Consider the following 230,686-nt stretch of genomic DNA (forward strand, 5'->3'; position numbering starts at 1 on the left):
ATGACTGAAAACGAAACTATTTTTTGGAATAGGGTCTTAGAACTGGCACAAAGTCAATTAAAACAGACAACTTATGAATTTTTTGTATTTGATGCTAGGTTGATAAAAGTTGCAGATAATGTGGCAACCATTTATTTAGACCCTATGAAAGAGCTATTTTGGGAAAAAAACTTAAAAGATGTCATTCTGACAGCCGGCTTCGAAATTTTTAATGCTCAAATTGCTGTTGATTATCAATTTGAAGATGACTTAGAAATAATATCTGGGGCACAAGACGCTTCACAAACCTTTTCTCCCCAAAATATCAATCCTTTACCACTTGTGAAATCTGATTTAAACCCAAAGTATTCCTTCGAAAATTTTATTCAAGGAGATGAGAATCGCTGGGCTGTAGCAGCCTCTATAGCAGTGGCCAATACACCAGGGACTACCTACAATCCTTTATTTATTTGGGGTGGGCCTGGCCTTGGAAAAACACACTTATTAAATGCCATTGGAAATTCAGTTTTATTGGATAATCCTAATGCGCGCGTTAAGTATATTACTGCTGAAAACTTTATTAATGAATTTGTCATCCATATCCGTCTTGATACTATGGACGAACTGAAAGAAAAATTCCGAAATCTCGATTTGCTCTTAATTGACGATATTCAATCACTCGCTAAGAAAACATTGTTAGGTACTCAGGAAGAATTTTTTAACACTTTCAATGCTCTTCATAATAATAATAAACAGATTGTTTTAACGAGTGATCGAACACCTGACCATTTGAATGATTTAGAACAAAGACTTGTTACACGATTTAAATGGGGATTGACTGTAAATATCACACCTCCTGATTTTGAAACGCGAGTTGCTATTTTAACTAATAAAATACAAGAATATAGTTTTACTTTCCCTCAAGATACTATTGAGTACTTAGCAGGACAATTTGATTCAAATGTGAGAGATTTAGAGGGTGCTTTAAAAGATATCAGCCTTGTTGCTAACTTCAAACAGATTGATAAAATCACTGTGGATATTGCTGCAGAAGCCATTCGTGCTCGAAAGCAAGACACCCCAAAAATGACAATTATACCGATTGAAGAAATTCAAATGCAAGTTGGAAAATTCTATGGCGTGACAGTAAAAGAAATAAAGGCAACAAAACGAACACAAGATATTGTTTTAGCTCGTCAAGTAGCCATGTTTCTAGCTCGTGAGATGACTGATAACTCCTTGCCAAAAATTGGTAAAGAATTTGGCGGTCGTGACCACTCAACTGTTCTTCATGCTTACAATAAAATTAAAAATATGATTGTCGAAGATGAAAGTCTTCGTATTGAAATCGAAACTATCAAAAATAAGATTAAATAAGCTGTGGATAAAGTACTATTTTAAATCAATCTTATCCACAAGTTGTGAACAAAGCTTAAAGCTTATCCCTACTGCATTAATACTAATTTTCCACTATATACACAAGACCTACTACTACTACTAAATATTATACTTATAAAATAAAGGAGTCCTCATGATTCAATTCTCTATAAATCGTTCCCTTTTTATCCAAGCTTTAAATGCGACCAAAAGAGCTATTAGCAGTAAAAATGCTATTCCAGTTCTTTCAACTATAAAAATTGAAGTTAGTCAATCCGATATTACTTTAACAGGTTCTAATGGGCAAATCTCAATTGAAAATATTATTCCTGTTTCAAATGAAAATGCAGGTCTCTTAATTTCTTCGCCAGGTGCAATCTTATTGGAAGCAAGCTTTTTTATCAATATTATTTCAAGTCTTCCTGATCTTACTTTAGATTTTAAAGAAATTGAACATCATCAAGTTGTTCTGACGAGTGGAAAATCAGAAATCACCTTGAAAGGTAAAGATGTTGAGCAATATCCTCGTTTACAAGAAGTTTCAACTGATAATCCACTTATTTTAGAAACAAAATTATTAAAATCCATTATTTCTGAAACGGCATTTGCTGCTAGTACGCAAGAAAGTCGTCCAATTCTAACAGGTGTGCATTTAATGTTGAAGAATCATAAAGAATTTAAAGCGGTAGCTACAGATTCACACCGTATGAGCCAGCGGCTTTTAACTTTAGAAAAATCAGCAACTGACTTTGATGTTGTTATTCCAAGTAAATCTTTAAGAGAGTTTACTTCTGTTTTTACAGATGATATTGAAACAGTGGAAATCTTTTTCTCTCCAAGTCAAATCTTATTTAGAAGTGATTACATTTCTTTTTATACTAGACTTTTAGAAGGAAATTATCCTGATACTGATCGTTTACTGATGAATCAATTTGAAACTGAAGCCGTTTTCAATACCCAAGCCTTAAGACATGCTATGGAACGTGCTTACCTGATTTCTAATGCGACTCAAAATGGAACTGTTAAACTTGAAATCACTGAGTCTTCAGTTACTGCTCATGTTAATTCTCCTGAAGTAGGAAAAGTAAATGAAGAATTGGAAACAGTAGAAAAAACTGGAAGTGACTTGACAATTTCTTTTAACCCTACATACTTAATTGAAGCATTGAAAGCTTTTAAAAATGAAACTGTAAGAATCCGTTTTGTATCACCAGTTAGACCTTTCACTTTAACTTCTGATGATGAAGAAGGGTTTATTCAATTAATTACACCAGTAAGAACTAACTAATTCAAAAAGATAAGCTCTCAGGGCTTATCTTTTGATATGATAAACAAACTTGGTAAGGAGTAGGTCCTCATGTATCAGCTTGGAACTGTAGTAGAGATGAAAAAGCCTCATGCATGTATTGTCAAAGAAAATGGAAAAAAAGCTAATTCTTGGAAAATCGTAAGAATTGGGGCAGATATCAAAATTCAATGTCAAAATTGTGATCATATTGTAATGATGAGTCGTCATAATTTTGAAAGAAAATTAAAGAAAATTATTTCGCAACCTTAGAAAACTTGTTTTTAAAGGTTAGCAACTAATAGTTGCTCTTAAAAAGTGCTGGTATTTTTGGTATGGAATAGTGTAAAGTAGATGTAAACAAAGAAAGGTAGTATTATATTTTGAATAAATTTGCAGAACAATTAAAAAACTATCGACTTAAAAAAAACTATTCTCAAGATGCTTTAGCTGACCGACTTTTCATTTCACGACAAGCGATTTCTAAATGGGAAAATGGGGACAGCACTCCTGATTTGGAAAATCTTGTTAAACTGGCAGAAATTTTTGATGTTACACTTGATCAATTGGTGAGAGGAAAAGAATTAGCTTCATCACATAATAATGAAAATGATTCAGAAGAAGATGATAATCTTAACCTTCTTGAAGGTAGAGAGTATGTTATAAATCCAGAGACAGGAAAATATGAAAAACGTGATGGGATCACAATTTTTATTGACCTTGTATCAGAATATTGGTGGCTAATCTTTTTTGTGCCAATTATTATTAGTTTTATCAAATCACTTATAAATTTATTTTAGTCTATCACTGATAGGCTTTTTTCTTTTGGTTTATGCTATAATATTATTGATTGAAATTTTGAACGGAGAAAAAGAACTTATGGCTTTAACAGCTGGTATTGTTGGCTTGCCTAACGTAGGTAAATCAACCCTTTTTAATGCAATTACTAAAGCAGGTGCAGAAGCTGCTAATTATCCTTTTGCGACAATTGATCCAAATGTTGGTATGGTTGAAGTACCTGATGAACGTCTTAATAAATTAACGGAATTAATTACGCCTAAAAAAACTGTTCCAACTACTTTTGAATTTACCGATATTGCAGGGATTGTTAAAGGAGCTTCAAAAGGTGAAGGTTTAGGAAATAAATTTCTTGCTAATATTCGTGAGGTTGATGCTATTGTTCACGTAGTTCGTGCTTTTGACGATGAAAATGTAATGCGCGAACAAGGTCGTGACGATGCCTTTGTAGATCCAATGGCTGATATTGACACTATTAATTTGGAATTAATCCTTGCCGACTTAGATTCAATCAATAAACGTTATGCACGTGTTGAAAAAATGGCTCGGACACAAAAAGATAAAGATTCTGTGGCTGAATTTAATGTTCTTCAAAAAATTAAACCAGTCCTAGAAGATGGTAAATCAGCTCGAACTATTGATTTTACAGATGAAGAAGAAAAAGTAGTAAAGGGACTATTCTTACTAACAACAAAGCCAGTTTTATATGTTGCTAACGTTGATGAAGATCGTGTTGCTGATCCAGATGACATTGGTTATGTTAAACAAATTCGTGCTTTTGCAGAAACAGAAAATGCTGAAGTTGTTGTTATCTCCGCGCGTGCAGAAGAAGGAATTTCAGAATTAGACGATGACGATAAAGCAGAATTTTTAGAAGCTATTGGTCTAACGGAGTCAGGTGTTGATAAATTGACACGCGCAGCTTACCATTTACTTGGTTTAGGAACATATTTCACTGCTGGTGAAAAAGAGGTACGGTCTTGGACATTTAAACGAGGAATTAAAGCACCACAAGCTGCTGGAATTATTCATTCTGATTTTGAAAGAGGATTTATCCGAGCAGTAACAATGAGTTATGATGATTTAATTAAGTATGGCAGTGAAAAGGCTGTTAAAGAAGCTGGTCGTCTTCGTGAAGAAGGTAAAGAGTATATTGTGCAAGATGGCGATATTATGGAGTTTCGATTTAACGTTTAAAAAGAGAAAAAATAGCTAAGAAGGTTGGAAGTTAATTCCAACCCTTTTGGTATTTAATAGAAAAGAGGAAGAATGGTAAAAATGATTGTAGGGCTGGGAAATCCTGGTTCTAAATACGACAATACGAAACATAATGTTGGTTTTATGGCTATAGATCAACTTGCTAAAAATTTTGATGTTACTTTTTCAGAAAATAAGAATTTTAAAGCACTTGTTGGTTGTACATTTGTTAATCAAGAGAAAGTTTATTTTATTAAACCAACAACATTTATGAACAATAGTGGTATTGCTGTTAGAGCATTATTGACTTATTATAATATCTCTATTTCAGACTTAATTGTCATTTATGATGATTTAGATATGGAAGTAGGTAAACTTCGTTTTCGCCAAAAAGGTTCTGCTGGTGGACACAATGGCATAAAGTCTATTATTGCAAATATAGGCAGTCAAGAATTTGATCGTGTCAAAATTGGTATCGGTCGACCACGCCCTGGAATGACGGTCATCAATCACGTATTAGGAAAATTTGAAAAAGAAGATGGAATAAGAATTGCATTAACACTAGAAAAAGTTGTCACGGCTGTAAATTTCTATTTACAAGAAGATAACTTTGAATTAACTATGCAAAAATTCAATGGGTAATTATGAATATTATAGAATTATTTAGTCAAAATAAACTCTTACAAGAGTGGATGTCAAATTCGGTAAATCTGGATAGACAATTAATAATGGGTTTATCTGGATCAAGTAAAGCATTAGCGGTTGCAGCCAATTACCGTTATCAGAATGGTAAGTTAATTATTATTACTTCTAGTCAAAATGAACTAGAAAAATTAGCATCAGACTTGTCTGCTTTGATAGGAGAAGATGAAGTTTATCAGTTTTTTGCAGATGATGTTGCTCCTGCTGAGTTTATTTTTTCTTCTTTAGATAAGTCATTGTCAAGGATAGAAGCTCTGCAATTTCTAATAAATCATAACGCTAAAGGAATTTTATTAACTACCATTGTAGGTTTAAAAATCCTTTTACCTAACCCTCGGATCTTTCAAAAATACAGTTTCCGATTTTGTGTTGGAAATGATTATAATTTTGATGATTTGGTCAAAAATTTGACTCAAATTGGTTACCAAAAAGTTAGTCAAGTGATTAATCCTGGGGAATTTAGTAGACGCGGAGATATTTTAGATATTTATGAGGTTAGGCAAGCTAACCCATATCGAATTGAATTTTTTGGGGATGAAATAGACGGAATTCGTTATTTTGATAGTGATAGTCAAAAATCTATTGAAAATTTAAGAGAAATTATGATTAGCCCTGCTAGTGAAATGATTTTAGAAAAAGCAGATTTTTCACGTGGAATTAGTAATCTGGAATCAGCTCTTCATTTGGTAAACGCTGAATCAAAATCCTATTTAGAAGACATCCTAGCAGTCTCAAAAGATGGTTATCGACATAAAGATATCGGCAAATTTCTTTCTCTCTTTTATGAAAAAGAGTGGACATTGCTCGATTATACCCCTAAAGGGGTACCAGTATTTTTTGATGATTTCCAAAAAATACTAGATAAAAATGCTAGCTTTGATTTAGAAGTTGCTAATTTGTTAACAGAAGATTTACATCAGGGTAAAGCTCTCCCTTCTTTGCATTACTTTGCAGATACTTATAGGAATATTAGAACTTACAAGCCAGCAACTTTTTTCTCTAATTTTCATAAAGGTTTAGGAAATATTAAATTTGACAAGTTGTATCAGTTTACTCAGTATGCTATGCAAGAGTTTTTTAATCAATTTCCATTACTAATTGATGAAATTAACCGCTATAAAAAGTCAAATGCGACAGTCCTCATTCAAGTTGAGTCAGAACATGCTTATGAACGATTATTAAAAAATTTAGAAGACTATCATTTCAATATTCCTTTGATAGACCATAATAATATTCAAGCTCATCAAGTTCAGATAATAATTGGTCAATTAGCAAATGGATTTTATTTTGCAGATGAAAAAGTTGCCTATATTACTGAGCATGAAATTTATCATAAAAAAATTAAGCGTCGTGTTCGGAAGTCAAATATTAGTAATGCTGAACGATTAAAAAATTACAATGAATTAGTAAAGGGTGATTATGTTGTTCACAATGTTCATGGAATAGGTCGTTTTTTAGGCATTGAAACGATTAAACTTCAAGGTATTCATCGTGATTATGTAACTATCCAATATCAAAATTCAGATAGGATTTCTCTTCCTGTTGAACAGATTGAAAGTTTATCAAAATATGTTTCTGCTGACGGTAAAGAGCCTAAGATAAATAAATTAAATGACGGTCGTTTCCAAAAGACAAAACAAAAAGTCAGCAAACAAGTGGAAGATATCGCCGATGATTTATTAAGGTTATATGCTGAAAGAAGTCAGTTAAAAGGATTTCAATTTTCACCTGATGACGAATTGCAAGAATCATTTGATAATGATTTTCCTTTTGTTGAAACTGAAGATCAATTGCGCTCAATTCAAGAAATTAAAAAAGATATGGAAAGTCAACTCCCAATGGATCGTCTTTTAGTAGGTGATGTTGGATTTGGTAAAACAGAAGTGGCTATGAGAGCAGCATTTAAAGCTGTAAAAGATCATAAACAAGTTGCTATTTTAGTTCCAACAACTGTCTTAGCTCAGCAACATTATGATAATTTTAGAGAGCGATTTGAAAATTATCCAGTTGAAGTTGATGTTCTAAGCCGTTTTCAAAGTAAAAAAGAACAAAATACAAGTCTAGAAAAACTTGCTAAAGGTCAAGTTGATATTATTATAGGTACTCATCGTCTCCTGTCAAAAGATGTTCAATTTTCTGACTTAGGCCTAATTGTTATTGATGAGGAACAGCGTTTTGGTGTTAAACACAAAGAAAAGTTAAAAGAATTAAAGAGTAAAGTTGATGTTTTAACCCTAACAGCAACGCCGATTCCCAGAACACTCCACATGTCAATACTTGGTATCAGAGACTTATCAGTTATTGAAACTCCTCCGACGAATCGTTATCCTGTTCAAACTTATGTCTTAGAGACAAATCCTAGCTTAGTTAGAGAGGCTATCCTGCGAGAAATGGATCGTGGAGGTCAAGTTTTTTATGTATACAATAAAGTTGACACCATTGATAAAAAAGTGTCACAGCTACAAGAGTTAGTGCCAGAAGCGGCAATCGGTTTTGTTCATGGACAAATGAGTGAAATTCAACTTGAAAATACTCTGATTGACTTTATAAATGGTGACTATGATGTTCTAGTAGCGACTACAATTATAGAGACAGGAGTTGATATTTCAAATGTTAATACCTTATTTGTCGAAAATGCTGATCATATGGGATTGTCTACCCTTTATCAACTACGGGGGCGTGTAGGACGTTCCAATCGAATCGCTTATGCGTATTTGATGTATCGTCCAGATAAAATTTTGTCTGAAATATCAGAAAAACGTTTAGAAGCCATTAAAGGGTTCACAGAATTAGGATCAGGTTTCAAAATTGCTATGCGTGATTTAGCAATTCGTGGAGCAGGTAACATTTTAGGAGCTTCACAGAGTGGCTTTATTGATTCTGTTGGTTTTGAAATGTACTCTCAATTATTAGAAGAAGCTATTGCTAATAAACAAGGAAGAGTTAAGTTAAGACGTAAAGGTAATGCTGAAATTAATTTACAAATAGATGCATATCTTCCTCAGGAATACATCACGGATGAGCGACAAAAAATTGAGCTTTATAAGCGTATTCGAGAAATTGAAAGTAAAGATGATTATCTGCTCTTACAAGAGGAGATTATTGATCGTTTTGGAGAATATCCTGATCAGGTAGCCTATCTCTTAGAAATCGGTTTACTCAAATATTATATGGATAAAGCTTTTGCAGAGTTAGTAGAGCGAAAAGGAAATCAAGTAATTGTACGATTTGAAAAAGTATCTCTAACTCATTATCTTACTCAAGATTATTTTGAAGCTTTAGCAAAGACAACTCTAAAAGCAAGAATTAGTGAAACGAATGGGAAAATTGATATTATTTTTGATATTAAGTATAAAAAAGATTATGACATTTTAGAAGAATTGATGTTATTTGGAGAATGCTTGGGTGAAATTAAAGACAGAAAAACTCGAAAATCAAGTTAGTAAATCAAGTTTAGTAATAACATTAAGCGGCCTTATTTCGAAAATATTGGCAGCTATTTATCGTATTCCTTATCAAAACATAGTAGGAGATAGGGGCTTTTATGCCTATCAACAAGTTTATCCGTTACTTGCAATTATCAGCGCTTTAAGTTTAACAGCACTTCCCAATGTTGTTGCAAGTATCTTCCAAAAAAACAAACATGACGATTTGCAATTTCTATTTAGATTTCAAATGTTGATAAGTCTTATTTTTGCTTTATTATTAATTCTCTTTTGCAGACCGTTAGCTATTATTATTGGAAGTGAAAAGTTAATTTTTAGTATTCTCATAACTGCTTTAGTTTTACTGACTGTCCCTTTTAATTCTTTTTACCGTGGTTTAGCCCAAGCAAGAGTGAATATGATTCCAACAGCTGTCAGTCAGGTAATGGAACAGGTCATCAGGGTAAGTATTATTCTTCTAGCAGCTTTATTTTATAAGCTATTTTCTTGGTCAATTTATAGAACGGCAAATATGGCAGCAACCGGAAATTTAGTTGCTAGCCTCTCTATCCTTATTTATTTTATTTATCAAGATCCTAAAGCTTTACATTTTTTAGCCATTAAGCAAAAAAAGAGTAATACTGAAAAATCTTCTATAGGTATTTCTAGCTTAATTTTCATCTTCTATACTGTCTATTTACTGCTATTTCAATTTATTGATGCTTTATTTGTTAAAAATAGTTTGATAGGAGCTGGTTATCCTCATGTAATGGCTGAAGTTAATAAAGGCATCTATGATCGTGGTCAACCACTTATTCAATTTGGCCTTATTTTCTCAACTGCTTTCTTTACAACTTTTCTACCAAAACTGACTAAGGACTACTATCAAAATCAGCAAATTTATCAAAGTGAAAGTCAGTATTTTTTTGACTTTATCTGTTACTTAAATATGACTATTTATCTCGGTTTTTCTATGATTTTAGCTGCTATGAATAGAACTTTATTTGAGGATAATAAGGGTTGGTTAAGTCTAGAAATTTTTATCAGTATTATTTTTATATCAAGTCTTATCCAATTTTTTCATCAAAAATTCTTTATTGAAAATCGTCAAAAATTGTCATTCTTATTCCTATGCTTAGGACTATTATTGAAAGTAATCATGACACCCCTACTAACAAGATTATATGGTATTGTTGGAAGCTCTTTATCAACTATCTTACCTTTAATTATTGTTCTTATCTTATATAGCAGATATGCTAATATGGAAATAAAATGTTTTAAAAATTGGAGATTTATCATTAGCATACTCTCTATGCTCATTGTGGTTTTTATTGTACAGAATATATTGCCAAATAAAACACGAACTGAAAATTTTACAGAGATTATTCTTACTAGTTTAATCGGCTTAATGATTTTTATTTTCGTAGCAAAGCATCTGAATGCTTTTGATAAGAAATTATGGACTTACCTACCATTTGCAAAAGAAAAATGATAGAATAAAATGGATTGTGAGGTAAAAGATGAGATTAGATAAATTTTTAAAGGTTTCTCGGATTATAAAAAGGAGACCAGTAGCAAAAGAGGTTGCAGATAAGGGTAGAATAAAAGTTAATGGTATTTTAGCTAAAAGCTCTACTGATTTAAAATTAAATGATGAGATTGAAATTCGTTTCGGCAATAAATTGCTAACAGTTAAAGTAGTAGAGATGAAGGATAGTACCAAAAAAGAAGATGCTCTAAAAATGTATGAAATTATTAAAGAAACAAGGATTGAAAGCAATGAAGAAGCCTAGCATCGTCCAATTAAATAATAAATTCATCAAGGATGAAAATCAGAAAAAACGCTTTGAAGAAGAAGAGTTAAAAAAACGTAACCGTTTTATGGGCTGGATTCTAGTTATTATGATGTTTCTTTTTATCTTACCAACTTATAATTTGGTTAAAAGCTATGTATCTTTACAAAAACAAAATCAGCAAGTTATTAAGTTAAAAAAAGAATACAAAGAACTAGATGCTAGTACTCAAGCTAAAAAGCAGTTAGCAAACCAACTTAAAGATACAAATTTTGTTAAGAAATACGCTCGTGCTAAATATTATTTAACTCAAGAAGGTGAAATTGTTTACCCAATCCCAGGATTGCTACCAAAATAATAAATTATGGAAGATATTGTCAAAAAAATAGAAACTTTTCTATCTTTTTCAGAAGAAAAGTTAGAAGAACTCAAAAAAGAAAATCAAACTTTAAAAGAAGAACTATTCGATGAAAGATAATTAAGAAAGGAGACAGCATGAAAAAACTATTAGCATTAATGATAATGGTCTTTTTTGTGTCTCCTGTACCTGTTATTAGTACCGAAAAAGAAATTAATTTTTCTAATACACATCTTCATCCTCTGACACAAAGCATTGCCTCTAGGGCAACTTATTTTAGCAATATTCCTCAAAATCCTAATCTTTATTATGAAACAAATACCTATTCAGATGCTAATTTAAATATTTTCGCAAAAGTTTTGAAACCTAATGATGATTTTCAAATTACAGATTTGCTCCTAAATGGAAGTGGTACACCTGTGTTTGCATTATCAGATGGCACCTATATTGAAGCAAATCGTCGATATATTTATGATGATATGGCTATTAATCAGGTAGAGGTAAATCTTACTTTTTGGTTACAAGGAAACTTTACTGTCTATAAACAACCTTTTGTGAAGGGTATTTCCACTATCAAGACTGATTTAACAGCTTTTACTAATGTTCATGCCAGTCAGATGGCACAAACGCAAGAAGGAAACTATTATTATATTGACAATAAAGGATGGATTTCCGAGAAAGATCTCTCAAGAGCCGATAACCGTATGGTTAAAGTACAAGAAGTTTTAAGTCAAAAATATAATAAAGATAAGTATTCTATCTATGTTAAGCAGTTGGATAGCCAGGCCAGTGCTGGTATTAATGCTGATAAAATGATGTATTCGGCAAGTATTGCTAAACTAGCAACGTTATATTATGTGCAGAATCAATTAAATACAGGTCAAATAAAATTAGACAAGCCTTTAAAGTATGTCAATCAAGTTAATCATTTTGATGGTGCCTATGGCCCATCCGGTAGCGGGCATATTGATAAAGAAGCTGATAATAAAGAATATACTGTTGATACTTTATTGAAAGCTATTGCTCAACATTCTGATAATGTAGCTACAAATATTTTAGGCTATTATGTTGCTAATAAATATGATCACAAATTTTATTCACAGATTAATGCTATTTCAGGTATTGACTGGAATATGGAAAGTAGAATGATATCATCACACGCTGCTGCAAATATTATGGAGTCTATCTATTACCAAAAAGGAGAAATTATTTCCTATCTTTCTCAAACTGATTTTGATAATAAACGGATTTCAAAAAATATTCAGGTACCAGTTGCTCATAAGATTGGTGACGCCTATGACTATAAACACGATGTTGCAATTGTCTACGGGAATTCACCCTTTATTTTATCTATTTTTACAGATAAATCCTCTTATGACGATATTACAGATATAGCAGATGATGTCTATGCCATTTTAAAATGATATATTCAAAAATTTATACTTATTGTCTTCAAAAAGCTTTTTTTAAAAATCATAAAAAGGTTTTAATAGCTGTTTCAGGTGGAGTAGATTCAATGAATTTACTGCACTTTTTACATACCTTTAAACGTCAATTAGATATAAGTATTGCTATTGCTCATGTCAATCACAAACAAAGAAAAGAGTCTGAATTAGAGGAAGACTATTTAAAAAAATGGGCTGAACAACATGATATCCCAATTTTTATTGACTATTTCAAAGGTAATTTTTCAGAGCAGAGGGCGCGTGATTTTCGCTACCAATTTTTCAAAAGGATAATGGTTCAAGGAGATTACACAGCCCTTGTGACAGCACATCATGCAGATGATCAAGTGGAAACTGTTTTTATGCGTCTGATTAGAGGGAGCTTACTCCGATATCTTGCTGGAATCAAAGAAGTTCAGCCATTTGCCGGTGGCCAATTGATTAGACCATTTTTACACTTTCATAAAAATGATTTACCTAATCCTTATCATTTTGAAGACAGTAGTAATTTAGGTCTTGATTATTTTCGAAATCGCGTCCGCAACTTTTATTTGAAAGAATTAGAAAGAGAGAATCCTAAGTTAAGTGAGTCAATATTAGCTCTCGCTGAGGAATCTGAGACTCTTTTTATAGCACTAGCGGACTTAACAAATCACATTGATGTTACAGATCGAAAAATATTTCTAGAACAAACAGACTCTGTTCAATTCTACTTATTACAAAATTATTTAGCAAAATTTGATGACCTATTTTTATCTCGCAAGCAGGTTAAAGAAGTATTACATATTTTAAGAGCAAAAGGACAGGGAGAATTTTTCTTAAAAAATAACTACGAGCTTGTTATTACATCTAATCAATTTCACATTCGAAAAATCAGGCTTGAGACGGAGCACAAGGAGATGGAGCTTCTGTTAAAATATGACTCAGACCTTTCTTACCAATCTTATAAGTTTACTTTCGGGTCCAAAGAAACTAATATAGCGAGTGAATTCACTATTCCAATCTATCACTTAACGCCCATAATGCTTCGTAGGCGCCAGCCTGGCGATAAAATTAATTTTGGAACATTTTCTAAAAAGCTTAGACGACTCTTTATTGATGAGAAATTTTCCCAACAAGAGAGGAAAGAAGCTATTGTTGGGGTTCAAGAAAATGAAATTATCTTTGTTATGATAGCTGGTAAAACATATTTGAGAAAAGCATCAGAACGTGATATAATGAAGGCTAGACTCTATATTGAAAAATTAAGAAAAAGGTGACACCATGCTTGAGCAAGATATTCAAAAAATTCTTTATTCAGAAGAAGATATCATTTTAAAGACTAAAGAACTTGGCCAACAGTTAACAAAGGATTACCATGGGAAAAATCCTTTATTGGTTGGAGTTTTAAAAGGTTCTGTTCCATTTATGTCTGAATTGATGAAACATATTGATACCCATGTCGAGATTGATTTTATGATCGTTTCAAGTTATCATGGTGGTACAACTAGTAGTGGTGAAGTCAAAATATTAAAAGACGTTGACACTAATATCGAAGGTCGTGATATTCTTTTTGTTGAAGATATTATTGATACTGGTCGGACCTTAAAATATTTAAGGGATATGTTCAAATATCGAAAAGCTAATTCTGTCAAAATTGCAACCTTATTTGATAAGCCAGAAGGCCGAGTGGTTGAGATTGAAGCTGACTATGTTTGTTATGATGTACCAAACGAATTTATTGTTGGTTTTGGTTTAGATTACGAAGAAAACTACCGTAATCTTCCCTATGTAGGAGTTTTAAAAGAAGAAATCTATTCAAAATAGGAAAAGGTTAATTGTTACTTTATGAAAAATAATAAAAATAATGGCTTTGTTAAAAATTCATTTGTCTATATTATAGTTATTGTGCTTGTTATTACAGGTTTCCAATACTATTTGAGAGGAACAAGTACACAAAGCCAACAGATTAGTTATACTAAGCTAATCAAACAAATCAAAGCTGGTGATGTGAAGTCGATTACTTATCAGCCAAGTGGAAGTATCATAGAGGTTAAAGGAAAATATGAGAAACCACAAAAAAATGCTATTGATCAAGGTTTGTCGTTTTTTGGAACAGGTTCATCAACAAAAGTTTCAGAGTTTACTTCTTTAGTTTTGCCTAGTGATTCTGTCGTCAAAGAAATGATGGCAGCTGCTGATAAAAGTGGTACTACAGTTTCAGTAAAACAAGAAAGTTCAAGTGGTGCTTGGATATCATTTTTAGTAAGCTTCTTACCTATCATTATTTTCGCAGGTTTCATGATGATGATGATGAATCAAGGCGGTGGTGGTGCGAGAGGCGCCATGAGCTTTGGTAAGAATAAAGCAAAATCTCAAAGTAAAGATGATGTAAAGGTACGTTTTACAGACGTTGCTGGAGCTGAGGAAGAAAAACAAGAACTCGTAGAGGTAGTTGATTTTCTTAAGAATCCTAAAAAATATAAAGCTTTAGGTGCTAGAATTCCTTCTGGAGTTTTACTTGAAGGCCCTCCTGGAACGGGTAAAACTTTATTAGCAAAAGCAGTAGCAGGTGAAGCGGGAGTACCTTTCTTCAGTATCTCAGGTTCTGACTTTGTTGAAATGTTCGTTGGTGTTGGTGCTAGCCGTGTTCGCTCTTTGTTTGAAGATGCTAAAAAGGCTGAACGTGCTATTATTTTTATTGACGAGATTGATGCTGTTGGTAGACGCCGTGGTGCCGGAATGGGTGGCGGTAATGATGAACGTGAACAAACCTTAAACCAACTTTTAATTGAAATGGATGGTTTTGAAGGAAATGAAAGTATTATCGTTATTGCAGCAACAAACCGCAGTGACGTATTAGATCCAGCTTTGTTAAGGCCAGGCCGTTTTGATCGTAAAGTTCTAGTTGGTCGTCCTGATGTTAAAGGTCGTGAAGCTATATTGAGAGTTCATGCTAAGAATAAGCCATTAGCAGAAGATGTTAATCTGAAAGTAGTTGCTCAACAAACGCCTGGTTTTGTTGGAGCTGATTTAGAAAATGTTTTGAATGAAGCAGCATTAGTCGCAGCCCGTCGTAATAAAGAAAAAATCGATGCCAGTGATATTGATGAAGCAGAAGATCGTGTTATTGCTGGACCTTCTAAGAAAGATAGAACAATATCTCAAAGAGAACGGGAAATGGTTGCTTACCACGAAGCGGGACATACAATCGTTGGTCTAATTTTATCAAATGCTCGTGTAGTTCATAAAGTCACTATTGTTCCACGTGGTCGTGCAGGTGGTTATATGATTGCTCTTCCTAAAGAAGATCAGATGTTACTATCAAAAGATGACTTAAAAGAGCAACTTGCTGGTCTTATGGGTGGACGTGTTGCTGAGGAAATTATTTTTAATGCTCAAACAACAGGAGCTTCAAATGATTTCGAGCAAGCTACTCAAATGGCTAGAGCTATGATTACAGAATATGGTATGAGTGAAAAACTTGGTCCAGTGCAGTATGAGGGGAATCATGCCATGATGCCAGGTCAGATTTCACCAGAAAAATCTTATTCTGCACAAACTGCTCAAATGATTGATGATGAAGTCAGAGCTCTCTTAAATCAAGCACGTAATAAGGCAGCTGATATTATCAATGAAAATAGAGAAACTCATAAATTAATTGCTGAAGCTCTATTGAAATATGAAACGTTGGATGCTGCTCAAATTAAATCTATTTTTGAGACAGGTAAAATGCCAGAAATTCCAGATTCTGAGAATGAAGATGTTCATGCATTGTCATATGAAGAAATTAAGGATAAGATGGTAGAAGAAGACGAACAATAATTAAAAAATCCAGAGATCATATGTACTGCACCCCAAAAGTTGGACAAAAAATCTAACATTTGGGGTGTTTTTGTATGAAATTAAGTTATGAAGATAAATTAGAAATTTATCGTTTAAAGAAGTCAGGTGTTTCCTGGACTCAATTAGAGATTCAATTTGGAGTAACCCGCTGCAACTTAAAATATACCATTCGACTGATGGATCGTTATGGAGTCGAGATCGTTAAGAAGCAAAAGTACCAAGCTTATTCACCTGAAATGAAGCAAGAAATGATTAATAAAGTCTTGAAAGATGGGCAATCCTTAATGTCAGTTTCTCTAGATTACGCCTTCCCAAATCCAGGAACTCTTGCCAATTGGATAGCGCAATACAAGAAAAATGGTTATACTATTGTTGAGACAACAAAAGGGAGACCAGCAAAAATGGGACGTAAACCAAAGAAAACTTGGGAAGAAATGACTGAATTAGAGCGCCTTCAGGAAGAGAACGAATATCTCAGAACGGAGAACGCCTTCCTAAAAAAGTTAAAAGAGTTAGAAGAACGGGACGAAGCTATCGAGAAAGAACGACAGAAATCATTAAAGAAATGGTTGATGGAGGATTTAGATTAGGTTTACTTCTAAGAGCAGCTCAATTAGCTCGTTCAACCTATTACTATCATCTTAAGCAACTAGAACAAGATGATTTAGACAAGTCCATTAAAAACCAAATTCAAAAGGTAACTATGGCTATCGTCGAATCACTTTGGAACTGCGTAACAGAGGTTTTATCATCAACCACAAAAGAGTTCAGCGCTTGATGAAAGAACTAGGTTTAACAGCGAGAATACGTCGCAAAAGACGCTATTCATCTTATAAGGGTGAGGTTGGAAAGAAAGCAGATAACCTTATTCAACGCCATTTTGAAGCCTCTAAACCTTTTGAGAAGTGTTACACCGATGTGACTGAATTTGCTTTACCTGAGGGAAAACTCTATTTATCACCAGTTCTTGATGGTTATAATAGCGAGATAATAAACTATACCATTTCACGTTCTCCTAACTTAAACCAAATTAAAACGATGCTAGAAAAGACATTTCCAGATAAATACTATAACGGAACTATTTTACATAGTGATCAAGGCTGGCAGTATCAGCACAACTATTATCATCACTTTTTAAACTCTAAAGGTATCCGTCCATCTATGTCACGTAAAGGAAACAGCCCTGACAATGGGATAATGGAATCCTTCTTTGGCATATTAAAGTCAGAAATGTTCTATGGCTATGAGAGCTACTATAAATCTCTGGGAGATTTAGAAAAAGCTATTAAAAAATATATTGATTATTACAACAATAAACGGATCAAAGTAAAACTAAAAGGACTTAGTCCCGTACAATACAGAACTAAATCCTTTGCTTAAAATATAATGTCTAACTTTTGGGGGTCAGTACAATAGATCTTTGGATTTTTTATAATATTTACAGGTTTTTATAACTGTGTTACACTAAAGAATATTCACTAGAGAAGAAAGGTCAATATGAATCTATTTCGCAAAAAAAATAACAGTGTCAAAAAAACAGAAATGAGGCGACATTTAAAAGTTCAAGATCTCATATTTCTTGGTCTTGGCTCTATGGTAGGTACAGGAGTATTTACAATAACAGGGATTGGTGCTGCTAAATATGCAGGGCCAGCGCTCACTATATCTATTATTCTATCAGCAGCAGCAGTTGCTATCTTAGCATTATTTTACGCAGAGTTTTCTTCTCGGATTCCAGCTAATGGTGGAGCTTATAGCTATGTCTATGCTACCTTAGGTGAATTTCCAGCATGGATTGTTGGTTGGTACATTATTATGGAATTTTTGACAGCTATCTCTAGTGTTGCAGTAGGTTGGGGAAGCTATCTTAAAGGGTTACTTAGTAATTTTGGTGTGCATATTCCAACAGCATTGAATGGAACATTTAACCCTAAAGAAGGGACTTATATTGATATTTTACCAGTTTTGGTTATGTTAATAGTTACAGCTATTGTTTTAATGAACTCAAAAACAGCTTTAAAATTTAATTCTATACTTGTTATTTTAAAATTTTCTGCCTTAGCATTATTTATAGTTGTTGGATTATTTTTTATTAAGGCAAATAACTGGATACCATTTGCTCCTTATGGATTGGGTCAGTTTTACGGAGGAAAATCTGGTATTTTTGCTGGTGCCTCTGTTATGTTTTTTGCTTTTTTAGGATTTGAGTCAATTTCTATGACAGTAGATGAAGTACAAGAGCCTCAAAAGAATATTCCTAGAGGAATAACTTTATCACTATTAATTGTAACAATTTTATATATAGTTGTGACTACTATCCTTACAGGAATTGTTTATTATAAGAAATTAAATGTTCCTGATGCTGTATCCTATGCCTTAAGACTTGTTAAGATGGATTGGGCAGCTAATTATATCTCTATCGTTGCAGTAATGACTTTAATAACGGTCTGTATATCGATGACATTTGCACTAGCAAGAATTGTTTATACAATAAGTAGGGATGGGCTTTTACCAAAATCATTACAGAAAGTGTCAAAAAATAGTTTCGTTCCCCAAAATGCAACGATTACTGTTGGTCTTATATCAATGATTTGTGCAGGATTAGTCCCTCTCGCTAGTTTAGCAGAATTTGTTAATATTTGTACTCTTGCTTATCTCATCATTATGTCTTTTTCTATCATTATTTTACGAAAAAATAATGGTAAACCCAAAGCAGGTGAATTTACAACGCCACTAGTTCCATTATTACCTATCATTGCCATTACTATTTGTGCTTCATTTATGTCACAATATATGGTTATAACATGGATAGCATTTGGAATATCTACATTAATTGGAACAGTAATCTATTTTGTTTATGGGTATCATCGCTCAGAGGAAAATAAAAATTAAACTAAGTGTAGATTGAAGAAAATGTCTAATAGGCAATTTTCTCCAATCTTTTTTCTTTATTTAAAAATAAGAAGTCATTTTAAAAATTCTTTTTTAAGACATGGTAACTTATATTTAGTATACATTCAAAGATATTAGTGTACATCACACACATAATCATTAGCTAAATCTATTTTGTAGTATTCGTAACAATACAGAAAAAAACTTTTCAAATTAGAAATAATTATCTTGACAAAGTGTAAAAAGGTGGGTATACTAATAGAGTTGCTAAAAGAGCAACCCAGTCATCATCAAAGCCAAATAAATTGAAAAAAGATATTGACAAAGAAGATGATAGCTGATAGAATAAAATAGTTGTCTCGTAAGAGATTCAAGACCTTTGAGAACTGAATAAGACAAGAAAAAACCAAACGTGAGGGTGATATGCAAGACATATTACCCGTCAATCAAAAAAGTAATAAATCTGTCAGCGACAGAAAAAGAACGAGTAAGTTCAAACTAAAATGAGAGTTTGATCCTGGCTCAGGACGAACGCTGGCGGCGTGCCTAATACATGCAAGTAGAACGCAGAGGACAGGTGCTTGCACCAGTCTAATGAGTTGCGAACGGGTGAGTAACGCGTAGGTAACCTACCTTATAGCGGGGGATAACTATTGGAAACGATAGCTAATACCGCATGAAAGTAGAAGACACATGTCATCTACTTAAAAGGGGCAAATGCTCCACTATGAGATGGACCTGCGTTGTATTAGCTAGTTGGTGAGGTAAAGGCTCACCAAGGCGACGATACATAGCCGACCTGAGAGGGTGATCGGCCACACTGGGACTGAGACACGGCCCAGACTCCTACGGGAGGCAGCAGTAGGGAATCTTCGGCAATGGGGGGAACCCTGACCGAGCAACGCCGCGTGAGTGAAGAAGGTTTTCGGATCGTAAAGCTCTGTTGTTAGAGAAGAACGGTAATGGGAGTGGAAAATCCATTACGTGACGGTAACTAACCAGAAAGGGACGGCTAACTACGTGCCAGCAGCCGCGGTAATACGTAGGTCCCGAGCGTTGTCCGGATTTATTGGGCGTAAAGCGAGCGCAGGCGGTTTGATAAGTCTGAAGTTAAAGGCTGTGGCTTAACCATAGTTCGCTTTGGAAACTGTCAAACTTGAGTGCAGAAGGGGAGAGTGGAATTCCATGTGTAGCGGTGAAATGCGTAGATATATGGAGGAACACCGGTGGCGAAAGCGGCTCTCTGGTCTGTAACTGACGCTGAGGCTCGAAAGCGTGGGGAGCAAACAGGATTAGATACCCTGGTAGTCCACGCCGTAAACGATGAGTGCTAGGTGTTAGGCCCTTTCCGGGGCTTAGTGCCGGAGCTAACGCATTAAGCACTCCGCCTGGGGAGTACGACCGCAAGGTTGAAACTCAAAGGAATTGACGGGGGCCCGCACAAGCGGTGGAGCATGTGGTTTAATTCGAAGCAACGCGAAGAACCTTACCAGGTCTTGACATCTTTCTGACCGTCCTAGAGATAGGATTTCCCTTCGGGGCAGGAGAGACAGGTGGTGCATGGTTGTCGTCAGCTCGTGTCGTGAGATGTTGGGTTAAGTCCCGCAACGAGCGCAACCCCTATTGTTAGTTGCCATCATTAAGTTGGGCACTCTAGCGAGACTGCCGGTAATAAACCGGAGGAAGGTGGGGATGACGTCAAATCATCATGCCCCTTATGACCTGGGCTACACACGTGCTACAATGGTTGGTACAACGAGTCGCAAGCCGGTGACGGCAAGCTAATCTCTTAAAGCCAATCTCAGTTCGGATTGTAGGCTGCAACTCGCCTACATGAAGTCGGAATCGCTAGTAATCGCGGATCAGCACGCCGCGGTGAATACGTTCCCGGGCCTTGTACACACCGCCCGTCACACCACGAGAGTTTGTAACACCCGAAGTCGGTGAGGTAACCATTTAGGAGCCAGCCGCCTAAGGTGGGATAGATGATTGGGGTGAAGTCGTAACAAGGTAGCCGTATCGGAAGGTGCGGCTGGATCACCTCCTTTCTAAGGAAATGGAAGACGTTTGGTCATGTCTTATTTAGTTTTGAGAGGTCTTATTTAAGTCATGAGAACGTTAAGAAATCTGTATGAAAATAGGAAATTGACGCTGTGTGCTTGCACAGAAGGAAATTTATCTTTTTCACTAAGATTTTAGTTCGAATACAATTAAGCTTCACGTAATAGAATAGTACCACCACTAATAATGTAACAACCAGTTTATTAGTCGGGGCCTTAGCTCAGCTGGGAGAGCGCCTGCTTTGCACGCAGGAGGTCAGCGGTTCGATCCCGCTAGGCTCCATTATCTAGGATACAAAGAGATGTTCGGCTTGCCGAAATTTCTGTAGAAAATTAGGAATCTGACACAGTGTGCTTGCACACAAGGAAGGTTATCTATTTTCCTAAGAAATTAATCTCGTGTTCAACTAGATAAATGATATTTGAATACGAACCTAAACTTACTAGAAATAAGTCAAAACCATCTCGTGTCTGAAGACACATCACTGGTTTGTTCCTTATTTTACGCAAGTTTTACGACAAGTCGTAACGGTTCTTAATATCATAATAGTCCATTGAAAATTGAATAACTATATCAAATTCCACGATCATACAAATGATTGTAGAAAAGTAACAAGAAATAAACCGAAAAAAAGATAAACGCGAACATATTAAAAAATAAGAAGGTCGAAAGACTGGAATAAGGTTAAGTTAATAAGGGCGCACGGTGGATGCCTTGGCACTAGAAGCCGAAGAAGGACGTGACTAACGACGAAATGCTTTGGGGAGCTGTAAGTAAGCGCTGATCCAGAGATGTCCGAATGGGGGAACCCACTAACTAATGGTTAGTATCCATGACTATAAAGGTCATGAGAAGGAAGACGCAGTGAACTGAAACATCTAAGTAGCTGCAGGAAGAGAAAGCAAACGCGATTGCCTTAGTAGCGGCGAGCGAAACGGCAGGAGGGCAAACCGAGGAGTTTACTCCTCGGGGTTGTAGGACTGCGACGTGGGACTTTAATTTAATAGAAGAATTACCTGGGAAGGTAAGCCAAAGAGAGTAACAGCCTCGTATTTAAAATTGAATTGAGCCCTAGCAGAATCCTGAGTACGGCGAGACACGCGAAATCTCGTCGGAATCTGGGAGGACCATCTCCCAACCCTAAATACTCTCTAGTGACCGATAGTGAACCAGTACCGTGAGGGAAAGGTGAAAAGCACCCCGTGAGGGGAGTGAAATAGAACCTGAAACCGTGTGCCTACAACAAGTTCGAGCCCGTTAATGGGTGAGAGCGTGCCTTTTGTAGAATGAACCGGCGAGTTACGTTATGATGCGAGGTTAAGTTGAAGAGACGGAGCCGTAGGGAAACCGAGTCTTAAAAGGGCGACTTAGTATCATGATGTAGACCCGAAACCATGTGACCTACCCATGAGCAGGTTGAAGGTGCGGTAAAACGCACTGGAGGACCGAACCAGGGCACGTTGAAAAGTGCTTGGATGACTTGTGGGTAGCGGAGAAATTCCAAACGAACTTGGAGATAGCTGGTTCTCTCCGAAATAGCTTTAGGGCTAGCGTCGATGTTAAGTCTCTTGGAGGTAGAGCACTGTTTGGGTGAGGGGTCCATCCCGGATTACCAATCTCAGATAAACTCCGAATGCCAAGTAGATATAATCGGCAGTCAGACTGCGAGTGCTAAGATCCGTAGTCGAAAGGGAAACAGCCCAGACCACCAGCTAAGGTCCCAAAATAATTGTTAAGTGGAAAAGGATGTGGGGTTGCACAGACAACTAGGATGTTAGCTTAGAAGCAGCTATTCATTCAAAGAGTGCGTAATAGCTCACTAGTCGAGTGACCCTGCGCCGAAAATGTACCGGGGCTAAAACAATTTACCGAAGCTGTGGATTACTAGTAATAGTAATGGTAGGAGAGCGTTCTATGTGTGAAGAAGGTATACCGTGAGGAGTGCTGGAACGCATAGAAGTGAGAATGCCGGTATGAGTAGCGCAAGACAGGTGAGAATCCTGTCCACCGTAAGACTAAGGTTTCCAGGGGAAGGCTCGTCCGCCCTGGGTTAGTCGGGACCTAAGGAGAGACCGAAAGGTGTATTCGATGGGCAACAGGTTGATATTCCTGTACTAGTATGTATAGTGATGGAGGGACGCAGAAGGCTAACTAAAGCGTGCGAATGGAAGAGCACGTCTAAGCAGTGAGGTGTGGTATGAGTCAAATGCTTATACCTGATACATTGAGCTGTGATGGGGAGCGAAGTTTAGTAGCGAAGTTAGTGATGTCACACTGCCAAGAAAAGCTTCTAGCGTTTAACTACATACTACCCGTACCGCAAACCGACACAGGTAGTCGAGGCGAGTAGCCTCAGGTGATCGAGAGAACTCTCGTTAAGGAACTCGGCAAAATGACCCCGTAACTTCGGGAGAAGGGGTGCTGTCAGCGATGACAGCCGCAGTGAATAGGCCCAAGCAACTGTTTATCAAAAACACAGCTCTCTGCTAAATCGTAAGATGATGTATAGGGGGTGACGCCTGCCCGGTGCTGGAAGGTTAAGAGGAGGGTTTAGCGCAAGCGAAGATCTGAATTGAAGCCCCAGTAAACGGCGGCCGTAACTATAACGGTCCTAAGGTAGCGAAATTCCTTGTCGGGTAAGTTCCGACCCGCACGAAAGGCGTAATGATTTGGGCACTGTCTCAACGAGAGACTCGGTGAAATTTTAGTACCTGTGAAGATGCAGGTTACCCGCGACAGGACGGAAAGACCCCATGGAGCTTTACTGCAGTTTGATATTGAGTATCTGTACCGCATGTACAGGATAGGTAGGAGCCATTGAGAACGGGACGCCAGTTTCGTTAGAGGCGATGTTGGGATACTACCCTTGTGTTATGGCTACTCTAACCCAGATAGGCAATCCCTATCGGAGACAGTGTCTGACGGGCAGTTTGACTGGGGCGGTCGCCTCCTAAAAGGTAACGGAGGCGCCCAAAGGTTCCCTCAGATTGGTTGGAAATCAATCGCAGAGTGTAAAGGTATAAGGGAGCTTGACTGCGAGAGCAACAACTCGAGCAGGGACGAAAGTCGGGCTTAGTGATCCGGTGGTTCCGCATGGAAGGGCCATCGCTCAACGGATAAAAGCTACCCTGGGGATAACAGGCTTATCTCCCCCAAGAGTTCACATCGACGGGGAGGTTTGGCACCTCGATGTCGGCTCGTCGCATCCTGGGGCTGTAGTCGGTCCCAAGGGTTGGGCTGTTCGCCCATTAAAGCGGCACGCGAGCTGGGTTCAGAACGTCGTGAGACAGTTCGGTCCCTATCCGTCGCGGGCGTAGGAAATTTGAGAGGATCTGCTCCTAGTACGAGAGGACCAGAGTGGACTTACCGCTGGTGTACCAGTTGTCTTGCCAAAGGCATCGCTGGGTAGCTATGTAGGGAAGGGATAAGCGCTGAAAGCATCTAAGTGCGAAGCCCCCCTCAAGATGAGATTTCCCATGATTTAATATCAGTAAGAGCCCTGAGAGATGATCAGGTAGATAGGTTAGAAGTGGAAGTGTAGTGATACATGTAGCGGACTAATACTAATAGCTCGAGGACTTATCCAAAGATAAGAAATAGTTGTCACACGTTTATTGACAAAGAGGTAGAGTTCTTGATAAGATATAGTTATTCAATTTTGAGTGGACTAATCTTAAGTAGTGAGAACGTTAAAAAATCTGTATGAAAATAGGGAATTGAGGCTGTGTGGTTGCACACAAGGAAGTTTAACTTTTTCAGTAAGATTTAAGTTCGAATACAGTTCAATCATAAGTTAAGTGACGATAGCCTAGGAGATACACCTGTACCCATGCCGAACACAGTAGTTAAGCCCTAGAACGCCTGAAGTAGTTGGGGGTTGCCCCCTGTTAGATACGGAAGTCGCTTAGCTTAGACCACTCGATGGGAGTTTAGCTCAGCTGGGAGAGCATCTGCCTTACAAGCAGAGGGTCAGCGGTTCGAACCCGTTAACTCCCATAGTATTAATAAAGATACGAGGTCCCGTAGTGTAGCGGTTATCACGTCGCCCTGTCACGGCGAAGATCGCGGGTTCGATTCCCGTCGGGACCGTTTTAAAAGTCAGGTTGACTTTTAAAAGTTGCGGATAGAATAAGCGAAGCTTATGTCATTCGTTAATTGATTAAAAAGATGAAGATGAGACTCGTTAGCTCAGTTGGTAGAGCAATTGACTTTTAATCAATGGGTCACTGGTTCGAGCCCAGTACGGGTCATCAAGCGGGTTTGGCGGAATTGGCAGACGCACCAGATTTAGGATCTGGCGCTTAACGGCGTGGGGGTTCAAGTCCCTTAACCCGCATAACCTTAGGCCGGCTTAGCTCAGTTGGTAGAGCATCTGATTTGTAATCAGAGGGTCGCGTGTTCAAATCATGTAGCCGGCATTTACAACAATTGCGAACGTAGTTCAGTGGTAGAACACCACCTTGCCAAGGTGGGGGTCGCGGGTTCGAATCCCGTCGTTCGCTTTTGAGTGGCCGGGGTGGCGGAACTGGCAGACGCACAGGACTTAAAATCCTGCGATGGTTTACATCGTACCGGTTCGATTCCGGTCCTCGGCATTAATTTAATAAAAAGCACCCTTAGCTCAACTGGATAGAGTACCTGACTACGAATCAGGCGGTTAGAGGTTCGACTCCTCTAGGGTGCATAAATTCGGGAAGTAGCTCAGCTTGGTAGAGTACTTGGTTTGGGACCAAGGTGTCGCAGGTTCGAATCCTGTCTTCCCGATGTGATGGCGGTGTAGCTCAGATGGCTAGAGCGTCCGGTTCATACCCGGAAGGTCGGGGGTTCGATCCCCTTCGCCGCTATTTTATATTTAAATATGGATGACTTTGGACCTTTAGCTCAACTGGTTAGAGCACTCGGCTCATAACCGAGCGGTCGTAGGTTCGAGTCCTACAAGGTCCATTTATATTTATTTGGAGGATTACCCAAGTCCGGCTGAAGGGAACGGTCTTGAAAACCGTCAGGCGTGTAAAAGCGTGCGTGGGTTCGAATCCCACATCCTCCTTTAGAGATTATCGCGGGATGGAGCAGCTAGGTAGCTCGTCGGGCTCATAACCCGAAGGTCGTAGGTTCAAATCCTGCTCCCGCAATAGACATTATTTGTATTTATCATGGCTCGGTAGCTCAGTTGGTAGAGCAATGGATTGAAGCTCCATGTGTCGGCGGTTCGATTCCGTCTCGCGCCATTTATTTAGACTGCGGGTGTAGTTTAGTGGTAAAACTACAGCCTTCCAAGCTGTTGTCGCGAGTTCGATTCTCGTCACCCGCTTTATAGTTTTTACCAAGCTATACATTTATACTGTAGCTTGGGCGCGTAGCTCAGGTGGTTAGAGCGCACGCCTGATAAGCGTGAGGTCGGTGGTTCGAGTCCACTCGTGCCCATTAATATAATGGAGAATTACTCAAGAGGCTGAAGAGGACGGTTTGCTAAATCGTTAGGTCGGGAAACTGGCGCAAGGGTTCGAATCCCTTATTCTCCGTATTGATAAACGAAAGTATCTAATTTAGATATTTCGTTTTTTTTATTCCAGGGAGAGATACATGTTTAATAAAAAATTTTCTAGATTGATTTTTATAATTACTTCTGTAATTGTTTTAGTATTTTTACTTTCATCCTTCTACAATTTATCGATTTCACCTCAGATTTCGCGGGCTACTACTGGTGTAATGAGTCAAATTGATACTATAATTGGAAAACCTTTCAAGGTCTTGGAAGATGCTATATCTGATGGCAAAGGATTTTTGAAGACTTTTGAAGAAAATAAAAAACTTAAAAATAAAATTTCTAAGTTAGAATTAATTTCTAGCGAAGTTGAGCAGCTGAGAAAGGAAAATAAGGAACTAAGAGATCAATACAACGTTCACTTACCTAAAACTAGTAGGGTACCTGTTCAAATCATTACCAGAACACCTGAAACTTGGTCACAAGCTATTGTTATAAAATTTGACAAAAGTAAAAAGGTTGAAACGGGTATGCTTGTAGTTTCAGGGTCAGCTTTAGTTGGGAGAGTTTCCACTGTTGATAAAGGTGTATCACATGTTGATTTATTAACATGTGGAAAACCATTGAATCTACCAATTAAAATTAAGGGTCAGAAATCGATCGTGTATGCTAATCTAATATCGTATTCTGCGTCAACGAAAACAATGTTAGCAAGTGAACTTAACTCAAACGATACACTTACGCTTGGCTCCTCAGTTTATACTAGCGGTTTAGATGGGGCATCAGTTTCGGATATTCTCATTGGAAAAGTAAAAAAAGTAGAGGATGCAGATGATAAATTACAACGTAAGGTTTATATTTCTTTATCTGGAAACTTTTCTGAGATGAATTATCTTTCAATTGTTGGGAAATTTTAAAATGAATAAAAGGCTATTTTTATGGTGCATATCAGCTATCCCTTTACTGTTATTGGATGCTCATATAACACACTTATTTAGTATGATTTTTGTTGAAAATGTGAAGGTAAATTCAGCTATTTTTCTGATTTTTTTATTTTTTATTTCTATTGCTCTTAATGGTCTGGATTATGTTATGTCTCTACTTGCTACGGCATGTGGCCTTGTTTACGATTACTACTATTTTGATCAATTTGGTATTATGATAATTGCTTTTCCTGTCTATACTTTGTTAACTTTTTCGGAAAAAAAGATATTTAAAAGCTCAGTAACTCTTTTTCAAAGTGTCTTGCTATTTTCAGTTAATTTGTGTATTTTTTATACACTTACCTTTATGCTCTTACAAAGACATCATTTAATGAATAATTATTGGAGTTTTTACATAACTTATCATTTTTTACCTTCATTGATTTTCAATGTGTCATTTTTTGTAATAATCTATAAACAATTGAACCGATTTTTTTATTGATTATTACACATAACTGTAATATGGGCGTAACATTAGTTCTTGTTTTTTTTGATACAATATATGATGTCTTATCGAAAAGGAGTAGTTTTTTTAATGAAAAAGAGAATTTTATCAGCCGTTCTTGTAAGTGGTGTGACCCTTGGAGCTGCTGCGACTGTTAATGCAGATAATTTTGATTCTAGAATTGCTGCACAAGACACAATTATATCAAAATTAACAGCAGAACAATCAGAAGCGCAAGAAAAAGTAACAACACTACAAAATCAAATTAGCTCATTACAAAGTGAGCAAGATAATTTAACACAAGAAAATGATGAACTACAAGCTAAGTCTATTAAGTTGGGAGAAGAAATTCAAGCTCTTTCTAGTAAAATTGTAGCTCGTAATGAGGCTTTGAAAAAACAAGCTCGTAGTGCACAAAAAGGTAATACAACTTCAAGCTATATTAATACGCTTTTGAATTCTAAATCAATTTCAGATGCAGTAAATCGTATTGCCGCAATTCGTGAAGTTGTTAGTGCAAATGCTAAAATGTTAAATCAACAAATAGCAGATAAAAAAGCTCTTGAAGAAAAACAAACTGAAAACCAACAAGCTATTAATACTGTGGCAGCAAATATGGGAACAATTGCTGCTAATAAGGTGTCATTAGAGACACAAAAAGCCAACTTAGAAGTAGCGAAACTTAATCTTTCTGAAAAGATGGCTACTGCTGAGTCTGAAAAAACTAGCCTTCAAAGTCAAAAAGCTGAAGCTGAACGTGTAGCTGCAGAGAAAGCAGCAGCAGAAGCAGCAGCTAAAGAAAAAGCAGCAGCAGAAGCAAGAGCTCAAGCAGAGTCAGTTGCTCAAGCACAAGCTGCAGTAGCTCCACAAGCTTCTACGAGTGCCGCGCCAGCTCCTGCAGGATTAACTTCATCAGTAGCAAGTGCTGCGCCAGTAGCCTCATCTTCACCAGTAGCAAGTGCTGCACCTGCTTCATTCACACCTAGACAGACTTATAGTGCAGCTAACACTTATCCAGTTGGTCAATGTACTTGGGGTGTTAAATCACTTGCACCATGGGTAGGTAACTATTGGGGTAACGGTGGACAATGGGCAGCAAGTGCCGCAGCAGCAGGTTACACTGTAAGTAGTACACCAGTTGTAGGTTCTGTCGCTGTATGGACTGGCGGAGGATACGGTCACGTTGCTTACGTTACTTCTGTTGAAAGTTCAACTAAGATTCAAGTAATGGAAAGTAATTACAATGGAATTCAATCTATTGCTAATCACCGTGGCTGGTTTAATCCAACTGCAACTTCACTTGGATCCGCTGTTTACATTTATCCAAACTAAAAAGAGTGACCAGCTTAGCTGGTCTTTTTAATACCCTCAAGTTTGGAAAAGAATTGAAAAAATAGTTAAAAAGGGTTAAAATGGTAGAGGATTAAAACTTTGGAGGAAAAAATGTCTTATTCTGATTTGAAATTGTTTGCCCTTTCGTCAAACAAGGTACTAGCGGAGAAAGTAGCAAATTCTATGGGGATTGAGCTTGGAAAGTCTACCGTTCGTCAGTTTTCGGATGGTGAAATACAAGTTAATATTGAAGAATCAATTCGTGGTCATCATGTTTTCATTTTACAATCTACGAGTTCACCTGTAAATGATAATTTAATGGAGATTATGATTATGGTTGATGCATTGAAACGAGCAAGTGCAGAGACTGTAAGTGTTGTTATGCCTTATTATGGCTATGCAAGACAAGATCGAAAAGCTCGTTCTCGTGAACCAATTACATCAAAATTAGTAGCAAATATGCTTGAAGTTGCTGGTGTGGATCGTTTATTGACTGTTGACCTCCATGCGGCACAGATTCAAGGATTTTTTGATATCCCTGTTGACCATCTGATGGGTGCACCGTTAATTGCTGATTATTTTAAACGTAAAGGCTTGGTTGGTGATGATGTTGTTGTCGTTAGCCCTGACCATGGTGGTGTGACTCGGGCGCGTAAATTAGCGCAATTCCTCCGCACTCCAATTGCAATTATAGACAAACGTCGTAGTGTTAATAAAATGAACACTAGTGAAGTTATGAACATTATTGGGAACGTTGACGGTAAAAAATGTATTCTTATCGATGATATGATTGATACTGCTGGTACAATTTGTCATGCCGCGGATGCTCTTGCTGAAGCTGGTGCAACAGAAGTGTATGCTTCATGTACTCACCCTGTTTTATCAGGCCCTGCCTTAGAGAATATTGAAAAATCTGCTATTAAAAAATTAGTTGTTTTAGATACCATTTATCTTCCAGAAGAACGTTTAATTGATAAAATTGAACAAATTTCCATTGCTAACCTAATTGGTGAGGCAATTATTAGAATTCATGAAAAACGTCCATTATCTCCACTGTTTGAAGTGGAGTAAATTTCCAAGTAGTCTTTGACTACTTTTTTTATTGACTACTTTTGTCTTTCTCGCTTTTAATGTTTATTTTGAGAATTTCAGGTATAATAGTAGTATTCACTTATTTAGGAGGACTTTTGTGGATTTAAGTCACAGGTTTAATAAACAACTTAACAAAATTGAAATTTCGTTGATTAGGCAATTTGATCAATCAATCTCTGACATTCCAGGTATGATTAGGTTAACACTTGGTGAACCAGATTTTACAACGCCGGATCACATTAAGGAAGTGGCTAAAAAAGCGATTGATGACAATCATTCCTATTACACGGGAATGAGTGGATTAGTAGGATTAAGGAAAGCTGCTTGCCATTTTGTAAAAGAAAAATATCATTTAGATTTTAATCCAGATAATGAAGCTATGGTGACGATTGGTGCAACAGAAGCCCTATCGGCTGCTCTCTTAGCTGTTTTAGAGCCAGGGGATAAAGTACTTCTGCCAGCTCCTGCTTATCCAGGGTATGAACCTATAGTGACCTTAGCAGGGGCGGAAATTGTAGAAATTGATACAACTCCTAACAATTTTGTTTTAACTGCGGATATTTTGGAAAAAGCTTTGCTTGCTGAAGGAGAAAGAGTGAAGGCTGTGCTCTTAAATTATCCGGCTAATCCCACGGGAGTCACTTATTCCCGTGCAGAAATCATTTCTTTTGCCGAGGTTCTCAAAAAATTTCCTGTCTTTGTTATTTCTGATGAGGTGTACTCAGAGTTAAATTATACAGATCAAGCTCACGTATCTATTGCTCAATTTCTACCGGAACAAGCTATATTAATTAATGGCTTATCTAAATCTTACACTATGACAGGATGGCGTATTGGTTTTATTTTTGCGAAAGAACCTTTAGCACGTCAATTGCTCAAGAGTCATCAATATCTCGTTACAGCAGCTACTACTATGGCGCAATTTGCTGGAATTGAAGCATTAACGAATGGAATGAACGATACTCTTCCCATGAAACATGACTATTTGCTTCGCAGAGATTATATTATTGAAGCAATGACAAAGCTTGGTTTTTCTATTATTAGACCTGATGGAGCTTTTTATATCTTTGCTAAGATTCCAAAAGGATTTGGTGAGGAGGATTCCTTTAAATTCTGTCAAGACTTTGCTCGAGAGCAAAAAGTTGCGGTCATTCCAGGAATTGCTTTTGGCCAATTTGGAGAAGGTTATATTCGCCTATCTTATGCTGCAAGTATGACCGTTATCATTGAAGCAATGGCTCGTTTGGCCATTTTTATGGAAAACTATGAAAACTAAAGAAAGTTACGCACTCGTTCTTTACAATAAAAATTATCGAGAAGATGATAAGCTCGTCAAGTTGTTCACAGAGACAGCTGGGAAGCGAATGTTTTTTATCAAGCACGCTAGTAAATCAAAACTAGCATCTGTTATCCAACCCTTAACAATTGCTGATTTCGTCTTAAAGATCAATGAAAAAGGTCTTTCTTATATAGATGATTACAATGATGTACAAACTTATCCTAGGATAAATCAGGATTTATATCGCTTAGCTTACGCTACTTATGTTATGTCTCTAGTGGATGCGGCAATACCAGATAATGAAGCCGATAGTCAGCTTTTTGCTTTTGCTAGAAAAACCTTAGATTTAATGGAAGAAGGTTTGGATTACGAAATTTTGACTAATATTTTTGAAATTCAAATTTTAGAACGTTTTGGTGTTAGGTTGAATTTCCATGAATGTGTTTTTTGCCATCGTGTAGGCTTACCCTTTGATTTTTCTCATAAATATTCAGGACCTTTGTGTCCTAATCATTTACAAGAAGACACTCATCGCAGTCATCTCGATCCCAATGTACTTTATTTATTAGATCAATTTCAAAATGTTCAATTTTCTGAATTAAAGAACATCTCTCTTAAAAAAGATATGAAAAAGAAGCTTCGTCATTTTATTGATGACCTTTATGAAGATTATGTAGGTATCCATCTCAAAAGTAAGAAATTTATTGATGATTTAGATAAATGGGGTCATATTATGGAGTCGGAATAAAAATTTCGTTGAGTTGAAAAATCAGCGGCTGGTAGCTTGGTTTAACCATGAACATGAATAAGATGAATATGTATGGGCGATTATTATTGTCTGCTGTGAAATGATTTAACTTTATGCTATAATAGGGTCATTATTTGACAGTTAAGGAAAGCAAAAGGAATTACATTATATGAAAAAAATTGCTATTGACGCTATGGGTGGGGACAACGCTCCCAAAGCTATTGTAGAAGGTGTTAATAAAGCCATTCAAGCTTTTTCTGATATTGAAATCCAGCTTTATGGGGATCAAGAAAAAATAGAAACCTATCTGACGCCCTCAGAGCGTGTTACTATTATTCATACTGATGAAAAAATTAACTCAGATGATGAGCCAGCTAAGGCTATACGTCGTAAAAAGAATGCCTCTATGGTTTTAGCAGCTAGAGCAGTAAAAGAGGGAAAGGCCAATGCGGTTCTCTCGGCAGGAAATACAGGTGCCCTTCTGGCAGCAGGTCTTTTTGTTGTCGGCCGCATTAAAGGTGTAGATCGTCCTGGTCTACTCTCAACTTTACCAACAAATGATAAAGTTGGGTTTGATATGCTTGATTTAGGAGCTAACGCTGAAAATACAGCAGCACATCTACACCAATATGCTATATTAGGATCTTTTTATGCAAAAAATATTCGTGGTATTGCTAATCCTCGGGTAGGTTTGCTCAACAATGGAACTGAAAATACGAAGGGCGATCCTCTCCGTAAAGAGACCTATGCCTTACTTGATGCCGATTCTAGCCTAAATTTTGTTGGTAATGTCGAAGCGCGTGACCTGATGAACGGCATTGCTGATGTTGTTGTGACTGATGGTTTCACGGGAAACGCTGTTTTGAAGTCTATTGAAGGCACTGCTCTTAGTATTATGAAGCAGTTAAAAACGTCTATTAAGAGTGGTGGCTTCAAAGCTAAAGTAGGAGCCCTTCTAATGAAGGACAGCTTGAAAGATATGAAGCATTCCCTAGATTATTCAGATGCTGGTGGAGCTGTACTTTTTGGGCTTAAAGCTCCAGTGGTTAAATCACATGGTTCAAGCGGTGAGACCTCTATTTTTTATACTATAAAACAAATTCGGTCAATGCTCGAAACAGACATTGTTGGACAGTTAATGGAAGAATTTTCTAAGGAGATTAGCAATAATGGCTAGAAAAATTATTTTAGAAAAATTACAAGAAATTATAATGGAACAGGATGCCCCTAAGAATGTCATTCTAAACGAGCAAACAAGTTTAAAAGATGATTTAGGAGTTGATTCAATTGAATTGACAGAGTTTATTATAAACGTGGAAGATTCTTTTAATCTAAGTATTCCAGATGAAGATGTTGAAAAATTAACACGTATAGGTGATCTTATTGACTATCTCTTGGAACGTTTAGAAAAATAAAGGTGTATTACGTTTAATTAACTGTTGGAAACGTAATTTTCAGTGAAACCTTCAAGGGTTTCTTTTCTTTTTTGGAAAGCTCATGGAGAATAATTTTTATACTGCTTATTGAGAAAAAATTGTAGTGAATAAAGGAAGCTGTTTTTCAGTTTAAATATTAAGAAATTTACTACTTTCTGTAGAAAATTTAAGGTTTTTGAAAGGAATCTTTAAGTTTTCCTTAAGTTGTTTGCTCTATACTTTACCTATCCTAGCAATAGGAACCCCTAATTTTCTTTTTCATAAACCTCCTATAATCCCCAAAAAGCTAGCCCAAAAAATGGCTAGCTTTTTACTATCTATTAATGTCAACCAATGAACGTTGTTAATAATTGCAAACTAAATCATAGATTTTAAGTGATTTATGTAACTTCAATGATTTAAAACACAAGAATAAGTAATAAAAGAGTCTTTAAAATGAAGTTTCCAAATTTTTGAATGAGATACTTAAATTAAAAGTTGGGTATTTAAATTTGTAAGGTGATGTTCTGAAAATAAAGACTGAATTTTACATTTGGGATCTCAGCTTTATTTTAGTCATTTCTTTTTGTGGACTTGGTCCATACTTATCCAAGTCTGTTTTTGTCCAATTTTAATTTTAATTCCTTTGGATTTTTGGTCGACCTGTAGAATCTTAAATTCTCCCGGAATGCTGAAGTAGTCTCCAGGATAGAGGACTTGGTCTCCAGCTTTTTGCCCAATCTTATCAGTTTCGATGAGGGGACCAGGGTCAAGCCAATTGAGTTGAGTAGCAGCTCCACCTGCAAGAACATTACTTGAAATCATCCATCCATGATTGTGACTGACTTGGAAAGGACCCTTGAAGTGAACCATTTGCTCAACTTTAAAATCATTAGATTCTTCTTGCTGTTCCAGTTTTTCTATAGCAACATAACGCCTATTACCAGATCCTCCAATATAGGAAAGCCAACGATAACCATCAGCATCCAAAATCTTATCATAATGAACAGTATTCCCCTTTTCGTAATAGACTAAATCAGAGCTGTTTAGGAAAGGTTGAGCCTTTACAGCTCTTCTTTGATTGAAAGTGTAACTTCCTTTTGGTGCTAGGTATGATTGTCGGTTAAGCTGACTAATAGAGATGTGTGAGCTATTGTTTATCAGATTTTTAAAGTGAATATAACCTGAGGCTTCATGACGCAGAATCTCTCTACGATGGTATTTCTCTGGTCCTTGACCAGCATTGTAATTGTATTCTTCTAAGGTCACCAAATCGCCCTTAACTTCAGCAACCCAAGCGACATGCCCATACTCTCGGTGCGAAAGATTAACACCTTTATCAAACCAAGCAACGGAACCAACTTGAGGATTTATATCAACTTGATAGCCATTTCGACGAGCAACATGACCCCAAGAATCAGCGTTACCATACCCTGGCGGGAGAGAGAAGCCATTGACAATATGAAGCCTATAGGCTACAAAAGAAGTACACTGTCTCAGGTACATTCCCCAAGTATCTGATCCCAGACCTGATTTCCAATTGATAGGGTAGTCATCTTCGATGACAGCAGCCATTGCAGGTTGACAACAAGGTGGAAATAGAGTAGCCAAACCTAAACTGACGAATAGGAGAAATGAGATCCCCTTCTTTGTAAAATTTTTCATGACAAACCTCCTTACCTTAGCTATTCGAAAATAAGAAGAAAACTCTGCTATTTTAGGCAGAGCTTTCTTCTTGAAAATTAAAATAATATTGCTTAATTCTAATTTGAGGAGGACTTGGGTTTAAGGTACATTTACAGTATAAACTAGATCGACGCCTGGAATATAAACAACAGCTAGAGTAGTTTTTTTATGACTTTCAACAGCAGTTTTGACGGCCCAGCCGATAGCTCCTTACTTTGGGACCAAGGTTAAACCGAATACCAACAGGACCTTTCATATAAACATTTGGTAATTCCTGGACTGCTTCGAAGTAAAGCTGAACATCTGTTTCTGAAATACCAAGCAAGGTTGCTAATTCTTTCGGATCCCCTTTTAGCCCAACAGCACCTCTTCTTTTCACATAGAAGTGGCCTTCTAGAATTTTGGCTTTTTCAAGCATTTTATTGTCAGGTTTAGGAAGCGTTAGGTTTCCACTGAGATCTGAAATAGGTATGATTTTTTTCGGTCTCATAGCATCTAACTCAATTTTAGAATCAGGTACCTGATCTGCTAATACACTGTGAAGTGATGTATTGAGCATGACTGAGGCAAGTAATGTAACTGCGGTGGTTTTAAGAATTTTAGACATTTTTTCCCTTTCTTTGTTTTTTTAAGGATTGGATGAAGTTAGCTAAAACTTTTTTCAATATTTTGACTCTCCTTTCTATACAATAACTTCACCATTTTTGATTTCCTTACTTTTCTATCCGTAAAAAGTAAAAACAACTATCTTGAAGACAGTTGTTTTTATAAATAGTATTATTTTCTTTTTTTACTTAATAAGATTGTTAAGGAGGCCAAGAAGGTTAGGGTTGCAAAAACAAGCCATTTCTCTAATTGGTAATAGCTTAGCGTCCAAAACAGAGAAGTGAAGAAGAGACAGAGATAAAATAATGTCTTTGGAGATTGTGAACTCATTAGGTGTTCATTCCTCTTTTCTACAGATACTTTAAAGTCATCATACCAAAAATTTGCACAAGCTGAAATAGCAAAAATGTCTGAATGACTTATCCTTCTTTTAATTATTCGTAATCAATGAGAAATGTAGAAAGTGGATGGTTATTCAAACATTTAGGAAGTTGACTAAGTACTTGAGTATTATTATGATACAGTTATAAAAAAGAAAACGTGGGGAGATATAGCTAGGATACCTTGCTCAGTGTTATGGTACAAGAAATTACAAGAATATGCTTGTTTCATAACTTTCATCATGTTTGGAATCGTTATCTATGGTTTGAATTATCAGGATGTTTATCAATTGAATTGACTTATTCAGTTTCTTTTTACTTTTTTATTCTTTTAATCTGACAAATTTTTTAAAAAAGGAAGTATAATGGTTTTTTAGTCGTGTTTATATGTGATTCTATTACAAACTTTTTTCTTAAGGCATCATTCCTGTTCATTCCTATCAATATGTCAGATGCAATTATTATCGCTTTTATCTTTCTGATAATTTTTTCGGTCTTAACCTTTTACCCCTATACAAAAAACTAGGATGACCAAGGAGAATAAAAATAAGAAAAAGGGTTGGGGCAACCATTGAATTAGTAATCCATAGCAGTTAGGGCATTAAACAATAATTAACATTATAATGAAATAATAAGTAGGAGATAGTTCATTTCTTCATAAAAAAGTTTGAGGTAGAGTCTTAGCTTAGATTTAAAATAAGCCTAGCACTTATCTCTATTTTTATGGTAAACTAGAGGTAAACATATTGACAAAATGGGGCGTGTGGCAACTTTTAGGGCTACTCTAGAAGAAACTAAGAAATTTTTGGAATTGATATACTTCCTTCGATAGTTGCTGGTAAGGAAGTTTTTTAATGGAAGTAAAAATTGAATGAAAGTCAGAAAAGAGCGCATTCACTTAATTGAGTACGGGTTTGTTTTTACTACAATCAGAGAAAATGAAAGGAGTGAGGGGGTTCCGGGTATTTGAACTCGGGTTAAAAGCTTCGGAAAAAAGATAAATCGCCCTGTGTGAAAGCACACTGTGTTAGTTGTCTATTTTCCTTTCGCTTTTGATGCCCTCTGTATCATAAATTATGTTAGAACGTTATTCACGTCCTGAGATGGCGACTATTTGGAGTGAAGAAAATAAATATAGAGCTTGGTTAGAGGTAGAGATTTTAGCAGATGAGGCTTGGGCTGAGCTTGGTGAGATTCCTAAAGAGGATGTTGCTAAGATTCGTGCTAATGCCGACTTTGATGTGAATCGGATTCTTGAGATTGAAAAAGAAACGCGTCATGATGTGGTGGCTTTCACTCGTGCGGTTTCAGAAACGCTTGGTGATGAGCGTAAGTGGGTTCACTATGGTTTGACGTCAACAGACGTTGTTGATACGGCTTATGGTTACCTCTACAAACAAGCTAATGATATTATTCGTCGCGACCTTGAGAACTTTACACAAATTGTGGCTGATAAGGCGCGTGAGCACAAGATGACCATTATGATGGGGCGGACTCACGGCGTTCATGCGGAACCGACGACTTTTGGTCTTAAGCTAGCATCTTGGTACAGCGAAATGAAACGCAATCAAGAACGTTTCGAGCGTGCTGCTGCTGGGGTTGAGGCTGGCAAAATCTCTGGCGCGGTAGGCAATTTCGCCAATATCCCTCCATTTGTGGAAGAATATGTTTGCGGTAAACTTGGCATCCGCCCCCAAGAAATTTCTACACAGGTCCTACCTCGTGATTTACATGCCGAATATTTTGCGGTTCTAGCAAGCATCGCAACATCTATTGAACGTATGGCAACTGAAATCCGTGGTTTGCAAAAATCTGAACAACGTGAAGTGGAAGAGTTCTTTGCTAAAGGGCAAAAGGGGAGTTCTGCTATGCCACATAAACGTAACCCAATTGGTTCTGAAAATATGACTGGTTTAGCCCGTGTTATCCGTGGTCATATGGTAACAGCTTATGAAAATGTTGTTTTATGGCATGAGCGCGATATTTCACACTCATCTGCAGAACGGATTATTACACCTGACACGACAATTTTAATCAACTACATGCTTAATCGCTTCGGCAATATTGTTAAAAATTTAACAGTTTTTCCTGAAAATATGGTCCGTAACATGGATTCCACCTTTGGTCTTATCTTTAGTCAAAGAGTGATGCTGAAATTGATTGAAAAAGGCATGACTCGTGAAGGGGCTTATGATTTAGTACAGCCCAAAACAGCCTATTCGTGGGACAACCAAGTGGACTTTAAATCTCTCTTAGAAGCAGATGAGGAGATAACTTCTCGTTTAACACAAGAAGAAATTGATGAACTTTTCAGCCCTATTTACTATACTAAACGAGTTGATGATATCTTCAATAGACTGGGATTATAAAAATAAGGTTTGAACCTTATTTTTTTATTTCTTTTTAAGATTAACAAAAAATGTCAAAAGTGTTATAATTGATTAAAAGAGCGTTAAGGAGCAAGAAAAAGGATGAAAAAGCTTGGGAAAAAGATTCAAAAATTGAGGTTGGATAAGAGTCTGACTCGTGAAACCATTTGTGGAGATGAGTCAGAATTATCGATTCGACAACTGGCTCGTATCGAAAAAGGTCAATCTATTCCTAGTTTAGCTAAAGTCTTATTTATTGCAAAAAAATTAGATTTACCCGTCGTTGAACTTATTAATCCAGATTGTTTGGTTTTGCCAAAACGTTATAAGGAGCTTAAATATCTGATTCTTAGGCGACCAACCTACACGAATGGTCAAAATTTGGTGGATCGCGAAGCTCAATTTGATGAAATATTTGAAGATTATTACGCGACATTGCCTGAAGAAGAGCAGCTAATTATTGATTTATTACAGTCTCGGTTTGATGTCTATCAAAGTGGTGACACTAATTATGGTAAAGAGTTACTCCGTGAGTATATTAGCCAAATTCGTAAGAAAAAGAGCTATGCTTTAAATGATATTTTTTTAATAGATCTTTACTTGACTTGTGGCATGGTTTCAAACTTCAAAGAAGAATTGTTCGATAAGGGAAATTTTGATTGTTTTACCAATAAATTAGTTCTTTTGGAAGATAAGTTAGAATTAAAAGATCTCTTTTTACTCAATAACGTTCTTCTCACCTCCATCGCTGTAGGAATTAGTATTAAAGAATATCAGAAAACAAGGATACTTCTGAATGTCTGTCGTCGGATTATGACTATTACCCAAGACTTTCAGCGCATGCCTATTTATTACATGTACGAATGGAAATACACTTTATTTTATATGAAAGACTCTCAAAAAGCTTATTATTATTACCGTCAATCCCTAATCTTTGCACGCACGCTAACAGATAATTATCTTGTTAATCGTTTAAAAACAAGTTGGGAATTAGATAATCAATCGTAACATGACATGGATGTCATGTTTTTTTCTGCTTAATCGAAGTATAATAGCAAAAAACTAAGAAGGAGGAATTTTATGTTTAAAAAGTACAAATATACATTATTGTTAGTAGGTCTCTTTTTGGCTAGTGCAGCATTAACTATGACGGATAAAGATTGGTGGCATATCGGATGAATGGTGCAAGTCTTTGTGCTATAATACTAGTATGACTAGAATTTTGGATAATGATACGATGGGTGATGAGGAGCTTGTTGAACGCACTTTGCGCCCACAATTTTTAAGAGAATATATTGGACAAGATAAAGTAAAAAATCAACTTAATATTTTTATTGAAGCTGCGAAGATGCGCGATGAGTCTTTAGATCATGTTTTGCTCTTTGGTCCTCCAGGTTTAGGAAAAACGACTATGGCATTTGTTATTGCTAATGAGCTAGGGGTTAATCTTAAGCAAACGTCGGGACCAGCTATTGAAAAATCTGGTGATTTGGTAGCTATTTTGAATGATTTAGAGCCGGGGGATGTTTTGTTTATTGATGAGATACATCGAATTCCGATGGCTGTTGAAGAAGTACTTTATAGTGCCATGGAAGATTTTTATATTGATATTATGATTGGCGCCGGAGATACCAGTCGAAGTGTCCATCTAGAATTACCGCCGTTTACTTTGATTGGGGCAACGACACGTGCAGGAATGTTGTCAAATCCATTAAGAGCACGTTTTGGTATTACTGGCCATATGGAATATTATCAAGTTGATGATTTGACTGAAATTATAGAACGGACCTCAGATATTTTTGATATGGAAATTGTTCAAGAAGCAGCGCATGAGCTTGCTCGACGTAGTCGAGGGACACCCCGTATTGCTAATAGACTTTTGAAACGTGTTAGAGATTATGCACAAATTATGGGAAATGGGATTATTACCAAAGATATTACTGATAAAGCTTTAGAAATGTTGGATGTTGATCACGAAGGTTTAGATTATGTTGATCAAAAAATTCTACGTACCATGATTGAGATGTATAATGGTGGACCAGTTGGATTGGGGACTTTGTCTGTTAATATTGCTGAAGAACGGGATACAGTAGAGGATATGTACGAGCCCTATCTCATTCAAAAAGGTTTCATTGTGCGGACACGTACGGGGCGAGTAGCAACACAAAAAGCCTATCAACACCTACATTATCCTTACAACGAAAAATAGGAGATTCCTTAACCGTGGGTTAAGGTTTTTTTTGTGCTATAGTGAGCGTCAAATTAAACTTACTTTTAGAATAAGAAAACTTAAAGGTTGGAGTGATAGGTTATAATTTAGCGAGTTTTACAGTATTAAATCATCAGTAATCTTATAAAAGTTTTAAAAAGTATGATAATAATAGAATAGTAAGAAAGGTGTCTTTTTTTTGAAAAAATTGAAAATAATAAAAGGTTTTTTCGGTGCTTTGATGATATTTTGTTATAATAAAATGGAGGTGTTTTCATATGAAAAAAGTATGTTTTGTTTGCTTAGGAAATATTTGCAGAAGCACAATGGCAGAATTTGTAATGAAATCTCTAGTTGAGGAAGATGGGTTGATTATTGAAAGTCGTGGTACTTCTAATTGGGAGCAAGGAAATCCTATTCACTCTGGAACGCAGAACATTCTGAAAAGCTATGCTATTCCATATGATTCTAATAAAAAGTCTCAGCAGGTAACAAAAGAAGATCTGGCAACTTTTGATTACATTATAGGAATGGACCAGAATAACGTTGCTGATTTGCGAAAACTATCTGCAGGGCATTGGGATGAAAAGATTTTTCTTTTTAATCACGAAGGAGTACCAGATCCTTGGTATACGGGTGATTTTGAAGAAACGTATCGTTTAGTGCTAAAGGGCTGTCAAGAATGGCTTGACACAATAAAATATAACAAAGATATGAGTTGAGATTAGTCATGGAAAAAATAAAGACATTCGTTCAAGGGTTGAGTATTACGAGAGCAAAATTAGAGATTATTACGGTCATTATTTTAGTGGTTTGTGGACTATCAGTCTTTGCCTTACACCACCGCACTAAAGTAGTCCTGACTTATGATCATGGAAGAATTAAGTATACAGGATATGTCCTTAATCATCGTATGAATGGTAAGGGAAAATTGACTTATGGTAACGGAGATATTTATAGTGGAGAATTTCGGGATGGTCAATTTAGTGGACTGGGCACTTACAAAGCAAGTAGCGGCTGGTCTTATAGTGGTCGTTTTAAAAATGGTCAAGCTGATGGTAAAGGTATTTTAAAGGCAAAAAATGGTAAGGTTTATGAAGGAACCTTCAAACAGGGGATTTATCAAAAATGAGAATAAAATGGTTTTCTTTTATTAGGGTAACGGGGCTACTTCTTGTTTTACTCTATCACTTCTTTAAGAATAGTTTTCCTGGAGGGTTTATCGGTGTTGATATCTTCTTTACTTTTTCTGGTTTCCTGATTACGGCTCTTTTAATTGATGAATATTCCAAAAATAATAAAATTGATTTAATAGGTTTTTACCGCCGCCGTTTTTATCGAATCGTACCCCCTTTAGTTCTTATGGTTCTTTTGGTAATGCCATTTACTTTTTTAGTTAAATCAGATTTTGTGGCAAGTATTGGTCATCAAATAGCCGCTACTCTTGGATTCACAACTAATTTTTATGAAATTTGGACGGGCAGTAGTTACGAGAGCCAATTTATACCTCATCTTTTTGTTCATACTTGGAGCCTAGCAATTGAAGTTCATTTTTATCTTTTGTGGGGCTTGTTAGTGTGGTACCTAGGAAAGCAAGAAAATCAGGATAAGCAGTTTCGGGAGTTGCTTTTTGTAGTTTCCGGCGCCTTCTTTTTAATTAGTTTTATAACGATGTTTGCCAGAGCATTCTTCGTCAATAACTTTTCATTAATTTATTTTTCAAGTATAGCCCATGTTTTCCCATTCTTTATTGGTTCCATGTTTGCGACGATTTCGGGAATTAAGGATACAACAATTCGTTTCCAAAAAAATGTTCGGCTATGGCCTCGGAAATATGTGGTTGGTGTTATGGCAGGAGCTTTCGCTTTACTCTTACTTTTAACATTATCTTTAAATTTTAACCACATTATCACTTATCTTTTTGGTTTCGTACTGGCTAGTCTTTTTACGGCAGTTATGATTTATACTGCAAGGGTCTTAAATGATCAAACTCCTGATGTTGAGGAACCTAAAGCCGTTACTTATATTGCTGATGTTAGCTATGGTGTCTACCTTTTTCATTGGCCGTTCTATATTATTTTTACGCAGTTGATGTCTAATTGGCTAGCTGTAATCTTGACTACTTTCTTTTCTTTTTTATTTGCCTCTTTATCATATTATGTAATAGAACCATTAATTGCAGGGAAAACGCCAAACCTTTTTGGTTTAAAACTAGATTTGAAGCCGTATGTAAAATGGTTTGCACTAGGAGCGTTAGCATTGTTACTAGTTACTTTAGGACGAAGTATGATGGCACCTACAGTTGGTAAATTTGAAACGGATTTGTTAGTCGGTGGTCTACAGCAGAGTCAAAGTAGTATGAACCGAACGCATACTCTGGCGGCAGGGGATCCAAATGCCTTAAGTGATATCAGTATCATTGGGGACTCTGTTGCTCTAAGGTCACAATCGGCTTTCACTAAAATTATGCCAGCAGCGCAGCTAGATGCTGCTGTTAGTCGTAATTTCTCGCAAGCATATGACATTCTTGATAATCGTATTAAGAGTCGCTCTTTATCCCAAACAACTGTTTTAGCTGTTGGAGTAAATTCTTTAGATAATTACAAATCTGATTTACAAGCTTTTATTAAGGATCTTCCTAAAGGAAGTCGTTTGGTAATTGTCTCTCCATATAATGCCAACAATTTAACGCAAGTGGCTGAAGTTCGTAATTATGAGCTAACTTTAGCTAAGAAGTATTCTTATGTTACCGTTGCTGATTGGTATAAAGAAGCTGTTGCTAATCCAGATATTTGGGTGGGAACGGATGGTGTTCACTATAGTAATACCGACACAAAAGGTGCTGAATTATACGTTACTACAATAAAAAACACAGTAGAAAAAGCAGCTAAATTACATGCAAAATAAGGCCTATTAAGGTCTTATTTTTTGCGAGAAAAAGTTTGAAAAAAACTTCACAAATTTATTGTGAAACTATTTACAAACTTATTTTTTGTGGTATAATAATTTTTGTAAACAAATTGTGAAACTTTTAACAAGTTATATCATTAAGAGGAGAATATGATGGTTGAAACAAAATTATCACCTGAACAAAAGGTTGAAGAGGCACAAAAGCATGTTGATGAGTTGGTTCAAAAAGGGCTTGTTGCTTTAAATGAATTTAGAAAACTTAATCAAGAGCAAGTTGACTATATTGTAGCTAAAGCTTCTGTTGCAGCCCTTGACGCTCACGGAATTCTTGCAATGCACGCTTTCGAAGAAACTGGTCGAGGTGTTTTTGAGGATAAAGCAACTAAAAACTTGTTTGCTTGTGAGCATGTTGTTAATAATATGCGTCATACAAAAACAGTTGGAATTATTGAAGAAGATGATACTACTGGTTTAACCTTAATTGCTGAGCCGGTAGGGGTTATCTGTGGGGTTACTCCAACAACAAATCCAACTTCAACAGCAATCTTTAAATCACTGATTGCTTTGAAAACTCGTAATCCAATTGTCTTTGGATTCCATCCATCTGCCCAAGAGTCTTCAGCTCACGCAGCACAAATCGTCCGTGATGCAGCTATTGCAGCGGGTGCTCCTGAAAACTGTATCCAGTGGATTACAAAACCATCTATGGAAGCTACTGGTGCTTTGATGAATCATGATGGTATTGCAACAATACTTGCAACTGGTGGTAATGCTATGGTCCGTGCAGCCTACTCATGTGGAAAACCTGCACTTGGCGTAGGAGCTGGTAACGTTCCTGCTTATGTGGAAAAATCAGCGAATATTCGTCAGGCCGCACATGATATTGTTATGTCTAAATCATTTGATAATGGTATGGTATGTGCTTCTGAACAAGCTGTTATCATTGATAAAGAAATTTATGATGACTTTGTTGAAGAATTTAAATCATATAAAACTTATTTTGTTAATAAAAAAGAAAAAGCCCTTCTTGAAGAATTCTGTTTTGGTGTTAAAGCAAATAGCAAAGATTGTGCTGGAGCTAAATTGAATGCTGATATCGTAGGTAAACCAGCAGCTTGGATTGCTGAACAAGCAGGTTTTAAAGTTCCAGAAGGAACAAATATTTTAGCAGCTGAATGTTCAGAAGTTGGTGTTAAAGAACCTTTAACTCGTGAAAAACTTTCTCCTGTTATTGCTGTGCTTAGGTCTGATTCAACTGAAGATGGTCTCAAAAAAGCTCGTCAAATGGTTGAATTCAACGGGCTTGGTCACTCAGCTGCAATCCATACTAAACATGAAGAACTTGCTAAGCGTTTTGGAACAGAAATGAAAGCAATGCGTATCATTTGGAATTCACCTTCAACATTTGGTGGTATTGGTGACGTTTATAATGCATTTATCCCATCATTGACCTTAGGATGTGGCTCATATGGACGTAACTCAGTAGGTGATAATGTTAGTGCTATCAACCTCTTAAATATCAAAAAAGTAGGAAGACGTAGAAATAATATGCAATGGTTTAAAGTTCCTTCAAAAACATACTTCGAACGTGATTCTATTCAATATTTACAAAAAGCACGCGATGTTGAACGTGTTATGATTGTAACGGACCATGCAATGGTTGAGCTTGGTTTCTTAAATAAAATTATTGAACAGCTTGATCTTCGTCGGAATAAAGTTGTTTACCAAATTTTTGCAGATGTTGAACCTGATCCAGATATCTCAACTGTTCAAAAAGGTACTGAATTAATGCGCACCTTTAAACCTGATACGATTATTGCACTTGGTGGTGGATCACCAATGGATGCCGCTAAGGTAATGTGGTTGTTCTACGAGCAACCAGAAGTCGATTTCCGTGATCTGGTTCAAAAATTCATGGATATCCGTAAACGCGCCTTTAAATTCCCTGAACTTGGTAAGAAAACAAAATTCATTGCTATTCCAACAACTTCAGGTACTGGTTCAGAAGTAACACCATTTGCCGTTATCTCTGATAAGCAAAATAACCGTAAATACCCTATTGCTGATTACTCATTAACACCAACTATTGCTATTGTTGACCCAGCATTAGTACTAACAGTTCCTGGATTTATTGCTGCAGATACTGGTATGGATGTCTTGACGCATGCAACAGAAGCTTATGTATCACAACTGGCAAATGACTTTACAGATGGTCTTGCACTTCAAGCTATTAAAATTGTCTTTGAAAATCTAGAACGCTCTGTTAAAGAGGCTGACTTTGACTCTCGTGAAAAAATGCATAATGCTTCAACGATGGCGGGTATGGCTTTTGCAAATGCATTCCTAGGCATGAGCCACTCAATGGCGCATAAAATTGGTGGAGTACACCATACTATCCACGGTCGTACCAATGCCATCCTTCTTCCATATGTTGTTCGTTACAATGGTACTCGTCCAGCTAAAACGTCAACTTGGCCAAAATACAACTATTGGAAAGCAGATGAAAAATATCAAGATATTGCTCGTATGTTAGGTTTACCATGTGCAACTCCGGAAGAGGCAGTAGCATCTTATGCTCAGGCTATTTATGACTTAGGTGAACGTGTTGGTATTAAGATGAACTTCAAAGATCAAGGTATTGATGAAAAAGAGTGGATGGACAGTTTAAATGAAATTGCACTTCTTGCTTATGAAGATCAATGTTCACCAGCAAATCCACGCTTACCATTAGTGGCTGATATGAAAGAAATTATGGCTGATGCTTACTATGGCTATGGTGAAAGACCTGGTCGTCTCAAATAAGATTTAATTTGTTTTCTGTAATACAAAATACCCAGTTTCCTTATTTTCTGGGTATTTTCCCATGTTTTATTTGTAGAAATATTATTATTCTATTTACGTTATAGATACTTAGCGTTATAATATAGCTGACATTTCAAGTTAATTGTAGGAGGTAAGGATTATGGCTGAACGGTTTTATAACCTTTTAGCACTTGTCTGGATCGGTATAGCGGGTACAGACTCTCGCTGGGTAAATTAGTCTGAAGAAGGAGGCTCTGTCGATTGAACAGAGCCTCCTTTTTGCTTAAGCCTCCCTCCCAATTCCTTTAATTTATGGTACAATAGCAAAAAGACATGCAAAGATGAGGAAAACTTATGGGATTAATTTATCAATCAACTCGTGACACTAATAATCGTGTAAGCGCTAGCCAGGCTATTCTTAACGGACTTGCCAGTGATGGAGGCTTGTTTACACCATTAGAAATGCCAAAGCTTGACTTGAATTTTGACAAACTAAAGGATGCAACTTATCAAGAAGTAGCAAAGCTAGTTATGTCAGCCTTTTTTGATGATTTTACAGAAGAAGAGCTAGATTACTGCATTGTTGCAGCTTATGATCAAAAGTTTGACACTACTGAAATAGCCCCTCTTGTGACTCTTAAAGATTATCACAATTTGGAATTGTTTCATGGTTCAACCATTGCATTTAAAGACATGGCCTTGTCAATTTTGCCACACTTATTAACAATAGCTGCCAAAAAGGAGGGGGTCTCAAACAAAGTTGTGATTCTAACTGCAACTTCTGGAGATACAGGTAAGGCAGCGATGGCTGGCTTTGCGGATGTCCCTGGAACGGAGATTATTGTTTTCTATCCTAAAAATGGTGTCAGTAAGATTCAAGAATTACAGATGATAACCCAAAAAGGTGGAAATGTCCATGTGGTGGCAATTGATGGTAATTTTGATGATGCCCAGACAGATGTTAAACGTATGTTTAATGACTCTCTTTTGGCTAAGAAATTATTGGCAAAAGGTATGCAACTATCTTCAGCGAACTCCATGAATATTGGGCGTTTAATTCCTCAGGTGGTTTACTATGTGTATGCCTATGCGCAAATGGTGAAAAAGCACAGCATTGCAGATGGTGATTTGATTAATATTGTGGTTCCAACTGGTAACTTTGGCAATATCTTAGCAGCTTATTATGCTAAAGAAATAGGGGTACCGATAGCTAAGTTGATTTGTGCCTCAAATGAAAATAACGTTTTGACAGATTTTTTTGCGACCCGAGTTTATGATAAGAAACGGGAGTTTAAGGTAACAAGTAGTCCATCAATGGATATTTTGGTATCATCTAATTTGGAACGTTTGATTTTTCATCTGCTAGGTAATGATGCTGGGAAAACGAAGGCTTTGATGGACGACTTAGTAACTAATGGTCAATATCGCTTAGAAGCTGTTGAACAGGAAATCTTAACTATTTTTGAAGCAGGATTTGCAACAGAAGCTGAAACCGAAACTGAAATTAAGACTATTTTTGAAGCTAATGGCTACGTTATTGATCCTCACACGGCGGTTGCTTCAGCAGTTTATCGACGCTACCATCAAGAGACTGGAGATATTAATCCGACAGTTCTGGCGTCTACAGCCAGTCCGTACAAGTTTCCAAAAGTAGTAGTCGAATCTATTAATGGTCAAGCTTTAGCGGATGATTTTGAAGCTGTAAAACAATTAGAAGTGATATCTAAAGTTGCTATTCCAGATGCGGTGAAAGCTCTTAATCAAGCACCTATTTTACATAAGAAACTGGTTGAAACTAAGGACATGCAAGGTGCGGTTGAGAATTATTTAGGAGTCTAAGAAGCAGATAGCTTCTTGTTGGTTTATATGAATGTGTTAAATAGAAAGAAGATTCTAAGGATAGCCTTGCCAGCGATGGTGGAAAATCTTTTGCAAATGTTGATGGGATTTGTTGATAATTTTTTGGTAGCACAAATCTCATTAATAGCAGTCTCTGGCGTGGCTATGGCTAATAATATAATTACGGTCTACCAGGCGGTTTTCATTGCTCTTAGCTCAGCTATATCCAGTCTTTTGGCCCGCAGTATTGGCCAAAAAGACGAGACTAAAGAAATAGAATATATGGCCAAAGCTATCATGGCGACACTGTTACTGTCCTTTTTGTTAGGTCTATTTAATCTTTTTCTGGGATCTTTTACTCTTAGATTACTCGGTGCTAATGGTGACCTTGTCAAAATTGGTTACGAATATCTCTGTGTTGTTGGGGGAATGATCCTTAGTTTGGGTTTATTGACTAGTTTAGGCACCATTGTAAGAGTGCGTGGAATGAGTAAATTACCTATGCACGTTAGTTTTTTGACTAATATTTTAAATGCTATATTATCTTCTTTATCAATTTATATTTTTCACTTAGGTATTACGGGCGTGGCTTGGTCTACGGTGTTTTCTAGACTGATTGGTATTATTGTTTTGGGAAGTTTTCTTCCTATTAAAAAGGTAATAAAGTCAATGACCCTAAAAATTGATTGGGAGATGTTCTCGCTGGCGCTACCAGCAGCTGGTGAGCGTTTGATGATGCGTCTTGGAGATTTGCTGATTCTAATGATTGTTGTTCATTTTGGAACGGAAGCTTTAGCTGGAAATGCAATAGGGGAAAACATTAGTCAGTTCAATTATATGCCAGGGATGGCAGTAGCAACGGCTACGGTGATTCTAGTTGCTAATCTTGTGGGAAGTCAAAAAGAGGATCAGATTCACATATTTATTAGAGATGCATTTATGCTATCTACTTTGGTAATGGTGCTCTTTAGTTCTCTTACTTTTCTAGCTACTCCTTTATTAGTCCCCTTATTTACCGTTAATCATCAGGCTTATAAAGCTGCTGAAGTTGTACTTCTTTTTTCACTACTGAGTGCACCGGCTACTTCAGGAACGTTGGTTTACACTGCGTTATGGCAAGGACTGGGAAATGCTAAGTTACCTTTTTATGCGACAAGTATTGGGATGTGGCTTATTAGAATTGTAGCTGGCTACTTACTTGGAATTCAGTTCAAGCTTGGTTTAGAAGGAGTATGGCTGGCAACAGCCTTGGATAATTTGACAAGATGGCTAATTCTTAAAAAAGTATATGATAAACGAAAAAGTTTCAATTTACATTGAAACTTTGAGAACGTAGAGAAACTCCTAAAAATAAAAAGTTTGAATAGACTTGCGTAAAATGACAAAATATTAAACTCTTAGAAATGTTGATATTCCAATATTTATGAGAGTTTTTGTTTTTCATGATAATAAAAAAGATTAAAGAAAATTGTCCAAAGGGGACTTTTTCCTATTCTTTCTATATAAGTACTTGCAAAGCAAAGGGAAATCTGTTATTATACTATGGTGCTGTAAAAATTACAGCTGTAGCTATGATACGAGAGGTTGCGACACGCTCGGTTGCATTGCCACGCAACACGTGTTGGTTTTCTCGGGGAGCTAGCCTATTATCGTAAATAGACGAGAGGAGAAAAGATGGCAAATAAAAAAATCCGTATCCGTTTGAAAGCGTACGAACACCGTACTCTTGATACAGCGGCAGAAAAAATCGTTGAAACTGCAACACGTACAGGTGCAACAGTAGCTGGACCTGTTCCACTTCCAACAGAGCGCAGTCTTTACACAATTATTCGTGCGACTCACAAATATAAGGACTCTCGCGAACAATTTGAAATGCGTACTCACAAACGTCTTATTGATATTGTGAATCCAACTCAAAAAACTGTGGACGCTCTTATGAAGCTGGACTTACCAAGTGGTGTTAACGTAGAAATCAAATTATAAATTGGTTTCTGAGCACAAAAAACGCTCGTAAAAAACTTTTTTGAGCACAAAAAACGCTCATTAAAAACTTTTTGAAATAAAATAAGAAAAGGAAATATTTTCTCATGACAAAAGGAATCTTAGGGAAAAAAGTGGGAATGACTCAAATCTTCACTGAATCAGGTGAATTTATCCCTGTTACTGTCATCGAAGCAACTCCAAACGTTGTACTTCAAGTTAAAACTGTTGAAACAGATGGCTACGAAGCAGTACAAGTTGGTTTTGATGACAAACGCGAAGTATTGAGCAACAAACCTGCCAAAGGCCATGTAGCAAAAGCTAACACAGCTCCTAAGCGCTTCATTCGTGAATTCAAAAACATTGAAGGCTTAGAAGTTGGTGCAGAAATCACTGTTGATACATTTGAAGCTGGAGATGTCGTTGATGTAACGGGTACTTCAAAAGGTAAAGGTTTCCAAGGTGTTATCAAACGTCACGGGCAATCACGTGGACCTATGGCTCATGGTTCTCGTTACCATCGTCGTCCGGGTTCAATGGGACCTGTTGCGCCTAACCGTGTTTTCAAAAATAAACACTTAGCAGGACGTATGGGTGGAAACCGTGTTACAATTCAAAATCTTGAAATTGTACAAGTAATTCCAGAGAAAAACGTTATCCTCATCAAGGGTAATGTACCAGGTGCTAAGAAATCTCTTATCACTATCAAATCAGCAGTTAAAGCTGCTAAATAATCAGAAAGGAGAAAACAGTTAAAATGGCAAACGTAAAACTATTTGACCAAACTGGTAAAGAAGTTAGTTCAGTTGAATTAAACGATGCTATCTTCGGTATCGAACCAAACGAATCAGTTGTCTTTGATGTTGTAATCAGCCAACGCGCTAGCCTTCGCCAAGGTACTCATGCGGTTAAAAACCGTTCAGCAGTATCTGGTGGTGGTCGTAAACCATGGCGTCAAAAAGGAACTGGACGTGCTCGTCAAGGTTCTATCCGTTCACCACAATGGCGTGGTGGTGGAATTGTCTTCGGACCAACTCCACGTTCATACGGATACAAACTTCCCCAAAAAGTTCGTCGCCTTGCTTTGAAATCAGTTTACTCAGCAAAAGTTGCTGAAGATAAATTTGTAGCTGTAGAAGGCCTTTCATTTGCAGCACCAAAAACTGCTGAATTTGCAAAAGTTCTTTCAGCGCTAAGTATCGATACAAAAGTACTTGTTATCGTTGAAGAAGGAAATGAATTTGCAGCATTATCTGCTCGTAACCTTCCAAACGTTAAAGTTGCAACTGCAACAACTGCAAGTGTTCTTGATATTGTAAATAGCGATAAACTTCTTGTTACTAAAGAAGCAATCTCTACAATTGAGGAGGTTCTTGCATAATGAATTTGTATGACGTAATTAAAAAACCAGTTATCACTGAAAAATCAATGTATGCTCTTGAAGAAGGTAAGTACACTTTTGAAGTTGATACTCGTGCACACAAACTCCTTATCAAACAAGCTATTGAAGCTGCATTTGAAGGAGTCAAAGTAGCTAACGTGAATACTGTCAATGTTAAACCAAAAGCAAAACGCGTTGGTCGTTACACAGGCTTCACTTCAAAAACAAAAAAAGCTATCGTCACTCTTACAGCTGATTCTAAAGCAATCGAGTTGTTCGCAGCAGAAGCTGAATAATCTAAGGAGGAAATAACGTGGGTATTAAAGTTTATAAACCAACGACAAATGGCCGTCGTAACATGACTTCTTTGGATTTTGCTGAAATTACAACAAGCACGCCTGAGAAATCATTGCTTGTTTCTCTTAAAAACAAAGCTGGTCGTAACAACAATGGTCGTATCACTGTTCGTCACCAAGGTGGCGGTCACAAACGTCATTATCGTGTGATTGACTTCAAACGTAATAAAGATGGCGTTGAAGCAATTGTTAAAACTATCGAGTATGATCCAAACCGTACTGCAAATATTGCATTGGTTAACTACACTGATGGTGTTAAAGCTTACATCATTGCACCAAAAGGTCTTGAAGTAGGTCAACGTATCGTTTCAGGACCAGATGCTGATATTAAAGTTGGTAATGCTTTGCCACTTGTTAATATCCCGGTTGGTACAGTTATCCATAACATCGAAATGAAACCTGGTAAAGGTGGAGAACTTGTTCGTGCAGCTGGAGCTTCTGCTCAAGTATTGGGTCAAGAAGGTAAATATGTGCTTGTTCGTCTTCAATCAGGCGAAGTACGTATGATTCTTGGAACATGTCGTGCAACAATTGGTTCAGTTGGTAATGAGCAACAATCACTTGTTAACATTGGTAAAGCAGGACGTAACCGTTGGAAAGGTATCCGCCCAACAGTTCGTGGTTCTGTAATGAACCCTAACGATCACCCACACGGTGGTGGTGAAGGTAAAGCGCCAGTTGGACGTAAATCACCAATGACACCATGGGGCAAACCAGCACTTGGTCTTAAAACTCGTAATAAGAAAGCAAAATCTAGCAAGCTTATCGTACGTCGTCGTAACGATAAATAGTAGATTTCTGATTTCTTAAATCACTTCCGCCAACTCGGTAGTCACTAGTGGCAAGCCGTTGTGGTACATTATTTAAAGGAGAATACTACAAAATGGGACGTAGTCTTAAAAAAGGACCTTTCGTCGATGAGCATTTGATGAAAAAAGTTGAAGCTCAGGCAAATGACGAAAAGAAAAAAGTAATTAAAACTTGGTCACGTCGTTCAACGATTTTCCCAAGCTTTATCGGATATACAATCGCAGTTTATGATGGACGTAAACATGTACCTGTTTACATTCAAGAAGACATGGTAGGTCACAAACTTGGTGAATTCGCACCAACTCGTACTTACAAAGGTCACGCAGCTGACGACAAGAAAACACGTCGTTAATAGGAGGAGGACACAATGGCAGAAATTACTTCAGCTAAAGCAATGGCTCGTACAGTCCGTGTTTCACCTCGTAAAACACGTTTAGTACTTGATCTTATCCGTGGTAAGAACGTTGCTGACGCAATCGCAATCTTAAAATTCACTCCAAACAAAGCAGCTCGTGTTATTGAGAAAACTCTTAACTCAGCAATTGCTAATGCAGAAAATAACTTTGGTTTGGAAAAAGCTAACTTGGTAGTATCTGAAACATTCGCAAATGAAGGACCTACAATGAAACGTTTCCGTCCGCGTGCGAAAGGCTCAGCTTCACCAATCAATAAACGTACAACTCACGTAACAGTAGTTGTATCAGAAAAATAAGGAGGTAAAATCGTGGGTCAAAAAGTACATCCAATTGGTATGCGTGTCGGGATCATCCGTGACTGGGATGCAAAATGGTATGCTGAAAAAGAATACGCGGATTACCTTCATGAAGATCTTTCAATCCGTAAATTCATTCAAAAAGAATTAGCAGAAGCATCAGTTTCTACAATTGAAATTGAACGTGCTATCAATAAAGTTATCGTTTCATTACATACTGCAAAACCAGGTATGGTTATCGGTAAAGGTGGAGCAAATGTTGATACGCTTCGTGCTCAACTTAACAAATTAACTGGAAAACAAGTTCATATCAACATTATTGAAATCAAATCACCAGACCTTGATGCTCATCTTGTTGGTGAAAATATTGCTCGTCAACTTGAGCAACGTGTTGCTTTCCGTCGTGCTCAAAAACAAGCGATCCAACGTACAATGCGCGCTGGAGCTAAAGGGATTAAAACTCAGGTTTCAGGTCGTTTGAACGGTGCAGATATCGCCCGTGCTGAAGGATATTCAGAAGGAACTGTTCCTCTTCACACACTTCGTGCGGATATTGATTACGCTTGGGAAGAAGCAGACACTACATATGGTAAACTTGGTGTTAAAGTTTGGATCTATCGTGGTGAAGTTCTTCCGGCTCGTAAAAACACTAAAGGAGGCAAATAACAAATGTTAGTACCTAAACGTGTTAAACACCGTCGTGAGTTCCGTGGGAAAATGCGTGGTGAAGCAAAAGGTGGAAAAGAAGTATCATTTGGTGAATACGGTCTTCAAGCTACAACTAGCTCATGGATTACTAACCGCCAAATCGAAGCTGCTCGTATCGCAATGACTCGTTATATGAAACGTGGTGGTAAAGTTTGGATCAAAATTTTCCCTCATAAATCTTACACTGCTAAAGCTATCGGGGTTCGTATGGGTTCTGGTAAAGGTGCACCTGAAGGTTGGGTATCACCAGTAAAACGTGGTAAAGTGATGTTCGAAATTGCTGGTGTTTCTGAAGAAGTTGCACGTGAAGCATTCCGTCTTGCTGGCCACAAATTACCAGTTAAAGTTAAATTCGTAAAACGCGAAGCAGAATAAGGAGAAGACATGAAACTTGAAGAAATCAAAAAGTTTGTTGCTGAGCTTCGTGGCTTGTCTCAAGAAGAGCTTGCTAAAAAAGAAAACGAACTCAAGAAAGAACTTTTCGACCTTCGTTTTCAAGCTGCAGCAGGTCAACTTGATCAAACTGCTCGCTTAAACGAAGTTAAAAAGCAAATTGCACGTATTAAAACTGTGCAAACTGAAATGAAATAATAGATTGGGAAAGGAGAAATTCTAATAATGGAACGTAATCAACGTAAAACCCTTGTTGGACGTGTCGTATCTGACAAGATGGATAAAACAATCACTGTTATAGTTGAAACAAAACGTAACCACCCAGTCTATGGTAAACGTATCAACTATTCAAAAAAATATAAAGCACATGACGAAAACAACCTTGCTAAAGAAGGCGATATTGTTCGTATCATGGAAACTCGTCCACTATCAGCTACAAAACGTTTCCGTCTTGTAGAGGTATTGGAAAAAGCTGTTATTATCTAATCTAACTAAAAGGAGAAAATTGAAATGATTCAACAAGAAACTCGCTTGAAAGTTGCTGATAATAGCGGTGCCCGTGAAATCTTGACTATCAAAGTACTTGGTGGTTCAGGACGTAAATTCGCTAACATCGGTGACGTGATCGTTGCTTCTGTAAAACAAGCTACTCCTGGAGGAGCAGTTAAAAAAGGTGATGTTGTGAAAGCAGTTATCGTTCGTACAAAAACTGGTGCTCGCCGTCCAGACGGTTCATACATTAAGTTTGACGACAACGCTGCAGTAATTATCCGTGATGATAAAACTCCTCGCGGGACTCGTATCTTTGGTCCAGTTGCACGTGAATTACGTGAAGGTGGCTACATGAAGATCGTTTCACTTGCACCAGAAGTACTTTAATTTTAAATAATTAAACAAACTAAGTCCCCTAGGTTTTCCTAGGGTGCCCATAGGGCGTAAGAAATTAATAGGAGAAAAACTCAAATGTTTGTAAAAAAAGGCGACAAGGTTCGCGTTATTGCTGGTAAAGACAAAGGAACTGAAGCAGTAGTTCTTAAAGCTCTTCCAAAAGTTAACAAAGTTGTTGTTGAAGGTGTTGGAATGATCAAAAAACACCAAAAACCTAACACAGAAAACCCTCAAGGTGCTATTGTTGAAAAAGAAGCACCAATCCACGTGTCAAACGTGCAAGTGCTTGACAAAAATGGTGTAGCTGGACGTGTTGGTTATAAAGTTGTTGACGGCAAAAAAGTTCGTTACAGCAAAAAATCAGGCGAAGTGCTTGATTAATCACGAAGGAAAGGAGAAGCGTAATGGCAAATCGTTTAAAAGAAAAATATACTAACGAAGTAATCCCTGCGTTGTCAGAGAAATTCAATTACTCTACAGTTATGGCTGTACCACGTGTTGAGAAAATTGTTCTTAACATGGGTGTTGGTGATGCTGTTTCTAACGCAAAAAATCTTGAAAAAGCTGCTGCAGAATTAGAGCTTATTTCAGGTCAAAAACCACTTATTACTAAAGCTAAGAAATCAATCGCTGGCTTCCGTCTTCGTGAAGGTGTTGCGATCGGTGCGAAGGTTACTCTTCGTGGCGAACGTATGTACGAATTCCTAGACAAATTAGTTAGCGTTTCACTTCCTCGTGTTCGTGATTTCCACGGAGTACCAACTAAATCATTTGATGGACGTGGTAACTACACACTTGGCGTGAAAGAACAACTTATCTTCCCAGAAATCAACTTCGATGATGTTGATAAAGTACGTGGTCTTGATATCGTAATCGTCACTACTGCAAATACTGACGAAGAATCACGTGAATTGCTTAAAGGCCTTGGAATGCCTTTTGCAAAATAATAGGGGGTAAATAAATTGGCTAAAAAATCTATGATTGCTAAAAACAAACGTCCTGCGAAACACTCTACGCAAGCTTATACTCGCTGTGAAAAATGTGGACGTCCACATTCAGTTTACCGTAAGTTCAAACTTTGCCGTGTTTGCTTCCGTGAATTGGCTTACAAGGGTCAAATTCCAGGTGTTGTAAAAGCTTCTTGGTAATTTGAAAATAACTAGTAAATTGCTTGTGCAATTTATACTAGAATACTGCTGATACAATGTATCACTAGCCTTCGGGCACATTAACTAGCAAGTGATAAAATCAAACTGCTAGTAAGAGGAGAAATATAAAATGGTTATGACTGACCCAATTGCTGACTTTTTAACACGTATTCGTAATGCTAACCAAGTTAAACACGAAGTGTTAGAAGTACCAGCTTCAAACATCAAAAAAGGGATTGCTGAAATCCTTAAACGTGAAGGTTTTGTAAAAAACGTTGAAGTGATTGAAGACGATAAACAAGGAATCATTCGTGTTTTCCTTAAATATGGTCAAAATGGCGAACGCGTTATCACTAACTTGAAACGTATTTCAAAACCGGGTCTTCGTGTTTATACAAAACGTGAAGATGTTCCTAAAGTTCTTAACGGACTTGGAATTGCAATTATCTCAACTTCTGAAGGTCTTTTGACTGACAAAGAAGCTCGCCAAAAAAATGTTGGTGGAGAAGTTATTGCATACGTTTGGTAATTTAAGATACTAAGAGCATCGTGGACAAAGTGAAAACAGGAAATCTGACGTAGAGTGTTTACACTCAAGGAAGATTTATCTTTTTCACACAGGCCACAGCTCGTGTTTGATTTTGAAATAATTAAAGGTATCTAATCTATCAAACCCCCGTGAAAACTAGCCTCAAAGGCTTGATAATTTAACAGGAGAAAAGAAAACATGTCACGTATTGGTAATAAAATTATTGTGATCCCTGCAGGTGTTGAACTTAAAAACGACAATAATGTTGTAACAGTTAAAGGCCCTAAAGGAGAGCTCACTCGTGAGTTCAATAAAAATATTGAAATTAAAGTTGAAGGTGCGGAAATTACAGTTGTTCGCCCTAATGACTCTAAAGAAATGAAAACAATTCACGGAACAACTCGTGCTTTGTTGAATAACATGGTGCAAGGTGTTTCTGAAGGGTTCAAAAAAGAACTTGAAATGAAGGGTGTCGGTTACCGTGCTCAACTTCAAGGCAACAAATTAGTTCTTTCAGTTGGTAAGTCTCACCAAGACGAAGTAGAAGCACCAGAAGGAATTACTTTCTCACTTGCTAATCCAACTTCAATCACTGTTGAAGGTATTAGTAAAGAAAAAGTTGGTCAAACTGCTGCTTATATTCGTAGCTTACGTTCACCAGAACCTTATAAAGGTAAAGGTATTCGTTATGTTGGTGAATATGTACGCCTTAAAGAAGGTAAAACTGGTAAATAATGATTTTATTGAGTTGATCAGAAATTTCTGGTCAATAGATGAAATATGTGCTGATTTGTTATAAAACAAATGTTTAAAAATTAAGAGGTGAAAATTGTGATTTCTAAACCAGATAAAAATAAAATCCGCCAAAAACGCCATCGTCGTGTCCGCGGTAAACTCTCTGGAACTGCAGAACGCCCACGTTTGAACGTATTTCGTTCTAATACAGGCATCTACGCTCAAGTGATTGATGACGTAGCGGGTGTAACGCTCGCAAGCGCATCAACTCTTGATAAAGACGTTTCAAAAGGAACAAAAACTGAACAAGCCGTTGTAGTCGGCAAACTTGTTGCTGAACGTGCAGTGGCTAAAGGTATTTCTGAAGTGGTGTTTGACCGCGGTGGATATCTCTATCACGGACGTGTTAAAGCTTTAGCTGATGCAGCTCGTGAAAACGGATTGAAATTCTAATAGGGAGGACACAAAATAATGGCATTTAAAGATAATGCAGTTGAACTTGAAGAACGCGTTGTTGCTATCAACCGTGTTACAAAAGTTGTAAAAGGTGGACGTCGTCTTCGCTTTGCAGCTCTTGTAGTTGTTGGTGATGGTAATGGTCGTGTAGGTTTTGGAACTGGTAAAGCTCAAGAAGTACCAGAAGCTATTCGTAAAGCTGTTGAAGCAGCTAAAAAGAATATGATTGAGGTACCAATGGTTGGTACAACAATCCCTCACGAAGTTTTCACTAACTTTGGTGGAGCAAAAGTATTGTTGAAACCAGCTGTAGAAGGTTCTGGAGTTGCCGCAGGTGGCGCAGTTCGTGCCGTTGTGGAATTGGCAGGTATTGCTGATATCACTTCAAAATCACTTGGTTCAAATACTCCAATCAACATTGTTCGTGCAACTGTTGAAGGTTTGAAACAGCTTAAACGTGCAGAAGAAGTTGCTGCTTTGCGTGGCGTTTCAGTTTCTGACTTAGCTTAAGAAAGGAGATTACAATGGCTCAAATTAAAATTACTTTGACTAAGTCTCCAATCGGGCGTAAACCAGAACAACGTAAAACTGTTCAAGCTCTTGGACTTGGTAAATTAAACTCTTCAGTTGTTAAAGAAGATAATGCTGCTATCCGTGGTATGGTTACAGCTATCTCTCATTTATTAACAGTCGAAGACGTTAAATAAAAATGGTTTAAGTCGTAGGGAATTGCTCTGCGACTTATAGTTGATTATATGTATAGGCGAGTTTCTATGGGGAGTCCCTTCCCCTCATAGAGGCGCTAGCATTTTACAAAAAAGGAGAAAAAATGAAACTTCATGAATTAAAAGCTGCTGAAGGCTCACGTAAAGTACGCAACCGTGTAGGTCGTGGTTCTTCATCAGGTAACGGTAAAACATCTGGACGCGGACAAAAAGGTCAAAACTCACGTAGTGGTGGTGGCGTTCGTTTAGGTTTTGAAGGTGGACAAACTCCATTGTTCCGTCGCATGCCAAAACGCGGCTTCTCAAATATCAATACTAAAGAGTACGCTCTTGTTAACCTTGATCAATTAAACGTATTTGAAGATGGTACTGAAGTAACACCAGTTGTTCTTAAAGAAGCTGGTATCGTTCGTGCTGAAAAATCAGGCGTTAAAATTCTTGGTAACGGTGAATTGACTAAAAAATTGACTGTCAAAGCAGCTAAATTCTCAAAATCTGCTGAAGCAGCAATTACTGCTAAAGGTGGTTCAATCGAAGTCATTTAATGAGGGGTAACTCATTATGTTCTTAAAAATACTTAAAGATGCACTAAAAATAAAGACGGTAAGACAAAAAATATTGTATACAATCTTTATTATTCTCATATTCCGTATTGGGACACATATCACTGTTCCTGGTGTTAATGCAAAGAGCTTAGAGCAATTGAGTGAACTTCCCTTTCTTAATATGTTGAACTTGGTTAGTGGTAATGCTATGAGAAACTTTTCTGTTTTCTCTATGGGGGTAAGTCCTTATATTACGGCATCTATCGTTGTTCAACTATTACAGATGGATATTTTACCCAAATTTGTTGAATGGGGTAAACAAGGTGAAGTAGGTCGTCGTAAGTTAAATCAAGCGACACGTTATATCTCCTTGGGACTAGCCTTCATTCAATCGATTGGGATCACGGCAGGTTTTAATAGCTTGTCAAATGTTGCTTTAGTTTCAACACCAAATGTTAAAACATATTTATTAATTGGTGCTTTGTTAACAACAGGTAGTGTTATTGTGACCTGGTTAGGAGAACAAATCACAGATAAGGGGTTTGGAAATGGTGTTTCGATGATTATCTTTGCAGGTATTATTTCATCAATTCCAAATGCAATTGCTACAGTATATGAAGATTATTTTGTGAACATTAAGGCAGGAGATATTCAATCATCATACCTTATTGTTGGAATCTTAATTTTTGCTGTACTAGCTATTGTCTTCTTTACAACATTTGTTCAACAAGCGGAATACAAAATTCCAATCCAATATACAAAACTTGTTCAGGGTGCACCAACAAGTTCGTATCTTCCTTTAAAAGTTAATCCAGCAGGCGTTATTCCCGTTATCTTTGCTAGCTCGATTACAACCATTCCAAGTACTCTTATTCCTTTCTTTCAAAATGGAAGAGATATTCCGTGGCTAACAAAACTGCAAGATATTTTAAATTATCAGTCTCCGACTGGTATGATCGTTTATGCGTTTTTGATTATATTATTCTCATTCTTCTATACTTTTGTACAAGTTAATCCTGAGAAAACAGCTGAAAATCTGCAGAAGAATTCGTCCTATATTCCAAGTGTTCGACCTGGACGTGAAACAGAATTATATATGTCATCCTTGCTTAAAAAATTGGCCACTTTAGGTTCTATTTTCTTAGCATTTATCTCTCTTGTTCCAATTGCGGCACAGCAAACATTGAACCTCTCCTCAGGCATTGCCTTAGGGGGAACAAGCTTGCTCATCTTGATTTCGACAGGAATTGAAGGAATGAAACAACTTGAAGGCTACCTTCTAAAAAGAAAGTATGTCGGATTTATGAATACAGCAGAATAGAATATAGGTTGACATTGTCAACCTTCTATTTTGTTTTCAGGTGATAGTAAGACTTGATTAGATTTCTTATTATCATTTGAAAACAAAAACACAAAATGAAGTTATTCATTTTTACTATTTTTAGTCAAAGAGGAGACTGACATGAATCTTTTAATTATGGGTTTACCAGGAGCAGGAAAAGGAACTCAAGCATCAAAAATTGTTGATGAATTTGGTGTTATTCATATCTCAACTGGTGACATGTTCCGTGCAGCGATGGCTAACCAAACTGAAATGGGAAAATTAGCTAAATCTTATATTGATAAAGGTGATTTAGTACCAGATGAAGTTACAAACGGTATCGTTAAAGAGCGCCTTTCACAAGAAGACATCAAAGCAAAAGGTTTCTTGTTGGATGGCTACCCACGGACTATCGAGCAAGCTCATGCTTTAGATGAAACGCTTGAATCTTTAGGTTTAAGACTTGATGGTGTTATTAATATTGATGTTAACCCAGAATCTCTAGTTGAACGTTTGAGTGGTCGAATTATCCATAAGAAAACTGGCGAAACTTTCCATAAAGTCTTTAATCCACCAGCTGGTAACTATGATGAAAATGATTATTACCAACGTGAGGATGATAAGCCTGAGACCGTCAAACGTCGTCTAGATGTGAATATCGCGCAAGGACAACCAATCATTGATCACTACCGTAAAATAGGTATCGTCCATGATATTAAAGGTGATCAAGAAATACCACAAGTTTTTGTTGATATCAAAGAAGTTATCGATAGTCTATGATTTTTCTCTCAAAAAACTTGCGAAAGTTGAAGTGAAGTGCTATAATAGGCTAGTCTGACTTATAATTGTTACCTCTGTGCTCAGAGGACATCAAATCGAAATTTAGGGGGTGCTTTTGCGTGGCAAAAGAAGACGTGATTGAAATTGAAGGCAAAGTTGTAGAGACAATGCCAAATGCAATGTTTACTGTTGAATTAGAAAATGGGCACCAAATTCTAGCAACTGTATCAGGGAAAATCCGTAAAAATTACATTCGTATTTTAGTAGGTGACCGTGTTACTGTAGAAATGAGTCCGTATGATTTAACACGTGGACGCATCACATACCGCTTTAAATAGTCGAAATAATTGGAGGGATTAAAACATGAAGGTAAGACCATCGGTTAAACCAATTTGCGAATACTGTAAAGTTATTCGTCGTAACGGTCGTGTTATGGTGATTTGTCCAACAAATCCAAAACACAAACAACGTCAAGGATAATATAGAAAGGAGAAAAAATGGCTCGTATAGCTGGAGTTGATATTCCAAATGATAAACGCGTAGTAATTTCACTTACTTATGTTTACGGTATTGGTCTTGCAACATCACAAAAAATCTTAGCTGCTGCTGGTATTTCTGAAGATATCCGTGTTAAAGATTTAACAAGTGACCAAGAAGATGCAATCCGTCGCGAAATCGATTCAATCAAAGTTGAAGGTGACCTTCGTCGTGAAGTTAACTTAAACATCAAACGCTTGATGGAAATCGGATCATACCGTGGAATTCGTCACCGTCGTGGACTTCCTGTCCGCGGACAAAACACAAAAAACAACGCTCGCACTCGTAAAGGTAAACCTACTGCGATTGCTGGTAAGAAAAAATAAAATAGGAGGTAAAAAAATTGGCTAAACCAACACGTAAACGTCGTGTGAAAAAGAACATCGAATCTGGTGTTGCCCATATTCACGCTACATTTAATAACACTATTGTTATGATTACAGATGTTCATGGTAATGCTCTTGCATGGTCATCAGCTGGTGCGCTTGGCTTCAAAGGATCTCGTAAATCAACTCCTTTTGCTGCTCAAATGGCTGCTGAAGCTGCTGCAAAATCTGCACAAGAACATGGTCTAAAAACTGTTGAAGTTACTGTAAAAGGCCCTGGTTCAGGTCGTGAATCTGCTATTCGTGCACTTGCTGCTGCAGGTCTTGAAGTGACTGCAATTCGTGACGTGACTCCTGTACCACATAACGGTGCTCGTCCTCCAAAACGTCGTCGTGTATAATCATAATTACTATATAGTACACAAGTTTCGTTTCGAGGGGTGAAAAAATGATTGAGTTTGAAAAACCAACAATAACAAAAATTGATGAAAATAAAGATTACGGCAGATTTGTCATCGAACCGCTAGAACGTGGTTACGGAACAACTCTCGGTAATTCACTTCGTCGTGTACTCTTGTCTTCCTTACCAGGTGCGGCAGTTACATCAATCAAAATTGATGGAGTATTACACGAATTTGATACAATCCCAGGTGTACGTGAAGATGTTATGCAAATTATCCTTAATGTTAAAGGCCTTGCAGTAAAATCTTACGTAGAAGACGAAAAGATGATCGAACTTGATGTTGAAGGACCTGCAGAAGTAACTGCTGGTGATATTTTAACAGATAGCGACATTGAACTTGTTAACCCAGATCATTATCTCTTTACTATCGCTGAAGGCCATTCACTAAAAGCAACCATGACTGTTGCTAAAAAGCGTGGATATGTCCCTGCAGAAGGTAATAAAAAAGATGATGCACCTGTAGGAACATTGGCTGTTGATTCTATCTACACGCCAGTTAAAAAAGTTAATTATCAAGTTGAGCCTGCCCGTGTTGGTAGTAATGATGGCTTTGATAAATTAACAATTGAAATCATGACAAATGGAACAATCATTCCTGAAGATGCATTAGGTCTGTCTGCTCGAGTTTTAATCGAACACTTGAATCTCTTTACAGATTTAACAGAAGTTGCAAAAGCAACGGATGTTATGAAAGAAACTGAAAAAGTGAACGATGAAAAAGTACTTGACCGAACAATTGAGGAGCTTGATTTGTCCGTACGCTCATATAACTGTCTAAAACGTGCAGGTATTAACACTGTATTTGATTTAACAGAAAAATCTGAGCCTGAAATGATGAAAGTTCGCAACCTTGGACGTAAAAGTCTTGAAGAAGTTAAGGTTAAACTTGCTGACTTAGGTTTAGGACTAAAAAACGATAAATAATATAGGAGGACAAAATGGCTTACCGTAAACTAGGACGCACTAGCTCACAACGTAAAGCAATGCTTCGTGATTTAACGACTGATTTATTAATCAACGAAACAATTGTTACAACTGAAGCACGTGCAAAGGAAATCCGTAAAACAGTTGAAAAAATGATTACTTTAGGTAAACGTGGTGATCTTCATGCTCGTCGTCAAGCAGCTGCTTACGTACGTAATGAAATTGCATCAGAAAACTATGATGAAGCAACAGATAAATATTCATCTAAAACAGCTCTTCAAAAACTTTTTGATGATATCGCACCTCGTTACGCTGAACGTAATGGTGGATACACACGTATTCTTAAAACAGAACCACGCCGTGGAGATGCTGCTCCAATGGCAATTATTGAATTAGTATAATTTTTATCAATTTTGTTGAGTGTTATGATGGTGGAACGTTCTTTATTTCGTTCTTAGTCTAGCTCTGGTCTACCGCTAGGAATACTTCCTAGCGGGAACACTCATCATATTGTTAGGGTAACGCTTGTTTACGAAATGCATCTAGTTTTAGAGGGATTTCGCAAGCAGGCGTTTTGTTATGTCTAAAAAGCCCGATAAGAGCTCTTAGGCGCTTACTAATACCTCTATGAACTAAGTTGAACAAAATCGTCTTAAATTGGCTTTTAAATAGCTTAGTAAATTTCAAGTCTAAGTTAGCCATTAAGTAAAAAATCAACCGGAGATTTGTAGCAAAATATTTTTAGGGTAATCATTAATCCAATTTTCATTAGTGACACGTTCCCGTGATGAATAAGGGTGAGCATGGGAAATGTTCTCATGATTAAATATCTCAGAAAGTCGAACGAATTCTGAGCCATTATCGGCAGTGACGAAAAGTATTTTGTGTTGCTTGAGTATACTACATAAGGCATCGCTAACTGACTGTGCGAACTTATCGGGTATGAGATGAATAATTTCATGTCGACTAAGTCTATCCGTTACGGTTAATAAACAATTATTCTTATCTCTTGTTTGGATGACAGTATCAATTTCGTAATCTCCATTTTCAAGCTTTTCATTAATAATCGTAGGTCTTTTTTTCAATCGATGTTTCTGCAGGTTCAAAATTCTTACTGATTTTCTTTTTAGGAATTGAGGTCTTCTTGGATAAAGCATATTAGATTTATTCACCCCTAAGTAACCATGATGAATCCAGTAATAGATAGTTGAAATAGGTACGTTTATTTTTCTTGTTTTTACAACATCTCAGGAGAAAGTTTTAGTTTCATATAATGACAAATTGTCTCGTTAAGATTGGTTCCAGCAATTACCTTTTTTACAGATTGAGTCCTCTTTGACTCGTAATCATTTTGTGATTTAACCGCAGAGTAGATAGTTACAATTTTTCCTTTTCGAATCAATTGTCCTACTAGTCCACATTTTACTCCATTGTGAATGATCTGAGGAGCCTTTGCTAATCTTACTAGCTATTTCACGATTTGAATACTCTTCTTTAAGCCATCGTTCAATATTTCTTCTACTAGCTAGTGTTAAATGTTTTTCTTTTGGCTTATAATAGGCTTGTATCTCAGCAGGCTCCCTTTAATGTGTTTGCGGTAAATGATATTATGTCTCTCTGTGGTGTTTTTTAATAGTCTGAGTGGCTAACTTCATCTTAGAACTTTCACTTTTAAAAAGCTTATAAAATAATTTAAATTTTTTTCAAAAAGACCTTGACAAAGTGTAAAAAGGTGGGTATACTAATAAAGTTGCTAAAAGAGCAACCCAGTCATCATCAAAGCCAAATAAATTGAAAAAAGATATTGACAAAGAAGATGATAGCTGATAGAATAAAATAGTTGTCTCGTAAGAGATTCAAGACCTTTGAGAACTGAATAAGACAAGAAAAAACCAAACGTGAGGGTGATATGCAAGACATATTACCCGTCAATCAAAAAAGCAATAAATCTGTCAGCGACAGAAAAAGAACGAGTAAGTTCAAACTAAAATGAGAGTTTGATCCTGGCTCAGGACGAACGCTGGCGGCGTGCCTAATACATGCAAGTAGAACGCAGAGGACAGGTGCTTGCACCAGTCTAATGAGTTGCGAATGGGTGAGTAACGCGTAGGTAACCTACCTTATAGCGGGGGATAACTATTGGAAACGATAGCTAATACCGCATGAAAGTAGAAGACACATGTCATCTACTTAAAAGGGGCAAATGCTCCACTATGAGATGGACCTGCGTTGTATTAGCTAGTTGGTGAGGTAAAGGCTCACCAAGGCGACGATACATAGCCGACCTGAGAGGGTGATCGGCCACACTGGGACTGAGACACGGCCCAGACTCCTACGGGAGGCAGCAGTAGGGAATCTTCGGCAATGGGGGGAACCCTGACCGAGCAACGCCGCGTGAGTGAAGAAGGTTTTCGGATCGTAAAGCTCTGTTGTTAGAGAAGAACGGTAATGGGAGTGGAAAATCCATTACGTGACGGTAACTAACCAGAAAGGGACGGCTAACTACGTGCCAGCAGCCGCGGTAATACGTAGGTCCCGAGCGTTGTCCGGATTTATTGGGCGTAAAGCGAGCGCAGGCGGTTTGATAAGTCTGAAGTTAAAGGCTGTGGCTTAACCATAGTTCGCTTTGGAAACTGTCAAACTTGAGTGCAGAAGGGGAGAGTGGAATTCCATGTGTAGCGGTGAAATGCGTAGATATATGGAGGAACACCGGTGGCGAAAGCGGCTCTCTGGTCTGTAACTGACGCTGAGGCTCGAAAGCGTGGGGAGCAAACAGGATTAGATACCCTGGTAGTCCACGCCGTAAACGATGAGTGCTAGGTGTTAGGCCCTTTCCGGGGCTTAGTGCCGGAGCTAACGCATTAAGCACTCCGCCTGGGGAGTACGACCGCAAGGTTGAAACTCAAAGGAATTGACGGGGGCCCGCACAAGCGGTGGAGCATGTGGTTTAATTCGAAGCAACGCGAAGAACCTTACCAGGTCTTGACATCTTTCTGACCGTCCTAGAGATAGGATTTCCCTTCGGGGCAGGAGAGACAGGTGGTGCATGGTTGTCGTCAGCTCGTGTCGTGAGATGTTGGGTTAAGTCCCGCAACGAGCGCAACCCCTATTGTTAGTTGCCATCATTAAGTTGGGCACTCTAGCGAGACTGCCGGTAATAAACCGGAGGAAGGTGGGGATGACGTCAAATCATCATGCCCCTTATGACCTGGGCTACACACGTGCTACAATGGTTGGTACAACGAGTCGCAAGCCGGTGACGGCAAGCTAATCTCTTAAAGCCAATCTCAGTTCGGATTGTAGGCTGCAACTCGCCTACATGAAGTCGGAATCGCTAGTAATCGCGGATCAGCACGCCGCGGTGAATACGTTCCCGGGCCTTGTACACACCGCCCGTCACACCACGAGAGTTTGTAACACCCGAAGTCGGTGAGGTAACCATTTAGGAGCCAGCCGCCTAAGGTGGGATAGATGATTGGGGTGAAGTCGTAACAAGGTAGCCGTATCGGAAGGTGCGGCTGGATCACCTCCTTTCTAAGGAAATGGAAGACGTTTGGTCATGTCTTATTTAGTTTTGAGAGGTCTTATTTAAGTCATGAGAACGTTAAGAAATCTGTATGAAAATAGGAAATTGACGCTGTGTGCTTGCACAGAAGGAAATTTATCTTTTTCACTAAGATTTTAGTTCGAATACAATTAAGCTTCACGTAATAGAATAGTACCACCACTAATAATGTAACAACCAGTTTATTAGTCGGGGCCTTAGCTCAGCTGGGAGAGCGCCTGCTTTGCACGCAGGAGGTCAGCGGTTCGATCCCGCTAGGCTCCATTATCTAGGATACAAAGAGATGTTCGGCTTGCCGAAATTTCTGTAGAAAATTAGGAATCTGACACAGTGTGCTTGCACACAAGGAAGGTTATCTATTTTCCTAAGAAATTAATCTCGTGTTCAACTAGATAAATGATATTTGAATACGAACCTAAACTTACTAGAAATAAGTCAAAACCATCTCGTGTCTGAAGACACATCACTGGTTTGTTCCTTATTTTACGCAAGTTTTACGACAAGTCGTAACGGTTCTTAATATCATAATAGTCCATTGAAAATTGAATAACTATATCAAATTCCACGATCATACAAATGATTGTAGAAAAGTAACAAGAAATAAACCGAAAAAAAGATAAACGCGAACATATTAAAAAATAAGAAGGTCGAAAGACTGGAATAAGGTTAAGTTAATAAGGGCGCACGGTGGATGCCTTGGCACTAGAAGCCGAAGAAGGACGTGACTAACGACGAAATGCTTTGGGGAGCTGTAAGTAAGCGCTGATCCAGAGATGTCCGAATGGGGGAACCCACTAACTAATGGTTAGTATCCATGACTATAAAGGTCATGAGAAGGAAGACGCAGTGAACTGAAACATCTAAGTAGCTGCAGGAAGAGAAAGCAAACGCGATTGCCTTAGTAGCGGCGAGCGAAACGGCAGGAGGGCAAACCGAGGAGTTTACTCCTCGGGGTTGTAGGACTGCGACGTGGGACTTTAATTTAATAGAAGAATTACCTGGGAAGGTAAGCCAAAGAGAGTAACAGCCTCGTATTTAAAATTGAATTGAGCCCTAGCAGAATCCTGAGTACGGCGAGACACGCGAAATCTCGTCGGAATCTGGGAGGACCATCTCCCAACCCTAAATACTCTCTAGTGACCGATAGTGAACCAGTACCGTGAGGGAAAGGTGAAAAGCACCCCGTGAGGGGAGTGAAATAGAACCTGAAACCGTGTGCCTACAACAAGTTCGAGCCCGTTAATGGGTGAGAGCGTGCCTTTTGTAGAATGAACCGGCGAGTTACGTTATGATGCGAGGTTAAGTTGAAGAGACGGAGCCGTAGGGAAACCGAGTCTTAAAAGGGCGACTTAGTATCATGATGTAGACCCGAAACCATGTGACCTACCCATGAGCAGGTTGAAGGTGCGGTAAAACGCACTGGAGGACCGAACCAGGGCACGTTGAAAAGTGCTTGGATGACTTGTGGGTAGCGGAGAAATTCCAAACGAACTTGGAGATAGCTGGTTCTCTCCGAAATAGCTTTAGGGCTAGCGTCGATGTTAAGTCTCTTGGAGGTAGAGCACTGTTTGGGTGAGGGGTCCATCCCGGATTACCAATCTCAGATAAACTCCGAATGCCAAGTAGATATAATCGGCAGTCAGACTGCGAGTGCTAAGATCCGTAGTCGAAAGGGAAACAGCCCAGACCACCAGCTAAGGTCCCAAAATAATTGTTAAGTGGAAAAGGATGTGGGGTTGCACAGACAACTAGGATGTTAGCTTAGAAGCAGCTATTCATTCAAAGAGTGCGTAATAGCTCACTAGTCGAGTGACCCTGCGCCGAAAATGTACCGGGGCTAAAACAATTTACCGAAGCTGTGGATTACTAGTAATAGTAATGGTAGGAGAGCGTTCTATGTGTGAAGAAGGTATACCGTGAGGAGTGCTGGAACGCATAGAAGTGAGAATGCCGGTATGAGTAGCGCAAGACAGGTGAGAATCCTGTCCACCGTAAGACTAAGGTTTCCAGGGGAAGGCTCGTCCGCCCTGGGTTAGTCGGGACCTAAGGAGAGACCGAAAGGTGTATTCGATGGGCAACAGGTTGATATTCCTGTACTAGTATGTATAGTGATGGAGGGACGCAGAAGGCTAACTAAAGCGTGCGAATGGAAGAGCACGTCTAAGCAGTGAGGTGTGGTATGAGTCAAATGCTTATACCTGATACATTGAGCTGTGATGGGGAGCGAAGTTTAGTAGCGAAGTTAGTGATGTCACACTGCCAAGAAAAGCTTCTAGCGTTTAACTACATACTACCCGTACCGCAAACCGACACAGGTAGTCGAGGCGAGTAGCCTCAGGTGATCGAGAGAACTCTCGTTAAGGAACTCGGCAAAATGACCCCGTAACTTCGGGAGAAGGGGTGCTGTCAGCGATGACAGCCGCAGTGAATAGGCCCAAGCAACTGTTTATCAAAAACACAGCTCTCTGCTAAATCGTAAGATGATGTATAGGGGGTGACGCCTGCCCGGTGCTGGAAGGTTAAGAGGAGGGTTTAGCGCAAGCGAAGATCTGAATTGAAGCCCCAGTAAACGGCGGCCGTAACTATAACGGTCCTAAGGTAGCGAAATTCCTTGTCGGGTAAGTTCCGACCCGCACGAAAGGCGTAATGATTTGGGCACTGTCTCAACGAGAGACTCGGTGAAATTTTAGTACCTGTGAAGATGCAGGTTACCCGCGACAGGACGGAAAGACCCCATGGAGCTTTACTGCAGTTTGATATTGAGTATCTGTACCGCATGTACAGGATAGGTAGGAGCCATTGAGAACGGGACGCCAGTTTCGTTAGAGGCGATGTTGGGATACTACCCTTGTGTTATGGCTACTCTAACCCAGATAGGCAATCCCTATCGGAGACAGTGTCTGACGGGCAGTTTGACTGGGGCGGTCGCCTCCTAAAAGGTAACGGAGGCGCCCAAAGGTTCCCTCAGATTGGTTGGAAATCAATCGCAGAGTGTAAAGGTATAAGGGAGCTTGACTGCGAGAGCAACAACTCGAGCAGGGACGAAAGTCGGGCTTAGTGATCCGGTGGTTCCGCATGGAAGGGCCATCGCTCAACGGATAAAAGCTACCCTGGGGATAACAGGCTTATCTCCCCCAAGAGTTCACATCGACGGGGAGGTTTGGCACCTCGATGTCGGCTCGTCGCATCCTGGGGCTGTAGTCGGTCCCAAGGGTTGGGCTGTTCGCCCATTAAAGCGGCACGCGAGCTGGGTTCAGAACGTCGTGAGACAGTTCGGTCCCTATCCGTCGCGGGCGTAGGAAATTTGAGAGGATCTGCTCCTAGTACGAGAGGACCAGAGTGGACTTACCGCTGGTGTACCAGTTGTCTTGCCAAAGGCATCGCTGGGTAGCTATGTAGGGAAGGGATAAGCGCTGAAAGCATCTAAGTGCGAAGCCCCCCTCAAGATGAGATTTCCCATGATTTAATATCAGTAAGAGCCCTGAGAGATGATCAGGTAGATAGGTTAGAAGTGGAAGTGTAGTGATACATGTAGCGGACTAATACTAATAGCTCGAGGACTTATCCAAAGATAAGAAATAGTTGTCACACGTTTATTGACAAAGAGGTAGAGTTCTTGATAAGATATAGTTATTCAATTTTGAGTGGACTAATCTTAAGTAGTGAGAACGTTAAAAAATCTGTATGAAAATAGGGAATTGAGGCTGTGTGGTTGCACACAAGGAAGTTTAACTTTTTCAGTAAGATTTAAGTTCGAATACAGTTCAATCATAAGTTAAGTGACGATAGCCTAGGAGATACACCTGTACCCATGCCGAACACAGTAGTTAAGCCCTAGAACGCCTGAAGTAGTTGGGGGTTGCCCCCTGTTAGATACGGAAGTCGCTTAGCTTAGACCACTCGATGGGAGTTTAGCTCAGCTGGGAGAGCATCTGCCTTACAAGCAGAGGGTCAGCGGTTCGAACCCGTTAACTCCCATAGTATTAAGCGGGTGTAGTTTAGTGGTAAAACTACAGCCTTCCAAGCTGTTGTCGCGAGTTCGATTCTCGTCACCCGCTTTATAGTTTTTACCAAGCTATACATTTATACTGTAGCTTGGGCGCGTAGCTCAGGTGGTTAGAGCGCACGCCTGATAAGCGTGAGGTCGGTGGTTCGAGTCCACTCGTGCCCATTAAAACATATGGTCCGTTGGTCAAGGGGTTAAGACACCGCCTTTTCACGGCGGTAACACGGGTTCGAATCCCGTACGGACTATATATGGAGGATTACCCAAGTCCGGCTGAAGGGAACGGTCTTGAAAACCGTCAGGCGTGTAAAAGCGTGCGTGGGTTCGAATCCCACATCCTCCTTTAAAGATTATCGCGGGATGGAGCAGCTAGGTAGCTCGTCGGGCTCATAACCCGAAGGTCGTAGGTTCAAATCCTGCTCCCGCAATAGACATTATTTGTATTTATCATGGCTCGGTAGCTCAGTTGGTAGAGCAATGGATTGAAGCTCCATGTGTCGGCGGTTCGATTCCGTCTCGCGCCATTACAATTTAATATTATGGAAAGATAGCGAAGAGGCTAAACGCGGCGGACTGTAAATCCGCTCCTTCGGGTTCGGGGGTTCGAATCCCTCTCTTTCCATCCTAACGGGCATAGTTTAAAGGTAGAACTAAGGTCTCCAAAACCTTCAGTGTGGGTTCAATTCCTACTGCCCGTGTTAGAAATATGGCGGGTGTGGTGAAGTGGTTAACACATCAGATTGTGGCTCTGACATTCGTGGGTTCGATTCCCATCACTCGCCTATTTTATTGGGGTATAGCCAAGCGGTAAGGCAAGGGACTTTGACTCCCTCATGCGTTGGTTCGAATCCAGCTACCCCAGTTTTTAAATGAAAATTTGAAATGCCGGCGTGGCGGAATTGGCAGACGCGCTGGACTCAAAATCCAGTGTCCTCACGGACGTGCCGGTTCGACCCCGGCCGCCGGTATAGAAAAAAGACAAGGTTTCTAGGCCTTGTCTTTTTTGTATTCATTCACTATCTAAGTAAACTGTAGTTATCAATTCTTATTTATAACTTTCCTAAGATGATTTTTAGAGATATTGTGCTAATTTGGATGTGGTTTTTCTGATTATTTTCAATACTGTTGCTTCTTCATTATTGTTGGATATGTTATGCTGTTATAGGGGATTTATTTTGATAATACATAATGATTAATCTTATAAATTATAAATGAGATCGGAATTTTTGTATCTAGAAGAAGGCTCTCAGGTCTCCTAGTAGTAGTTATCTCTTAAAGATGCTAATAGGTATATGCTTAATTTACCCAACGATTCTATTGAAGAAACTGAGGACTTTTTATTAAATAGTGAATATAATTGGAAATGTTATTCGGAAGAGGAGTTTGAACTTGAATTTGCTATTATTTATAATAGTAAACACGTTGGAGGTTTGAGTCTTACAAAAAGGGCTGATGAGAATGTTGTTGAAATTGGCTGGATTTTGGCCAGGCCGTTTTGGCATCAAGGAATTGCTTTTGAGGCAGCTCATTCTGCTATAAGTTACTTTTCTGAAACATTCCAAGTTAAACATTTTATTGCCCACTGTGATAGTCAAAACCAAGCTTCTTATTTATTAATGGAAAAATTAGGCATGAAACGAATCTCGGTTTCTGATGGTCGGTTGAATAAGAAGGCCAAAGAAACGACTTCAGAGTATCTCTATCGTTTAGACTTATAAGAATAGTAACCTTATAATGCTGACAGTCTTATTTATCGTTAATGCAATGATATAGTGGTTATCAAATGAAGCTCTCGCTATAATTCATACGGAGATAGTATTAATAGCTCACTCTTTCGCAGTATTCTAATTATTTTTTCTTCTTAACAAGTAAGCATGATTTTGCTATACTAAAGAAAAGCGCTTACAGGAGATAGTGTGATGGAAATAAAAGATATGATGGCTCTAGTTGAAGATATGAAAGTCGGTGTTTTTGCTACGGTTGGGCAGGACGGTGAACCTCATGCTAGGCATGCTCATATAACTGCTGCTAATGAAGAAGGTATATTTTTTATGACTAGTCCAAAGACACATTTTTATCAGCAACTAATGGGTGATGAGCGTATTGCTTTGACGGCGATGTTAGAAGATGGTTATTTGACACAGGTTATACGTATTGAGGGAGTTGCAAGACCGGTTGAAAATAAGTACTTGAAGTCGGTCTTTGCTAATAATCCTTACTATGATTACATTTATAAAGATGATGATGGCAGTAGTATGCAAGTGTTTCACCTTTATAAGGGAGAAGGATTTTACCATAGTTTGACTCAAGGACATAAGTATATTTTCTCAGTTGGTAGGCAAGAAGAAGTGTATGTCAAGCCAATCTAGTTTAGATACTTTTACTTCCGCTTTTTAAATATGTTTAGATCTGATATTTGTTTAAGATTTGCTAATAAGACTTAAAAGCCGAAGACTAGAATTTATTAGTAAGAGTGAGTTTGTTAGAAAAGACAAAGTTGACTAACTTTGTCTTTTCTTGTTGACGCTAATATTATGGCTTTAGGAGTTATTATGTCAAAGCAATCACAGTTAGGGACCTCGCCAATTGCGAGCATTCCCAATATTTTGTCGGAAATCTTAGAAGCTTCGCTAGGACTTCTGACAATAATCTTTATGTTGCTACTTGTCGTCCTACAGTTTTTAATTGTAAGAAAAATATTAGTAGAACTAGACGGTTTAAAATAATCATTCAATTAGTGCCAGGGCTTCTATTTGGTTTACTTATCAACTGTTATGATCGTTTGCTCCAGAGGGTTCAGGCTATCAATCATTATGGTAGCCAATTAAATGTCCTATTGTTAAGTGTTTTGGTGCTTGCGTTAGGTGTTTACCTTAAAGTAAGTTCTGATTTTATTCCGATGCCAGGTGATGGCCTGCCTCAATCAATTTCCAGTGCTTATCATTTACCCTTCGCTGGAGGACGCTTATGGCAACTTTATGGGCAAGACCTTATGTATCCATATTAGCAAAAAGAAGTTAAACTATTTTCCTTTCTAGAAAGCATATCATAAACATGCTCTAACAGGCATAAGTAAAGGAAGCTTCAAATCAGAACTCTCTCTCGTATGAATTCAAAATAAAGCCTATTCCTAAGGATGTGCTATAATGTAGTCAGAAAAGAGGATAATCCACCATGGAAAAACAAGAATATATCAAAATTCTACAAGATGTTATTCAAATTGGATCAGAAAATGGCAATGAAGAGCAAGTTGCTATGTATTATCGTGATCTTTTAAAAAGGCATGGTATTCATTCGCAACTAGTGACCTATTCTGAAGGAAGAAGCAGTCTGATTTCAGAGATTTCAAACGGATCTGGGCCTGTGCTTGCCTTATCAGGACATATGGATGTTGTTAGTGTTGGTAATGTTGAGGATTGGACTTATCCCCCATTTTCAGGGTATATTGAAAAAGATGTTATTTGGGGAAGAGGAGCATCAGATATGAAGGCCGGATTGACAGCGCTGATTCTTGCTTTTATTGAAATCTATGAATCTCAACAATTTAAAGGAAAAGTGAAGTTATTAGCAACTGTTGGTGAAGAGGTTGGAGAACTTGGCTCTGCTCAATTGACGGATTTAGGGTATTTGGATGATGTTGAGGCAGTACTAATTGGGGAACCTTGTAACATTGGAGTTGTGTATGGACATAAAGGGTCTCTTAATTATAAGGTTACCTCAAAGGGAACGTCTGCACATTCTTCAACGCCGGAGTTGGGCAATAATGCCATCGAACATCTCTTACTAGCTATGACTAAGATTTCAGAGAGAATTACTCAGAAGTCAGATCAAATTGTAAATGAAGTATTGGGGAAAACTTTCCATAATATTACCTTAGTGACAGGTGGTAGCCAAGTCAATTCTATTCCGGAGTATGCTAATTTTGAAGCTAATGCTAGAACTATTCCTGAATTTGACAATCAGGCATTAATGCAAGAGGTTTTTGCAGTTATTCAGGAGTTAAACAAAAAGGAAGGTTTTGATTTAGAAGCAACTATTACGGCTGATCAGCCTCCAGTTCAAACCAATCCTAACTCAAAATTAATTGAAACGATTACTGATGTTGCTAATGCTATTGATACCTTGAAGCCTCAATCACTAGTTCATCAGATGAATACTGTACTTGGTGAGGACGAACAACTGAATTTAGAGGATTTTTCTGACTTGAAGCAGGTAAAACCAATGGTTGTATCAGGGACAACCGATGCTGCGCAATTTATTAGAGCCAATGATAATTTGGAGTTAGCTGTCTATGGTCCGGGTATGCCAACACTAAACCATAAACGAGATGAAAGGTTGCCATTAGCTCAATACTTAGATTTTATTGATGCCTATAAAGCTATTATTGAGTCCTACTTGATACGTGGCTAGTTGTTACAGGTTATATCCACAACAGGTCGTTTTTAAAGGAAAAAGAAAAGTCCGTAGTAAGGGAATTGCTATATAGCATGTAAAACTCTATTTGTTTAAAGTGATAAAAAGTCAACTGCTGAAAAACAGTTGACTTTTTAATTGTTAAATTGTAATTAAAATTATAACTGTGTAAAGTCTAGTACTTTACGGCCTTGAATAAGCCCTTTTTCCATTTCGTCAAAAACTTGTGGCGCTGTATCTACAGGAACTGTTTCAACTACTGGAACAACTAATCCTTGAGCACCAAAGGCAAAAGCTTCTTCAAGGTCTTTACGAGTTCCGACTAGTGATCCTTTGATGCGGATGCCATCTAGAACAGTTTTTACGATGCTTAAATCCATGTATTCTGAAGGAAGACCAACAGCAACAACAGTACCACCGGCACGAACACTTTCAACAGCTTGGTTGAAGGCAACTTTAGAAACAGCGGTAACAACTGCTCCGTGACAGCCACCGGATACTTTTTGAATATAGGCTGGAACATCTTCTATTTCTTTACCATTAACGATAACGTCAGCTCCACATTCTTTGGCAAGTTCTAATTTATCTTGGTTGATATCAACAGCAATAACTTGAGCGTTAAAGACTTTTTTGGCGTATTGGATGGCAAGGTTGCCTAAACCACCAGCTCCGTAGATAACAATCCATTCGCCAGGAGCAATGTCAGACTCTTTGATTGCTTTATAGGTTGTAACACCAGCACAGGTAATAGATGAGGCCTGTGCTGGGTCAAGGTTTTCTGGTACTTTAACAGCATAATCAGCTGTGACAAGAGCATATTCACTCATACCACCGTCAACGGTGTAACCTGCATTTTTAACAGAACGGCATAGTGTTTCTCTACCGGTAGTACAGTATTCACAGTGACCACAACCTTCAAAGAACCATGCAATTGACACACGGTCACCAACTTGTAAAGTTGAGACGCCTTCACCGATTTCTTGGACAATACCAATACCTTCATGACCAAGGATAGTGCCAGGAACTTCACCGAAATCACCATGTGCAACGTGTAAGTCTGTGTGACAGACACCACAGTATTCTACTTTGACAAGTGCTTGACCATAACCCACTTTGGGTACTTCGTGGTCAATAACATCTACGCCAGTGCTTGTTTGATTAACAACAACTGCTTTCATATAAATCCCTCCGATAATAATTATCATATATTGAAAACGCTTACACTAATATTTTATGATTTTGTGATTATTTTGTCAAACGATTTTTTGTTATTTATCAAAAAATCAGTCATAGAATGAAAAAAGGGCTCTTATATGATAAAGTAAAGTGACAGTAATGGAAAAGTAACACCATGCAGAAAGGATTTTTTGATGGAAGTTATTGATAAATTGATTTCTCAGAACGCTGAATTAATGAACTTATTGAAACTGATAAAGGGTTTAGATTTACCAGATTCGTGGCTTTGTGCGGGTACTTTACGGAACTTTATTTGGAATAAGTTGTCAAACCATAATGAAATTTTGACAACGGACATTGATTTGGTATTTTTTGATCCTAACATGACTTATCAAGAAAGCTTGACTTTGGAGCAAAGTATAATGAGAAAATTCCCCCAATACAACTGGGACGTTAAAAATGAGGTCTATATGCACTATCATACACCAGCTGCCTCAGCTTATAGTAGTGCCTGTGATGCTATTTCGAAATTTCCTGAAAAGTGTACAGCTATTGCAGCTAGATTGGATGACAAAAACCAGCTAGAGCTCTTTTTGCCTTATGGAGAAGCAGATATTTTACAATTTCAGGTAAATCCAACACCCTACTATACAGAAAATAGAGAGCGCCACAAAAAATACAATCAAAGGCAATACCAAAAAAATTGGTCCTCTACCTGGCCGCAATTGAAGGTAAGTTTTTTTCCAGAATAAGACTTTCTCGGGAAGAAAGAGTAAAGATGTTTGTCGAAAGCTTAAAAATCTAGAGAAAAGAGCAACAAAATGAAATTTTTTGAAATCTTTTGTTTTATTATTGAAACAAATTGGAGTATAATATAAGGGTTAAAGAATAACTAAAAGAAAGGCTTTTCATGACAATTCCTGTTTTTCTTGAACTTGTGGAGATGAAGGCCAAGACAGCAAGTGTTTTACCTTTTTTAATTGGTTTATGCTTTAGTTACTATTACTACGGAAGTGTTCATCTTTTTTGGGTTCTATTATTTTTTATCGCCATGTTTTGTTTCAATATGTTTGTTGATGTCTGGGATAATTATAATGACTATAAAAATGCTATTAATTTAGATTACCAAGCCAAGACGAATATTATTGGACGCGAGAACTTATCTCTCAAATTAATAGAGCAAATGATGGCTATCTTTCTCTTTATTTCAGCGACTATTGGTATCCTTTTAACCATGATGGTAGGGTGGCCATTATTAGTCATGGGACTATTTTGCTTTGCGGTTGGAATACTCTATTCGTACGGTCCAAAACCTTTATCAAGCTTACCTTTGGGGGAGTTTTTCTCTGGTTTTACAATGGGTTTTATGATTAGTCTGATTTGTGTTTATTTGAATACCTATGACAATTTTAGATGGGATTTTGCAACTTTAGGAGCAATCTTTCTGATTTCCTTGCCAAATACATTATGGATTGCTAATCTAATGTTGGCCAATAACTTATGTGATAAAGAAGAAGATGAAAGCAACCATCGCTACACTTTAGTTCATTATACGGGACTACAAGGAGGACTGGTTCTCTTTGCTTTGGGTAATATTATGGCTATGCTGGCAATTATCGGACAATATACGCTTGGACTTGCTCCAATGACTGTATTATTGTGCTTATTTTTAGTGCCATTTATTTATAAGCAAACCTATCTACTTTGGCAGAAACAAGTTAAGAAAGAAACTTTTATCTGTGCTGTTCGAATTTTGGCTTTAGGTTCATTAACACAAGTAGTAACCTATTTTATCGGGATACTATTAACATAAAGACATTGACATTAATATTAAGAAGGAGAATATTATGCAAGAGATATTAGTACTGGGAGCTGGTTATGCTGGTTTGAAAACGGTACGTAATTTACAAAAACAAACGGGTGATTTTCATATTACACTGGTAGATCGTAATGACTATCACTATGAAGCGACAGAGCTTCATGAAGTAGCGGCGGGATCACAGCCAAAAGAAAAAATTTCATATCCTATCCAAGATGTTATCAACCCTAAGAAAGTAACCTTCATCCAAGATGATGTTGTCAAAGCTAATCCTGAGGCTTCTACAGTTGAATTAAAAAATAATGGAACTCTTCATTATGATTACGTGGTTGTATCACTGGGCTTTTGTTCAGAAACTTTTGGAATCAGCGGTGCTAAAGAGAATGCCCTTCAAATGGTAGATATTAATACAGCTGAAAATATTCATCATCATATTTTGCACATGATGGAAAAATACCGTGAAACAAAAGATAAGAATTATCTCCGTCTATTGATTTGTGGAGCTGGTTTTACAGGTATTGAGTTAGCGGGAGCTTTAGTTGATGAGCGCAAACGATACGCTAAAATTGCCGGTGTGACAGAAGATCAGATTGAAATTGTCTGCGTTGAAGCAGCTACTCGTATTTTACCGATGTTTGACGATAAATTAGCTCAATATGGTGTTGACTTAATTGAAAAATTGGGTGTCAACTTAATGCTTGGCTCAATGATTAAAGAGATTAAACCAGGTGAGGTTGTTTACGTAACAAGTCCGGATGAAGATGCAGAACGTCACTCAATCGCTGCTGAAACAATCATATGGACAACAGGGGTTAGTGGAAGTCCGATAATGGGTGAATCTGGCTTTGCAGAACGTCGTGGCCGTGTTGTGGTCAACAAAGATTTACGTGATCCAAAAAACGACAAGGTCTATATTCTTGGGGATGTATCAGCCTTTATAGATCCGGAAACAAATCGTCCTTTCCCAACGACGGCTCAAATTGCCACACGTATGGGAGCACATGCTGCTAAGAACTTGGCGCGTCAATTAAAAGGAGAAGAAACGGAAGATTTCAACTACAAATCTTTAGGAACAGTTGCTTCTGTTGGTAATACACACGCCTTTGGTTTAGTTGGTAAATCAAAAGTTAAAGGATATCCAGCCTCAGTTGTTAAGAAAAGCATCATGAACAAATCATTAGTTGATATCGGTGGCTTGAAAGAACTTCTTGCCAAAGGTCGTTTCGATTTGTATCATTAAGATATGATGAATTACTTTTAGTATACTTACCTTACGCTACTTGAAACAAAGTAAGGATTACACAAATCGGAGGAAGATTTATGACTATTGAAACACTAGCACGATTTCAATTTGCAATGACAACAGTATTCCACTTTTTCTTTGTGCCTTTCACAATTGGAACCTGTTTTGTTGTAGCCATTATGGAAACTTGTTATGTGGTCACCAAAAAAGAAGAATACAAAAAAATGACAAAATTCTGGGGTAATATCATGCTCCTCAGTTTTGCGGTAGGAGTTGTTACCGGTATTATCCAAGAATTTCAATTTGGGATGAACTGGTCTGATTACTCACGTTTTGTTGGTGATATTTTTGGGGCCCCACTCGCAATTGAAGCCTTATTAGCCTTCTTTATGGAATCAACATTCCTAGGCCTTTGGATGTTTACTTGGGATAATCCAAAGATTGGTAAGAAACTTCATCTTAGCTTTATTTGGTTGGTCGTTTTTGGCTCATTAATGTCAGCCATGTGGATTTTGATTGCTAATAGCTTCATGCAACATCCTGTTGGTTATGAAGTTGTTAATGGCAGAGCACAGATGACAGATTTCTTAGCTCTTATTAATAACCACCAGTTCCATTATGAATTTGGCCATGTCATTACTGGCGCCATCACTATGGGTGGTACTGTTATTGCTGGTATGGCAGCTTTCAAACTGCTGAAAAAAGAAACCTTAACTGAATCTGTTCAAAAAATATATAAAAAATCACTACGTTTAGGTTTGTTAGTCACTTTGCTAGGCTCTATCTCAGTAATGGGGATGGGGGATTTACAGATGAAAGCTTTGCTTAATGATCAACCTATGAAATTTGCTGCAATGGAGGGTGATTATGAAGATTCTGGGGATCCAGCTGCCTGGACCGTTCTTGCTTGGGCTAATGAAGCTAAAAAAGAACAAGTGTTTGGAGTGAAAATTCCTTATATGCTAAGTATTCTCTCTTATGGTAAACCTTCTGGTTCTGTCAAGGGAATGAATACGGCTAATAAAGAATTAGTTGCTAAGTATGGTCAAGATAATTATTTTCCAATGGTTAACTTGCTCTTTTACGGTTTCCGTACCATGGCTGCTTTTGGCACCTTAATGTTAGGTGTTTCGGCGCTAGGATTATTCTTAACGCGTCCAAAGAAACCAATTCTATATGAGAAGAAATGGATGCTTGTCATTGTTGCTTTGACCACAATTGCTCCCTTCTTGTCAAATACATTTGGTTGGATTATTACAGAGCAAGGGCGCTATCCTTGGACAGTTTATGGCTTGTTTAAAATCAAAGATAGTGTTTCTCCAAATGTCTCAGTTGCCTCTCTACTCTTCTCAAACACTGTTTATTTCTTGTTATTTAGTGCTTTAGGGGCTATGATGGTCTATCTTGTTATTCGTGAGTTGAACAAAGGACCTGAGCATGAGGAAGTTCTATTACAAAATTTAAAACAATCAAGCATTGACCCGTTTGAGAAAGGAGCATTCTAATGAGTGGATTACAATTTTTCTGGTTTTTCCTAATTGGTCTTCTCTTTTCCGGATTCTTTTTCTTAGAAGGTTTTGACTTCGGAGTTGGTATGGCAGTTCAAACCTTAGCTCATAACGAAGATGAAAAAGATCAAATTGTTTCAACAATTGGCCCTGTTTGGGACGGAAATGAAGTATGGCTCTTAACAGCTGGAGGTGCGATGTTTGCATCCTTCCCATACTGGTATGCATCTTTATTTAGTGGTTATTATTTAATCCTTTTGACAATATTGTTTGGTTTAATTATTCGTGGTGTCTCCTTTGAGTTCAGACACAATGTACCAGCCAAGCAAAAAAATATTTGGAATTGGACTCTAACAATTGGTTCAGCTCTAGTTCCTTTCTTTTTTGGATTGATGTTTGTTAGCCTTGTTCAAGGGATGCCTATAGACGCAAAAGCTAATATGACTGCTCGTTTTGGTGATTATTTCAATATCTTCTCTATTGTTGGAGGGGTAGCTATGTTGCTATTGACCTACCTACATGGTTTGAACTACATAGCATTGAAGACAGAGGGTCCTGTGAGAGACCGTGCAAATAACGTAGCGCAATTGCTTTATTGGGTACTATATCTAGGCTTAGTAGCTTTTGCACTCTTACTTTTCTTCCAAACAGATTTCTTTGCTAAACGCTTTGTGGCTACCTTACTATTGTTACTTGTAATCGTTGCGCTTTCTGTCTATGCTCATATGTCAGTCTTTAAAAAAGCAGAGATGTCAGCTTTTATTGCAAGTGGCTTGACGCTGGTGTCAGTTGTTGTGCTTTTGTTCCAAGGATTGTTCCCACGAGTTATGATTTCATCAATCTCTTCTAAATACGACTTGTTGATCGAAAATGCCTCTTCATCTCCTTATACCTTGAAGATTATGTCCATTGTTGCGGTTTCTTTAGTGCCATTTGTTTTGGCTTACACTGCTTGGGCTTACTACATTTTCAGAAAACGTATTACATTGCCAGTCATTGTTACGGGGGAAAAATAATGCTAGATAAAGCGGTTATGCGCTTGTCGGGTATTCATAAAATGTTAGGATTGCTTGCAGGATTAGATTTCCTACAGGCAATCTTTATTATAGGTCAAGCTTACTTTTTGAGTCAGGCCATTTCAGGTTTATGGCAAGGACAGTCTTTATCAAAACAGAGTTTAGCTATCTTATATTTTCTATTATGTTATCTGGCAAGACATCTTATTAATTTTATCAAGGATGAAGAACTAGATCGGTTTGCAGCAAAACATGCACAAGAATTGCGTAGCCAATTGCTGGGGAAACTCTTTTTGCTAGGTCCGCAAATTGTCCAAGAAGAAGGATCTGGGAATGTGATTACAATGGCCTTAGATGGAATAGCGTTAGTGGAGAATTACCTGCATCTAGTCTTGAATAAAATGATGAATTTGTCGGTGATTCCTTTTATAGTTTTAGCATTCATCTTTTATATGGACAGTGAGTCAGGCCTTATCTTACTCTTGGTTTATCCACTTATTATTATTTTTATGATTATCCTTGGCTTAGCAGCTAAAGCTCGTGCAGATAAACAATATGCCTCTTACCAAGTTTTATCTAATCATTTTTTAGATTCTTTAAGAGGGATTGATACCCTTCGATTTTTTGGACTTAGTAAACGTTATGCAAAGAGCATCTATCGAATCAGTGAGTCTTTCCGCAAAGCCACCATGTCCGCTTTACGAATTGGGATTTTATCAACGTTTGCTTTAGACTTTTTTACCACGCTATCTATTGCTATTGTGGCAGTAATGTTGGGATTGCGGTTAATTAATGAACAAATCCTACTATTTCCTGCTCTAACAGTCTTAATCTTAGCGCCAGAATATTTCATCCCTATTCGAGATTTTTCAAGTGATTATCATGCTACGCTAGATGGAAAGAATGCTTTTTCGGCTGTGCAGAGGATTCTCAACCGTCCAGAAAGCAAGCAAGAGCAACTCTTAATCAACGAATGGACTGATAAAAGTTGTTTGAGCCTTGATAATATCAAACTTTCTTATGATGGAAAGGACATTATGTCAATTCCTCATCTAGAACTTAGTGGCATAAAAAAAGTTGCCCTAGTTGGTATGAGTGGATCGGGTAAATCAACCTTAGTTAATCTTTTGAGTGGTTTTCTAGTTCCAGACAGTGGAAACTTCCAACTTGATAGGCAAAAGTTATTAAACTTAGACCAAGAAGCTTGGCGAAAACAATTAATTTACATTCCTCAGGCTCCTTATGTTTTTGAAATGAGCTTACGCGACAATATTACTTTTTACACGCCAGAAGCAAGCTTAGAAGATATTCAGGAAGCTATCAAAGTGGTGGGGCTAGAAGAATTAGTTGCAGAATTGCCAAAGGGACTTGATACTAGAATCGGGAATGGTGCTCGGCCTCTAAGCGGAGGTCAGGCTCAACGCATTGCCTTGGCGCGTGCTTTCCTAGATAAAGAACGCCGTGTTCTTTTATTTGATGAGCCGACAGCTCACTTAGACTTGGAAACTGAAATTGAGTTAAAAGCAAGGATGCTTCCTCTAATGGCTAATCGTTTAGTTATTTTTGCGACCCACCGCTTACACTGGCTTAAAGATATGGATCACATTATTGTGTTGGATCATGGACAGGTTGTAGAAGCTGGGTCTTATTCAGACTTGATAGCTAAAAAAGGCTACTTATATGATTTAAAAAATGCCATGGGAGGTCAGAATGCTTAAAATTCCCTTATTAAAAGCTTTTGAAAAGGACCAATGGGTTAAACCATATTTTAAACATTATTGGAAAGCTTTAGTTTTGGCCTTGATCTTAGGTTTCCTAACCTTCTTTTCGGCCTCTGCTTTAATGTTTAATTCTGGATTTTTGATTAGTAAATCGGCCTCTTTGCCAAGCAATATTCTTTTGGTTTATATTCCAATCGTTCTAACCCGTGCCTTTGGTATCGGACGCCCGGTTTTTCGCTACTTGGAACGCCTTACTAGTCATAACTGGGTTTTGAAGATGACTTCAAAATTACGGCTAAAACTCTATAACAGACTAGAAGAAGATGCTATTTTTCTCAAACGTAATCACCGTCTTGGGGATATTATGGGGCTTTTAGCTGAGGATATTAATCATATTCAAAATCTCTATTTAAGGACTATTTTCCCGACTATTATTGCTTGGGTGCTTTATAGTTTTGTTGTTTTAGCTGTTGGTTATTTTTCGTGGTGGTTTGCTCTTGTCCTCTTCTTCTATTTAGGGCTGTTGGTGGTAGTCTTTCCCTTATGGTCTGTTCTAGTCAATGGTGCTCGGCAAGAGCAAGAAAAGGTTCTTAAAAACCGCTTGTATACGGATTTAACGGATAATGTTTTAGGGATCTCAGATTGGATTTTTAGTCAGCGAGGGCATGCCTATGTCCAGCTACATGAACAATCTGAAGCGGAACTTGCGCAAGTGCAGGCTGATATGCGACGTTTTAACAATCGGCGTAGCCTGCTATTTGAGATGGCTTTTGGACTACTTGCGGTCCTTGTCTTGGTTTGGGCTAGTTATCAGTTTTCGGGAACTCGTGGTGGAGCAGCTAACTGGATTGCGGCCTTTGTTCTTTCTGTATTTCCTTTAGCTGAGGCTTTTGCTGGTCTATCAAGCGCAGCTCAGGAAACGAATGTTTATGCAGACTCTATAAAAGGTTTGAATGACTTGCCTGCTGCCGGAACTTTCGCTGAGAGTCAAATCATACCTAAGGAACCCTTCACTATTCAGGTCAATAAGGTCAGCTTTACCTATGATGGACAATCGAAAAAAGTATTAGATACTATTGATTTGACCATTGAGCAAGGACAAAAATTAGCCATTTTAGGTCAAAGCGGTTCTGGTAAAAGTACATTAGCAACCCTTCTTAGAGGAGATTTACAGCCAAGTCAAGGTCAAATTTTTCTTGGCGGAGTGAATGTTTGTGACTTGAGTGATTCCATTGCTGACTACATCGGGGTTATTCAACAGGCTCCCTATCTCTTTAATACCAGTCTGATTAATAATATTCGTCTGGGGAATGAAGCGGCGACTGAACAAGATGTTTGGCGCGTGCTTGAACAAGTTGGTTTGAAAGATATGGTATCAGCTCTACCTAAGGGCTTGGCGACGATGGTTGATGAGGCAGGACTACGCTTCTCAGGTGGCGAACGCCATCGCTTAGCATTAGCCAGGATTCTTTTGCAAGATACCCCAATTGTTCTTTTGGACGAACCAACAGTAGGATTAGATCCTATTACCGAAAAAACGTTATTAGATACCTTTATGAAACTCCTCAAGGGAAAAACTATTATCTGGATTACGCATCATCTAAAAGGGATTGAAAATGCAGATCAGGTTATTTTTATTGAAAACGGACAAATCGAAATGTCTGGCTCCCCAGCTTATTTGGCTGAAACAAGCCGCCGCTTCCGTCATCTAAAAGCTATTGACGACGGCGAATAGATGTTCGTTAGAAAAAGTTGAGTAATCATTCTAAATTTCATGCAGGTTATTAGGTGCCACTGTTGGCTGACGCTAGCAGAACTAGAAACAAAAAAATCTGAGGATTGTACTGCACCCCAAAAGTTGGACAAAAAATCTAACATTTGGGGTGTTTTTGTATGAAATTAAGTTATGAAGATAAATTAGAAATTTATCGTTTAAAGAAGTCAGGTGTTTCCTGGACTCAATTAGAGATTCAATTTGGAGTAACCCGCTGCAACTTAAAATATACCATTCGACTGATGGATCGTTATGGAGTTGAGATCGTTAAGAAGCAAAAGTACCAAGCTTATTCACCTGAAATGAAGCAAGAAATGATTAATAAAGTCTTGAAAGATGGGCAATCCTTAATGTCAGTTTCTCTAGATTACGCCTTCCCAAATCCAGGAACTCTTGCCAATTGGATAGCGCAATACAAGAAAAATGGTTATACTATTGTTGAGACAACAAAAGGGAGACCAGCAAAAATGGGACGTAAACCAAAGAAAACTTGGGAAGAAATGACTGAATTAGAGCGCCTTCAGGAAGAGAACGAATATCTCAGAACGGAGAACGCCTTCCTAAAAAAGTTAAAAGAGTTAGAAGAACGGGACGAAGCTATCGAGAAAGAACGACAGAAATCATTAAAGAAATGGTTGATGGAGGATTTAGATTAGGTTTACTTCTAAGAGCAGCTCAATTAGCTCGTTCAACCTATTACTATCATCTTAAGCAACTAGAACAAGATGATTTAGACAAGTCCATTAAAAACCAAATTCAAGAAGTCTATCAGAAACATAAAGGTAACTATGGCTATCGTCGAATCACTTTGGAACTGCGTAACAGAGGTTTTATCATCAACCACAAAAGAGTTCAGCGCTTGATGAAAGAACTAGGTTTGGCAGCGAGAATACGTCGCAAAAGACGCTATTCATCTTATAAGGGTGAGGTTGGAAAGAAAGCAGATAACCTTATTCAACGCCATTTTGAAGCCTCTAAACCTTTTGAGAAGTGTTACACCGATGTGACTGAATTTGCTTTACCTGAGGGAAAACTCTATTTATCACCAGTTCTTGATGGTTATAATAGCGAGATAATAAACTATACCATTTCACGTTCTCCTAACTTAAACCAAATTAAAACGATGCTAGAAAAGACATTTCCAGATAAATACTATAACGGAACTATTTTACATAGTGATCAAGGCTGGCAGTATCAGCACAACTATTATCATCACTTTTTAAACTCTAAAGGTATCCGTCCATCTATGTCACGTAAAGGAAACAGCCCTGACAATGGGATAATGGAATCCTTCTTTGGCATATTAAAGTCAGAAATGTTCTATGGCTATGAGAGCTACTATAAATCTCTGGGAGATTTAGAAAAAGCTATTAAAAAATATATTGATTATTACAACAATAAACGGATCAAAGTAAAACTAAAAGGACTTAGTCCCGTACAATACAGAACTAAATCCTTTGCTTAAAATATAATGTCTAACTTTTGGGGGTCAGTACAGATTTCCTCAGATTTTTCGTTTTAAAAGATGATTGGTAAGTTGTAACAATTGCTTTTGTGCCTTGATTTTTGGGAGTGCTTTGATATCATCGATGGCTTTTTGAGTGTATTGACGCGCTAGCTCTTGGGCTTTTTCGACACCATGATTTTCAAGGACTAACTGCGCAATCGTTCTTAATTCTTCAGCAGTGAGCTGGTCTTTTTTATCTAATAGCTCTTTAAAGGCATTAGGATTATTTTTGATGGCAAATAAGAGTGGCAGGCTATAGACGCCATTGGTGATGTCTTCTAAAATAGGTTTATTGAAATCTTTTTCTTTAGCGGTGTAATCTAAAATATCATCTAATATTTGGAAAGTCATCCCAATGTGATAACCAATTCTACCCGCTTTGCTAACCACATCTGGACTGGCTCCGCCGAAATAGGCACCTTCTAAGCTCGCTAGTCTAAAGAGCTCTGCTGTTTTCCCAGAAATGGAACGTAGGTAATCCCGGATTGACTGATTTTGGTTAAAATAAAGATGCATCTGATCAAGTTCGCCAATGAGAATTTTTTTCATGGCTTTAGCGTTGATACTCATATAAGGGCTATCTTGCATCGTTTCAAGGATGAGTTCAAAGAAGATGGTAAATAGAAAGTCTCCGGTGTAGACGGCAATGTCTTTGCCAAACTGAGTTTGGACAGTTATTTGGCCACGGCGTAGGGGAGAATCGTCAATGACATCGTCATGAATCAGGGTGGCCATGTGAAGAATTTCCAAAGAGGCTGCAATTTTAGTCAATTGTTCAGAATTCTGTTTTTCTTTCTGGCCAAAGCTGGTAAATAAAAAGAAAAAGGCTGGACGTAGGTATTTCCCTCCTGCTTGTGCTAGCTGAATAATGGCTTCTTGTATATCAGTGTTACGGACCTGTACGCGCTTTTCGATGAGCTGGCAGACTAGTTTGATGTGTTGATCGATTTCCGGATATTTGCTCCAGTAACTTGGCATTTAGCTTCTCCTTGGATACTATTACGTTACTATTTTACCGTAATTAGGCAGTGATTGCTAGGATTATCTTCTCAGCTAAAGAAGTCCTACAAGTGCTTATTTGCAGAGGACCTCTAAACTTGTCATCGCTTCTTAAGTATGATAAGATTGATTTGAATTTTTCTTAAAATGTATGTCCATTTTAAGGTGGATTGAGGAGAAGAGAGGTGACAGATGGATTCTATTATTGAAAGAGCTCCGGCTAAAATCAATTTAGGATTAGATATTCAAGGAAAACGTGAAGACGGCTACCACGATTTAGAAATGGTCATGGTTTCGGTTGATTTATGTGATTATATTAGTGTGTCTGCCCTTGAAGAAGATTGTATTCAAGTGGCTTCTGACTGTCCTAAGATGCCCGTCAATGCAAAGAACGATGTTTTTAAAGCGGCTCGTCTGATCAAGGAAAACTATCAGATTAAATCGGGGGTTTCGATTTTTCTGACCAAGAAAATTCCTGTTTGTGCTGGAATGGGAGGTGGCTCAAGTGATGCCGCAGCGACCATTCGTGCTTTGAATCAATTATGGGAGTTAAACATGTCTGTGTCGGAGATGATACAGTTAGGAATAGAAATTGGGAGTGATGTTCCTTATTGTATTGAAGCAGGCTGCTCACGGATTTCTGGTAAAGGGGAAATTGTTCAACCAATTGACGGACAACTCTCATCTTGGGTGGTTTTGGTAAAGCCAGATTTTGGTATTTCCACGCGGACAGTTTTTCCAAATGTTGATCCTGAAAATATTTCTCGGGTTAACATTGATACAATTGTTGAAACCATTGAAAGTAATGACTATCAAGCAATGACTGCAGCTATGGGAAACGCTTTGGAGGATGTTTCGATTGCTCGTAAGCCATTTATTCAAAAAATCAAAGATAAGATGGTAAGCAGTGGTGCTGATGTCGCTTTGATGACGGGAAGTGGGCCGTCAGTTTTCGCCCTTTGTCAGTCGGAAAAGCAAGCCAACCGTGTGGTTAATAGCTTAAAAGGTTTTTGCAAAGAGGTTTATAAAGTAAGAACGTTGTAGAGGTTTGATTCTTGACAGGGTTTTTGTTATAATTAACTGGTTAATAAAAAGAGGAATAGTATGGGAACATTAGAAAAAAAGATTGATACCTTAGTAAATCAGATTTTATTAAAAGCTGAAAATCAGCATGAATTGTTATTTGGCGCTTGTCAAAGCGACGTCAAGTTAACTAACACTCAGGAGCATATTTTGATGCTCTTATCACAAGATAAATTAACTAATACTGAGTTAGCTAAAATATTAAATATTAGTCAAGCAGCAGTAACAAAAGCTATTAAGGGCCTTATCAATCAAGGAATGCTAGCGACTACAAAAGATGCCGTTGATGCGCGTGTGACTTATTTTGAATTAACTCCTCTAGCAAAACCAATTGCCGAGGAACATACTCATCATCACGATGAGACTTTAAATGTCTATACCCGTTTATTGGGTCATTTTTCTGAGCAAGAAACTAAAGTTATTGAAAAGTTCCTGACAGTATTCTCAGATGAGTTAGAAAGGTAATGAATTGAGATACTTAACCGTTGAAAACCTATCCTTCCAGTATGAAGCAGAGACTGTTTTAGAAGGTGTTAACTATCATTTGGATAGTGGCGAATTTGTCACCTTGACGGGTGAAAATGGGGCTGCTAAGTCCACCTTAGTTAAGGCGACGCTGGGGATTTTGAAACCTCAAGTGGGGCAAGTTATTTTTGCTAAAAAAAATGAGCAAGGAAAAAAACTAAGAATTGCTTACTTACCGCAACAAGTAGCCAGTTTTAATGCTGGCTTTCCGTCAACGGTTTATGAATTTGTCAAATCAGGTCGCTTTCCTAGACGAGGTTGGTTTCGTCCTTTAACGAAACATGATGAAGAGCACATTCAAGCCAGTTTAGAATCTGTCGGCATGTGGGAAAGTCGTCAGGAGCGAATTGGGAGTCTATCTGGTGGGCAAAAACAAAGAGTAGTTATCGCTCGTATGTTTGCTTCTGACCCAGATATCTTTGTTTTGGATGAGCCAACCACTGGCATGGACAGTGGAACCACAGAGACCTTTTACCAGTTGATGAACCATAGTGCCCATAAACATGGTAAAGCAGTGTTGATGATTACTCACGATCCGGAAGATGTAAAGGATTATGCCGATCGCAATATTCATTTGGTGCGTAATGAAAGTCTACCTTGGCGTTGTTTCAATGTTCATAGTGACCAACCTGAGGAGGTAGACAATGCTTGATATTCTCAATTATGATTTCATGCAACGTGCAATTTTGGCGGTTATCGCTATTAGTATATTTGCACCAATTTTAGGTATCTTTTTAATTCTCCGTCGCCAAAGTCTAATGAGTGATACTCTGAGTCACGTTTCGCTGGCAGGTGTGGCGTTCGGTGTAGTATTAGGGATTAATCCTACTTGGACGACTGTCATCGTTGTCGGGATTGCTGCTATCTTGCTAGAATATCTGAGGGTGGTGTACAAACACTACATGGAAATATCAACTGCTATTTTGATGTCCTTGGGATTAGCAGTCTCCTTGGTTATCATGAGTAAGTCGGCTGGTAATTCTAATGTTAGTCTGGAACAATATCTCTTTGGTTCGATTATAACTATTGGTATGGAACAAGTCATTGCTCTCTTTGTGATTGCAAGTATTATTTTGATTTTGACCTTGTTCTTCATTAGACCTATGTATATTTTGACTTTTGATGAGGATACAGCCTATGTTGATGGTTTGCCTGTTAGACTGATGTCCGTTCTCTTTAATATTGTAACGGGGATTGCTATCGCTTTAACTATTCCTGCTGCTGGTGCTTTGCTGGTATCAACAATTATGGTTTTGCCAGCAAGTATTGCTATGCGCATTGGGAAGAATTTCAAGACTGTCATATTTTGGGGGATTTTAATAGGATTTGTGGGTATGCTTTCTGGTATTTTCTTATCATATTTTTGGGAAACGCCAGCTAGTGCAACCATTACTTTAATATTTATCTCTATCTTTATAGTGGTCAATCTTGTTACAGTAATTGCCCATCGACGTTAAAAAGCTCAGGCCTAGGCCTGAGCTTTTAGTTTGTAAATGTGAGAACGAAATATTTTTTCTTACCACGGCGGATAGCAGTTAATTGCCCATCAATTTTATCAGCGTCACTTAAAACATAATTTAAATCCGAAACCCGTTCGCCATTGATATAGATAGCTCCGTTTTGGATATCTTCACGTGCCTGACGTTTAGATGGTGATATTTTAGAGGATACTAAAATGTCAACAATATTGAGGTTGTCATCAGTTTGAACAGCATAGTTAGGAACATTGCTTAAACCTTGTCTTAATTCTTTAGCAGATAGTTGTTTGATATTACCAGCAAATAACTGTTCGGTAATATTAACGGCTTGCTTGTAGGCTTCTTCTCCATGGACAAGAGTAACAACTTCACGTGCCAATGTTTTTTGAGCTAAACGTTCGTGGCGAGCGGCATTGAATGCTTCTTCAATTTCTGCAATCTCCTGAAGTGATAAGAAGGTAAAGATTTTTAAGAAACGAACGGCATCGTCGTCCATAACATTTAACCAAAATTGGTACATTTCATAAGGTGAAGTCTTGTTAGCGTCTAACCAGACAGCATTGCCTTCTGATTTACCAAATTTCTTACCACTAGCATCAGTGATGAGAGGGACTGTCATCACATGGCCTATTTTGTCTGATTTGCGACGTAATAGTTCAGTGCCAGCAGTCATATTTCCCCACTGGTCAGAACCTCCAATCTGCAAGGTAACATTGTGCTTGTCATTGAGTTCGTAAAAATCATATCCTTGCATGATTTGGTAAGCAAATTCAGTATAGGAAATACCCGTTTCAATTCGTTTTTTGACAGATTCTTTACTCATCATGTAATTTACTGTGAAATATTTACCAACATCTCTTAGAAAATCAATGAAAGAAATTTGTGAGAACCAGTCGTAATTATTAACAAGTTCTGCTTTGTTTTCGCCATTTTCAAAATCAAGGAATTGGGACAATTGGCCTTTAATTTTAGCGCTCCACTCCAAGACAGTTTCCTTGGTTTGCAGGCTCCGCTCGGCATCTTTGAAGGAAGGATCGCCGATTAAGCCGGTTGCACCACCAACTAATGCGTAAGGTTTATGTCCTGCTAATTGCAAGCGACGAGAGGTTAAGATGGCCACTAAGTGTCCTAGATGCAGACTATCTGCTGTCGGATCATAGCCAGTATAATAGGATACTTGCCCTTCTGTTAGTGCTTTGACAAGGGCTTCTTCATCGGTCGTTTGAAAGACCAAGCCACGAGCTTTGAGTTCTTCAAAAATATTCATAGGCTTTCTCCGTTTTCTATTTAGTTTTACGAATCATTATATCAAAAATAGTTGGCGCTGTGCAAGCTTAATCAAAGTTTGGTATAATAGGTATTGAGGTATTTTATATTGAAAGATAAAAAACAGATAAAAGAGAAGGAAGAACACCAATTAGGTTTCCGTGATTTTGGAGCCATTGCTCTTCGAACAGTAAAATTAGTATCTAATTTTTTCTATATTAGCATTTTTTTAATAGCGATGTTGGGCGTTGGGATTGCTTTTGGCTATTTAGCCAGCCAAATTGATGCTGTCAAAGTTCCTAGTAAGGACAGTTTGGTTAAACAGGTAAAAACCATTACTCGAATTTCACAGCTTAATTATTCAGATAATAGTATAATTTCAACAATTGACACGGATCTTTTGCGGACACCAGTAGCCAATAAAGATATTTCTGATAATGTTAAAAATGCTATTATTTCAACAGAGGATGAAAATTTTAAGGAGCACAAAGGGGTCGTACCTAAAGCTGTTTTTCGTGCAACTTTGACGTCTATCTTAGGCCTTGGTGAATCTAGTGGTGGATCAACTTTAACTCAACAGCTAGTCAAACAACAAGTCCTTGGAGACGATCCAACTTTCAAGCGTAAGTCAAGAGAGATTATCTATGCTTTAGCTCTAGAACGCTATGTCTCTAAAGATGACATCTTATCATACTATTTAAATGTGTCACCTTTTGGTCGCAATAATAAAGGACAAAATATTGCTGGTATTGAGGAAGCAGCCAGAGGTATTTTTGGTGTGTCAGCTAGGGATTTAACCATTCCACAAGCGGCCTTTTTAGCGGGTCTTCCTCAAAGTCCCATCGTTTATTCGCCTTACATGTCATCTGGTCAACTAAAATCAGCTGCGGACATGCAACTTGGTATTAAACGTCAGCAAAGTGTTCTGTATAATATGTATCGTACAGGTAAGCTCAGTAAGAAGGATTATGATTCCTATAAATCTTATGATATCAGTAAGGACTTTATAAAACCCGAAAATGTAACAGTAAATAAACATGATTTCCTCTATTATGCGGTCCTTGGGGAAGCTAAAAAAGCAATGTTCTCCTACTTAATTAAGAGAGATAATATTTCAGAACATGACCTTAAAAATGATGAAACAAGGGCGTCTTATGAAGCTCTAGCCTCACAGGAATTACAGCAAGGCGGCTATACAGTTAAAACAACTATTAATAAAAAAGTCTACAACGTGATGCAGGATGCTGCTAACCGTTATGCGGGTCTGTTAGATGATGGTACAGGAGTGGTCCAGATGGGCAATGTTCTGACTGATAATTCCACGGGTGCTATTATTGGCTTTATTGGAGGGCGTGATTATAATCTTAATCAAAATAACCATGCTTTTGATACAGCTAGATCTCCTGGGTCAAGTATCAAGCCTGTTATTGCCTACGGACCTGCCATTGATCAGGGCTTGATGGGCAGTGCCAGTGTCCTATCTAATTATCCAACAACCTATTCAAGTGGGCAAAAAATTATGCATGTGGATAGTGAAGGAACGGCCATGATGTCATTGCAAGAAGCTTTGAACACTTCTTGGAATATCCCAGCTTTTTGGACTCAAAAATTACTTCGTGAAAAGGGCGTGGATGTTGAGGGTTATCTGTCGAAGATGGGCTACCGTATTAATGACTATTCCATTGAAAGTTTACCTTTAGGTGGAGGGATTGATGTCTCTGTGGCGACTCAAACCAATGCTTATCAAATGATTGCTAACAATGGCAATTATCAAAAGCAATACATGGTTGATAAGATAACCGCTAGTGACGGGACTGTAGTATACAAACATGAAAATAAACCTCAACGTATTTTCTCCGCCCCGACAGCGACAATCCTTCAAAATCTCCTACGTGGGCCAATCGATTCAGGAAATACAACAACCTTTAAGTCGCACTTGAATGCTTTAAACCCATCCTTGGCGAAAGCTGATTGGATTGGAAAAACTGGGACGACCGAGAATTATTCAGATGTTTGGTTGATGCTAGCAACCCCGAAAGTAACATTGGGTGGCTGGGCTGGTCACGATAACAATAACTCACTGGCACCCATGTCTGGCTATAATAATAATTCCAATTATATGGCTAATCTTGTTAATGCTATTTATAATGCTGATCCCAATATTTTTGGAATCGGAGATCGCTTTAATTTGGATAAAGGAGTTATTAAATCAACAGTTCTTAAACAGACTGGACTCCAACCAGGGGTGGTAACTGTTAATGGGCGGAAGATTAGCATTAGCGGTGAAACAACTACAAGCTATTGGGCTAAGAATGGTGCCGGACCGATGACTTATAAATATGCTATAGGTGGAACTGATGGCGATTATCAAAAGGCTTGGTCAGCTTTTGATATAAGAAAAAGATAACTTGATTTTTGATGACAAATAGTGTAAAATATTAGATAGCTATTTGTCGTCCAATCTAGTTGAAATATTGTCCAACTAGGAAGTACAGCAGTTAAATCAAACTGATTCAGTCAGATTTAGCTGCTCTTTTTGTGCCTATTTTTGGGGAAATATAGATTTGTTACCTATATTTAAATATTCTAAAAATTCACACTTAGGGCAAATGATGGAATAGACCTATTTGCTTATCCAAGCAAATGTTAAAAAGAAAAAGGAGCTAAAAACTTGGCAGGACATGAAGTTCGATACGGAAAACACCGTACACGTCGTAGCTTTTCAAGAATCAAAGAAGTTCTTGATTTACCAAATTTAATTGAAATTCAAACTGACTCATTCCAAGATTTCTTAGATACTGGCTTGAAGGAAGTTTTTGAAGATGTACTTCCAATTTCAAACTTTACAGATACTATGGAACTTGAATTTGTAGGTTATGAATTCAAAGAACCAAAATACACTTTGGAAGAAGCTCGTATCCATGATGCAAGCTATTCTGCCCCAATCTTTGTTACTTTTAGACTGGTTAATAAAGAGACTGGTGAAATCAAAACACAAGAAGTTTTCTTTGGTGATTTCCCGATTATGACTGAAATGGGTACCTTTATCATCAATGGTGGTGAACGTATTATCGTTTCTCAGTTGGTTCGATCTCCAGGTGTATACTTTAATGATAAAGTGGATAAAAACGGTAAAATTGGTTACGGTTCAACTGTTATTCCAAACCGTGGTGCATGGTTAGAGTTAGAGACAGATGCTAAAGACATCGCTTATACACGTATTGACCGTACTCGTAAAATTCCATTTACAACTTTAGTGCGCGCCTTAGGTTTCTCTGGTGACGATGAAATTATTGATATTTTTGGTGAAAGTGATCTCGTTCGTAACACCATTGAAAAAGATATTCATAAAAACCCAAGTGATTCACGTACTGATGAAGCACTTAAAGAAATATATGAACGTTTAAGACCAGGTGAACCTAAAACAGCTGATAGCTCTCGTAGCTTGTTGATAGCTCGCTTCTTTGATGCTCGTCGCTATGATTTAGCTGCCGTAGGTCGTTACAAAATTAATAAAAAGTTAAATATTAAGACCCGTCTTTTGAATCAAGTTATCGCAGAAAACCTTGTTGACAGTGAAACTGGTGAAATCTTGGTTGAAGCTGGTACTGAAATGACACGTGATGTTATCGAATCAATTGAAGAGCATCTTGATGGTGATTTAAATAAATTTGTATACACACCAAATGACTATGCTGTTGTCACTGAGCCAGTTATTCTTCAAAAATTCAAAGTTGTGTCACCTCTTGATCCAGACAAGGTCGTTACTATTGTTGGTAACGCAAGCCCTGATGATCGTGTACGTGCCTTAACACCGGCAGATATCTTAGCGGAAATGTCATATTTCTTAAATCTTTCTGAAGGTATCGGCAAAGTTGATGACATTGACCATTTAGGGAACCGTCGTATTCGTGCAGTTGGAGAATTGTTGGCAAATCAATTCCGTATCGGGCTAGCACGTATGGAACGTAATGTCCGCGAGAGAATGTCTGTTCAAGATAATGACGTTTTAACGCCGCAACAAATCATTAACATCCGTCCAGTTACTGCGGCAGTAAAAGAGTTCTTTGGTTCATCTCAATTATCACAATTCATGGACCAACATAACCCCCTTTCAGAATTATCACATAAACGTCGTCTTTCAGCCTTAGGACCTGGCGGTTTGACACGTGACCGCGCTGGCTACGAAGTTCGTGACGTGCATTATACTCACTATGGCCGCATGTGTCCGATTGAAACACCTGAAGGACCAAACATTGGTTTGATTAATAACTTGTCTTCATTTGGACATTTAAATAAATATGGTTTTATTCAAACACCTTACCGTAAAGTAGACCGTGCTAAAGGTGTTGTTACTAATGAAATCGTATGGTTAACTGCGGATGAAGAAGATGAATACACAGTTGCACAGGCTAATTCTAAATTAAATGAAGATGGCACTTTTGCTGAAGAAATTGTTATGGGTCGTCATCAAGGTAATAACCAAGAATTTGCTGCAAGTACAGTTGATTTTGTAGATGTATCACCAAAACAAGTAGTTGCCGTTGCGACAGCATGTATTCCTTTCTTAGAAAACGATGACTCCAACCGTGCCTTAATGGGAGCTAACATGCAACGTCAGGCTGTGCCATTGATTGATCCTAAAGCACCATTTGTTGGTACTGGTATGGAATATCAGGCAGCACACGACTCAGGAGCTGCTGTTATTGCTCAGCATGATGGTAAAGTTGTCTTCTCTGATGCTGAAAAAGTTGAAGTTCGTCGTGAAGATGGCTCTCTAGATGTTTACCATATCACTAAATTCCGCCGTTCAAACTCTGGTACAGCTTATAACCAACGCACACTTGTTAAAGTTGGCGACATCATTGAAAAAGGTGACTTCATCGCTGATGGACCATCTATGGAAAATGGTGAGATGGCCCTTGGACAAAACCCAGTCGTAGCTTACATGACATGGGAAGGTTACAACTTCGAGGATGCTGTTATCATGAGTGAACGTCTCGTTAAAGAAGATGTTTATACATCTGTTCACTTAGAAGAATTTGAATCAGAAACACGTGATACAAAGCTTGGACCTGAAGAAATTACTCGTGAAGTACCAAATGTTGGTGAAGAGGCCCTTAAAGATTTAGATGAGATGGGTATCATCCGTATTGGTGCTGAAGTTAAAGAAGGCGATATCCTCGTAGGTAAAGTAACACCTAAAGGTGAAAAAGATCTTTCTGCAGAAGAGCGTCTTCTTCACGCCATTTTTGGAGATAAATCACGTGAAGTTCGTGATACATCACTTCGTGTACCGCACGGTGGTGACGGTATTGTCCGTGATGTTAAAATCTTTACTCGCGCTAATGGTGATGAATTACAATCAGGCGTTAATATGCTTGTGCGTGTCTACATCGCCCAAAAACGTAAAATCAAGGTTGGAGATAAGATGGCCGGCCGTCACGGAAACAAAGGTGTTGTTTCTCGTATCGTTCCTGTTGAGGACATGCCATACTTACCAGATGGAACACCGGTTGATATCATGTTGAATCCACTTGGGGTACCATCACGTATGAATATCGGTCAGGTTATGGAACTTCATTTAGGTATGGCGGCTCGTAACCTTGGTATTCATATTGCGACACCAGTATTTGATGGTGCAAGTGCTGAAGACCTTTGGGAAACAGTTGCAGAAGCTGGAATGGATTCAGATGCCAAAACGGTCCTTTATGATGGTCGTACAGGTGAGCCATTTGATAACCGTGTTTCTGTCGGTGTCATGTACATGATTAAGCTTCACCACATGGTTGATGATAAACTTCATGCACGTTCAGTTGGACCTTATTCACTTGTAACGCAACAACCTCTTGGTGGTAAAGCACAATTTGGTGGACAACGTTTCGGTGAGATGGAGGTTTGGGCCCTTGAAGCTTATGGGGCATCAAATGTACTTCAAGAAATCTTGACCTATAAGTCAGATGACGTTACTGGACGTTTGAAAGCTTATGAAGCAATCACTAAAGGAAAACCAATTCCAAAACCTGGTGTTCCAGAATCTTTCCGCGTGCTTGTGAAAGAATTACAATCACTCGGTCTTGATATGCGTGTGCTTGATGAAGATGACAACGAAGTTGAACTACGTGATCTTGATGAAGGTGAAGATGACGATGTTATGCACGTTGACGATCTTGAGAAAGCGCGTGAAAAACAAGTACAAGAAACATCCGTAGTTTCTGAACAAAGTGATGAAAACTAAATTCAAAAAGTTTATATAATAACAAAAAAACTAGCTAGGGCTTATTGCCCTAAGAGCTAGTCAGTGATAAAACGAAGAAAGGTAATACTAGTGGTTGACGTAAATCGTTTTAAAAGTATGCAAATCACATTAGCCTCACCAAGTAAAGTCCGTTCATGGTCTTATGGTGAAGTTAAAAAACCTGAAACAATCAACTACCGTACATTAAAACCTGAACGTGAAGGTCTCTTTGATGAAGTCATCTTTGGACCAACAAAAGATTGGGAATGTGCGTGTGGAAAATACAAACGTATCCGTTATAAAGGGATTGTTTGTGACCGTTGTGGTGTTGAAGTAACCCGTGCCAAAGTTCGTCGTGAACGTATGGGACACATCGAATTAAAAGCTCCTGTATCACATATTTGGTATTTTAAAGGGATTCCATCACGTATGGGTCTGACGCTAGATATGAGTCCTCGGGCACTTGAAGAAGTCATCTATTTTGCAGCCTATGTTGTCATTGACCCAATGGATACACCTCTTGAACCTAAATCATTATTAACAGAACGTGAATATCGCGAAAAAGTTCAAGAATATGGTTATGGTTCATTTATCGCAAAAATGGGTGCAGAAGCGATTCAAGATCTCTTGAAACGCGTAGATTTACCAGCAGAAATTGCTGAGTTAAAAGAAGAACTCAAATCAGCAACTGGACAAAAACGGATTAAAGCTGTTCGTCGTTTAGATGTACTTGACGCCTTTAATAAATCTGGCAACAAACCTGAATGGATGGTTCTCAACATCTTGCCAGTAATTCCACCAGATTTGCGTCCGATGGTGCAATTGGATGGTGGCCGTTTTGCCGCATCTGACTTGAATGACTTATATCGTCGTGTTATCAATCGTAACAACCGTCTTGCGCGTTTGTTAGAATTGAATGCTCCTGGAATCATTGTTCAAAATGAAAAACGGATGCTTCAAGAAGCAGTTGATGCCTTAATCGATAACGGTCGTCGCGGTCGTCCAATTACAGGACCAGGAAGCCGTCCATTGAAATCTTTAAGCCACATGCTTAAAGGTAAACAAGGTCGTTTCCGTCAAAACTTGCTTGGTAAACGTGTTGACTTCTCTGGTCGTTCCGTTATCGCCGTTGGACCTACCCTTAAAATGTACCAATGTGGTGTGCCACGTGAAATGGCTATCGAGCTCTTCAAACCATTTGTTATGCGCGAAATTGTTGCCAAAGAGTACGCAGGTAACGTTAAAGCAGCTAAACGTATGGTTGAGCGTGGTGACGAACGGATTTGGGATATCCTAGAAGAAGTTATCAAAGAACACCCAGTACTTCTTAACCGCGCACCTACTCTTCACAGACTTGGTATCCAGGCCTTTGAACCAGTATTGATTGATGGTAAAGCACTTCGTCTTCACCCATTGGTCTGCGAAGCCTACAATGCCGATTTCGATGGGGACCAAATGGCTATCCACGTACCACTCTCTGAGGAAGCACAAGCTGAAGCGCGCTTGTTAATGCTGGCAGCGGAGCATATCCTAAATCCGAAAGACGGTAAACCAGTCGTTACCCCTTCTCAGGACATGGTTTTGGGGAACTATTACCTTACTATGGAAGATGCAGGGCGTGAAGGCGAAGGTAGAGTCTTTAAAGATATTGATGAAGCTGTTATGGCTTATCAAAATGGCTACGCTCATTTACATAGTCGAGTAGGTATTGCAGTTGACAGTATGCCGAATAAACCTTGGAAAGATAGTCAAAGACATAAAATCATGGTGACGACAGTTGGTAAGATTTTATTCAATGCTATCATGCCTGAGGATCTACCATATTTACAAGAACCAAACAATGCTAACTTGACTGAAGGTACACCAGATAAATATTTCCTTGAACCAGGACAAGATATCCAAAGCGTTATTGACGGTCTGGAAATCAATGTACCGTTTAAGAAGAAAAACCTTGGGAATATCATTGCTGAAACCTTCAAACGTTTCCGTACAACTGAAACATCAGCCTTTCTTGACCGTCTGAAAGACTTGGGATATTATCATTCAACCTTAGCTGGTTTAACAGTGGGTATTGCTGATATTCCAGTTATTGATAATAAAGCTGAAATCATTGAATCAGCTCACCACCGTGTGGAAGATATTAATAAGGCCTTCCGCCGTGGTTTGATGACTGAAGATGATCGTTACGTCGCTGTTACGACAACATGGCGTGAAGCTAAAGAAGCACTTGAAAAACGTCTGATTGAAACACAAGATCCTAAGAACCCAATCGTTATGATGATGGACTCAGGTGCCCGTGGTAATATCTCAAACTTCTCTCAGCTTGCCGGAATGCGTGGTTTGATGGCGGCTCCTAATGGGCGTATCATGGAATTACCAATTCTTTCAAACTTCCGTGAAGGTTTGACTGTTTTGGAAATGTTCTTCTCAACCCATGGTGCTCGTAAAGGTATGACCGATACCGCCCTTAAGACTGCCGATTCAGGTTATTTAACGCGTCGTTTAGTTGACGTTGCCCAAGATGTTATCATTCGTGAGGATGATTGTGGTACTGATCGTGGACTTGTTATCCGTGCAATTACTGATGGTAAAGAAGTTACTGAAACGCTTGAGGAACGCCTTCAAGGACGTTACACTCGTAAATCAGTTAAACATCCTAAAACTGGCGAGGTACTTATCGGTGCTGATCAGTTAATTTCTGAAGACATGGCTCGTAAGATTGTTGAAGCAGGTGTTGAAGAAGTAACTATCCGTTCTGTCTTCACATGTTCAACCCGTCATGGGGTTTGCCGTCACTGTTATGGTATCAATTTAGCCACAGGTGATGCTGTTGAAGTTGGTGAAGCAGTTGGTACAATCGCCGCTCAATCTATCGGGGAACCAGGAACACAGCTTACCATGCGTACCTTCCATACCGGTGGTGTTGCGTCAAATACCGATATCACTCAGGGTCTTCCTCGTATCCAAGAAATCTTTGAAGCACGTAACCCTAAAGGGGAAGCTGTTATCACTGAAGTAAAAGGTAAAGTTGTAGATATCGAAGAAGATGCCTCAACACGTACTAAGAAAGTATACGTTGAAGGTAAAACTGGTAAAGGTGAATATGTTGTTCCTTTCACTGCTCGTATGAAAGTTGAAATTGGTGATGAGGTTAACCGTGGTGCCTCACTAACCGAAGGCTCAATCCAACCAAAACGCTTACTTGAAGTTCGTGACACCCTATCAGTTGAGACTTATCTATTGGCGGAAGTACAAAAAGTTTACCGTAGCCAAGGGGTTGAAATCGGAGATAAACACGTTGAGGTAATGGTACGTCAAATGCTTCGTAAAGTACGTGTTATGGATCCAGGTGATACTGACCTCTTGCCAGGAACATTGATGGATATCGCTGACTTCACAGAAGCTAATAAAGAAATTGTTATTTCAGGTGGTATTCCAGCAACATCACGTCCTGTGCTTATGGGTATTACAAAAGCCTCGCTTGAAACCAATTCATTCTTGTCAGCGGCGTCCTTCCAGGAAACAACACGTGTCCTAACAGATGCTGCGATTCGTGGTAAGAAAGACCATCTTCTTGGCCTTAAAGAAAATGTTATTATCGGTAAGATTATTCCAGCGGGTACTGGTATGGCGCGCTACCGTAACATTGAACCACAAGCTATCAATGAAGTAGAAATCATCGAAGAAGTTGAAGTTGCAGAAGAAGTGACAGTTACAGAAGAATAAAGATTGGGAGCTGACTAGCTCCTTTTCTTTTTTTAAAATCGTTAACTGGTTAAGTTGTGTGAGCAGATATTTTTTAAAAGCACAGCCTTTTGTATATAATAGGCTTAAGTAAAGGAAATATCGTATGTATCAAGTTATAAAAATGTATGGGGATTGGGAACCTTGGTGGTTCATTGAAGGTTGGCAAGATGATATCGTGGAAGAACGCTGCTTCGATAATTGGCAAGAGGCCTTAAACTACTATGAAAAAGAATGGGCTCAGATGAAAACTGATTATTCGAGTTTTCATAGTCAGAGAAATTTATTAGCTACTTTTTGGACCCGTTCGGAAAAACGGTGGTGTGAAGATTGTTACGATGATTTGCAACAGTACCATTCCATCTTGCTCTTGAAAGATAAAGACATTATTCCAAAAGATAAATACCTTGATAGATATGAACAACGTAATGATGACCCTACTTCGCCATCTACTTGTAAACTTAAATTTTAAGAAATTTAATTATAGAAAGAAAAGACGAGTTAAGATTAGGACTCGGCTTTTTTTTCGAATAAATAATTGAGGAGGTAGCTATGATACAAAAAATAGGTGAAGCATTAGTTAGTCAGGCAGTAAATCTAAAGGCGCAAGATATCTATATAATCCCTTATAAAAAGCAGTATAAAGTTTTCATGAGAATTGGAGACGAGAGGCGATTTATTGATAATTATGAAATGAAACAGATGGCAAGTCTTATCAGCCATTTTAAGTTTGTAGCAGGGATGAATATAGGAGAAAAGAGACGCTGTCAACTTGGAGCCTGTGACTACAAGGTAACTTTATCAGAATCAATTCCGTTACGTCTATCTTCTGTTGGGAATTTCAGAGGTTTTGAAAGCCTAGTTATCAGGCTCTTAACGACTGTTAATAAGCCCCTCAACTACTGGTTTGATACTGATCAAAAAGTAGAAAAAGTTATTTCTGGAAGAGGTCTTTATCTTTTCTCGGGTCCCGTAGGGTCGGGCAAAACGACTCTCATGTATCAACTACTGACGCATATAGCAAAGGATAAACAAGTTATTACAATTGAAGATCCAGTTGAGATTCAAGAGGACAGCTTGTTACAAATTCAAGTAAATGAAAGTATTGGAATGACTTATGATAATCTTATTAAACTTTCCCTCAGACATCGTCCAGATTATTTAATTATTGGAGAGATTCGAGATGTTGAGACCGCAAAGGCAGTCATTAGAGCAAGCTTAACAGGAGCTATAGTCTTTTCTACTGTCCATGCAAAAAGTATTCCAGGAGTGTATAAAAGATTGTTAGAACTAGGTATCAAAAGAGAAGAGATAAATCATACTCTAAAATTTATTGCGTACCAGAGGTTGATAGCAGGAGGAGGACTTATTGACTTTGCCATCGAGACATTCGAAACTCATTCCAATCAAGAGTGGAATCAAAACCTTGACCACTTACTTGCAAAAGGACATATCACTCAACAACAGGCACTCTCGGAAAAAATTAACGACTAAAAAACAAGCCAAGTTAATCCAGCTCTTACATAATTTAAGCCAAAGTGGATTTAATCTAGCAGAGATGATCGCCTTCTTAGAAAAAACACAGATTTTAGACCGATCACATCTTAACTTGATGAAGACTGATTTGTTAAATGGATGTAGTTTATCAGAAATGATGAGGCATTTAGGATTTCCTGATGGTATTGTTACCCAACTAAGCTTAGCAGAAGCTCATGGCAATACCAAAAAATGTTTGGGTAAAGTTGAAGATTACCTAGTACAGACACAAAAAATTAGGCAAAAGACAATTGAAGTTGTGACTTATCCCATCATTCTCCTTACTTTTTTAATTTTAATTGTCCTAGGTTTGAGACATTACTTAATGCCTCAGATAGAGAAGCAAAGCACTTTGACCTATTTTCTCAATAATTTCCCAGTTTACCTACTAAGTTTGTCAATTATTATTCTCCTTACTGTCATTGCTTTGGTGATCAGATGGCGCAAACTTGGAAAGATGAAGCAGATAATACAATACAGCCGGATACCTTTACTGGCTTCCTTCCTAAAGCTTTATATGACGGCTTTTTATGCCCGTGAATGGGGGAATTTAATTAGTCAAGGTATCGAATTGAGTCAAATAGTAACCATTATGAGTATTGAAAAATCTGATTTGATAAAAGAAATAGGTTTAGATATGAGACAATCATTTCTTGAGGGGCAGAGTTTCCACGAAAAAGTGAAGGGATATCCCTTTTTTAGTGATGAGTTGAGTTTGATGATTGAATATGGTGAAATCAAAGGGAAATTAGGTCAAGAACTGGATATTTATGGCCAACTGACATGGGATGCCTATTTTCGAAAACTCTTTCAAGCGACACAGATCATTCAACCTTTTATCTTTATGATTGTCGCCCTGATTATTGTAATGATTTATGCCGCTATGCTATTACCCATGTATAACACAATTGGAGGAACAATTTAATGCAGAAATTAGGAAACAAAATAAAAGATGTCAGCCTAGAAGGATTCACTTTACTAGAGATGTTATTGGTCTTATTAATCATTAGTGTACTCATGCTTCTCTTTATTCCCAACCTAAATAAACAAAAAGATATGGTTACGGATAAAGGTAAGGCTGCAGTTGTAAAAATTGTTGATAACCAGGCAGAACTTTATGAGCTAAATCAAGGAGCTAGCCCCAAATTGAGTGAATTGGAAAATAAAGGTGACATCAGTAAAGAGCAAGCAAAAGCCTATCGAGACTATTATGTTAAACATGACAACAAAAATCGCAAAGTGCAGGATTAGAGCTTTTACCTTATTGGAAAGTGTTACCTGCCTATGGGTGACCTGTTTGATAATTTCACTCATGTCTCATTCAGTCACAGGAATTTATCAAACAATCGAGAAGCATTTATTCTTTATCAGCTTTGAAAATTTTTATCGTCATAGCCAAAAATTAAGTGTTTTGAATCAAGAAGAAAGTTATCTCGTCTTTTCGAAACATACTATCAGTTGTGGTAAAAGAAAATTAGAAATCCCTAGTCAGATAAGCCTTTTATATCAAGATAAAATAAGGTTGAATAAACAAGGGGGAAATCACTCATTAGCTACAATTGCTTTTCAAACAAAGCAAGAAATGGTTACTTATAAATTACATTTGGGAAGTGGAACGTATCAAAAAACGAGAGGTTAAAGCCTATATTTTATATGAGAGTTTACTGGCAACAGTAATCCTTATCTTTATTGTGACACTTTTTGTGAGTGCCATTACTAGACAACAAAGAGAAATTGCTAGAATGCGTCATCGTCAAGAAGCTATGGCGGTAGCATTAATGGCGGTTCAAACAAACCAGGACCAACTGCAAGTAAATGGCTGTCGTGTCCATGTATTTAAGAATCAAAAGGGACTTAGTATTAGTGAAAATCATAAAGAAATATTTAGGATTAAAAGAAAATAATGCTTCAGCCTTTACCCTTATGGAATCTTTAATTGCTTTAATTGTTATTTCGGGAACGCTTTTGGTCTACCAAGGGCTATCGCACTCTGTTTTGTCACATATAACCTATTTAAGAGAAAGTGATCAGGATAAATGGTTATTGTTTGCTCATCAATTTCGTTCTGAATGCAGAGGAGCACGTTTTCGAAGTGTCCGAGACAATCGGCTTTATATCGAAAAAGATGGTAAAGAACTAGCTTTTGGCTATACTGGCAAAAAAGATTTCCGGAAGGCTTCGGCGCAATGGCACGGGTATCATCCCATGTTGCTTAATCTCTCAAATGTCCATATTTCTGAACATGCTCAGAAAATAACACTTGTTCTAAAGTGGCCAAGTGGCTTGGAAAGGACCTTTATTTATGATTTTAAAGAAAAATCTTAAGGCTGGGGTACTTCTCTATGCTATTGTTATCAGTACCGTTTTCATTTGCCTGATACAGGTCTATTTAGCTCAGATACAGGCTTTTAAAAGGGAACATCAAGCACAGGTTTCTAATGTGACAGCACATTTAATAGGTGAATTGACGAAAGAACTAGCTAAGGGTTCAAGTGGTGAGTTGCAGTTTGAACAAGGAGGTGCCCATTATCAGCTTGAGGAGGGTAAATTGAAAGTTTCAGTATCTTTGAAAAGTGGTCAGAGTTATCACTTTGATTACCTGACTTTGCAAGATCAAGCGGTTCGTTCAGAACTTGAGGGGAAAGAAAAGCATATTAACAAGAAAAAACTAAAAAAGCCAAATTAGCTACCATTCCCTGAATACCTTTCTTTTCTTTTATCAGTTATTTTGATATGATAGCTTTATGAACTTTGAAAAAATTGAGAAAGCCTATGAGCTTATTTTGGAGAACAGTCAGCTCATTGAAAATGAGATTAAGACGCATATTTATGATGCTTTAATTGAGCAGAATGCCTATTATTTAGGAGCTGATGGAGCAAGTGAACAGGTCTTAAAAAATAATGGTGACTTATATGCTTTAAATCTGAGTAAGGAAGAGTGGCGTCGCGCCTTTCAGTTTATTTTTATAAAAGCAGGCCAGACGGAAAAATTACAAGCAAATCACCAATTTACCCCAGACAGTATTGCTTTTATCATGCTTTTTTTGATGGAGCAGTTGCATGGTGGAGATAGTTTGGATGTGATTGAGATTGGTAGTGGGACAGGGAATCTTGCTCAGACACTACTAAATAACAGTCTTAAGAAAATTGACTACTTGGGTTTGGAGTTAGATGATTTATTGATTGATTTGTCGGCCAGTATCGCTGAGGTCATGAAATCCTCTGCAACTTTTCTTCAAGAAGATGCTGTTCGCCCGCAAGTACTAAAAGAAAGTGATATTATTATTAGTGATTTACCTGTTGGTTATTATCCTAATGATGAGATTGCAAGTCGCTATCAGGTGGTCAGTGCTGAAGGCCATACTTATGCTCATCATTTATTGATGGAGCAATCATTAAAGTATCTCAAAAAGAATGGTTTTGCGATTTTCTTAGCGCCAAGCAATCTCTTAAACAGTTCTCAAAGTGATTTGTTGAAAAAATGGCTAAAAGATTATGCTCAGCTCAGAGTAGTCCTAACCCTACCAGACTCTCTTTTTGGCAATCAAGCAAATGCAAAATCCATTATTGTCCTACAAAAGAACACTGAAAAAAATGGAGAAACTTTTGTTTACCCACTGACTGATTTACAATCACCACAGACGGTTCAAAGGTTCATGGAAGAATTCAAAAAATGGAAACAAGATAATGTTTTTTCATAAAATTTTTGATATAATATTATAGTATTACAGAAAACGATTTCAAGAGAGGTTAACAATGTCAAAAACAATTGCAATTAATGCTGGTAGTTCAAGTCTGAAATGGCAACTTTATCAAATGCCTGAAGAAACAGTTCTAGCACAAGGGATTATCGAACGTATTGGTTTGAAAGATTCCATTTCAACTGTAAAATTTGATGGTAATAAAGAAGTTCAAGTTACGGATATTCCAGACCACACAGTGGCTGTAAAAATTCTTTTAAATGACCTCATTCATTTCAATATTATTTCTGCCTATGATGAAATTACAGGTGTGGGACATCGTATCGTAGCAGGTGGTGAATATTTTACAGATTCAGTTTTAGTTGATGACAAAGTTGTAGAACAAGTTGAGGAATTATCTGCACTTGCGCCACTACACAACCCTGGAGCTGCTGCTGGTATTCGTGCTTTCCGTGATATTTTACCAGATATTACAAGCGTTTGTGTGTTTGACAATGCCTATCATATGACAATGAAAAAACATACTTATATGTATCCTATTCCACAGAAGTATTATACTGACTACAAAGTCCGTAAATATGGAGCACACGGGACAAGCCATAAGTATGTTGCACAAGAAGCGGCTAAGATGCTTGGTCGTCCACTAGAAGAGTTGAAAATTATTACAGCCCACATTGGGAATGGTGTTTCTATCACAGCAAACTATCATGGTGAATCAGTTGACACTTCTATGGGCTTCACTCCACTTGCTGGACCAATGATGGGAACTCGCTCAGGAGATGTAGACCCTGCTATTATTCCTTATCTTATTGAGCGTGATCCTGAATTAAAAGATGCTGCTGATGCTATCAATATGCTTAACAAGAAATCTGGTTTAGGTGGTGTGTCTGGTATTTCAAGTGATATGCGTGACATTGAAGACGGAGTTCAAGCTAACCATCCAGATGCGGTATTAGCCTATAATATGTTTGTTGATCGTATTAAAAAATACATTGGCCAATACTTTGCTGTTTTAAATGGTGCAGATGCTTTAGTATTCACAGCAGGTATGGGTGAGAACGGACCACTAGTTCGCCAAGATGTTATTGAAGGTATGACGTGGTTTGGTATGGAACTTGATCTAGAGAAAAATGTTTTTGGCTACCGCGGTGATATTTCAACACCAGATTCTAAAGTTAAAGTCTTGGTAATTTCTACTGATGAAGAACTTTGTATCGCACGTGATGTTGAGCGCCTAAGACAAAAATAAGTAGATATTTCAGGATTTAATTACCTTTGATTAAATATCAGAGTGAAGAAAATGTTTCGATGAGCATTTTTCTTCGCTCTTTTTTTGAACTTATGGAAAAACTTAATAGCTAGCATTCCTTATAAATCATTGGGTTACTTTTGTTTCAAAGAGGTTTTAGCGAGTAGTTACTATTTCTTCGACTTTGGTAAGAACTTTTTATTGACAAAAAAGGTAAAGTATACTATACTTTTTATGTAAAGCTTATTTTACATTTGGAGGGAATATGAAAAATAATTTGCAAGAACTCCGAAAGGCAAATAAACTTAGTCAGGCAGAATTGGCAGATGCAATGAGTGTTACTCGCCAAACAATCATCTCTCTTGAAAGAGGGCGTTATAATGCCTCCTTAGAATTAGCCTTTAAACTGGCGCGTTATTTTCATTTGACGATTGAAGACATCTTTTACTTTGAGGAAAGCAGGGAAGAAGAATGATTACTAATCTTATTACGACTATCACTAAGGAAAAAAGTCTGTCAGAGTTTACTAAAGCTTACCGCATAAGAGCTATCGCGGGCATCTTAATAGCGCTGATTTTAGTTATTCTTAATTTGAGTATCCAATTTTCGTCCTACACAAAAGGATTTGTCTTAGGTTTGTCTTTGGCTTTATTTGTTTTGGCGGTTCGAAAGTATTTGGTATTACATGATGCAAGGCGACTTAAGGCGATATATATTAAGAGTAGAGATGAGCGACAACGTGTTATCCTTTTAGTCTCTTCGGCTTTTACTCTTGCATTGCAATTTATTTTGATAATCGTTTTTTTGTGCTTGAATGCTTTTTTTGAGATGACCTTTGACTTTCGACTTTTGTTAGTCTGTGATTTATATTTGCTTATTCTTTCCCTTTTTGGGATGGAAATGCTGTTGCAACGAATAATGTAAGGAGAAAAAGAATGCAAACTTTTTTATCAAAACTAAAATGGATTTTCTTAGCTATCGCTATCCTCGTGGTTGAGCAGGCGCCTCTGCTTTTAATAAAAAAAGGGCAAGCTCTCTGGCAGGTTTTGCTCTTAACCCTTGTGATGTTAGCTATTGCTATTGGGGGCTTTTGGCTTGCTAAAAAACTTGGTTTCTTTGCTACTAAGAAAGTTAGTGATTACGGCCCAGCCTTGTGGGTTGGATTAGGCTTTGTCGCGTTGACAGTCGTTAAGGTTATTGGTGCAATGCTCCTCTTTTTTGAGCATGGCGCAAAAGCAAACACTACCAATCAGGCTATGTTGGAAAATGCTGGGCTCCATCCCCTCCTCCTTTTTATGTTAGCTGCAGTAGTAGCTCCAATGATTGAAGAGCTTATTTTCCGTGGTCTTGTTTATGGTAAAACTTTTGGACGACACTCTTGGTTAGGTCTCCTTTTAAGTAGTTTTCTCTTTGGCCTTATCCACTTGCCATCAGATATTGGTTCATGGGTCATCTATGGTGGAATGGGCATCGCTCTAGGACTAGTCTATATGTTTACAAACAAACTTTCTTATACCATAGCTATACATGCTCTTAACAACGGTATAGCAGTTGTCCTCATGCTGCTTATGCAACAAAATTAAAACGAAAAACAGCTAAGATTTCTTAGCTGTTATTTTTTATATATGCTTAGCTTTTTCAATCGTCTTGGTAATAGCAGAGCTGATTGATGATGGCATCCCAGTCCGTTCAAGTTCTAGTAGCCCAGCGATGGTTGTTCCCCCCGGACTGCAAATCTTGTCAATTAGGTCATTAGGGGAGTCTTGTCCCTCTAATAATTGTTGTGCGCTAGCTATGACTGTTTCACTGATAATATGTAAGGCTTTTTCTTTTGGTAGGCCATGTGCAACCCCAGCTTTAGCCATCGCCTCAATAAACAAGTAAATATAAGCTGGACTTGAGCCAGCTAAAGCTGTAAAGGTGTCAAAGTCTGTTTCGCTAATATCAAAGCAAGAGCCAAAAGAAGTTACAATTGTTTCAGCTAGTTCTTTAGTTTCTTGATTGACTTGGTCATTACACGTGATTGCGGTAGTGCTTTTAAGAATTTGAGCATTCATGTTAGGCATGATGCGGATGAGTGGTAATTCAGAGCCGACTAATTCTGCTAGCTTGGCTAGGGTAATGCCTGCTGCCATAGACATGACGGGTTGTTTAAAGGTTAAGGGGCTTAGAACAGTCTCATAGGCCTGTGGCTTTATTCCTAAAATCAAAAAATCAACTTGGTCAATCAACTCTTGATGAGACTGAGCATAGTCGAGATCAAGCTCCGTAGCGATTTCTTTTGAGCGTTGGAGGGAAGAGCCTGAAATAATAATCTGATCTGGACCTGTTTTAAGGCCTTGAATGATTGCTCGAGCCATTTTTCCTACGCCGATGAAGCCTATTTTCATGGGAATGATTAACCTTTCTAGTATTTTTTGATGAGATCAACCGTCGAACGATCAAGTTTTTTAACGATGGCTTGAAGGTATGCTTGTGCTTCTAGGAAATCATCCATAGCATAGAGACTTTGATGCGAGTGAATATAGCGGGCACAAACGCCGATGGTTGTTGATGGGACACCTTGATTTTTCAGGTGTGCCGCTCCAGCATCTGTTCCACCTTTGGCGCAGTAATATTGGAATTTAACGCCAGCTTCTTCGGCAGTTGTCAGCAAGAAGTCACGCATATCTTTAAGCATGATATGCCCTGGGTCATAAAAACGAAGGAGCGTGCCACCACCTATTGCCCCCTGATTACCATTGATATCACCTGCAGGGGAGCAGTCAACGGCAAAGAAAAGTTCAGGATCAAATTTAGTAGTGGAAACATGTGCTCCACGTAATCCAACTTCTTCTTGGACATTAGCTCCTGCAATAAGGGTATTTTTAAGGACTTGGTCTTTGACAGCCTCTAGCAGCTCAGTGACCATAAGGACACCATAGCGGTTGTCCCAGGCTTTTGAGATGATATTCTTTTGGTTAGCTGTTAAAATGGTTTCTGATTGGGGAACGATGATGTCGCCTGGGGTTAAACCATAGCTTAGAGCCTCGGCTTTATCTGTAAAACCAGCATCAAAGGTAATATCTTCAATCTTTGGTAAACTTGGACCACCACTAGTGTGACGGAGGAAATGTGGGGGAACAGATCCTGAAATAACGGGGATAGCCTTGCCTTCACGAGTATAAAGGGTGAAGCGTTGAGAGCTAACAACTAGAGGGTTCCAGCCACCGATTTCAACAACAGATAGACTCCCATTGTCATTGATGTGACTTACCATAAAGCCGACTTCGTCCATGTGAGCAGCCACCAGAATGCGGGGTGCATTTTCAGCTTGACTTTCTTTAATGCCGAAAATGCCACCAAGACCGTCGGTTTCTACCCGGTCAACAAGTGGTGTCATCTTTTGGCGAAGAAAGTCACGGACATTATGTTCGTAACCAGCGATACCGTCTAATTCTGTTACTTCTTTAATTTTGTTAAATAAATCTGTCATCTAAATCTCCATTCCTCCTTTAGCTTGCATCTAGGACTTTTTGGTTAGACTGTAACCATCACCAAGATGATGCTATCATCCTTATTCTACCACTTTTGAAGGTCCTTGGCTAATTGATGCCTGAATTTGTGCTGAACTGATAATTCTTAGTAAAGGCGTTGGCCTATTTGCTAAAAAGTATGATAAAATGAAGAGTATGAACAAAAAAAGAATGAAAAACCTTTCAGGGCTTGTCGGTATTTCGACGATAGCTGTCCTAGGCTTAGCCTTAAAAAACAAATACGAGGATTATCAAAGAGCCAAGAGGACAGCTGACTTACGTTGCTTTTTCTCTGATATGGGACAGATTGATGTCCTCTATTTCAATGCAGCTGAATCTGAAAAAGATTGTCATAAGGGCGGTGTCGTTTTTTCTGATGGCAGAGCTTATCGCTTTAGTTACTGTAAAGGTGACATTGTTTATGAGGAGGAGAAGCATGCTTAGTCCTAAAACCTATGAAGAATTAGCTGAGATAATGGAACGGCAAGATAAGCTTGTTCTCTTTTTTACGGCGGATTGGTGCCCAGACTGCCAATTCATCTATCCTGTCATGCCTGACATTGAAGCTGAGAATAATCATCTAACGTTTGTTGCTATTAACCGTGACGATTTCATGGAAGTGGCTCAGGAATGGAATGTTTTTGGCATTCCGAGTTTTATCGTGATTTCAAAAGGACAGGAAGTCGGCCGTTTTGTCAGTAAATCACGGAAAACAAAGGCTGAGATTAATCAGTTTTTGGCAGAATACAATCAAGCAGAAAAGGAAGAATAATGATTTTTGCATATAATAAAGAACAAGTCGGCGATGTTTTGATGGTTATTCTTGAGGATACTAAGCCAACCAAACGTCAAGTGGAACGTAAAGGGAAAGTAGCGCGAGTTTTCGCCCAAGAAGATGGTAGAACCTTAGCTTGGAATATTTTCCAAGTTTCCACACTGTTTGCAGTTAAAGGCAATGGCCAGGTCTTCTTATCAGATTCAGACATTAAAAATCTAAATGCAGAACTAGCTAAAGAGGGCTTCGCTGAAGAATTAACAGCCAGTCAAGAACCGGTCTTTGTCGTTGGTCAAATCCAAGAGCTGGTGGCCCACCCAGACAGTGATCACCTCAATATCTGTCAAGTTGCCATTGGATCAGATAAAAGTGTTCAAATTGTTGCTGGTGCCCCTAATGCTGCTGTTGGTTTAAAAACGATTGTGGCTCTTCCTGGAGCAATGATGCCAAGTGGTAGCCTTATATTTCCAGGGAAGCTCCGCGGAGTAGATTCTTACGGGATGATGTGCTCTCCACGTGAATTAGCCCTTCCGAACGCTCCGCAAAAACGTGGTATCATTGAATTAGATCAGTCAGCACTTGTCGGGGAAGCTTTTGACCCAGCTAAGCATTGGCGTGGATAAAAAAGCGCGACTATAAATAAAAACCTTAGTTTTAAAACTAAGGCCAGATTGAAGAAAAAGTCCATTTTGGACAATTTTTTCAATCTTTTTTCTTTATTATGAAAATCAAAAACTCTCAGAAACATTTCTAAGAGTTTAATATTTTGCCATTTTACGCAAGTCTATTCAATTTTTTTTATTTTTAGGAGTTTGCCTACGTTCTAACCTTAGTTTAAAACTAAGGTTTTTTAGACCTTTTAATGAGAAAATAGCTAATGAGAGTAGCAAGAGTAGCAATAAAAAGACTACCGAAAAAATCATAAAGCCAGTTACCTCTTGTTAGTTGAAACCAGATAAAACGGGAAAATAATAAGGTTAGAAAAACTCCAATAGCAAATTTAATCTTCATCTTTTAGTCACCTCTTTTTAAACTAAAATAACATATCCACAAGCAAAAGGCAATGCTGGCTATTAAAAAGGGATATTTGTTAAAGCCAGATTATTTGTCCAAATCTTTTCGGATAACTAGTTAGGAGGACAAAAAATGTATAATAAAGTAATTATGATTGGTCGATTAGTTAACCATCCCGACTTGATAAAGACCCCAAAAGATAAGCATGTGTGCCGAGTTTCAATTGCTGTTAATCGCCGTTTTAAAAATGCTGAAGGTGAGCGTCAAGTTGATTTTGTTAATCTTGTTCTTTGGGGACGATTGGCTGAAAGTCTAGCCTCGTATGGTAGCAAAGGTAGTCTGATTTCGCTTGATGGTGAGCTACGCATCCGCAAGTACGAAAAAGATGGTAAGACGGCTTATATGACCGAAGTCCTATGCCAATCTTATCAACTTTTAGAGAGTCGAGCTCAGCGGGCTGTTAGAGAAAACAACCTGGCTGACGACCTTTGTGATTTGGTTTTAGATGAAGAGGCCTTACCTTTCTAAGATTGCTTTTTTCCTAAAAATTTTTAGTGGGAACAAATCTTATCTTAACGGCGGTTTGAAGAGGTTTAGTTATATCAGGTCGCTTGAAAAAGAATGAAAAGTTTATTTATTGAGTTTCAATGGCTTGACAGCTCTGCAAAAATGCCTTATAATTTTTAAAAAATTAATAGAAAGAAAGAGGAGGTCACTGGTATGATACCTAACATGACAACTCACACGCTTAACAACCGTTATTACTTTAGCTTCTTTAGATAGTGTTTGTAGACATATTACCTATGGATACAAACAATGCAAAACGTCAGTTTGTATCTATGGGGCTAAAGGCTATTTGAGTTGTTTGTCCACATAGATAAGAATATCTAAGTGGGCACCTTATCACAGTGTATCTCCTTATACCTCTTTAGTTGTATAAGACCATTTAGATATTTCTAAATGGTCTTATTTTTATACCCAAGAAAAGAGGAGTCACATGAAAACAATATTTCGATTTGCGATGGTTACATTAGCTTTACTCGGTTTAACAGCTTGCCGCCAAGAAGTAGCGACTGGCAAGAATCATGTTAAAGTTGGTATTATCCAATATGCTGAGCACCCAGCTTTGGATGCTGCCCAAAAAGGCTTTATCAAAGCTTTAAATGAGGCAGGCTATAAAGAAGGCCAAAACCTTAAGCTAACCCGAAAAAATGCTCAAGGAGAACAAGCTAACCTGCAAACAATGGTAGATCAGCTAGCAGGTAAAAATGATCTTAATTTTGCCATAGCAACGCCAGCAGCTCAGGCCATGGTTAATGCTGATCAGGAAACACCGACGATCTTTACGGCAGTTACAGATCCTATATCAGCGGGCTTGGTCAAATCTTTAGCAAAACCTGGTGGAACTGTTACGGGAACCCTTGATGCGGGTGATGTCAGTCAACAAATTGAAGTATTGACCAAAGCTATCCCCAAAGCCAAGAAAGTGGGTATTTTTTACAATTCTAGTGAAGTCAATTCTCAAATCCAAGCTAAGGCAGCTAAAAAAGCCTTAAATCGTAAGGGACTTGATGTTGTTATCAAAACGGTAACAAGTAGTAATGATGTTCAACAAGTCATGGCTAGCTTAGCAGCTCAAGTTGATGCCGTTTATTTGCCCACAGATAATACAGTGGCTTCAACAGCAACGACTATTGGAGAAATCTTGAAAGAAGCCAAAGTGCCAGCTATTGGTAGTGATGCGGCCTATCTAGATGCTGTATTACTCACATCAGGTGTTGATTATCAGGCTATCGGTCATGCTGCGGGAGAGCAGGCACTTAAAATCCTAAAAGGTAAAAAAGTTTCTGAGCTCCCTGTTCAAAAACCTCAAAAACCTCAAAAACCTCAAGTCAAGATTAATGAGGCCATGGCTAAAGTACTTGGCATAGATACCTCAACATTAAAAGCAGCCCTGAACTAGAAGGACGGTGTGATGATGAACAGATTAAGCAAATTAATAGTACTAACCTTAGCCAGTCTCCTTTTGGTTGCTTGTCGATCGACCGGGGGAAATCGCCACACCTCAAAGCAGACTGTAACAGTTGGAATCTTACAATATATGGAACATGACTCTCTTACTGCAGCTCGGAAAGGCTTTGAAGCAGAGCTTAAAAAAGAAGGCTATACCCAAGGTAAAAACTTAAAAATAGTCTATCAAAATGCCCAGGGAGATCAGGCTAATTTACAAACTATTTCAGAACAACTGCTTAAAAAAAGTGATTTGGTGTTAGCTATTGCGACACCAGCAGCTCAGGCTTTAGCCACAGCTTCAACGGATACACCAATTGTCTTTACAGCAGTGACGGATCCCTTGTCGGCAGATTTGGTTAAGAGTCTAAAAAAACCTGGTGGCTTGATAACAGGAACAAGCGACCAGGCCCCTATTGCCAAACAAGTGGCGCTTTTAAAAGAAGCCCTACCAAAAGCCAGAGAAGTAGGAATCCTCTATACTAGCAGTGAGAGAAATTCAGAAGTACAGGTTAAGGAAGCAGAAAAGGAACTGAAAAAAGCAGGTTACAGAGTCAGTAAAAAAGGCATCTCATCAAGCAATGAGGTGCAAGATGCAACTAACAGTTTGATGCGGACGGCTGATGCTCTCTTTGTTCCGACAGATAATACTGTTGCATCAACGATGTCGATGATTGGTCAGTTGTCTGTTGAGCATCAGGTACCAGTCATTGGTGGCTCGACAGATATGGTTGATGCTGGCGGGCTCTTAACCTATGGTACCAATTATAGTCAGTTAGGCAGACAAGTTGGAAGGCAGGCAGTGACTATTTTAAAAGGGCAGAATCCGGCGACGACACCAGTTGAACTGCCAAAAAGGCTAGATTTGCATGTTAATAGACAGCAGGCTCAAAAACTAGGGATTGATCTTTCCCGTCTATCACTGAAGTAACAAAGAAAAAGGAGAAAAAATGGCACTCATTCTATCAAGTTTATCACAGGGGCTCTTATGGTCGGTGCTGGCTATTGGCGTCTACATTACTTTTCGCATTTTAGACAGTGCTGATTTAACTACTGAGGGCTCATATCCACTGGGAGCGGCTATCTGTGCGACAGGTATCGTTTCAGGTTTAGACCCACTTCTAGCAACACTTCTAGCTTTTACAGGAGGATTGTTAGCGGGTTTAGTTTCAGGCCTTATCCATACCAAATTGAAAATACCAGCCCTTTTGACAGGGATTATTACCTTAACAGCCTTGTATTCTATCAACTTAAAAATCCTTGGTAAGGCAAATGTAGCTCTCTTGGGGCAAAAGACTTTGGTTTCAGAGCTTTATGATCTGGGCTTTACGAAGATAGCTTCGGTCATGATTATAGGAGTCATCTCTGTCCTTATTCTTATCCTGCTCTTGACCCTACTCCTGAAGACTCAGGTCGGTCTAGCGCTGCGATCAACGGGGGATAATATCCCTATGAGTGAAGCCAATGGGATAAATACCGACAAGATGAAGATTCTGGGCTATATGATTTCTAATGGTTTGATAGCTCTTTGTGGGGCGCTCCTGTGCCAAAATAATGGCTATGCTGATTTGAATTCTGGGGTTGGGACCATTGTGATTGGTTTAGCTTCCATTATCATAGCTGAGGTGGTCATTAGGCATCTGACTATCGGCTGGCGTTTGACCTCTCTTGTCTTAGGAGCTATTGTATACCGTCTGATTATTCTTGCCATTTTGTCTATTCCGGGTATGGATGCTGATTTGGTTAAACTCTTTTCGGCGATACTGTTAGCGACTGTCCTTTTTATCCCAGAATTGCAACAGAAATGGAAGATTCGCCAACCAAAACTAAATTAGGAGTTATTATGTCAACATTATTATCATTACAAAGGATTCATAAGATTTTTGAAGCTGGTACGGTCAATGAAAACCATGTCTTGCGCGGGCTCAGCCTTGACGTGCAAGAAGGAGACTTCATCTCAATCATCGGAGGCAATGGAGCCGGTAAATCGACTCTAATGAACAGCTTAGCAGGAACTCTGAAACTAGACCATGGGGATATCTTACTTGAAGGCAAGTCCATCAGACACTTATCGACCGCCAAACGGGCACAGTTCATCAGCCGTGTTTTCCAAGACCCTAAGATGGGCACAGCTTCACGCTTAACTATTGAAGAAAACATGGCCATCGCCCATCGTCGTGGTAAAAAACGTGGTCTTAGCTGGGGCGTCAAAGAAAGTGACCGCCAAGATTACCAACAAGCCCTGCAAGAATTAGGACTACATTTAGAAAAGCGTCTCAAAGTAGATACCCAGTTCTTATCAGGTGGACAAAGACAAGCTTTAACGCTTCTAATGGCTTCGCTTGAAAAACCAAAGGTCTTGTTGCTAGATGAACACACTGCCGCTCTAGACCCTAAAACCAGTGATATGGTGATGACCTTAACCGACAAAATTGTCAAAAACCATGGGCTGACTACCCTCATGATTACCCACAATATGGAACATGCTATCCAATATGGTAACCGTTTAGTCATGCTTCATCAAGGCCAAATCATCGTTGATCTTAAGGGCAATGACAAAAGAAAGCTGACTGTTGAAGAGCTGATGACTCTCTTTCAACAAAATGTGGGACAAGGTCTTAAAGATGATGGATTGGTTTTGGGGTAGCATTTATTTGGAGCAGAACAAGAGCAGTTTAAAGTGATTGCTTTATACCTCAGAAAAAACGGCTCACTTTTGTGAGTCGTTTCAGATTGAAGACAAACTGGCCTAAATCTCCAGTTTGTCTTTTCTTTTACTTTCATTATGATTATTGGGCTAACTTTGGCAATTTTCAAGCCAATTAAAAAGGATATTCTCGCCATTATCTTACTATATTTTTTCATATTCAAGCACGCTAAAGTCAGTCCAACGGTTGCCTCCATTTTGGACTTTCCTTTTAATCTCGTGTAGCGCAAATTGTGATATTCTTTAGCTGTTCCAAATAAGCGTTCTATCGTTTCTTTGCGCTGTTGATAACATTCTTTCATCCCTTTTTGGTGTCGGATGTCTTCACAGACTTCTAAATCTTCTTTCCATAGATGACGAGTGATAACTTTTTGATGGGTTTTCGATTGGGTACAGACTGATAATAGCGGACAGGTCTGACAGATAGCTGGATCACTTTTGTACTCACTATAGCCATCTCGAGTAGTGGTTGAATAACATAAGGGGTGGTTCTCTGGACAGAGGTAGACATCATAATACTCATCATAGACAAACTCTTTAGGACTAAGCATTCCTTTTTTGCCACGTGGTCTAGTATATGGAAAAACGGGTGTGATACCTAGAGATAATAAATAGTGGGCAATGCTGGGTGTTTTATAACCAGAGTCTGCGATAAGATAGCTTGGTTGTAATGCTTTAATTTGGTCAAACAGTTCTGGGAAAGCCTGACTATCATGAACATTCCCAGCGTGAATACTATATCCTAGTGCCCAACCATATTTATCACAAGCGACTTGAGCATTATAAGCAAAAACTTGTTTGTGTTCTCCCTTATGAAACCAACCGCTATCAGAGTCGGTTGTAGAAATTTTCTTACTTGTGGGCTCTTTTTCTCTGGCGAGCCCTAACAACTTTTTTCCGTGTTTTTCCCTATCTTTGGCAATTTCTCGCTCTAATTGGGCACTCATGAATTTAGCTTGCGCCTCTACTTCCTGATTGATATATTTGTGATTGTTAGCAACTGCTTTAATATGGGTACCGTCCACAAAGATTTCAGTAGGGTCAATTAACCCGGCATTCAGGCAGAGCCCTAAGATATGAGAAAAGATAGCTTCAATGACTTGTTTATCTTGGAAACGACGACTGTAGTTCTTTCCGTATGTTGTGAAATGAGGCACCTTATCTTCTAAAGTCAACCCAAGAAACCAGCGGTAAGCCACATTAACCTCAATTTCCTTGATGGTTTGACGCATGGAACGAATGCCAAAGAGACATTGAATCATGGGAATTTTCACTAACATGACAGGGTCCAAACTAGGACGACCGTTATCCGCACAATAACTGTCCTTCACTAAGTCATAAATAAATGAAAAATCTATCGCTTCATCAATTTGACGCAAGAGATGGTCTTTAGGAACCAAGTCATCTAAACTATAGAAACCAACTTGATTGCGATTGTAGTTAGGATTTTCTTTGTGGAACATACTGAGACCTCCTAGAACTTCTTATCTTTATTATAACTCTTAGCAAAAAGAAAAGCCCTAGAAAAATCAATTTCTAAGGACTTTGTCTTCAATCTGAAACGGCTCACTTTTGTGAGTCGTTTTTCTTCTATAATAAATCTAATGTTTTAAGTTTTTTATCAATCATTTGGAGGACTGTGGTTAAGTCTTCTGGGTTCTGGACGAAGTCTAGAGCATCTCCGTCAATTCTCATTTTCGGTGAGACGTCGTATTCTTCATACCAGGTCGGGTATTCTTCGTGGACTTGGTAGTAGTATTCTTCTAGTCCAGGGTTGTCATCAACTTGCTCAAAAGAGCGTCCCCGTTTAGCAATGCGTTCTAACATTTTCTCAAAGGAAACGTCAATATAAATCAATAAATCAGGCCGTTTTTTAGGCATGCCTTCTAATTCTTCTAGCATGTTAGCCAGCAGTTCTTGGTAGATGTCAAGTTCTGCTTTGGTGACGTTACCATTTTTATAATTGAGTTTGAGAAAGAGCTCGTCTTCAAAAATGGAACGGTCTAGAACATTATTATCAGCTTTATAGGCTTCTTTAATGGATTTGAAACGTTTGTTTAAAAAGAAAATTTGGAGTAAAAAGGCATATTTTTGAGGGTCTTGATAGTAGAGATCAAGAACGGGGTTGTTGTCAACAGCTTCATAAAAAACATCAGTCCCCAAATAGTCTCCAAGAGCAGCAGCAAGAGAGCTCTTCCCTGCTCCAATAGTTCCAGCTAGTACAATCAACATGATTCTCCTTCAATGGTCTTAGCGAACTTGGGCAAAAATCTCTTGGACTTGAGCCAAAGTATCGGCGCGTGATACAGCTCCACGGACTTTAGCAGCCCCAGCAGTCCCACGTAAATAATGGGGAGCTAAACCGCGAAATTCCCGGACAGCAATGGTTTCCCCCTTGAGATTAATCAAACGGGTCAAGTGGTCCTCAGCAATGTCCAGTTTTTTGGCAAATGGAAGATCAGGTAACTCTTCACCCGTCTCAAAAAAGTGGTTGATTTGAGTAAACAAGTAAGGGTTGTTCATGGCTGCGCGTCCAATCATCACAGCATCGACGCCGATTTCCTCAATCATAAACTTAGCATCTTGGACACTACGCACATCGCCATTGCCGATAAAAGGAATTTTGGTCAGTGCTTTAGAGACACGTGCGAGGGTCTCGTGGTCACAGCTTCCAGTGTACATCTGCTCACGCGTCCGACCGTGCATAGCAAGCGCAGCGACGCCTGCTGACTCGGCAGCTAGAGCATTCTCAACAGCTAATGAGCTGTCTGCCCAGCCGGTGCGCATCTTAACAGTCAGTGGAATATCGAGAACTGAGGTAACTTCGGAGACGATATGATAGATCTTATCAGGGTCACGCAACCATTTGGCACCGGCTTCGTTTTTGACAACCTTATTGACCGGGCAACCCATGTTGATGTCTACAATATCAGCCTTAGTGTTGGTTTGGATGAAATCGGCAGCCCGTTTTAAACCTTCAGCATCGCCCCCAAAGAGTTGGATAGACATAGGGTGCTCTGTCTCATCAATGTGGAGCATGTGCAAGGTTTTTTCGTTGTTGTAAAGGAGCCCTTTTTCCGAAATCATCTCCATAACCACTAGACCAGCACCAAATTCTTTGGCGATAGTCCTAAAGGCAGAGTTTGTGACGCCAGCCATAGGGGCTAAAACAGTACGGTGTGGGATTTCAACAGTCCCAATCATAAAAGATGAATTAAGCTTTGTCATTGATAATCCCTTTCAAATCTTGCTCGTTAAACTGGTAGATTGTTTGACAGAACTGGCAGACGATTTCGGCACCATGATCCTGATCAATCATATCTTGTAGATCACTATCAGGTAAAGTTCTGAGGGCCGACTCAAAACGTTGTCTCGAGCAATCACACTGGAAGCTTAAAGGTTCTTCAGAGAGTCGCTTATAAGGCTCATCGCCATAGAGAGCATCTAAGAGGGCTTGGATATGGTCTTCTGAGGTCAGAAGACTTGAGATGGCAGGCATTTCTTGGAGCCTCTTTTCGTAACGTGTGATTTCCTCTTGGCTAGCCCCAGGTAAAACCTGTAGCATGAAGCCGCCAGCAACTTTAACCTTATCTTCCTCATCAAGGAGAACGTTCAAACCAACAGCAGAAGGTGTTTGCTCCGACTCGGTTAAGAAATAGGCGAAATCTTCACCGATTTCGCCAGAAATCAAGGGTGTAGTTGAGGTGTAGGGATTACCTGTTCCATAATCGACAATCGAGACAAAGTGGCCATTGCCCATAAAAGGGCCAACTAGAACTTCACCAGTGGCTGTTTTTTTAATGTCAACGCCAGTGTTTTGAATGTATCCCTTGACATGACCTTTAGTGTCAGCAACGGAAATGATATGACCAAAAGAAGAGTCACCAATCACTTTGACGGTAACTTTACTGTCTCCTTTTTGGTTAGCAGCTAAGATTTGGTTGGCAATCAAGGTGCGACCAAGCGCCACTGTCGATGATGATAGGGTGCCGTGTTTTTCTTGTGCACTTTTAACGGTTTCTGTACTATCAAGCACAAAGGCTCTAAAAGAGCCAGATTGTGAGAGTGATTTAATCAATTTATCCATGACTACTATTATAGCATAAAGACCTTTTTTTCTAACCCTTGAAGGCATCTTAATTTTTAAGAAAGGATTAACCTTGATACCAATGAAGATGAGATAGGCTCATGATAATATGGAAAATCTAAGCTATTAAAGCTCTTCTGTTTCTGCTAAGCAGGTCATGAAATGTTTTTCGACTTTTTCTTTGAGGTAGTGGTTAAGCTCTTCGAGGGCGATACTGGGTACCAGTTGGCTGAAAAAGTAGATGTCAATGCCTTCACTTTTTTCTAAGCTAATATCAGTTAGGACGAGGTCGTACTTTTTGCGGATAGCTCGCATGTCAATCTCGTAATGGTCGTGAATCGTGATGTCGAAATATTGACCGGTGAAGGCTTTTAAGAACTGACCAGTGTTTCGGGTTCCCTTTTCAATGACAAGGACTTTTTGTTGGCTAATGGCCTGACTGAGGTGTAAAAAGAGGTTATCCCAGTTGACCAGTAAAGAATACAAGAGCTGTTGTTGCTGTTTCTCTGAGCAGGCAATGTCTCGCTTAGTGAAAGGGGCTAGCAGCGCTTTTTTCAAGACTTCTAATAGCAGAGGGTAGGATTTTTGGAAATAGTCAATGTAAGGTTCTTTATAGTCGTAGACGAGATAGTTTTGGTAAGCGTCATGTTCTTTTAAGATGGTTGCATTATGCAAAATCTTGGCTATCTCTTTGGTGTTGGAAATTGGCAATGAGAGGCGTTTTTGGATGCTTTCTAGGGTCTCTAGCCATTCCTTATAAGAGATGATATTTATCTCTTCTGGCACTAGAGCAGGCGTCTGAGGGACATCGTCCTGAGTATTGACGATGATTTCCTGATGGAAATAGATCGAGAAGATTTCTGACAGGGCTAAAGCATCTAGTGGTTGGGCAAAATCTTGCCAAAAGAGCTGGGCCAGCTCCTGCAAGTTGGGATCTTCTTTGAGTTTTTGAAAGAGGCGCGTGCTTCTAGTGTAAGTGTGGTTGATGCGGTAGCCTTTAGCAAAACGGATAATATTAACCCCAGCGACGACTTTCAGGTGATGAAAGAAAAAATGGCTAACAGGGGCATCAAGCTGTTGAGCGATCAAATCAATCAGGCGCATGACGGCTCTTTCATTAACCCGGTTCACAAATGGCCACTGACCACAATCATAGGCTTCAGAAAAATATTTCAGGTAAAGAAGTCTAATGTCCTCTTCTTTTCCTATCATGGTAATGCTTTTAAAGTCAATGTGGCAACCATACACCAGTTGCAGGAAATGGTTGGTCCGCTTAATTAAGCGTTTGAGGGTAGAGAGGCTAATAAAGAGACTTTCAGCCAGTTCGTCGAGCGAGTCGAACTCTTCAAAAAAGATGGCCTCAATCAGACGCAAAGAGGGTGTCTCTAATAAGATCGACTGGTAGAGTTTTTGCGGTCCCGACTCTTTTTGATAATCAAGTGTTAAATAGGGTCCTTTATAAGGAAGAGATTTGATTTCAGAAAAAGTCGACAGATGAGCAATCTCTGTTTGCAGAGTTAGAAAAGAACAGTCTAGATGATGACAGATGTCCTTATAGTCGTAACGGTGTTCCTCTTGGTTGAGCAGTTTGAGTAGATTAAAACTACGTAGTTGTTGATTAGAAAATAATTCTTTAGTGGTTATCATCGTTTCTCCTTGACGTTATGGTTCTAGCTTATCTTCTCTAAAAGCAGGTGATACGGGAATTAAAGCCATTTTTTTGATATCGTTTCTAATTAAAAATGGCCGGAAGATAAACCAGCCTACAATACTATTATAAACCAAGTTACTTAATTTATCATTCATAAATTTAAATTTTCATTAAAAACATGGACTTTAATATTAATCTGACGTGATATATACTAAGAACGTAGTTGACCAAGTGTGCCCAAAAAACTGTTATGACAGCCTTGACAGACTTGTCAAACTAACAAAAAAATGAGAATTTTCATATATAAGGAGAAAGAAAATGAAAAACAATATGAAACGCCGCAAACATGCTTTACGCAAAGCCGTAACAGCAGCGGTATTAGCGGGAACAGCCTTTTCCAGCTTTGGAGGTGCGCTAGGAACCGTAACAAGCTATGCAAAGGAAAAAGAACTTGAACTTAATGATTTGAAGGAATTTATCGTAAAAAAAGTAGTTGAAAAACAAGCAGCTCATTATAATGATCAAGAAGAACAAATAGGTGAAAAAATTTTAGCAGAAACAAAAGAACTATTAGAGAATTTGTCGGCTGAGAGTTTAGGGGAATTATTATCACATATGGATAAAGAAAAAGTTGGTTACCCACATGGAGAACTCCATGCTTATTCAGACATCCTCGGAACCTATAGAAACAATGATAGTGGGGATTGGAGACAACAGTCCTTAAGTTTAATTTCGTTAGTCATAAAAGAAATTGAAAAACGCATTGAGCAAAATCAAAAACGAGGGCAAGATTTAGTTAAAAAAAATGCGGAACTTGAACAGCTAAAGGACCAGGAAAAAGAACTTTCTAAAAAGAATCAAAAGATTGAGGAGCAATTAAGGGATAAATCTCAAGAATTAGAGATAAAAGAACAAGAACTTAAGAAGGTTGCTGACGACCTTGATGCAACAAAAAAAGAACTCGAAGCTCAAGAAGAATCAAATGCAAATTTGAATAACCAAATTTTGGATCAAGATAAAGAAAATACGGCATTAAAAGAAGAGAAAGAGCAGTTAGAAAAAATAAAAGCTGATTCTGAAGCTAAGCTTAAAGAGCTTGAAAAACAATTGGAAGAAGCAACTCAAGAATTTAACAATGCTCGAGAAGAGTATGACAAACTCTTAGAAGAAACAGATGGTAAGTTGTTTGAAGAGGAAAGTCGTAATAAAGAACTTAGCGAGAAGTTAAAAATGGCTGAAGAAATGTTTGACCAAGCTCAATTGAAACTCGCAGAAGAACGTAAAGCACTTAAAGAAACTGAAGCTAAGTTAGCGGAAGCTGAGAAAGCTAATAAAGACCTTACTGACAAAGTAGGTACATTAACTGAAGAACGCGATGCTGCTAAAGCGGAGGCTGAAAAAGTTCCTGAATTTGAGGAAAAAGTAGCTAAGTTAACTAAAGAACTTGAGGAAGCTAAAGCAGAAGCAGAAGAGCTTAAAGCTAAGTCAGAAGAACTTGCTAAAGAGCTTGACAAAGTTAAAGCTGAAAAAGAAGCCCTTCAAGCTGAAATCGACAAGCTTAAAGAAGAGCATCAGAAAGAAGTTGATGCCCTTAATGCCCTTCTTGCTGAAAAAGATGACATTATCAAGCGCTTAGAAGAGCAAGTGGCAAAAGCTAAGGAAGAAGCTGAGAAGAACGCACAATTAAGCGATGAAGAAAAAGCGAAACTTCAAAAAGAATTAGACCAAGCTAAGAAAGAATTGGCAGAAAAACTTAAAGACATGCCAAATAAAGTTGAACCACACACAGGTGGTGGAGCTCAAGCTGGTCAAGCTAACTCATCAGCAAACCACAATGCTGAGCACTTACCATCAACAGGTGAAAAAGCTGTGAACCCACTTCTTGTAGCAACTGGCTTATCCCTTATCATTGGTGCAGGTGCCTACACTTACGCTTCCAAACGCAAAAAAAACTAACCCCTACTCGATAAAAAGACATAAGACAAAAAACTTATTTTCGATTCATTAAGACACCAACTCCCTTATCACTGATAAGGGGGTTTTTAAGTAGTAAAAATCCCTCACCCATTTAATGGGTAAGGGAAAGGGGGTCTAAGTTAAGATTGCTACTTCTGGAAAGAGCTCTTGTAGGATTTTAGGTGTCAAGGCTTGGCCTGGCCCTTGGTAAGGGTAGGTGTGCATATACATGGAAGGGTTGAAGTTGAGTTCGATGCAGTGGACATTGGGCTGGCTGATATCTGCTTTTTCCTTAATATCTGGGATAATCAGGTCTACACCGCAGACCCAGGCGCCTATGGCGTCTGCCATTTGGGCGGCTAAGTCCTTGTAGGATTGGTCCATTTCTTCTGTCAGGTCAACTGAGTCGCCACCGGTTGAGATATTAGAGTTACGGCGCAGCTCGACTCTGATACCTTTTGCTAAAATAGAGTCTTCTTGATAGCCTTGTTGGGCCAGCATCAGTTTTTCAATGGGGCCTAGTTGGATTTTCTCCAAAGGTGAGCGGTGCTCACTACCCCGTAATGGGTCTTGGTTTTTAATGGCTACCAGTTCTTTGATGGTGTGTTGACCGTCTCCCACGACATTAGCTGGAAGGCGTAAAAGCACCGCCTGACACGTGCCATTTAGAGTGAAGAAGCGGTATTCTGTGCCTGTGATGAAGGCCTCAACCAAAACGTCGCTATCTTCTGCGAAGGCAATGTCAAGGGCTTTCGCATAGTCAGTCTGACTAGCTGGTTTTTGAAAGATGGAGATGCCAAGACCAAAATTGGTCGACTTGGGTTTGACCACGATGGCTTGGTCCGCAATCACTGGGTAATAGCGCAAGGCCTGCTCTTTAGTCGCAAATTCTTGCCCTTGTGGGGTAGGAAAGCCCGCTTGGTCTAAGATTTTCTTAGTCATGGTTTTATTAGCCATAGCCAGTGGCACCACATAGTTATCCTTAGAAGTCATATTGCCATTTTTGACCAGTTCGATGTGGTCCCGATGCCAGAGCTTTAAGAACTGGTCAGATTCGTCCAAGATTTCAAGATGGATCCCCTTTTGGATAGCATCAAACATGAGCATTTGCGTCGATAGCTCCATGCTTTCATAGCCCTTAAGTGCGTAGGGCGCCAGTCTTGCTTTGTGATGATAGGTGGTAGCTTGTGTTAAGCCAAAGGCTGCCAGAGAAGCGTCAGCGATGTGACTAGAAAGACGACCGCAGATGGTTTGTCTAGGTTCCTTTAGAGCTAGTGTCATCTGATCAATCAGTCCTTGGTAGTAAGCATCTAAGTTGAAGTGCTGGACCAGTTTTTGCATAGCTTCTAGGAGTGGTTGTGGATTTGCCTGAGGTGGCAGCGGAGCGAGAGGACCAGTTAGAGCAACGGCTTCATTGAGCTCTTTGGCTGTTTGTAGGTCTTTGTCGCAGTCCTCTAGGTCATCAAGCCAAAGGAGACTGAGGATAAAGAGGTGGAAGCTGTCTAGAGTTTCCTGGCTAATACCTAGTGGGTCAAAGGGGTCAATGTCAAAACTACGGAATTCCAGATAGCTGATTCCCTTTTTCAGGTAGTCCTGACTATGGCTGCTGCCCCGTAGGCGGACAGCCGAATAGAACTCTTTTTCCAAGGATAAGTCCCCTCGGGCAATGCTAGCTTGGATATCCTTAATGTAGGATTCAAGAGAGGAGAAGGAGATTTGCAACGAGTCAGCATTGCTGTAGCCATAGGCCTTACTGGCTCTGAGAGCACGGGCTAAACCTTGTGGCATCGTCGCGTAGAAGTCTTTTTCGGCAAGTGGTGACGCACCAAACAAGTAGGTCACAAACCACTGGTAGTTGAGAAATTGACGGGCCAATTTCATGTAGACTTGATTTTTAAAGGCGACCAGATTGTCACTGCCACTATGCTGAAAGAGGCTTTCGAGTAAGTTTTGCCCTAGGCCAAAATTGTAATGGAGGCCTGAGATGGACTGCAGTTTTTTGCCATAGGTCTCTACTAGGTGATTGCGGTAGGCAACTTCTTCTTGGTTTTCTAGCTTGGCGACTTGGATATCCTTATCTTGCAGGTAAGGTGGCATGGATAGGGGCCAAATCAGTTCTTTTGGGGCTAGTGAAGCATGGGTCACGTCCCAGATAGCCCCTAGTCGCCGTCTGGCTTGGCTAGTAGAGTGGGAGATGGGTGTGATTAGTTCTAGTTGTTCTTCACTAAAGTCAGTTTGAATGTAAGGGTGAAAGCTGCGTGACCCTAAACAAGCTGGGTGGTCAGTTGGGGCAATCTGGCCCGACTCAGTGATGCGCAAGCCCTCTCTTTCTAGGCCAAAAGTTGCTTCTAAAATATTAGTATTATGGGGTAATTGTTGTAACAGCTGATTGAGCATCCTATCTCTACTTTCTCTTGGTTTCTTCTTGTTCCAGTTTACAATTTTAGGGCCTGAAATACAATTTTTTGACACCTAAATAGCAAAAAACCAAAGCTTGGTAAAGACTTTGGTTTTGGCTGATATGACGAGGGCTTAGTGGGCTTATTTTTCCACTTGCTCCTGACTGGCACGACCTTGGTTGAGAAGGGCATTAATGATGCCTTCATCTCTTAGTTTAGCAGAGTCATTGATGGTTTCAGCAGACGTGATGATTGTTGCTTCTAGTTGGGCCCGTTTTTGGCGACCTGCATCAATGGCTTCAATGATGCCCTTGTTTTGTTGGACTAAACTTTCGGCTAAGGCTGTCACTGACTGGATAGAGAGTGTAGGGTCCTGAGCAGACCTTTCTAGGGCCGGAATGGCTTCTTTACTGGTTTCGGCCAGCATCTGAAGGGCAGCGTTGTTAGCATTAACGATGGCGTCAGCGGTAATCCCTGACTTGACAGACTGTTGGAGAATCCCTAGCTGGGCTATGGATAGCTTCATGGTTGGAATGGTGTTTCGGCGGAGCATGCCCAATTTTTGGCGCATGTCAGAGGAGACCTTTACAAGGTTTCGCATCTGCGGTGTTGTGGCCCAGGCCACATAGAGACGGCTGACATACTCGGTATGTTGTTGTTCTAGGGTGTTGATGACTTCGGTTGTTCTGGCTAGGAGGTCGCTTGTGTGTTGATAGTCAGGCGTTGCTGCGTCGAGGTTTGCTAATTCTGCCTGCAGAGCCTGAGCGCGCTTTGTGGCTTCTTTTTGGCTAGCTTCGACAAAGGAGATGACTCCGACCAGATTTTCGATGGACTTGGTATTATCCTCGATCAACAACTCGGCTGAGACGATATTGCGAGCTAGGGTGTCTTCTTGTTTGACGACGGCGGCAGCCATGCCATCCATTTTTTGTTCGATATTTTGGGCGTCAAAGTAGAAATCTTGTAGGGTGTTTTTGCTTTGTCTAAAGAGTTTTTGCAGCATGTTTGGTTTCTTTTCCAGATCTGCTGGACCGACTTCTTTATATTTTTTGACAAAGCCGTTGAGTTCTTGGTTGGTGTTTTTGAGTAGGTCATCAACTTGTGGGATTTGTAATTTTTTTTGTTCCCGCAAGATGTGATTGACGGTAGTGTTGACTTCTTCGACGGCCGTTTGGCCAAAGTCAAGTAGGGTATTTTGGTTGTCCATAAAAGAATCCACCAAGGCTGGGGTTTTGGCCAGTATGGCAGTTTGTTGCTCAGGGCTTAGCTTTTCAAAGAAGGAAATAGTTTTGCCGGCTTGGGTAGAGTTGTCGCTTAATATTTCAGTGGTTTTATCATTTTTAGTCATAGCCTTGTCGGCAATGGCATCAATGTCAAAGTTAAATTCAGACATCAGGAGCTCCTTATTCTTTTGTTCTCAATTCGTTTTGTTTTTGCATCATGCGCAAGCTGATATCAAAATCTTTTAGCTCACTTTCGTTCAATTTTCGTAAGGTTTCATCTAGGTCGAGGTCAAACTGGTTTAGGGCTTGGTGGGCTGAGGCTAGTCGTTCTTCGGCTTTAAAATAATCCTTGGGTGAGGCTTTGATTTTCAGGTAGCCATTTAAAATGTCATAAAAATGTTGCATGCTGCTTTCTTGTAGTGCTTCTAATTCAGCTTTGTTATCAGCTTTGGCAATTTTTTCTAAGATGCTTTGGTTATCTTTTTGGACATTTTGATAAATGTCTTTGAGTTCTGGTGCTTTTTCTGAGATGACCTTTTCTGTTAGGATGCTAGAGCTAAGTTTCTGATCAATTTGTACTTGTTCGAGTTGGAGAAGGGTATCTACTTTAACCTCATCGGCTTTTTGGTTAATCCGTTGATAAACTGATTTTGGGATATTATCTTTTAAGTGGTAAGATTCATCTTTGATAAATTGAATCTTGGGTAATAGTTGTTGGGCGACTTGTTGAAAGTTTTGAATATCATTTTCAAGCAAGTAGCGGTTGAGCAATTGGTTTTGTTTGTCGGCTAAGTGAACGGTATCCTTGAGGTTTTGGATTCTTTTGGCTAAGGCTTGGCCGGCCAGCCGTTTTTGTGTTTTGCGGACATAGCGAAAGCCAAGTCCGACTACGAGGGCACTGGGGAGGAGAAAGGCTTCTGGTAGTGTTTCTGCGATGGTAGCAAGAATAATACCGAAGGTGAGAAGCCAGAGCCAGCCTGGCATGCGAGGTATGAGGGCGACTAATCTTTCAAAGAGGGTTTTCATCTTATATCTGTTCCATTTCATATCCTATTAGTAGGGGAGATCTTATGTCTATTCTACCCTAAAAGCTGTCTTTCTTAAAGTTTTTAACGAGTTTTGCGGCGCTAGCCATGGTTAACTTACTTAAAGGCACTAACTGTTGCTAAAAACAATCTATATCGTTCGGTTTTTACCTATTTATTAAAGTTTAAAAAGGGAGGGAGGTGTAATTTTCTTAATTATTTTATCAGAGTTAGCACTTTTTTTCATTTTTTGCTATAATAGGGTGTAAGACAAACTTGCAGGTGAGATTCCTGCCATATTGCTCAAGAAAGGTGAAGGCCTCTGCGTGTTTGGCATGCCGATATCGAAAACATATGACATCAGTAGTAGTTGTTGGTACCCAGTGGGGTGATGAAGGTAAGGGAAAGATTACAGATTTTTTATCTTCTGATGCAGAAGTGATTGCGCGTTATCAAGGTGGAGATAATGCGGGTCATACTATTGTAATTGATGGTAAGAAATTCAAGTTGCATTTGATTCCTTCAGGGATTTTCTTCCCAGAAAAGATTTCTGTTATTGGTAATGGTGTTGTGGTCAATCCAAAATCATTGGTTAAAGAGTTAGCTTACTTGCATGAAGAAGGTGTAACCACTGAGAATCTCCGGATTTCAGATCGTGCGCACGTGATTCTGCCATACCATATCAAGTTGGATCAGTTGCAAGAAGATGCCAAAGGTGATAACAAAATCGGCACTACCATCAAGGGTATTGGTCCAGCATATATGGACAAGGCTGCGCGTGTTGGGATTCGAATTGCGGATCTTTTGGACAAAGATATCTTTGCTGAACGCCTTAGAATTAACTTAGCTGAGAAAAACCGTCTCTTTGAAAAAATGTATGACAGCACGCCACTTGACTTTGATGCTATTTTTGAAGAGTATTATGCTTATGGTCAAGAGATTAAAAAATATGTGACAGACACTTCTGTTATCTTAAATGATGCTCTTGACGCTGGCAAACGTGTTCTTTTTGAAGGTGCTCAAGGGGTTATGCTTGATATTGATCAGGGAACTTACCCATTTGTGACTTCATCTAACCCAGTTGCTGGGGGTGTGACTATTGGTTCTGGTGTTGGACCAAGTAAGATTAACAAGGTTGTTGGTGTATGTAAAGCTTACACGAGTCGTGTTGGTGATGGTCCTTTCCCAACTGAGCTCTTTGATGAAGTTGGGGACCGGATTCGTGAAGTTGGTCATGAATATGGGACAACTACAGGGCGTCCACGTCGTGTTGGTTGGTTTGACTCAGTTGTGATGCGTCATAGCCGTCGCGTGTCAGGAATCACTAATCTATCTTTGAACTCTATTGATGTTCTTTCAGGCCTTGAGACTGTTAAAATCTGTGTGGCCTATGATCTTGATGGTCAGCGGATTGATTATTACCCTGCAAGTTTGGAGCAATTAAAACGTTGCAAACCTATCTATGAAGAACTTCCGGGCTGGGAAGAGGATATCACGGGCGTTCGTAGTCTGGAAGAACTTCCAGAAAATGCCCGTAACTATGTGCGTCGTGTGGGCGAATTAGTTGGTGTCCGTATTTCAACCTTCTCAGTTGGACCGGGCCGTGAACAAACTAATATTTTAGAGAGTGTTTGGGCAACTATTTAATGATAAAAGGATGACACTAAAAAGAATCTTCTGTACTGTAAGAAGATTCTTTTTGTTATGAAAACAGCATATGTTAGAATAAGAAAAAAGAGAGAAGGTGGCAAAGATGTCCCATAGTATTTTTCAGATGTCCTTTCAGTCTGTTTATCAGGCTTTAGTGGCTAAGGTCGAGCGCAAGGGCGGGCATGGTCAAGATGTTGATAGGCTGATTGCTTGGTTGATGGGCTATTCTAATGAAGAAATAGCTGAGCTTAAAAAATCAGATGTGAGTTATGGTGATTTTTTAGATCAAGCACCTTCATATAACCCTCATCGCCAAAATATTACTGGTAAGATCTGTGGTATCCAAATCGAAACTATTGCGGATGATCAGATGCAAAAGCTTCGCCAACTGGACAAGCTTGTTGACTGGTTAGCAAAGGGAAAAACGAGTGAGCAGGTAATAGCTAAGTACGAAGAATAACTTCTTTCTATAACGAGGCATTCAAAGACAAAAAGATGACTCCTATTTGAGATTCTGAGAAACAGAAAAAAACATCAAATAGGGGCCATTTTTTTGCGTTAAGGGGGAGGATTCTGTCAAAAGGATTTTATCTGATTATTCTTTCTCTGGTGGTTACGACTTTAAAAAAGCCCCAAGAGATTGGGACATCTATCTAGTGAGAGGTAGTTTAGAGTGTAAAGCAGAGTACTTTTAATCGGCATCAATCTTTTTAAGGTAGCGGTAGACGCTTGGTTCTGAGATATTTAAGACCTCAGCAACCTTTGAAACAGCACCTTTGAGCTGAAAGACTCCTTTTTCATGGAGCTTGTAGACGATGTCTATCTTAACTTCTTGGCTGAGATTAATCCCTTGTTTTAATAAAGAAGGGTCAATGATTTCACTTATGATATCTTGAATGTTATTTGATAAGACTTCTACCGCTTCATCTGGCTGGTAATTAATTGAGCTTAGTGTTGGTGACTGACACTGGTGTGGAAGCAGGTTGGCCAAGCTTAGGACATTGTCGGCTAAATTTTTGTAGACGGATATATCCATATTGATACAGAGCATGCCTTCTAGTTGACCACTGGCGTTTTTGATAAACAGAGTTGACCCTCGGACTTCTTTGTTTTGGGGGCTCACGATAGCTTTGTAATTGGTGACAAAATCTTGTTTTTGATAGACCTTATTATTAATCAGGACCAGTGCAAATGCTGTTAGGGGTGAATTGGTTGTCCGTCCGCTAATGTGACTGTTTACAATTTCGCCAATGTAGATATCATTTTCATCAATCACATGAAGAACGATTTCATAATTTTCCCCAAGAACTCCATGTAAAAACTTGATGACCGTTTTCCAATAGTCCAGTCTCTCCTTGTCCATATAAGGTACCCTTTTCCTGATTTTTATTATTATAGTAATACATTTTAAAGTAAAAAACAATTTAAAAAACTGTACATTCTGCAAAAAACGACCTATGGAGGCAAAAGTAACGGATAACAAATTATTATTAAAATAATAATTTGTTATTGACAATGAATGCGATTTCATTTACAGTTAAATTACTGAAACAAAAGGAGGATTATCGATGAAAAACTATCCCGATTCTATTGGGCCTTACTCTATTTACACGGTAGAAGGCAATACGCTCTACACTTCAGGTCAATTACCAGTGGTTCCTGAGACTGGCGACTTAGCTACTGGTTTTGAAGCACAGTGCCGACAAGCTTTTGCCAATATTAAGGGTATTTTAGAGGAACAAGGCTTGGATCTGAGTCATGTTTTCAAACTCACTATCTATTTGTCAGATTTGAAATATTTTAATACTTTAAATGAGGTTATGGAAGAGTTATTTGAGGAACCTTATCCTATCAGAACTGCTTATCAAGTTGTTGCTTTACCTAAGGGAGCTTTAATAGAGGTCGAAGCGCTGGCTAGACTGACGAAATCGTAAGCTATTTAATGTATAGATTGGTGGATTAATGAGATGGATATAATTATTGGGATTGGTTTACTTATTCTGGTATTAGCAATTTTTACCTTGTTTAATTATAAGGCTCCGTATGGGGCAAAGGCGATGGGGGCATTGGCTTCGGCTGCATGTGCATCATTTTTGGTTGAAGCTTTTCAAGATTCTTTTTTTGGAAAAGTTTTAGGCCTTAAGTTTTTGAGTGAAGTTGGCGGTGCCAATGGTTCCTTATCAGGTGTAGCGGCAGCAATTCTTGTTGCGATAGCTATTGGTGTTTCTCCCGGCTATGCTGTCTTAATTGGCTTGGCAGTTTCTGGTACGGGTATTATTCCTGGCTTTATTGCTGGGTATTTGGTTTCCTTCTTGATTAAATGGATGGAAAAAAATATTCCTGGTGGATTGGATCTTATCTCGATTATTATTATTGGAGCCCCATTAACTCGCATCATTGCTAAGCTCATTACCCCGGTAATTAATGATACGCTTTTATCAATAGGTGATATTTTAACTTCGAGTGCCAATAGTAATCCAATCATTATGGGAATTATCCTTGGAGGTACAATTGTGGTTGTGGCAACGGCTCCGCTATCCTCGATGGCCTTGACAGCTATGCTTGGTTTGACTGGTATCCCGATGGCTATTGGAGCCTTGTCCGTTTTTGGTTCTTCTTTTATGAATGCTGTGCTTTTTTATCGTCTAAAATTGGGTGAAAGAAAAGATAATATTGCCTTTGCCATTGAACCTTTGACACAGGCCGATGTGACCTCAGCAAATCCTATTCCGATTTATGTGACTAATTTTTGTGGTGGTGCTGCTTGTGGTATTTTAATTGCCTTGATGAAACTGGTCAATGATACCCCGGGAACGGCAACGCCGATTGCTGGTTTTGCTGTCATGTTCGCCTATAACCCAATGGTAAAAGTATTAATTACCGCCTTAGGCTGTATTGCTTTAAGTATGCTTGCTGGATATGTTGGTGGAAGCGTATTCAAAAATTATAAATTGATTACTAAACAAGAGCTACAAGCAAGGGATAACTAGAAGACTTCTTGGAAGAAATGACTGATGGCTTGAAAAATAAAGATGAAGGAGGCTTGTGATGAGTCTAGAAACTTGGAAAAAAGAAATACCTGAACTTGAAAAAGTGATGAACTATGAAGAACTTTTTTGGATGAATGATTCTTATCAAGGTGTTGATGCAGCTAATAAAGTGTCACAATTTGGAAAAGCTGATATCAAAGATGCTGAAGACCGTTTGAAACGCTTTGCTCCGTACTTTGCCGATAATTTTGAGTGCATCCGTGCTAATGATGGCATTATTGAATCTGCCATCTCAAAAATCCCAGAATTTCAACACTTTTTAGAAGCTCAATACCAAATCAAAATTCCTGGGCAGATGTATTTAAAACGTGATGACACTTTGCCAATCGCTGGAACTATTAAGGCTCGGGGAGCTATTTACGAAGTGCTAAAACATGCTGAAATGTTAGCATTGGAAGCAGGTATTTTAAGTGGCTATGATGATGACTATCGGAAATTTGCCAGCTCTGAATTTAAAGAGTTCTTTAGTCAGTACAAGATTATGGTTGGCACTACTGGAAATTTAGGAATTAGTGTCGGTATCATGGGTGTTTCGCTTGGTTTTGAAGTGGTTATTCACATGTCCTACGATGCTAAAGAGTGGAAAAAACAATATTTGCGTGATCACGGCGTTGTGGTTATTGAACATAAGACAAATTTCACTGAGGCAGTTAATCAAGGTCGTGCCGAATCCGATGCCGATCCTAAATCTTACTTTGTAGACGATGAACATTCAGTGGATCTCTTCTTAGGCTACACTGTTGGACCTTGCCGATTGAAGAAACAGTTAGAAGAGAAAAATATCCTCGTTGACGAAGACCATCCCCTCTTTGTCTTCTCGCCATGTGGTATTGGTGGTAGTCCAGGCGGTACAGCTTTTGGCTTGAAACAGATATATGGTGATCACGTTCACTGTTTCTTTGCTCAGCCAACACATATGCCGTCCATGTTGGTTGGCCTATTAACAAAAGAATATTCTAAGGTTTCTGTAGCCGATTTTGCTATTGATGCGAAAACAAATATGGATGGTTTAGCTGTTCCTAGAACGTCTGGTTTTGTTGCTGAGTTGATGCATCATTACTTTAATGGGGGAATTACCATTTCTGAAGAGCATCAAAAACTCTTCTTGACAAAAATGATTGATTTAGAAGACATTCACTTAGAACCAGCAGCCCTAGCGGGTACTATTGGACCAGCAATGCTCTTTGGAACGCAAGAAGGTCGTGCTTATCTGAAAGCTTATGACTTGGAAGATAAGATGCAAAATGCAACTTATATTGCATGGGCGACTGGTGGTAGTATGGTGCCAAAAGCAGATATGGAAGAGTTCTACCAAGAAGGTAAATAAAGCCATTCTGATGATGTCTCTAGCAGAATTAGCTTTGAAATAGTTTAGTAATCTAGGGGCAAGTAAAATAGTATGAGGGGGAGGCCTATTTCTGGGTGGTAGATGGTTAGTGACTTTTTGCTTCGCTACTAAACTAGCCATCAGGAAATAAGCCTCTTTTTTCTATTTACAAAAATATAAGGGTAAGGGTGTTTGGTTGGCGTGCGGTGACTGTTGTCAGTGCCTATAGATGAGGAGAAAATCGTGACAAATTCTATAATATCAAAGATGGCCTCTATTGAGCTGGAAGCTAAGGCTATTTACGAAGACTATGAAACTAAAAAATTAGCACATGCTATCCAGTTAAAAGATAAGTTGGAAACCTTAAGGCTGAGTTATGACCTAGAGACACAAAAACAAGTGGAAGATGTAAAAGAGGCTCTGGCTAAGGAATTGGCCCAAGAAGAAGTAGCTGCTTTAGCACGACAACAGGCACAAGAAATAGCTATTGAGCTTTTTTTGGCTGATCAAAAAGAGCACCTGGTTGATCAGATTGTGGACAGGGTGGTAGAAAAATATGGCTATTAGTCAAATGAAAAAACTGTCTATTATCTTAGAGCAAGATATCTTAGATCAGTTTTTACAATTTTTACAACAAAGGCAAGTCGTTGAAGTGCGCAATGTTTGCCAGTTAGATGAATGGCAAGAAGCTTTTCAGGAAAGGACGAATACTTGTCCTAAAATATGGCAATTTGCTGACAAGTCTGAGGAGGACTTAGAAGGGGACCATACTTTAGTCTATTTTAGACGGCAAGAAGAAGAAATCAAAGACGTCATCAAAGCATTAACAGGTGTTATCCCAGCTAAAAGTAAATTGGCCACTCTCAAAAAGCAAAAACCTTCTATTCAGTTTGAGGATTTAGAAGATTTAAAGCGGCAAAAAGAGGTTAAGGAGCTTCTTTGTTATTATCAGGAAAAAATACAGAGACTGAAAATGATTAACCATGCTTTGGAAGGGCTTGATGTGGAATTAGAAGATCTTAGAAAATGGGTGCAGCTAAAAATTTTGCCTCGAGATCTTGCTGATTTAAACGTTTTAGCTGGTCAGATTGGCACCATTCCAAGTACTGCAGACGATAGTTTTTATCGCCAATTACTGGCTAATCCTCATATCGTATTGGAGAAAGTTTTTCAGACAGAGTTAGAGTATGGGGTCCTTTTGTTTTGGGATAAGCAACAAACAGTCGCTCTTGAAGATTACCATTTTAAAGCACTTGATTATCCCTATCAGTTGTTACCGGCTGAGTTACTCTTAGAAAAAGAAAAGGCCATTAAGGCCTATAAGGCTGAAAAAGGGCAGCTAGTGTTAGAATTATCTAATTCAGCGGATCAGCTGGAAGAGCTCTATATTCAGCTAGACTATTGTAGCACTTTAAACTTACGACAAAGCGCCAAGCAGTTGCTAGCTAGGAGTCGTTATTTAGTTGCTATTGAAGCATGGATTGAAGCAGACAATGTAAAAGTTTTAGAAGCGGCGGCTCAAGACCAATTTGGCTGCTCGGTTTATATACAAGCCACAGATGTTGAGCAAGCGGAGTGGGAAGTGGTGCCGATTAAACTTCGTAACCACGCTATTATCGAGCCGTTTGAGCTAGTAACGGAAATGTATGCTTTGCCTAAATATTATGAGAAGGATCCAACTCCTCTCTTAGCTCCTTTTTATTTTACGTTTTTTGGGATGATGGTAGCTGATCTAGGTTATGGTCTTCTCTTAGGTTTAGTAGCCAGTCTTGCTCTAAGTTTGGGTAACCTTGATGTTAAAAAGAGACGATTTCTGAAATTTTTTAGGACACTTGGTGTTGCTGTCGCCTTATGGGGACTGATTTATGGTTCTTTTTTTGGGTTTGCTTTGCCCATCCATCTGTTATCAACAACCAGAGATGTAATGTCCATTCTCATCTTATCAGTTATTTTCGGTTTTGTGACAGTGATTGTTGGTTTGCTTTTGAATGGCTTACAGCAAGTGAAAATGAGGGATTATGCACAAGCTTATAGTTCAGGCTTTGCTTGGTGTTTGATATTAGTAGGGCTATTTTTAATGGCGATAGGCTTACTGATACCTTGGCTAGGCTTTTTAATCACAACAGGGAAATGGTTGGCTATTGTGAATGCTGTAGGAATTGTCCTTGTTGCTGTGCTAAAATCTAAAAATTTTGCGGGTTTAGGAGTGGGTTTATACCAACTCTATAATATTAGTTCCTATATTGGTGATTTGGTAAGTTTTACGCGTCTTATGGCTTTAGGGCTATCGGGAGCAAGTATCGGGTCAGCTTTTAATTTAATTGTGAGCATTTTTCCTCCTTTAGGGCGATTTACGATAGGTATTGTGATTTTTGTTTTTTTACATGCTATTAATATTTTCTTGTCCTTGTTATCAGGTTATGTTCATGGTGCTAGACTAATGTTTGTTGAATTTTTTGGTAAGTTCTATCAAGGTGGAGGCAGAGCTTTTAACCCCTTAAAAGTAGCTAATAAGTATGTGGTCATCAAGAAAGAAAGTCAAATGGAGGAAGAATAATATGGAACAGTTAGCAAGTTATTTTACAAGTCATGGAGGCGCTTTTTTTTCCGCCTTGGGGATTGCTATTGCGGTTGGTTTTAGTGGCATGGGCTCAGCTTATGGTGTTGGGAAAGCGGGTCAGGCTGCCGCTGCTTTATTAAAAGAAGAACCAGATAAATTTGCATCAGCCTTAATTTTGCAACTATTACCAGGAACGCAAGGCTTGTACGGTTTTGTTATTGGTATTTTAATTTGGTTACAATTAACTCCCAACTTAGCTCTTGAGCAGGGAGTGGCTTACTTTTTTGTTTCTCTACCAATAGGACTTGTTGGTTACTTTTCTGCTAAGCATCAAGGGAATGTAGCAGTGGCTGGAATGCAAATTTTAGCCAAGCGTCCTGAGGAATATATGAAGGGAGCTATCTTAGCTGCTATGGTCGAAACCTACGCTATCTTAGCCTTCGTTGTGTCCTTTATATTAACATTGCGGGTTGGTTAGGCTTGTGTTTTGTTTAGGACAAGTCAGACTGAGGCTGCTTAGTGTGTTTGAAGGGAGGATTGTATGAGTGATATTGAACAACTAAAAGCCACTATTCTTGAACAAGCTCACCAAGATAGCCAAAGGAAATTTAGGGTGGCTATTGAGGAATTAGAACGAGAATTCGAGTTAGATAAAGAGGCGATGAGAACAGACAAAGAAGCTTATCGTGCGGACCAATTGAGAGAGATTAAAAGTCATTTTCAAGTCCGCAGTCAAGAGGGTAGAAATCAGGAAAAGCAGGCTAGTTTAGCTTTTAAACATAAAGTTTTAGGTGACTTATTTGCAAGAGCTTTACAAAAGATGGAGGCTTTTACCAGTGAACAAGAGCTTTCGTTTTTGAAGGTTGTCCTTATGCAATTTCCCAATCAAAAGATTAGTGTTCAATTGGGAGAAAAAACAGCTCAAAAATTGAGCCAACAAGACTTAGCTAATTGTAAGGATACATTCCCAGAGGTAAGTTTTCGCTCTGAGCTGATTGGAAATGAATCAGGCTTTGTCTTATCCTTAGGTCAGATTGATTACAATTACCTTTATAAAGAATTGGTAGCTGCTTTATATAGAGATGAAAGTGCGCAGTTTTCAAAGCTTATTTTTAATAGTCATTAGGGGGCCTTATGGATCACGATCAATTTTCACAACTTAATACAAGTATCAGTGTTAAAGAAAAAGACTTCATCTCTGAACAAGAATTCACGATGTTCCTCAATGCAAAAAATAAAGAGGAACTGAGTCTCTTGTTGCAAAAAACACCCTATTCTATAACTATTACTGATTTGGATAATTTAGACATTGTTGAAAAGGTATTAATGAAAGAGTTGGGAAAAACGTTTAAATGGGTTTCGGCTGAGTGTCCAGTTCCTGAGATTGTGGACTTGTTTATCCTACCCTACCTTTACCACAATGTCAAAGTTCTTCTCAAAGCAAAGGCTAGTCAAAAGAATTTAGATCATTTATTGCTTCCTTTTGGCGGGACTTCTTTATCAGCTTTGCAGCATCTTGTGAGGACCTTAAAGTCTGATTATTTTCCTGCTTATTTTGAGGAGGAAATCCAGTCTATTTGGGAAGAGTATGTTGATTATGGGGATAGTCGGGTAATTGAAATTGGGGCTGACTTAGCTTATTTTAAACATCTGCGACGAATTGCAGAGCAGTTAGATGATCCCGTTTTTGATAAGGCAGTGGATATTCTAACGGATTCCTATAATGTGCTGACGCTGATGCGTGCTAAAAACTTGAACAAAGCAGATGGCTTCATTAAACAATTATTAACAGAACAATCAAGCCTAACCAACCAAGAACTTACTGGCAATCCCATTTATCAGACCTTAGGTAGTTGGTACAATCAATTACTCCCTGAGAATTATTCAAGTGTGCTAGCTAGATATGAGCAAAAAATAGCTAAGGGGGAGCTAAGTATTAGGGAACTGGAAGAATTAGTTGATCTCTTAATTTTTTATCTCTTTGATGATAGTAAGTTTACTTGCCAAGGTCCTTACCCTGTAGCTCGTTTTCTTTTAGCAAAATTATTTGAGATCAAGAACTTACGGTTGATCTTATCTGCTAAGGTAAATCAGCTACCGCTTGATTTGGTAAAAGAAAGGTTGAGACCCTTTTATGAATACTAAAACCTATAAAATTGCTGTTGTGGGAAATCGGGATTTAATTCTACCATTTCATATGATTGGTTTTCAGATTTTTCCTGTTATTGAAGCGCAAGAGGCAACTAATACGTTACGTCAGTTAGCAAAGGCTAACTTTGGCATTATTTATGTAACAGAAGACATTGCACAGCTTATCCCAGAGACAATTGCGCGTTATGATAAAGAGCTGACACCAGCCATTATTTTACTTCCAAGCTATAAGCAAAAAGAAAGAATTGCCTTAAATCGGCTTCAGGAGCGTGTTGAAAGAGCTGTTGGACAGAATATTTTATGAGGTTTTGGATAGGATTCCAAGAAAATAGTAAAAAGGAGAAGACGTTGAGCCAAGGAAAAATTATAAAAGTTTCAGGCCCTCTAGTGGTTGCATCGGGCATGGCAGAAGCTAATATTCAAGATATCTGTCGGGTAGGTAAGCTTGGACTTATCGGTGAAATCATCGAAATGCGAAAAGATCATGCTTCTATCCAAGTCTATGAAGAAACGTCAGGAGTTGGTCCAGAAGAACCTGTAGTGACGACCGGCGAACCCTTATCTGTAGAATTGGGTCCTGGTTTGTTAGCTGAGATGTTTGATGGTATTCAAAGGCCTTTGGAAAGGTACCAAAAGACTACCCAGAGTGATTTTTTATTGCGAGGTATCCATATTCCGAGTTTGGATAGGACACGCTTATGGACTTTTGTGGCGACTGTGGAACCTGGCTGTCATCTTGTCGCTGGTGATATTGTGGGCTACGTCCAAGAAACAAAGGTTATTGAGCATCGGATTATGCTTCCTCCTCATGTTTCAGGGGAGCTGATTGCTATTCAAACTGGAGATTTTAGTGTTGACGACATTGTTTATCAGATTAAGCAAGATGATGGTACTGTTTACCAAGGGACTTTAATGCAAAAATGGCCAGTAAGAAAAAATCGGCCGACCAAACAAAAACTCATTCCGACGGAACCTTTGGTTACGGGGCAACGCGTTATTGATACTTTCTTTCCTGTGACTAAAGGCGGCGCAGCGGCAGTTCCTGGACCTTTTGGTGCGGGGAAAACAGTTGTTCAGCACCAGATAGCCAAATTTGCGAATGTTGATATTGTTATTTATGTTGGCTGTGGTGAGCGTGGCAATGAAATGACAGATGTCTTGAATGAATTTCCTGAGTTAATTGATCCTGCGACAGGTCAGTCAATTATGGAACGAACAGTCTTAATTGCCAATACTTCTAATATGCCAGTAGCAGCTCGGGAAGCGTCTATTTACACTGGCATCACGATTGCAGAGTATTTCCGCGATATGGGCTATTCAGTTGCCATCATGGCTGATTCTACTTCTAGATGGGCAGAAGCTTTGCGGGAGATATCAGGTCGGTTAGAGGAGATGCCTGGAGATGAAGGATATCCTGCCTATCTTGGAAGCCGAATTGCGGAATACTATGAACGTGCAGGCCGTTTTAAACTCCTAGGAAGCGATGCGCGTGAAGGATCAATTACAGCTATTGGTGCGGTATCACCTCCTGGTGGTGATATTTCAGAGCCGGTCACTCAAAACACTCTTAGAATTGTGAAAGTTTTTTGGGGCTTAGATGCTCTATTAGCGCAGAGAAGGCATTTCCCAGCCATTAACTGGTTGACGTCGTATTCCCTTTATAAGGACGAGGTTGGACGCTATATCTGTCAACATCAAGAAGCAGACTGGCCCCAAAAAGTCAGAGAAGCGATGGCAATCCTCCAAGAGGAATCACGTTTGGAAGAAATTGTTCGACTGGTGGGGATGGATTCCTTATCTGAGCAGGATCGTTTAACCTTAGCTATTGCGAGACAAATTCGCGAAGATTATTTGCAACAAAATGCTTTTGATGTAGCTGATACCTTTAGTTCTTTTAGTAAGCAAGCTGCTATGCTTAGTAATATTTTGCTCTTTAAAGAGGAAGCCAGCAAAGCTTTGCAATTAGGTGCTTATTTTTCAGAAATTATGGAGGGAACAATTGACCTTCGTGATCGGATGGCAAGGAGCAAGTTTATTCTCGAGGAAAATATTACGCAGATAGAGGAGATAGGCCTTGAGATGAAGGCTACCATCAAAGCGATTTTAGAGAAAGGAGGTGTCTGAGATGGAGCAAATCAAAGAATATCGGACGGTTTGTGAAGTGGTTGGTCCCTTAATGATTGTTGATCAGGTTTCTGGTGTCCACTATAATGAGTTGGTGGAAATCACGATGCAAAATGGGAACAAGCGTCAAGGTCAAGTTTTAGAAGTTCATCATGACAAGGCTGTCGTTCAGCTTTTTGAGGGTTCTAGTGGGATTAATTTGGCCAAATCAAAAGTACGTTTCACCGGACATCCCTTAGAGCTTGCTGTTTCTGAAGATATGGTTGGGAGAGTATTTGACGGTATGGGAAGACCACTTGACGGCGGTCCAGAATTAATAGCCGAAAAGTTCTTGGATATCGATGGTCAAGCTATTAATCCAATTTCGCGTGACTATCCTGATGAATTTATCCAGACTGGAATTTCAGCTATTGATCACCTAAATACTTTAGTCCGTGGGCAAAAATTACCTGTTTTCTCGGGCTCTGGGCTACCCCACAATGAATTAGCCGCGCAAATTGCGCGCCAAGCAACTGTTTTAGGTGATGATGGGAAGTTTGCTGTTGTCTTTGCAGCTATTGGAATCACCTTCGAAGAAGCTGAATTTTTTATGGAAGATCTGCGAAAAACAGGTGCTATCAGCCGCTCTGTCCTCTTTATTAATTTAGCAAATGACCCTGCTATTGAGAGAATTGCAACTCCTCGCATTGCTTTAACAACAGCGGAATACTTGGCCTATGAAAAGAATATGCATGTGTTAGTGATTATGACAGATATGACAAATTATTGTGAAGCCTTGAGAGAAATCTCGGCAGCAAGAAGAGAAGTTCCGGGTCGGCGGGGATATCCAGGCTATCTTTACACTAATTTGTCAACTTTATATGAGCGGGCTGGTCGTTTAGTGGGAAAAGCAGGTTCGGTCACACAAATCCCTATTTTGACTATGCCTGAGGACGACATTACCCATCCAATCCCAGATTTGACGGGCTATATTACCGAAGGTCAGATTATTCTTTCACATGCGCTTTATAACAGTGGTCTGGAGCCACCTATTGATATTTTGCCCTCTTTATCCCGTCTAAAGGATAAAGGTTCCGGAGAAGGAAAGACGAGGGAAGACCATGCTGCGACCATGAATCAACTTTTTGCAGCCTACGCGCAAGGCAAGCAAGCAAAAGAATTGGCTATTGTGCTTGGAGAATCAGCTTTGTCAGAAACTGATAAATTATATGTTACTTTTACCAACCAATTTGAAGAAAGATACATTAATCAAGGGTTCGCTCAAAATCGTTCCATTGAAGAGAGTCTCAACTTGGGCTGGGAACTCCTCTCTATCTTGCCAAGAACAGAATTGAAGCGGATTAAAGCTGAGATGATTGACCACTATTTAGGAAAAGTTGACTAGCTTGAGTCAAATGTGGTTGATTGAGCCTATGCTATCTTAAAGAAAGGTTTATTATGAGATGTCAAGATTAAATGTTAAACCCACACGAATGGAACTCAATTCGTTGAAAAAACGGTTAAGGACTGCTAAAAGGGGCCATAAACTTTTAAAAGATAAGCGCGATGAACTCATGCATCATTTTGTTGATTTAGTACGCGAAAATGATAAGCTCAGACGTCAGGTTGAGGAGTGTTTAACTGAGAATATGCAAACCTTTGTTTTGGCAAAGTCACTTGAAAATAGTGCTGTCGTTGAAGAATTGTTTTCCATTCCTATCCATGATCTCTCACTTTATATCGAAGTGGATAATATTATGAGTGTCCGTGTTCCTAAATATCACATTCAAGAAGAGCAAGATAGTGGAGAGGCTAATTTTTCATATAGTTTTTTGGCATCAAACAGTGAGATGGATCAAACTATTCAGAATATGGAAAAGCTTTTGCAACCGATGCTAAGGTTGGCAGAAGTTGAAAAACAGTGTCAGTTAATGGCTGATGATATTGAAAAAACGCGTCGTCGCGTCAACGGTTTAGAACATGCTATTATTCCTCAACTGATAGAAACTATTCATTATATTGAATTAAAACTTGAAGAAGCTGAAAGATCCCACTTAGTTCGTATTATGAAGGTTAACAAACCTTAAAGATTTGCTAGATAGATAACTTAGAAGTTGTGTGCAATTTCTTATGAACAAAAAAGTATCCACCATAATGAAATTGGATGGATACTTTTTGGCTGTTAAAAATAGCAATGAATCTGATGTTGAAGAAAAACTTGGCGATAATCTTCTAAATCTTCCGGATGATAGGCTGGTACGTCAGTCATTTGGTAGTCTCGTCCGAGGAGTTTGTATTTATTTTCGCCGAATTGATGGAAAGGTAATAATTGGACTTCACTGATTTCTAGTTGATTAAAAAGTTCTGAGAAGGCTTTAGCATCTTCTAAAGAATCATTAAAATTGGGGATAATAGGGATGCGTAGGACAATCTCTTTGCCCATTGCGAAGGCATAATGAATATTTTTGATAATCAGGTCATTGGTGACACCTGTCATTTTGCGGTGCCTTACTTGGTTATAGTGCTTTAAGTCTGTATAGATGAAATCTACATACTGTATCAGATCAATAAATTGTTCATGTTTAGCATAAGCTGTTGTTTCAATGGCAGTATGGAGGCCTTTTTCTTTGGCAGCTTTGAGGATAGCCTTGGCAAAATCATATTGAGCAAAAATTTCACCACCAGATAAAGTTAAGCCACCGCCAGATTCTTCGTAAAAATCGAGATCTTTTAAAACGTCCTCGATGACCATATCAACTGTTTTAACTTCCCCAACGGTCTCATAAGTTTGTCCGTCTGATTTAAGCATCTGCTCGGGTTGTTTTTTTTGTGATTCTGGATTAGCACACCAGGGACAACGCAGGGGGCAACCTTTTAAAAAGACAGTTGTCCGAATACCCGGACCATCGTGGATACTAAAATGCTGAATATTAAAGACAATGCCTGATTCTGTCATAGTTCAAAATCCTTTCCTAGTAATCTAATGATAGCAAATAAACGTAAATAAATCAATTACGTTCGTAAGTTGATTTATTTACGTTTATTTGCTAAGAAACCTGATATAATAGATGTTGAGGTGAATAATGAACAGATTAGAGAAAATCATTCAATTAGTTTCGGATCATAAACGTATTGATGTTAACAGTTTATCAAAACATTTAGGAGTTTCGAAAGTAACCGTTCGAAAGGATTTAGATAAACTAGAGAGTAAAGGCCTTTTACATCGAGAACATGGTTATGCTGTTTTAAATAGTGGTGATAACTTAAATGTACGCTTGTCCTACAATTACAATATTAAACGGAAAATCGCAGAAAAAGCGGCCGAATTGGTCCAAGACAATGATACAATTATGATTGAGTCGGGCTCAACTTGTGCTTTATTAGCAGAGGTCCTTTGTCAGACGAAACGCAACATCAAAATCATTACCAATTCTTGTTTCATTGCTAATTTTCTAAGGCAATATGATTCTTGTCAGATTATTTTATTAGGTGGCAATTATCAGCCTAATTCTGAGGTAACGGTTGGACCTTTACTTAAACAGATGGTTGATCTTTTCCATGTTGATCGGGTTTTTGCAGGAACGGATGGCTTTAGCCCCAAAATTGGTTTTATGTGTAAAGACATGATGCGTTGTGAAAGTGTACAATATATGGCGGATGCGGCGGAAGAAACGATTATTCTGACTGATTCTAGTAAGTTTTTAAAAGCTAGTCTGGTTCAACAGCTTAGCCTTGACCGGGTGGGGCGTGTTATTACTGATCAAAACCTTGATAAAGAGAGTCAACAACTGCTAAACTCCTTTGGGATTGTTTTAGACTATGTCTGATGGTGTAGGTGTCTATGATGAGAGAAGAAAAGCGGCGCATGCTGGCTAAGCTGGCTTACTTATTTTATGTTGAGGGCAAAAGCCAGACACAGATTGCTGAGGAGACGGGGATTTATCGCACAACTGTTAGTCGTATGCTGGCAAAGGCGAAAAAAGAAGGTATTGTTCGTATCGAGATTGCTGACTATGATACGCATCTGTTTGGTTTAGAAGAGTATGTTCGGCAAAAATATGGTTTGGAAAAAATTGATATTGTGCCAAACGACCCAGAGGATAGTCTAGCTAATACTCAAAGTAAGCTTGCAAGAACAGCAGCTGAGGTTTTGCGTAATACGGTTAGAGATGGGGATAAAATTGGGATTGCTTGGGGAGCAACCTTGTCCAGTGTAATTGATGAGCTGGACCCTAAATCCATGACGGGTGTCTGTGTTTGTCCACTTGCAGGTGGCCCTAGCCATATTAATGTTCAATTCCATGTTAATACTTTAGTTTACCGGCTGGCTAGAATTTTTCAAGGCAAGAGTACTTTTATTAATGCTATGGCCGTGCAGGAAAATAAAGACCTTACTAATGGGATCTTACAGTCTAAATATTTTGAAAGTTTATTAGAAAGCTGGAATCAGCTTGATTTAGCTATAGTGGGGATTGGTGGCGAAGCGCATAGTGGGGAAAAAAGTCAGTGGCTTGATTTGTTAACCACTGCTGATTTTGAACAGTTAAAAAAGGAAGAGGCGGTAGGTGAAGTTTGTTGCCGTTTCTTTGATCAGTACGGTAATCCTGTTTACTTAGGTTTGCAAGAACGAACCATCGGTATCTCGCTCAAGCAATTGGAACAGGTACCAAAAACGTTAGCCGTTGCAAGGGGAGCTTATAAAGCAAAAGCTATCTTGGCAGCACTGAAGGCGGGTTTTATTAACTATTTAGTGACAGATAAAGACACCTTGATGCGTGTGCTAGAGTTAGATGATGACCTTGAAAACGTCAAACACTTTTGCTAAAGGAGTAAATCTTAAGTCTTGATGCTGATCAGGGCTTTTTTTGTGCAAAAGACGAGTTGATTTCCATTGTTAGTTGCTTTCTTAATATCTATCCGTTTAGGTATTTAGTGAGGGTGTAAGTAATAAATGGCTAGTTTTTTGCACAAATGTGCACAAATAAAAAGATGGCACGATAGGCATTGACCCTGATAGCAAAAATGCTAGAATAAAATTATAGGCGAAAGGAAAACGGTTACAATTGCAACTGTGGAACTTTCAAAAGAAAGCTATAACAAAGTAAAGTAAGGAGATGAAAGAAATGGAATTAATCGTGCCTGATCAAATTATAATGGGTTTAATTTTAAATGCTGGAGATGCCAAACAGCATATCTATCAAGCGTTGAAGTTTGCAAAATCTCAGGACTATGAAAATAGTGACCGTGAGATGGCACTTGCTGACAATGCTCTATTAGAAGCACATAATTTGCAGACCCAGTTTTTAGCTCAGGAAGCGAGTGGGAATAAATCAGATATATCAGCTTTATTTGTCCACTCACAAGATCACTTGATGACAACTATTACTGAAATTAATTTGATTAAAGAAATTATTGATCTTCGTAAAGAATTAGCAACTAAGTAGATTTAAAAATAACTAAAGGAGATAAAGATGATGAAAATTGGCTTATTTTGTGCAGCAGGTTTCTCTACAGGTATGCTGGTTAATAATATGAAGGTAGCAGCTGAAAAAAGAGGAATAGAATGTCAGATAGAGGCTTATTCTCAAGGGAAATTGGCAGATTATGCCCCTCAGATTGATGTCGCTCTTTTAGGTCCTCAAGTTTCTTATACTTTAGAAAGTTCAGAAGCTATCTGTCAAGAACATGGTATCCCAATTGCAGTTATCCCAATGGCTGATTATGGGATGTTGGACGGTGAAAAAGTGCTTGACCTAGCCTTAGGCCTTGTTAAACGATAGGAGTCCATGATGGCCAAGATAAATACACAAAAAATCATTGCACCAATTATGAGATTTGTTAATATGAAAGGGATTATTGCTCTCAAAGATGGGATGCTTGCTATCTTGCCTTTAACAGTGGTTGGTAGTCTCTTTTTAATTGCTGGTCAGATACCATTTCAAGGTGTTAATGAAGCAATAGCAAAGGTCTTTGGTGAGAACTGGACAGAGCCATTCATGCAAGTGTACTCTGGTACTTTTGCTATTATGGGTTTGATTTCTTGTTTTGCTATCGCTTATTCCTACGCTAAAAATGCTGGTGTCGAACCACTTCCTGCTGGTGTTCTATCATTATCTGCCTTCTTTATTTTATTACGATCTTCCTATGTTCCAGTAAAAGGAGAAGCTATTGCAGATGCCATTAGTAAGGTATGGTTTGGCGGTCAGGGAATCATAGGAGCTATTCTCATTGGTCTAGTGGTTGGCGCAATCTACACGGAATTTATCCGTCGACATATTGTCATAAAAATGCCCCCACAAGTGCCACAAGCTATTGCTAAACAATTTGAAGCGATGATTCCAGCATTTGTCATCTTTACCTTGTCAATGGTTGTCTATCTTATTGCAAAAGCTATTACTGGTGGTGGGACATTCATTGAGATGATTTACTCAGTGATACAAGTTCCTCTGCAAGGCCTAACAGGTTCCCTTTATGGTGCGATCGGTATTGCTTTCTTTATTTCATTCTTATGGTGGTTTGGAGTGCATGGACAATCAGTTGTTAATGGAATCGTAACAGCCTTGCTGTTGTCGAATTTAGATGCTAATAAAGCCTTGCTAGCGGCCAACAAACTAACTTTAGAGAATGGCGCGCACATTGTGACTCAGCAATTTTTGGATTCCTTCTTAATTCTATCAGGTTCAGGGATTACTTGTGGTTTAGTTATTGCTATGATAGTTGCCTCAAAATCAAAGCAGTATAAGGCTTTAGGTAAAGTAGCAGCATTTCCAGCACTTTTTAATGTTAATGAACCAGTGGTTTTTGGCTTTCCAATTGTCATGAATCCAGTTATGTTTTTACCTTTTGTTCTAGTGCCTGTTTTGGCAGCACTACTTGTCTACGGTTCTATCTCAATCGGCTTTATGCAACCTTTTTCTGGTGTCACGCTTCCTTGGTCGACTCCGGCGATTATCTCTGGCTTTATGGTAGGTGGTTGGCAAGGTGCTCTTATCCAAATTCTTATTTTGGTCTTGTCAACTATCATTTATTTCCCATTCTTTAAGGTTCAAGATAAAATTGCTTATCAAAATGAATTATCCGCTGAGAATCAAAACAAGTAAAAAGTTCCTTCATCTTTCTTAAGTCATCTCGTTCTTAGAGATGGCTTTTTTAAAAATAAGGGACGCGTCAGAAGGTTTATTTTGCACGATCGTGCAAAATAAAATGAATCGATTCTCTTATCATTGGAGACTTCCAAAGTCCTCTGAATATGATACTATAGTTACGAAGGAAAGTTTTTTTATTACGAAAGAAAAAAGGAGAGGCATATGACTGACTTAAAACAATCTTATTTTGGCACACTTACTGATAGGATGAATAACTATCGTGAAGCAGTTTTGACAAAAAAACCTTATATTGATGCGGAACGTGCTATTCTTGTAACAGAAAGCTATCAAAAGCACATGGACAAACCTGCAAATCTTAAACGAGCTTACATGTTACAAAATATCTTGGAAAATATGTCCATTTATATTGAAGATGACAGTTTAATTGCAGGGAACCAGGCTTCCTCTAATAAAGATGCTCCAATCTTCCCCGAATATACCTTAGATTTTGTGATTAAAGAATTAGATCTTTTTGAAAAACGAGACGGAGATGTCTTTTATATCACAGAAGAAACTAAGGAACAACTAAGAGCTATTGCTCCTTTCTGGGAAAATAATAATTTACGAGCACGAGCTGGTGTCCTCCTCCCCAAAGAAGTTGATGTTTATATGGAAACAGGCTTCTTTGGTATGGAAGGAAAGATGAATTCTGGAGATGCACACTTGGCAGTTAACTACCAAAAACTGCTTGAAGAAGGCTTAATAGGTTTTGAAAAACGGGCTCGTGATGCTAAAGCGACACTTGATTTGACTGTGCCAGAGAATATTTATAAGTATCATTTTTATGACTCCGTCTTTATCGTCATTGATGCTGTTAAAACTTATGCAAAACGGTATGCTGACTTAGCACGCCAGTTGGCCCAAAAAGCCGATGATGTCAGAAAAGAAGAACTTCTTGAAATCGCTAGGATTTGTGATAAGGTGCCCTATCAGCCAGCAGAGACGTTTGCTGAAGCGGTTCAATCTGTTTGGTTTATCCAATGTATCCTTCAAATTGAATCTAATGGCCACTCCCTATCTTATGGGCGCTTTGACCAGTATATGTATCCCTATGTTAAAGCGGACTTAGAAGCGGGGCGTGAGACAGAAGCTTCTATTGTAGAACGCTTAACTAATCTTTGGATTAAGACGTTAACGATTAACAAAGTTCGTAGTCAGTCTCATACCTTCTCATCTGCAGGTAGTCCTCTTTACCAAAATGTCACTATCGGCGGGCAAACGAGAGATAAGAAGGATGCTGTTAACCCACTTTCTTACATGGTATTACGCAGTGTTGCCCAGACAAAGCTTCCACAACCGAACTTAACCGTTCGTTATCATAAAGGGTTAGACAAAAGCTTTATGAACGACTGTATTGAGGTTATGAAGCTTGGGTTTGGAATGCCAGCCTTCAATAATGATGAAATTATCATTCCATCCTTCATCAAAAAAGGTGTCTTAGAAGATGATGCTTATGATTATTCAGCAATTGGCTGTGTTGAAACAGCAGTACCAGGGAAATGGGGTTACCGTTGTACAGGGATGAGCTATATTAATTTCCCTAAAATTCTGCTTATTACTATGAATGACGGCATTGATCCATCATCTGGTAAACGCTTTGCTAAGGGGCATGGACATTTTAAAGAGATGACTTCTTACAAAGAGTTGAAAGAAGCCTTTGATGAAACCTTAAGGGAAATCACTCGGATGAGTGTCATAGTTGAGAATGCTATCGATCTTGGATTGGAAGCAGAAGTGCCAGATATTCTCTGTTCAGCTCTAACAGATGATTGTATTGGCCGTGGTAAGACTCTAAAAGAAGGTGGGGCCGTTTATGATTTTATCTCAGGCTTACAAGTTGGCATCGCCAATCTGTCTGATTCCCTAGCGGCGCTGAAAAAATTAGTCTTTGAAGAAAACAAGTTAAGCACAGAAGAATTATGGCATGCTTTGGAAACCGACTTTGCTGGTGACCGAGGAGAAGAAATCCGACAAATGCTGATCAATGATGCACCAAAATATGGTAACGATGATGACTATGCTGATCAGCTTGTTGTGGAAGCCTATGATACTTACATTGATGAAATTGCTAAATACCCTAATACACGATATAATCGTGGTCCTATTGGAGGTATTCGTTATTCAGGCACTTCATCTATTTCTGCTAATGTTGGTCAAGGTAAAGGTACCCTTGCAACACCGGATGGTAGACATGCCGGTACACCTTTAGCAGAAGGATGCTCTCCAGAGCACAGCATGGACAAGAAAGGCCCTACCTCCGTACTTAAATCAGTTTCAAAATTACCGACAGAAGAAATTGTAGGCGGGGTTCTCTTAAACCAGAAAGTTAACCCTCAAACATTGGCCAAAGAAGAGGATAAAATGAAATTAGAGGCGCTCTTAAGAACATTCTTCAATCGTCTTCATGGCTACCACATTCAATACAATGTTGTCTCACGTGAGACCTTGATTGATGCTCAAAAAAATCCTGAAAAACACCGTGATTTGATTGTCCGTGTGGCAGGTTATTCAGCCTTCTTTAACGTTTTATCAAAAGCAACCCAAGATGACATTATAGAAAGAACAGAACACACACTATAGGAGTAAACAAAACAATGGAATATATGTTAGACACTTTAAATTTAGATGAGATAAAAAAGTGGAGTCGGATTTTACCACTAGCTGGCGTCACATCAAACCCAACAATTGCTAAAAAAGAAGGGGCTATTGATTTCTTTGAACGTATCCGAGAGGTGAGAGCAATTGTTGGCGACGAGGCCTCTATTCATGTTCAGGTTGTGGCTCAAGATTATGATGGTATTTTGAAGGATGCTGAGGAAATCCGAAAACAGTGTGGTGAGTCAATATATGTTAAGGTTCCAGTAACTAAAGAAGGCTTAGCGGCTATTAAAACTTTGAAAGCAGAAGGTTACCATATTACAGCAACGGCTATTTATACGACTTTTCAAGGTCTTTTGGCGATAGCGGCTGGTGCTGACTACCTAGCTCCTTACTATAATCGTATGGAAAATCTTAATATTGACCCTGCTGTTGTGATTGGTCAGCTTGCTGAAGCTATTGACCGTGACTTCTCAGAGAGCAAAATTTTAGCGGCTAGTTTTAAAAATGTAAGTCAGATTAATCAAGCTTTTGCTCAGGGAGCTCAAGCTATCACAGCTGGCCCAGATGTCTTTGAAGCTGGCTTTGCGATGCCATCAATTCAAAAAGCAGTTGATGATTTCGGCAAAGATTGGTCTGATAACTACGGTAAGGATATGATTTAGCTCAAAGCTGATATGAGAATTAGCTTTGAGAAAAACTTAAACAATGCTATTAATAAATAGAAACGAGGACTTATCATGAAAATTTTTGCAAGCCCATCACGTTATATCCAAGGAAAAAATGCTCTCTTTGAAAATCATAAGGTTATTCTAAAACTTGGAACTAAGCCAATCTTACTTTGCGACGATACTGTTTATCAGATTATTGGTAAGGATTTTGAAGATTATCTCCATAGACAAGGTATACTAGCTGACCGTGTCCATTTTAATGGTGAAGCATCTGACAATGAGATTAAACGCGTTGTTGCAATCGCTGAGGAACAAAATAATGATCTAATCATTGGATTGGGTGGAGGTAAAACTATTGATAGTGCCAAAGCTATTTCAGATGAATTAGGTGTTCCTGTTGTTATTGCACCAACTGTAGCCTCTACAGATGCTCCGACGTCCGCTTTATCAGTTATCTATACGGATGAGGGGGCTTTTGAAAAATACATTTTTTATGCTAAGAATCCTGACTTAGTCATTGTTGATACACAAGTTATCTGCCAAGCTCCAAAAAGACTATTGGCTTCTGGTATTGCAGATGGTCTGGCAACCTGGGTCGAAGCGAGAGCGGTTTTGCAAAAAAATGGTGAGACAATGGCTGGAGGCCATCAGTCCTTAGCAGGGATTGCGATTGCCAAAGCTTGTGAAGAAACCCTCTTTGCCGATGGCTTGCAAGCGATGGCTAGTTGTGAGCAAAAAATAGTGACCAAAGCCTTGGACAATGTTGTAGAAGCAAATACTTTGCTCAGTGGCTTAGGATTTGAAAGTGCAGGTCTAGCTGCTGCTCACGCTATTCATAATGGCTTTACAGCATTAGAAGGAGATATTCATCATCTGACTCACGGTGAAAAAGTTGCTTACGGCACTTTGACTCAGCTCTTCTTAGAAAATCGCCCTAAAGAAGAAATTAATAAGTACATTTATTTCTATCAAGCGATTGGTATGCCGACAAGTCTAAAAGAGTTGCATTTAGACAATGCTAGCTATGAGGATCTCTTGAAAGTTGGTCAACAAGCAACGATAGCTGGTGAAACAATCCATCAAATGCCATTTGATATTACGGCAGAAGATGTTGCTGCCGCCCTACTTGCAGTTGATGCTTATGTCAAAAACCTTACTCGCTAGTTGATAAATTATAATATTAAGGTAGAAAAAATAACCTTGATTTGAACTGTACCCTAAAAGTTAGATACAAAATCTAACAATTGGGGAGCAGTCCATTGTCAGGGTTATTTTTTTAGGAAAAAAGAACAAGCACCAGCCACTATAAAAGTATCTTAGATTAGGCTAAATAATCAACTACTATTTTTAACAATTTGGTTTGAAAGGTCATATTCAGGTCATAATTATGTTTTATACTTTCCTTATTAGAAAAAGGAGTAATATGTATGAAAGTAGCATGGAAAGAACTGACTTATCAGCCTAAGAAATATCTTTTAATTGAATTTTTAATTGTGATTATGATTTTTATGGTAGTCTTTTTGACGGGTTTGACAAATGGTTTGGGTCGCGCTGTTAGTGCCCAGATTGAAAACTATGGCAAGGTTAATTATTTACTATCAGAGGACTCTGAAGATATTATCAGCTTCTCACATTTTTCTGACCAGACTTTAAAAGAGATAAAGGACCAAAACAAGCAAAAAGTAGCCGGTCTAGCTATCCAAAGAGCGAGTCTCAAAAAGAGTCTAAATTCAGATACGATTGATGTTACTTATTTTGTTGTCGAGGATGGTTCTTTGGTTAATCCTGAGGTTATATCAGGACATAAGCTATCAGCAAGCAAAAATCAGGTTATCCTAGATCAGTCCTTTAAATCTCACGACATTAAGCTGGGTGATAAGCTTCTTGATAGTAGCAGTAAGCATTCACTTGAGGTGGTTGGCTTTGCTAAAGACGCCATGTACGGCCACAGTGCAGTTGCCTTTATGAGACCTCAAACGTTTGCAAGTCTTAAAAAAGAAAGTATGCCTGGTTACAAATGGCAACCGCAAGCCTTTATCTCTCAAGAGACATTTAAAACAAAAGATCTTCCTAAACAAGTGACTCAATTAGGGCAAAAGGCACTTATCGAGAAAATTCCTGGTTATCAGGCAGAGCATTTGACTTTAACCATGATTACCTGGGTTTTACTAGTAGCTTCTTCAGCAATCCTTGGTGTTTTCTTTTATATTTTAACTTTACAAAAATTAAAACAGTTTGGAGTTCTCAAAGCGATTGGTATGTCTATGAGTCAAATTTCTTTGATTCAGATGGGACAAATCACCATGCTTTCCCTCTTAGGTGTCGGTATTGGCATTGGCCTAGCAACTTGTCTAGCGCAAGTCTTACCAGCTAGTATGCCTTTTTATCTAAAGTGGGATCATGTCTTACTTGTAGCGATAAGCTTTATCCTTATCTCAATGATTTGTGGTGCTCTGTCCTTGTTGAAAGTTAGAAAAGTCGATCCTTTAGAAGTTATAGGTGGAAATGGAGAGTAAGATGGCATTATTAGAATTAGAACACATCACTAAAAGTTTTCAAGATGGGGATGGTCGTCGCACCATTCTAAATGACCTTAGTCTAAGTATTCAACAGAATGAATTTGTGGCTATTTTAGGGCCTTCAGGTTCTGGGAAATCAACCCTTTTATCAATCGCAGGGCTTCTATTATCAGCTGATTCTGGCACTATTACGATTGCTGGTCAAGATTTATCTCATTTGAAGCAACAGCAATGGACTAAAAAGCGTCAAGAATTACTAGGTTTTATTTTTCAGGATCATCAGCTTTTGCCCTTTATGTCAATTAAAGACCAACTGTTAATGGTAGCTAAAATGAAAGGCGCTCGGGATAAGAAAGAGATGACAGCAGAAGTCACTCGTCTTCTAGAGGAGTTAGATATTCATAACTGTCAAGATAAATACCCTAGCCATATGTCGGGAGGGCAAAAGCAGAGGGCTGCTATTGCGCGAGCTTTTATTGGGAATCCTAAACTCATCTTAGCTGACGAACCAACAGCCAGTTTAGATCCCCAAAGGGGACAAGATATTGCTAGACTTATCCAAGAGGAAGTAAAAAGCAAGCAAAAAGCTGCGCTGATGGTAACCCATGACCACGCTATTTTAGATTTAGTTGACAAGGTATATGAGCTCAAAAATGGCCAGTTGGTCCAAGCTTAAGTTTTTTAGATGTGATATAATTGGGGAGCAAGGAGGGGGTCATGTTTACCATTTTAGTTGCTGAGGACGATCGCTCACTCAATAAAATTATCACGACTAAGCTTAAGCAGAACCATTTCACAGTTTATCCTGTTTTTAATGGTCAGGAAGCTTTAGATGTCATGGAAGAACATAAGGTCGATTTGGTCATTACGGATATTATGATGCCTGTTTTGGATGGTTATGGCTTATTAAAACTATTAAGGGAAACTGGTAACAAGACACCGGTCTTAATGATTACAGCCAAGTCACAATTTGAGTCTCTAGAAGAAGCTTTTCGCCTAGAAGTCGATGACTATTTGGTCAAGCCGATTCGATTGCCAGAGTTACTCTTACGTGTTCAAGCCTTGCTTCGACGAGCGGGTTTAGAAGCAGAACAAAAATTGGTCTTTGCCCATACACAATTGGACTATGCTCAGTTAACCATGACTGATTTAGTCACACAAACGTCTATCCAATTACCTCCCAAGGAGTTTTATTTGCTCTATAAACTGTTGAGTCGGCCAGAGAAAGTGTTTACGCGGCTTGATTTATTAGATGATATTTGGGGAATGGAAGATGACAAAGATGAACGACTGGTAGATGCCTGTGTGAAAAGGCTTCGGCAGAAATGCAAGGGAAATCCTGATTTTGATATTCTAGCAGTTCGTGGACTTGGTTATAAAGGGAGACTTATAAATGGCAAAAGCTAAACAATTACAGTGGTCTTTGCGGTCTTATTTCGTTGTTTTATTTATTGGGATTCTCTTTGTAACTTGTCTGTCGGGTCTTCTTGTTGTCTATGCTCTAAGAACTGGTTTACAACTTGAAGGGCACTTGCTTTTTTGGATTACGATTTATACCGGTGTTATTCTCATACTTGGTAGTTTTATTATGTGGCAGGGGTCGATTCATCTAACACGTCCTATCCAAGATTTGAATCAGGCTGTTAAAGCAGTAGCTCAAGGGAATTTCGATTATCAGATCGTCCGTAAAACCTATCCTAAGGATACCGCTCCCTATCATAACGAAATTGATCAGCTGTCTCAAAATGTTAATCAGATGGCTCAAGACTTGAAGAATTTGGCGCAACTGCGTCAAGATTTTATTTCGAACGTTTCCCATGAGTTGAAAACGCCAGTGGCTTCTTTGGTGGGGTTGAGTGATTTGCTTGCTGACTCTGATTTGAGTAGGGAAGATCAGGCGGAGCTATTAGCATTGATGCAGTCTGAAACATTGAGACTTAGTCGGCTTTGTGATGATATTTTGAATTTATCACGCTTAGACCGTCAAGACCAGCTTCGCATTGAAAAGGTAAGAGTAGATGAACAAATTAGGCACAGTCTTATTCTCCTAAAAGAAAAGTGGAAAGACAAAGAGATTCAAATTGATTTTCAGCCTCTTTCTATAATGTGGGGAACAGACCCTGATTTAAGTATGCAAATTTGGCTTAACTTACTTGATAATGCTATTAAATACTCTGGAAGGCAAGTTAATCTGACAATTATCATGAAAGAAGAACAAAATGGCCTCTCTCTTGCTTTCCGAGATAAGGGGATAGGTATTGCTTCTGATAAATTACGGTATATCTTTGATCAGTTTTATCAAGCCGACCAATCTCATAGCCAAGAAGGAAGTGGACTTGGCTTAGCTATTGTTAAACGTATTGTGACCTTACTTAAGGGTCAATTGGAAGTATTCAGTCAAGAAGGTGAAGGAACACAAGTCATGCTTTTTTTGCCAAAGCTAGTTGACTAAAAAAGCCCTTAACTTAGTAGTTTGTCTAAGTTAAGGGCTTTTACATGTTGCTATTGTTGGTTAGCAATGGCACTTTTGTCGGGATCATTATGAGCGATACGACTAGCTGCTGCTGCGGCGATAGCACATACGATATCATCTAAGAAGGTGTGACAAGATTTGCCATCTTTGACATTTAAACGAGCAATGATTCCTGGTTTTGTCTTGTCTAAATAGCCATAGTTTGTGAAGCCGATTGAGCCATAAAGGTTCACAATAGACAAGGCCAAAATTTCGTCAATGCCATAGAGACCTTCGTCAGTGTTAAGAATGTCAAGGAGAGGCTGGCTTAACTCACGTTGTTCAGCTAGTTTATCCAGTTCAACGCCTGTGATAATAGCATTTTGCACCTCACGTTTCTTTAATATGGCTGAAACATTTTCTAAACATTCATCAATAGTTAGATTTGGGATGTATTTATTTTGCAGGGACATAACCAATTCTGCTATGTCTTCAAGCATGACCCCACGTGTAGTTAAGAGTTGAGAAGCTACTTCTTTTAATTGTGTATCACTTTTCATTGCAAGTCTCCAATCTTTTTTTCTATTATAACATAGCACTAGGATGTTAATATTTTTACCTCTTTGGTACAGTTATGTCACCAAAAGGTTAAAACAAAAAAGTTAGGCTTAAAAAGACACAAATATGGCAATATAAGCTATAATAGAGTACTGTAGGAAGGAACTCTAATCGTCAGAAAAGATAAAAAAAGATCTTTAGCATAGCCTGACTTTTAAAAGTTGATTGCCTAAAAAAATGATATTTTAAAAGCTTAAAAAATTTGATATATCTGTGTAGAATGGATATCATGAGGTAAAAAATTGTATGGAAAATAAAGTTTTGCAGAAGTATATCTCAAAGAGAATACGACTGCTACGATTGAATAAAGGTTTAACTCAGGAGCAACTGGAAGAAAAAGCTGATCTTGGGACCAATTATGTTTATAAATTGGAAAACCAATCCACTAACGTAAAAGTAAAAACTTTAGAAAAGGTAATGAGGGCACTAGAAGTCGATTTTGAAGAATTTTTTGATATTAGTTTAGTGGAAAAAAATGAAGATTTATCTGAGTTACTAGTGCAAATCAAAGAACTTTCCTCTGGTCAACAAGATAGAGTTATCAAAGCTCTATCTACTTTAGTTGGAGAGATAAAAGGCGAGAAATAGGCCTCAGTCACAATAAATATACCATGAGAAATCATGGTTTTTTTTTATTTATTCCTTTAAGTTAGTTGATATTTAATATTCAGAAAATAACATTTAATTACCTAGTTATGGTAAAATAGAAAAAAGATAGGAGAGAGTTATGGAAAAATTTTGTCAGTCCTGTGCCATGCCTTTGATGCCCCAAAATAGAGATCTCCGTGGCCATAATGCTGATGCAACAAAGTCAGATGAGTACTGTTATCTTTGCTACCTGAATGGGCAATTTACGGAACCTAATATCACCTTCGAGCAAATGGTTGCTAAAGGTAAAGCAGGGATTCAATCAAGCCCAGGAAATCGCTTGGTTAAGTGGTTAGTAATGACAACCTATCCTATTATGCTGAAAAAAACGAAAAGATGGCGTCGATAATTAAATACCTTAATATTCCTACGCATCAGATTCTTTAGTAATAATGCTAAACCAGAAACCATCCAATTCATAGAGAAAACAAGTTCCCATTGTGGGAACTTGTTTTCTTAGAGTTTTCCTGCTATTAAAATATCAGCTGCTATAGTAATTTCTCTTATAGATTCCATTTTAAGCTGCTTGGTATCAACATTAAAAAAGAGTGGGGTCATTTGAGTAAAGTCACTTAAATCTTTTTGGTTAATAGGGTAGGTATGGCTATGATGACTGATTGCATAATGAGGAAAAGCCTGGGCGAAATGTGCGATGACACTTTGGTTAGAATAGTCTTTAGAAGAGATTTGACTAGCAGCAAGCTGACGTAGCTCTTTAAGGTGGTCACTAGCTGTCACGACTTTGATAATTTTCCCTGTGGGTTTTAAGACCCTTTGAAATTCTTGGTAATGGGCAGGAGAAAAAATATCTAGTATAATGTCTACGCTTTGGTCTGCCAAAGGCAATTTGGCTAAGTCACCGACAAACCAAATCACGCGACTTTGGAAATCCTTTTTGGCTGCCAATAGGATAGACTCTTTAGAAAGATCGAAAGCTAAGATTTGACGATTAGGTGTCTGTGCAAGTGCTCGTGCGTAATAGCCCTCACCACAGGCAACGTCTAAAATGGTACCACCTTCGTCTAGCTGTAAATAGTTATTTATGGCTTCTAAAAGATGACGATAATAGCCAGCTTCTAAAATATGGCTACGCCTGATAAAAGATTCTTTGTTGTAGTGAGTATCTTTTTTGACATTGAGTAGAAGATTGGCATAGCCTTGTTTAGCCAAATCAAAGGTGTGCCTTTTGGGACAGATGAGACTGCGACCAGCTAGTTGAAAGTCGTTATGACAGATTGGGCAAATAAAGAGGTCTACGGTCTGTGAAAAAGCAAGCATGAGGTTTCCTTTCGACTTGAATGAAGCTGACTCTATTATACACTATTTCATATTTGTAGGAAGCTATGAGTTATAAGTAAGGTATTAAGCTTTATTGGTTACAAAATGATAGCGTTGAATCACAAAAATAATTGAATTCCATTCCATTCTTGTGAGAGTGCTATATACCTTCTTGATAATCCATTATCAGAGTAAACTAGCTTCCTTGCTTTGAAATTAATTAGGGCATTTTATATAATGAAAATAATTTTAGAGATCATAGTCAGTCTTACTAGATTAATGTGGAAGTAGGATGGCTTAAGTTTCGTAAGCGTTTTCTATATAATGATAATAGCATCTGATAGGAGGACCGATGAACAATAGACAAAAAGATTTAGCTATAACCCTATTGGAACAAAATAGTTTTATGAGTGCTGCTCAATTAGCAAAGACTCATCAGGTTTCTAGTAAGACTATCTATTCAGATTTAAAAGAGCTTCAAGACCTCTTTTTAACTAATGACCTCTTTTTAACTAAAGTTCCTAGACATGGGATTCTCGTAGAAGGTGAAGGTGCTCATAAGGCTAAATTACTTGCAAGTTTAAGAAGTCAAAATGAATTAAGCATCAATTATAAGGATTATTCAGAACGCGAAGCACGTTACCTTTACAAACTAATTTTGGAGGCCGATAAACAGTCTGTTTTAGATTTAGCCCTATCCTTTTTCTTGAGTGAAACTTCTGTTAGACGGGACTTGGAAAAACTAGAACACTATTTACGAGAAAATAAGTTGCTTTTATCTAAGCAAATGGGCGATGTTCAGATTAAGGGGAGTGAGAAAGATATCCGTCATTTTTACCGTACTTATCTTATTTCGAACTATCAGTTAATGTCTCCTCAGGAAGATATTAAAAAGACTCTTTCTTCAATTTTTCCTGTAGAGCAGGTGACTGACATTTGTGACATGATTGCCAAATCTACGGCTTTGTATGCTTTCTCAATTCCTAGTCATTTGGAAATCTATCTCATTTTAGATCTTCTGATTGCAAGTAATCGGATTAGACGACAACACTGTTTAAAGGAAACAAGTATTGAGGAAGATTTGAAGTACCTTGAAGTCTACCCTTTAGCAAGTGACTTGTTGAGTCAGGCTTTGTCCATACCAGTTGAGAGGTTGCCAGATAAGGATATTAAAGATATATGTCTAACCATTTTATCACTAGGTTATGTTACCATTCCGGATGATAAACATGAATTTCATATTTTAACTAAACACTTAATTCAGAAGGTTAGTGAACTGTCTGGTATTGATTTCCAAGCTGATCAGTACCTCTATGAAAAAATTGCAAACCATATGCGACCGATGATTTACCGCTTAAAAAATGGTATTCGTTTAGAAAATCAGACCACTGAAGAAATTAAAAAGCGTTACTCGATACTCTTCAACATTGTATGGCTAGCCACTAAGACGGTGGCAGACAACTATCAAATAGCTTTTTTAGATTCGGAAATTGCTTTTTTGACAATTTATTTCCAAATTGCTGTCGAAAAAATTGAAAAGCCCTTATTAATTTATGTTATTTGTCCTCATGGATTAGCCACTTCTGAACTCATTATCAATGCACTAAAACGAGTGATTTCTCCCTATGACTATCTCAAAAAGATAGATTATACTCAAATCACAAGCCATGAAGCCAAAAAAGCAGATATGATTATTAGTTCGGTGGAATTGAGTCATATTGAAGAACCTTACATACTAGTTAGTCCGGTTCTTAGTCAATTGGAGATGGAAAAAATACGAGATGTCTATTACTCCATGGTCAATGGAAACAGGAAAACCCTTTCTGTTATCAATAATCATGATGTTGTGAATCAGTCACTTATCTCAGATTTAATAGGGCAGCGTATCTATTTACATCAAGATTGCCAATCACTGGAAGAATGTATTCAATATCTTGTGGAACACAACGATACTAACTATAATCATTCGTCAGCATACAGAAAGTCTATTATGCAACGAGAGTCTTTAGGAAGCACTAGTGTCTATACTGGAATTGCTCTGCCACATGCCAGTCCGGATACTGTTGAAGTATCACAATTAAGCCTTCTAACCCTAAAGAACCCGATTCAATGGGGGACTAATCAAGTTGGCGTAATTATGTTAATTGCTATTAAAGGTGGAGAAGAAGAGGTCTACAAGGATGCACTTATCCATATCTATTCGAAAATTGATAATCAGAATTTTATTAGAAGGTTGGCACAAGCTAGCACTAAGAATGACTTTATGCGTGTATTATTAGGAAAGGAACGTTAAAGGATGGATGAAAATTTAATATTTTTACAGGTTTCAGGTATAGAAACGGCAGAAGAAGCTTTGACATACCTGGGAACCCGTCTTCGAGAACAGCGATTTGTTAAAGATACATTTGTTTCGGCAATTATTGAGCGCGAAAATATTTTTCCGACGGGCTTGCAATTTGAAGACTACGGAGTTGCTTTACCTCATACGGATGCCAAACATGTCACTCAAACGCAGGTAGCAGTAATGACCTTAGAAAAGCCAGTTACCTTTACTCAAATGGCAAGCAAAGATCAGGAAGTTGCTGTTCAGTTAATCGTCATGTTGGCAATCAAAGAGGCACATTCTCAGTTGGAAATGTTACAAACCTTGATGGGGGTGTTACAAGATAGAGACTTAGTTCATGATATTTTAGCTTGTCGTGCTGACCAGCAAGATCAAGTATTAAAATTGTTATCATCACATAATATATTATAGGAGGCTATCATGTTTGATATCTTACAAAAGTTTATTGATTTAGGCGCAATTGTCGTTCTCCCTATCTTAATCTTCATCTTCGGGCTTTTGCTAGGAACCCCAGCTCGCAAAGCTTTTAATGCGGGTGTTACAGTTGGGATTGGTTTTGTTGGTTTGAATTTAGTTGTTGAACTTTTATCAGGAAGCTTGGGTAAAGCTGCCCAAGCAATGGTGGAACGTTTTGGCTTACAATTAACAACGCTTGACGTTGGCTGGCCAGCAGCGGCAGCAATTTCTTACGGGACACTATTAGGAAGTTTAGCTATTCCGGTTGGAATAGCAGTCAATGTTTTACTCTTATTTATTGGCTGGACAAAAACCTTGATGGTTGATATGTGGAACTTTTGGCATGCGGCCTTTGTAGCATCTTTAGTGTATGCAGTGACTCATGATTTTGCTTTAGGTCTCTATGCTATGATTGCTTATCAGGTGATGATTTATCTGCTGGCAGATATTATTGCACCAGCAATTAAGAAATTTTATGGTTTTCCAAACATAACCTTCCCCCACGGAACTTCAGCACCAGGTTTTCTTGTGGCTATTCCTTTAAATTGGATTTTTGATCGTATCCCTGGTTTTAACAAAATTCAAGCTGACCCTGATACCATTCAAAAGAAATTTGGAATTTTTGGTGAAAGCACTGTTATGGGCTTAATTATTGGGCTAGTGATTGGTATATTAGCAGGTTATGACCTTCAAGGGATTTCTCAATTAGCGGTGAAAACTGCTGCTGTTATGCTCTTAATGCCTCGTATGGTCTCCATTTTAATGGAAGGCTTGTCACCTATTTCAGAAGCGGCCAATAGTTTTGTACAAAAACGTTTCCCTGGTCGGGAAGTCAACATCGGGATGGACTCAGCTTTATCAGTAGGTCATCCAGCTGTTCTTTCAAGTTCGTTAATTCTTGTTCCTATTACAATTTTACTCGCTGTTATTCTACCTGGTAACAAAACGTTACCATTTGGGGATTTAGCTACTATTCCATTTGTTGTTTGTTTAATGGCAGCTGTTTTTAGAGGCAATATCATCCGAACTGTTATTGGTGGTTCATTGTATATGATTTCTATTTTGTATATTACATCTTGGGCAGCGCCTCTTGTAACAGCTTCTGCAAAAGCTGCTAAGTTTAATCTTGATGGGCATTCTAGCATTACAGCTATGGCAGAGGGAGGACTTTGGCCGACAGGACTCTTCATTTTTGCGGCCAATCATTTACCATGGCTAATTATTAGTCTTATCTTAATAGCTTCCTTAGCAGGATTGTTTTACGTCAATAAAGTTACTAAAGAGACAAAAGAGGTTTAATTATGAAAAAATTATTAGTTATGTGTGGTTCTGGTATTGCGACATCAACAGTTGTTATGGGAAAGGTCAAAACCTGGCTAGAAGAAAATGGTTATGACAAAGATGTTAAGCTTTATCAATCAAAAATTGCGGAAGAAGTTAATCATATTGATGATTATGATATTGTTATTTCAACAACGGTTGTTCCAGAGAGTGTTCAGGATAAGGTAATTATGGGATTGCCTTTGTTAACTGGTATTGGTGCAGATGCTCTATGGGAAGAGGTTAAAAAAGAAATCGAGGCATAAGATGAAAGTAAGTATGTCAGCTCTCTTAAAAGAGGCGCAAAAGCAAGATTTTGCGGTTCCAGCCATGAACTTCATTGACTTTTCAAGTGCAAAAGCTTATTCAGAAGCTAGTCAAGAAAAGGGACTGCCTCTTATCTTAGCCTTTGCTCAGACTCACAATGATTGGCTGGCTTTAGAGGATGCGGCCATGATAGGGCGTTATATCCAAGAAAAAGCCAGTACGCCCATAGTTTTACATTTAGATCACGGTCAGGATTTGGCCTTTATTAAAAGAGCCATTAAGTTAGGATTTAATTCCGTGATGATTGATGCTTCCTTAGAAACCTTTGATGATAATGTCAGACTAACAAGAGAAGTAGTTGATTATGCTCATGCTAGGGGTGTTGATGTTGAAGCCGAAATAGGTTTTGTAGGAGCTAATGAAAATTTGGAAAACCATCAGGTTATAGAGTCCATATATACAAGTTTAGAGGACGCGCAAGCATTCTATCAAAAGACAAACGTTGACAGTTTAGCTATCTCTATTGGTACCGCTCATGGCATCTATAATGGAACCCCTAAAATTAATTTTGAAAGGTTAGCACAAATTTCTAGTCAGCTTCCTATTCCTCTCGTTTTACATGGAGGCTCCTCTTCAGGTGATGCTAACTTGAAGAGATGTGCGCGTGAAGGCATTGCCAAAATAAATATTTTTTCCGATGTTATTACTGCGGCATTTTCCTATCAACAAAAGCATCAAGTTAAAGACTATCCAAGCCTAAAACAAGGAATGCAAAGGGCAATGAAAGAAGTCCTACTCCGTTATTATGACGTTTTTGAAACTAAGGAGGTTTTGAGCGATGAAAGCAAGTGTCAATCCTAATTTTTTCGTCTTTAATCCCAAATCTTATCTTTATGGACAGGAACTTTTGGACCTCGCATTAATGGCAGATCAATTAGCAGATCAAGATGTCAGCATTTTTGTAACAGCACCATATACGGATTTAGGCCAATTGGCTGAGCATACAGAGCATATCATTGTCACAGCTCAGCATTTAGATGGCATCTCTCCAGGAAGAGGTATGGGAGCTGTTTTGCCAGACGCCTTAGTAGAGGTTGGTGTCAAAGCTGTTTTCTTAAATCATGCGGAACATCCTATGACTTTGAGTCAACTTATCAGAGCCTTAACTATTTGCCAAGAAAAGGAGATTGTTTCCATTGTTTGTGCAGACTCTGTTGAAGAAGCTCGCGCAATAGCAGTCTTAAAACCAGATATTATCTTGTGTGAGCCAACAGAACTCATTGGAACAGGAAAAACAAGTGGGAACGACTATATTGAAGAAACAAATAAAGCTATTAAGGAGCTTCATCCGGAATGTTTGGTTATGCAGGCGGCAGGTATCAGTAGTGCTGGAGATGTTTACCAAACCATATTAGCAGGCGCGGACGGGACAGGTTGTACGAGTGGGATTGTTAAAGCTGAAAATCCAAAACAGATGCTAATCGATATGGTTAAAGCTGTCAAATCAGCAATTCAAGAAAGGTAGGCGAAAAATGACGGTTTATCAATCTCAATTTAGTCTTAATACTCATGCACAGCGAGATTCTTATTTTGATGTGACCTCTCAAGTGAGAGAGGCTCTAGCGGAAAGCCATATTCAAAATGGGATGGTCTATGTGACGACACCACATACAACTTGCGCGATTTTCTTTGAGGAATGGACACATGATAGTGATATGAATGGAGATGATTTTCTTAATTTAGACTTATCACAAGCCTTGGAGAGGATTTTCCCTCCTCACACTTCTTCAGAAACCTATCACTATCCTGGAGAAGCCCATTATCGCGCTGTTGAATCTTGGCCCAATCCGGAACAATGGTTACCAGGGGGAGATCGTAGAGCATTATGGAATGCTGATGCCCATCTTAAAGCTAGCCTGATTGGAGCAAGTGAGATGGTTCCGGTAAAGCAAAATAGCTTAGCTATTGGTAAAACGGGATATATTTATTTTGTTGATTTTGACCGAACACGTGAAAGAGAGCGGCGTGTTCAGGTAACCATCATTGGTGATTAAAAAGTAGATTGGTCTTCCATCTACTTTTTCTTTGTGTTATGATATGAAAAAGCAATTGGAGGTCACTATGATTAAAACAGTTGGAATTGTTAGCCTTTCAAGTGGTATTCTAGGGGAAAAATTAGTTAAGCATGAGTTGGACCTTGGCCTTAAACGTCTTAAAGATTATGGCTTAGAAGTTAAGTTCTTGCCTAATGCTCTAAAAGGATTGGATTATCTTAAGAAACACCCCGAAGTGCGTGCAGACGATTTTATCCAAGCTTTTAAGGATGACGACATTGATCTGATTCTTTGTGCTATTGGTGGAGATGATACTTACCGTCTCTTGCCTTATTTGTTTGCTAATAAGGAATTAGAGCAGGTGGTAAAACAAAAAGTATTTTTAGGTTTTTCTGATACGACAATCAATCACCTCATGCTTTATAAAGTTGGTATTAAAACTTTTTATGGACAATCCTTTCTTGCAGATATTTGTGAACTAGACAAGAAAATGTTACCTTATACAGAGCATTATTTTAGCGAGCTTTTGCAAACAGGAAGGATTTCAGAGATCCGACCAAGCCATATATGGTATGAGGAAAGACAGGATTTTAGTGACAATGCCCTAGGCACGCACCGAATTGCTCACACGAATTCAGGATTTGAATTACTTAAAGGTAAGTCAAAATTTTCTGGTAAAATATTAGGAGGTTGCTTAGAATCTCTTTATGATATCTTTGACAACAGCCGCTATGAGGATAGTGCAGAGCTGTGCAAAAGGTATCAGCTCTTTCCTTCTCTAGAAGAGTGGCGGGGAAAAATTCTCTTTCTAGAAACTAGTGAAGAAAAACCTAGCCCTAAACAACATCGTCAAATGTTAGAAAAACTAAAAGAGACAGGAATCTTCAGTGTTATCAATGGCTTATTGGTCGGTAAGCCTCAAGATGAACCTCACTATGAAGCCTATAAAGAAAATCTCTTAGAAATTATTGATATAGATATTCCAATAGTCTACAATCTCAATATAGGACACGCAACCCCACGTGCTATTCTGCCGTTTGGTTGTATAGCTGATGTTAATGTAGAAGAGCAAGTTATCACATTTAGATAGTTAAAAAGCCCTGAGGGCTTTTTTTAGTTGGTGTCTAATTTATAATACTCTTGATTTTTGATGCTAGCACCAATGCTTGAAGCATATATCCACTTTTGTTCCTTGAGAGCTTTAAAATCTTCTGACTTTCCTGTTAGAATCATGCCAGAAAAAGTGAGTTGGTCGCTACTTTTAACCTTTTTGGATTTTTTTAGATATTTTTTCAAGTCCGAATAGATATCAACCCGGCCAATAGAGATTCTAGATCCATTTTGATAAACTTTCTTCATATTTTGAAGAAAAAGGTGGGGTGTTTCTAAATTTTCAGGATTGGTCCCAAATTGGTAAGCAGTGGACCATTGCGAAGTGTCTAGTTTGGTGTAAGTTCCAATCCAATACCAATTTTGTTTAATTGTCTTAGGAACTTTCTTTTTAATTTCTTGATAGGTATATGGCCTGTCAAAGGTTATGGCTACTTCAATGAGCCGATTGTCTATTTTACTAACTTGCTTAAGATCTTGACTGGGATTTGTTTTGATATCACTTTTAGTAAAGCGAACATGTGTATTGTAAAATTGTGGAATTTTTTGTCGTGTTCCTCGGTCATAGAGACCAGTTTTTGATGAGAAAGCGTCTCCTGGCGCAGAGTCATAGGTCCCGGTTAAATTGTAATAAGCTTCATAAGGAGAGTAAGGGACTGGTATGCCAGCTAAATCTTTAAAGCGATCAGCATGAATTTTACCAGTGAATTGACCACTTGGAAAATAGTAAAGACTATCGTAAGAAATATTTGGATAGGCGATTTGGGCTAATTGTTCATAGTTTTCATAAATTTTTTGCCCATTCTTAGCCGTCAAACTGCTCAGACCTTTAAAAGATAGGGCTAAGGCAAGTAGGCAAGCTAAGAGACTGAAAAGACTTGTTTTTAGGAAAGTTGTTCTTCGACGTTTTTGAGCTAGCTTAGCTAAAGGGTCATTTGTTTTTAAGGTGGTCATTTGGATATCCTTTCATTTGTAATTGTTTTTTGAGAAGATGTCGTGTCCGCATCAATCGGATTTTAATATTGCTTTGGGAATAACCTGTAATGGTCGCTATTTCTTTAACTGAAAATCCCTGAAAATAGTAGAGGTCTAAAAGTAGTCGTGATTTTTGGTTGAGTTGACTGATAGCGTCATACAAGTCATCATAATCTTCCAAGTCGTAGAGGGTGACTGCTTGTTGGGAAAAGAAGTCTCTTTTAAGCAAATCATAGTAGCGTTTATCGCGCCGATAAAGATCAATGTAGCGACGTATGGCTGTGCGGTACATCCAAGCTCGGATTTTCTCCAAAGGTATAGAATAATTACATTCAAGCATTTGAAGGAAAACATCTTGGGTAACATCTTGAGCACGGTGGGGTGAAATCCCAGAATTGACCAAATAGGTGATAATTTCTTGAGCATAATCCATTAGCTCTTTCTCATAAGCATCTAATTCAATAACAATATCCTCCTTACATCACCTTTTTTCTATTCACTAGTATAACGAATGAAAGTAATGGATGGTTACATTTTATCAAAACTATTTTAAAAGGGGCTTTAATAGCATTGTCATTCTTATGTTATTAATTTATAATGAAAACAAATTTGGAATTAAGGAGACGAACATGATTAAAAGACGTATTTTAGCAGTCCAAACTGAACGTTATCAGAAATTGCCCACTTGGCTGGTGGTTCTAGTAGCCTGTGTGATGGTTTATGCTTTCTTTATCGTAGGAAGTCTCGTTTCAGAAGTATTTTTGAAAACAGTGACTAGTTTGGCTATGCTACTGAACTCGGGCCTTAGAGCTAATATTGATGCATTTAAGAACAGTTCCCTAGGGGGGCTAGTTAACTTTCCCTTTATTAGCTTGAGTCTCTTTGCTTGGGTTAAATGGTATGAGAAAAGGCCTATCCGAAGTCTCGGATTCTTCAAAGGTCAAGTTTTTCTAGAGTTAGCTAAGGGCTGGTTTATAGGAACATTCCTATTTTCGATAACGCTTGGTTTAAGTTATTTACTAGGAGGAGTAGAGCTTCATTCAGTTGATTTTTCTTTTAAGACGCTTGAATTTTTAGTCTTTAGTATTCCTTTTTGGCTCCTTCAAAGCGGAACAGAAGAACTATTAACACGAGGATGGTTATTACCCATCCTTGCCAGGAGGACACATTTAGCGATTGCAATAATTGTCTCAAGTAGTCTTTTTGGGATCATGCATTTGAGCAATGATAATATTAACTTTTATTCGGTACTCAGTATTATTGTGGTAGGAGTTTTCCTTGCTCTATATATGCTCAAAACTGATAATATCTGGGGCGTAGCTGGGATTCATGGCGCATGGAATTTTACTCAGGGTAATATCTTTGGGATTTCTGTTAGTGGTACCGAGGCTGGTCCTTCACTCATGCGCTTTGGCCAAAAAGCAGGCACCCCTGATTGGATTTCAGGCGGAGCTTTCGGAATAGAGGGGAGTTTGATTGCCAGTCTTGTTATCCTAGTTGCTACTGTCTACATGGCTTGGCAATTAGTCAAAAAAGAGCATAAGGTTTAAGATTTCTTTGGAAAATAGCTGAGCCTTACGTTAAAGCCCTTCAAGGGCTTTTTTAATGACATTTGTCATATGACATCATGACTTTTTGTACTATTTACCTTGAAGCAATTCCTCTATACTTAAGCTATTAAAAGGATCTAGGAAAGAAGGGTTACCATGATTAGAGTTGAAAATGTCACTAAAGTGATTAAGCAGAAACAAATTTTAAAGAATATTAGCTTTAACCTTGAAGAAGGTGAGTGTGTTGCATTGATTGGCCCCAATGGGGCGGGGAAATCAACCTTGATGGGGACGCTATTGGGAGATAAAAAAATTAATAAAGGTAGGGTTTCTGTTCAGGGAAAGGGACCTAAAGACGCGGCGCTGAAGGAAAAAGTTGCAATCTTGCAACAAGACAACACTATTCCTAATAACTTAAAGGTTAAAGAGTTAATTACCTTTTTTAGAGATATTGCAACACACCCTCTATCCCTTCAAGAAATTGACCGCTTCCTTGGTTTTGATGAACAAGAAAAAAATCTCCTTGCTAAAAAGCTATCTGGTGGGCAAAGGAGGTTGCTTTCCTTTGTGCTCATTCTGATTGGTCAAGCAGATATTCTCTTCTTAGATGAACCAACAGCAGGCATGGATACGTCAACCCGCAAACGCTTTTGGGAAATAATCTCTGATTTAAAAGGGCAAGGAAAGACTATCTTTTACACCAGTCATTATATTGAAGAGGTGGAACATACTGCTGATAGAATATTAATTTTACATAGAGGAAAATTAATAAAGGATACCAGTCCTTATGATTTGGGTAATGAGGAAATGGAGAAAGAAATTACCTTACCTCTAAAATATGAGCATTTATTAGAGTCTTCACCTTTGATTGATCAGCTTTTCCTGAAAAAAGAAAGCCTGCAGTTTAGAACTAAGGCTTTGGCTCAGCTATGGCCTCAATTAGAAGCCGTAGGTGTCAGTATCCAAGATATTCAAATTCAAAACAAGTCGCTTCTAGATAGTTTATTTGAACAAACACAAGGAGAAAGAGAATGAGAGCATTACTAAAAATTGAGTGGATTAAATTATGGCGTGAGTGGCCAACCTTTATTTTGGCTATTGGTATGCCAGTTGGCTTCTTCCTATTTTATTCAGGGATGACCATGTCGCCTGACCCTAAGCATCAAAAAGAATTTATTCAATCCTATATGTTAACCATGACCGCATTTTCTATGTCAAGTTTCGGCTTTTTCTCTTTTCCAGCCATGTTATTTGAAGATCAAAAGAATCATTGGTTACTTTATTTGGAGCGTGCTAATGTGTCAACGCTCCAGTACTATGTCTCAAAGATTATCCGTGTCTATATCAGCTTTACCTTTTCTATCCTAGCCACTTTTGCGGTTGCAAAAATGTTTAGAGATGTTGATATGTCTTTGGAACAATGGCTGGGTTCTGCAATCTTACTACTCATTTCAGGCTTGGTCTTTTTAGCCATGGGACTCTTGATTGCTCAGATTCCTTCTCTTCAATTAATGTCCATAGTTGGTAATGTTGTTTTTTTATTATTAGCTATCATTGGAGGGTCATGGATGCCTATTTCCATCTTTCCTAAATGGATGCAAGACATCTCCAAGTTGACACCAACTTACCACGTCAATCAGATGGTTACAAAATTTGCAGAAAAGACCCAAATGCAATGGCAGTCCTTGCTTATTATCTTTGCCTATGCCATAATAATGATGATAATAGCGCTAGCAATTAAACAAAGGAAAGAAGTAACGGTGTGATTTTAAAATGGCAGTGGGAACATCCTCTCTATTATGTCTCCTTAGTTTTCATGATATTTCCATTTGGTGGTATCTTCTTTTTCGGATACCCTTTGTGGACATTGCCATTTTCTCTCTTATTTTTATTTGCTTATCTCTTTATTGTTCATGAAAAGAAGAGCTGGGTGACTAACCTTTTTTGGGTTTACATGCTAATCTATATTACCTACATGTCCTTATTTATCAACAGTGGCATGATTTGGTTATTCTTTTATCTAAATAACCTTTTTGTCTATCGCCTACGAGACAACTTTAAAAGTTTCCGTTTCTTTTCTTATGTTGCCACCACACTAATTGTAGTTTTATATGTTTTTCTAAAGGGATATGACATCACAACCCAAGTTCTAGCCCTGGTCGCGCCAATTCTCAACTTTTCTATGCTCATTTTTTGGACTCTAGAACGTAAACGTGAAGAAGCCAAGGAAGTCCTCATAGAGAAAAATAGATCCATTAATTTGCTTTTGGCCGAGAATGAACGTAATCGCATCGGTCAAGATTTACACGATACTTTAGGTCATGTTTTTGTTATGCTGACGGTCAAGGCTGATTTAATCCAAACACTTTTGGATCATGGTGAAATCGCCAAGGCTCAAAATGAAGTAGTTGACTTACAGAAAATTACTAAAAATGCGACTAAAGATGTCAGACAAATGGTTGAAAGTCTCAAAGACCATAAGATTAGCCAAGAACTGCTAGTCATATCTAATATGTTAGAATTAGCGGGAGTCAAGCTCCACATAGAAGGTAACGAAGTGGCTGAATTATTTCCTACGGACATACAAAGCAAACTAAGCATGATACTCCGAGAATTAATTAATAATCTTATGAAGCATAGTCAAGCCAAAAAATGCCAGCTTACCTTTAGTCAAACTGAAAAAAACTATATACTCAATTATCAAGATGATGGTATTGGTTTTTCAGATATTAATGGTCGAGAATTACATAGCATTAAAGATCGTTTGGTTCCTTTGAGAGGGCACCTAGAAATAAGTTCAGTCAAAAAACCAACTCAAATAAGCATTACAATCCCTTTAAAGGAGTAAAAGATGAAATTATTAGTTGCTGATGATCAATCCATGTTACGAGATGCTCTCTGTCAGCTCCTCACTTATCAATCGGGTGTCGAGGCTGTCTTTCAAGCAGAAAATGGTCAAAAGGCTATTGATTTACTGGAGCAAGAATCTATTGATGTGGCTATTCTCGATATCGAAATGCCCGAAAAATCAGGTCTAGATGTCTTGGAATGGGTTCGGGAAAATCAAGAGCTTAAGGTCATCATTGTGACGACTTTCAAGAGGAAAGGTTACTTTCAGCGTGCTTTAGCTGCCCATGTTGATGGTTATGTTCTGAAAGACCGTTCCATTTCAGAATTGATGCAAACCATCCACAACGTTCTAGAAGGGCGCAAAGAATACTCGCCAGAACTGATAGAAGAAGTTACCTTTTCGATGAACCCCTTAAGTTCTAGAGAACAAGAGGTAATGGGTCTAGTGGCACAAGGAGACTCCAACCAAGAGATTGCTCAAAAACTTTTTTTATCAAACGGAACCGTCCGTAATTATTTAACTTGTATCTTTACCAAACTCAACGCCAACAACCGAACTGAGGCTGCTAAGATTGCACAAGAAAAAGGATGGATTTAGGTAAACTATAAAAGGTGATATCTAAAGAGGTATCACCTTTTATAGTTTATGTTTCACTTCTTTCAAAGATTAAGATGGCAAGTGTCAAACTTATCAATATAATTGCAATAATTAACAGGGCGGGCTGGAACCAGTCTTGAATCTCGTAATGTCCACTTAAGGCTTGACTTTGTTTTTGAATCAGTAACATGGGATTCCAATCCTTGGTAATTTTGAAAAAACCAGAGATGAAAAAGGTTACAATGGTCATAAGACAAGCTATTAATAGGCCTGCAGTTTTACGGAAGAGAACGGAATAAAGAAGAATAAGACTAATCAGCATCAGTCCAACTAACCAAGAAGCGCCATAGACCAAAAGTTTATCTTTCCCCTGATTATTAAAGTAATAGAGAGTGTAAGTGTACTGAGTAAGAGAACCCAAACTATAGGTTAAGGTCCAAAGTCCAGCTATCATAGTAAATTTTGCAAGGATTATTGCTTTTTTGCTGAGTCCTTTGGTTATTAAATTAATTAATGTACCTCTAGTAAATTCTTGGGTTAGTGTCCCGCTAAAGAGAAAGACTAAAAGAATGAGCCCGAGTTGATTGACCTGCTTAAAATATTGGACATAGGAATCAAGGTAAGTGGGGTCGGGAATAGCTTCTTGCAGTTTTTTAGGTAAAATCCCAGCCATGATTTCTGGCATCAGTAAAGCTGTGAGCGGTCCTAATATTCCGAATATAATTGAAATAATGAGAAGGGCAAGAGCTTTATGACTACGACTGCTTTCCAACCATTCTTTTTTGAGCATAAGTGTAAATCCGGTCATTTAGTTACCTCCAAATATAAATCTTCCAAACTATCTTCAAGTAATTCAATGAAGGATGGCGTGATTTCTTGCTCAACTAAATACCTGTAAAAACTTACTAGTGCTTGTTCTCGATAATAATTTTCAGTTAATTTCAAACTTACTTTATAGTATTGCTCTTTTTTACTTAGGGGAAATCGCAGAGCTACTTTTTGCGCTTCATTTTCGGAGATTTTGATTAAGAGGGTCAGTTGATTCTTACTAGCTGGCGCTTTGTCTCTTAGATCTTCTAAGTTATGGATGCCTGCTTTTGTCAGAACTAATACCTGGTCACAGATTTTTTCCACGTCTGATAAGATGTGGGTCGAAAAAATAACTGTCTTTTGACCACGTAGTCGCGAAATAATTGATAGGATATCCTGACGGCCCTGAGGATCTAATGCAGATGTCGGTTCGTCACAAATCAGAATTTTGGGATTGTGAATGAGGGCTTGGGCTAGACCTAGGCGTTGTTTCATGCCTCGAGAGTAGGTGCTGATGCGTTGTTGATTATCAGCTAAACCGACTTGTTCTAGAAGCTTATCAATAGGTAAACTTTCTTGATTTTGAGCTAAGCCCGCGCAGAGTTGCAAGTATTCTTGTGCTGTCATATAGTCATAAAATTCAGGAACGTCAGGCAAGTATCCAATGACTTGATTACTTTTTGTTTGCCCAAAAGTCACTGGCTTTCCCATAACTGAAATGTGACCGGAGTCTACTTTCATCAACCCTAAAATCATCTTAATTGTTGTTGTTTTTCCAGCACCATTTGGTCCGACAAAACCATAAATCTTATTTTCTTCCAAATTAAGATCCACTTTATCCAAGATAAGCTTGTCACCAAATGATTTGGAAAGATTTTGAAAGCTGATTGCAGTCATCTGTTTTTCCCTTCTAAACTAAGGAAAGCAATAGGCCCAAAGAGATTAATAAATATGATAATCAGCACCCACGTAGGTTTAGACAGGTATCTTGTTTGGTTTAGTTTCCGTAGTTTCAGTAAAGCAATAAAGATTAATAAGATTTGTAAAAGGATAAGTGGGATAAAAAAGGGTAGAAATTGACTTGGAATATTAGTATTCATGAGAAGCCTCCTTTTCTAATGCTTCTAATTCTGCTAGTAGGGCCTTAAAGTGGCTATTTTGGCTTAATGCCTGTAAATTAGGGCTGTAGCATAGGGTGATTACTCGTTGAATAAGGGTTTGGGAACTTGTTGGCGGTTGAATGCCGGTAGGTAGTTCCTGTAGCCAAGGGTCAATGGCATCAAAAAAGCTGTCGCCATGTAGTTCAAATTGAGTGATTAAATTTTTGGTGGCTTGTACCAGTTGGTTTAAGTATGAAATGGCTCGCTTAGCATCAAGATTAGCGAAATGACAGGCTAGACTGAAATAACAAGAAATAGCTGTATTAGGATGGAGGTTGACCAAATCAAAGAGTTTTATCAATTGTTCCAGGCGAGAGTAGATAGATTCTTGCTTCTCGATGCTTTCGTAAGCCGTCAGGCTCAAGAGGTACTGGCACATTAAGAGAGTCTGTTGATACAGTTCCACTTGCAGAACTTGCTTGGCTGCTTTAATATCCCCCTTTGCTGCGTAGCTATTTGCTAGGAATAACTCTTCGCCAAGCTTATAGGGACGATTTTGATATAAGCTGATAATATCGTCATATTTTTCTTGTTGGAAAAGGATGACTACTTTTAACATCATGGCAGACTGGAGATCAGACTCGATGGTGGTTTTACTAATAATGCGGTTAAGCATTTCCAAAGACCATACTTTAGTGTCAAGTTGGTTGGGATTACTTAGTACCAGCTGCACTAGCATCAGAAGTGTTTTGAAATCGTTAATGTAATGTTTAGAAAGTTCTTCGATTTCTTGAAAAAATTCTAATTCTTCAGTCTGGTTTATCTTCTCTTTTAACTGATCAAAGAGTTCAGTTCTTTCAAAGTCTGTTAATGTTTTTTGAAAACCAACCAAGTCATCCAAAGTCATATCAAAGAGTTTAGCTAAGAGTATCAAGTAATCAATATCAGGTTTTGCCTGATTATTCTCCCATTTGGAGATGGTTGCCTTGGTTAAATGTAAATAATCACTCAGTTTTTCCTGAGTCATGCCTAAGCGCGTGCGTTCTAAGAAAATAGTGTCACCAATCATTGTCTTACCCCTTTCATTCTCATTATAAAGTTTCTTATAACAAAAATAAAGTTCTAATAAAGAAACTTCATAAAGCTAGCATTTCTGTTTTAGAAACTGGTTTTACAGACATAAAAAAGCAAAGTCTTTGGGATCATTGCTTTTTTATGTCTGTATTGTCTTAATTTTTAGAGATCTTCTTTTAACAAGCGCATTTTGCGGTTGAAGATGTCTGTGACAAACCTTTGGAAGGTAAAGCCGTTTTTTTCATAAAGTCCAGTATGCTCTGTTACAACGTATAACTGCTCGCACTTACTTTTTCTTGCTACCTGCAAAAGGTTGTTAATAAGCTGATAACTTATTCCCTGTCCACGGTATTTAGGAGTAACATAAATTGTTGACACGAAAGGTCCAAAAGGATAATCGGTTTTGTCTAGAATGTCTGTTGCGAGATAGGCTCCAAAGCCTATTAATTGGTCGTCAATAGTGGTTAAGACAATAATCTCATCATGGCTGGCAAGATTATTGTCTATTACTTTTTGAGCGAGGTAGGGGCCAGCTTTCCATTCAATAGATTGGATTAATTCTATTAAAAATTGAGGATAGTCTTCAGTTGGACTGATATGATAAGTGTTTATTTTGGAATTAGTCATTACTTACCTCCTCGTATAATATACTTGTAGTTAAAACTACTTTTTTTCTTTTCTATCCCCTATTCTTTGTGGGATAATATTAGTATAGATAGAGGTCGTAGCTACCTCCTTGAAGTTATATCTTCCTAAAATAGGCTTACGCCTCTTCTTTACGTCTTTATGCGTATTAGCTGGATAGCACCAAGTTGCTGTATCTCTAACGAGGTTGCATTGTCGTAAAGTTTTAGAGGGTTCTTTCTCTATCTAAAATATATGAAAGCTAGGTGATTTTATGTTTTACATAGGTATTGATATTTCTAAGAAAAACCACGAAGCTTCAATAATTGATTCTTCTGGAAAGAGCTTATCCAAAAGTATTTCCTTTCCTAACTCTGCAAAAGGGATGGAAAAGTTCAATAATTTTATTGCTGAATTTGGTGTAACAACTAATAATTGCATTATTGGAATGGAAGCAACTGGTCACTATTGGATAAGTTTGTTCTCATACATCATTGATCTAGGATTTACGTGTTATGTTATAAATCCAATTCAGTCTGATGCTTTTAGGAAAATGTACGTTAGACAAACTAAGAATGATTCAGTTGATTCATTTATAATTGCTCAAATAATGCGTTTTGGAGAGTTCTCTATATCTAATTTTTCCGATGAGAATACATTTGCCCTTAGAAATTTAACTAGATATAGGTTTGCCTTAGTTGATGAATGCTCAGATTGGAAAAGAAAGCTTGTAGCTATACTTGACCAAGTTTTCCCTGAGTACTCAAGTCTTTTTTCAAATATATATGGTGTTGCCTCAAAGGAGCTGTTGTCAAAGTATCCTTTACCAGAAGACATGCTGTCGATTCCTGCTGAGGAGCTTGGCAACTTACTTTATGAGTGTAGCAAGGGTCGTCTTGGCATAAATAAAGCCGAAGAAATCCAATCCTGTGCCAGAGAATCTTTTGGAATTAAGTTCGCAAAAAGGTCTTTTTCTTTCCAAATCAAGCAAATAATTAGCCAAATTTCATTCCTAGAAGAACAACTTAAAGAAATTGAAATTGAGATTAGTTGCTTGCTTGAGGATATATGTCCAGTCATTACTACAATAACGGGTATTGGTAGTGTTTTAGGTGCGTCCATAGTATCCGAGATAGGCAATATTTCTAGATTTGAAAGAGCAAACCAACTTGTTGCCTATGCCGGTTTAGACACACGCATAAAACAATCTGGCGATTTTTCAGCCACAAATACAAAACTTTCCAAGCGAGGTTCGCCTTACTTAAGGCGTTCTATTTGGCTTGCCGCCACTGTAGCAGCCTTTAAGGACCCTGCCTTATCCATATACTATCAAGGGTTGAGAGCACGAGGCAAAGCTCATGGCACAGCTATAGGGGCTGTTGCAAGGAAATTGACCAATATTATATTCGCTGTCCTAAGAGATCAAAAACCGTATACTCCAAATATTTAGTTGTCAGTATTATTAATTTTTTAAGCCTATTCATTAGGCTTATTTGCTATGCAATAATGTCAGTGTAAAATTTATTTTTTATTTTGTATTGACATTTGATAGCTGGTCTATTAGAGATAAAAATTCTGTTGTCGTAAGGACCTGTCCCATAGTTGGGAAGAGGTTCTTTATTGGGAATTCATGCATATCTCTCGTTGCAGCTCCCATAGCATCCGTGATAAAAAACTGATTATAGGCGTATTGATAGGCATCACGTGCCGTTGAATCAACAGCCGCATGTGTGGAAATACCACATAAAACAAGGTTTTCAATTCCCCGTCGTCTTAACTGAAGGTCTAAATCAGTTCCAAAGAAAGCACTAAAACCGCGTTTATTAACGATATAATCAGTACTTGCCACCTCGAAATCATCAGGAAAGTCTGAAAAATCCGGTGCTTGATCATCTCCTGGGAGTTGCTTCATGGCATTGGGTTTGAGTTTATCTTTGCCATCGAGGAACTGAACCCTGACAAAAGCAATAAAGGCTTCCTTTTGCCGAAAACAGTGGACTAATTGATTGGCATTATGGATGATTTCTGTAGTGGAAAAAGGAAGTGTTGGCATCTCTAAGATTCCTTTTTGAAGGTCAATGACCACTAATGCAGTTTTGCGAAAATCAATAGTTTTTTTCGTGATTCCTACCTCCAAGTGTCGTATACTACCAGAGATGAGTTTATTTTCTCCTGTAGCAAAGCCTTCTTTAGGCTTCCATTTGGAGAAGAGTGTGGTAGATTACTTTGCAAAAGCTTGACTCGCTTTGCTATTTTCAAAACTAAGTGAGTTCTTACCGTTAGCAATAACATTACCGTCTAGTGCAACGAGGTTGAGGAGACCTTCTTCTTCCATTGCTACCGTAATAACATCTTCACCGTTTGTAATGATATTACCTTTGATAATTAATTCTTCAACTTGACCACCATCCTTAATAGATAGTGCGTAAGCAGGTAAGTCAACATTGACTCCTTTTACTAAAGACTGACCGACACTTCCATGAGTAATAACATCACCTTCTATTACAAGTTTACCAACTTTTTTAGAAATTTGGATACCAACTGCTCCATCACCAAAGGTATGGAGATTTGTGAAATGCCCTTCTTTTAAGGTACCATCGTATTGATTATAAGCGCGTGCTCCTAAACCATAAGTAGAAATACCTTTTTCAGCTTTAAAATAGTTAACGGTACCAAAGTTGACGAAACCAACTCCTGACGGTCCATATGAAATGACATCTTCGTTGACGGTCCATTCCTTGACGGTTCCCCAAGCATCAAGAACCATATCGTTAACACCATAAGTTACGACTTTACCATTTTGAATTAATTTTTCAACGGTAGCTCCATACACAACAAAGACAGCTCCAGTTATAAAGTCAGAAACGCCTTGAGGGAGAAGACCGGTAGAATAGATAGCTCCTAGTTCTAAATGAGAAACTTTAACTTGTCCTCCTTGATCATTGAAGCCAGAAATAAAGACTCCGGAACCAACTGCAGGATGTCTTTCTGAACCAATAGAGAGGCCAGTAATGTTAGCGGTGACTAAACTATCTTGATTGGGATTGAAGTTGTACAGAGTAAAGGCACCTTGAAGCACATTGACTCCATATTTTTGAGGCTGTTCTAAGTAGGTTCTTGTATCAGAACTATTGATGTGCACATTTTCAACCTTAACATCGGCTGTCATGGTTGGATTTCTAAAAATTAAAGAGATTTGTCCGTCAAGCTCAAGATTTTTTAAACTAACTTGACCAAAATCCTGTTCATACTGTTGAGGTGCCACTAAAATTGCTTTTTTATCTTGCATGGTGACGATAGACAGATCTTCAATAGTTGTTGTTCCATTTATAATAAAGCCATCAGAGTGTGAGAAGAACAGAGATGGGAGTGTTCCATTTTCTTGGGCAAGCCCTTTTAAGGTAGTACCAGCTGGAAGGGAAATTGGAAACGAAAAGGTCATGCTACGGCTAATGTGAATAACTTTAGTCTTACTGTTGATGGCTTTCATAAATTCACTTGTATTTGATACTATAATCATTTTGTCTACCTCATTTCTTTTTATGATTCACAGGTTTATTTTATTACTACATAGTAATAATTTCAAGTGGAATGTTTAAAAAAATTTTTTAAAAATATTCCGTAGCTCCACTAACATAAATTTTAGGTAGCCCCCTCTTTTAGACTATTATTATTAAATCTTTTGCTTAAGGAGATAGAGCATTTCATATGTTAGGTGAAGGAGTGTTTGTTGGCACTTAATCAAAAAACGTTCCTCTGGTAAGGTTACTTAGCTATATTTGTGTATTATATGGTTATCTGGAGTCACTACTAGTATTTTGTAGTTACATTGTAAATGAAATCCAAAACTTCAACAAGCAAAAACATTAAAAAGTGAAAAAGTTAATGAGCTTATTTAATATATATCGAAAAGAACCATCATATGATGATTCTTTTCTGCTAGCTTCATAAGGATAGTTTTTTTGCATTTATCTATGAAAATATAGCGACAGTCGATTATGGTTATGATACATCTTAATGAAAAGGATAGCATTTGAAGCTTATTGATTAGAATGAAAATGTGCGATTAATCAGCTGTCATTCCTTTTTGTGCATAGTAAGCCATTAGAATATCTTTTGTAATGCCATGTTTTTTGTAAATAGCATCAGCTTTTTTTGTCAAGGTTTCTAACTTGCTTTGTTGACTGCTCGTTAGTTTATTGAAGTTATCATATTTTTTATCTAGAACTTGTTGATGTTTATAATAAGTTTTAAAATAGCTAGTTAAATTATTTTTCTCGGTTTTACTTAACTTAGATTGAGCTACTAAACTAAGTGCTTCTTTTTTAGAATGCCATCTTTTGTCTCCAAGTTGGTTGTAAAATTTTTCTAAAACAGCTTGATGTTTTTCATTGAGCTTGTTAATCTTCTTTGTAAGAGTCCGTTCATCAGAACTTAGCTTAGAAGTTCGAATATTATCAATTGATTTTTGAATTTTATCCATCTTAGCATAGATAGGTTCTGCTTCCTTATCAGCATTAGCTAGTTTTTTTTCAACACTTGTTACATTTACTTTGAGAGAAGTTGAATGCGTCGCATCATCAGCATAGCTTTTAGTTTGGTAGGTGCCAGCAAAAGCTGTGAGAGAGAGTAGTGTGATGATGGATAAAGATTTGAAATGTTTTAGGTTAATCATATAAGTGACCTTCTTTCTTTTGGTTAAGTACTTTATGTTAAAAGTATACCTGAAGGTAATTAATAATTCTTCGAAAATTTGAGGAAATCATGTGGCAAAAGTGTGGTAATTGAAGTTAAGAATAAACTGGGTATTGTTTTCCTTGCTTATAACCAGAACCTCTCCCTGGTGTTGATTCATAATTTCCTTAACCATTGCGAGTCCAATACCTGTCTGGCCTTTGTCACCTTTATAAAATCTCTCGAAGATATGTGGAAGATCTTGGCTGGCAATAGCAGGCCCATCATTTTCAATGGTGATCCGATTAGTCTGTAAAGTGATACAGATACTAGTTTTAGCATAACGTAATGCATTACTTACAATGTTAGTTATAGCTTTTTGAATGAGTTCCTCTGAGCCTTCAATAGCACAATGCTGATTGATGTGGTAAGTTAATTCTATACCATTTTGATGAGCAATTGGTTTAAAATAAGCAACACAGTTAGTGAGGATATCCTCTAGTATAATAGTTTCTTTTTGAATATTAGCATTTCCATCAATACGAGATAAGAGCATAATATCATCTACTAATTGTTTCATTTTTTGACTTTCGTTCAAAATAATATCATATGCTAATGATTCTTGGATGATTCCTTCTTTTACTCCTTCTGTGTAACCTTGAATAGACATTAAAGGAGTACGTAGTTCATGGGATACATTTTGGAAGAAGGTCAGCTGACTAGCTTCTGCTTGTCGGATACGTTTGGTCATTTCTTGACTTTCTTTAAGTAGGGGATCGAAGTCGGAAAAGACAATATGCTTATCCTTGCCATCGATAGTCTCTTTATCTCGCCACAAATTGGAAATATAGGTTTGAACAGACTGTATGGATTCTTTAATGCCAAAGAAGGTTTTCCCCATGATAAAAAGCATGATAAGAAATAACAGGGATAGACTCAGGATTAAATAATAGTTAATTTGGTTAATAAGGTTTTGTGTATAGGTAATGTCTGTAAAGTTAATGACGCGGTAGGTGCGATCTTGTTTGGTACCTGTTTTACTGATTAGACCATCTTCAAAAACTCCTTGATAATCGTCTGCCATTACATAATATGTTTTTTTCTTAATCGGTATAAAGATACCTCTTTGCCGATTGGCTATTATATGGTGCTGGTTCATATAGCGAAAGATCTGCAAGCTTTCTTTTTTCTTGGTTTCATTGGCATATTTTAAGTGATTGTTATCATCGTAAATAGCATAGTAAGCCCAAATAAAAACACTATCTTGATCTTTTGAGAGATTATCAGGAATCGGTTTATGAGCGTTAATGCTGTCCAGAATGGTAAAATTGCTCTTCATAGTGTTTCTGGTCATGCTATGAACATAATCTTTTGCCACATAGTTGAGTGACATGTAAATCATACAAAAACCTAAAAAAAGCATCACACTGTTGATGATAAACATATGGTTTATAAGGCTTTTTTGCTTCATGATTCTTTTTCACCTAATTTAAAACCATATCCCCAAACGGTTTCAAGAGCGACTCTACTATGATATTGATTTAATTTTTTGCGTAAACGCTTAACCGTATCATCAACAGCTCGGCTCTCAATGTCTTCGAAACCCCAGATGCGGTTAAGCAGTTCTTCACGTGAAAAGGCAGTTTCTGGCTTTTCAATAAGGACAAAAAGTAAATCAAATTCTGTTTTTGTTAATGGAACTTCATGTTCGCAAAGAGTTGCTAAGCGCTTTTCAGAGTCAAGAGTGAGTTCTCTATAGGTAAAGGCTGACTTTTTATCTGAGCCAAAAATATGTGAACGCTTTAAAAGTGACTTGACATGAAGACTTAACTTTATGGGTGAAAATGGTTTTGTAAAATAGTCGTCTGTTCCCAAGTTAAAGGCGGTAATAAAGTCTGCATCTGAGTCGCGTGCAGTTAACATAATAATAGGAAGATGTTGATCTTCACTTCTGATGAGTTTCATAACCTCAAGGCCATCGGTTCCAGGCATCATAATATCTAAAATGATAAGGTCTGGTTTTTTAATGAGGAATTCTTGATAGAGGAGGTCTCCGTTTTCAAAAGCCTTTACAAGAAAGCCATCATGTTCTAAGAATGGTGTCAGCAGATCACGAATATTTTTCTCATCATCTGCCAGGTAAATGAGTTGAGTCATTTTTAGTTCACTTCCTTTTTATCTCGGTGTGTAGTTAATAGTTATTCACCACCTCAAATATAACAAAAATTTTCTTTTTTGGCTTTAGAAATGTTAGGCAAATCTGTGGCAATATATTAATTTTTTTAACGATTTGTTTGCTTGCTATAGAAAAACCTTTAGCTCTGTAATTGCTAAAGGTTTGGGAAATTAGTAGATAGTGGCGAGATAGAAGCCTAAGAAAAAACATTAATTAAAGAGATAAGTTAGTATTGATAGACCAAAAATATCGGCAAGCGCGTGACTTATAAAGAAGGGGAGTAAATTTTGAGGTTTTACTTTACGGTATATGATAAAAAAGAGAATTCCTAAAATGAGACTAATTCCAACCGCACCAGCAATTCCTTGGTAGGTATGGAAGCTAAATCGAATAAGTAACGAGTAGAGGAAAGCCCATTTAGTGGCCTCAGGTTTAACGGCTAAACAAAGGCCTAAGAAGAAAAATTCCTCATAAAAACCGTTTAACATAGAATAGAGAATAAGTGATATATCAAACTGCGGCCAAATAGCAAGGACAGAAGGTGATAGGCTTTTGGGAATATTGTAAGTAATGATATTAAAAATATCCATACTAAGCGCAATAAGAATAAATAATCCCAGTGCTTGAAGAAGAACAAAAGGTTTAAAATAAATTCTTTTTTTGAAATAGTCGAAGTCAAATCGTCGCCATTTTAGATAAAGAAAAGCTAACAGTAGCCAAATGCTTTGCATAGCTAAGCCCTTATAATTATCAAAGCTTGAAAAAGTTAAATTTTGCTCGAGGCTAATGGCCTGATTTTGGAGAGCCAAATACTTCAAGGTAGACTTAACAATTCCTTCTCCAAATAAGATAATAGTGAGACAGAGAAGATCGAACCATCTCAAAAAACGTTGTTTTTCCTGCATAACGAATCCTTTCTTTTTGCAAATGAATGATTTTAATTATAGTAGTAGAAGTATATCCTATTATTGCTTAATCCTATTAACATATAATATTGTAGTCTTTAAAAGCCCAGCTAATAACCGATCACAGTATTCTTTTATTTGAGCACTAGAAGAACAATCTAAATTAGTTTCCACTAAAATAAATGTGATTAAAAACAAACCTGTTTTAGCTCGGCATCCTTTTAGGAATGGATATATAGAATAATTAAGCCTATTATAGAATCGCATGAAATAAATTAAGGATACCATAGAATTGTTAGGAATAAAAGACCATTATGTTGATATTTTGTTTGCTTTAAAATACCCGTCTCAGATTAAATACCTATTAAGTTGAATTACTGAGTGCCTTTATAGAAAAGATGATAAAGTATAACTTTCAAACTACTCTAAAAGTCTCATCTGGATGATCAAGTTTTCTAACGGTTTTGTTCTAATGCTAAGTTAGAAGCGCTATAGACTAACAACTCTTTATTACCCTACATATCACAAAGAGGAGACATAGTCTGTCTCCTCTCCTGCTTAGCTACCTGCATTCTTTGTATCTTCTAGAAATTTTTTATATTCGTCACTATTTTCAAAATTTGTCGCAACTTGCCTATCTAACTGCCAGAAAAATGAGAGAACAGATTTCATAGAATTCTGAATCTGGTTATAGTTTTCTTGGGTAAGTTGAGAAGTGTCTTCAAGTTTTGCAATGTCATTTGTCGCAGTATTTAAAAGTGAGGTTAGAGCTCCTTGAGATGGAGTTTTTTGAGAAGATGATTCTATCTCTGCTTTTAATTTTTTGTAGATTTGTGTGAGAGACTCTTTACGACTATTATCAACAGTTACTGGTGCAACATAGGCAACATAATTTGAATTGACTAATGATTTATCTTTATTAATCATTAGTAAGTCTACTGTCGGTTGTTTTGGAGCCCATTCTTCAAAAACCTTATCAATTTTCATATAGTTTTTATCAAAAGTGATAGATTCATCGTTAACATCAACTATATTATAGCTATCTTCGCCAATAGAATAAAAGTGATTTTCGCTATAAATAGTAGAGCGAGAAGCTCGACCATTAATAAAACCAGTACCATCAATAGTATGCCATTTACCGTTATAGTAAGCGCGGGCAGTAGCATGATCTACACCTTGTGCATTTTTTCCAACAACAACGTAGGCAGGAATTCCTAACATATTAAAAGCTCGAGCTGCTGTAGTACTAAAACCAACACACATAGCTTTCTTACGCTCAGTAACTGCAAATAAATCAGAGCCAAGATAGTAGTTGACATCTGCTCTATTGCTTACGGCCTTATTAGCTGCCTCCCAATCATAGGTAGTGTGGTTAGCAACATACATAACAAAGGCTTTAACTTTATCTCGATTATCTCTCTGTTCCCTAGCCTTTGATGCAGTTATCAAGTTATGAATTAAATTGTCATTGGTAGTAAAGCGTTCCTTGGTAATATTTATACTACTTTTCTCATTAAAATGAGCATAATTCTCATAATACTTATTGTCAACCGTCAAGCCATGAGAGTAAATCGTAAAGTCATCAACCTTTGCTAACGTATTTTCTGCGGTTCCCAGTCCTGCAGCGTTAAGCAACTGTCGTTTATTGGAATCCAATCCGATTTCAAATAGCGCATGAATCCTCTGCCTTTGCGCCTCAGGTTGATTACCAGCGAATTTCACCTCTCTCATTTGCTCATCATACTTTTCTTTACTAGGAACAATAACGTCTCCTTTGTTCATGATAAAGATATGAGGAACATCATATTTCTTATGGCTAGCACGATTATTGACAAGAATAAAATCATGCTCAGTCGCTAAATTATTTAGTTCATTTATGTGTATTCCTTTTCTAAAATAAGCATCTATCCCCATGCCTAGCTTAAAAACGTGAAATGGTTTGTTTTCCGAAATTTCTTCCTTTAATTTTTTCGAAAACTCCTGAAAATCCACTGCTTTTATTTGTCTAGCTTCTGAATGTAATTGTCCCGAGTTACTATTTTCTCTTGCAAGAATAGCTGGTTGTGCTACATTCAGTGATAATAATGCAAGGGTTGAAGTTGATACTGCGAGACTCCAAAAAAGTAAGCGTTTGCAATAATGTTTAAACAATTCCTTGTTTCCTCCTTATATTTATTACTAATCCGAAGTCAATAAAAGACTATCTGTAAGGGTAACTTATTTTGTAACTTAATTTTAATGTTTGGCGCTATTTATTGTGGGGTATCTATTATATTAGAATATTATGTTAATTGGGGACTCATTTTTGCACACATTATATGATTGGTTGAGTATCATACTTTACTAAAAGTGGTATTAGTTCCTTAAATCAAGTTACTATTATTCTATCATATACTGTTAGAAAAAGATAATAGTATGATAAGATATTTGCTCATTTAGTGTAATCTTTTTTTAAACATATAGACAAAAAAATGATTTTGTTGTATTATTGAAAAGGTACAGAGATTGGTTTTTAGGTTTAAAGAAAGATAGGAACTAATATATTGTCCCATTTCATTAATAAAGTGAGAAAGGAAACACATGAAAACATTTTTACAAACACACAAGCAATCCATAGCGATCCTAATAGCCCTTATATTAGCTTTTCACGGAACTGCGCTACATTTTCAAAGTTTTGGTAAACCAGAACATCACTTAGATAAGTATCCTTTATTTTTTGGTACGATTTTGTTAATAGCCATTTATGCCATCCCTTTAATTGCTTTTATCCGCTATTTAACAAAGCGTTTTGCGATTAACTCGCAAGTAGTTGTTTTAAGTTGGTTAGCTGGTATCTTTGTGGCAACTTCTTTATCGATGAATTTTCATATAGTAATCGGCTATACTCTTCGTAATATTCTACATCCTAGCGAAGCATTTATAGCCTTTTGGGGAGCATCAATATCTGCACTTTGGCAGAAGAGTTTGGAAAAGGTTTAGCTGCGCTCCTAGTGCTATTTATTTGTCGTAAGTTTGATATTAAAACAGCTTTAGTTAGTGGTATGATTGTTGGTCTAGGTTTTCAAATGATAGAAGACTGTGTTTATACTTTTCAAGCAATTTTTGCGTCAGGAAAATCTCCGTTCCCTACGCTGATTGAGAGAGTTGTATGGGCTAGTTGTACACACTGGTTATTTACTGCATTATTTGTTGTGGGATTTGTCATTCTTCTAGGTAAATGTGATGGATTTAGTAAGAGTAAAGGTTTGTTTTGGATGTCGGCTGCGATGTTTGTTCACTTCTTGTTTAACATTCCAATGAATTCTGAGATTTATGATGTTGCAACGGCTACTTTGAATGCAAGTCTTTATCTATTGCTATTGAAATCAATTACAGACACAGAAAATCTTTCGATGAATGCCTCAAGCGTACAATAAAGATTATAGACTAATAAGGATAAAGCTAAATTCCAATATTATAAAAGGTCATTAAGTAGTAGCAACTGTTACTACTTAATGACCTTTTTCTATTTTTACATTTTAAAGTTTATTCTAAACCAAATTTTAACCAATATCCTATTTCTTACTATACTAAGAGGCACTCCGTAATTTACTGAATTTTAGCAAAAGTATAATTGAGATAACTATCTCTAACACAGAAATTGAGAAAATAAGAATTAGAGCAAAAGGGAAGTCAGCGATGCTATTACTTAGTATCAGATAGTCCCATAGTGAATGGAATATAATAGGGAAGATAATATTTTTAGTATCTATGTAGATACACCCTAAGAACAACCCCATAATAAAGGTTGATAGCATCTGATTAAGAACATCTGAGAAGGTGACCCCTCCAAGAATATTGAGCAGATGCAATAGTGAAAAGAAGATGCTCGAAAGAATAATAGCCTTAACAGGGCTAAATTTCTTTTCCAAAGAGCCTAATAATAAACCTCTAAACATGCCTTCTTCAGCAATACCAATTAAGGTAACATCAACGAGAAGAATTAAAAAATGACTTGTTAGAGAAAAATTTTTTGCAAAAGAAAGGATACTTAAACCTAAAATGGGTAAAAAGGCGAGAATAAAGAAGATGTAACTCGGTTGATTGGTGGTTGAAAGGATGACATGTTTTTTATTCTTAATCCCAAAAAATAAGACCAAAAGAGCAAGTAAGGTCATAAAGGGTAAAAATGTCTCGCTAAAATGAGATGAGTCATAGGCTGTGTTAAGAAACTCTTTGCAATAAAAAAGTCCAAACCCCATAAGACAGAAGTAAAAGGCTAAAATTGAGTAATATTTTTTCATTGAAAAACTCCTCTATAATCCACTTAGGTGGCGAATGTTATTTCTTCAATTATATCAACTTAGTCCAAACTATTCAAATAGTGATTGGCCTCAAAGGTGGTAATGTAGTTAAGAGCCGTTTTTCATTGAGAAATAAGATGTAATGTGATATGCTACTAATTAGTAATATAAACAGAGGAGGTTCAATATGGGGTTACTAGTTGATGGTAATTGGCAAGATAAATGGTATGACACAAAGTCAACAGGAGGCCATTTTGTTAGAAGTCAAACACAGTTTCGTAATTGGATTACTAATGATGGCAGTCTAGGATCAACGGATGACAAAGGTTTTAAAGCAGAGTCAGGACGTTACCATTTATATGTTTCTCTAGCTTGCCCTTGGGCTAGCCGTACTTTAATGATGCGTAAACTCAAAGGCTTAGAAGACCATATCTCCCTCTCAATTGTAAATCCCTATATGTTAGAGCATGGGTGGACATTTGATGATTACCCTGGCGTTGTTTTTGACCCTGAATTCGGCAGTGATTATCTATATGAGCTTTACCTAAAAGCTGATCCTCACTATAGCGGTCGCGTGACAGTCCCAGTTCTATGGGATAAAAAAACCAAGACAATTGTAAATAATGAATCCGAAGATATTATTCGAATCTTTAACCATGCTTTTGATGATATTACTGGAAATAGAGATGATTATTATCCAAAAAATCTACAAGGTAAGATTAATGAAGTCAATGATTTTGTTTACCGCAACATTAATAATGGGGTTTACAAGGTTGGCTTTGCTACAAAACAAGAGGTTTATGACAAAGAAGTTCAGAAGCTTTTCCAAGCCCTTGAAAAAGTTGAACATGAATTGGAAGGTCATCATTGGTTAGTTGAAAATCAAATGACAGAGGCTGATATTCGATTATTTACAACATTAGTGAGGTTTGATTCTGTCTACTATGGCCATTTTAAATGTAATCTAAACCGTCTGGTTGATTATCCAAATCTTTGGAATTATACAAAAAGAATTTATAATCTAGATGGTATTGCAAGTACAGTCAATATGGATCATATCAAAACACACTATTATGGTAGTCATAAAACAATCAATCCTAATGGAATCATCCCAAAGGGGCCAATTATCGATTGGAGCTTGTAGCAACAGAGTCAACAGATTAAAAAGAACCATTCCGCATCAGGAGTGGTTCTTTTTTTTATGAAAAATCATCAAAATAAGACTGGTAAATAAGGAGTACATTAAAAAGAATTTTTCCTAGATTTTATTAATAGTGACTTTTTATTTTTAATAGCTCGTTCAGCCATTTTTTGAATTTTAATCGTTGAGTTATTTTGAAAAATAGTGCCATTAATTAAAGCCCCATGTGCAAACAAGGTTGGTAGTACGCCATATTTTGGGGAAAGTATCTGTGATGTTTCTGGTAGAATTGATAAACCTCCAAAAGTATCAATTTGACAGAGCTTGCTTTCAATTAGATTTTGAAGCAGGGAACTTGCATTTTGAAGATTGCTTTCCACTAAATGATAGCCGGTAGCGTTTATGGCAGTTTTTACACGAGTTTCCACTTTTTCTTCGCTTTTTAAAACCAAGTCTTCTTCAAGGCTAACAATGTCGCTAATGTTTTGGGCCACCGTCAGTCTCTTTTCTTTAACAGCTTTTAAAAGTACACGTGCAGACTCTTCTGGCATAGGATTACGTAAATTGATAATAGCCTTACCGTAAGTTTTTTGAAAAGCTTCGCGATCAGCAGTAGGCATCAGTGGCCACAGGTCTGTAAAGCAGTCTGTCACTCTAGACGCTAATTGTTGCAAGGCGTAGAGCTGTTCTGGGTAGTTTAGAGATAGTTGAATTCCCTCAATGCCAACTGCCAGGAATTGCTCTTCAACTTGTTCCCAGCCTGAAAATCCAAGACTTTGTAATTCACCTAAAAAGAGTTTTTCAAATTGAGCCAAATCAAAGCTGGGCTTTACTTCTTTTAAGACTTTATCTAGAAACTGTTCTGTGAAAAATTGCCACTTAATAGATGGACCTTTGATAATTCTTACTGTTGGAAAGTAATTGGAGCGAGAAAAAGCTATTATTGAGGCTGAGCTTTTTTGGAGTAGCCATTTGATAACATCAACTGCAGCTAGTCCTGTTCCGATAACGCTAATTACTGGCCTTGCCATTTCTTCTAAGGATAAGTTCAAACTTTTAAGTGGATAGGGGTTGGCGATATAGTTGGGCTCACCTTGTAGTTTATAGGGATCTAAGACAGGTAGTTGGCCACAAGCTAGGTGGATCTCTGTGAAGAGGTCAGGAAATGTTTGGCCGTTGACCACTAGTTGCCATTCATGGCTATCAGGAAAGTAGGAAACATGATCCACTTTGTGGTAGACGCGGGTAATAGGAAGTTTTTTCATTAGAGTCTCAGCTCTATCAGACATATACTGTCCATAGAGTGAACGAGAGACGTAGGGATGATTGGTGTCTAATTTATTTTCTGTTAGCCATTTGACGAAGTCATCCATGTGGCGGTAATCAAAAGAAATATCATCTATGGGAGAGTTAATTAGGGCAGAAGTGTCATCTTTTTGGAAAGGGATGCCACGCCCAAAGGGTTGAGTGTCATCAAAGCAAACAAGTTCCAAAGTGGCTAGTTCTTCTTGAGATAAGTGAGAGAAGGCTAACAAAACAGCTAAACCACTAACTCCCATTCCGATGATTGCAATTTTTTTCTTCAATACGTATTACTCCTTATAACTACCCTATATCATAGCATAAATTTGTTTTCTTAGGGCGTGAAAATATGTTCCTTTAGGACAAGAATTTTGTCTAAAAGCTGTGCGGAGATCAACTAGAAATACCTCTGTGTTCTATTTTTTTGATTAATATGTGAAGTCGTGATTAAAATTCTCTACTTTTAATGAATGAATCAAAGGAAAAATTAGACAATCTCATTTTTTCTTAAAATGCGATAGCTTTTAGTTGACAAAGAGAGTACTAGGTGCTATGGTTTTAGTATGGGATATTATGTGAAAAAAGGGGAAGAGAGATTAAAGATTTAAAAAAACTGAGCAGAAAAGAGCTGTTGGAACTCCTGTTAGAACAGCAACTTTTAATCGAAAAGCAAGAAAAAGAGCTCAAATAAATTAAAGTTAAATTAAACAATCAAAAAATTGAAATAGAAGACTCGGGAACTCTTGCTGAAGCATCCTTAAGATTGAGTGGTATTTTTGAGGCGGCGCAGGAAGCTGCTGATATTTATTTGAAAAATATCAAGCGACAGTCTGATGCAATGAGGACAGATGATGAAAAAAGAATTTGATTCAAATGCTATAGCTAAGGAATTGGACCGTGTAACTTATCAGAAGAGTTTTTTTACTGCTGTCAAAAACACCGTCTATGTTCTATTGGCTGTTGCTTCCACTGCCATATTGATAGCTGTTTTATGGCTGCCCGTGCTACGGATATATGGACATTCAATGAATAAGACATTAGTTGCAGGAGATGTAGTTCTTACGGCCAAAGGTTCTGATTTTAAAACGGGAGATGTGATTGCCTTTTACTATAATAATAAAGTAATTGTTAAGCGGGTGATTGCTGAATCTGGGGATTGGGTTAATATTGACTCAAAAGGTGATGTTTATGTTAATCAAACAAAACTAAAAGAACCCTATGTTATCCATAAGGCAAGGGGGAATACCAATATAAAATACCCTTACCAGGTTCCCGATAAAAAAATTTTTGTCTTAGGCGATAATCGTAAAACCTCTATTGATTCTCGAAATACCTCTTTAGGGGATGTTTCCGAAGAACAGATTGTAGGTAAGATTTTTCTTAGAATTTGGCCTTTAAACAGGGTTAGTTCCGTTAATTAGTATTAGAGGGGAGAGAGATAATGCTAAAAAAAAGGCGGCTGTTAATAATGGGGTTGGTAACGCGCAATAAACAAAGAAAATACTCAAAGATCGTTAGTTGGTTGGGGCTTCTTGCAACTATTATCTTGACTGTTTGTTTTTTGATTTTACCTGCCGTTACTGTTGAAGAAAATAAAGTGGGTGATGTAGGGATTTCTGTTGGGAGTCAGTCAGAAAGTAGTCAAGAAATAAAAAAGACTGATTTTTCATTAGCAACAAGCAGCAGTCCCTCGCTTGATGCATCTAAAGACTCTGAAAGGACTGCAACGACTGTACCAGAAATCCAGTTTCGCGAGACTCCTTTAACCTGTAGAGGGACAGGTTATACGATGACTCTAAGTATGACCAAAGAAGCAAAAATACCGATGAATGCCCAGTTACAAGTTGGAGAAGTTACTAGTAACGAAAGTATCTATCATGAGTATAAAGAAAAAGCACTCGATCAGGTTGCAAAAAAAGCTGATGAAGTCAAAAACTTTAAGCTTTATGATATTAAGATAGTAGCTGAAGGTAAGGAAATTGAACCAGCCTCTTCAGTTAAAGTTGAGGTCGCTTATGATCAGCCTATCGCAGTTGTTGATGAAGACATGAAAATTGTCCATTTTAAAGATAATGGTCAAACAGAAGTTTTAAAATCAAAAGATACCGAAGAAACTAAAAATACAGACAGTGACATTGCTTTTAAGACAGCTTCTTTCTCGATTTATGCCATTGTTCAAGCTGATAATACAGTAGTCCCTCGTTTAACGTATCATTTTCAAAATACTGATGGAACTGATTATACTTTCTTGACTAATTCAGGCTTGTCTACTTCGCGTCAAATCCTTAAAGACGGAGATTCTCTTGCAGAGGTTGGTATACCAACCATTAAGCCGGGAGAACATTTTCAAGGGTGGTATCTCTATGATCCTACCACGGGAAAATATGGCGATCCGATTACCTTTGGCGAACCAGTCAAAGTCACAGAGACCAAGGAAGTCTATGTGCGGCCTGTTATGAGCAATGTAGCAACCATAACTTTATTTGACGATGCAGCAGGAACCCATGTTTATGAGCGTTATGAGGTCCCTTTAGATAATACTGGCAATGGTACAGCTGACTTAAGTGATTTCAAAGTAGATCCACCGACATCAACGCTTTTATTTGTAGGTTGGTCGAAAACGTCTAATGGAACTGCTTTATCAAGTAGTGAGATGAAAGCATTGCCTGTTTCGGGTAATATAAACTTGTACCCTGTCTTTAAAGAATCTTACAAAATTGATTTTGAAACAGGTGATTTATCAACAGGAGTTACCTATGTAGCCCCAAAACGTTTAGTTACTGACCAGTTGGCTTCAACAGTTAAGCCTGAGGATCCAACTAGAAAAGGCTTTGCCTTTGCAGGTTGGTATACTGCAGAAACGGGTGGCAATCTCTTTGATTTCAATCAAGTTTTGACCAGCGACATTACACTCTATGCTCATTGGACACCGGCACAAACCACCTATACTATTAACTACTGGCAGCAGTCAGCTAGTGATAGCAAGGATGCTACAGATGCGCAAAAAACCTATGAATATGCTGGTCAAATGACAAAAGCTGGACTCTCTAATAGTATTGCAACATTAGCAGATGCTGATATTACTGCAAAGTTGCCAAAAGGCTTTAAAGTTAATAACACAAAGACGCAAACAACTGTCTTAATCAAAGACGATGGCTCAAGCGTGGTCAATGTCTATTATGATCGTGAGTTGGTTACTCTTTTATTTGCCAAAAGTGGATATGCTGAAGGCTACTATTTAAGTTCAAGTTTCCCTTGGAATGATCCGAGCGTTACTGAAACCTATACCGGTCTTTATGGCACGACTCTAGCAGCAAATGGTTACCAGTGGAAAACAGGCTCTTGGCGACTTGTGACTAATTCGGGAAGCACGGGAATGAGTTATCTGGGAGAATTTGTGGTCCCTGATAACGTGCTTGGCAGTAATACTTATGTGATGAAGCTGTATCCAACAGGACAAAGGATTCAAACTTACTGGTTTTATAAACAAGGTCTAGATGGCAAATATACCCTATCCGATACCGGTGGTGGAGCTGGTGCTGATGTCTTTACATTTACTGAAAAGTATATTGGTTTTAACGTGAAGTACTATCAGCGCTTCTACCAAAATAACAATTTATTCGACCAGAAATCTCAACAGACGAGTGTAGGTACAACTGTACCAGTTTCTACACAATATTATGATGCTTATGGTTACTATCATAAGGATTATCTCAATCTATCAATCGGCTATGAACGGATGCGGTTCAAGCTTCAATATCTAGATCCTTTAGATAATACGGAATTACCAAATTTCCCACAAGCTGATGTTTTGTATGAGCAAAATTTGCAAACATATAAGCCGGATACAACTACAATCCAACCTAAGCCTTCCTTACCGGGTTATGTTTGGGACGGTAAGTGGTACAAGGACCAGGCCCAAACACAGGAATTTGATTTTAATACAACAATGCCAGCGCACGATACGAAGGTCTATGCTGGTTGGACAAAAATTAAATACAAAGTTAACATTGATCCTAATGGCGGGCAACTGGCTTCAACAGATGAGACTTATATTGATCTCTACTATGGGGATAAAATTCCTGAGTACACGACTATTAGTAGGGATTATATCGCAGACTCTGCAGGAACCTTCTATTACAAGTATGACTCTCGGGGTAATGACCCTAGTAACACTAAAAAAGCTTTCTATACTCAGGATACAAGCCTCGCCAACGTAGACACAAGTACCAAGTATAAGTATGAAAAAGATGCTTATAAACTGATTGGTTGGTATTATGTTAATCCTGATGGCAGTATCCGTCCCTATAACTTCACAGGAGCTGTAACGCAAGATATTACTATAAGAGCCATGTGGAGAAGGGCCGGCGACTATCATGTTATTTATAGTAATAATGCTCTTGGCCTAGACGGGAAACCCATTAATGATGCCACAGGACAGCAAATCACAACAAGTGATGAGCCTACAGATCCCGATACTTACGCAGATGGTTCTCACTCGGCTCTTCTCAGAAGACCGACCATACCAGATGGTTATCGCTTCCGAGGCTGGTGGTACAATGGAAAAGTGTATAACCCTTATGACTCCATATTAATAGATGCTCACTTGGCTGACGCGAATAAGAATATTACCATCTACCCAGTCATTATACCGGTAGGGAATATCGCCTTAGCTGATACGTCAATTACCTATGATGGGAACGGCGGTAGTAAGGTATCAGCAGATGGTTCGACTGTTACGCAAGTCAAGTCGGCACCTTTAGATGTGAATAGTACAACCACGATACCAGAAAACCAATACTTTACAAGAGAAGGCTATAACCTTGTTGGTTGGCATCATGATAAGGAATTGGCTAGTGCTGGACATATTGAGTTCAGAGCAGGACAAGAGATTGGGATTGATAATAACCCAGATAGTACAAATACTCTATATGCTGTTTGGCAACCTAAAACTTACACGGTAAAAATTAGCAAAAATGTTGTGGGGATAGACGAAGATAAAACAAGGGACTTTATTTTCGAGCTTAGTGACACGCTTCAACAAGATAATTTAGCCTTAAAAGATGGGGAATCTAAAGATTTTCTTAACGTGCCTTATGGAACAGTTATCACTGTCAAAGAACAGCCTAATGCTGACTTTAAGGCAAGCGAGCAAGTTACCGAACGAAATCTAGTCAGTGGAGAAGCTGATAAAACTTACAATGTGGATGGGGATATTAATTTAACTGTCCAAGGTGATGTAACGATTGCCTACACTAATACTCGAGTTAAACAAAAAGTACGACTTGATAAAGTAAATGTTGAAAATATGGACGAACATTTGGCAGGTGCTAGCTTTAACATTTACGCGACAGATGCGGCAGGAAATAAAAATCCTACCCCCCTCTATAGCAATGTAACTACAAACCAAGAAGGTTTCTTAATTGTAGCTAACGAAAATTATCTTGATTTACCTTTAGGGAAGTACTATTTTACAGAAACAGCTGCTCCTCCAGGGTATAATCTGCCAAAAAATGATTTGGCAACCTTAGTTATTTCAACTGGTGTTACTCTTGAACAAAATGGGAATAATGCCACACCAACAAAAGAAACACTATCTGATGGTTCAATCATCTATAGCTTTAAGGTTACTAATAGTAAAGGAACGGAACTACCAACTACAGGTGGTATGGGGGCCCATGTCTTTATACTTATTGGGTTGACCTTGGCGGTACCAGCTGGAATAGTCTTATATCGCCGGAAAAATAGTCATTAAAAAGATTTCCAGTAATGGATTTAGGAGAGAGGTTTTAAATGAAGAACAAATTAATAAGGCTATTTCTGACACTTAGTCTTGTGTTAGGAGTAGTTACGGGGGCTAATATTCCCGCTGCTTTTGCAGCAGGACCGGGTACGATTACTGTAACAGATACCCAAAATGGTGCAACTTATCAAGCCTATAAAGTTTTTGATGCAGAGGTAGCTGATACCAGTGCGCCAGATGCTAATAAAGATGGTGTCGCTTACCTGATTCCAGCTGGAAAAGAAAGTGATTATCAGAATTCTACAAATTTCACCAATTTATTTACGACTTCAAGTAATGGAGGCAGGACTTATGTAACAAAGAAAGATACTGCCTCTGCAGCTGATATTGCCGCTTGGGCAAAGCAAATTTCTTCCACCTTAACATCACCTGTGTCAGTTACTGAAACAGGAACTGATGGGACAGAAGTGATAAATGTTTCGGATTATGGTTACTACTATGTTTCGAGCAGTGTTAATAATGGTGCCGTAGTGATGGTAACGTCAGTCAGTCCAAATGCCACCATCCACGAAAAAAACACTGGTGCTAATTGGGGTGATGGCGGTGGCAAAACCGCTGATAAAAAATCATACTCAGTTGGAGATACTATTACTTATACTATTAACTATAATAATGCTGTCAACTATGATGGCTCTGAAAAAGTTTATCAATACGTGCTCCGTGATGATATGCCAAATAGTAATGTTGTAGCCTTGAATCCTAGTTCTATTAAGGTAACGGTTACAGATGCCTCTGGTCAAGAGACCGTTTTGACTCAAAATAATAATAAGGCTAAGGGGACCTATTCATACAATGAGTCAAATAATGATTTTGATATTACGATTCCTTGGAGTGCTACTCAGACTCAAAGCACAGATAGTGCCAATGGAGCAATTGATGACTTTTACTACAAAGGAATTAGTAAAATAACAGTCACTTATACTGGTGTACTAAAAAGTGAAGCTAAACCAGGTTCTGGGGACATTGCTGACAATACCAATACAGCGACAATCAATCCTAATACTCAAACTGATGACAGTGGAAAAAAAGCTACTGTCTATGATGGACAAATCACGATAAAAAAAGTTGACGGTTCAGATAAGGCAAAAACCTTAGATGGTGCGACATTTGTCTTGAAAAATGACCAAAATCAATACCTTAACTTTAGTGATCCACAAGCAGTTAAATGGACGTCAGATCAAAAAGAAGCCACAGAATACACAACTGCAAATGGTGGGCTTGTGACCATTAAAGGACTTGCCGAAGGAACTTATAAGTTAGTTGAAACAAAAGCTCCCGCTGGTTATAATTTAATGACACAAGAAACAACGGTTGTGCTTAAGGAAGGTCTAGACAATGGTCAAGATACTTTGTTGGTAACACCAACGATTGAAAATAATAAAGGAGCAGAACTTCCATCAACTGGTAGTATCGGTACAATTATCCTATATACAATAGGTGCTCTTTTAGCACTTGGTGCAGGAGTTGTTCTTGTTGCTCGTCGTCGTTTACAGTCTTAGTAGCAGAAATCACTAGCAAACTGGGGCAGATAAGAGGTTTATGAATAAAAAGAAACAAGATATTGTAACCATTTTGCTTGTCACAATAATTGCAATCGGGGTGGGTTTAATAGCCTACCCTTCAATTGCAAATTATTGGAATTCATTTCATCAGTCAAGTGCGATTATGGATTACCAAGAGCGTGTGACACAGATGGGGACTCAAGATTACGAGAAAATTTTACAAAGGGCCAGGCAATATAATACACAGTTTGAAAAAAGTGGTATGAAGTGGCGACTAACTGAAGAAGAGCGTCAAGACTATAATTCACAACTTGCCATCGATAAGACGACAAATATGGGTTATATTAGCATTCCAAAGATTAATGTCAAGTTGCCCCTTTATCATGGGACCTCTGACAAAGTGTTACAGACTTCAATTGGGCATTTGGAGGGCAGTAGCTTGCCAATAGGTGGCAGGTCGACCCACTCCATCTTATCTGGCCATCGTGGACTCCCCTCTTCAAAGTTATTTTCTGACTTGGACAAATTAAGGGTTGGTGATCGTTGGACAGTTAGTATACTTAACGAGACTTTTAGTTACGAAGTTGACCAAATCAGGACAGTTGAGCCAGATGATTTGAGAGATTTGCAGATTGTTAAAGGAAAGGACTACCAAACTCTCGTTACGTGTACTCCTTATGGGGTAAATACACACCGTTTATTGGTCCGAGGCCACAGAGTAAGCAATGCTAACGGAAATGCTTTAATAGTTGCTGAAGCTATTCAAATTGATCCTATTTATATTGCCCCATTCTTTGGGTTCTTATTAATTATCTTACTTCTCCTTCTCTTTTTAGAAATCACACGACGAAGTCAAAAACGCAAAGCTATTTTGAAAAATGCTTTGAAGAAAGAGTCGAAACATTAAGTTAAAAATAGATTGAAACTTGTTATTTTAGAAAAAAATATCAGAAAAATTCCTAAAGAGTTCTTACTGTTTTGTGACTCTGTTTTCGGAAAAATAGTTTAAATCAAATGGAGCGGCCTTAGAGTCGCTTTTTTCTTATGAGATGAGGTCTCCTTGATTTAAAAAAATCCATATTTTTCAGACTATCTCAGAAAGTTCAGAAATTTGTGGTATACTAAATTTGAAAAAATCCATTTTTAAAATGGTTAGAGGAGGTCAAAATTGATTTTACAATATGCAGAGGTAAGCATTCCTTATGTCATTGTTAGTATCAATTTACCTGAAGACAGCGTCAGACATCTTTCGAATCTAGGTTTAAAAATAGGCAGTCGTCTTTCATTAGTCTCAAAGACTAAGAATAGTGCCATTATTATGCTAAAATCAAGTCGACTAGCTTTTGATGCCTCTATTTTAAGTAAGATTGATGTCATTGAAAGCCAACAATCGGTTACAACTCTACCCTTATCTAACTTAGCTGTCGGGGAATTCGCCTATATTGATAATATATGTGCACATGCTGAAATCAAGCGTCGCCTCATGGATATGGGCTTGACACGTCACACTAAAATTTTTTTGCGAAAAGTAGCTCCTTTGGGAGATCCGATAGAGATTACTCTCCGTGGCTATGAACTGACCTTGAGGAAATCTGAAGCGCAAATGATCAGTGTCATTAAGATAGACAGCGAGGAAACAAAATGACAGAAATTGCACTGATAGGGAATCCCAATAGTGGAAAGACAAGTTTATTTAATCTTTTAACGGGGACAAAGCAACATGTTGGGAATTGGCCTGGTGTAACAGTTGAGCGTAAAAGTGGCATTGCCAAAAATCATAAAAATATTAAAGTTGAAGATTTACCAGGAATCTATTCGATGTCACCTTATAGCCCTGAGGAAAAAGTTGCACGTGATTATTTACTTAGTTATCATGCGGATGCTATTTTAAATGTCATTGATGCTACAAATTTAGAACGCAATCTATATTTAACGACACAGTTAATTGAGACAGGACTTCCGGTTACAATTGCCCTGAATATGAGTGATGTCTTAAAAAGTCAAGGAAAAACGATTAACAGTGATAAGTTAGCTTACCAGATGGGAGTGCCAGTTGTTGTGACTAGCGCTTTAAGAAATAAAGGTATTGATCAGGCTATAAAAAAGGCTAGTCAGACGACAAAGGATAAGATTGACAGAATCCAGTTTCCTAATTATGATTCGAGGTTTGAAGCTGCAATTTCCCAGATTATTGACCTGCTTGGTGGTACGGTCCCTAGCCGATCTAGTCGTTTTTATGCTATAAAGCTATTTGAACGGGATCAATTGGTGGAAGAAGAGTTGAACTTATCTACTCCTCAAAAACAAGAGATAAGGGATATTATTCAAATAATCGAAGAAATCTTTACTGAGGATTCAGAATCAATCGTCATTAACCAACGCTACAAGTTTATCGAAAATGTTAGTCATATGGTTCAACATCAGAACCATGATTTTAAAATGTCGATGTCAGATAAAATTGACAGGTTAATAACCAGTCGCATCCTAGCTTTGCCAATTTTTGCCACGGTCATGTTTTTAGTTTATTACTTATCTATACAAACGGTAGGGACGATAGGAACAAATTGGGTTAATGACGTGCTGTTTGGGGAGTATGTCCCTGAAGCGGTTTTAGCTATTTTAAAAGGATTGAACGTACAAACTTGGTTGCAATCTCTTATTATAGATGGGATTGTTGCCGGGCTGGGGGCAGTTCTTGGTTTCTTACCTCAAATCTTTGTTCTTTTTGTTTGTTTAGGGGTTTTGGAAGATATTGGGTATATGAGCCGAATAGCTTTTGTCATGGATCGCCTTTTCCGACGCTTTGGTCTCTCTGGTAAATCCTTTATCCCTATGTTAATTTCAACAAGTTGTGGTGTGCCAGGAATTATGGCCAGTCGAACGATTGAAAATGAACGGGATCGTCGAATTACGATTATGACGACAACTTTTATGCCCTGCTCAGCCAAATTGGCTATTATTGCTGTCATTGCAGGAGCCTTTTTCCCACACAACCCTTGGATCGCCCCAAGTGCCTATTTGCTTGGGATGGTTGCTATTATTTTATCCGGAATTGCTCTTAAGAAAACGAGCTTTTTAAGTGGTTATACCAGTCCTTTTATCATGGAACTACCAAGTTATCATTTGCCAAGTGCTAAGACTGTTTTGCGATATGCATTTAGTAAGGCGATGAGTTTTGTTCAACGTGCAGGAACAATTATTTTTAGTTTGACAGTCTTAATCTGGTTTATGAGTTCTTACAATTTCAATCTACAAGCAGTGAGTACTCAAGAAAGTATTTTAGCTAGTTTAGGACGGTTCTTTGCTTGGATTTTTACACCACTAGGCTTTGGAAATTGGAAAGCGACGGTTGCTACTATTACGGGACTTGTTGCTAAAGAAACGGTTGTCGCGACCTTAGGGATTCTTTATAACAATCCTGACACTACGGAGAAGACGCATTCCTTATGGACTAGTCTTCAAGGAAATTACACAGCTTTAGCTGCTTATTCTTTTTTAATCTTTAATCTGCTCTGCGCTCCTTGCTTTGCTTCTATTGGTGCTATCAAACGTGAAATGGGAAATAGGAAGTGGACTTTGGTGGCTATTGGCTACCAAACAGGACTTGCCTATCTTGTTAGTCTTGTTTTTTACCAACTTGGCTTAGTGATTTTCTATAGTAAATCCGTGACCCTTTGGACTGTTTTAGCTCTTGTTACAACTTTGGTGATGTCTTATTTTGTTATAAGAAAACCAAAGCAAGCTAAAACACAAATCATTAGTTTAGATGATTTGAACTCTCTTCATAACTATGGAAAGGAATAGGTAATGTCAACGTTTATTATTACGGTTTTAATTGTAGGTGGAGTTATTTGGGGTATTTATCATTACCTTAAGGGAGAAGGTTCTTGTGGAGATTGTGACTGTTCTTGTCCCGTTAAAGATGAGATGGAAAAATAATTAAAAGTATTTTAGAAAAATTCTTTTCAGGAAGCTTATAGTGCTAAAACATAGGAAAAAGGTGAGCAGTCGATTGCTCACCTTTTTAGTGTAATGGTTGATAAGAAGTAAAGAAAGCATCTATTTGAAGCAATTTTATAGATGGAATAGCTTTTAGAATAATTATTAGTTTACTTCTAAAGGGAAGCTTTTCTCTGTGAAAAGTGATATTTATCATTACCTTTATAAAGTTCATAAATAGTCCAAATGAGAAGAAGAATCATAGAAAGCATAACCACGTAAGCAATAGAGTCAGCTACCATAATTTGGTGATGACTTGGGTGATCACCCCAAAATCCCTCAATTTGATCTGGTAACCCTTTCATATTGAGATAAATTAAAGCAATGACAGAAATCCATCCTAGTACTTTAATAAGGAAAGTATTTTTAAAATCATCTTTCATTTCAATTTTGCTATTGGTGAAAATTAGAAGTGGCAACATTGAAAAAGGGAGTGCAAAGGCTAGAAAAACTTGTGAATTGTTCATTAAGTTGTTAATAGCAATATGCTCTGCTATGGCACTTTTGCCACTGGTTAGGAAAACACAAATCAGAACAGGGATAACAGATATAAGGCGAGTAACTAATCGTCGAACCCAAGTAGGCACTTTCATGTGAATAAAGCCTTCCATGATAATCTGGCCGGTCAAGGTACCAGTTATGGTAGAGTTTTGTCCGGAAGCTAATAGAGCAACTGCAAATAATAAGGACAGCATACCTGAACTAGCTACATGAGCTAAAATAGAATTACTCATAATACTGGGGTTAGAAAGTGCTCTAAATAATCCAAAAAAGGAGGGATCAGCAACACTTCCTGTTTTAAAAACTGCCACTCCCATGATAAGAAGTAAGGAATTAACAAAAAAAGCAACAGTTAATTGAATATTGGAATCGAAAGTAGAAAAACGAATGGCCCTAGCAATGTCCTTTTTGTTATGATGATCTAGTTTCCGACTTTGAACAACAGAAGAGTGTAAATATAAATTGTGTGGCATAACAGTGGCCCCAATGATGCCTAAAGTTCCGGCGAGAGGTGTCTGTCCGTTTACTGTATGGGTTGTTGAAAATGCCTCAGCACTAGGTACAATTCCCTTAATAACATCACTCCATATAGGATGGGAAAGGGCTACCTGATAAGCGAATACAAAAAATATCACTAGGATTAAAGCGACAACCAAAGCTTCAATTTTCCGAAAGCCTACCTTTGTTAATAGTAATAAGAGTAAAACGTCAAATACTGTTATAAAGACAGCGATTTCTAAAGGAATATGAAATAAGAGGTAAAGTGCAACAGCCCCACCTATGACTTCAGCAATATCTGTTGCCATAATAGCTAATTCTGTTAAAATCCATAACACAATACCTAATTGTTTACTAGTACGAGCTCTAATGGCTTGAGCAAGATCCATTTGAGAAACAATACCTAGTTTAGCAGCCATATATTGTAATAGCATTGCAATCAAACTAGACATTAAGATAATTGAGATAAGTAAGTATTGGAAATTTTGTCCACCAGTTATGGATGTTGACCAATTGCCAGGATCCATATAACCGACAGCAACAAGGGCACCTGGGCCTGAATAAGCGAGTAAGGTTTTAAAAAAGCTCATTCCTTTAGGAACATCAATGGTCCCGTTTATTTCTTGTAGTGAAGGGCCATTTGCGTAATTAATAAAACGATTCTTTGAACTTTTGTCATGATCTTGTGAATTCATAGCAGAGTAAACCTTCCTAAAAATAGCAAACCTAACTAATAGATTAAGTAAACCTAATTTTACCTCAAAAATAAAAAATATTCAATATTTAATTTTTAGTCTTATCTATCTTGAGGATTTTAAAGAAACAAAAAAATAACCCTAAATTTGGACTGCACCCCAATTGTTAGATTTTGTGTCTAACTTTTGGGATGCGGTTCATTCATTGTAGGGTTATTTTTGGATAGTCATAAGTTTCTTTAAAAATTAAAGACATCATTTAGATTTTCGGCCATTGTCGGATGTGTGAAGATTTGTTTTTGTAAGTAGGTATATGGAATCTTGTTATCGATGGCCATTTTAATGAGATTTATTAATTCTGGAGACGCTGCGCTTAATAAGGTTGCACCTAATATAAGGTTTGAGTCTGCATCCACGACTACTTTAAAGAAGCCTCTTAAGTCACTATTAACATGACCTCTCGGCATATTTGCGACCATTAAACTATTTGATTTATAATTCAGTCCTTGCTCTTTTGCCTGGGTTTCATCGATTCCAACTCGGGATAATGGAGGATTTAAAAAGATGGTGTAAGGAATGTTTTGACGCTCCTTAGTTGAATAATCAGTACTCCCATTTAAATAATTCCACACAATTCGTGAATCATCTAAGGAAACATATGTAAATTGTAAGCCACCATTAACATCACCAACTGCGAAAACATTCGGGACAGAGGTTTGTAAGAATTCATCTACCTGAATTGCTCCACGCTCTGTTAATTTAATATCGGTATTTTCAAGTCCAAGACCTTCAGTGTTAGGTTTTCTACCTGTCGCATGGAGAACAGCATCGAACGTATAATCCCCATTTTCAGTTGTTATAATGACATTGTCACCATCATTTTTGACTTCAGAAATTTTTGATTGTAATTCAAATTGAACCCCGTTGTCCGCCATATACTCAGCTACTTTATTTGAAACAAACTCTTCTTCTCTACCTAAGATACGTACTTGTGGATCAAAAATTTGAACATGTGTTCCCATTTGGCTGAATAGGCTTGCAAACTCAAGTCCAATATTTCCGGCTCCAATAATTCCTAATCGTTTAGGTTGAGTTTCAAGATTTTGGATACTTGTTGAGTCATAGACATAGTTTGATTCCGCTAATCCTTTAATTGGTAGACTATTTGGTACTGCTCCAGTATTAATAATGATAATTTCGGCAGTGAGTTCTTCAGCCTCGCCATTGGCTGAAGTGATTTTAATGACTTTGTTAGAAATAAATGTGGCATCAGCATTAAAAACATCAACTGTTTTGGCGTCATCAAGCATTTTAAAATTTTTAGCCCTTAAACGACTAACAACAGTATGTTTTTCAGTCATGGCTTCATCAAAACCATGACCAGTTTCAATAGAATGAATCAGCACTTTAGTAGGTATACATCCTATATTAATGCATGTACCTCCGTACATTGTTTCATCTTTTTCAATGATGGCCACTTTTTTACCATCAGCTCCAAACTTTGAAGCAAGGGTCTTACCAGCTTTACCAAAGCCAATAATGATTAAATCGTATGATCTCATCAGTTGTCCTCCTAAGTATTAATTTTAGTTAAATTATAGCACGATAGTACTTAAGTGTCTTAATTCTGAAATGGTAGGCCCAAAGAATGATGACGCTCCCGACTTTAATAAGTTAGGTATCAATTAGGGAGAGCTATAACCCTTTCGAAGAGGGGCCTCTATATTACCTTCTAAAAATAATTGATTTTATATTTTCCTAAGAATGACTTAAGAATTATTTTATATTTGGTTTAACTTTAGTTTAACACTGACTGTTATACTTAGTTCATAAAACAAATAACCCAAAAGAAAGAGGTAAATGAAATGAAAAACAATAAGCAAACTATTCCAGCTATTGCTACTAACTATTTAAAAGCAGGACTTGTTTCAGCTCTGTTTGCGGGAGGAGTGTTTGTAGCCCTCGGATCAACTCCATCTGTTTCAGCTGCTAGCTATACTGGCAATAAAACGTCTGAAAAATTAACGGACACAGAACTTTACGAACGTGCAAAAACACTCAAGTTGCCAAAATATATTAGAGGTTCGCTTTACGGTAATCTTAACCATAATTCCAGTGTTACTTATCCAAAGGATGAGGATGGTATAGACGAACCAGAAGCACCAAAAGCGCCAAAAGAAACAAGACAATTAACGGACACAGAACTTTACGAACGTGCAAAAACCCTCAAGTTGCCAAAATACATCAGGGGTTCTCTCTATGGCATTCTTAACCAAAATTCCAGCGTTACATATCCAAAAGATGAGGATGGTTTAGAATAAAGAATAAGCTGAAGCATCTATGGGGAAGACCTAGTAGGTCATAAGTTCTAAAACCTTTATAAGTAAGATTCAAGAATTTATATTTGGAAAACGATTAAGTGCCAATGCTTGTGGTTAAAGAGTGATGTAACACTGAAAAGCATCATCATTAATGACTAAAAAACTTATTTAAAAGAGATATTTGGTTCAAACAAAAGTTAGTGTTATACTGGAAAAAGTATAACACTAACTTTTTTAATCAAGGAGAATGTATGACCTACAAAATTTTATTAGTGGACGATGAAGTATCAATCACTGATATTAATCAACGTTACTTACAACAAGCTGGCCATCTTGTCACTGTTGCAAGTGATGGCTCTCAAGCATTGGAGAAATTTCGTCAGAATCAGTATGATTTAATTATTAGCGATATTATGATGCCCAATATGGATGGTTATGATTTTATTGGAGAAGTTCTGTTAGAAAAACCTAATCAACCCTTCCTATTTATTACAGCTAAAATTTCGGAGCCAGATAAAATTTATTCATTAAGTTTAGGGGCAGATGACTTCATTTCCAAACCTTTTAGTCCACGAGAACTAGTCCTGCGGGTCAAAAATATTCTTAATCGAATCTATGGAAAGGCTACTGAGTCTGAGTACTTGGTAATTGGAGATTTAAGCATAGATTATAATACTCGAGTAGTTAAGGTAGCAAATCAGAGCCTTAACCTGACCAACAAGGCTTTTGATTTACTATGGATTTTAGCTAATCACTTAAATCATGTTTTTTCAAAAACAGAACTTTATGAGCGCGTGTGGGAAGAAGAGTACTTAGATGATACCAACACTTTGAATGTACACATTCATTCTTTACGCAACGATTTGGCAAAATACAGTACTGATCAGCCACCAACTATTAAGACGGTTTGGGGATTAGGATACAAGTTAGAGGAATAAAATGAAACTAAGAACATATATTGTTATCGGCTATTTAGTATCTATGTTGATTACTATTGCTGGATTAATCGTTGGTTTAAAGCAAATGTTTATCACAACCAAGGATATTTCATATATCTTATTGATAGCACTAATAGCCTCTTTGGCGGGGGGGATAGTGAATATGTTGCTCTTGACCAATGTTTTTTCATCCTTAAAAAAACTAAAAGAAAAAATGCAAGCTATCTCTCAAAAAAATTTTAACCGTGACCATCTTATTAAATCTCCTTTGGAATTTAAAGATCTTGAAGGAACTTTTAATCAGATGTCATCAGAATTAGAAGCTAGCTTTGAATCACTGAATGAGAGTGAGCGAGAGAAATCCATGATGATTGCTCAATTATCCCATGATATTAAAACACCGCTAACTTCAATTCAAGCAACTGTAGAAGGTATTCTAGACGGAGTTATTTCCAAAGAAGAGGAAAGAGCTTATTTGAATACTATTTCACGCCAAACCAATCGTTTAAATCAATTAGTTGAAGAATTGCAAGTGGTCAGTTTAAATGACCAAAAACACGAAGTCAAACAAGCTTCCCAAGTTATTTACCTTGAAAAATTACTCATTGAAATTTTGTCAGAGTTTCAATTAACTTTAGAGCGGGAAAATCGAACAGTCAACATTCAAGTGGCACCTGATGTTGTTAAAATAAAAAGCCAATATGACGCATTGTCTCGTATTATCTTAAACTTAGTTAGCAATGCTATTAAATATTCAGAAGTTAATACAGCTTTGACCATTCGGGCCTATCGACAAAGTCAAAAAATCCGAATTGACGTGATTGATCAAGGACAAGGTATAAAAGAAAAAGATATGTCCTTAATTTTTAAACGCCTATATCGTGTGGAGACATCTCGCAATATGAAAACCGGAGGACATGGACTAGGTCTCTATATTGCTAAGCAATTGGCCCATCAACTAGATGGAGATATTTCTGTTGAAAGTCAGCTTGGGAAGGGCAGTGCTTTCTCATTGTTCTTACCCGCCTAGTTAAAGTGATGTTTTTTGACTTGGTTTTAAAGAAAAAGAAGTTAATATAGTCTGTCCTAGGAAATGAGATCTGGTCCTTGCTTACAAAATGAGTTGAGAAGTACCTCTTTGGAAGCTGCAAAGGGGGTACGCCTAAACAAAAACTGGAATTATTTATCATTTTTAAAAAAAATATAGGTTAAGAATAAAAGTTAAGTTATAATAATAAACAGAGAAAACATTACAAGTTTAAGGAGAACTTTTGAATTGTCAATATCAGTAGTAAATGTAGGAAAAGATAAGACGGACTTTGATTTATTTGTGGAACAACATCCTTATGGAAATCTTTTACAATCGAGCTCATGGGCACAGGTGAAGAATAATTGGCAGTCTTGTCAGCTTGCGTTTTATCAGGATCAAGAATTAGTAGCATGTGCTTCTATTTTGATAAAAAAGGTGATTAAAAATATTAAAGTTGCATACATACCAAGAGGTCCTATAGTTGATTATAAGAATCCGGAGCTTGTAAAGTCTGTTTTTAAAGCATTAAAAGAATATAGTCACAAAGAAAAGTTCCTCTTATTAAAATGTGATCCTAATTTTCTATTTGACAGAGAAAATCTTAAGCAAACAGACTATTGTCAACAGATGATTGAAGAGATGGAAAAAATGGGTTATTCGTGGACTGGTTTGACTTTCAATTTGAGTGACACTATCCAACCTCGTTTTCAGGCTAATAAATATCTAAAACAGGATTCTTTCAACGATTATCAAAAGCATGTTAACCGCCTGACTAAGACGGCCACTAAAAAAGGTGTAGAAATTATTAAGGGCTCTGAAGACGAAGTTAGACTTTTTTCAGAACTTGTTGTTCGAACAGAACAAAGAAAAAATATCCATTTACGAAATTATGATTATTTTAAAAAGATAAAGGATACCTACAAGAACAAAGCAGAGTTTTACTTTGCTACAATTAACATTGATAAGCAATTGGCAAAACAAAAGGAACGCTTGTTGCAATTAGAGAATGATTTAGCAGAAACACCAGGACATCAAAAAAATCGCTTGAAAGAACTTAAGCAACAAAAAGCTTCGGTACTTAAACAAGTTGATGAATTGACAGCTCTGGCCGAAAATAATCCTAGTCAATTAGTTGTTGCAGGTGTGTTAGGAATACGCTTTGCTACGGGGATAGAGTTACTCTATGCGAGTATGGATGAACGATTTAAACACTATTATCCTCAATACCTTCTAGATACGGAAATTTTCAAGAGATGTCACCAAGAAGGTCTAAGTTGGGCAAATATGGGTGGTGTGGAAGGAAACCTTGAAGGTGGTTTATCTGTTTTCAAGTTATCATTTAAACCAACTATTGAGGAATATATTGGAGAGTTTAATTTATCACCTAATCAGCAACTCTATCGATTAGGTAAAGATGCCTACAGGATTTACAAAAAAATAGCTAAAACTATAACGGTTAAAGCATCAAAAAAATTATCACTAAAAAAAGATCAAGGTAAACATTAAAAATCTGAATAGCAGCCTAGCTTTATCGAAAATAGGTAAAAAGTACTATTAACGGCAAAAAAATGTACCTTCTATTATAAAGAACGCTAAAAGAACCGAGCTCTCTATAGAGAACTCGGTTCTTTGTTTGGCAATAGCCTGGAGGCAATATTGAGAAAGTTATAACGACTTACTCAACTTGTGACTATTTTGATTTTAGCAGTTGTCTCCGCAGTGATAGTAATCAGTTGGGTCAGTGTAATACATCGAAAATAGCGATTTTTAGGATTTGGCTTCAAATGATGGTTAAACGATAGTTAGTACTAGACAATAAACGTCTTAATCCAGAGATTTAATTTGTTCTTGATAAGCTTCTATCATGCTCCATACATTTTTTTGGTTGATGTCAAGTTCGTTGTCAAAAGAATACCCTAAAATTGTATGTGCTCTTGTATCTCCGGATACGAGAATAAAGCCTGTTGGAAAGAGAGAATAGATGTATACTTCACTACTTGTATGATTACTATCCAAAGGATAAATTAACTGCTGTATGCGCACGTTACCTTTATGTTGTGTATGTTCTTGACAGAATATCTCAGCCTCGTGACGCGCTTGCGCTTCTGTTCTAACAAAATCAATGCCCATACTAAGGTTTGATTCCGACAACAGCGCTTTGATAGTGATTAAAGCCACCAGAGCCTCCACCAGTACCAAGAGAAGAAGGGTTTAGAGCATCTAATCTGAAGAAACCATCAGCGACTCCGCCCCAGCCCCAGTTAACATGGTAGAAGTCATTTCCGTCAGAACCATCGATAACGAATGCATGGCCACCTAAGTCACCAACACCTTGGTAGTATACTGGTTGGTTTTGAGTCAATTCGTTATCAATTTGTGTTTCCCAATCTTCTTTACTGTAACTATCGCGTGAAATTTGGTGAACAGATTGAGCGTAGCCGAAGTTTTCTTTCAAGGCTTTTTGTACGAGAGGACTACCTGCTGAACCACTGGATGGGCCGTAGTCCATTCTTACTGTAATACCAACGTCAGACATTAGTTGTGCAACAGCTGTTTTTTGAACATCAGATTCGTTTCCATTGTAAGAAGGTAAAATGTTATTCCAGTTGTACACTCTAGTAGAAATAGGTGCAGTTAATGTTATAGGGCTCTTAAAGTATTTATTACTAAAGGTATAAGTGAAGTCTTTTAATCCTTTATTAGGGTAATTATGATATTTCATAATTTGAGCAGTTGCAGTAGCAACACATCCAGTTGCTGCATCTTGTCCTATATATTTTTCTTCTCCAGGTCCTGCTTGTTCTATAATAGGTGTTAACAGATTGTAAGGGTAACCTTGGTTATAGTGAATACCTTTAGCATCTAGTAGAGAGTTAACTACTGGTTGTTTAATATTAGTAGTATCTGTGTATGGGGTATCTATTTTTTTATTTTCTGTAATTTGTTTGGCATAGCTTTCAATAAAGGAAGCAATATTTTCCTTACCACTGGCATCGAATGAACCTTTTGTAGAATAGCCTAAAATCTCTGGAGAACGTTTATCTGCAGAAACAATAACGAAACCACCGGTAGAAATATTGTAGACATACATGTTAGAGTCGGAAAGTTTATCCCCTAATGTTACTTTGTCCAATTTAATGTTTTGGGCATCTCCCCCAGCTTTAGCTTTGATAGAGTCATTTTTTTCAATAAATGTGATAGCTGAATTTTTGGCTTCTTGTTCGTTACGACCAAAGTTTTCAGAAGCAAAAACTGGATTAGAAAGGATAAATCCACTTAACGTTAAAATACTTAATAGCTTAATACCTAATTTCTTTTTATTCATGATTAATACCTCCGTAAAATAAATGAGTCTAATAAGTTCATTTCTAACAGTACATTGGACACACCTCCAAACTTAAAATGAGGCCGTCTAATATTTTCGTCTCTAGCTGAAAATATCTTTTGGCTTATAAATGAAAGCACTATTAACAATGATGGTTTCTCCTTACTATTTAGGGGTTCTTGAATACCTCAGTGTCACTCTACTGGTGATTGGCAAGTTACACAGGGCTGAATAATAAGAAAGTGAGTAAATAGTTTTTTTTTAAGAATCACCCTTTTCAAGGCTTGTTTTATTGCTAACATAATTTGGCATGGAATAAATCTATAACTCCTTGAAAGGGAAAGTTTTTGAAACTATGGCTTAGAGATTAGGTAACCGGTTTCGTAACTACATCTTAACCTTCTGAAGATGAACTTCTTTTTATTATTATCAATAGTTAAAAAACTTAACTTTTTAGTAGTTTTCTCATTCCATCAACTAGAAATCGCAACGTTTTAATGCTGATTTCGGACAATAATGACCTCTTATAGTTGACAAGGAGGTTGAAAATACTGATAATAATAAGTAAGCCAATTAATATATCAGTCAATGCTTTTAGTTGATTCTTTACTCTTAACCACCATCATTTTCCACTGTACCTATAGAAATAGCAATAACAACCACATAACACGTACCTCCTTTTAAATTCCTTTTGGCTATATATTAAAACAGAATGGGATTGAATAGACAATTTGTTGCGCATTATGTACAATAGTAACGTATTTTTGACATAAATTAAGGAGGCTTAAAATGGAACTTGGCGAAACTGTCGAATTTATTAGGCATTCGAAAAATATTCCCATTAAACAAGTTTGCGGTGATTACTTAACTAGACAGACTTATCACCGCTTTATAAAGAATAATCTTGACATTTCTTCTACAAAGCTACTTTATATCTTAGATAATCTAAACGTAAATGTTGATGAATTTCTCTTTATTAGTAATAACTTTAAAAGATATCAAGAATTTATCGACATGGATACGGCTAAACATTACTTTGAAAACCAAGATACAACAGGACTACATCAGATTCTAACTTCATATAAAGATAGTAAGTCGACAAAAGAAAAGAACCTCTTTGCTTTAGTAAAGGTTTTATTAGCTATGTTAACTAATGAAGATTGCCTTAAAGAGCGACTTTACCTATCAAACTATCTTGTTAATATTGAAACCTGGAGTCACTATGAAACGGTACTGTTTAATAACTGTATGTTTATTTTTGATTCTAACTTCATCGAAATTATTTTTTCAAAAGTTATCCTAAACCTTGATAAGTACAATACACTTAGGTGCTATGGAAATGAATCTATTAGAATGTTCGTTAATATGCTTATCTTATTCATTCAAAGGCAAGAGTACCAAAAAGCTGCCGAAATTCTAGCGCAGATTAAAAATTATAGCCTAAATGAAGATTGCTTATATGAGAGGTGTTGTATCACCTTTTTTGAAGGTATCATTGATATCATACATGGCAAAGAAGGAGCCGAGCGAAAATGCGAAAAAATATTACAAGTTTTTGAACTATTGAATTGTAAAACAATCCATAAAATGTTTAAGGCATATTTAAAAGATATAAAAAATAAAGTTAAATATGCTTAAATATCGATTTAAACACTAAAAGATAAAGCATTCTTTTATAGAAAATACAAGCCACCTTTTTAACAAGTTATCAGCCACTATTAAATTGTTAGTATGTTTCAGAGTAGCTCAACTTGGAGTTGCTAAAGCATTTTATAGTTTTGGAAGAGACATCAAGATACAAAAAAGCCTTTATAAAAGGCTTTTTTGCATGACTTGGTAAACTAAACTGATTTAGTGAAGGTGACTATTAAAATTCAAGGAAATTATGAATATTATGAAGAAGTTTTTTAATTAAATCATTATAAAATGTTGACAATTAGATTAATTAGCGTTAATATTAACTGGTTAACAACCGGTTAATAACTAGTTAAAAATTTTATGAAGGAGTCTTATGAAAAAAATATTTTTGACTTTTTTTCTGTTAGTTATTTTGTTTGCAACTTCTGCTTGTCAGAAGGCAGTAAAGCCTAGTTCTAGTCAGCATGGACTATCTATTGTGACAAGTTTCTACCCGATATATGCTATGACAAAAGAGGTTTCAGGTGACTTAAATGATGTGAGGATGATTCAGTCTGGTGCTGGGATTCATTCCTTTGAACCCTCAGCTAATGATGTAGCAGCTATATACGATGCAGATTTATTTATTTATCATTCACATACTTTGGAATCTTGGGCAGATGATCTGGATTTTAATCTGAAGAAAACGAAAGCTACTGCGTTTGAAGCTTCAAAATCATTAACTTTAGATAGAGTTAATGGATTAGAGGATGTTGAAGTCAAAGAGGGAATTGACCCAGCAACCTTATATGACCCTCATACTTGGACAGACCCTGTTTTAGCTGGAGAAGAAGCACTGAATATTGGAAAAAAATTGAGTCAAATAGATCCGGATAATTCAGAATACTATACTAAAAATGCTAAGTCATTTAAGCAGAAAGCAGATCAATTAGCTGAGGAGTATCATAAGAAATTCAAATCAGTAAAGGCTAAGAATTTTGTAACTCAGCATACAGCCTTCTCTTATTTAGCAAAACGTTTTGGATTAAAACAATTAGGCATTTCAGGGATTTCCCCAGATCAAGAGCCATCACCACGTCAACTAACTGAGATTCAAGCATTTATTAAAGAGTATAAGGTGAAGACTATTTTTGCTGAGGACAATGTTAGTCCGAAGATTGCTCATACTATTGCTAAAGCAACTAAAGCTAAAGTTAAAACTTTGAGTCCGTTGGAGTCTGCACCACGTGGTGATAAATCGTATCTAGAAAATCTTAGGAAAAATATGGAAGTTCTTTATCAAAATTTAAAATAAAAGGAGATAGGATTTGAAAAAGAAATATATCTACACTAGTTCAGCAGTTGCTATTTTACTAGCTAGCCATATAGGGCTTTATCAATTAGGTAAGCTTCAGGCTGATACAAACCATAAGGATAACAAAATTGCATATGTCAATGATATCAAAAAAAGCACGCAAGCGTCTAAAAAAGATAAAACCATGGATCAGATTAGCGCTGAAGAAGGTATCACTGCAGAACAAATAGTAGTTAAAATTACCGACCAAGGCTATGTTACATCACACGGAGATCATTTCCACTTTTACAATGGTAAAGTGCCTTATGATGCGATTCTTAGTGAAGAATTAGTAATGACTGACCCTAATTATCAGTTTAAACAATCTGACGTTGTTAATGAAGTTTTGGACGGCTATATTATTAAAGTAGATGGGAAATACTACGTTTATCTCAAGCCAGGAAGTAAGCGTAAAAATATTCGTAGTAAACAGGAAATAGCTGAGCAGGCTGCCAAAGGAACAAAGGAAGCAAAAGAAAAGGGTCTAGCTAAGGTATCTCATCTTAGTAAAGCAGAAGTTGTAGCGGTTAATAAAGCTAAAAGCCAAGGGCGTTACACAACTGATGATGGTTATATCTTTAGTCCAACTGATGTGATTGATGATTTTGGTGATGCCTATTTAGTTCCGCATGGCAACCATTTCCATTATATTCCCAAAAAAGATTTATCTCCAAGTGAATTAGCAGCCGCTCAGGCCTACTGGAATCAGAAAAACGGTAGAGGCTCGCATCAGACTGATTACCAGCCATTCCCGTTCCCAAATCCAGCTCCTCATAGAGGCTCAACTTGGCATAACTCTCCAAATCATGGTCCTCATAACGGTAATCATGGCTCCTCTTCACATAGACCAAATGGAAACTCGTCTTCTGATAAACACAATAATAAAGATTTTGAGGGCAAATCATTTAAAGAGCTTTTAGATTTATTGCATAGTATGGATTTAAAAGATCGTCATGTTGAATCAGATGGACTGATATTTGAACCAACACAAGTAGTAAGAGCTAATGATTTTGGTTATGTTATTCCTCACGGGGATCACTATCATATTATTCCTCGTAATCAATTGTCAGCTTTGGAAATCTTGTTAGCTGACCGCTATTTAGCAGGACAAACGCACGACACTCCAAAACCACATCAACCAGATAAAGATAAAACTAAAAAAGTTATTCATACATTTTTAGGACCTTCTATTATAGCTTACGGTAAAGGGCTTGATGGTAAGCCTTATGACACTAGTGATAACTATGTCTTTAGTAAGAACTCTATTTATTCTGTTGATAAATCCGGAGTAACTGCTAAACACGGTTCTCATTTTCACTATGTGGGATTTGGTGAATTAGAACAAAATGAACTGGATCAAGTTGCAGAATGGTTGAAAGCCAAGGGTCAAGATAAGGAATTAGCAAAAGCTTTGGGGCAATCAGAAGGAGAAGAGAAGTTCCCGTTTGATGCTAAAAAAGTCAGTCTTAAAGTAGTTAATAATGGTAAAGTTGGTTATATGATGACTAAAGATGGTAGAGACTATTTTTATGATCGTGAACATCTTGATTTAACACAGATTGCTTTTGCAGAGCAAGAACTGATGCTCAAAGATAAAAATAACTATAAATATGATATTAAAAATGATGGTATTGAGCCAGCACTACTGGTAAATCTTGATAGTTTACCAATGCATGTTGGTAATGCCTCTTATGATACAGGAACTGAATTTATTATTCCTCATATTGACCATATCCACGTGGTTAGGTATAGTAATTTATCAAAAGAACAGATTGCTACAATCAAGTATTTAATGAGTCATCCAGAAGTTCGACCAGAACCATGGACTCAGCCACATGGTAAAGGGGAGAAGAAAACACATACAGAACAACCTAAGTATATTGTTAATGTCACACCAGTGGAAAAACGTCAAGGTCTGCCAAACTGGATGGTTATCCATTCAGTAGAAGAAGTTCAACAAGCACTTAAAGAAGGCCGCTACGCTACGACGGATGGTTACATTTTCAATCCTCACGATATCCTTGATCCAAAGACATTTGTTTGGAGAGATGGCTCCTTCAGTATTCCTAGAGCAGAAGGTGGCTCTTTAAGGGCTATCAGGAAAAATGACCTATCTGAGTCTGAGTGGCAAAAAGCTCAAGAATTCGTTGCTCAGAGAAGAGCTTCAGATGCTGCACGTGAGAAAAAAACAGATAAGAAATCACCGGTTGAAAAATCACCCGAAAAATCATCTGAAAAACCAGTTGCTCCAAGCGTGAATCCGGCCCCTAACGAAGATAAAAGTAATGAAGTAAGGACGACCGTTCCATTGCCAAAAGAGGAAGAGAGGAATCTTCCGGAAGCGAGCAAACCAGAGAAGGTCCAACCTTCAGAAAGTAATAGTTCAACCAATTATGGGTTGGATAGTGGCACCCTGCAAACTCGTATCGCACAAATAGCCCAAAAAGAAGGAGTTGATCCTAAACAGATGACTCTCCTACCAACTGGTGTTCAATTTACTGATAAAACTGGTCATCTCGTTCTATATGATATTAAAACCCTACAAAAAATCGGTTAATCTGGCTATTTTTGAAAGAAGGTGACCTGATAAAAGAGATTATGTTAAAAAGCTTTTTCAAGTTGCTAGGACAAATAAGTCAAAAAATGGATACTATACCTATGAGAAAATAAATAATAGTTTATATTTAATAATGCAGTGTATAACTTTCGACATAAGGCTATGGCATCATAAAAGCAGGAATTAATTTTGAATTCCTGCTTTTGTTATAAAGTATTTCAAAAAATATCAGTAACCAGATGTATGAGCTAACTTAGGAGTTATCTAGTTCAGTAGTGTTTTATTACCTGTTCAGAACGCACATTAATTCTAGTTAGTGTGATAAAATGAAACCAGGAGAATAAGCCATATGAGAAGTGAACAAGTGATAATTAATTTAATACGGAGCATAGCTCAATTGGATGATAGAATTGAGGTAGATAAAATAGCTAGCAAAACCAACTCAACTAGAAAAGCAATATAAGGCTTAACCATGGTAACTATCAGTCAGCGATGATTCTTATGAAAAGTTATCAAAAACTAGTTAAAGAAAAGCCTTTTAATATTTTTTGATAAAAGGAGTTCTATGACCACACCATTATATTTTATCCGCCATGCTGAACCGAATTATGGTAACCATAATGATCGACTAAGAAAATTGAGTGATAGAGGGGTAAAACTTTAGTGGACAAATTCTCTGCAATTTCGATTAATCAATTCTATGGTAGTCCTTTGTCATTGGTACAAACGGCACTGCACTTTCAACAATTTATAAACCAGAGTTTAGTTTTATAGCATTTGATGCCATCAAGCATCTATTTCCGGGGATAGTTAAGCTTGAATTTAATGGCATAGAGCTAGAGAAAATAAGCACTGTAGGCGAATAGGTCTAAAAAATATCCAGCATATTGGAAATTAAGAACTAAATAAGCTCAATGTAAAAAGTCGCTTAGGTTTATTTCTAAGCGACTTTCTGTTGGGTTAGTTTTTAGGAGTTGCAGTACCAGTCAAGTAATCAAGATTAACGTTAGGAGCAGAATTTTCTAAAACTACTGTTATAACACCATTTTCATCGATACGTTCTTTATCGCTGTTTAATCTTATAGGTAGTAACTTACCAGATGCATCAATACCAACATATTGCAATTCGATTTGACGAGGAAGGAGTTCATTACCTTGATATATTGGGGTTACTTTATAGTCTAACCAAAAATCAGGATGCAATGCAAGCCAAGAGTCTAAACGATTTTCGTAGTATAGCATACCATCAGGATTACTGTCATTTGTTCCTGTATAAGCTCCAGTATTTAGCCAAGCAGTCATGGTTACTAGGTTTCTGGGCTCATCATTTAAGCCACAGAATTGATAGCCAACTAAATGACCACGATTCATTACCCATGCTTTTTTTGTGCCATCTCCATATGGGAATTGATAATTATGCCACCCTACAGGGTCATAATTTATTTTAGTACGTTTATCTTTGGTTTCATGTCTATCTTGAAGTTGTATATGCGAAGAAGTAGCGCGGTGGAGGTTATCTAATTCGTTAAGCTGTAGTTGATACTGACCTGTAAATGGAAGTATTTTGTTCGATATAGGACTCGGAGAATGCGAGTTTGCATGCGCGACATTTGGATAGGTCAGTATTCTATCGGCGTCAACGCTTGTCGTCGTTATAGAAAGGGAAAGTAATAATAAAACAACAGTAAGCAAACTTGTCTTTTGTTTAGATAATTTCATGATAACACCTAAACCTTTCCGATTTTAGCTTTTAGAGTGGATCAATTATTGCACTTTACTAGTTAAGTATACCACTTTTAATTAAAAAAACATGATATTAATAAAATTAATTTAACACAAATGTTGCTCTAAATGTTCTTTTATTTTAATTTTTCGCTCCAAAAAACGCTTCCATATAACATATTTTTATAATAATCTCTTTTTTTAATAAATTTTTCCGTCATCAATGAAGAAATTTTCGGAAACAAATCGTCATACTCCACTTACTATAATTTTTCTTGCTTTTTCCATCTGCTTTAGTAAAGAGTTTAATATAGGTTGATAAAATTAAGTGAAGTTAATTTTTATATTACACAATACAAAATAAAATAATTCGAAACGTCGAAATTTTTCTTGAAACCTTAAAAACTTTGTGTTACTATACTTACTAAGCGGAACCTTAGTAAGTTCCACTCGATTCAAGAAAGTTATGTTTAACTTTATAAAACAGTGGTGGTGAAGTAGGAGATGACTTCTCCCCAGAAAACAGAAGAGATTACCAGAAATATCCCAATTGTGGTCGGATTTTTGATAAATCACTGTCCCTATTGGGAGGCTTTTTTGGTGCTCGAAATCGTGTCATTTTCTTATAGATTAAAAAAGAAACTAAGTTGCATGATTGATGATGAAGGGAAAGATGCTATGGAATCAAGCACAAAAAAGTATCAGTCTGGAATAGTTTAAGGATGCTATTATCAGTCAATTAATGAGTGGAAAAAATTGGCTTTTAGAAAGGTTTTACCACAATGAAAAAACATATTAAAACGATTGCCTTGACTCTTACTACAGTATCTGTAGTTGTTCATTGCCAAGAGGTTTATGGCTTGGAAAAAGAAGAAGTGCCAAAGCATGCGCAGACTCCACCAACGTCGCATGATGATTGGTTTGAAGAAACTGACCTCAGAGACAACCTAGGTGGCAATAAAGAATTATCTTCTCTTGATTCAACTGTTACCGATTTATTTTCTGATGAGAGTAGTTCGCATCCTCAGGCAAAAGCAGATGCTACCACCAAATCAACTGAAGAAGATTCTGAAAGAATAAAAGAGGAGAAAGATCAGTCAGCAGCAAAAAGCCAAGCTGAAGTCAAAGCCGAACAAGACAAAGGAGCAGATGTTCCTGATAAGAAGGATACTTCGACATCTACTTGGGAAGTAGCAGACTTTATCACTAAGGGGGACACTCTTGTTGGTTTTTCAAAATCAGGAATTGAGAAATTATCTCATACCAGCCATCTCATTTTGCCTAGTCAAGCAGCAGATGGCACGCCCTTAACTCAAGTAGCTAGTTTTGCATTTACCCCAGATAAAAAAACAGCAATTGCAGAGTATACAAGTAGAGTGGGAGAAAATGGAGAGACTAGTCATTTGGACGTTTCTAAGAGAGAAATCATTAATGAAGGTGAAATTTTTAATGCTTATCTGATAACGAAGGTCACGATTCCAAGCGGCTATAAGCATATCGGCTCAGATGCTTTTGTAGATAATAAAAATATTTCCGAAATTAACTTGCCAGATAGCCTTGAAAGCATTTCTGACTATGCTTTTGCCCATATGTCTTTAAAACACGTAACCTTACCAGATAACCTAAAAACCATTGGAGAGTTAGCGTTCTTTGATAATCAGATTACAGGTAAACTTTATTTGCCTATGAGGTTAACTCGCTTAGCAGAACGGGCCTTCAAATCTAACCACATTCAAACAATTGAGTTTGGTGGAGACAAACTAAAAAGCATAGGAGAAGCTTGCTTCCAAGATAATGCTTTGACAAATGTGACCTTACCTGACGGTTTGGAAAAAATAGAATCAGAAGCTTTTACAGGTAACCCAGGGGATGACGATTATAACAATTATGTTGTTTTATGGACAAAGTCAGGTCAAAATCCTCATCAACTGGCGACAGAAAATGCTTATATCAATCCAGATAAGTCTTTACGGCATGAGAATCAGGACCTTGATTATAGTAAATGGTTGGAAGAAGATTTCACCTACCAAAAGAATGTGGTTACTGGCTTCTCCACTAAGGGCTTGCAAAAAGTGAGACACAATAAGTCTTTAGAAATTCCCAAGCAGCATAAGGGAATAATCATTACCGAGATTGGGGATAATGCCTTTCGCAATGTTGATTTTTACAATAAGACCTTACGGAAGTATGATTTAGAAGAAGTGAAATTACCACCTACTATTAGAAAAATTGGAGCTTTTGCTTTTCAATCTAATAGTCTCAAATCATTTGAAGCTAGTAAAGATTTAGAAGAAATCAAAGACGGGGCCTTTATGAATAATCGTCTGGAGATTTTGGATCTCAATGAAAAGCTCACAACAATTGGTGATGCAGCTTTCCATATTAATCACATTTATGCCATTGTTATTCCTGAATCGGTGCAGAAAATAGGGCGTTCAGCCTTTCGGCAAAATGGTGCACAGAACCTGATTTTTATGGGAGATAAGGTTGAGTCTCTTGGCGAGATGGCCTTCCTCTCAAATGCTCTTGAGCGTTTGGACCTTTCTGCGCAAAAGCAACTAAGAGAAATTCCTGTTCAAGCTTTTTCAGACAATGCACTAAGGGAAGTCATTTTGCCTCCAGCTCTTCAATCAATCCGCGAGGAAGCATTTAAAAAGAATCATCTGAAAGAATTGAATGCTTCATCTACACTATCGTATGTTGCCTTTAATGCCTTAGATGAAAATGATGGTGATGATTACTTTGGTAAAAAAGTGGTGGTTAAAACGGTTGATAATTCACACCCCTTAGCAGATGGAGATCATTTTATTGTTGACCCGACAAAATTATCAAAAACCACAACAGATATTGAAAAAATATTAAAAAGAATTGATCAGTTACCTTATCAAGAGCTTCGTCAAACAACCCAAACTCAGTTTAAAGAAATGGCTGCTGCAGGCAGAATATTACAGACCAAAAAGAACCTTAGTCAAGGAGAAAAACAGAAGTTTATTCAGGAAGCTCAGTTCTTCCTTGATCGTCTTTTGCTAGACAAACTCTTAGCCAAAGCAGAGAAAATCCTAGTGTCTAAAAAAGGAGTGGAGAATACTCGCCTTCTTGAGAGAGCTGCTGACAAGGCTAGATTAGCATATAATAACAGTGCTGTTGAGAAGTCTAAACTTAGACGTTTAGAAAAAGAGTTGGATTTATTGACAGGTTTAGTTGAAGGGAAGGGGCCTTTAGCTCATGCGAAAATGGTTCAAGGTGTTTACTTGTTAAAAACTCCCTTACCTTTACCTGAATATTATATTGGTTTAAATGTCTATTTTGATCAATCGGGAAAGATAATTTATGTGCTTGACATGAGTGATACAATCGGTGAGGGTCAAAAAGATGATTATGGTAATCCGATTGTGAATGTAGATGAAGATAATGAAGGCTATCACGCACTAGCGATAGCAACTTTGACAGATTATGAAGGGCTTAATATTAAAGATATTTTGAAGAATAATCTTGATCAGTTTAAAACTATTCGCCAAGTTCCACTGGCAAGTCATCATAGAGCTGGAATTTTTCAAGCTATTCGTAATGCGGCTTCAGATGCAGAACAATTAATACCTAAAGCGGATAAGGACCATCAGCAATCAAAATCAATTCATCCGGAGATAGCAAAAGATGGCGAATCTCAAGTTCATTCTGACAGGACTGACTTACAATCCAGCCTACAACTCATTAAGTCGCCTCTTTCAGGACTACTACCTAAAACAGCTTCTGAAAAGAATCTGATTTATAGCGTTTTAGGTTATCTCAGTCTAGCTCTGCTTTTTCTAATAACCCTAGGGAGAAAAGGAAGGGTTGAAAAAATGCTTAACACTAGTGATAGAACCCAAAAAGAAGTCCAAGGTGAATGATCGTAGGTAATGATTGGACAAACTGTAAATAGATATTTTAAAAAGCCTTATACACTCTAAGGCTTTTTAGAATTCTCTCTGCGAAAGAGATTGAACAATTTCTTTAAGTGGACTGCTCACATTTTTCTCATTTATTATTAAAAAATCAGAACTAATAAGTATTAATAAGATTACTATTTTCACCTTAGTAATCTCACGCTAAGTCAATACTGGCTTATGTTTTATCTAATAAGGATAGTTCAGTATCTAAATTAAGTGAGATAAGCATTAATTTACTTCTATGTTTTCACTCATATCAAAGGAAAGGGTTTACATTTTAATCTTTTTTTACTATAATTAAGTGATAAGAGTTGGGTGCTTGTCACGTTACAATAGTACAAGAGCTAGCCTTGTCGTGTAATAACTCTTTTTAAGAGGTTTTAAAGACAAGTTAATTGGACTCTTATCAGTTGTTTATTTGTCAAATAAGGGGGTAAGCGTTATGTTAAAATTTACTTCAAATATTTTAGCTACTAGTGTAGCCGAAACAACTCAAGTTGCTCCTGGGGGCTGCTGTTGCTGCTGTTGCTGTACTTGTTGCTGGGCAACTAATGTTGGAACTGGTACTGCTCAAGGTGGTAGCGGAAGCCTTACACCAGGTAAATAATTGATTTTGCATCTCTATGGGGTAATGATATCAGAGTAATTAGTTTGCTAGCGACTACGTTACTATTAGTAATACCTCTGTTGATTGTGATTTGCCATAGAGATGTGAGGACATATGAGGCAGGATAATCATTTTGGTTATAGTGTCTCTAGGTAGTTAGCAGGTACGGGACAGTACCTGCTGATTACCAATGTTTTATAGAATGAGATAGGAAAGATAGATATGCCATTTTTTGCGAAAGAAAAAAATTTTTCGAACAATCGTTCTTCATTAACTCCAGAAAAGGCAAGGCAATTATTTGAATTTAACACCAACCACTTATCTTTTTCAGGCTATCATCATCAGACGGTACTAAAAACGTCGAAGCAATTGGTTGCTCAACATTTGATGCCTAATGAGACCGATAATCTTAGTCAACGCTTTTTGATGAATTACAAGACTAATAATAATTACCTGGGATTTGAAGCTAGTGTGGTTGACTTCTTTACAGATTCTGCTGTTGCAACCTTTTCAAGTAGTGAGTTTTTTGAAAGTCAGGATAATATTATCCCTTTGCCAAAACCTACTAAGCTGGCAGCAGCCTTATCAACTTGTATCACAAAAAGAAGAAGTTATCGTCAGTTCTCAGATAAAGAGATGCCCTTACAGGATCTAGCCAATTTACTTTACTATGCTTGCGGAGTAAGTTCAGAATCATCTGTTAAAGAAGGAAATACAGAAGAGGTAACCCTTAGAAATTGTGCTTCTGGTGGTGGATTATATCCTATTAGTTTACTTTTCTTTGCTAGGAATGTCACTAACCTTAAGGACGGATTTTATGAATACTTACCTTATCAACATGCTTTAAGGTGCCATCAGATTAATCCTGAGGAAGATATCAGAGCCTTTGCTGAGTATGGCGCTGTGAAAGCCGAAAATTGTAATCTTATTATTATCTATGTGTATCACTACATCAAAAATACGCGTAAATACGGCAACCAGGCTACAGCTTACGCTTTTATTGAATCAGGGGAGATTGCGCAAAATATTCAATTAACAGCAACGGCCTTGGTTTATGGCAGTATTGATATTGGAGGTTATAATAAGGAATACCTCCAAGAAAAGTTAGGTTTAGATGGAATAGGTCAACATGTGATTCACATGACACTTGTAGGAAATAAGGAGTCTCAATGAAATATCAACTTAACAGTAATGTTCGTATTGTCCAATTTCAGGACACCTTTTGCTTTAGAAAAGGTATCTGGGATTTTAATGAAGCGGTTCTAGACATTGCGCAAGAACCTCAAGAATTGCAAGATGCTTATCGGGAAATAGTAACGCAGTTTATTAAAGGGGTAGCAGTTGATACTGATCATTATGAAAGTCAATTAGCCCCTGAGCAGTTTGCGAAACTAACGGAAGTTATGACAGCTTTGTACTATAATGATGTTATCATGCATGAAGATGATTATGCCCTTGAAGAAAATGTTATGAAAGTCTTTATGGGAAATTATCACTTTATGGCTCAGTCAGGACACACTATAGACACAAGCCCAGTTTTATTTATCAGTGATTCGACCTATGTTAACGAATCAGCATTATTACTAGCTGGTCAGCTGCAGTTGAACTTGCAAACGGCCAGTGACGAGCTAAAAATGCTTATCCAAGAAATGGATGTCTGCTCTCGTTTGGATGCTTTGGCACATCATCGTCATATGAAGTGCTTGTCAGAAGCATTAGAGGGATATCAGAGTATTGTTGTTTGCCAAGAGAGATTAAATATTATGATGTTGCGTCATCTTAATGAGATTAGTGTGTCTCTTGGAAAACAACTCGTATTAGGTTTTGTGGATGGTCCATTTTTACATGTTTGTACCTTGAATCCTCCTCATAGTGCTGATTTTGACAGTTTAGAACGAAGGGTTTTAGCACGTTTGCAAGACCACGCTCTCTACCAACATTTTGCTAATCAAGTATTACCAGCGACGCAAACCGTTAGCCAAGCTTATTTACCTCTATTGAATGTTTTAATGAATTTAGTTGTTAGCGAAGCTTTCATTATCGCTCACACAGGAAGCTCAAAATTTGAAGGTCGTTTGCTAAGTATTTATATACCAACCCTTGAAATTCAAGTTCAAGATATCTTAAAAATGTCTAATTCCCAATCTCAAGGGGCTCTAGCTAAATTAAAATATGAGGATCAGCAAATTTCAACCCGTGAGATGATTAAAGCACTCCTTAATGAAGAGGCGTAAGGAGGTAAGTGTTATGTTACAATATTATCCTTCCTTTAACCATATTTTCGATAAACTCAAGTTTTTAAGTGGAAACCGCACAGGAATTTTAAACCAATCTCAGGCTCCGGTTTGTAATCACCCCCACGATGTTTACTTAAAAAGTGTCACAGGCCAAATGCCGAATTATCATAAACAGTTTATTGGAGAATTGAGCCAAGTCAGTTACCATATCATTGGTTATGGTAGTCATTATGAAGAAGCGCTTATTAAGTACTTAGGGGAAAGTATTGAACGTTATGCTAGTGTGATTTCTGGTGATTTACTATCAGAACGCATTGTCTACGCTTCTTATAAAGAATTGAGCCGGACAGATCGGGTTATGCCTCTAGAGTATTTGCAAGTTTTTACCCAAGAACAGATTGACCGTTTTAATGAGTTACACATAACTATGTGTGATAAGATGGTAACTGAAGATGATGTTTTGGGCTGGGTAAAATGTCCGATGTTTTTTGAAGATAAGGAAATGTATGTTCCTGCCCAGATGCTTTGTGTTGGCTATAAACCTAATGATGCTGCTGGGGAGAGACATATTATTCCAGGATTTTCAACAGGAACAGCTTCTCATACGACTTTGGAAGCAGCTATGTGTAATAGCTTGATTGAGTACATTCAAATTGATTCTATGATGCTTAGCTGGCATACGAAAAAGCCTTGTCCTAAGGTAATTATTGATGATCCAGAGATTGAGGCTATTTTAGAAGAAGCTAGACTCGGAAAAGACAGTTTGTATGAGATTATTCCCATTGATATGACCGTAGGAGAAGATAATCCTCTTTATACCTTTGGAATTATCCTAAAAAATAAATACGATGAAGGTCCCTATCTTTTATTTGGTGTGCAGGGTGGTCTAGACCCTAAACATACCTTGCTAAGGGGTATTATGGAAGCTTCAGCTATTAGTTACAGTTACTACTATAGTCTTTTGTATAGGGAAGATTCTCTTCAAACTATTGAGAGTGACGAACCACTATTTTTAGACTTGGATAGCAATGTTTTCTATTATGCGCATCCAAAGGACAGAGATCATAAATGGCAAGCTTTTGAACCTTTGATTTCAGGAGAAGTTCGTTTAAGCGAGCTAGAAAATCATTCTGGACAAAATAAGAAAGAGGATTTGAAAATCTTATTAGCTTATACCAAGAAGGTTAGTCCTAATGCAGTCTTTTTGGATATTACTCCGCCTGAAACTTCAGAAAAAGGTTGGTATGTAACACGTGTTTTAACGCCCGAACTACTTGAAATGTGTATTCCATCATTTCCTTTTGC

At 37.9% G+C, this 230,686-nt stretch carries 208 protein-coding genes, 31 tRNA genes, 6 rRNA genes and 4 pseudogenes (1 of these 249 cut by a window edge); 207 read left to right on the top strand and 42 right to left on the bottom strand.

Features of this window, described 5'->3' with window-relative positions; genetic code table 11:
• From dnaA to FGK96_RS00225, 45 genes and pseudogenes are all read left to right on the top strand, one after another.
• A partial coding sequence (gene dnaA, locus FGK96_RS00005; RefSeq protein WP_138080336.1) for a chromosomal replication initiator protein DnaA occupies window positions 1-1,356 on the top strand: 1,356 nt, incomplete at its 5' end.
• Between the two features lie 154 nt (window positions 1,357-1,510).
• Window positions 1,511-2,644: a DNA polymerase III subunit beta gene (gene dnaN / locus FGK96_RS00010; protein WP_138080338.1), complete on the top strand. Its 1,134-nt coding sequence runs from the start codon at window positions 1,511-1,513 to the stop codon at window positions 2,642-2,644.
• Between the two features lie 69 nt (window positions 2,645-2,713).
• On the top strand, window positions 2,714-2,914 hold the full coding sequence (locus tag FGK96_RS00015; protein WP_003085187.1) for a DUF951 domain-containing protein: 201 nt from the start codon (window positions 2,714-2,716) through the stop codon (window positions 2,912-2,914).
• Between the two features lie 110 nt (window positions 2,915-3,024).
• Complete coding sequence (locus FGK96_RS00020; RefSeq protein WP_003082570.1) at window positions 3,025-3,441, top strand: helix-turn-helix domain-containing protein; 417 nt, start codon at window positions 3,025-3,027, stop codon at window positions 3,439-3,441.
• A 79-nt stretch (window positions 3,442-3,520) separates the two neighbouring features.
• Entirely contained in the window at window positions 3,521-4,636 is a 1,116-nt protein-coding gene (ychF, locus tag FGK96_RS00025) for a redox-regulated ATPase YchF (RefSeq protein ID WP_138080340.1), read from the top strand.
• A 72-nt stretch (window positions 4,637-4,708) separates the two neighbouring features.
• Window positions 4,709-5,278, top strand: a complete 570-nt coding sequence (gene pth, locus FGK96_RS00030; protein WP_138080342.1) for an aminoacyl-tRNA hydrolase — start codon at window positions 4,709-4,711, stop codon at window positions 5,276-5,278.
• Window positions 5,279-5,280: 2 nt separating this feature from the next.
• Window positions 5,281-8,781 carry a transcription-repair coupling factor gene (gene mfd, locus FGK96_RS00035; RefSeq protein WP_138080345.1) on the top strand — a complete coding sequence of 1,167 codons (3,501 nt, stop codon included), beginning with the start codon at window positions 5,281-5,283 and terminating at the stop codon, window positions 8,779-8,781.
• Complete coding sequence (locus FGK96_RS00040) at window positions 8,744-10,255, top strand: oligosaccharide flippase family protein (RefSeq protein ID WP_138080347.1); 1,512 nt, start codon at window positions 8,744-8,746, stop codon at window positions 10,253-10,255. The genes mfd and FGK96_RS00040 overlap by 38 nt, the downstream gene beginning before the upstream one ends.
• Window positions 10,256-10,283: 28 nt before the next feature.
• The gene (locus tag FGK96_RS00045; protein ID WP_003084284.1) at window positions 10,284-10,556 is read left to right on the top strand and encodes an RNA-binding S4 domain-containing protein; all 273 of its coding nucleotides are present in this window, start codon (window positions 10,284-10,286) and stop codon (window positions 10,554-10,556) included.
• Entirely contained in the window at window positions 10,543-10,914 is a 372-nt protein-coding gene (locus FGK96_RS00050; RefSeq protein WP_138083465.1) for an FtsB family cell division protein, read from the top strand. Before FGK96_RS00045 ends, FGK96_RS00050 begins: the two co-directional genes overlap by 14 nt.
• 6 nt (window positions 10,915-10,920) lie before the next feature.
• The gene (locus FGK96_RS10630; RefSeq protein ID WP_003083768.1) at window positions 10,921-11,034 is read left to right on the top strand and encodes an SP_0009 family protein; all 114 of its coding nucleotides are present in this window, start codon (window positions 10,921-10,923) and stop codon (window positions 11,032-11,034) included.
• A gap of 17 nt (window positions 11,035-11,051) precedes the next feature.
• Window positions 11,052-12,338, top strand: a complete 1,287-nt coding sequence (locus FGK96_RS00055) for a serine hydrolase (RefSeq protein ID WP_138080349.1) — start codon at window positions 11,052-11,054, stop codon at window positions 12,336-12,338.
• Window positions 12,335-13,618, top strand: a complete 1,284-nt coding sequence (gene tilS / locus FGK96_RS00060; protein ID WP_138080351.1) for a tRNA lysidine(34) synthetase TilS — start codon at window positions 12,335-12,337, stop codon at window positions 13,616-13,618. The genes FGK96_RS00055 and tilS overlap by 4 nt, the downstream gene beginning before the upstream one ends.
• Window positions 13,619-13,622: 4 nt before the next feature.
• Window positions 13,623-14,165, top strand: coding sequence for a hypoxanthine phosphoribosyltransferase (hpt, locus tag FGK96_RS00065; RefSeq protein ID WP_138080354.1), 543 nt, complete (start codon window positions 13,623-13,625; stop codon window positions 14,163-14,165).
• 21 nt (window positions 14,166-14,186) lie between these two features.
• Entirely contained in the window at window positions 14,187-16,163 is a 1,977-nt protein-coding gene (gene ftsH / locus FGK96_RS00070) for an ATP-dependent zinc metalloprotease FtsH (RefSeq protein WP_138080356.1), read from the top strand.
• Window positions 16,164-16,237: 74 nt separating this feature from the next.
• A pseudogene (locus FGK96_RS00075) lies at window positions 16,238-17,564 on the top strand (IS3 family transposase).
• A 117-nt stretch (window positions 17,565-17,681) separates the two neighbouring features.
• Window positions 17,682-19,076 carry an APC family permease gene (locus FGK96_RS00080; RefSeq protein WP_138080358.1) on the top strand — a complete coding sequence of 465 codons (1,395 nt, stop codon included), beginning with the start codon at window positions 17,682-17,684 and terminating at the stop codon, window positions 19,074-19,076.
• Between the two features lie 499 nt (window positions 19,077-19,575).
• Window positions 19,576-21,124 (top strand): 16S ribosomal RNA (locus tag FGK96_RS00085).
• A gap of 222 nt (window positions 21,125-21,346) precedes the next feature.
• A tRNA-Ala gene (locus FGK96_RS00090) sits at window positions 21,347-21,419 on the top strand.
• 400 nt (window positions 21,420-21,819) lie between these two features.
• Window positions 21,820-24,724, top strand: a 23S ribosomal RNA gene (locus FGK96_RS00095).
• A 206-nt stretch (window positions 24,725-24,930) separates the two neighbouring features.
• Window positions 24,931-25,046, top strand: a 5S ribosomal RNA gene (gene rrf, locus FGK96_RS00100).
• The 16S, 23S and 5S rRNA genes sit together here with 18 tRNA genes alongside, the layout of an rRNA operon.
• A 14-nt stretch (window positions 25,047-25,060) precedes the next feature.
• A tRNA-Val gene (locus tag FGK96_RS00105) sits at window positions 25,061-25,133 on the top strand.
• A gap of 20 nt (window positions 25,134-25,153) precedes the next feature.
• Window positions 25,154-25,226, top strand: a tRNA-Asp gene (locus tag FGK96_RS00110).
• An 88-nt stretch (window positions 25,227-25,314) separates the two neighbouring features.
• A tRNA-Lys gene (locus FGK96_RS00115) sits at window positions 25,315-25,387 on the top strand.
• 4 nt (window positions 25,388-25,391) lie between these two features.
• Window positions 25,392-25,473 (top strand) — tRNA-Leu (locus FGK96_RS00120).
• Between the two features lie 9 nt (window positions 25,474-25,482).
• A tRNA-Thr gene (locus FGK96_RS00125) sits at window positions 25,483-25,555 on the top strand.
• Between the two features lie 12 nt (window positions 25,556-25,567).
• Window positions 25,568-25,639 (top strand) — tRNA-Gly (locus tag FGK96_RS00130).
• 8 nt (window positions 25,640-25,647) lie between these two features.
• A tRNA-Leu gene (locus FGK96_RS00135) sits at window positions 25,648-25,732 on the top strand.
• A gap of 15 nt (window positions 25,733-25,747) precedes the next feature.
• A tRNA-Arg gene (locus FGK96_RS00140) sits at window positions 25,748-25,821 on the top strand.
• Between the two features lie 6 nt (window positions 25,822-25,827).
• Window positions 25,828-25,901 (top strand) — tRNA-Pro (locus tag FGK96_RS00145).
• Window positions 25,902-25,907: 6 nt separating this feature from the next.
• A tRNA-Met gene (locus FGK96_RS00150) sits at window positions 25,908-25,981 on the top strand.
• Between the two features lie 26 nt (window positions 25,982-26,007).
• A tRNA-Ile gene (locus FGK96_RS00155) sits at window positions 26,008-26,081 on the top strand.
• A gap of 13 nt (window positions 26,082-26,094) precedes the next feature.
• Window positions 26,095-26,184, top strand: a tRNA-Ser gene (locus tag FGK96_RS00160).
• Between the two features lie 11 nt (window positions 26,185-26,195).
• Window positions 26,196-26,269 (top strand) — tRNA-Met (locus FGK96_RS00165).
• A 23-nt stretch (window positions 26,270-26,292) separates the two neighbouring features.
• Window positions 26,293-26,365 (top strand) — tRNA-Phe (locus FGK96_RS00170).
• 12 nt (window positions 26,366-26,377) lie between these two features.
• Window positions 26,378-26,448: transfer RNA gene (locus FGK96_RS00175), tRNA-Gly, on the top strand.
• A gap of 39 nt (window positions 26,449-26,487) precedes the next feature.
• Window positions 26,488-26,561 (top strand) — tRNA-Ile (locus FGK96_RS00180).
• Window positions 26,562-26,571: 10 nt separating this feature from the next.
• Window positions 26,572-26,659, top strand: a tRNA-Ser gene (locus FGK96_RS00185).
• Window positions 26,660-26,720: 61 nt separating this feature from the next.
• Window positions 26,721-27,539, top strand: a complete 819-nt coding sequence (mreC, locus tag FGK96_RS00190; protein ID WP_138080360.1) for a rod shape-determining protein MreC — start codon at window positions 26,721-26,723, stop codon at window positions 27,537-27,539.
• A gap of 601 nt (window positions 27,540-28,140) precedes the next feature.
• Window positions 28,141-29,382 (top strand): peptidoglycan hydrolase PcsB, encoded by a 1,242-nt coding sequence (gene pcsB / locus FGK96_RS00200; RefSeq protein ID WP_138080364.1) that lies wholly within the window; start codon window positions 28,141-28,143, stop codon window positions 29,380-29,382.
• Window positions 29,383-29,493: 111 nt separating this feature from the next.
• Window positions 29,494-30,453, top strand: a complete 960-nt coding sequence (locus tag FGK96_RS00205; protein ID WP_138080366.1) for a ribose-phosphate diphosphokinase — start codon at window positions 29,494-29,496, stop codon at window positions 30,451-30,453.
• A 118-nt stretch (window positions 30,454-30,571) separates the two neighbouring features.
• Entirely contained in the window at window positions 30,572-31,750 is a 1,179-nt protein-coding gene (locus FGK96_RS00210; protein ID WP_138080368.1) for a pyridoxal phosphate-dependent aminotransferase, read from the top strand.
• Entirely contained in the window at window positions 31,740-32,501 is a 762-nt protein-coding gene (recO, locus tag FGK96_RS00215) for a DNA repair protein RecO (RefSeq protein ID WP_138080370.1), read from the top strand. Before FGK96_RS00210 ends, recO begins: the two co-directional genes overlap by 11 nt.
• 169 nt (window positions 32,502-32,670) lie before the next feature.
• Window positions 32,671-33,678: a phosphate acyltransferase PlsX gene (plsX, locus tag FGK96_RS00220; protein ID WP_138080372.1), complete on the top strand. Its 1,008-nt coding sequence runs from the start codon at window positions 32,671-32,673 to the stop codon at window positions 33,676-33,678.
• A complete protein-coding gene (locus FGK96_RS00225; protein WP_138080374.1) occupies window positions 33,671-33,916 on the top strand; it encodes a phosphopantetheine-binding protein in 246 nt (81 codons plus the stop codon). The genes plsX and FGK96_RS00225 overlap by 8 nt, the downstream gene beginning before the upstream one ends.
• Window positions 33,917-34,492: 576 nt before the next feature.
• On the opposite strand, the gene FGK96_RS00230 is transcribed toward FGK96_RS00225, so the two are convergent.
• Window positions 34,493-35,581, bottom strand: a complete 1,089-nt coding sequence (locus FGK96_RS00230) for a CHAP domain-containing protein (RefSeq protein WP_138080376.1) — start codon at window positions 35,579-35,581, stop codon at window positions 34,493-34,495.
• A 196-nt stretch (window positions 35,582-35,777) separates the two neighbouring features.
• The gene (locus FGK96_RS00235; RefSeq protein ID WP_232045778.1) at window positions 35,778-36,209 is read right to left on the bottom strand and encodes a hypothetical protein; all 432 of its coding nucleotides are present in this window, start codon (window positions 36,207-36,209) and stop codon (window positions 35,778-35,780) included.
• A gap of 1,455 nt (window positions 36,210-37,664) precedes the next feature.
• Between FGK96_RS00235 and purB the strand changes: the two genes are divergently transcribed.
• The 39 genes from purB to rplQ all read left to right on the top strand — a co-directional run bounded on the left by purB (window position 37,665) and on the right by rplQ (window position 64,835).
• Window positions 37,665-38,957 (top strand): adenylosuccinate lyase, encoded by a 1,293-nt coding sequence (purB, locus tag FGK96_RS00240; protein ID WP_138080378.1) that lies wholly within the window; start codon window positions 37,665-37,667, stop codon window positions 38,955-38,957.
• Between the two features lie 102 nt (window positions 38,958-39,059).
• Complete coding sequence (locus tag FGK96_RS00245; RefSeq protein ID WP_138080380.1) at window positions 39,060-39,965, top strand: helix-turn-helix transcriptional regulator; 906 nt, start codon at window positions 39,060-39,062, stop codon at window positions 39,963-39,965.
• A gap of 72 nt (window positions 39,966-40,037) precedes the next feature.
• Window positions 40,038-40,136 (top strand): quorum-sensing system DWW-type pheromone, encoded by a 99-nt coding sequence (locus FGK96_RS10520; protein ID WP_220125711.1) that lies wholly within the window; start codon window positions 40,038-40,040, stop codon window positions 40,134-40,136.
• 31 nt (window positions 40,137-40,167) lie between these two features.
• Window positions 40,168-41,166 (top strand): Holliday junction branch migration DNA helicase RuvB, encoded by a 999-nt coding sequence (ruvB, locus tag FGK96_RS00250; protein ID WP_138080382.1) that lies wholly within the window; start codon window positions 40,168-40,170, stop codon window positions 41,164-41,166.
• Between the two features lie 278 nt (window positions 41,167-41,444).
• A complete protein-coding gene (locus tag FGK96_RS00255; RefSeq protein ID WP_138080384.1) occupies window positions 41,445-41,888 on the top strand; it encodes a low molecular weight protein-tyrosine-phosphatase in 444 nt (147 codons plus the stop codon).
• Between the two features lie 8 nt (window positions 41,889-41,896).
• Entirely contained in the window at window positions 41,897-42,298 is a 402-nt protein-coding gene (locus FGK96_RS00260) for a hypothetical protein (RefSeq protein WP_138080386.1), read from the top strand.
• Window positions 42,295-44,073 (top strand): acyltransferase family protein, encoded by a 1,779-nt coding sequence (locus FGK96_RS00265; protein ID WP_138080388.1) that lies wholly within the window; start codon window positions 42,295-42,297, stop codon window positions 44,071-44,073. The genes FGK96_RS00260 and FGK96_RS00265 overlap by 4 nt, the downstream gene beginning before the upstream one ends.
• Window positions 44,074-44,229: 156 nt before the next feature.
• Window positions 44,230-46,878 carry a bifunctional acetaldehyde-CoA/alcohol dehydrogenase gene (gene adhE, locus FGK96_RS00270; RefSeq protein ID WP_138083466.1) on the top strand — a complete coding sequence of 883 codons (2,649 nt, stop codon included), beginning with the start codon at window positions 44,230-44,232 and terminating at the stop codon, window positions 46,876-46,878.
• A 354-nt stretch (window positions 46,879-47,232) separates the two neighbouring features.
• Window positions 47,233-48,717 carry a threonine synthase gene (gene thrC, locus FGK96_RS00275; RefSeq protein WP_138080390.1) on the top strand — a complete coding sequence of 495 codons (1,485 nt, stop codon included), beginning with the start codon at window positions 47,233-47,235 and terminating at the stop codon, window positions 48,715-48,717.
• A gap of 27 nt (window positions 48,718-48,744) precedes the next feature.
• Window positions 48,745-50,037, top strand: coding sequence for an MATE family efflux transporter (locus tag FGK96_RS00280; protein WP_138080392.1), 1,293 nt, complete (start codon window positions 48,745-48,747; stop codon window positions 50,035-50,037).
• 354 nt (window positions 50,038-50,391) lie between these two features.
• Window positions 50,392-50,700, top strand: a complete 309-nt coding sequence (rpsJ, locus tag FGK96_RS00285) for a 30S ribosomal protein S10 (protein WP_003046044.1) — start codon at window positions 50,392-50,394, stop codon at window positions 50,698-50,700.
• Between the two features lie 104 nt (window positions 50,701-50,804).
• Window positions 50,805-51,431: a 50S ribosomal protein L3 gene (rplC, locus tag FGK96_RS00290; protein ID WP_003084890.1), complete on the top strand. Its 627-nt coding sequence runs from the start codon at window positions 50,805-50,807 to the stop codon at window positions 51,429-51,431.
• A gap of 23 nt (window positions 51,432-51,454) precedes the next feature.
• Window positions 51,455-52,078: a 50S ribosomal protein L4 gene (gene rplD / locus FGK96_RS00295; RefSeq protein WP_003085489.1), complete on the top strand. Its 624-nt coding sequence runs from the start codon at window positions 51,455-51,457 to the stop codon at window positions 52,076-52,078.
• Window positions 52,078-52,374: a 50S ribosomal protein L23 gene (locus FGK96_RS00300; protein ID WP_003083435.1), complete on the top strand. Its 297-nt coding sequence runs from the start codon at window positions 52,078-52,080 to the stop codon at window positions 52,372-52,374. The genes rplD and FGK96_RS00300 overlap by 1 nt, the downstream gene beginning before the upstream one ends.
• Window positions 52,375-52,391: 17 nt before the next feature.
• Window positions 52,392-53,225 carry a 50S ribosomal protein L2 gene (gene rplB, locus FGK96_RS00305; protein ID WP_003085919.1) on the top strand — a complete coding sequence of 278 codons (834 nt, stop codon included), beginning with the start codon at window positions 52,392-52,394 and terminating at the stop codon, window positions 53,223-53,225.
• A gap of 92 nt (window positions 53,226-53,317) precedes the next feature.
• On the top strand, window positions 53,318-53,596 hold the full coding sequence (rpsS, locus tag FGK96_RS00310) for a 30S ribosomal protein S19 (RefSeq protein ID WP_000533765.1): 279 nt from the start codon (window positions 53,318-53,320) through the stop codon (window positions 53,594-53,596).
• 15 nt (window positions 53,597-53,611) lie between these two features.
• Window positions 53,612-53,956 (top strand): 50S ribosomal protein L22, encoded by a 345-nt coding sequence (rplV, locus tag FGK96_RS00315; protein WP_000818141.1) that lies wholly within the window; start codon window positions 53,612-53,614, stop codon window positions 53,954-53,956.
• A 12-nt stretch (window positions 53,957-53,968) separates the two neighbouring features.
• Entirely contained in the window at window positions 53,969-54,622 is a 654-nt protein-coding gene (rpsC, locus tag FGK96_RS00320; RefSeq protein WP_003084368.1) for a 30S ribosomal protein S3, read from the top strand.
• Between the two features lie 3 nt (window positions 54,623-54,625).
• Window positions 54,626-55,039 carry a 50S ribosomal protein L16 gene (gene rplP / locus FGK96_RS00325; protein WP_003086024.1) on the top strand — a complete coding sequence of 138 codons (414 nt, stop codon included), beginning with the start codon at window positions 54,626-54,628 and terminating at the stop codon, window positions 55,037-55,039.
• Window positions 55,040-55,048: 9 nt separating this feature from the next.
• A complete protein-coding gene (gene rpmC / locus FGK96_RS00330) occupies window positions 55,049-55,255 on the top strand; it encodes a 50S ribosomal protein L29 (RefSeq protein ID WP_003084036.1) in 207 nt (68 codons plus the stop codon).
• Between the two features lie 27 nt (window positions 55,256-55,282).
• A complete protein-coding gene (gene rpsQ / locus FGK96_RS00335) occupies window positions 55,283-55,543 on the top strand; it encodes a 30S ribosomal protein S17 (protein WP_003085717.1) in 261 nt (86 codons plus the stop codon).
• Between the two features lie 24 nt (window positions 55,544-55,567).
• A complete protein-coding gene (gene rplN, locus FGK96_RS00340) occupies window positions 55,568-55,936 on the top strand; it encodes a 50S ribosomal protein L14 (protein ID WP_000615920.1) in 369 nt (122 codons plus the stop codon).
• Window positions 55,937-56,020: 84 nt separating this feature from the next.
• Window positions 56,021-56,326 (top strand): 50S ribosomal protein L24, encoded by a 306-nt coding sequence (rplX, locus tag FGK96_RS00345; RefSeq protein ID WP_007891837.1) that lies wholly within the window; start codon window positions 56,021-56,023, stop codon window positions 56,324-56,326.
• 23 nt (window positions 56,327-56,349) lie between these two features.
• Window positions 56,350-56,892 (top strand): 50S ribosomal protein L5, encoded by a 543-nt coding sequence (gene rplE / locus FGK96_RS00350; RefSeq protein ID WP_003082717.1) that lies wholly within the window; start codon window positions 56,350-56,352, stop codon window positions 56,890-56,892.
• Between the two features lie 15 nt (window positions 56,893-56,907).
• Window positions 56,908-57,093 (top strand): type Z 30S ribosomal protein S14, encoded by a 186-nt coding sequence (locus tag FGK96_RS00355; protein WP_002987746.1) that lies wholly within the window; start codon window positions 56,908-56,910, stop codon window positions 57,091-57,093.
• Window positions 57,094-57,223: 130 nt separating this feature from the next.
• Entirely contained in the window at window positions 57,224-57,622 is a 399-nt protein-coding gene (rpsH, locus tag FGK96_RS00360; RefSeq protein ID WP_003085849.1) for a 30S ribosomal protein S8, read from the top strand.
• Between the two features lie 198 nt (window positions 57,623-57,820).
• Window positions 57,821-58,357: a 50S ribosomal protein L6 gene (rplF, locus tag FGK96_RS00365; RefSeq protein WP_138080394.1), complete on the top strand. Its 537-nt coding sequence runs from the start codon at window positions 57,821-57,823 to the stop codon at window positions 58,355-58,357.
• A 96-nt stretch (window positions 58,358-58,453) separates the two neighbouring features.
• Complete coding sequence (rplR, locus tag FGK96_RS00370; protein WP_003046068.1) at window positions 58,454-58,810, top strand: 50S ribosomal protein L18; 357 nt, start codon at window positions 58,454-58,456, stop codon at window positions 58,808-58,810.
• Window positions 58,811-58,828: 18 nt separating this feature from the next.
• Complete coding sequence (rpsE, locus tag FGK96_RS00375) at window positions 58,829-59,323, top strand: 30S ribosomal protein S5 (protein ID WP_003082868.1); 495 nt, start codon at window positions 58,829-58,831, stop codon at window positions 59,321-59,323.
• Window positions 59,324-59,337: 14 nt separating this feature from the next.
• Window positions 59,338-59,520 (top strand): 50S ribosomal protein L30, encoded by a 183-nt coding sequence (rpmD, locus tag FGK96_RS00380; RefSeq protein ID WP_003084646.1) that lies wholly within the window; start codon window positions 59,338-59,340, stop codon window positions 59,518-59,520.
• Between the two features lie 122 nt (window positions 59,521-59,642).
• Window positions 59,643-60,083 carry a 50S ribosomal protein L15 gene (gene rplO / locus FGK96_RS00385; protein ID WP_093959235.1) on the top strand — a complete coding sequence of 147 codons (441 nt, stop codon included), beginning with the start codon at window positions 59,643-59,645 and terminating at the stop codon, window positions 60,081-60,083.
• A gap of 16 nt (window positions 60,084-60,099) precedes the next feature.
• Entirely contained in the window at window positions 60,100-61,404 is a 1,305-nt protein-coding gene (gene secY / locus FGK96_RS00390; RefSeq protein WP_138080396.1) for a preprotein translocase subunit SecY, read from the top strand.
• 141 nt (window positions 61,405-61,545) lie between these two features.
• Window positions 61,546-62,184, top strand: coding sequence for an adenylate kinase (locus tag FGK96_RS00395; protein ID WP_138080398.1), 639 nt, complete (start codon window positions 61,546-61,548; stop codon window positions 62,182-62,184).
• 119 nt (window positions 62,185-62,303) lie between these two features.
• Window positions 62,304-62,522, top strand: a complete 219-nt coding sequence (gene infA, locus FGK96_RS00400) for a translation initiation factor IF-1 (protein WP_001040189.1) — start codon at window positions 62,304-62,306, stop codon at window positions 62,520-62,522.
• 25 nt (window positions 62,523-62,547) lie between these two features.
• A complete protein-coding gene (gene rpmJ, locus FGK96_RS00405; RefSeq protein ID WP_000868345.1) occupies window positions 62,548-62,664 on the top strand; it encodes a 50S ribosomal protein L36 in 117 nt (38 codons plus the stop codon).
• 17 nt (window positions 62,665-62,681) lie between these two features.
• Window positions 62,682-63,047, top strand: coding sequence for a 30S ribosomal protein S13 (gene rpsM, locus FGK96_RS00410; protein WP_003083837.1), 366 nt, complete (start codon window positions 62,682-62,684; stop codon window positions 63,045-63,047).
• A 17-nt stretch (window positions 63,048-63,064) separates the two neighbouring features.
• On the top strand, window positions 63,065-63,448 hold the full coding sequence (gene rpsK / locus FGK96_RS00415) for a 30S ribosomal protein S11 (RefSeq protein WP_001118387.1): 384 nt from the start codon (window positions 63,065-63,067) through the stop codon (window positions 63,446-63,448).
• A 47-nt stretch (window positions 63,449-63,495) separates the two neighbouring features.
• The gene (locus FGK96_RS00420) at window positions 63,496-64,434 is read left to right on the top strand and encodes a DNA-directed RNA polymerase subunit alpha (RefSeq protein ID WP_003083434.1); all 939 of its coding nucleotides are present in this window, start codon (window positions 63,496-63,498) and stop codon (window positions 64,432-64,434) included.
• Between the two features lie 14 nt (window positions 64,435-64,448).
• The gene (gene rplQ / locus FGK96_RS00425; RefSeq protein WP_003083490.1) at window positions 64,449-64,835 is read left to right on the top strand and encodes a 50S ribosomal protein L17; all 387 of its coding nucleotides are present in this window, start codon (window positions 64,449-64,451) and stop codon (window positions 64,833-64,835) included.
• Between the two features lie 271 nt (window positions 64,836-65,106).
• Here the strand turns inward: rplQ and FGK96_RS00430 are convergent.
• Window positions 65,107-66,002: pseudogene (locus tag FGK96_RS00430) on the bottom strand (IS30 family transposase); the annotation flags it as partial.
• A 417-nt stretch (window positions 66,003-66,419) separates the two neighbouring features.
• Here FGK96_RS00430 and FGK96_RS00435 point away from each other — a divergent pair.
• The 21 genes from FGK96_RS00435 to FGK96_RS00530 all read left to right on the top strand — a co-directional run bounded on the left by FGK96_RS00435 (window position 66,420) and on the right by FGK96_RS00530 (window position 76,415).
• Window positions 66,420-67,968: ribosomal RNA gene (locus tag FGK96_RS00435) — 16S ribosomal RNA — on the top strand.
• 222 nt (window positions 67,969-68,190) lie between these two features.
• Window positions 68,191-68,263, top strand: a tRNA-Ala gene (locus FGK96_RS00440).
• Between the two features lie 400 nt (window positions 68,264-68,663).
• A 23S ribosomal RNA gene (locus tag FGK96_RS00445) occupies window positions 68,664-71,568 on the top strand.
• A 206-nt stretch (window positions 71,569-71,774) separates the two neighbouring features.
• Window positions 71,775-71,890: ribosomal RNA gene (gene rrf, locus FGK96_RS00450) — 5S ribosomal RNA — on the top strand.
• Between the two features lie 14 nt (window positions 71,891-71,904).
• Window positions 71,905-71,977 (top strand) — tRNA-Val (locus tag FGK96_RS00455).
• Between the two features lie 9 nt (window positions 71,978-71,986).
• A tRNA-Gly gene (locus tag FGK96_RS00460) sits at window positions 71,987-72,057 on the top strand.
• Between the two features lie 39 nt (window positions 72,058-72,096).
• Window positions 72,097-72,170: transfer RNA gene (locus FGK96_RS00465), tRNA-Ile, on the top strand.
• A gap of 11 nt (window positions 72,171-72,181) precedes the next feature.
• Window positions 72,182-72,253 (top strand) — tRNA-Glu (locus FGK96_RS00470).
• Between the two features lie 5 nt (window positions 72,254-72,258).
• Window positions 72,259-72,348, top strand: a tRNA-Ser gene (locus FGK96_RS00475).
• A gap of 11 nt (window positions 72,349-72,359) precedes the next feature.
• Window positions 72,360-72,433 (top strand) — tRNA-Met (locus FGK96_RS00480).
• A gap of 23 nt (window positions 72,434-72,456) precedes the next feature.
• Window positions 72,457-72,529: transfer RNA gene (locus tag FGK96_RS00485), tRNA-Phe, on the top strand.
• 17 nt (window positions 72,530-72,546) lie between these two features.
• Window positions 72,547-72,627, top strand: a tRNA-Tyr gene (locus tag FGK96_RS00490).
• A 5-nt stretch (window positions 72,628-72,632) separates the two neighbouring features.
• Window positions 72,633-72,703: transfer RNA gene (locus tag FGK96_RS00495), tRNA-Trp, on the top strand.
• Window positions 72,704-72,714: 11 nt separating this feature from the next.
• A tRNA-His gene (locus tag FGK96_RS00500) sits at window positions 72,715-72,787 on the top strand.
• Between the two features lie 8 nt (window positions 72,788-72,795).
• A tRNA-Gln gene (locus tag FGK96_RS00505) sits at window positions 72,796-72,867 on the top strand.
• A 22-nt stretch (window positions 72,868-72,889) separates the two neighbouring features.
• Window positions 72,890-72,973 (top strand) — tRNA-Leu (locus FGK96_RS00510).
• Window positions 72,974-73,297: 324 nt separating this feature from the next.
• Window positions 73,298-73,723, top strand: coding sequence for a GNAT family N-acetyltransferase (locus FGK96_RS00515; RefSeq protein ID WP_232045779.1), 426 nt, complete (start codon window positions 73,298-73,300; stop codon window positions 73,721-73,723).
• A 201-nt stretch (window positions 73,724-73,924) separates the two neighbouring features.
• Complete coding sequence (locus FGK96_RS00520; protein ID WP_138080400.1) at window positions 73,925-74,374, top strand: pyridoxamine 5'-phosphate oxidase family protein; 450 nt, start codon at window positions 73,925-73,927, stop codon at window positions 74,372-74,374.
• Between the two features lie 183 nt (window positions 74,375-74,557).
• Window positions 74,558-74,731: a hypothetical protein gene (locus FGK96_RS10525; protein WP_232045780.1), complete on the top strand. Its 174-nt coding sequence runs from the start codon at window positions 74,558-74,560 to the stop codon at window positions 74,729-74,731.
• Window positions 74,732-74,742: 11 nt separating this feature from the next.
• Window positions 74,743-75,012 (top strand): hypothetical protein, encoded by a 270-nt coding sequence (locus tag FGK96_RS10530; protein WP_232045781.1) that lies wholly within the window; start codon window positions 74,743-74,745, stop codon window positions 75,010-75,012.
• Between the two features lie 167 nt (window positions 75,013-75,179).
• The gene (locus tag FGK96_RS00530) at window positions 75,180-76,415 is read left to right on the top strand and encodes an ArgE/DapE family deacylase (RefSeq protein ID WP_138080402.1); all 1,236 of its coding nucleotides are present in this window, start codon (window positions 75,180-75,182) and stop codon (window positions 76,413-76,415) included.
• 161 nt (window positions 76,416-76,576) lie between these two features.
• Here the strand turns inward: FGK96_RS00530 and adhP are convergent, their stop codons facing one another.
• Window positions 76,577-77,596, bottom strand: coding sequence for an alcohol dehydrogenase AdhP (gene adhP / locus FGK96_RS00535; RefSeq protein WP_138080404.1), 1,020 nt, complete (start codon window positions 77,594-77,596; stop codon window positions 76,577-76,579).
• Between the two features lie 192 nt (window positions 77,597-77,788).
• Between adhP and FGK96_RS00540 the strand changes: the two genes are divergently transcribed.
• From FGK96_RS00540 to FGK96_RS00575, 8 genes are all read left to right on the top strand, one after another.
• On the top strand, window positions 77,789-78,346 hold the full coding sequence (locus tag FGK96_RS00540) for a nucleotidyltransferase family protein (protein ID WP_138080406.1): 558 nt from the start codon (window positions 77,789-77,791) through the stop codon (window positions 78,344-78,346).
• Between the two features lie 158 nt (window positions 78,347-78,504).
• Window positions 78,505-79,407 carry a prenyltransferase gene (locus tag FGK96_RS00545; RefSeq protein ID WP_138080408.1) on the top strand — a complete coding sequence of 301 codons (903 nt, stop codon included), beginning with the start codon at window positions 78,505-78,507 and terminating at the stop codon, window positions 79,405-79,407.
• 34 nt (window positions 79,408-79,441) lie between these two features.
• Entirely contained in the window at window positions 79,442-80,653 is a 1,212-nt protein-coding gene (locus FGK96_RS00550; RefSeq protein ID WP_138080410.1) for an NAD(P)/FAD-dependent oxidoreductase, read from the top strand.
• An 80-nt stretch (window positions 80,654-80,733) separates the two neighbouring features.
• Entirely contained in the window at window positions 80,734-82,161 is a 1,428-nt protein-coding gene (locus FGK96_RS00555; RefSeq protein ID WP_093959138.1) for a cytochrome ubiquinol oxidase subunit I, read from the top strand.
• Window positions 82,161-83,180 carry a cytochrome d ubiquinol oxidase subunit II gene (gene cydB, locus FGK96_RS00560; protein WP_138080412.1) on the top strand — a complete coding sequence of 340 codons (1,020 nt, stop codon included), beginning with the start codon at window positions 82,161-82,163 and terminating at the stop codon, window positions 83,178-83,180. The genes FGK96_RS00555 and cydB overlap by 1 nt, the downstream gene beginning before the upstream one ends.
• A complete protein-coding gene (gene cydD, locus FGK96_RS00565) occupies window positions 83,180-84,898 on the top strand; it encodes a thiol reductant ABC exporter subunit CydD (RefSeq protein WP_138080414.1) in 1,719 nt (572 codons plus the stop codon). The genes cydB and cydD overlap by 1 nt, the downstream gene beginning before the upstream one ends.
• Entirely contained in the window at window positions 84,891-86,636 is a 1,746-nt protein-coding gene (cydC, locus tag FGK96_RS00570) for a thiol reductant ABC exporter subunit CydC (protein WP_138080416.1), read from the top strand. Before cydD ends, cydC begins: the two co-directional genes overlap by 8 nt.
• A gap of 158 nt (window positions 86,637-86,794) precedes the next feature.
• Window positions 86,795-88,140, top strand: a protein-coding gene (locus FGK96_RS00575; protein ID WP_420031098.1) for an IS3 family transposase whose coding sequence is annotated in 2 segments (ribosomal slippage) — window positions 86,795-87,236 and window positions 87,236-88,140 — 1,347 coding nt in all. Because the reading frame shifts where the segments join, the coding sequence is not laid out codon by codon here.
• Window positions 88,141-88,179: 39 nt separating this feature from the next.
• Here FGK96_RS00575 and FGK96_RS00580 read toward each other — a convergent pair.
• On the bottom strand, window positions 88,180-89,160 hold the full coding sequence (locus tag FGK96_RS00580) for a polyprenyl synthetase family protein (protein WP_138080420.1): 981 nt from the start codon (window positions 89,158-89,160) through the stop codon (window positions 88,180-88,182).
• A 213-nt stretch (window positions 89,161-89,373) separates the two neighbouring features.
• Between FGK96_RS00580 and ispE the strand changes: the two genes are divergently transcribed.
• Genes ispE through FGK96_RS00600 form a run of 4 tightly spaced genes read left to right on the top strand, consistent with a single transcriptional unit; the run spans window position 89,374 to window position 92,246 of the window.
• Window positions 89,374-90,225, top strand: a complete 852-nt coding sequence (ispE, locus tag FGK96_RS00585; protein WP_138080422.1) for a 4-(cytidine 5'-diphospho)-2-C-methyl-D-erythritol kinase — start codon at window positions 89,374-89,376, stop codon at window positions 90,223-90,225.
• 60 nt (window positions 90,226-90,285) lie between these two features.
• A complete protein-coding gene (locus FGK96_RS00590) occupies window positions 90,286-90,729 on the top strand; it encodes a zinc-dependent MarR family transcriptional regulator (protein ID WP_138080424.1) in 444 nt (147 codons plus the stop codon).
• Between the two features lie 4 nt (window positions 90,730-90,733).
• The gene (locus FGK96_RS00595) at window positions 90,734-91,441 is read left to right on the top strand and encodes a metal ABC transporter ATP-binding protein (protein ID WP_003082953.1); all 708 of its coding nucleotides are present in this window, start codon (window positions 90,734-90,736) and stop codon (window positions 91,439-91,441) included.
• Window positions 91,434-92,246: a metal ABC transporter permease gene (locus FGK96_RS00600; RefSeq protein WP_138080426.1), complete on the top strand. Its 813-nt coding sequence runs from the start codon at window positions 91,434-91,436 to the stop codon at window positions 92,244-92,246. The genes FGK96_RS00595 and FGK96_RS00600 overlap by 8 nt, the downstream gene beginning before the upstream one ends.
• A gap of 25 nt (window positions 92,247-92,271) precedes the next feature.
• On the opposite strand, the gene tyrS is transcribed toward FGK96_RS00600, so the two are convergent.
• A complete protein-coding gene (gene tyrS / locus FGK96_RS00605) occupies window positions 92,272-93,534 on the bottom strand; it encodes a tyrosine--tRNA ligase (protein ID WP_138080428.1) in 1,263 nt (420 codons plus the stop codon).
• A gap of 108 nt (window positions 93,535-93,642) precedes the next feature.
• Between tyrS and pbp1b the strand changes: the two genes are divergently transcribed.
• From pbp1b to FGK96_RS00685, 16 genes are all read left to right on the top strand, one after another.
• Window positions 93,643-95,940: a penicillin-binding protein PBP1B gene (gene pbp1b / locus FGK96_RS00610; protein ID WP_232045782.1), complete on the top strand. Its 2,298-nt coding sequence runs from the start codon at window positions 93,643-93,645 to the stop codon at window positions 95,938-95,940.
• A gap of 264 nt (window positions 95,941-96,204) precedes the next feature.
• Window positions 96,205-99,771 carry a DNA-directed RNA polymerase subunit beta gene (gene rpoB, locus FGK96_RS00615; RefSeq protein ID WP_138080432.1) on the top strand — a complete coding sequence of 1,189 codons (3,567 nt, stop codon included), beginning with the start codon at window positions 96,205-96,207 and terminating at the stop codon, window positions 99,769-99,771.
• A 90-nt stretch (window positions 99,772-99,861) separates the two neighbouring features.
• Window positions 99,862-103,497: a DNA-directed RNA polymerase subunit beta' gene (rpoC, locus tag FGK96_RS00620; protein WP_138080434.1), complete on the top strand. Its 3,636-nt coding sequence runs from the start codon at window positions 99,862-99,864 to the stop codon at window positions 103,495-103,497.
• A 124-nt stretch (window positions 103,498-103,621) separates the two neighbouring features.
• Window positions 103,622-103,987: a DUF1033 family protein gene (locus tag FGK96_RS00625; RefSeq protein WP_138080436.1), complete on the top strand. Its 366-nt coding sequence runs from the start codon at window positions 103,622-103,624 to the stop codon at window positions 103,985-103,987.
• A gap of 80 nt (window positions 103,988-104,067) precedes the next feature.
• Window positions 104,068-105,009: a competence type IV pilus ATPase ComGA gene (gene comGA, locus FGK96_RS00630; protein WP_138080438.1), complete on the top strand. Its 942-nt coding sequence runs from the start codon at window positions 104,068-104,070 to the stop codon at window positions 105,007-105,009.
• Entirely contained in the window at window positions 104,891-105,976 is a 1,086-nt protein-coding gene (gene comGB, locus FGK96_RS00635; RefSeq protein ID WP_269472105.1) for a competence type IV pilus assembly protein ComGB, read from the top strand. The genes comGA and comGB overlap by 119 nt, the downstream gene beginning before the upstream one ends.
• Window positions 105,976-106,302, top strand: a complete 327-nt coding sequence (comGC, locus tag FGK96_RS00640) for a competence type IV pilus major pilin ComGC (protein ID WP_003083111.1) — start codon at window positions 105,976-105,978, stop codon at window positions 106,300-106,302. Before comGB ends, comGC begins: the two co-directional genes overlap by 1 nt.
• 46 nt (window positions 106,303-106,348) lie before the next feature.
• The gene (comGD, locus tag FGK96_RS00645; RefSeq protein WP_258558001.1) at window positions 106,349-106,690 is read left to right on the top strand and encodes a competence type IV pilus minor pilin ComGD; all 342 of its coding nucleotides are present in this window, start codon (window positions 106,349-106,351) and stop codon (window positions 106,688-106,690) included.
• On the top strand, window positions 106,662-106,955 hold the full coding sequence (gene comGE / locus FGK96_RS00650) for a competence type IV pilus minor pilin ComGE (RefSeq protein WP_172601572.1): 294 nt from the start codon (window positions 106,662-106,664) through the stop codon (window positions 106,953-106,955). The genes comGD and comGE overlap by 29 nt, the downstream gene beginning before the upstream one ends.
• The gene (gene comGF / locus FGK96_RS00655; protein ID WP_138080440.1) at window positions 106,915-107,376 is read left to right on the top strand and encodes a competence type IV pilus minor pilin ComGF; all 462 of its coding nucleotides are present in this window, start codon (window positions 106,915-106,917) and stop codon (window positions 107,374-107,376) included. The genes comGE and comGF overlap by 41 nt, the downstream gene beginning before the upstream one ends.
• The gene (comGG, locus tag FGK96_RS00660) at window positions 107,354-107,737 is read left to right on the top strand and encodes a competence type IV pilus minor pilin ComGG (protein WP_138080442.1); all 384 of its coding nucleotides are present in this window, start codon (window positions 107,354-107,356) and stop codon (window positions 107,735-107,737) included. The genes comGF and comGG overlap by 23 nt, the downstream gene beginning before the upstream one ends.
• Window positions 107,738-107,795: 58 nt before the next feature.
• Window positions 107,796-108,752 (top strand): class I SAM-dependent methyltransferase, encoded by a 957-nt coding sequence (locus FGK96_RS00665; protein WP_138080444.1) that lies wholly within the window; start codon window positions 107,796-107,798, stop codon window positions 108,750-108,752.
• Window positions 108,753-108,807: 55 nt separating this feature from the next.
• Complete coding sequence (locus tag FGK96_RS00670; protein WP_138080446.1) at window positions 108,808-110,001, top strand: acetate kinase; 1,194 nt, start codon at window positions 108,808-108,810, stop codon at window positions 109,999-110,001.
• 265 nt (window positions 110,002-110,266) lie between these two features.
• A complete protein-coding gene (locus FGK96_RS00675; protein WP_093959144.1) occupies window positions 110,267-110,476 on the top strand; it encodes a helix-turn-helix transcriptional regulator in 210 nt (69 codons plus the stop codon).
• Complete coding sequence (locus FGK96_RS00680) at window positions 110,473-110,925, top strand: hypothetical protein (protein WP_138080448.1); 453 nt, start codon at window positions 110,473-110,475, stop codon at window positions 110,923-110,925. Before FGK96_RS00675 ends, FGK96_RS00680 begins: the two co-directional genes overlap by 4 nt.
• An 11-nt stretch (window positions 110,926-110,936) precedes the next feature.
• Window positions 110,937-111,584: a CPBP family intramembrane glutamic endopeptidase gene (locus tag FGK96_RS00685; protein ID WP_138080450.1), complete on the top strand. Its 648-nt coding sequence runs from the start codon at window positions 110,937-110,939 to the stop codon at window positions 111,582-111,584.
• 36 nt (window positions 111,585-111,620) lie between these two features.
• Here FGK96_RS00685 and proC read toward each other — a convergent pair whose 3' ends face one another.
• Window positions 111,621-112,391 carry a pyrroline-5-carboxylate reductase gene (gene proC / locus FGK96_RS00690; RefSeq protein ID WP_138080452.1) on the bottom strand — a complete coding sequence of 257 codons (771 nt, stop codon included), beginning with the start codon at window positions 112,389-112,391 and terminating at the stop codon, window positions 111,621-111,623.
• A gap of 17 nt (window positions 112,392-112,408) precedes the next feature.
• Complete coding sequence (gene pepA / locus FGK96_RS00695) at window positions 112,409-113,476, bottom strand: glutamyl aminopeptidase (protein WP_138080454.1); 1,068 nt, start codon at window positions 113,474-113,476, stop codon at window positions 112,409-112,411.
• 196 nt (window positions 113,477-113,672) lie between these two features.
• Between pepA and FGK96_RS00700 the strand changes: the two genes are divergently transcribed.
• The 3 genes from FGK96_RS00700 to ytpR are packed head-to-tail and all read left to right on the top strand — an operon-like array spanning window position 113,673 to window position 114,914.
• Window positions 113,673-113,960 carry a DUF4651 domain-containing protein gene (locus FGK96_RS00700; RefSeq protein ID WP_138080456.1) on the top strand — a complete coding sequence of 96 codons (288 nt, stop codon included), beginning with the start codon at window positions 113,673-113,675 and terminating at the stop codon, window positions 113,958-113,960.
• Window positions 113,953-114,288: a thioredoxin family protein gene (locus FGK96_RS00705; protein WP_138080458.1), complete on the top strand. Its 336-nt coding sequence runs from the start codon at window positions 113,953-113,955 to the stop codon at window positions 114,286-114,288. The genes FGK96_RS00700 and FGK96_RS00705 overlap by 8 nt, the downstream gene beginning before the upstream one ends.
• The gene (ytpR, locus tag FGK96_RS00710) at window positions 114,288-114,914 is read left to right on the top strand and encodes a YtpR family tRNA-binding protein (protein WP_138080460.1); all 627 of its coding nucleotides are present in this window, start codon (window positions 114,288-114,290) and stop codon (window positions 114,912-114,914) included. The genes FGK96_RS00705 and ytpR overlap by 1 nt, the downstream gene beginning before the upstream one ends.
• 217 nt (window positions 114,915-115,131) lie before the next feature.
• On the opposite strand, the gene FGK96_RS10535 is transcribed toward ytpR, so the two are convergent.
• Window positions 115,132-115,302, bottom strand: coding sequence for a hypothetical protein (locus FGK96_RS10535; RefSeq protein ID WP_232045783.1), 171 nt, complete (start codon window positions 115,300-115,302; stop codon window positions 115,132-115,134).
• Window positions 115,303-115,437: 135 nt separating this feature from the next.
• On the opposite strand from FGK96_RS10535, the gene FGK96_RS00715 reads away from it, so the two are divergent.
• The 5 genes from FGK96_RS00715 to FGK96_RS00735 all read left to right on the top strand — a co-directional run bounded on the left by FGK96_RS00715 (window position 115,438) and on the right by FGK96_RS00735 (window position 119,962).
• On the top strand, window positions 115,438-115,833 hold the full coding sequence (locus FGK96_RS00715) for a single-stranded DNA-binding protein (protein WP_138080462.1): 396 nt from the start codon (window positions 115,438-115,440) through the stop codon (window positions 115,831-115,833).
• Between the two features lie 469 nt (window positions 115,834-116,302).
• Window positions 116,303-117,268 carry an ABC transporter substrate-binding protein gene (locus FGK96_RS00720; RefSeq protein WP_138080464.1) on the top strand — a complete coding sequence of 322 codons (966 nt, stop codon included), beginning with the start codon at window positions 116,303-116,305 and terminating at the stop codon, window positions 117,266-117,268.
• A gap of 15 nt (window positions 117,269-117,283) precedes the next feature.
• Window positions 117,284-118,246 (top strand): ABC transporter substrate-binding protein, encoded by a 963-nt coding sequence (locus tag FGK96_RS00725; RefSeq protein WP_138083470.1) that lies wholly within the window; start codon window positions 117,284-117,286, stop codon window positions 118,244-118,246.
• A gap of 19 nt (window positions 118,247-118,265) precedes the next feature.
• The gene (locus tag FGK96_RS00730) at window positions 118,266-119,150 is read left to right on the top strand and encodes an ABC transporter permease (protein ID WP_138080466.1); all 885 of its coding nucleotides are present in this window, start codon (window positions 118,266-118,268) and stop codon (window positions 119,148-119,150) included.
• Window positions 119,151-119,158: 8 nt separating this feature from the next.
• Window positions 119,159-119,962 carry an ABC transporter ATP-binding protein gene (locus FGK96_RS00735; protein WP_138080468.1) on the top strand — a complete coding sequence of 268 codons (804 nt, stop codon included), beginning with the start codon at window positions 119,159-119,161 and terminating at the stop codon, window positions 119,960-119,962.
• Window positions 119,963-120,012: 50 nt separating this feature from the next.
• Here FGK96_RS00735 and FGK96_RS00740 read toward each other — a convergent pair.
• The 5 genes and pseudogenes from FGK96_RS00740 to FGK96_RS00760 all read right to left on the bottom strand — a co-directional run.
• Window positions 120,013-121,485: pseudogene (locus tag FGK96_RS00740) on the bottom strand (IS1182 family transposase); the annotation flags it as partial.
• Window positions 121,486-121,612: 127 nt separating this feature from the next.
• The gene (locus FGK96_RS00745; protein WP_138080470.1) at window positions 121,613-122,254 is read right to left on the bottom strand and encodes a deoxynucleoside kinase; all 642 of its coding nucleotides are present in this window, start codon (window positions 122,252-122,254) and stop codon (window positions 121,613-121,615) included.
• An 18-nt stretch (window positions 122,255-122,272) separates the two neighbouring features.
• Window positions 122,273-123,250 (bottom strand): tRNA dihydrouridine synthase DusB, encoded by a 978-nt coding sequence (gene dusB, locus FGK96_RS00750; protein ID WP_138080472.1) that lies wholly within the window; start codon window positions 123,248-123,250, stop codon window positions 122,273-122,275.
• Window positions 123,237-124,109, bottom strand: a complete 873-nt coding sequence (gene hslO / locus FGK96_RS00755; RefSeq protein ID WP_138080474.1) for an Hsp33 family molecular chaperone HslO — start codon at window positions 124,107-124,109, stop codon at window positions 123,237-123,239. The genes dusB and hslO overlap by 14 nt, the downstream gene beginning before the upstream one ends.
• 126 nt (window positions 124,110-124,235) lie before the next feature.
• Window positions 124,236-125,756 (bottom strand): M protein trans-acting positive regulator PRD domain-containing protein, encoded by a 1,521-nt coding sequence (locus FGK96_RS00760; RefSeq protein ID WP_138080476.1) that lies wholly within the window; start codon window positions 125,754-125,756, stop codon window positions 124,236-124,238.
• 322 nt (window positions 125,757-126,078) lie between these two features.
• Between FGK96_RS00760 and FGK96_RS00765 the strand changes: the two genes are divergently transcribed.
• A complete protein-coding gene (locus tag FGK96_RS00765; RefSeq protein ID WP_138080478.1) occupies window positions 126,079-127,716 on the top strand; it encodes an LPXTG cell wall anchor domain-containing protein in 1,638 nt (545 codons plus the stop codon).
• 135 nt (window positions 127,717-127,851) lie between these two features.
• Here the strand turns inward: FGK96_RS00765 and gshAB are convergent, their stop codons facing one another.
• The 3 genes from gshAB to FGK96_RS00780 form a co-directional block, all read right to left on the bottom strand.
• Complete coding sequence (gene gshAB / locus FGK96_RS00770) at window positions 127,852-130,113, bottom strand: bifunctional glutamate--cysteine ligase GshA/glutathione synthetase GshB (RefSeq protein WP_138083471.1); 2,262 nt, start codon at window positions 130,111-130,113, stop codon at window positions 127,852-127,854.
• A gap of 144 nt (window positions 130,114-130,257) precedes the next feature.
• Window positions 130,258-131,508 (bottom strand): toxic anion resistance protein, encoded by a 1,251-nt coding sequence (locus FGK96_RS00775; protein WP_138080480.1) that lies wholly within the window; start codon window positions 131,506-131,508, stop codon window positions 130,258-130,260.
• 10 nt (window positions 131,509-131,518) lie between these two features.
• Window positions 131,519-132,364, bottom strand: a complete 846-nt coding sequence (locus FGK96_RS00780; RefSeq protein ID WP_138083472.1) for a hypothetical protein — start codon at window positions 132,362-132,364, stop codon at window positions 131,519-131,521.
• A gap of 353 nt (window positions 132,365-132,717) precedes the next feature.
• Here FGK96_RS00780 and FGK96_RS00785 point away from each other — a divergent pair, with 353 nt between their 5' ends.
• Window positions 132,718-134,010 (top strand): adenylosuccinate synthase, encoded by a 1,293-nt coding sequence (locus FGK96_RS00785; protein ID WP_093959155.1) that lies wholly within the window; start codon window positions 132,718-132,720, stop codon window positions 134,008-134,010.
• Between the two features lie 106 nt (window positions 134,011-134,116).
• The gene (locus FGK96_RS00790) at window positions 134,117-134,473 is read left to right on the top strand and encodes a DUF2200 family protein (protein WP_138080482.1); all 357 of its coding nucleotides are present in this window, start codon (window positions 134,117-134,119) and stop codon (window positions 134,471-134,473) included.
• Between the two features lie 231 nt (window positions 134,474-134,704).
• Here the strand turns inward: FGK96_RS00790 and FGK96_RS00795 are convergent, their stop codons facing one another.
• A complete protein-coding gene (locus FGK96_RS00795) occupies window positions 134,705-135,376 on the bottom strand; it encodes a helix-turn-helix transcriptional regulator (RefSeq protein WP_138080484.1) in 672 nt (223 codons plus the stop codon).
• A gap of 205 nt (window positions 135,377-135,581) precedes the next feature.
• Between FGK96_RS00795 and FGK96_RS00800 the strand changes: the two genes are divergently transcribed.
• The 12 genes from FGK96_RS00800 (at window position 135,582) to FGK96_RS00855 (ending at window position 147,291) form a co-directional block, all read left to right on the top strand.
• A complete protein-coding gene (locus FGK96_RS00800) occupies window positions 135,582-135,947 on the top strand; it encodes a RidA family protein (RefSeq protein ID WP_138069206.1) in 366 nt (121 codons plus the stop codon).
• Between the two features lie 33 nt (window positions 135,948-135,980).
• The gene (locus FGK96_RS00805; RefSeq protein ID WP_138080486.1) at window positions 135,981-137,003 is read left to right on the top strand and encodes a PTS fructose transporter subunit IIC; all 1,023 of its coding nucleotides are present in this window, start codon (window positions 135,981-135,983) and stop codon (window positions 137,001-137,003) included.
• A gap of 58 nt (window positions 137,004-137,061) precedes the next feature.
• Complete coding sequence (locus FGK96_RS00810; protein ID WP_138080488.1) at window positions 137,062-138,390, top strand: D-serine ammonia-lyase; 1,329 nt, start codon at window positions 137,062-137,064, stop codon at window positions 138,388-138,390.
• A 243-nt stretch (window positions 138,391-138,633) separates the two neighbouring features.
• On the top strand, window positions 138,634-138,957 hold the full coding sequence (locus FGK96_RS00815; RefSeq protein ID WP_138080490.1) for a hypothetical protein: 324 nt from the start codon (window positions 138,634-138,636) through the stop codon (window positions 138,955-138,957).
• Window positions 138,947-140,947, top strand: a complete 2,001-nt coding sequence (locus tag FGK96_RS00820; protein WP_138080492.1) for a V-type ATP synthase subunit I — start codon at window positions 138,947-138,949, stop codon at window positions 140,945-140,947. Before FGK96_RS00815 ends, FGK96_RS00820 begins: the two co-directional genes overlap by 11 nt.
• 1 nt (window position 140,948) lies before the next feature.
• Complete coding sequence (locus FGK96_RS00825; RefSeq protein WP_138080494.1) at window positions 140,949-141,428, top strand: V-type ATP synthase subunit K; 480 nt, start codon at window positions 140,949-140,951, stop codon at window positions 141,426-141,428.
• A gap of 63 nt (window positions 141,429-141,491) precedes the next feature.
• Window positions 141,492-142,076, top strand: coding sequence for a hypothetical protein (locus FGK96_RS00830; protein ID WP_138080496.1), 585 nt, complete (start codon window positions 141,492-141,494; stop codon window positions 142,074-142,076).
• Window positions 142,077-142,084: 8 nt separating this feature from the next.
• On the top strand, window positions 142,085-143,095 hold the full coding sequence (locus FGK96_RS00835; RefSeq protein WP_138080498.1) for a V-type ATPase subunit: 1,011 nt from the start codon (window positions 142,085-142,087) through the stop codon (window positions 143,093-143,095).
• Window positions 143,085-143,405 carry a V-type ATP synthase subunit F gene (locus FGK96_RS00840; RefSeq protein ID WP_138080500.1) on the top strand — a complete coding sequence of 107 codons (321 nt, stop codon included), beginning with the start codon at window positions 143,085-143,087 and terminating at the stop codon, window positions 143,403-143,405. The genes FGK96_RS00835 and FGK96_RS00840 overlap by 11 nt, the downstream gene beginning before the upstream one ends.
• A 44-nt stretch (window positions 143,406-143,449) precedes the next feature.
• A complete protein-coding gene (locus FGK96_RS00845; RefSeq protein WP_138080502.1) occupies window positions 143,450-145,225 on the top strand; it encodes a V-type ATP synthase subunit A in 1,776 nt (591 codons plus the stop codon).
• A gap of 1 nt (window position 145,226) precedes the next feature.
• A complete protein-coding gene (locus tag FGK96_RS00850; RefSeq protein WP_138080504.1) occupies window positions 145,227-146,609 on the top strand; it encodes a V-type ATP synthase subunit B in 1,383 nt (460 codons plus the stop codon).
• A gap of 58 nt (window positions 146,610-146,667) precedes the next feature.
• Window positions 146,668-147,291, top strand: a complete 624-nt coding sequence (locus FGK96_RS00855) for a V-type ATP synthase subunit D (RefSeq protein WP_138080506.1) — start codon at window positions 146,668-146,670, stop codon at window positions 147,289-147,291.
• A gap of 95 nt (window positions 147,292-147,386) precedes the next feature.
• Here the strand turns inward: FGK96_RS00855 and FGK96_RS00860 are convergent, their stop codons facing one another.
• Entirely contained in the window at window positions 147,387-148,160 is a 774-nt protein-coding gene (locus tag FGK96_RS00860; RefSeq protein WP_138080508.1) for a glycyl-radical enzyme activating protein, read from the bottom strand.
• 127 nt (window positions 148,161-148,287) lie between these two features.
• Between FGK96_RS00860 and FGK96_RS00865 the strand changes: the two genes are divergently transcribed.
• The 12 genes from FGK96_RS00865 to FGK96_RS00920 all read left to right on the top strand — a co-directional run bounded on the left by FGK96_RS00865 (window position 148,288) and on the right by FGK96_RS00920 (window position 160,589).
• Window positions 148,288-149,031: a DeoR/GlpR family DNA-binding transcription regulator gene (locus FGK96_RS00865; RefSeq protein WP_003085096.1), complete on the top strand. Its 744-nt coding sequence runs from the start codon at window positions 148,288-148,290 to the stop codon at window positions 149,029-149,031.
• A gap of 17 nt (window positions 149,032-149,048) precedes the next feature.
• Window positions 149,049-150,029, top strand: a complete 981-nt coding sequence (locus FGK96_RS00870) for a sugar-binding transcriptional regulator (protein WP_138083473.1) — start codon at window positions 149,049-149,051, stop codon at window positions 150,027-150,029.
• 298 nt (window positions 150,030-150,327) lie between these two features.
• Window positions 150,328-150,648 (top strand): PTS lactose/cellobiose transporter subunit IIA, encoded by a 321-nt coding sequence (locus FGK96_RS00875; RefSeq protein ID WP_138080510.1) that lies wholly within the window; start codon window positions 150,328-150,330, stop codon window positions 150,646-150,648.
• Between the two features lie 27 nt (window positions 150,649-150,675).
• Entirely contained in the window at window positions 150,676-150,984 is a 309-nt protein-coding gene (locus FGK96_RS00880) for a PTS sugar transporter subunit IIB (RefSeq protein ID WP_138080512.1), read from the top strand.
• 9 nt (window positions 150,985-150,993) lie between these two features.
• Entirely contained in the window at window positions 150,994-152,304 is a 1,311-nt protein-coding gene (locus FGK96_RS00885; RefSeq protein ID WP_138083474.1) for a PTS sugar transporter subunit IIC, read from the top strand.
• Window positions 152,305-152,511: 207 nt separating this feature from the next.
• Window positions 152,512-154,929, top strand: a complete 2,418-nt coding sequence (locus FGK96_RS00890) for a glycyl radical protein (protein WP_138080514.1) — start codon at window positions 152,512-152,514, stop codon at window positions 154,927-154,929.
• 14 nt (window positions 154,930-154,943) lie between these two features.
• The gene (locus tag FGK96_RS00895) at window positions 154,944-155,612 is read left to right on the top strand and encodes a fructose-6-phosphate aldolase (protein WP_138080516.1); all 669 of its coding nucleotides are present in this window, start codon (window positions 154,944-154,946) and stop codon (window positions 155,610-155,612) included.
• 75 nt (window positions 155,613-155,687) lie between these two features.
• Window positions 155,688-156,782: a glycerol dehydrogenase gene (locus tag FGK96_RS00900; RefSeq protein WP_138080518.1), complete on the top strand. Its 1,095-nt coding sequence runs from the start codon at window positions 155,688-155,690 to the stop codon at window positions 156,780-156,782.
• A 263-nt stretch (window positions 156,783-157,045) separates the two neighbouring features.
• Window positions 157,046-158,134: an ABC transporter permease gene (locus FGK96_RS00905; protein WP_138080520.1), complete on the top strand. Its 1,089-nt coding sequence runs from the start codon at window positions 157,046-157,048 to the stop codon at window positions 158,132-158,134.
• 1 nt (window position 158,135) lies between these two features.
• On the top strand, window positions 158,136-158,813 hold the full coding sequence (locus FGK96_RS00910) for an ABC transporter ATP-binding protein (protein WP_138080522.1): 678 nt from the start codon (window positions 158,136-158,138) through the stop codon (window positions 158,811-158,813).
• Between the two features lie 41 nt (window positions 158,814-158,854).
• Window positions 158,855-159,544, top strand: a complete 690-nt coding sequence (locus FGK96_RS00915; RefSeq protein ID WP_138080524.1) for a response regulator transcription factor — start codon at window positions 158,855-158,857, stop codon at window positions 159,542-159,544.
• The gene (locus FGK96_RS00920) at window positions 159,531-160,589 is read left to right on the top strand and encodes a HAMP domain-containing sensor histidine kinase (protein ID WP_138080526.1); all 1,059 of its coding nucleotides are present in this window, start codon (window positions 159,531-159,533) and stop codon (window positions 160,587-160,589) included. The genes FGK96_RS00915 and FGK96_RS00920 overlap by 14 nt, the downstream gene beginning before the upstream one ends.
• Window positions 160,590-160,639: 50 nt before the next feature.
• Here the strand turns inward: FGK96_RS00920 and FGK96_RS00925 are convergent, their stop codons facing one another.
• Complete coding sequence (locus FGK96_RS00925; protein ID WP_138080528.1) at window positions 160,640-161,149, bottom strand: phosphatidylglycerophosphatase A; 510 nt, start codon at window positions 161,147-161,149, stop codon at window positions 160,640-160,642.
• Between the two features lie 304 nt (window positions 161,150-161,453).
• On the opposite strand from FGK96_RS00925, the gene FGK96_RS00930 reads away from it, so the two are divergent.
• Entirely contained in the window at window positions 161,454-161,795 is a 342-nt protein-coding gene (locus FGK96_RS00930; RefSeq protein ID WP_138080530.1) for a helix-turn-helix domain-containing protein, read from the top strand.
• A 139-nt stretch (window positions 161,796-161,934) separates the two neighbouring features.
• The gene (locus FGK96_RS00935) at window positions 161,935-162,204 is read left to right on the top strand and encodes a zinc ribbon domain-containing protein (protein WP_138080532.1); all 270 of its coding nucleotides are present in this window, start codon (window positions 161,935-161,937) and stop codon (window positions 162,202-162,204) included.
• Window positions 162,205-162,311: 107 nt separating this feature from the next.
• On the opposite strand, the gene FGK96_RS00940 is transcribed toward FGK96_RS00935, so the two are convergent.
• Window positions 162,312-163,133 carry a methyltransferase domain-containing protein gene (locus FGK96_RS00940; RefSeq protein ID WP_138080534.1) on the bottom strand — a complete coding sequence of 274 codons (822 nt, stop codon included), beginning with the start codon at window positions 163,131-163,133 and terminating at the stop codon, window positions 162,312-162,314.
• Window positions 163,134-163,485: 352 nt separating this feature from the next.
• Between FGK96_RS00940 and FGK96_RS00945 the strand changes: the two genes are divergently transcribed.
• The 8 genes from FGK96_RS00945 (at window position 163,486) to FGK96_RS00980 (ending at window position 170,664) form a co-directional block, all read left to right on the top strand.
• A complete protein-coding gene (locus FGK96_RS00945; protein WP_138080536.1) occupies window positions 163,486-165,426 on the top strand; it encodes a BglG family transcription antiterminator in 1,941 nt (646 codons plus the stop codon).
• A 3-nt stretch (window positions 165,427-165,429) separates the two neighbouring features.
• Entirely contained in the window at window positions 165,430-165,888 is a 459-nt protein-coding gene (locus FGK96_RS00950; RefSeq protein WP_138080538.1) for a PTS sugar transporter subunit IIA, read from the top strand.
• 9 nt (window positions 165,889-165,897) lie between these two features.
• The gene (locus tag FGK96_RS00955) at window positions 165,898-167,232 is read left to right on the top strand and encodes a PTS galactitol transporter subunit IIC (RefSeq protein ID WP_138080540.1); all 1,335 of its coding nucleotides are present in this window, start codon (window positions 165,898-165,900) and stop codon (window positions 167,230-167,232) included.
• A 2-nt stretch (window positions 167,233-167,234) separates the two neighbouring features.
• Window positions 167,235-167,519 carry a PTS sugar transporter subunit IIB gene (locus FGK96_RS00960; RefSeq protein ID WP_003082714.1) on the top strand — a complete coding sequence of 95 codons (285 nt, stop codon included), beginning with the start codon at window positions 167,235-167,237 and terminating at the stop codon, window positions 167,517-167,519.
• A 1-nt stretch (window position 167,520) separates the two neighbouring features.
• Complete coding sequence (locus FGK96_RS00965) at window positions 167,521-168,381, top strand: class II fructose-bisphosphate aldolase (protein WP_172601573.1); 861 nt, start codon at window positions 167,521-167,523, stop codon at window positions 168,379-168,381.
• Entirely contained in the window at window positions 168,359-169,045 is a 687-nt protein-coding gene (locus FGK96_RS00970) for a triose-phosphate isomerase (protein WP_138080544.1), read from the top strand. The genes FGK96_RS00965 and FGK96_RS00970 overlap by 23 nt, the downstream gene beginning before the upstream one ends.
• Window positions 169,046-169,052: 7 nt before the next feature.
• Window positions 169,053-169,574 carry a YjbQ family protein gene (locus FGK96_RS00975; protein ID WP_138080546.1) on the top strand — a complete coding sequence of 174 codons (522 nt, stop codon included), beginning with the start codon at window positions 169,053-169,055 and terminating at the stop codon, window positions 169,572-169,574.
• Window positions 169,575-169,641: 67 nt separating this feature from the next.
• A complete protein-coding gene (locus tag FGK96_RS00980; RefSeq protein WP_138080548.1) occupies window positions 169,642-170,664 on the top strand; it encodes a S66 family peptidase in 1,023 nt (340 codons plus the stop codon).
• Between the two features lie 23 nt (window positions 170,665-170,687).
• Here FGK96_RS00980 and FGK96_RS00985 read toward each other — a convergent pair whose 3' ends face one another.
• Together FGK96_RS00985 and FGK96_RS00990 are read right to left on the bottom strand one after the other, a co-directional pair.
• A complete protein-coding gene (locus FGK96_RS00985) occupies window positions 170,688-171,638 on the bottom strand; it encodes a sigma factor regulator N-terminal domain-containing protein (protein ID WP_138080550.1) in 951 nt (316 codons plus the stop codon).
• Entirely contained in the window at window positions 171,616-172,092 is a 477-nt protein-coding gene (locus FGK96_RS00990; protein ID WP_138080552.1) for an RNA polymerase sigma factor, read from the bottom strand. Before FGK96_RS00990 ends, FGK96_RS00985 begins: the two co-directional genes overlap by 23 nt.
• Window positions 172,093-172,288: 196 nt before the next feature.
• Here FGK96_RS00990 and FGK96_RS00995 point away from each other — a divergent pair, with 196 nt between their 5' ends.
• The 5 genes from FGK96_RS00995 (at window position 172,289) to FGK96_RS01015 (ending at window position 176,657) form a co-directional block, all read left to right on the top strand.
• Window positions 172,289-173,209, top strand: coding sequence for a CPBP family intramembrane glutamic endopeptidase (locus FGK96_RS00995; RefSeq protein ID WP_138080554.1), 921 nt, complete (start codon window positions 172,289-172,291; stop codon window positions 173,207-173,209).
• Between the two features lie 156 nt (window positions 173,210-173,365).
• Entirely contained in the window at window positions 173,366-174,244 is an 879-nt protein-coding gene (locus tag FGK96_RS01000; RefSeq protein WP_138080556.1) for an ABC transporter ATP-binding protein, read from the top strand.
• Complete coding sequence (locus FGK96_RS01005) at window positions 174,241-174,975, top strand: ABC transporter permease (protein ID WP_138080557.1); 735 nt, start codon at window positions 174,241-174,243, stop codon at window positions 174,973-174,975. The genes FGK96_RS01000 and FGK96_RS01005 overlap by 4 nt, the downstream gene beginning before the upstream one ends.
• Window positions 174,972-176,057 (top strand): sensor histidine kinase, encoded by a 1,086-nt coding sequence (locus FGK96_RS01010; protein ID WP_138080559.1) that lies wholly within the window; start codon window positions 174,972-174,974, stop codon window positions 176,055-176,057. The genes FGK96_RS01005 and FGK96_RS01010 overlap by 4 nt, the downstream gene beginning before the upstream one ends.
• Window positions 176,058-176,060: 3 nt before the next feature.
• Complete coding sequence (locus FGK96_RS01015) at window positions 176,061-176,657, top strand: response regulator transcription factor (protein WP_138080561.1); 597 nt, start codon at window positions 176,061-176,063, stop codon at window positions 176,655-176,657.
• Between the two features lie 46 nt (window positions 176,658-176,703).
• On the opposite strand, the gene FGK96_RS01020 is transcribed toward FGK96_RS01015, so the two are convergent.
• The 5 genes from FGK96_RS01020 to FGK96_RS01040 all read right to left on the bottom strand — a co-directional run bounded on the left by FGK96_RS01020 (window position 176,704) and on the right by FGK96_RS01040 (window position 180,268).
• The gene (locus FGK96_RS01020) at window positions 176,704-177,465 is read right to left on the bottom strand and encodes an ABC transporter permease (protein ID WP_138080563.1); all 762 of its coding nucleotides are present in this window, start codon (window positions 177,463-177,465) and stop codon (window positions 176,704-176,706) included.
• Window positions 177,462-178,364, bottom strand: coding sequence for an ABC transporter ATP-binding protein (locus FGK96_RS01025; protein ID WP_138080565.1), 903 nt, complete (start codon window positions 178,362-178,364; stop codon window positions 177,462-177,464). The genes FGK96_RS01020 and FGK96_RS01025 overlap by 4 nt, the downstream gene beginning before the upstream one ends.
• Window positions 178,361-178,567, bottom strand: coding sequence for a PLDc N-terminal domain-containing protein (locus tag FGK96_RS01030; protein ID WP_138080567.1), 207 nt, complete (start codon window positions 178,565-178,567; stop codon window positions 178,361-178,363). The genes FGK96_RS01025 and FGK96_RS01030 overlap by 4 nt, the downstream gene beginning before the upstream one ends.
• Window positions 178,557-179,636, bottom strand: coding sequence for a helix-turn-helix domain-containing protein (locus FGK96_RS01035; RefSeq protein ID WP_138080569.1), 1,080 nt, complete (start codon window positions 179,634-179,636; stop codon window positions 178,557-178,559). The genes FGK96_RS01030 and FGK96_RS01035 overlap by 11 nt, the downstream gene beginning before the upstream one ends.
• Before the next feature lie 167 nt (window positions 179,637-179,803).
• Complete coding sequence (locus FGK96_RS01040) at window positions 179,804-180,268, bottom strand: GNAT family N-acetyltransferase (protein WP_138080571.1); 465 nt, start codon at window positions 180,266-180,268, stop codon at window positions 179,804-179,806.
• Window positions 180,269-180,539: 271 nt separating this feature from the next.
• Between FGK96_RS01040 and FGK96_RS01045 the strand changes: the two genes are divergently transcribed.
• Complete coding sequence (locus tag FGK96_RS01045; protein WP_138080574.1) at window positions 180,540-181,715, top strand: IS110 family transposase; 1,176 nt, start codon at window positions 180,540-180,542, stop codon at window positions 181,713-181,715.
• A 78-nt stretch (window positions 181,716-181,793) separates the two neighbouring features.
• Here the strand turns inward: FGK96_RS01045 and FGK96_RS01050 are convergent, their stop codons facing one another.
• The 7 genes from FGK96_RS01050 to FGK96_RS01080 form a co-directional block, all read right to left on the bottom strand.
• A complete protein-coding gene (locus FGK96_RS01050) occupies window positions 181,794-182,402 on the bottom strand; it encodes an isochorismatase family protein (protein ID WP_232045784.1) in 609 nt (202 codons plus the stop codon).
• A gap of 84 nt (window positions 182,403-182,486) precedes the next feature.
• Entirely contained in the window at window positions 182,487-183,785 is a 1,299-nt protein-coding gene (locus tag FGK96_RS01055) for a hypothetical protein (protein WP_138080576.1), read from the bottom strand.
• Window positions 183,786-184,331: 546 nt separating this feature from the next.
• Entirely contained in the window at window positions 184,332-184,940 is a 609-nt protein-coding gene (locus FGK96_RS01060) for a chromosome assembly protein (protein WP_138080578.1), read from the bottom strand.
• An 87-nt stretch (window positions 184,941-185,027) separates the two neighbouring features.
• Window positions 185,028-186,410 carry a sensor histidine kinase gene (locus FGK96_RS01065; protein ID WP_138080580.1) on the bottom strand — a complete coding sequence of 461 codons (1,383 nt, stop codon included), beginning with the start codon at window positions 186,408-186,410 and terminating at the stop codon, window positions 185,028-185,030.
• Window positions 186,407-187,096 (bottom strand): response regulator transcription factor, encoded by a 690-nt coding sequence (locus FGK96_RS01070; protein WP_138080582.1) that lies wholly within the window; start codon window positions 187,094-187,096, stop codon window positions 186,407-186,409. Before FGK96_RS01070 ends, FGK96_RS01065 begins: the two co-directional genes overlap by 4 nt.
• Window positions 187,097-187,324: 228 nt before the next feature.
• Window positions 187,325-188,020 (bottom strand): type II CAAX prenyl endopeptidase Rce1 family protein, encoded by a 696-nt coding sequence (locus FGK96_RS01075; protein ID WP_138080584.1) that lies wholly within the window; start codon window positions 188,018-188,020, stop codon window positions 187,325-187,327.
• Between the two features lie 558 nt (window positions 188,021-188,578).
• Entirely contained in the window at window positions 188,579-190,171 is a 1,593-nt protein-coding gene (locus FGK96_RS01080) for a transglutaminase domain-containing protein (RefSeq protein ID WP_138080586.1), read from the bottom strand.
• Window positions 190,172-190,600: 429 nt separating this feature from the next.
• On the opposite strand from FGK96_RS01080, the gene FGK96_RS10540 reads away from it, so the two are divergent.
• Window positions 190,601-190,999, top strand: a complete 399-nt coding sequence (locus FGK96_RS10540) for a hypothetical protein (protein WP_232045786.1) — start codon at window positions 190,601-190,603, stop codon at window positions 190,997-190,999.
• Window positions 190,972-191,436, top strand: a complete 465-nt coding sequence (locus tag FGK96_RS10545) for a PrsW family glutamic-type intramembrane protease (RefSeq protein ID WP_232045787.1) — start codon at window positions 190,972-190,974, stop codon at window positions 191,434-191,436. Before FGK96_RS10540 ends, FGK96_RS10545 begins: the two co-directional genes overlap by 28 nt.
• Before the next feature lie 153 nt (window positions 191,437-191,589).
• Here the strand turns inward: FGK96_RS10545 and FGK96_RS01090 are convergent, their stop codons facing one another.
• The gene (locus FGK96_RS01090) at window positions 191,590-192,303 is read right to left on the bottom strand and encodes a CPBP family intramembrane glutamic endopeptidase (protein ID WP_138080588.1); all 714 of its coding nucleotides are present in this window, start codon (window positions 192,301-192,303) and stop codon (window positions 191,590-191,592) included.
• A 187-nt stretch (window positions 192,304-192,490) separates the two neighbouring features.
• Between FGK96_RS01090 and FGK96_RS01095 the strand changes: the two genes are divergently transcribed.
• Window positions 192,491-193,447, top strand: a complete 957-nt coding sequence (locus tag FGK96_RS01095; protein ID WP_138080590.1) for a glutathione S-transferase family protein — start codon at window positions 192,491-192,493, stop codon at window positions 193,445-193,447.
• 98 nt (window positions 193,448-193,545) lie between these two features.
• Here FGK96_RS01095 and FGK96_RS01100 read toward each other — a convergent pair whose 3' ends face one another.
• Entirely contained in the window at window positions 193,546-195,030 is a 1,485-nt protein-coding gene (locus tag FGK96_RS01100; RefSeq protein WP_138080592.1) for an FAD/NAD(P)-binding protein, read from the bottom strand.
• Between the two features lie 311 nt (window positions 195,031-195,341).
• On the opposite strand from FGK96_RS01100, the pseudogene FGK96_RS10675 reads away from it, so the two are divergent.
• From FGK96_RS10675 to FGK96_RS01140, 8 genes and pseudogenes are all read left to right on the top strand, one after another.
• Window positions 195,342-195,614 (top strand): annotated as a pseudogene (locus FGK96_RS10675) (hypothetical protein).
• Window positions 195,595-196,167, top strand: a complete 573-nt coding sequence (gene lepB, locus FGK96_RS01110; protein ID WP_420031099.1) for a signal peptidase I — start codon at window positions 195,595-195,597, stop codon at window positions 196,165-196,167. The pseudogene FGK96_RS10675 and the gene lepB overlap by 20 nt, the downstream one beginning before the upstream one ends.
• Before the next feature lie 20 nt (window positions 196,168-196,187).
• Window positions 196,188-200,501: an InlB B-repeat-containing protein gene (locus FGK96_RS01115; protein ID WP_138080594.1), complete on the top strand. Its 4,314-nt coding sequence runs from the start codon at window positions 196,188-196,190 to the stop codon at window positions 200,499-200,501.
• A gap of 38 nt (window positions 200,502-200,539) precedes the next feature.
• Complete coding sequence (locus FGK96_RS01120) at window positions 200,540-202,048, top strand: SpaH/EbpB family LPXTG-anchored major pilin (protein WP_138080596.1); 1,509 nt, start codon at window positions 200,540-200,542, stop codon at window positions 202,046-202,048.
• 40 nt (window positions 202,049-202,088) lie between these two features.
• Complete coding sequence (locus FGK96_RS01125) at window positions 202,089-202,958, top strand: class C sortase (RefSeq protein ID WP_138080598.1); 870 nt, start codon at window positions 202,089-202,091, stop codon at window positions 202,956-202,958.
• Between the two features lie 261 nt (window positions 202,959-203,219).
• Window positions 203,220-203,696, top strand: a complete 477-nt coding sequence (locus tag FGK96_RS01130) for a FeoA family protein (RefSeq protein ID WP_138080600.1) — start codon at window positions 203,220-203,222, stop codon at window positions 203,694-203,696.
• Window positions 203,693-205,855 (top strand): ferrous iron transport protein B, encoded by a 2,163-nt coding sequence (gene feoB, locus FGK96_RS01135; protein WP_138080602.1) that lies wholly within the window; start codon window positions 203,693-203,695, stop codon window positions 205,853-205,855. The genes FGK96_RS01130 and feoB overlap by 4 nt, the downstream gene beginning before the upstream one ends.
• Window positions 205,856-205,858: 3 nt before the next feature.
• Window positions 205,859-205,990 carry a FeoB-associated Cys-rich membrane protein gene (locus FGK96_RS01140; RefSeq protein WP_138080604.1) on the top strand — a complete coding sequence of 44 codons (132 nt, stop codon included), beginning with the start codon at window positions 205,859-205,861 and terminating at the stop codon, window positions 205,988-205,990.
• Window positions 205,991-206,166: 176 nt separating this feature from the next.
• Here the strand turns inward: FGK96_RS01140 and FGK96_RS01145 are convergent, their stop codons facing one another.
• Together FGK96_RS01145 and FGK96_RS01150 are read right to left on the bottom strand one after the other, a co-directional pair.
• Window positions 206,167-207,744 (bottom strand): Nramp family divalent metal transporter, encoded by a 1,578-nt coding sequence (locus tag FGK96_RS01145; RefSeq protein ID WP_138080606.1) that lies wholly within the window; start codon window positions 207,742-207,744, stop codon window positions 206,167-206,169.
• Between the two features lie 239 nt (window positions 207,745-207,983).
• On the bottom strand, window positions 207,984-209,306 hold the full coding sequence (locus tag FGK96_RS01150) for an FAD-containing oxidoreductase (RefSeq protein ID WP_138080608.1): 1,323 nt from the start codon (window positions 209,304-209,306) through the stop codon (window positions 207,984-207,986).
• Window positions 209,307-209,609: 303 nt separating this feature from the next.
• Here FGK96_RS01150 and FGK96_RS01155 point away from each other — a divergent pair, with 303 nt between their 5' ends.
• The 4 genes from FGK96_RS01155 (at window position 209,610) to FGK96_RS01170 (ending at window position 213,539) form a co-directional block, all read left to right on the top strand.
• Window positions 209,610-210,065: a hypothetical protein gene (locus FGK96_RS01155; protein ID WP_138080610.1), complete on the top strand. Its 456-nt coding sequence runs from the start codon at window positions 209,610-209,612 to the stop codon at window positions 210,063-210,065.
• Window positions 210,066-210,316: 251 nt separating this feature from the next.
• On the top strand, window positions 210,317-211,003 hold the full coding sequence (locus FGK96_RS01160; RefSeq protein ID WP_138080611.1) for a response regulator transcription factor: 687 nt from the start codon (window positions 210,317-210,319) through the stop codon (window positions 211,001-211,003).
• A gap of 1 nt (window position 211,004) precedes the next feature.
• Window positions 211,005-212,033 (top strand): sensor histidine kinase, encoded by a 1,029-nt coding sequence (locus FGK96_RS01165; RefSeq protein WP_138080613.1) that lies wholly within the window; start codon window positions 211,005-211,007, stop codon window positions 212,031-212,033.
• Between the two features lie 246 nt (window positions 212,034-212,279).
• Entirely contained in the window at window positions 212,280-213,539 is a 1,260-nt protein-coding gene (locus FGK96_RS01170) for a peptidoglycan bridge formation glycyltransferase FemA/FemB family protein (protein WP_138080615.1), read from the top strand.
• Window positions 213,540-213,857: 318 nt separating this feature from the next.
• Here the strand turns inward: FGK96_RS01170 and FGK96_RS01175 are convergent, their stop codons facing one another.
• Window positions 213,858-214,163: a Spi family protease inhibitor gene (locus FGK96_RS01175; RefSeq protein ID WP_172601628.1), complete on the bottom strand. Its 306-nt coding sequence runs from the start codon at window positions 214,161-214,163 to the stop codon at window positions 213,858-213,860.
• A gap of 1 nt (window position 214,164) precedes the next feature.
• Complete coding sequence (locus FGK96_RS01180) at window positions 214,165-215,358, bottom strand: C10 family peptidase (protein ID WP_138080617.1); 1,194 nt, start codon at window positions 215,356-215,358, stop codon at window positions 214,165-214,167.
• Window positions 215,359-216,147: 789 nt separating this feature from the next.
• Here FGK96_RS01180 and FGK96_RS01185 point away from each other — a divergent pair.
• The 3 genes from FGK96_RS01185 to FGK96_RS01195 all read left to right on the top strand — a co-directional run bounded on the left by FGK96_RS01185 (window position 216,148) and on the right by FGK96_RS01195 (window position 220,886).
• A complete protein-coding gene (locus FGK96_RS01185; protein WP_138080619.1) occupies window positions 216,148-216,996 on the top strand; it encodes an Rgg/GadR/MutR family transcriptional regulator in 849 nt (282 codons plus the stop codon).
• A 373-nt stretch (window positions 216,997-217,369) separates the two neighbouring features.
• A complete protein-coding gene (locus FGK96_RS01190) occupies window positions 217,370-218,290 on the top strand; it encodes a metal ABC transporter substrate-binding protein (RefSeq protein ID WP_138080621.1) in 921 nt (306 codons plus the stop codon).
• A 13-nt stretch (window positions 218,291-218,303) separates the two neighbouring features.
• Entirely contained in the window at window positions 218,304-220,886 is a 2,583-nt protein-coding gene (locus tag FGK96_RS01195) for a pneumococcal-type histidine triad protein (RefSeq protein WP_138080623.1), read from the top strand.
• A 960-nt stretch (window positions 220,887-221,846) separates the two neighbouring features.
• Here FGK96_RS01195 and FGK96_RS01205 read toward each other — a convergent pair.
• Window positions 221,847-222,605, bottom strand: coding sequence for a DNA/RNA non-specific endonuclease (locus FGK96_RS01205; protein WP_138080625.1), 759 nt, complete (start codon window positions 222,603-222,605; stop codon window positions 221,847-221,849).
• 785 nt (window positions 222,606-223,390) lie between these two features.
• On the opposite strand from FGK96_RS01205, the gene hupY reads away from it, so the two are divergent.
• From hupY to FGK96_RS01230, 5 genes are all read left to right on the top strand, one after another.
• Window positions 223,391-226,498, top strand: coding sequence for a leucine-rich repeat adhesin HupY/LrrG (gene hupY, locus FGK96_RS01210; RefSeq protein ID WP_138080627.1), 3,108 nt, complete (start codon window positions 223,391-223,393; stop codon window positions 226,496-226,498).
• A gap of 481 nt (window positions 226,499-226,979) precedes the next feature.
• Window positions 226,980-227,144, top strand: coding sequence for a streptolysin S family TOMM toxin (locus FGK96_RS01215; protein WP_138080629.1), 165 nt, complete (start codon window positions 226,980-226,982; stop codon window positions 227,142-227,144).
• A gap of 222 nt (window positions 227,145-227,366) precedes the next feature.
• Window positions 227,367-228,317, top strand: coding sequence for a SagB/ThcOx family dehydrogenase (locus FGK96_RS01220; protein WP_138080631.1), 951 nt, complete (start codon window positions 227,367-227,369; stop codon window positions 228,315-228,317).
• Entirely contained in the window at window positions 228,314-229,378 is a 1,065-nt protein-coding gene (locus tag FGK96_RS01225) for a streptolysin associated protein SagC (RefSeq protein ID WP_138080633.1), read from the top strand. Before FGK96_RS01220 ends, FGK96_RS01225 begins: the two co-directional genes overlap by 4 nt.
• Before the next feature lie 13 nt (window positions 229,379-229,391).
• On the top strand, window positions 229,392-230,686 hold the 5' portion of the coding sequence (locus FGK96_RS01230; RefSeq protein WP_138080635.1) for a YcaO-like family protein. It continues 64 nt past the right edge of the window; the window shows 1,295 of its 1,359 coding nt (coding positions 1-1,295); the start codon lies at window positions 229,392-229,394; its stop codon lies off the right edge, out of view.

This window comes from Streptococcus porcinus, assembly GCF_901542335.1.
GTDB lineage: Bacteria > Bacillota > Bacilli > Lactobacillales > Streptococcaceae > Streptococcus > Streptococcus porcinus_A.

Coding starts and splice junctions, on each gene's coding strand:
- dnaN (WP_138080338.1), top strand. CDS start 1,511: ATGATTCAATTCTCTATAAATCGTTCCCTTTTTATCCAAGCTTTAAAT.
- FGK96_RS00015 (WP_003085187.1), top strand. CDS start 2,714: ATGTATCAGCTTGGAACTGTAGTAGAGATGAAAAAGCCTCATGCATGT.
- ychF (WP_138080340.1), top strand. CDS start 3,521: ATGGCTTTAACAGCTGGTATTGTTGGCTTGCCTAACGTAGGTAAATCA.
- pth (WP_138080342.1), top strand. CDS start 4,709: ATGGTAAAAATGATTGTAGGGCTGGGAAATCCTGGTTCTAAATACGAC.
- mfd (WP_138080345.1), top strand. CDS start 5,281: ATGAATATTATAGAATTATTTAGTCAAAATAAACTCTTACAAGAGTGG.
- FGK96_RS00045 (WP_003084284.1), top strand. CDS start 10,284: ATGAGATTAGATAAATTTTTAAAGGTTTCTCGGATTATAAAAAGGAGA.
- FGK96_RS00050 (WP_138083465.1), top strand. CDS start 10,543: ATGAAGAAGCCTAGCATCGTCCAATTAAATAATAAATTCATCAAGGAT.
- FGK96_RS10630 (WP_003083768.1), top strand. CDS start 10,921: ATGGAAGATATTGTCAAAAAAATAGAAACTTTTCTATCTTTTTCAGAA.
- FGK96_RS00055 (WP_138080349.1), top strand. CDS start 11,052: ATGAAAAAACTATTAGCATTAATGATAATGGTCTTTTTTGTGTCTCCT.
- tilS (WP_138080351.1), top strand. CDS start 12,335: ATGATATATTCAAAAATTTATACTTATTGTCTTCAAAAAGCTTTTTTT.
- hpt (WP_138080354.1), top strand. CDS start 13,623: ATGCTTGAGCAAGATATTCAAAAAATTCTTTATTCAGAAGAAGATATC.
- ftsH (WP_138080356.1), top strand. CDS start 14,187: ATGAAAAATAATAAAAATAATGGCTTTGTTAAAAATTCATTTGTCTAT.
- FGK96_RS00080 (WP_138080358.1), top strand. CDS start 17,682: ATGAATCTATTTCGCAAAAAAAATAACAGTGTCAAAAAAACAGAAATG.
- mreC (WP_138080360.1), top strand. CDS start 26,721: ATGTTTAATAAAAAATTTTCTAGATTGATTTTTATAATTACTTCTGTA.
- pcsB (WP_138080364.1), top strand. CDS start 28,141: ATGAAAAAGAGAATTTTATCAGCCGTTCTTGTAAGTGGTGTGACCCTT.
- FGK96_RS00205 (WP_138080366.1), top strand. CDS start 29,494: ATGTCTTATTCTGATTTGAAATTGTTTGCCCTTTCGTCAAACAAGGTA.
- recO (WP_138080370.1), top strand. CDS start 31,740: ATGAAAACTAAAGAAAGTTACGCACTCGTTCTTTACAATAAAAATTAT.
- plsX (WP_138080372.1), top strand. CDS start 32,671: ATGAAAAAAATTGCTATTGACGCTATGGGTGGGGACAACGCTCCCAAA.
- FGK96_RS00225 (WP_138080374.1), top strand. CDS start 33,671: ATGGCTAGAAAAATTATTTTAGAAAAATTACAAGAAATTATAATGGAA.
- FGK96_RS00230 (WP_138080376.1), bottom strand. CDS start 35,581: ATGAAAAATTTTACAAAGAAGGGGATCTCATTTCTCCTATTCGTCAGT.
- FGK96_RS00235 (WP_232045778.1), bottom strand. CDS start 36,209: ATGTCTAAAATTCTTAAAACCACCGCAGTTACATTACTTGCCTCAGTC.
- purB (WP_138080378.1), top strand. CDS start 37,665: ATGTTAGAACGTTATTCACGTCCTGAGATGGCGACTATTTGGAGTGAA.
- FGK96_RS00245 (WP_138080380.1), top strand. CDS start 39,060: ATGAAAAAGCTTGGGAAAAAGATTCAAAAATTGAGGTTGGATAAGAGT.
- FGK96_RS10520 (WP_220125711.1), top strand. CDS start 40,038: ATGTTTAAAAAGTACAAATATACATTATTGTTAGTAGGTCTCTTTTTG.
- ruvB (WP_138080382.1), top strand. CDS start 40,168: ATGACTAGAATTTTGGATAATGATACGATGGGTGATGAGGAGCTTGTT.
- FGK96_RS00255 (WP_138080384.1), top strand. CDS start 41,445: ATGAAAAAAGTATGTTTTGTTTGCTTAGGAAATATTTGCAGAAGCACA.
- FGK96_RS00260 (WP_138080386.1), top strand. CDS start 41,897: ATGGAAAAAATAAAGACATTCGTTCAAGGGTTGAGTATTACGAGAGCA.
- FGK96_RS00265 (WP_138080388.1), top strand. CDS start 42,295: ATGAGAATAAAATGGTTTTCTTTTATTAGGGTAACGGGGCTACTTCTT.
- adhE (WP_138083466.1), top strand. CDS start 44,230: ATGGTTGAAACAAAATTATCACCTGAACAAAAGGTTGAAGAGGCACAA.
- thrC (WP_138080390.1), top strand. CDS start 47,233: ATGGGATTAATTTATCAATCAACTCGTGACACTAATAATCGTGTAAGC.
- FGK96_RS00280 (WP_138080392.1), top strand. CDS start 48,745: ATGAATGTGTTAAATAGAAAGAAGATTCTAAGGATAGCCTTGCCAGCG.
- rpsJ (WP_003046044.1), top strand. CDS start 50,392: ATGGCAAATAAAAAAATCCGTATCCGTTTGAAAGCGTACGAACACCGT.
- rplC (WP_003084890.1), top strand. CDS start 50,805: ATGACAAAAGGAATCTTAGGGAAAAAAGTGGGAATGACTCAAATCTTC.
- rplD (WP_003085489.1), top strand. CDS start 51,455: ATGGCAAACGTAAAACTATTTGACCAAACTGGTAAAGAAGTTAGTTCA.
- FGK96_RS00300 (WP_003083435.1), top strand. CDS start 52,078: ATGAATTTGTATGACGTAATTAAAAAACCAGTTATCACTGAAAAATCA.
- rpsS (WP_000533765.1), top strand. CDS start 53,318: ATGGGACGTAGTCTTAAAAAAGGACCTTTCGTCGATGAGCATTTGATG.
- rplV (WP_000818141.1), top strand. CDS start 53,612: ATGGCAGAAATTACTTCAGCTAAAGCAATGGCTCGTACAGTCCGTGTT.
- rplP (WP_003086024.1), top strand. CDS start 54,626: ATGTTAGTACCTAAACGTGTTAAACACCGTCGTGAGTTCCGTGGGAAA.
- rpmC (WP_003084036.1), top strand. CDS start 55,049: ATGAAACTTGAAGAAATCAAAAAGTTTGTTGCTGAGCTTCGTGGCTTG.
- rpsQ (WP_003085717.1), top strand. CDS start 55,283: ATGGAACGTAATCAACGTAAAACCCTTGTTGGACGTGTCGTATCTGAC.
- rplN (WP_000615920.1), top strand. CDS start 55,568: ATGATTCAACAAGAAACTCGCTTGAAAGTTGCTGATAATAGCGGTGCC.
- rplX (WP_007891837.1), top strand. CDS start 56,021: ATGTTTGTAAAAAAAGGCGACAAGGTTCGCGTTATTGCTGGTAAAGAC.
- rplE (WP_003082717.1), top strand. CDS start 56,350: ATGGCAAATCGTTTAAAAGAAAAATATACTAACGAAGTAATCCCTGCG.
- rpsH (WP_003085849.1), top strand. CDS start 57,224: ATGGTTATGACTGACCCAATTGCTGACTTTTTAACACGTATTCGTAAT.
- rplF (WP_138080394.1), top strand. CDS start 57,821: ATGTCACGTATTGGTAATAAAATTATTGTGATCCCTGCAGGTGTTGAA.
- rpsE (WP_003082868.1), top strand. CDS start 58,829: ATGGCATTTAAAGATAATGCAGTTGAACTTGAAGAACGCGTTGTTGCT.
- rpmD (WP_003084646.1), top strand. CDS start 59,338: ATGGCTCAAATTAAAATTACTTTGACTAAGTCTCCAATCGGGCGTAAA.
- rplO (WP_093959235.1), top strand. CDS start 59,643: ATGAAACTTCATGAATTAAAAGCTGCTGAAGGCTCACGTAAAGTACGC.
- secY (WP_138080396.1), top strand. CDS start 60,100: ATGTTCTTAAAAATACTTAAAGATGCACTAAAAATAAAGACGGTAAGA.
- FGK96_RS00395 (WP_138080398.1), top strand. CDS start 61,546: ATGAATCTTTTAATTATGGGTTTACCAGGAGCAGGAAAAGGAACTCAA.
- rpmJ (WP_000868345.1), top strand. CDS start 62,548: ATGAAGGTAAGACCATCGGTTAAACCAATTTGCGAATACTGTAAAGTT.
- rpsM (WP_003083837.1), top strand. CDS start 62,682: ATGGCTCGTATAGCTGGAGTTGATATTCCAAATGATAAACGCGTAGTA.
- FGK96_RS00420 (WP_003083434.1), top strand. CDS start 63,496: ATGATTGAGTTTGAAAAACCAACAATAACAAAAATTGATGAAAATAAA.
- rplQ (WP_003083490.1), top strand. CDS start 64,449: ATGGCTTACCGTAAACTAGGACGCACTAGCTCACAACGTAAAGCAATG.
- FGK96_RS00515 (WP_232045779.1), top strand. CDS start 73,298: ATGCTTAATTTACCCAACGATTCTATTGAAGAAACTGAGGACTTTTTA.
- FGK96_RS00520 (WP_138080400.1), top strand. CDS start 73,925: ATGGAAATAAAAGATATGATGGCTCTAGTTGAAGATATGAAAGTCGGT.
- FGK96_RS10525 (WP_232045780.1), top strand. CDS start 74,558: ATGTCAAAGCAATCACAGTTAGGGACCTCGCCAATTGCGAGCATTCCC.
- FGK96_RS00530 (WP_138080402.1), top strand. CDS start 75,180: ATGGAAAAACAAGAATATATCAAAATTCTACAAGATGTTATTCAAATT.
- adhP (WP_138080404.1), bottom strand. CDS start 77,596: ATGAAAGCAGTTGTTGTTAATCAAACAAGCACTGGCGTAGATGTTATT.
- FGK96_RS00540 (WP_138080406.1), top strand. CDS start 77,789: ATGGAAGTTATTGATAAATTGATTTCTCAGAACGCTGAATTAATGAAC.
- FGK96_RS00545 (WP_138080408.1), top strand. CDS start 78,505: ATGACAATTCCTGTTTTTCTTGAACTTGTGGAGATGAAGGCCAAGACA.
- FGK96_RS00550 (WP_138080410.1), top strand. CDS start 79,442: ATGCAAGAGATATTAGTACTGGGAGCTGGTTATGCTGGTTTGAAAACG.
- FGK96_RS00555 (WP_093959138.1), top strand. CDS start 80,734: ATGACTATTGAAACACTAGCACGATTTCAATTTGCAATGACAACAGTA.
- cydB (WP_138080412.1), top strand. CDS start 82,161: ATGAGTGGATTACAATTTTTCTGGTTTTTCCTAATTGGTCTTCTCTTT.
- cydD (WP_138080414.1), top strand. CDS start 83,180: ATGCTAGATAAAGCGGTTATGCGCTTGTCGGGTATTCATAAAATGTTA.
- cydC (WP_138080416.1), top strand. CDS start 84,891: ATGCTTAAAATTCCCTTATTAAAAGCTTTTGAAAAGGACCAATGGGTT.
- FGK96_RS00580 (WP_138080420.1), bottom strand. CDS start 89,160: ATGCCAAGTTACTGGAGCAAATATCCGGAAATCGATCAACACATCAAA.
- ispE (WP_138080422.1), top strand. CDS start 89,374: ATGGATTCTATTATTGAAAGAGCTCCGGCTAAAATCAATTTAGGATTA.
- FGK96_RS00590 (WP_138080424.1), top strand. CDS start 90,286: ATGGGAACATTAGAAAAAAAGATTGATACCTTAGTAAATCAGATTTTA.
- FGK96_RS00600 (WP_138080426.1), top strand. CDS start 91,434: ATGCTTGATATTCTCAATTATGATTTCATGCAACGTGCAATTTTGGCG.
- tyrS (WP_138080428.1), bottom strand. CDS start 93,534: ATGAATATTTTTGAAGAACTCAAAGCTCGTGGCTTGGTCTTTCAAACG.
- FGK96_RS00625 (WP_138080436.1), top strand. CDS start 103,622: ATGTATCAAGTTATAAAAATGTATGGGGATTGGGAACCTTGGTGGTTC.
- comGA (WP_138080438.1), top strand. CDS start 104,068: ATGATACAAAAAATAGGTGAAGCATTAGTTAGTCAGGCAGTAAATCTA.
- comGC (WP_003083111.1), top strand. CDS start 105,976: ATGCAGAAATTAGGAAACAAAATAAAAGATGTCAGCCTAGAAGGATTC.
- comGG (WP_138080442.1), top strand. CDS start 107,354: ATGATTTTAAAGAAAAATCTTAAGGCTGGGGTACTTCTCTATGCTATT.
- FGK96_RS00665 (WP_138080444.1), top strand. CDS start 107,796: ATGAACTTTGAAAAAATTGAGAAAGCCTATGAGCTTATTTTGGAGAAC.
- FGK96_RS00670 (WP_138080446.1), top strand. CDS start 108,808: ATGTCAAAAACAATTGCAATTAATGCTGGTAGTTCAAGTCTGAAATGG.
- FGK96_RS00675 (WP_093959144.1), top strand. CDS start 110,267: ATGAAAAATAATTTGCAAGAACTCCGAAAGGCAAATAAACTTAGTCAG.
- FGK96_RS00680 (WP_138080448.1), top strand. CDS start 110,473: ATGATTACTAATCTTATTACGACTATCACTAAGGAAAAAAGTCTGTCA.
- FGK96_RS00685 (WP_138080450.1), top strand. CDS start 110,937: ATGCAAACTTTTTTATCAAAACTAAAATGGATTTTCTTAGCTATCGCT.
- proC (WP_138080452.1), bottom strand. CDS start 112,391: ATGAAAATAGGCTTCATCGGCGTAGGAAAAATGGCTCGAGCAATCATT.
- pepA (WP_138080454.1), bottom strand. CDS start 113,476: ATGACAGATTTATTTAACAAAATTAAAGAAGTAACAGAATTAGACGGT.
- FGK96_RS00700 (WP_138080456.1), top strand. CDS start 113,673: ATGAACAAAAAAAGAATGAAAAACCTTTCAGGGCTTGTCGGTATTTCG.
- FGK96_RS00705 (WP_138080458.1), top strand. CDS start 113,953: ATGCTTAGTCCTAAAACCTATGAAGAATTAGCTGAGATAATGGAACGG.
- ytpR (WP_138080460.1), top strand. CDS start 114,288: ATGATTTTTGCATATAATAAAGAACAAGTCGGCGATGTTTTGATGGTT.
- FGK96_RS10535 (WP_232045783.1), bottom strand. CDS start 115,302: ATGAAGATTAAATTTGCTATTGGAGTTTTTCTAACCTTATTATTTTCC.
- FGK96_RS00715 (WP_138080462.1), top strand. CDS start 115,438: ATGTATAATAAAGTAATTATGATTGGTCGATTAGTTAACCATCCCGAC.
- FGK96_RS00720 (WP_138080464.1), top strand. CDS start 116,303: ATGAAAACAATATTTCGATTTGCGATGGTTACATTAGCTTTACTCGGT.
- FGK96_RS00725 (WP_138083470.1), top strand. CDS start 117,284: ATGAACAGATTAAGCAAATTAATAGTACTAACCTTAGCCAGTCTCCTT.
- FGK96_RS00730 (WP_138080466.1), top strand. CDS start 118,266: ATGGCACTCATTCTATCAAGTTTATCACAGGGGCTCTTATGGTCGGTG.
- FGK96_RS00735 (WP_138080468.1), top strand. CDS start 119,159: ATGTCAACATTATTATCATTACAAAGGATTCATAAGATTTTTGAAGCT.
- FGK96_RS00745 (WP_138080470.1), bottom strand. CDS start 122,254: ATGTTGATTGTACTAGCTGGAACTATTGGAGCAGGGAAGAGCTCTCTT.
- dusB (WP_138080472.1), bottom strand. CDS start 123,250: ATGACAAAGCTTAATTCATCTTTTATGATTGGGACTGTTGAAATCCCA.
- hslO (WP_138080474.1), bottom strand. CDS start 124,109: ATGGATAAATTGATTAAATCACTCTCACAATCTGGCTCTTTTAGAGCC.
- FGK96_RS00760 (WP_138080476.1), bottom strand. CDS start 125,756: ATGATAACCACTAAAGAATTATTTTCTAATCAACAACTACGTAGTTTT.
- FGK96_RS00765 (WP_138080478.1), top strand. CDS start 126,079: ATGAAAAACAATATGAAACGCCGCAAACATGCTTTACGCAAAGCCGTA.
- gshAB (WP_138083471.1), bottom strand. CDS start 130,113: ATGCTCAATCAGCTGTTACAACAATTACCCCATAATACTAATATTTTA.
- FGK96_RS00775 (WP_138080480.1), bottom strand. CDS start 131,508: ATGTCTGAATTTAACTTTGACATTGATGCCATTGCCGACAAGGCTATG.
- FGK96_RS00780 (WP_138083472.1), bottom strand. CDS start 132,364: ATGAAAACCCTCTTTGAAAGATTAGTCGCCCTCATACCTCGCATGCCA.
- FGK96_RS00785 (WP_093959155.1), top strand. CDS start 132,718: ATGACATCAGTAGTAGTTGTTGGTACCCAGTGGGGTGATGAAGGTAAG.
- FGK96_RS00790 (WP_138080482.1), top strand. CDS start 134,117: ATGTCCCATAGTATTTTTCAGATGTCCTTTCAGTCTGTTTATCAGGCT.
- FGK96_RS00795 (WP_138080484.1), bottom strand. CDS start 135,376: ATGGACAAGGAGAGACTGGACTATTGGAAAACGGTCATCAAGTTTTTA.
- FGK96_RS00800 (WP_138069206.1), top strand. CDS start 135,582: ATGAAAAACTATCCCGATTCTATTGGGCCTTACTCTATTTACACGGTA.
- FGK96_RS00805 (WP_138080486.1), top strand. CDS start 135,981: ATGGATATAATTATTGGGATTGGTTTACTTATTCTGGTATTAGCAATT.
- FGK96_RS00810 (WP_138080488.1), top strand. CDS start 137,062: ATGAGTCTAGAAACTTGGAAAAAAGAAATACCTGAACTTGAAAAAGTG.
- FGK96_RS00820 (WP_138080492.1), top strand. CDS start 138,947: ATGGCTATTAGTCAAATGAAAAAACTGTCTATTATCTTAGAGCAAGAT.
- FGK96_RS00825 (WP_138080494.1), top strand. CDS start 140,949: ATGGAACAGTTAGCAAGTTATTTTACAAGTCATGGAGGCGCTTTTTTT.
- FGK96_RS00830 (WP_138080496.1), top strand. CDS start 141,492: ATGAGTGATATTGAACAACTAAAAGCCACTATTCTTGAACAAGCTCAC.
- FGK96_RS00835 (WP_138080498.1), top strand. CDS start 142,085: ATGGATCACGATCAATTTTCACAACTTAATACAAGTATCAGTGTTAAA.
- FGK96_RS00840 (WP_138080500.1), top strand. CDS start 143,085: ATGAATACTAAAACCTATAAAATTGCTGTTGTGGGAAATCGGGATTTA.
- FGK96_RS00850 (WP_138080504.1), top strand. CDS start 145,227: ATGGAGCAAATCAAAGAATATCGGACGGTTTGTGAAGTGGTTGGTCCC.
- FGK96_RS00855 (WP_138080506.1), top strand. CDS start 146,668: ATGTCAAGATTAAATGTTAAACCCACACGAATGGAACTCAATTCGTTG.
- FGK96_RS00860 (WP_138080508.1), bottom strand. CDS start 148,160: ATGACAGAATCAGGCATTGTCTTTAATATTCAGCATTTTAGTATCCAC.
- FGK96_RS00865 (WP_003085096.1), top strand. CDS start 148,288: ATGAACAGATTAGAGAAAATCATTCAATTAGTTTCGGATCATAAACGT.
- FGK96_RS00870 (WP_138083473.1), top strand. CDS start 149,049: ATGAGAGAAGAAAAGCGGCGCATGCTGGCTAAGCTGGCTTACTTATTT.
- FGK96_RS00875 (WP_138080510.1), top strand. CDS start 150,328: ATGGAATTAATCGTGCCTGATCAAATTATAATGGGTTTAATTTTAAAT.
- FGK96_RS00880 (WP_138080512.1), top strand. CDS start 150,676: ATGATGAAAATTGGCTTATTTTGTGCAGCAGGTTTCTCTACAGGTATG.
- FGK96_RS00885 (WP_138083474.1), top strand. CDS start 150,994: ATGGCCAAGATAAATACACAAAAAATCATTGCACCAATTATGAGATTT.
- FGK96_RS00890 (WP_138080514.1), top strand. CDS start 152,512: ATGACTGACTTAAAACAATCTTATTTTGGCACACTTACTGATAGGATG.
- FGK96_RS00895 (WP_138080516.1), top strand. CDS start 154,944: ATGGAATATATGTTAGACACTTTAAATTTAGATGAGATAAAAAAGTGG.
- FGK96_RS00900 (WP_138080518.1), top strand. CDS start 155,688: ATGAAAATTTTTGCAAGCCCATCACGTTATATCCAAGGAAAAAATGCT.
- FGK96_RS00905 (WP_138080520.1), top strand. CDS start 157,046: ATGAAAGTAGCATGGAAAGAACTGACTTATCAGCCTAAGAAATATCTT.
- FGK96_RS00910 (WP_138080522.1), top strand. CDS start 158,136: ATGGCATTATTAGAATTAGAACACATCACTAAAAGTTTTCAAGATGGG.
- FGK96_RS00915 (WP_138080524.1), top strand. CDS start 158,855: ATGTTTACCATTTTAGTTGCTGAGGACGATCGCTCACTCAATAAAATT.
- FGK96_RS00920 (WP_138080526.1), top strand. CDS start 159,531: ATGGCAAAAGCTAAACAATTACAGTGGTCTTTGCGGTCTTATTTCGTT.
- FGK96_RS00925 (WP_138080528.1), bottom strand. CDS start 161,149: ATGAAAAGTGATACACAATTAAAAGAAGTAGCTTCTCAACTCTTAACT.
- FGK96_RS00930 (WP_138080530.1), top strand. CDS start 161,454: ATGGAAAATAAAGTTTTGCAGAAGTATATCTCAAAGAGAATACGACTG.
- FGK96_RS00935 (WP_138080532.1), top strand. CDS start 161,935: ATGGAAAAATTTTGTCAGTCCTGTGCCATGCCTTTGATGCCCCAAAAT.
- FGK96_RS00940 (WP_138080534.1), bottom strand. CDS start 163,133: ATGCTTGCTTTTTCACAGACCGTAGACCTCTTTATTTGCCCAATCTGT.
- FGK96_RS00945 (WP_138080536.1), top strand. CDS start 163,486: ATGAACAATAGACAAAAAGATTTAGCTATAACCCTATTGGAACAAAAT.
- FGK96_RS00950 (WP_138080538.1), top strand. CDS start 165,430: ATGGATGAAAATTTAATATTTTTACAGGTTTCAGGTATAGAAACGGCA.
- FGK96_RS00955 (WP_138080540.1), top strand. CDS start 165,898: ATGTTTGATATCTTACAAAAGTTTATTGATTTAGGCGCAATTGTCGTT.
- FGK96_RS00960 (WP_003082714.1), top strand. CDS start 167,235: ATGAAAAAATTATTAGTTATGTGTGGTTCTGGTATTGCGACATCAACA.
- FGK96_RS00965 (WP_172601573.1), top strand. CDS start 167,521: ATGAAAGTAAGTATGTCAGCTCTCTTAAAAGAGGCGCAAAAGCAAGAT.
- FGK96_RS00970 (WP_138080544.1), top strand. CDS start 168,359: ATGAAAGCAAGTGTCAATCCTAATTTTTTCGTCTTTAATCCCAAATCT.
- FGK96_RS00975 (WP_138080546.1), top strand. CDS start 169,053: ATGACGGTTTATCAATCTCAATTTAGTCTTAATACTCATGCACAGCGA.
- FGK96_RS00980 (WP_138080548.1), top strand. CDS start 169,642: ATGATTAAAACAGTTGGAATTGTTAGCCTTTCAAGTGGTATTCTAGGG.
- FGK96_RS00985 (WP_138080550.1), bottom strand. CDS start 171,638: ATGACCACCTTAAAAACAAATGACCCTTTAGCTAAGCTAGCTCAAAAA.
- FGK96_RS00990 (WP_138080552.1), bottom strand. CDS start 172,092: ATGGATTATGCTCAAGAAATTATCACCTATTTGGTCAATTCTGGGATT.
- FGK96_RS00995 (WP_138080554.1), top strand. CDS start 172,289: ATGATTAAAAGACGTATTTTAGCAGTCCAAACTGAACGTTATCAGAAA.
- FGK96_RS01000 (WP_138080556.1), top strand. CDS start 173,366: ATGATTAGAGTTGAAAATGTCACTAAAGTGATTAAGCAGAAACAAATT.
- FGK96_RS01005 (WP_138080557.1), top strand. CDS start 174,241: ATGAGAGCATTACTAAAAATTGAGTGGATTAAATTATGGCGTGAGTGG.
- FGK96_RS01015 (WP_138080561.1), top strand. CDS start 176,061: ATGAAATTATTAGTTGCTGATGATCAATCCATGTTACGAGATGCTCTC.
- FGK96_RS01020 (WP_138080563.1), bottom strand. CDS start 177,465: ATGACCGGATTTACACTTATGCTCAAAAAAGAATGGTTGGAAAGCAGT.
- FGK96_RS01025 (WP_138080565.1), bottom strand. CDS start 178,364: ATGACTGCAATCAGCTTTCAAAATCTTTCCAAATCATTTGGTGACAAG.
- FGK96_RS01030 (WP_138080567.1), bottom strand. CDS start 178,567: ATGAATACTAATATTCCAAGTCAATTTCTACCCTTTTTTATCCCACTT.
- FGK96_RS01035 (WP_138080569.1), bottom strand. CDS start 179,636: ATGATTGGTGACACTATTTTCTTAGAACGCACGCGCTTAGGCATGACT.
- FGK96_RS01040 (WP_138080571.1), bottom strand. CDS start 180,268: ATGACTAATTCCAAAATAAACACTTATCATATCAGTCCAACTGAAGAC.
- FGK96_RS01045 (WP_138080574.1), top strand. CDS start 180,540: ATGTTTTACATAGGTATTGATATTTCTAAGAAAAACCACGAAGCTTCA.
- FGK96_RS01055 (WP_138080576.1), bottom strand. CDS start 183,785: ATGATTATAGTATCAAATACAAGTGAATTTATGAAAGCCATCAACAGT.
- FGK96_RS01060 (WP_138080578.1), bottom strand. CDS start 184,940: ATGATTAACCTAAAACATTTCAAATCTTTATCCATCATCACACTACTC.
- FGK96_RS01065 (WP_138080580.1), bottom strand. CDS start 186,410: ATGAAGCAAAAAAGCCTTATAAACCATATGTTTATCATCAACAGTGTG.
- FGK96_RS01070 (WP_138080582.1), bottom strand. CDS start 187,096: ATGACTCAACTCATTTACCTGGCAGATGATGAGAAAAATATTCGTGAT.
- FGK96_RS01075 (WP_138080584.1), bottom strand. CDS start 188,020: ATGCAGGAAAAACAACGTTTTTTGAGATGGTTCGATCTTCTCTGTCTC.
- FGK96_RS10540 (WP_232045786.1), top strand. CDS start 190,601: ATGAAAACATTTTTACAAACACACAAGCAATCCATAGCGATCCTAATA.
- FGK96_RS01090 (WP_138080588.1), bottom strand. CDS start 192,303: ATGAAAAAATATTACTCAATTTTAGCCTTTTACTTCTGTCTTATGGGG.
- FGK96_RS01095 (WP_138080590.1), top strand. CDS start 192,491: ATGGGGTTACTAGTTGATGGTAATTGGCAAGATAAATGGTATGACACA.
- lepB (WP_420031099.1), top strand. CDS start 195,595: ATGATGAAAAAAGAATTTGATTCAAATGCTATAGCTAAGGAATTGGAC.
- FGK96_RS01115 (WP_138080594.1), top strand. CDS start 196,188: ATGCTAAAAAAAAGGCGGCTGTTAATAATGGGGTTGGTAACGCGCAAT.
- FGK96_RS01120 (WP_138080596.1), top strand. CDS start 200,540: ATGAAGAACAAATTAATAAGGCTATTTCTGACACTTAGTCTTGTGTTA.
- FGK96_RS01125 (WP_138080598.1), top strand. CDS start 202,089: ATGAATAAAAAGAAACAAGATATTGTAACCATTTTGCTTGTCACAATA.
- feoB (WP_138080602.1), top strand. CDS start 203,693: ATGACAGAAATTGCACTGATAGGGAATCCCAATAGTGGAAAGACAAGT.
- FGK96_RS01140 (WP_138080604.1), top strand. CDS start 205,859: ATGTCAACGTTTATTATTACGGTTTTAATTGTAGGTGGAGTTATTTGG.
- FGK96_RS01145 (WP_138080606.1), bottom strand. CDS start 207,744: ATGAATTCACAAGATCATGACAAAAGTTCAAAGAATCGTTTTATTAAT.
- FGK96_RS01150 (WP_138080608.1), bottom strand. CDS start 209,306: ATGAGATCATACGATTTAATCATTATTGGCTTTGGTAAAGCTGGTAAG.
- FGK96_RS01155 (WP_138080610.1), top strand. CDS start 209,610: ATGAAAAACAATAAGCAAACTATTCCAGCTATTGCTACTAACTATTTA.
- FGK96_RS01160 (WP_138080611.1), top strand. CDS start 210,317: ATGACCTACAAAATTTTATTAGTGGACGATGAAGTATCAATCACTGAT.
- FGK96_RS01165 (WP_138080613.1), top strand. CDS start 211,005: ATGAAACTAAGAACATATATTGTTATCGGCTATTTAGTATCTATGTTG.
- FGK96_RS01175 (WP_172601628.1), bottom strand. CDS start 214,163: ATGGGCATTGATTTTGTTAGAACAGAAGCGCAAGCGCGTCACGAGGCT.
- FGK96_RS01180 (WP_138080617.1), bottom strand. CDS start 215,358: ATGAATAAAAAGAAATTAGGTATTAAGCTATTAAGTATTTTAACGTTA.
- FGK96_RS01185 (WP_138080619.1), top strand. CDS start 216,148: ATGGAACTTGGCGAAACTGTCGAATTTATTAGGCATTCGAAAAATATT.
- FGK96_RS01190 (WP_138080621.1), top strand. CDS start 217,370: ATGAAAAAAATATTTTTGACTTTTTTTCTGTTAGTTATTTTGTTTGCA.
- FGK96_RS01205 (WP_138080625.1), bottom strand. CDS start 222,605: ATGAAATTATCTAAACAAAAGACAAGTTTGCTTACTGTTGTTTTATTA.
- hupY (WP_138080627.1), top strand. CDS start 223,391: ATGAAAAAACATATTAAAACGATTGCCTTGACTCTTACTACAGTATCT.
- FGK96_RS01215 (WP_138080629.1), top strand. CDS start 226,980: ATGTTAAAATTTACTTCAAATATTTTAGCTACTAGTGTAGCCGAAACA.
- FGK96_RS01220 (WP_138080631.1), top strand. CDS start 227,367: ATGCCATTTTTTGCGAAAGAAAAAAATTTTTCGAACAATCGTTCTTCA.
- FGK96_RS01225 (WP_138080633.1), top strand. CDS start 228,314: ATGAAATATCAACTTAACAGTAATGTTCGTATTGTCCAATTTCAGGAC.